This is a genomic window from Ruegeria atlantica, from assembly GCF_013033965.1.
GTDB classification, from domain to species: domain Bacteria; phylum Pseudomonadota; class Alphaproteobacteria; order Rhodobacterales; family Rhodobacteraceae; genus Ruegeria; species Ruegeria atlantica_D.
Window position 1 is genome coordinate 111,743 of record NZ_WQFE01000001.1, and the last position, 227,919, is coordinate 339,661.

General features: G+C 57.6%; 223 protein-coding genes, 4 tRNA genes and 1 other RNA gene (2 of these 228 only partly in view). 93 read left to right on the forward strand and 135 right to left on the reverse strand.

Going from position 1 to position 227,919, the window contains the following annotated elements:
- From nuoG to GOW16_RS00675, 21 genes are all read right to left on the reverse strand, one after another.
- On the reverse strand, positions 1-262 hold the start of the coding sequence (nuoG, locus tag GOW16_RS00580; RefSeq protein ID WP_170409250.1) for an NADH-quinone oxidoreductase subunit NuoG. 1,760 nt of this gene lie to the left of the window's left edge; only the first 262 of its 2,022 coding nucleotides appear in the window; it begins with the start codon at positions 260-262; its stop codon lies off the left edge, out of view.
- A 3-nt stretch (positions 263-265) separates the two neighbouring features.
- A complete protein-coding gene (locus GOW16_RS00585) occupies positions 266-670 on the reverse strand; it encodes a DUF5333 domain-containing protein (protein ID WP_254429651.1) in 405 nt (134 codons plus the stop codon).
- A 98-nt stretch (positions 671-768) separates the two neighbouring features.
- A complete protein-coding gene (locus GOW16_RS00590) occupies positions 769-1,158 on the reverse strand; it encodes a hypothetical protein (RefSeq protein ID WP_254429652.1) in 390 nt (129 codons plus the stop codon).
- Positions 1,158-1,574, reverse strand: coding sequence for an MAPEG family protein (locus GOW16_RS00595; protein ID WP_170409254.1), 417 nt, complete (start codon positions 1,572-1,574; stop codon positions 1,158-1,160). Before GOW16_RS00595 ends, GOW16_RS00590 begins: the two co-directional genes overlap by 1 nt.
- 58 nt (positions 1,575-1,632) lie before the next feature.
- On the reverse strand, positions 1,633-2,931 hold the full coding sequence (nuoF, locus tag GOW16_RS00600; RefSeq protein WP_170409256.1) for an NADH-quinone oxidoreductase subunit NuoF: 1,299 nt from the start codon (positions 2,929-2,931) through the stop codon (positions 1,633-1,635).
- 12 nt (positions 2,932-2,943) lie between these two features.
- Positions 2,944-3,165: a DUF5337 domain-containing protein gene (locus tag GOW16_RS00605; protein WP_170410474.1), complete on the reverse strand. Its 222-nt coding sequence runs from the start codon at positions 3,163-3,165 to the stop codon at positions 2,944-2,946.
- 34 nt (positions 3,166-3,199) lie between these two features.
- The gene (gene nuoE / locus GOW16_RS00610) at positions 3,200-4,306 is read right to left on the reverse strand and encodes an NADH-quinone oxidoreductase subunit NuoE (RefSeq protein ID WP_170409258.1); all 1,107 of its coding nucleotides are present in this window, start codon (positions 4,304-4,306) and stop codon (positions 3,200-3,202) included.
- Positions 4,306-4,782 (reverse strand): hypothetical protein, encoded by a 477-nt coding sequence (locus GOW16_RS00615; RefSeq protein WP_170409260.1) that lies wholly within the window; start codon positions 4,780-4,782, stop codon positions 4,306-4,308. The genes nuoE and GOW16_RS00615 overlap by 1 nt, the downstream gene beginning before the upstream one ends.
- Positions 4,779-6,002, reverse strand: coding sequence for an NADH-quinone oxidoreductase subunit D (locus GOW16_RS00620; protein WP_170409262.1), 1,224 nt, complete (start codon positions 6,000-6,002; stop codon positions 4,779-4,781). Before GOW16_RS00620 ends, GOW16_RS00615 begins: the two co-directional genes overlap by 4 nt.
- Positions 6,002-6,130, reverse strand: coding sequence for a hypothetical protein (locus tag GOW16_RS22945; RefSeq protein WP_302478034.1), 129 nt, complete (start codon positions 6,128-6,130; stop codon positions 6,002-6,004). The genes GOW16_RS00620 and GOW16_RS22945 overlap by 1 nt, the downstream gene beginning before the upstream one ends.
- A gap of 7 nt (positions 6,131-6,137) precedes the next feature.
- On the reverse strand, positions 6,138-6,311 hold the full coding sequence (locus GOW16_RS00625; RefSeq protein WP_058274391.1) for a hypothetical protein: 174 nt from the start codon (positions 6,309-6,311) through the stop codon (positions 6,138-6,140).
- Positions 6,311-6,916 (reverse strand): NADH-quinone oxidoreductase subunit C, encoded by a 606-nt coding sequence (locus GOW16_RS00630; RefSeq protein WP_170409263.1) that lies wholly within the window; start codon positions 6,914-6,916, stop codon positions 6,311-6,313. The genes GOW16_RS00625 and GOW16_RS00630 overlap by 1 nt, the downstream gene beginning before the upstream one ends.
- An 11-nt stretch (positions 6,917-6,927) precedes the next feature.
- On the reverse strand, positions 6,928-7,461 hold the full coding sequence (locus tag GOW16_RS00635; protein WP_170409265.1) for a NuoB/complex I 20 kDa subunit family protein: 534 nt from the start codon (positions 7,459-7,461) through the stop codon (positions 6,928-6,930).
- Positions 7,452-7,817 (reverse strand): NADH-quinone oxidoreductase subunit A, encoded by a 366-nt coding sequence (locus GOW16_RS00640; protein ID WP_120635912.1) that lies wholly within the window; start codon positions 7,815-7,817, stop codon positions 7,452-7,454. Before GOW16_RS00640 ends, GOW16_RS00635 begins: the two co-directional genes overlap by 10 nt.
- Before the next feature lie 194 nt (positions 7,818-8,011).
- On the reverse strand, positions 8,012-8,794 hold the full coding sequence (locus tag GOW16_RS00645; RefSeq protein ID WP_170409266.1) for a crotonase/enoyl-CoA hydratase family protein: 783 nt from the start codon (positions 8,792-8,794) through the stop codon (positions 8,012-8,014).
- Positions 8,795-8,803: 9 nt separating this feature from the next.
- Positions 8,804-9,658 carry a hydroxymethylglutaryl-CoA lyase gene (locus tag GOW16_RS00650; RefSeq protein WP_170409268.1) on the reverse strand — a complete coding sequence of 285 codons (855 nt, stop codon included), beginning with the start codon at positions 9,656-9,658 and terminating at the stop codon, positions 8,804-8,806.
- A 66-nt stretch (positions 9,659-9,724) separates the two neighbouring features.
- Positions 9,725-11,653: an acetyl/propionyl/methylcrotonyl-CoA carboxylase subunit alpha gene (locus GOW16_RS00655; RefSeq protein WP_170410477.1), complete on the reverse strand. Its 1,929-nt coding sequence runs from the start codon at positions 11,651-11,653 to the stop codon at positions 9,725-9,727.
- Positions 11,653-12,204, reverse strand: coding sequence for a hypothetical protein (locus GOW16_RS00660; protein WP_170409270.1), 552 nt, complete (start codon positions 12,202-12,204; stop codon positions 11,653-11,655). The genes GOW16_RS00655 and GOW16_RS00660 overlap by 1 nt, the downstream gene beginning before the upstream one ends.
- Before the next feature lie 10 nt (positions 12,205-12,214).
- The gene (locus GOW16_RS00665) at positions 12,215-13,819 is read right to left on the reverse strand and encodes a carboxyl transferase domain-containing protein (protein ID WP_170409272.1); all 1,605 of its coding nucleotides are present in this window, start codon (positions 13,817-13,819) and stop codon (positions 12,215-12,217) included.
- Positions 13,816-14,616, reverse strand: coding sequence for a hypothetical protein (locus GOW16_RS00670; protein ID WP_170409274.1), 801 nt, complete (start codon positions 14,614-14,616; stop codon positions 13,816-13,818). The genes GOW16_RS00665 and GOW16_RS00670 overlap by 4 nt, the downstream gene beginning before the upstream one ends.
- Complete coding sequence (locus tag GOW16_RS00675) at positions 14,609-16,138, reverse strand: AMP-binding protein (RefSeq protein ID WP_368039855.1); 1,530 nt, start codon at positions 16,136-16,138, stop codon at positions 14,609-14,611. Before GOW16_RS00675 ends, GOW16_RS00670 begins: the two co-directional genes overlap by 8 nt.
- A gap of 136 nt (positions 16,139-16,274) precedes the next feature.
- Between GOW16_RS00675 and GOW16_RS00680 the strand changes: the two genes are divergently transcribed.
- Positions 16,275-16,880, forward strand: a complete 606-nt coding sequence (locus tag GOW16_RS00680; protein ID WP_170409276.1) for an OmpW/AlkL family protein — start codon at positions 16,275-16,277, stop codon at positions 16,878-16,880.
- A 51-nt stretch (positions 16,881-16,931) separates the two neighbouring features.
- On the opposite strand, the gene GOW16_RS00685 is transcribed toward GOW16_RS00680, so the two are convergent.
- The 3 genes from GOW16_RS00685 to GOW16_RS00695 form a co-directional block, all read right to left on the reverse strand.
- Entirely contained in the window at positions 16,932-18,095 is a 1,164-nt protein-coding gene (locus tag GOW16_RS00685) for an isovaleryl-CoA dehydrogenase (protein WP_170409278.1), read from the reverse strand.
- Positions 18,096-18,250: 155 nt separating this feature from the next.
- Positions 18,251-19,441, reverse strand: a complete 1,191-nt coding sequence (locus GOW16_RS00690) for a DegT/DnrJ/EryC1/StrS family aminotransferase (RefSeq protein WP_170409280.1) — start codon at positions 19,439-19,441, stop codon at positions 18,251-18,253.
- A 39-nt stretch (positions 19,442-19,480) separates the two neighbouring features.
- Entirely contained in the window at positions 19,481-20,152 is a 672-nt protein-coding gene (locus GOW16_RS00695; RefSeq protein ID WP_170409282.1) for an HAD-IA family hydrolase, read from the reverse strand.
- A gap of 133 nt (positions 20,153-20,285) precedes the next feature.
- On the opposite strand from GOW16_RS00695, the gene glmU reads away from it, so the two are divergent.
- The 4 genes from glmU to GOW16_RS00715 are packed head-to-tail and all read left to right on the forward strand — an operon-like array spanning position 20,286 to position 24,705.
- On the forward strand, positions 20,286-21,638 hold the full coding sequence (gene glmU / locus GOW16_RS00700) for a bifunctional UDP-N-acetylglucosamine diphosphorylase/glucosamine-1-phosphate N-acetyltransferase GlmU (RefSeq protein WP_170409284.1): 1,353 nt from the start codon (positions 20,286-20,288) through the stop codon (positions 21,636-21,638).
- A gap of 3 nt (positions 21,639-21,641) precedes the next feature.
- Positions 21,642-23,465 carry a glutamine--fructose-6-phosphate transaminase (isomerizing) gene (glmS, locus tag GOW16_RS00705; protein ID WP_170409286.1) on the forward strand — a complete coding sequence of 608 codons (1,824 nt, stop codon included), beginning with the start codon at positions 21,642-21,644 and terminating at the stop codon, positions 23,463-23,465.
- A gap of 3 nt (positions 23,466-23,468) precedes the next feature.
- Positions 23,469-24,011: a pyridoxamine 5'-phosphate oxidase family protein gene (locus tag GOW16_RS00710; protein WP_170409287.1), complete on the forward strand. Its 543-nt coding sequence runs from the start codon at positions 23,469-23,471 to the stop codon at positions 24,009-24,011.
- 7 nt (positions 24,012-24,018) lie between these two features.
- Positions 24,019-24,705: a DNA alkylation repair protein gene (locus tag GOW16_RS00715; RefSeq protein WP_438826259.1), complete on the forward strand. Its 687-nt coding sequence runs from the start codon at positions 24,019-24,021 to the stop codon at positions 24,703-24,705.
- On the opposite strand, the gene GOW16_RS00720 is transcribed toward GOW16_RS00715, so the two are convergent.
- On the reverse strand, positions 24,693-25,109 hold the full coding sequence (locus tag GOW16_RS00720) for a hypothetical protein (RefSeq protein WP_170409291.1): 417 nt from the start codon (positions 25,107-25,109) through the stop codon (positions 24,693-24,695). The genes GOW16_RS00715 and GOW16_RS00720 overlap by 13 nt on opposite strands.
- Before the next feature lie 90 nt (positions 25,110-25,199).
- Between GOW16_RS00720 and moaA the strand changes: the two genes are divergently transcribed.
- Both moaA and GOW16_RS00730 read left to right on the forward strand, forming a co-directional pair.
- Positions 25,200-26,207 carry a GTP 3',8-cyclase MoaA gene (gene moaA, locus GOW16_RS00725; protein WP_170409293.1) on the forward strand — a complete coding sequence of 336 codons (1,008 nt, stop codon included), beginning with the start codon at positions 25,200-25,202 and terminating at the stop codon, positions 26,205-26,207.
- A gap of 1 nt (position 26,208) precedes the next feature.
- Positions 26,209-27,507 carry a 3-deoxy-D-manno-octulosonic acid transferase gene (locus GOW16_RS00730; RefSeq protein ID WP_170409295.1) on the forward strand — a complete coding sequence of 433 codons (1,299 nt, stop codon included), beginning with the start codon at positions 26,209-26,211 and terminating at the stop codon, positions 27,505-27,507.
- Positions 27,508-27,588: 81 nt separating this feature from the next.
- On the opposite strand, the gene GOW16_RS00735 is transcribed toward GOW16_RS00730, so the two are convergent.
- The 6 genes from GOW16_RS00735 to GOW16_RS00760 form a co-directional block, all read right to left on the reverse strand.
- Positions 27,589-28,752, reverse strand: coding sequence for a M20 aminoacylase family protein (locus tag GOW16_RS00735; protein WP_170409297.1), 1,164 nt, complete (start codon positions 28,750-28,752; stop codon positions 27,589-27,591).
- A gap of 59 nt (positions 28,753-28,811) precedes the next feature.
- On the reverse strand, positions 28,812-29,954 hold the full coding sequence (locus GOW16_RS00740) for an MFS transporter (protein ID WP_368039856.1): 1,143 nt from the start codon (positions 29,952-29,954) through the stop codon (positions 28,812-28,814).
- Between the two features lie 70 nt (positions 29,955-30,024).
- Complete coding sequence (locus GOW16_RS00745; RefSeq protein WP_170409299.1) at positions 30,025-31,302, reverse strand: DUF3422 family protein; 1,278 nt, start codon at positions 31,300-31,302, stop codon at positions 30,025-30,027.
- A 382-nt stretch (positions 31,303-31,684) separates the two neighbouring features.
- Positions 31,685-33,139 (reverse strand): NAD(P)(+) transhydrogenase (Re/Si-specific) subunit beta, encoded by a 1,455-nt coding sequence (locus tag GOW16_RS00750; protein WP_170409301.1) that lies wholly within the window; start codon positions 33,137-33,139, stop codon positions 31,685-31,687.
- Between the two features lie 13 nt (positions 33,140-33,152).
- Complete coding sequence (locus GOW16_RS00755) at positions 33,153-34,724, reverse strand: Re/Si-specific NAD(P)(+) transhydrogenase subunit alpha (protein ID WP_170409303.1); 1,572 nt, start codon at positions 34,722-34,724, stop codon at positions 33,153-33,155.
- A 127-nt stretch (positions 34,725-34,851) separates the two neighbouring features.
- Entirely contained in the window at positions 34,852-35,301 is a 450-nt protein-coding gene (locus GOW16_RS00760) for a methyltransferase family protein (RefSeq protein WP_170409305.1), read from the reverse strand.
- A gap of 197 nt (positions 35,302-35,498) precedes the next feature.
- Here GOW16_RS00760 and kynU point away from each other — a divergent pair, with 197 nt between their 5' ends.
- Positions 35,499-36,692 (forward strand): kynureninase, encoded by a 1,194-nt coding sequence (gene kynU / locus GOW16_RS00765; RefSeq protein WP_170409307.1) that lies wholly within the window; start codon positions 35,499-35,501, stop codon positions 36,690-36,692.
- On the opposite strand, the gene GOW16_RS00770 is transcribed toward kynU, so the two are convergent.
- Entirely contained in the window at positions 36,685-37,263 is a 579-nt protein-coding gene (locus GOW16_RS00770) for a TetR/AcrR family transcriptional regulator (protein ID WP_170409309.1), read from the reverse strand. The two genes, kynU and GOW16_RS00770, sit on opposite strands and share 8 nt — an antisense overlap.
- A 99-nt stretch (positions 37,264-37,362) precedes the next feature.
- Between GOW16_RS00770 and GOW16_RS00775 the strand changes: the two genes are divergently transcribed.
- Positions 37,363-37,827: a (2Fe-2S)-binding protein gene (locus GOW16_RS00775; protein WP_170409311.1), complete on the forward strand. Its 465-nt coding sequence runs from the start codon at positions 37,363-37,365 to the stop codon at positions 37,825-37,827.
- A 3-nt stretch (positions 37,828-37,830) separates the two neighbouring features.
- Positions 37,831-40,071 (forward strand): xanthine dehydrogenase family protein molybdopterin-binding subunit, encoded by a 2,241-nt coding sequence (locus GOW16_RS00780; RefSeq protein WP_170409313.1) that lies wholly within the window; start codon positions 37,831-37,833, stop codon positions 40,069-40,071.
- Positions 40,072-40,117: 46 nt separating this feature from the next.
- Here the strand turns inward: GOW16_RS00780 and GOW16_RS00785 are convergent, their stop codons facing one another.
- The 3 genes from GOW16_RS00785 to GOW16_RS00795 form a co-directional block, all read right to left on the reverse strand.
- Complete coding sequence (locus GOW16_RS00785; protein WP_170409315.1) at positions 40,118-40,897, reverse strand: gamma-glutamyl-gamma-aminobutyrate hydrolase family protein; 780 nt, start codon at positions 40,895-40,897, stop codon at positions 40,118-40,120.
- 219 nt (positions 40,898-41,116) lie between these two features.
- Positions 41,117-41,542 (reverse strand): GlcG/HbpS family heme-binding protein, encoded by a 426-nt coding sequence (locus GOW16_RS00790; protein ID WP_170409317.1) that lies wholly within the window; start codon positions 41,540-41,542, stop codon positions 41,117-41,119.
- A gap of 25 nt (positions 41,543-41,567) precedes the next feature.
- The gene (locus GOW16_RS00795; protein WP_170409319.1) at positions 41,568-43,700 is read right to left on the reverse strand and encodes a malate synthase G; all 2,133 of its coding nucleotides are present in this window, start codon (positions 43,698-43,700) and stop codon (positions 41,568-41,570) included.
- A gap of 205 nt (positions 43,701-43,905) precedes the next feature.
- On the opposite strand from GOW16_RS00795, the gene pepN reads away from it, so the two are divergent.
- The 5 genes from pepN (at position 43,906) to GOW16_RS00820 (ending at position 50,433) form a co-directional block, all read left to right on the forward strand.
- Positions 43,906-46,458 carry an aminopeptidase N gene (gene pepN, locus GOW16_RS00800; protein ID WP_170409321.1) on the forward strand — a complete coding sequence of 851 codons (2,553 nt, stop codon included), beginning with the start codon at positions 43,906-43,908 and terminating at the stop codon, positions 46,456-46,458.
- Entirely contained in the window at positions 46,455-46,883 is a 429-nt protein-coding gene (locus tag GOW16_RS00805) for a hypothetical protein (RefSeq protein WP_170409324.1), read from the forward strand. Before pepN ends, GOW16_RS00805 begins: the two co-directional genes overlap by 4 nt.
- Positions 46,884-47,115: 232 nt before the next feature.
- Positions 47,116-48,276, forward strand: coding sequence for a hypothetical protein (locus GOW16_RS00810; RefSeq protein ID WP_368039857.1), 1,161 nt, complete (start codon positions 47,116-47,118; stop codon positions 48,274-48,276).
- Between the two features lie 70 nt (positions 48,277-48,346).
- Positions 48,347-49,858, forward strand: a complete 1,512-nt coding sequence (gene gatB / locus GOW16_RS00815) for an Asp-tRNA(Asn)/Glu-tRNA(Gln) amidotransferase subunit GatB (protein WP_170409326.1) — start codon at positions 48,347-48,349, stop codon at positions 49,856-49,858.
- Positions 49,859-50,022: 164 nt separating this feature from the next.
- On the forward strand, positions 50,023-50,433 hold the full coding sequence (locus tag GOW16_RS00820; protein WP_170409328.1) for a DUF4177 domain-containing protein: 411 nt from the start codon (positions 50,023-50,025) through the stop codon (positions 50,431-50,433).
- A 36-nt stretch (positions 50,434-50,469) separates the two neighbouring features.
- Here GOW16_RS00820 and GOW16_RS00825 read toward each other — a convergent pair whose 3' ends face one another.
- Complete coding sequence (locus GOW16_RS00825) at positions 50,470-50,859, reverse strand: VOC family protein (protein ID WP_170409330.1); 390 nt, start codon at positions 50,857-50,859, stop codon at positions 50,470-50,472.
- A 40-nt stretch (positions 50,860-50,899) separates the two neighbouring features.
- On the opposite strand from GOW16_RS00825, the gene GOW16_RS00830 reads away from it, so the two are divergent.
- Positions 50,900-51,436 (forward strand): winged helix-turn-helix transcriptional regulator, encoded by a 537-nt coding sequence (locus GOW16_RS00830; protein WP_170409332.1) that lies wholly within the window; start codon positions 50,900-50,902, stop codon positions 51,434-51,436.
- Between the two features lie 38 nt (positions 51,437-51,474).
- On the opposite strand, the gene GOW16_RS00835 is transcribed toward GOW16_RS00830, so the two are convergent.
- Positions 51,475-51,729 carry a BolA family protein gene (locus tag GOW16_RS00835; protein WP_170409333.1) on the reverse strand — a complete coding sequence of 85 codons (255 nt, stop codon included), beginning with the start codon at positions 51,727-51,729 and terminating at the stop codon, positions 51,475-51,477.
- A 107-nt stretch (positions 51,730-51,836) separates the two neighbouring features.
- Between GOW16_RS00835 and GOW16_RS00840 the strand changes: the two genes are divergently transcribed.
- Both GOW16_RS00840 and GOW16_RS00845 read left to right on the forward strand, forming a co-directional pair.
- The gene (locus tag GOW16_RS00840; RefSeq protein WP_170409335.1) at positions 51,837-52,463 is read left to right on the forward strand and encodes a J domain-containing protein; all 627 of its coding nucleotides are present in this window, start codon (positions 51,837-51,839) and stop codon (positions 52,461-52,463) included.
- A gap of 307 nt (positions 52,464-52,770) precedes the next feature.
- A complete protein-coding gene (locus tag GOW16_RS00845) occupies positions 52,771-53,343 on the forward strand; it encodes a hypothetical protein (protein ID WP_170409337.1) in 573 nt (190 codons plus the stop codon).
- Positions 53,344-53,613: 270 nt separating this feature from the next.
- Here the strand turns inward: GOW16_RS00845 and GOW16_RS00850 are convergent, their stop codons facing one another.
- Both GOW16_RS00850 and GOW16_RS00855 read right to left on the reverse strand, forming a co-directional pair.
- Entirely contained in the window at positions 53,614-54,894 is a 1,281-nt protein-coding gene (locus GOW16_RS00850) for a hypothetical protein (RefSeq protein ID WP_170409339.1), read from the reverse strand.
- A 266-nt stretch (positions 54,895-55,160) separates the two neighbouring features.
- Positions 55,161-55,733: a hypothetical protein gene (locus GOW16_RS00855; RefSeq protein ID WP_368039858.1), complete on the reverse strand. Its 573-nt coding sequence runs from the start codon at positions 55,731-55,733 to the stop codon at positions 55,161-55,163.
- Between the two features lie 175 nt (positions 55,734-55,908).
- Here GOW16_RS00855 and GOW16_RS00860 point away from each other — a divergent pair, with 175 nt between their 5' ends.
- The 3 genes from GOW16_RS00860 to GOW16_RS00870 all read left to right on the forward strand — a co-directional run bounded on the left by GOW16_RS00860 (position 55,909) and on the right by GOW16_RS00870 (position 58,889).
- Positions 55,909-56,634: a leucine-rich repeat domain-containing protein gene (locus tag GOW16_RS00860; protein ID WP_254429653.1), complete on the forward strand. Its 726-nt coding sequence runs from the start codon at positions 55,909-55,911 to the stop codon at positions 56,632-56,634.
- 349 nt (positions 56,635-56,983) lie between these two features.
- Positions 56,984-58,441 carry a hypothetical protein gene (locus GOW16_RS00865; protein ID WP_170409340.1) on the forward strand — a complete coding sequence of 486 codons (1,458 nt, stop codon included), beginning with the start codon at positions 56,984-56,986 and terminating at the stop codon, positions 58,439-58,441.
- Positions 58,431-58,889 (forward strand): hypothetical protein, encoded by a 459-nt coding sequence (locus GOW16_RS00870; RefSeq protein WP_170409342.1) that lies wholly within the window; start codon positions 58,431-58,433, stop codon positions 58,887-58,889. The genes GOW16_RS00865 and GOW16_RS00870 overlap by 11 nt, the downstream gene beginning before the upstream one ends.
- Before the next feature lie 291 nt (positions 58,890-59,180).
- On the opposite strand, the gene GOW16_RS00875 is transcribed toward GOW16_RS00870, so the two are convergent.
- From GOW16_RS00875 to GOW16_RS23030, 3 genes are all read right to left on the reverse strand, one after another.
- Entirely contained in the window at positions 59,181-59,552 is a 372-nt protein-coding gene (locus tag GOW16_RS00875; protein WP_170409344.1) for a hypothetical protein, read from the reverse strand.
- 10 nt (positions 59,553-59,562) lie between these two features.
- Positions 59,563-59,766 carry a hypothetical protein gene (locus GOW16_RS00880; RefSeq protein WP_170409345.1) on the reverse strand — a complete coding sequence of 68 codons (204 nt, stop codon included), beginning with the start codon at positions 59,764-59,766 and terminating at the stop codon, positions 59,563-59,565.
- A 512-nt stretch (positions 59,767-60,278) separates the two neighbouring features.
- Positions 60,279-60,728 (reverse strand): GNAT family N-acetyltransferase, encoded by a 450-nt coding sequence (locus tag GOW16_RS23030; protein ID WP_368039859.1) that lies wholly within the window; start codon positions 60,726-60,728, stop codon positions 60,279-60,281.
- A gap of 279 nt (positions 60,729-61,007) precedes the next feature.
- Here GOW16_RS23030 and cobS point away from each other — a divergent pair, with 279 nt between their 5' ends.
- From cobS to GOW16_RS00905, 4 genes are all read left to right on the forward strand, one after another.
- Complete coding sequence (gene cobS / locus GOW16_RS00890) at positions 61,008-61,994, forward strand: cobaltochelatase subunit CobS (protein ID WP_170409349.1); 987 nt, start codon at positions 61,008-61,010, stop codon at positions 61,992-61,994.
- A gap of 180 nt (positions 61,995-62,174) precedes the next feature.
- Positions 62,175-64,052 (forward strand): cobaltochelatase subunit CobT, encoded by a 1,878-nt coding sequence (gene cobT, locus GOW16_RS00895; protein ID WP_170409351.1) that lies wholly within the window; start codon positions 62,175-62,177, stop codon positions 64,050-64,052.
- 75 nt (positions 64,053-64,127) lie between these two features.
- The gene (locus tag GOW16_RS00900) at positions 64,128-65,918 is read left to right on the forward strand and encodes an aminopeptidase P family protein (protein ID WP_170409353.1); all 1,791 of its coding nucleotides are present in this window, start codon (positions 64,128-64,130) and stop codon (positions 65,916-65,918) included.
- Between the two features lie 65 nt (positions 65,919-65,983).
- A complete protein-coding gene (locus GOW16_RS00905; RefSeq protein WP_170409355.1) occupies positions 65,984-66,325 on the forward strand; it encodes a DUF427 domain-containing protein in 342 nt (113 codons plus the stop codon).
- A gap of 5 nt (positions 66,326-66,330) precedes the next feature.
- On the opposite strand, the gene GOW16_RS00910 is transcribed toward GOW16_RS00905, so the two are convergent.
- A complete protein-coding gene (locus GOW16_RS00910) occupies positions 66,331-67,656 on the reverse strand; it encodes a hypothetical protein (RefSeq protein ID WP_170409357.1) in 1,326 nt (441 codons plus the stop codon).
- 730 nt (positions 67,657-68,386) lie between these two features.
- Between GOW16_RS00910 and GOW16_RS00915 the strand changes: the two genes are divergently transcribed.
- Entirely contained in the window at positions 68,387-69,754 is a 1,368-nt protein-coding gene (locus GOW16_RS00915) for a DUF3179 domain-containing protein (RefSeq protein WP_170409359.1), read from the forward strand.
- Here GOW16_RS00915 and GOW16_RS00920 read toward each other — a convergent pair.
- The 15 genes from GOW16_RS00920 to GOW16_RS00990 all read right to left on the reverse strand — a co-directional run bounded on the left by GOW16_RS00920 (position 69,751) and on the right by GOW16_RS00990 (position 87,229).
- Complete coding sequence (locus GOW16_RS00920; RefSeq protein WP_170409361.1) at positions 69,751-71,436, reverse strand: chloride channel protein; 1,686 nt, start codon at positions 71,434-71,436, stop codon at positions 69,751-69,753. The two genes, GOW16_RS00915 and GOW16_RS00920, sit on opposite strands and share 4 nt — an antisense overlap.
- 100 nt (positions 71,437-71,536) lie before the next feature.
- Positions 71,537-73,186, reverse strand: a complete 1,650-nt coding sequence (recN, locus tag GOW16_RS00925; protein ID WP_170409363.1) for a DNA repair protein RecN — start codon at positions 73,184-73,186, stop codon at positions 71,537-71,539.
- 35 nt (positions 73,187-73,221) lie between these two features.
- Positions 73,222-74,064, reverse strand: a complete 843-nt coding sequence (locus GOW16_RS00930) for an outer membrane protein assembly factor BamD (RefSeq protein ID WP_170409365.1) — start codon at positions 74,062-74,064, stop codon at positions 73,222-73,224.
- Between the two features lie 127 nt (positions 74,065-74,191).
- Positions 74,192-75,112 carry a UDP-3-O-acyl-N-acetylglucosamine deacetylase gene (gene lpxC / locus GOW16_RS00935; RefSeq protein WP_170409367.1) on the reverse strand — a complete coding sequence of 307 codons (921 nt, stop codon included), beginning with the start codon at positions 75,110-75,112 and terminating at the stop codon, positions 74,192-74,194.
- A gap of 214 nt (positions 75,113-75,326) precedes the next feature.
- Positions 75,327-76,946, reverse strand: coding sequence for a cell division protein FtsZ (gene ftsZ, locus GOW16_RS00940; RefSeq protein WP_170409369.1), 1,620 nt, complete (start codon positions 76,944-76,946; stop codon positions 75,327-75,329).
- Positions 76,947-77,707: 761 nt separating this feature from the next.
- A complete protein-coding gene (ftsA, locus tag GOW16_RS00945; RefSeq protein WP_170410493.1) occupies positions 77,708-79,042 on the reverse strand; it encodes a cell division protein FtsA in 1,335 nt (444 codons plus the stop codon).
- Between the two features lie 8 nt (positions 79,043-79,050).
- Positions 79,051-80,046, reverse strand: a complete 996-nt coding sequence (locus GOW16_RS00950; RefSeq protein WP_170409371.1) for a cell division protein FtsQ/DivIB — start codon at positions 80,044-80,046, stop codon at positions 79,051-79,053.
- Positions 80,034-80,951, reverse strand: a complete 918-nt coding sequence (locus GOW16_RS00955; protein ID WP_254429654.1) for a D-alanine--D-alanine ligase — start codon at positions 80,949-80,951, stop codon at positions 80,034-80,036. The genes GOW16_RS00950 and GOW16_RS00955 overlap by 13 nt, the downstream gene beginning before the upstream one ends.
- A 109-nt stretch (positions 80,952-81,060) precedes the next feature.
- Positions 81,061-81,987: a UDP-N-acetylmuramate dehydrogenase gene (gene murB / locus GOW16_RS00960; RefSeq protein ID WP_170409374.1), complete on the reverse strand. Its 927-nt coding sequence runs from the start codon at positions 81,985-81,987 to the stop codon at positions 81,061-81,063.
- A gap of 45 nt (positions 81,988-82,032) precedes the next feature.
- Positions 82,033-82,287, reverse strand: coding sequence for a DUF2484 family protein (locus GOW16_RS00965; RefSeq protein ID WP_170409376.1), 255 nt, complete (start codon positions 82,285-82,287; stop codon positions 82,033-82,035).
- Positions 82,284-82,532: a DUF2484 family protein gene (locus GOW16_RS00970; RefSeq protein WP_170409378.1), complete on the reverse strand. Its 249-nt coding sequence runs from the start codon at positions 82,530-82,532 to the stop codon at positions 82,284-82,286. The genes GOW16_RS00965 and GOW16_RS00970 overlap by 4 nt, the downstream gene beginning before the upstream one ends.
- Positions 82,533-82,608: 76 nt before the next feature.
- Positions 82,609-84,018, reverse strand: coding sequence for a UDP-N-acetylmuramate--L-alanine ligase (murC, locus tag GOW16_RS00975; RefSeq protein WP_170409380.1), 1,410 nt, complete (start codon positions 84,016-84,018; stop codon positions 82,609-82,611).
- Positions 84,015-85,112: a UDP-N-acetylglucosamine--N-acetylmuramyl-(pentapeptide) pyrophosphoryl-undecaprenol N-acetylglucosamine transferase gene (locus GOW16_RS00980; protein WP_170409381.1), complete on the reverse strand. Its 1,098-nt coding sequence runs from the start codon at positions 85,110-85,112 to the stop codon at positions 84,015-84,017. Before GOW16_RS00980 ends, murC begins: the two co-directional genes overlap by 4 nt.
- Complete coding sequence (gene ftsW / locus GOW16_RS00985; RefSeq protein ID WP_170409383.1) at positions 85,112-86,275, reverse strand: putative lipid II flippase FtsW; 1,164 nt, start codon at positions 86,273-86,275, stop codon at positions 85,112-85,114. The genes GOW16_RS00980 and ftsW overlap by 1 nt, the downstream gene beginning before the upstream one ends.
- A gap of 150 nt (positions 86,276-86,425) precedes the next feature.
- On the reverse strand, positions 86,426-87,229 hold the full coding sequence (locus GOW16_RS00990) for an arylamine N-acetyltransferase family protein (protein ID WP_170409384.1): 804 nt from the start codon (positions 87,227-87,229) through the stop codon (positions 86,426-86,428).
- Between the two features lie 151 nt (positions 87,230-87,380).
- On the opposite strand from GOW16_RS00990, the gene GOW16_RS00995 reads away from it, so the two are divergent.
- Complete coding sequence (locus GOW16_RS00995) at positions 87,381-88,562, forward strand: NAD(P)/FAD-dependent oxidoreductase (protein ID WP_170410498.1); 1,182 nt, start codon at positions 87,381-87,383, stop codon at positions 88,560-88,562.
- Here GOW16_RS00995 and GOW16_RS01000 read toward each other — a convergent pair.
- From GOW16_RS01000 to mraZ, 9 genes are all read right to left on the reverse strand, one after another.
- Positions 88,559-88,933, reverse strand: a complete 375-nt coding sequence (locus GOW16_RS01000; protein WP_254429655.1) for a glycine zipper family protein — start codon at positions 88,931-88,933, stop codon at positions 88,559-88,561. The two genes, GOW16_RS00995 and GOW16_RS01000, sit on opposite strands and share 4 nt — an antisense overlap.
- Before the next feature lie 105 nt (positions 88,934-89,038).
- Positions 89,039-90,439 (reverse strand): UDP-N-acetylmuramoyl-L-alanine--D-glutamate ligase, encoded by a 1,401-nt coding sequence (murD, locus tag GOW16_RS01005; RefSeq protein WP_170409388.1) that lies wholly within the window; start codon positions 90,437-90,439, stop codon positions 89,039-89,041.
- Positions 90,440-90,588: 149 nt separating this feature from the next.
- A complete protein-coding gene (gene mraY / locus GOW16_RS01010; protein ID WP_170409390.1) occupies positions 90,589-91,671 on the reverse strand; it encodes a phospho-N-acetylmuramoyl-pentapeptide-transferase in 1,083 nt (360 codons plus the stop codon).
- A gap of 39 nt (positions 91,672-91,710) precedes the next feature.
- Complete coding sequence (locus GOW16_RS01015) at positions 91,711-93,102, reverse strand: UDP-N-acetylmuramoyl-tripeptide--D-alanyl-D-alanine ligase (protein WP_170409392.1); 1,392 nt, start codon at positions 93,100-93,102, stop codon at positions 91,711-91,713.
- The gene (locus tag GOW16_RS01020; protein WP_170409394.1) at positions 93,099-94,580 is read right to left on the reverse strand and encodes a UDP-N-acetylmuramoyl-L-alanyl-D-glutamate--2,6-diaminopimelate ligase; all 1,482 of its coding nucleotides are present in this window, start codon (positions 94,578-94,580) and stop codon (positions 93,099-93,101) included. Before GOW16_RS01020 ends, GOW16_RS01015 begins: the two co-directional genes overlap by 4 nt.
- A 21-nt stretch (positions 94,581-94,601) precedes the next feature.
- Positions 94,602-96,389, reverse strand: a complete 1,788-nt coding sequence (locus tag GOW16_RS01025) for a peptidoglycan D,D-transpeptidase FtsI family protein (RefSeq protein ID WP_170409396.1) — start codon at positions 96,387-96,389, stop codon at positions 94,602-94,604.
- Entirely contained in the window at positions 96,386-96,754 is a 369-nt protein-coding gene (gene ftsL / locus GOW16_RS01030) for a cell division protein FtsL (RefSeq protein ID WP_170409398.1), read from the reverse strand. The genes GOW16_RS01025 and ftsL overlap by 4 nt, the downstream gene beginning before the upstream one ends.
- A complete protein-coding gene (gene rsmH, locus GOW16_RS01035; RefSeq protein WP_170409400.1) occupies positions 96,751-97,743 on the reverse strand; it encodes a 16S rRNA (cytosine(1402)-N(4))-methyltransferase RsmH in 993 nt (330 codons plus the stop codon). The genes ftsL and rsmH overlap by 4 nt, the downstream gene beginning before the upstream one ends.
- Positions 97,744-97,747: 4 nt before the next feature.
- Positions 97,748-98,251, reverse strand: coding sequence for a division/cell wall cluster transcriptional repressor MraZ (gene mraZ / locus GOW16_RS01040; protein ID WP_170409402.1), 504 nt, complete (start codon positions 98,249-98,251; stop codon positions 97,748-97,750).
- A 904-nt stretch (positions 98,252-99,155) separates the two neighbouring features.
- On the opposite strand from mraZ, the gene GOW16_RS01045 reads away from it, so the two are divergent.
- A complete protein-coding gene (locus GOW16_RS01045) occupies positions 99,156-99,380 on the forward strand; it encodes a DUF1127 domain-containing protein (protein WP_170409404.1) in 225 nt (74 codons plus the stop codon).
- 374 nt (positions 99,381-99,754) lie between these two features.
- Positions 99,755-100,045, forward strand: a complete 291-nt coding sequence (locus GOW16_RS01050) for a DUF1330 domain-containing protein (protein ID WP_170409406.1) — start codon at positions 99,755-99,757, stop codon at positions 100,043-100,045.
- Here GOW16_RS01050 and GOW16_RS01055 read toward each other — a convergent pair.
- On the reverse strand, positions 100,042-102,438 hold the full coding sequence (locus tag GOW16_RS01055; protein ID WP_170409408.1) for an ATP-dependent helicase: 2,397 nt from the start codon (positions 102,436-102,438) through the stop codon (positions 100,042-100,044). The two genes, GOW16_RS01050 and GOW16_RS01055, sit on opposite strands and share 4 nt — an antisense overlap.
- A gap of 180 nt (positions 102,439-102,618) precedes the next feature.
- Here GOW16_RS01055 and GOW16_RS01060 point away from each other — a divergent pair, with 180 nt between their 5' ends.
- The 4 genes from GOW16_RS01060 (at position 102,619) to GOW16_RS01075 (ending at position 109,625) form a co-directional block, all read left to right on the forward strand.
- Positions 102,619-104,403: a sensor domain-containing diguanylate cyclase gene (locus GOW16_RS01060; protein WP_170409410.1), complete on the forward strand. Its 1,785-nt coding sequence runs from the start codon at positions 102,619-102,621 to the stop codon at positions 104,401-104,403.
- 39 nt (positions 104,404-104,442) lie between these two features.
- On the forward strand, positions 104,443-105,600 hold the full coding sequence (locus GOW16_RS01065; RefSeq protein ID WP_170409412.1) for an alpha-hydroxy acid oxidase: 1,158 nt from the start codon (positions 104,443-104,445) through the stop codon (positions 105,598-105,600).
- Between the two features lie 124 nt (positions 105,601-105,724).
- Positions 105,725-109,162 carry a pyruvate carboxylase gene (locus tag GOW16_RS01070; protein ID WP_170409415.1) on the forward strand — a complete coding sequence of 1,146 codons (3,438 nt, stop codon included), beginning with the start codon at positions 105,725-105,727 and terminating at the stop codon, positions 109,160-109,162.
- Between the two features lie 79 nt (positions 109,163-109,241).
- Positions 109,242-109,625 (forward strand): MAPEG family protein, encoded by a 384-nt coding sequence (locus tag GOW16_RS01075; RefSeq protein WP_170409417.1) that lies wholly within the window; start codon positions 109,242-109,244, stop codon positions 109,623-109,625.
- A gap of 15 nt (positions 109,626-109,640) precedes the next feature.
- Here the strand turns inward: GOW16_RS01075 and GOW16_RS01080 are convergent, their stop codons facing one another.
- Positions 109,641-109,793: a hypothetical protein gene (locus GOW16_RS01080; RefSeq protein WP_170409419.1), complete on the reverse strand. Its 153-nt coding sequence runs from the start codon at positions 109,791-109,793 to the stop codon at positions 109,641-109,643.
- A 149-nt stretch (positions 109,794-109,942) separates the two neighbouring features.
- Between GOW16_RS01080 and GOW16_RS01085 the strand changes: the two genes are divergently transcribed.
- The 4 genes from GOW16_RS01085 to GOW16_RS01100 all read left to right on the forward strand — a co-directional run bounded on the left by GOW16_RS01085 (position 109,943) and on the right by GOW16_RS01100 (position 111,722).
- Positions 109,943-110,017, forward strand: a tRNA-Gly gene (locus GOW16_RS01085).
- Between the two features lie 34 nt (positions 110,018-110,051).
- A tRNA-Gly gene (locus GOW16_RS01090) sits at positions 110,052-110,126 on the forward strand.
- 86 nt (positions 110,127-110,212) lie between these two features.
- Positions 110,213-111,079: a GNAT family N-acetyltransferase gene (locus GOW16_RS01095; RefSeq protein WP_170409421.1), complete on the forward strand. Its 867-nt coding sequence runs from the start codon at positions 110,213-110,215 to the stop codon at positions 111,077-111,079.
- Between the two features lie 40 nt (positions 111,080-111,119).
- Positions 111,120-111,722, forward strand: coding sequence for a hypothetical protein (locus tag GOW16_RS01100; RefSeq protein ID WP_170409422.1), 603 nt, complete (start codon positions 111,120-111,122; stop codon positions 111,720-111,722).
- 1 nt (position 111,723) lies between these two features.
- Here GOW16_RS01100 and GOW16_RS01105 read toward each other — a convergent pair whose 3' ends face one another.
- On the reverse strand, positions 111,724-111,963 hold the full coding sequence (locus GOW16_RS01105) for an Lrp/AsnC family transcriptional regulator (protein ID WP_074735480.1): 240 nt from the start codon (positions 111,961-111,963) through the stop codon (positions 111,724-111,726).
- 154 nt (positions 111,964-112,117) lie between these two features.
- On the opposite strand from GOW16_RS01105, the gene hisB reads away from it, so the two are divergent.
- Together hisB and hisH are read left to right on the forward strand one after the other, a co-directional pair.
- On the forward strand, positions 112,118-112,705 hold the full coding sequence (hisB, locus tag GOW16_RS01110) for an imidazoleglycerol-phosphate dehydratase HisB (RefSeq protein WP_170409424.1): 588 nt from the start codon (positions 112,118-112,120) through the stop codon (positions 112,703-112,705).
- Positions 112,706-113,344, forward strand: coding sequence for an imidazole glycerol phosphate synthase subunit HisH (gene hisH / locus GOW16_RS01115; RefSeq protein ID WP_170409426.1), 639 nt, complete (start codon positions 112,706-112,708; stop codon positions 113,342-113,344).
- Positions 113,345-113,348: 4 nt separating this feature from the next.
- Here hisH and GOW16_RS01120 read toward each other — a convergent pair whose 3' ends face one another.
- Complete coding sequence (locus GOW16_RS01120) at positions 113,349-113,750, reverse strand: DUF2147 domain-containing protein (RefSeq protein ID WP_170409428.1); 402 nt, start codon at positions 113,748-113,750, stop codon at positions 113,349-113,351.
- A 134-nt stretch (positions 113,751-113,884) separates the two neighbouring features.
- On the opposite strand from GOW16_RS01120, the gene hisA reads away from it, so the two are divergent.
- Both hisA and GOW16_RS01130 read left to right on the forward strand, forming a co-directional pair.
- Positions 113,885-114,607 (forward strand): 1-(5-phosphoribosyl)-5-[(5-phosphoribosylamino)methylideneamino]imidazole-4-carboxamide isomerase, encoded by a 723-nt coding sequence (gene hisA / locus GOW16_RS01125; RefSeq protein ID WP_170409429.1) that lies wholly within the window; start codon positions 113,885-113,887, stop codon positions 114,605-114,607.
- Positions 114,608-114,610: 3 nt separating this feature from the next.
- The gene (locus GOW16_RS01130; protein ID WP_170409431.1) at positions 114,611-115,075 is read left to right on the forward strand and encodes a DUF2867 domain-containing protein; all 465 of its coding nucleotides are present in this window, start codon (positions 114,611-114,613) and stop codon (positions 115,073-115,075) included.
- Positions 115,076-115,087: 12 nt separating this feature from the next.
- On the opposite strand, the gene GOW16_RS01135 is transcribed toward GOW16_RS01130, so the two are convergent.
- Positions 115,088-115,534: a DUF302 domain-containing protein gene (locus GOW16_RS01135; RefSeq protein ID WP_254429656.1), complete on the reverse strand. Its 447-nt coding sequence runs from the start codon at positions 115,532-115,534 to the stop codon at positions 115,088-115,090.
- Positions 115,535-115,951: 417 nt separating this feature from the next.
- On the opposite strand from GOW16_RS01135, the gene GOW16_RS01140 reads away from it, so the two are divergent.
- From GOW16_RS01140 to GOW16_RS01155, 4 genes are all read left to right on the forward strand, one after another.
- Positions 115,952-118,000, forward strand: coding sequence for a transporter (locus GOW16_RS01140; protein ID WP_217354462.1), 2,049 nt, complete (start codon positions 115,952-115,954; stop codon positions 117,998-118,000).
- Positions 118,001-118,115: 115 nt separating this feature from the next.
- Entirely contained in the window at positions 118,116-118,877 is a 762-nt protein-coding gene (gene hisF / locus GOW16_RS01145; protein ID WP_170409433.1) for an imidazole glycerol phosphate synthase subunit HisF, read from the forward strand.
- Positions 118,874-119,191 carry a phosphoribosyl-ATP diphosphatase gene (locus GOW16_RS01150; protein ID WP_170409434.1) on the forward strand — a complete coding sequence of 106 codons (318 nt, stop codon included), beginning with the start codon at positions 118,874-118,876 and terminating at the stop codon, positions 119,189-119,191. Before hisF ends, GOW16_RS01150 begins: the two co-directional genes overlap by 4 nt.
- A gap of 72 nt (positions 119,192-119,263) precedes the next feature.
- Complete coding sequence (locus GOW16_RS01155; protein ID WP_170409436.1) at positions 119,264-119,839, forward strand: hypothetical protein; 576 nt, start codon at positions 119,264-119,266, stop codon at positions 119,837-119,839.
- 2 nt (positions 119,840-119,841) lie between these two features.
- On the opposite strand, the gene GOW16_RS01160 is transcribed toward GOW16_RS01155, so the two are convergent.
- The 4 genes from GOW16_RS01160 to rlmB form a co-directional block, all read right to left on the reverse strand.
- A complete protein-coding gene (locus GOW16_RS01160) occupies positions 119,842-120,312 on the reverse strand; it encodes a CoA-binding protein (protein WP_170409438.1) in 471 nt (156 codons plus the stop codon).
- A 198-nt stretch (positions 120,313-120,510) separates the two neighbouring features.
- A complete protein-coding gene (locus GOW16_RS01165; protein ID WP_170409440.1) occupies positions 120,511-120,963 on the reverse strand; it encodes a YHS domain-containing (seleno)protein in 453 nt (150 codons plus the stop codon).
- A gap of 104 nt (positions 120,964-121,067) precedes the next feature.
- Complete coding sequence (locus GOW16_RS01170) at positions 121,068-121,382, reverse strand: hypothetical protein (protein ID WP_170410507.1); 315 nt, start codon at positions 121,380-121,382, stop codon at positions 121,068-121,070.
- Positions 121,366-122,136, reverse strand: coding sequence for a 23S rRNA (guanosine(2251)-2'-O)-methyltransferase RlmB (gene rlmB, locus GOW16_RS01175; RefSeq protein WP_170409442.1), 771 nt, complete (start codon positions 122,134-122,136; stop codon positions 121,366-121,368). The genes GOW16_RS01170 and rlmB overlap by 17 nt, the downstream gene beginning before the upstream one ends.
- A 116-nt stretch (positions 122,137-122,252) precedes the next feature.
- Between rlmB and GOW16_RS01180 the strand changes: the two genes are divergently transcribed.
- A tRNA-Tyr gene (locus GOW16_RS01180) sits at positions 122,253-122,336 on the forward strand.
- A 394-nt stretch (positions 122,337-122,730) separates the two neighbouring features.
- Here the strand turns inward: GOW16_RS01180 and GOW16_RS01185 are convergent.
- The 7 genes from GOW16_RS01185 to GOW16_RS01215 form a co-directional block, all read right to left on the reverse strand.
- Positions 122,731-123,852: an alanine racemase gene (locus GOW16_RS01185; RefSeq protein ID WP_170409443.1), complete on the reverse strand. Its 1,122-nt coding sequence runs from the start codon at positions 123,850-123,852 to the stop codon at positions 122,731-122,733.
- Positions 123,849-125,096 (reverse strand): D-arabinono-1,4-lactone oxidase, encoded by a 1,248-nt coding sequence (locus GOW16_RS01190; protein WP_170409445.1) that lies wholly within the window; start codon positions 125,094-125,096, stop codon positions 123,849-123,851. The genes GOW16_RS01185 and GOW16_RS01190 overlap by 4 nt, the downstream gene beginning before the upstream one ends.
- 86 nt (positions 125,097-125,182) lie before the next feature.
- Complete coding sequence (locus GOW16_RS01195) at positions 125,183-125,704, reverse strand: DUF2478 domain-containing protein (RefSeq protein WP_170409447.1); 522 nt, start codon at positions 125,702-125,704, stop codon at positions 125,183-125,185.
- 72 nt (positions 125,705-125,776) lie between these two features.
- On the reverse strand, positions 125,777-126,442 hold the full coding sequence (locus GOW16_RS01200; protein ID WP_170409449.1) for an NnrU family protein: 666 nt from the start codon (positions 126,440-126,442) through the stop codon (positions 125,777-125,779).
- A 108-nt stretch (positions 126,443-126,550) separates the two neighbouring features.
- Positions 126,551-128,617, reverse strand: coding sequence for an ABC transporter permease (locus GOW16_RS01205; RefSeq protein WP_170409450.1), 2,067 nt, complete (start codon positions 128,615-128,617; stop codon positions 126,551-126,553).
- Positions 128,614-129,663, reverse strand: coding sequence for a quaternary amine ABC transporter ATP-binding protein (locus tag GOW16_RS01210; RefSeq protein ID WP_170409452.1), 1,050 nt, complete (start codon positions 129,661-129,663; stop codon positions 128,614-128,616). Before GOW16_RS01210 ends, GOW16_RS01205 begins: the two co-directional genes overlap by 4 nt.
- 10 nt (positions 129,664-129,673) lie before the next feature.
- Complete coding sequence (locus GOW16_RS01215) at positions 129,674-130,624, reverse strand: ABC transporter substrate-binding protein (RefSeq protein WP_170409454.1); 951 nt, start codon at positions 130,622-130,624, stop codon at positions 129,674-129,676.
- Positions 130,625-131,036: 412 nt separating this feature from the next.
- On the opposite strand from GOW16_RS01215, the gene GOW16_RS01220 reads away from it, so the two are divergent.
- Positions 131,037-131,699, forward strand: coding sequence for a DNA-3-methyladenine glycosylase I (locus tag GOW16_RS01220; RefSeq protein WP_170409456.1), 663 nt, complete (start codon positions 131,037-131,039; stop codon positions 131,697-131,699).
- A 41-nt stretch (positions 131,700-131,740) separates the two neighbouring features.
- Entirely contained in the window at positions 131,741-132,433 is a 693-nt protein-coding gene (locus tag GOW16_RS01225) for a hypothetical protein (protein WP_170409458.1), read from the forward strand.
- 3 nt (positions 132,434-132,436) lie between these two features.
- Here GOW16_RS01225 and GOW16_RS01230 read toward each other — a convergent pair whose 3' ends face one another.
- Positions 132,437-132,835 carry a c-type cytochrome gene (locus tag GOW16_RS01230; RefSeq protein ID WP_170409460.1) on the reverse strand — a complete coding sequence of 133 codons (399 nt, stop codon included), beginning with the start codon at positions 132,833-132,835 and terminating at the stop codon, positions 132,437-132,439.
- 92 nt (positions 132,836-132,927) lie between these two features.
- On the opposite strand from GOW16_RS01230, the gene GOW16_RS01235 reads away from it, so the two are divergent.
- Complete coding sequence (locus GOW16_RS01235; protein WP_170409462.1) at positions 132,928-133,365, forward strand: DMT family transporter; 438 nt, start codon at positions 132,928-132,930, stop codon at positions 133,363-133,365.
- Here the strand turns inward: GOW16_RS01235 and GOW16_RS01240 are convergent.
- The 3 genes from GOW16_RS01240 to GOW16_RS01250 form a co-directional block, all read right to left on the reverse strand.
- The gene (locus tag GOW16_RS01240; protein ID WP_170409464.1) at positions 133,349-134,035 is read right to left on the reverse strand and encodes an ABC transporter ATP-binding protein; all 687 of its coding nucleotides are present in this window, start codon (positions 134,033-134,035) and stop codon (positions 133,349-133,351) included. The genes GOW16_RS01235 and GOW16_RS01240 overlap by 17 nt on opposite strands.
- Positions 134,028-135,323, reverse strand: coding sequence for a lipoprotein-releasing ABC transporter permease subunit (locus GOW16_RS01245; RefSeq protein ID WP_170409466.1), 1,296 nt, complete (start codon positions 135,321-135,323; stop codon positions 134,028-134,030). Before GOW16_RS01245 ends, GOW16_RS01240 begins: the two co-directional genes overlap by 8 nt.
- A 64-nt stretch (positions 135,324-135,387) precedes the next feature.
- Positions 135,388-136,371, reverse strand: a complete 984-nt coding sequence (locus GOW16_RS01250) for a DUF6492 family protein (protein ID WP_170409468.1) — start codon at positions 136,369-136,371, stop codon at positions 135,388-135,390.
- 340 nt (positions 136,372-136,711) lie between these two features.
- Between GOW16_RS01250 and GOW16_RS01255 the strand changes: the two genes are divergently transcribed.
- Positions 136,712-137,071 (forward strand): hypothetical protein, encoded by a 360-nt coding sequence (locus tag GOW16_RS01255; RefSeq protein WP_170409470.1) that lies wholly within the window; start codon positions 136,712-136,714, stop codon positions 137,069-137,071.
- Here GOW16_RS01255 and GOW16_RS01260 read toward each other — a convergent pair.
- Entirely contained in the window at positions 137,068-137,961 is an 894-nt protein-coding gene (locus tag GOW16_RS01260) for a glycosyltransferase family 2 protein (RefSeq protein WP_170409472.1), read from the reverse strand. The two genes, GOW16_RS01255 and GOW16_RS01260, sit on opposite strands and share 4 nt — an antisense overlap.
- Positions 137,945-139,285 (reverse strand): proline--tRNA ligase, encoded by a 1,341-nt coding sequence (gene proS / locus GOW16_RS01265; RefSeq protein ID WP_170410510.1) that lies wholly within the window; start codon positions 139,283-139,285, stop codon positions 137,945-137,947. Before proS ends, GOW16_RS01260 begins: the two co-directional genes overlap by 17 nt.
- Before the next feature lie 169 nt (positions 139,286-139,454).
- Between proS and GOW16_RS01270 the strand changes: the two genes are divergently transcribed.
- The 5 genes from GOW16_RS01270 (at position 139,455) to GOW16_RS01290 (ending at position 145,242) form a co-directional block, all read left to right on the forward strand.
- A complete protein-coding gene (locus GOW16_RS01270; RefSeq protein ID WP_170409474.1) occupies positions 139,455-140,819 on the forward strand; it encodes an FAD-dependent oxidoreductase in 1,365 nt (454 codons plus the stop codon).
- Entirely contained in the window at positions 140,819-141,793 is a 975-nt protein-coding gene (locus GOW16_RS01275; protein ID WP_170409476.1) for an isopenicillin N synthase family dioxygenase, read from the forward strand. Before GOW16_RS01270 ends, GOW16_RS01275 begins: the two co-directional genes overlap by 1 nt.
- A gap of 90 nt (positions 141,794-141,883) precedes the next feature.
- Positions 141,884-142,957, forward strand: a complete 1,074-nt coding sequence (locus GOW16_RS01280; protein ID WP_170409478.1) for an AI-2E family transporter — start codon at positions 141,884-141,886, stop codon at positions 142,955-142,957.
- 1 nt (position 142,958) lies between these two features.
- Entirely contained in the window at positions 142,959-143,648 is a 690-nt protein-coding gene (locus GOW16_RS01285; protein ID WP_170409480.1) for an HdaA/DnaA family protein, read from the forward strand.
- Positions 143,649-143,697: 49 nt separating this feature from the next.
- Positions 143,698-145,242 carry a Ppx/GppA family phosphatase gene (locus tag GOW16_RS01290; protein ID WP_170409482.1) on the forward strand — a complete coding sequence of 515 codons (1,545 nt, stop codon included), beginning with the start codon at positions 143,698-143,700 and terminating at the stop codon, positions 145,240-145,242.
- A 3-nt stretch (positions 145,243-145,245) separates the two neighbouring features.
- Here the strand turns inward: GOW16_RS01290 and GOW16_RS01295 are convergent, their stop codons facing one another.
- From GOW16_RS01295 to scpA, 6 genes are all read right to left on the reverse strand, one after another.
- On the reverse strand, positions 145,246-145,620 hold the full coding sequence (locus GOW16_RS01295) for a hypothetical protein (RefSeq protein ID WP_170409484.1): 375 nt from the start codon (positions 145,618-145,620) through the stop codon (positions 145,246-145,248).
- 37 nt (positions 145,621-145,657) lie between these two features.
- Positions 145,658-146,653 carry an endonuclease/exonuclease/phosphatase family protein gene (locus GOW16_RS01300; protein WP_170409486.1) on the reverse strand — a complete coding sequence of 332 codons (996 nt, stop codon included), beginning with the start codon at positions 146,651-146,653 and terminating at the stop codon, positions 145,658-145,660.
- 3 nt (positions 146,654-146,656) lie between these two features.
- Complete coding sequence (locus GOW16_RS01305) at positions 146,657-147,337, reverse strand: molecular chaperone DjiA (protein WP_170409488.1); 681 nt, start codon at positions 147,335-147,337, stop codon at positions 146,657-146,659.
- A gap of 9 nt (positions 147,338-147,346) precedes the next feature.
- On the reverse strand, positions 147,347-147,871 hold the full coding sequence (locus GOW16_RS01310) for a GNAT family N-acetyltransferase (protein ID WP_170409491.1): 525 nt from the start codon (positions 147,869-147,871) through the stop codon (positions 147,347-147,349).
- A complete protein-coding gene (locus GOW16_RS01315; protein ID WP_170409493.1) occupies positions 147,868-148,470 on the reverse strand; it encodes a VOC family protein in 603 nt (200 codons plus the stop codon). The genes GOW16_RS01310 and GOW16_RS01315 overlap by 4 nt, the downstream gene beginning before the upstream one ends.
- A gap of 104 nt (positions 148,471-148,574) precedes the next feature.
- Positions 148,575-150,701, reverse strand: coding sequence for a methylmalonyl-CoA mutase (gene scpA, locus GOW16_RS01320; RefSeq protein ID WP_170409495.1), 2,127 nt, complete (start codon positions 150,699-150,701; stop codon positions 148,575-148,577).
- A 168-nt stretch (positions 150,702-150,869) separates the two neighbouring features.
- On the opposite strand from scpA, the gene GOW16_RS01325 reads away from it, so the two are divergent.
- Complete coding sequence (locus GOW16_RS01325; RefSeq protein ID WP_170409497.1) at positions 150,870-151,316, forward strand: DUF4174 domain-containing protein; 447 nt, start codon at positions 150,870-150,872, stop codon at positions 151,314-151,316.
- Between the two features lie 76 nt (positions 151,317-151,392).
- On the opposite strand, the gene GOW16_RS01330 is transcribed toward GOW16_RS01325, so the two are convergent.
- Positions 151,393-153,438, reverse strand: coding sequence for an acetyl-CoA carboxylase biotin carboxylase subunit (locus GOW16_RS01330; protein WP_170409499.1), 2,046 nt, complete (start codon positions 153,436-153,438; stop codon positions 151,393-151,395).
- 117 nt (positions 153,439-153,555) lie between these two features.
- Positions 153,556-153,759, reverse strand: a complete 204-nt coding sequence (locus tag GOW16_RS01335; protein ID WP_170409501.1) for a hypothetical protein — start codon at positions 153,757-153,759, stop codon at positions 153,556-153,558.
- A 650-nt stretch (positions 153,760-154,409) separates the two neighbouring features.
- Here GOW16_RS01335 and GOW16_RS01340 point away from each other — a divergent pair.
- Complete coding sequence (locus GOW16_RS01340; RefSeq protein ID WP_170409504.1) at positions 154,410-155,561, forward strand: DcaP family trimeric outer membrane transporter; 1,152 nt, start codon at positions 154,410-154,412, stop codon at positions 155,559-155,561.
- A gap of 86 nt (positions 155,562-155,647) precedes the next feature.
- On the opposite strand, the gene GOW16_RS01345 is transcribed toward GOW16_RS01340, so the two are convergent.
- The 3 genes from GOW16_RS01345 to GOW16_RS01355 form a co-directional block, all read right to left on the reverse strand.
- Complete coding sequence (locus tag GOW16_RS01345; RefSeq protein ID WP_170409506.1) at positions 155,648-156,001, reverse strand: hypothetical protein; 354 nt, start codon at positions 155,999-156,001, stop codon at positions 155,648-155,650.
- 136 nt (positions 156,002-156,137) lie between these two features.
- Positions 156,138-156,509, reverse strand: coding sequence for a DUF6497 family protein (locus GOW16_RS01350; RefSeq protein WP_302478037.1), 372 nt, complete (start codon positions 156,507-156,509; stop codon positions 156,138-156,140).
- Between the two features lie 224 nt (positions 156,510-156,733).
- Positions 156,734-158,266, reverse strand: coding sequence for an acyl-CoA carboxylase subunit beta (locus tag GOW16_RS01355; RefSeq protein WP_170409508.1), 1,533 nt, complete (start codon positions 158,264-158,266; stop codon positions 156,734-156,736).
- A 183-nt stretch (positions 158,267-158,449) separates the two neighbouring features.
- Between GOW16_RS01355 and GOW16_RS01360 the strand changes: the two genes are divergently transcribed.
- Together GOW16_RS01360 and GOW16_RS01365 are read left to right on the forward strand one after the other, a co-directional pair.
- Positions 158,450-159,655, forward strand: coding sequence for a multidrug effflux MFS transporter (locus GOW16_RS01360; protein ID WP_170409510.1), 1,206 nt, complete (start codon positions 158,450-158,452; stop codon positions 159,653-159,655).
- 65 nt (positions 159,656-159,720) lie between these two features.
- Positions 159,721-161,121: a helix-turn-helix domain-containing protein gene (locus tag GOW16_RS01365; RefSeq protein WP_170409511.1), complete on the forward strand. Its 1,401-nt coding sequence runs from the start codon at positions 159,721-159,723 to the stop codon at positions 161,119-161,121.
- A 73-nt stretch (positions 161,122-161,194) separates the two neighbouring features.
- Here the strand turns inward: GOW16_RS01365 and GOW16_RS01370 are convergent, their stop codons facing one another.
- The 6 genes from GOW16_RS01370 to GOW16_RS01395 form a co-directional block, all read right to left on the reverse strand.
- On the reverse strand, positions 161,195-161,434 hold the full coding sequence (locus GOW16_RS01370) for a YdcH family protein (protein WP_170409513.1): 240 nt from the start codon (positions 161,432-161,434) through the stop codon (positions 161,195-161,197).
- Between the two features lie 90 nt (positions 161,435-161,524).
- Positions 161,525-163,183, reverse strand: coding sequence for a choline dehydrogenase (gene betA, locus GOW16_RS01375; protein ID WP_170409515.1), 1,659 nt, complete (start codon positions 163,181-163,183; stop codon positions 161,525-161,527).
- A 73-nt stretch (positions 163,184-163,256) separates the two neighbouring features.
- A complete protein-coding gene (gene betC, locus GOW16_RS01380; RefSeq protein ID WP_170409517.1) occupies positions 163,257-164,765 on the reverse strand; it encodes a choline-sulfatase in 1,509 nt (502 codons plus the stop codon).
- Positions 164,762-165,334 carry a choline-binding transcriptional repressor BetI gene (gene betI / locus GOW16_RS01385; RefSeq protein ID WP_170409519.1) on the reverse strand — a complete coding sequence of 191 codons (573 nt, stop codon included), beginning with the start codon at positions 165,332-165,334 and terminating at the stop codon, positions 164,762-164,764. The genes betC and betI overlap by 4 nt, the downstream gene beginning before the upstream one ends.
- Before the next feature lie 87 nt (positions 165,335-165,421).
- Positions 165,422-166,282 (reverse strand): DMT family transporter, encoded by an 861-nt coding sequence (locus tag GOW16_RS01390; protein WP_438826256.1) that lies wholly within the window; start codon positions 166,280-166,282, stop codon positions 165,422-165,424.
- 88 nt (positions 166,283-166,370) lie between these two features.
- The gene (locus tag GOW16_RS01395; RefSeq protein WP_170409523.1) at positions 166,371-166,970 is read right to left on the reverse strand and encodes a LysE/ArgO family amino acid transporter; all 600 of its coding nucleotides are present in this window, start codon (positions 166,968-166,970) and stop codon (positions 166,371-166,373) included.
- Between the two features lie 86 nt (positions 166,971-167,056).
- Here GOW16_RS01395 and GOW16_RS01400 point away from each other — a divergent pair, with 86 nt between their 5' ends.
- Positions 167,057-167,953 (forward strand): LysR family transcriptional regulator ArgP, encoded by an 897-nt coding sequence (locus GOW16_RS01400; protein ID WP_170409524.1) that lies wholly within the window; start codon positions 167,057-167,059, stop codon positions 167,951-167,953.
- Here GOW16_RS01400 and GOW16_RS01405 read toward each other — a convergent pair.
- Both GOW16_RS01405 and GOW16_RS01410 read right to left on the reverse strand, forming a co-directional pair.
- Positions 167,950-169,221 carry an MFS transporter gene (locus tag GOW16_RS01405; protein WP_170409526.1) on the reverse strand — a complete coding sequence of 424 codons (1,272 nt, stop codon included), beginning with the start codon at positions 169,219-169,221 and terminating at the stop codon, positions 167,950-167,952. The genes GOW16_RS01400 and GOW16_RS01405 overlap by 4 nt on opposite strands.
- 143 nt (positions 169,222-169,364) lie before the next feature.
- A complete protein-coding gene (locus GOW16_RS01410; RefSeq protein ID WP_170409528.1) occupies positions 169,365-170,105 on the reverse strand; it encodes a YebC/PmpR family DNA-binding transcriptional regulator in 741 nt (246 codons plus the stop codon).
- A gap of 110 nt (positions 170,106-170,215) precedes the next feature.
- On the opposite strand from GOW16_RS01410, the gene GOW16_RS01415 reads away from it, so the two are divergent.
- The 4 genes from GOW16_RS01415 (at position 170,216) to GOW16_RS01430 (ending at position 175,342) form a co-directional block, all read left to right on the forward strand.
- Positions 170,216-171,988, forward strand: a complete 1,773-nt coding sequence (locus GOW16_RS01415; protein WP_170409529.1) for an SLC13 family permease — start codon at positions 170,216-170,218, stop codon at positions 171,986-171,988.
- A 16-nt stretch (positions 171,989-172,004) separates the two neighbouring features.
- Positions 172,005-172,739, forward strand: coding sequence for a glutamine amidotransferase (locus GOW16_RS01420; protein WP_170409531.1), 735 nt, complete (start codon positions 172,005-172,007; stop codon positions 172,737-172,739).
- 72 nt (positions 172,740-172,811) lie between these two features.
- Positions 172,812-173,669: a bile acid:sodium symporter family protein gene (locus tag GOW16_RS01425; protein ID WP_170409533.1), complete on the forward strand. Its 858-nt coding sequence runs from the start codon at positions 172,812-172,814 to the stop codon at positions 173,667-173,669.
- 11 nt (positions 173,670-173,680) lie between these two features.
- On the forward strand, positions 173,681-175,342 hold the full coding sequence (locus tag GOW16_RS01430; RefSeq protein ID WP_170409535.1) for an FAD-binding dehydrogenase: 1,662 nt from the start codon (positions 173,681-173,683) through the stop codon (positions 175,340-175,342).
- 14 nt (positions 175,343-175,356) lie between these two features.
- Here the strand turns inward: GOW16_RS01430 and GOW16_RS01435 are convergent, their stop codons facing one another.
- The 3 genes from GOW16_RS01435 to GOW16_RS01445 form a co-directional block, all read right to left on the reverse strand.
- Positions 175,357-176,097, reverse strand: a complete 741-nt coding sequence (locus GOW16_RS01435) for a YbaY family lipoprotein (protein ID WP_170409537.1) — start codon at positions 176,095-176,097, stop codon at positions 175,357-175,359.
- Between the two features lie 98 nt (positions 176,098-176,195).
- On the reverse strand, positions 176,196-177,974 hold the full coding sequence (locus GOW16_RS01440; RefSeq protein WP_170409539.1) for an SLC13 family permease: 1,779 nt from the start codon (positions 177,972-177,974) through the stop codon (positions 176,196-176,198).
- Positions 177,975-178,064: 90 nt separating this feature from the next.
- Complete coding sequence (locus tag GOW16_RS01445; RefSeq protein WP_170409541.1) at positions 178,065-178,880, reverse strand: TIGR00282 family metallophosphoesterase; 816 nt, start codon at positions 178,878-178,880, stop codon at positions 178,065-178,067.
- An 89-nt stretch (positions 178,881-178,969) separates the two neighbouring features.
- Here GOW16_RS01445 and GOW16_RS01450 point away from each other — a divergent pair, with 89 nt between their 5' ends.
- Positions 178,970-179,203 (forward strand): putative hemolysin, encoded by a 234-nt coding sequence (locus GOW16_RS01450; protein ID WP_170409543.1) that lies wholly within the window; start codon positions 178,970-178,972, stop codon positions 179,201-179,203.
- A gap of 5 nt (positions 179,204-179,208) precedes the next feature.
- Here the strand turns inward: GOW16_RS01450 and GOW16_RS01455 are convergent, their stop codons facing one another.
- Positions 179,209-179,772 carry a 5-formyltetrahydrofolate cyclo-ligase gene (locus GOW16_RS01455; RefSeq protein ID WP_170409545.1) on the reverse strand — a complete coding sequence of 188 codons (564 nt, stop codon included), beginning with the start codon at positions 179,770-179,772 and terminating at the stop codon, positions 179,209-179,211.
- Positions 179,769-181,163, reverse strand: coding sequence for a magnesium transporter (gene mgtE, locus GOW16_RS01460; protein WP_170409547.1), 1,395 nt, complete (start codon positions 181,161-181,163; stop codon positions 179,769-179,771). Before mgtE ends, GOW16_RS01455 begins: the two co-directional genes overlap by 4 nt.
- Before the next feature lie 138 nt (positions 181,164-181,301).
- On the opposite strand from mgtE, the gene guaD reads away from it, so the two are divergent.
- Positions 181,302-182,591, forward strand: a complete 1,290-nt coding sequence (gene guaD, locus GOW16_RS01465) for a guanine deaminase (protein WP_170409549.1) — start codon at positions 181,302-181,304, stop codon at positions 182,589-182,591.
- On the opposite strand, the gene GOW16_RS01470 is transcribed toward guaD, so the two are convergent.
- From GOW16_RS01470 to GOW16_RS01480, 3 genes are all read right to left on the reverse strand, one after another.
- On the reverse strand, positions 182,588-183,922 hold the full coding sequence (locus tag GOW16_RS01470; RefSeq protein WP_170409551.1) for an 8-oxoguanine deaminase: 1,335 nt from the start codon (positions 183,920-183,922) through the stop codon (positions 182,588-182,590). The genes guaD and GOW16_RS01470 overlap by 4 nt on opposite strands.
- Before the next feature lie 114 nt (positions 183,923-184,036).
- Positions 184,037-184,828 carry a histidinol-phosphatase gene (gene hisN, locus GOW16_RS01475; protein ID WP_170409553.1) on the reverse strand — a complete coding sequence of 264 codons (792 nt, stop codon included), beginning with the start codon at positions 184,826-184,828 and terminating at the stop codon, positions 184,037-184,039.
- Between the two features lie 44 nt (positions 184,829-184,872).
- A complete protein-coding gene (locus GOW16_RS01480; protein WP_170352458.1) occupies positions 184,873-185,244 on the reverse strand; it encodes a helix-turn-helix domain-containing protein in 372 nt (123 codons plus the stop codon).
- 323 nt (positions 185,245-185,567) lie between these two features.
- Between GOW16_RS01480 and GOW16_RS01485 the strand changes: the two genes are divergently transcribed.
- Positions 185,568-186,524 carry an NADPH:quinone oxidoreductase family protein gene (locus tag GOW16_RS01485; RefSeq protein WP_170409555.1) on the forward strand — a complete coding sequence of 319 codons (957 nt, stop codon included), beginning with the start codon at positions 185,568-185,570 and terminating at the stop codon, positions 186,522-186,524.
- 7 nt (positions 186,525-186,531) lie between these two features.
- Here the strand turns inward: GOW16_RS01485 and GOW16_RS01490 are convergent, their stop codons facing one another.
- Entirely contained in the window at positions 186,532-187,413 is an 882-nt protein-coding gene (locus GOW16_RS01490; protein ID WP_170409557.1) for a LysR family transcriptional regulator, read from the reverse strand.
- A 127-nt stretch (positions 187,414-187,540) separates the two neighbouring features.
- On the opposite strand from GOW16_RS01490, the gene GOW16_RS01495 reads away from it, so the two are divergent.
- Both GOW16_RS01495 and GOW16_RS01500 read left to right on the forward strand, forming a co-directional pair.
- Positions 187,541-187,750 carry a DUF1127 domain-containing protein gene (locus GOW16_RS01495; protein ID WP_170409559.1) on the forward strand — a complete coding sequence of 70 codons (210 nt, stop codon included), beginning with the start codon at positions 187,541-187,543 and terminating at the stop codon, positions 187,748-187,750.
- Between the two features lie 181 nt (positions 187,751-187,931).
- Positions 187,932-188,708, forward strand: a complete 777-nt coding sequence (locus GOW16_RS01500; protein ID WP_170409561.1) for a Bax inhibitor-1/YccA family protein — start codon at positions 187,932-187,934, stop codon at positions 188,706-188,708.
- Between the two features lie 169 nt (positions 188,709-188,877).
- Here GOW16_RS01500 and GOW16_RS01505 read toward each other — a convergent pair whose 3' ends face one another.
- From GOW16_RS01505 to GOW16_RS01515, 3 genes are all read right to left on the reverse strand, one after another.
- Positions 188,878-189,384: a hypothetical protein gene (locus tag GOW16_RS01505; protein WP_170409563.1), complete on the reverse strand. Its 507-nt coding sequence runs from the start codon at positions 189,382-189,384 to the stop codon at positions 188,878-188,880.
- Positions 189,385-189,593: 209 nt separating this feature from the next.
- Positions 189,594-189,761 (reverse strand): 50S ribosomal protein L33, encoded by a 168-nt coding sequence (gene rpmG / locus GOW16_RS01510; protein ID WP_005630270.1) that lies wholly within the window; start codon positions 189,759-189,761, stop codon positions 189,594-189,596.
- A 127-nt stretch (positions 189,762-189,888) separates the two neighbouring features.
- Positions 189,889-190,593 (reverse strand): DUF533 domain-containing protein, encoded by a 705-nt coding sequence (locus tag GOW16_RS01515; RefSeq protein ID WP_170409565.1) that lies wholly within the window; start codon positions 190,591-190,593, stop codon positions 189,889-189,891.
- Positions 190,594-190,909: 316 nt separating this feature from the next.
- On the opposite strand from GOW16_RS01515, the gene GOW16_RS01520 reads away from it, so the two are divergent.
- The 3 genes from GOW16_RS01520 to GOW16_RS01530 all read left to right on the forward strand — a co-directional run bounded on the left by GOW16_RS01520 (position 190,910) and on the right by GOW16_RS01530 (position 192,802).
- Entirely contained in the window at positions 190,910-191,545 is a 636-nt protein-coding gene (locus GOW16_RS01520) for a DUF1326 domain-containing protein (RefSeq protein ID WP_170409567.1), read from the forward strand.
- 13 nt (positions 191,546-191,558) lie between these two features.
- Positions 191,559-192,401, forward strand: a complete 843-nt coding sequence (locus GOW16_RS01525) for a DUF2182 domain-containing protein (protein WP_170409569.1) — start codon at positions 191,559-191,561, stop codon at positions 192,399-192,401.
- A gap of 68 nt (positions 192,402-192,469) precedes the next feature.
- Positions 192,470-192,802, forward strand: a complete 333-nt coding sequence (locus tag GOW16_RS01530; protein ID WP_170409571.1) for a GYD domain-containing protein — start codon at positions 192,470-192,472, stop codon at positions 192,800-192,802.
- Between the two features lie 8 nt (positions 192,803-192,810).
- On the opposite strand, the gene rnpB is transcribed toward GOW16_RS01530, so the two are convergent.
- The 5 genes from rnpB to gatC form a co-directional block, all read right to left on the reverse strand.
- Positions 192,811-193,208: RNase P RNA component class A (gene rnpB, locus GOW16_RS01535), an RNA gene on the reverse strand.
- A 123-nt stretch (positions 193,209-193,331) separates the two neighbouring features.
- Positions 193,332-194,036: an N-acetylmuramoyl-L-alanine amidase gene (locus GOW16_RS01540; RefSeq protein WP_368039860.1), complete on the reverse strand. Its 705-nt coding sequence runs from the start codon at positions 194,034-194,036 to the stop codon at positions 193,332-193,334.
- Positions 193,993-194,691, reverse strand: a complete 699-nt coding sequence (locus GOW16_RS01545) for a hypothetical protein (protein ID WP_170409575.1) — start codon at positions 194,689-194,691, stop codon at positions 193,993-193,995. Before GOW16_RS01545 ends, GOW16_RS01540 begins: the two co-directional genes overlap by 44 nt.
- A 40-nt stretch (positions 194,692-194,731) precedes the next feature.
- A complete protein-coding gene (gene gatA / locus GOW16_RS01550; RefSeq protein ID WP_170409577.1) occupies positions 194,732-196,219 on the reverse strand; it encodes an Asp-tRNA(Asn)/Glu-tRNA(Gln) amidotransferase subunit GatA in 1,488 nt (495 codons plus the stop codon).
- A gap of 3 nt (positions 196,220-196,222) precedes the next feature.
- Positions 196,223-196,510: an Asp-tRNA(Asn)/Glu-tRNA(Gln) amidotransferase subunit GatC gene (gatC, locus tag GOW16_RS01555; RefSeq protein WP_058275619.1), complete on the reverse strand. Its 288-nt coding sequence runs from the start codon at positions 196,508-196,510 to the stop codon at positions 196,223-196,225.
- Positions 196,511-196,746: 236 nt separating this feature from the next.
- On the opposite strand from gatC, the gene GOW16_RS01560 reads away from it, so the two are divergent.
- Both GOW16_RS01560 and GOW16_RS01565 read left to right on the forward strand, forming a co-directional pair.
- On the forward strand, positions 196,747-196,911 hold the full coding sequence (locus GOW16_RS01560) for a hypothetical protein (RefSeq protein WP_170409579.1): 165 nt from the start codon (positions 196,747-196,749) through the stop codon (positions 196,909-196,911).
- A gap of 141 nt (positions 196,912-197,052) precedes the next feature.
- Complete coding sequence (locus GOW16_RS01565; protein WP_170409581.1) at positions 197,053-197,616, forward strand: DUF4202 domain-containing protein; 564 nt, start codon at positions 197,053-197,055, stop codon at positions 197,614-197,616.
- On the opposite strand, the gene GOW16_RS01570 is transcribed toward GOW16_RS01565, so the two are convergent.
- Positions 197,613-198,263 (reverse strand): ceramidase domain-containing protein, encoded by a 651-nt coding sequence (locus GOW16_RS01570; protein WP_170409583.1) that lies wholly within the window; start codon positions 198,261-198,263, stop codon positions 197,613-197,615. The two genes, GOW16_RS01565 and GOW16_RS01570, sit on opposite strands and share 4 nt — an antisense overlap.
- A 60-nt stretch (positions 198,264-198,323) precedes the next feature.
- Between GOW16_RS01570 and GOW16_RS01575 the strand changes: the two genes are divergently transcribed.
- Positions 198,324-199,016 carry a metal-dependent hydrolase gene (locus GOW16_RS01575; protein ID WP_170409585.1) on the forward strand — a complete coding sequence of 231 codons (693 nt, stop codon included), beginning with the start codon at positions 198,324-198,326 and terminating at the stop codon, positions 199,014-199,016.
- A 2-nt stretch (positions 199,017-199,018) separates the two neighbouring features.
- Here GOW16_RS01575 and GOW16_RS01580 read toward each other — a convergent pair whose 3' ends face one another.
- A complete protein-coding gene (locus GOW16_RS01580; protein ID WP_170409587.1) occupies positions 199,019-199,468 on the reverse strand; it encodes a nucleoside deaminase in 450 nt (149 codons plus the stop codon).
- A 61-nt stretch (positions 199,469-199,529) separates the two neighbouring features.
- Between GOW16_RS01580 and GOW16_RS01585 the strand changes: the two genes are divergently transcribed.
- The 15 genes from GOW16_RS01585 to GOW16_RS01655 all read left to right on the forward strand — a co-directional run bounded on the left by GOW16_RS01585 (position 199,530) and on the right by GOW16_RS01655 (position 216,419).
- Entirely contained in the window at positions 199,530-200,339 is an 810-nt protein-coding gene (locus GOW16_RS01585; RefSeq protein ID WP_438826257.1) for a pseudouridine synthase, read from the forward strand.
- Positions 200,340-200,514: 175 nt separating this feature from the next.
- On the forward strand, positions 200,515-201,429 hold the full coding sequence (locus GOW16_RS01590) for a 5-bromo-4-chloroindolyl phosphate hydrolysis family protein (RefSeq protein ID WP_170409591.1): 915 nt from the start codon (positions 200,515-200,517) through the stop codon (positions 201,427-201,429).
- Positions 201,430-201,459: 30 nt separating this feature from the next.
- Positions 201,460-202,650, forward strand: coding sequence for a toxic anion resistance protein (locus tag GOW16_RS01595; RefSeq protein WP_170409593.1), 1,191 nt, complete (start codon positions 201,460-201,462; stop codon positions 202,648-202,650).
- Positions 202,651-202,669: 19 nt separating this feature from the next.
- Positions 202,670-203,620, forward strand: a complete 951-nt coding sequence (locus GOW16_RS01600) for a DUF2927 domain-containing protein (RefSeq protein ID WP_438826260.1) — start codon at positions 202,670-202,672, stop codon at positions 203,618-203,620.
- Between the two features lie 21 nt (positions 203,621-203,641).
- Positions 203,642-204,790 (forward strand): SPFH domain-containing protein, encoded by a 1,149-nt coding sequence (locus GOW16_RS01605; protein ID WP_170409598.1) that lies wholly within the window; start codon positions 203,642-203,644, stop codon positions 204,788-204,790.
- A 23-nt stretch (positions 204,791-204,813) separates the two neighbouring features.
- Positions 204,814-205,917 (forward strand): TFIIB-type zinc finger domain-containing protein, encoded by a 1,104-nt coding sequence (locus GOW16_RS01610; RefSeq protein ID WP_438826258.1) that lies wholly within the window; start codon positions 204,814-204,816, stop codon positions 205,915-205,917.
- A 100-nt stretch (positions 205,918-206,017) separates the two neighbouring features.
- The gene (locus GOW16_RS01615; protein ID WP_170409600.1) at positions 206,018-206,686 is read left to right on the forward strand and encodes a nitroreductase; all 669 of its coding nucleotides are present in this window, start codon (positions 206,018-206,020) and stop codon (positions 206,684-206,686) included.
- Positions 206,687-206,711: 25 nt separating this feature from the next.
- The gene (gene dtd, locus GOW16_RS01620; RefSeq protein ID WP_170409602.1) at positions 206,712-207,149 is read left to right on the forward strand and encodes a D-aminoacyl-tRNA deacylase; all 438 of its coding nucleotides are present in this window, start codon (positions 206,712-206,714) and stop codon (positions 207,147-207,149) included.
- A complete protein-coding gene (locus tag GOW16_RS01625; protein WP_170409604.1) occupies positions 207,149-208,252 on the forward strand; it encodes a glycerate kinase type-2 family protein in 1,104 nt (367 codons plus the stop codon). Before dtd ends, GOW16_RS01625 begins: the two co-directional genes overlap by 1 nt.
- Before the next feature lie 51 nt (positions 208,253-208,303).
- Positions 208,304-210,298 carry a CocE/NonD family hydrolase gene (locus tag GOW16_RS01630; protein WP_170409606.1) on the forward strand — a complete coding sequence of 665 codons (1,995 nt, stop codon included), beginning with the start codon at positions 208,304-208,306 and terminating at the stop codon, positions 210,296-210,298.
- Positions 210,299-210,422: 124 nt separating this feature from the next.
- Entirely contained in the window at positions 210,423-212,009 is a 1,587-nt protein-coding gene (locus GOW16_RS01635; RefSeq protein ID WP_170409608.1) for an ABC transporter substrate-binding protein, read from the forward strand.
- Between the two features lie 14 nt (positions 212,010-212,023).
- Positions 212,024-212,980 (forward strand): ABC transporter permease, encoded by a 957-nt coding sequence (locus tag GOW16_RS01640; protein ID WP_170409610.1) that lies wholly within the window; start codon positions 212,024-212,026, stop codon positions 212,978-212,980.
- Complete coding sequence (locus tag GOW16_RS01645; RefSeq protein ID WP_170410520.1) at positions 212,980-213,795, forward strand: ABC transporter permease; 816 nt, start codon at positions 212,980-212,982, stop codon at positions 213,793-213,795. The genes GOW16_RS01640 and GOW16_RS01645 overlap by 1 nt, the downstream gene beginning before the upstream one ends.
- A complete protein-coding gene (locus tag GOW16_RS01650; protein WP_170409611.1) occupies positions 213,792-215,432 on the forward strand; it encodes an ABC transporter ATP-binding protein in 1,641 nt (546 codons plus the stop codon). Before GOW16_RS01645 ends, GOW16_RS01650 begins: the two co-directional genes overlap by 4 nt.
- A gap of 150 nt (positions 215,433-215,582) precedes the next feature.
- Positions 215,583-216,419 carry an alkaline phosphatase family protein gene (locus GOW16_RS01655; RefSeq protein WP_170409613.1) on the forward strand — a complete coding sequence of 279 codons (837 nt, stop codon included), beginning with the start codon at positions 215,583-215,585 and terminating at the stop codon, positions 216,417-216,419.
- 4 nt (positions 216,420-216,423) lie between these two features.
- Here GOW16_RS01655 and GOW16_RS01660 read toward each other — a convergent pair whose 3' ends face one another.
- The 8 genes from GOW16_RS01660 to GOW16_RS01695 form a co-directional block, all read right to left on the reverse strand.
- Positions 216,424-217,347 carry an alpha/beta hydrolase gene (locus GOW16_RS01660; RefSeq protein ID WP_170409615.1) on the reverse strand — a complete coding sequence of 308 codons (924 nt, stop codon included), beginning with the start codon at positions 217,345-217,347 and terminating at the stop codon, positions 216,424-216,426.
- A gap of 12 nt (positions 217,348-217,359) precedes the next feature.
- Positions 217,360-219,249 carry an acyl-CoA synthetase gene (locus GOW16_RS01665; protein WP_170409616.1) on the reverse strand — a complete coding sequence of 630 codons (1,890 nt, stop codon included), beginning with the start codon at positions 219,247-219,249 and terminating at the stop codon, positions 217,360-217,362.
- Positions 219,250-219,403: 154 nt separating this feature from the next.
- Positions 219,404-221,224 carry an ABC transporter transmembrane domain-containing protein gene (locus GOW16_RS01670; protein ID WP_170409617.1) on the reverse strand — a complete coding sequence of 607 codons (1,821 nt, stop codon included), beginning with the start codon at positions 221,222-221,224 and terminating at the stop codon, positions 219,404-219,406.
- A gap of 127 nt (positions 221,225-221,351) precedes the next feature.
- A tRNA-Gly gene (locus GOW16_RS01675) sits at positions 221,352-221,426 on the reverse strand.
- 136 nt (positions 221,427-221,562) lie between these two features.
- Positions 221,563-222,699 carry an N-acetylglucosamine-6-phosphate deacetylase gene (gene nagA / locus GOW16_RS01680; protein WP_170409618.1) on the reverse strand — a complete coding sequence of 379 codons (1,137 nt, stop codon included), beginning with the start codon at positions 222,697-222,699 and terminating at the stop codon, positions 221,563-221,565.
- The gene (locus GOW16_RS01685; RefSeq protein ID WP_170409619.1) at positions 222,696-223,724 is read right to left on the reverse strand and encodes an SIS domain-containing protein; all 1,029 of its coding nucleotides are present in this window, start codon (positions 223,722-223,724) and stop codon (positions 222,696-222,698) included. Before GOW16_RS01685 ends, nagA begins: the two co-directional genes overlap by 4 nt.
- Before the next feature lie 19 nt (positions 223,725-223,743).
- Positions 223,744-224,493: a GntR family transcriptional regulator gene (locus GOW16_RS01690; protein WP_170409620.1), complete on the reverse strand. Its 750-nt coding sequence runs from the start codon at positions 224,491-224,493 to the stop codon at positions 223,744-223,746.
- Positions 224,490-225,356, reverse strand: a complete 867-nt coding sequence (locus GOW16_RS01695; RefSeq protein WP_170409621.1) for a BadF/BadG/BcrA/BcrD ATPase family protein — start codon at positions 225,354-225,356, stop codon at positions 224,490-224,492. The genes GOW16_RS01690 and GOW16_RS01695 overlap by 4 nt, the downstream gene beginning before the upstream one ends.
- A 169-nt stretch (positions 225,357-225,525) precedes the next feature.
- On the opposite strand from GOW16_RS01695, the gene GOW16_RS01700 reads away from it, so the two are divergent.
- The 3 genes from GOW16_RS01700 to GOW16_RS01710 form a co-directional block, all read left to right on the forward strand.
- Complete coding sequence (locus GOW16_RS01700) at positions 225,526-226,413, forward strand: N-acetylmuramic acid 6-phosphate etherase (protein ID WP_170409622.1); 888 nt, start codon at positions 225,526-225,528, stop codon at positions 226,411-226,413.
- A gap of 25 nt (positions 226,414-226,438) precedes the next feature.
- Positions 226,439-227,692: an ABC transporter substrate-binding protein gene (locus GOW16_RS01705; RefSeq protein ID WP_170409623.1), complete on the forward strand. Its 1,254-nt coding sequence runs from the start codon at positions 226,439-226,441 to the stop codon at positions 227,690-227,692.
- A 72-nt stretch (positions 227,693-227,764) separates the two neighbouring features.
- On the forward strand, positions 227,765-227,919 hold the 5' end (the start) of the coding sequence (locus GOW16_RS01710; RefSeq protein ID WP_170409625.1) for a carbohydrate ABC transporter permease. It continues 760 nt past the right edge of the window; 155 of the gene's 915 nt are visible here — the first part of the coding sequence; the start codon lies at positions 227,765-227,767; its stop codon lies off the right edge, out of view.

Genomic DNA, 227,919 nt, shown 5'->3' on the forward strand with positions numbered 1-227,919 from the left:
AGTTCGTTTTGACCTCGGGCGCCTGACCTTCCGGTCCAGGACGCAGATCGCGCACCTGCATCGCACATGACGCCGCAGGCTTCGGCGGGCCACCTACAACTTCGACCAGACACATCCGGCAGTTCCCGGCAATCGACAGGCGCTCATGATAGCAAAAGCGCGGCACTTCGACCCCAGCCTGTTCACAGGCCTGGATCAGCGTCATCGCACCATCGACTTCGATTTCCTGCCCGTCGATATTGATCTTGCGGAGGTCAGACATGGTCTAGTTCGCCCTCAAATACACGCCGATGGCGCTGTTTCTTTTGATCTCTGCCTGCCCAAGAGAGCAGAAGGAACCGGGATTGCCATAAGACACACCATTCGCGGCCAGATACGCCTCGCCTTTGGCGCGCATCCGGTCTTTTTCTGCGTCCGACTCCACGTAAGCGCGGATTTCGCTGTCCGAATATCCCAGTTTATTCGCTTTGGACTTGAGCCCCCACATCACTCCAATCGCCTTCAGTCTGCGCCCGCTGATCGATGGGCAGAATTCCGAAATCTCGTTTGCGATAGCGATGTAATAGAGTTCGTCGTCAATCTCTTTGACTTCGCGCAAGGGCGGTTTGGCCTCGGCCGCAACCGGAATAGCCAGAACAGACAACACAAAAAGCAGTTTCGCACCAGACATGACAAATCCTTTCGTCTTGGACAGGCCAAAACGATCCCGAGCCGGAGTGCTATTCAATAACACGCCCTGCGACATGGGCTGATATGCGAAAAACCGCGTCATGGTCGCTGGCAGGTTCCTGCAAAGGTCAATTTGTCGTCGGCGATGCGCAAGTTCTGCGGCTCGGTTTCAGGCCCGACTTTCCAAATGATTTTGGAACTCCCAAAGGAGTCGATACAGAACTTGGTCCCTTCATACCGCCCTGCTTCGCGTGCGCCGTCCAAGGACGCGGATACGCCGTTCACCACAACCGTAAAGTCCGCGGGTGCGTTCCGCTTATCTACCGCTTTGGCCTTGGCCCGGAAGGACTTGCCATCAAAGAGAACTCGATCACTGGACGACGTACCACAGGCCGAAACAAGCAGTGCCGCCCCCAAAACGCCAGCCAATGCCGCGCGTCCCATCCTGAATTCAGATCCAGTCACTGGATAAGTACCTTTCTCATTCATTAGAAGGCCGCCGCCAACGCCATGACGCCCATAACAACCATGCAGGCCCACCCAACGACGTAAAACACGGATCGAACACCGCTATGCGGCTGTCCGAGACCACGCATGTGAATAATCAGCATGACGATGCGCGCAATCAGAGCCACCGATGCCAATAGGTTTACCCAGAACGGGCTTGCCCCAAGCAGCATGGCCGCGACTGTGACCGCGACATAGGCCGGAAGTGTTTCGGTTCCGTTCAGATACGCCCGATTCAGCCGATAGGCCTTGTCGGAATAATCCTGTTCAGGCGTTGCCCCGGGTGCCAGACCTTTTCCTTGCTTGGCCAAGGCAGAAAACGGCGAAAGTGCCAGTATGATCAGCGTGAAAACAACCAGGGACGCGATTGCATGTGAATACTCAGCAAAAGTTTCCATTTGTCTTACTCCTTGATCTCAACGATGCTTGGGTTTGATCTGATTTCGCGCAACCTGATCACTCCGCCGCCATCGCGCCCATGCGACCCGATTTCTGGGCCTTGATACGGTCTTCGATCTCTTCGCGGAAATTGCGGATCAGGCCCTGGATCGGCCAAGCCGCCGCATCGCCCAAAGCGCAGATCGTGTGGCCTTCGACCTGTTTGGTCACGTCGAACAGCATGTCAATCTCGTCCAGCTCGGCCTCACCGCGCACCAGACGATCCATCACGCGCATCATCCAGCCGGTGCCTTCACGGCAGGGCGTACATTGACCGCAGCTTTCATGTTTGTAGAACTTCGACAGACGCCAGATCGCTTTGATAATATCGGTGGATTTGTCCATTACGATCACCGCTGCCGTCCCCAGGCCCGAACCCAGATCATTGCGCAGGTGGTCGAAATCCATGATCGCATCGCGCATGTCTTCTCCGCGGACACATGGAACGGATGAACCGCCGGGGATCACGGCCAGCAGGTTGTCCCAGCCGCCACGAATACCTCCACAGTGGGTCTCGATCAGCTGCTCAAACGGGATCGACATCGCCTCTTCGACAACACACGGGTTGTTTACATGGCCCGAGATCGCAAACAGCTTGGTGCCTGCGTTGTTCTGACGACCAAAACCCGCGAACCAGTCTGCACCACGACGCAGGATCGTCGGTACAACCGCAATCGATTCAACGTTGTTGACAGTGGTTGGGCAGCCATAAAGCCCTGCCCCCGCCGGAAACGGAGGCTTCATTCGAGGCATACCCTTCTTGCCTTCAAGGCTTTCGATCAGGGCGGTTTCTTCGCCGCAAATGTACGCGCCCGCCCCGTGATGCAGGAACAGATCGAAATCCCAGCCTGAACCAGCGGCGTTTTTGCCCAAGAGGCCTGCGTCGTAAGCCTCATCAATTGCGGCCTGTAGCGCTTCACGCTCGCGGATATACTCGCCACGCAGGTAGATGTAGCAGGTATGGGCATTCATCGCGAAGGACGCAATCAGGCAGCCTTCGATCAGCGTGTGCGGATCATGGCGCATGATCTCGCGGTCCTTGCAGGTACCAGGTTCCGATTCATCCGCGTTCACAACCAGATAGGCCGGACGCCCATCACTTTCCTTGGGCATGAACGACCATTTCAGACCGGTCGGAAAGCCCGCTCCGCCGCGCCCGCGCAGGCCTGAGTCCTTCATCGTCTGGATGATCCAATCCCGGCCCTTCTCGATCAGGCCAGCTGTGCCGTCCCAATGCCCGCGGGACTGCGCGCCTTTCAACGTGCGCTCATGCATCCCGTAGATGTTGGTAAAGATCCTGTCCTGATCCTTCAGCATCGTGTCTTACCTTCAGCTGTCCTGACGCATGCGCCAGAGTTGAAAAATGTTCACGCCCGCATAGATGAACGCCGCTAAAGCAGCGAAATCAAACAGCAGCGCATAGCGCCCCGGCAATCCAACCGCAGGGCCGATAAACAGGGTCATGGCAAGCCAGACCAGCATGGTCACAGCAATGACCAATCCGATATGTCGACCCTTGCGGGCTATGGCCTGTTCTTTGTCCTTGTCCATCTCACCTTGATACCCCGTATGGGCACCATCCATCTTAGTCTTCGTACGTGCCTTCTTCTTTGGCGCGTTTTGCAAACTCGGTTTCTTCGCCCTTGGCCAGTTGCGCCGCTTGGGCGATCCAGCCATCCCGCTCGATCCGGCCCTTGAATTTCAGCCGCGCGTCTACCCACGCCACTTGTTCCGTCGTCCACGCAGCAATCTGGTCGAAGTGGAAGAACCCAAGCTCATTCAGCGTCTGCTCAAGCTTGGGACCAACCCCTTTGAGCATCTTGAGGTCATCCGCTTTCCCATCCCGCGCGGCGGTCAGGGTTTCGGGTTGATCCTCTGGAACGTCGGCCTTTTTAGCCTCTTCTGCCTGCTTCGCCGCAGGCTTGGCCGGTGCCTGAGCTTTGGGCGGCTTGGGCGCGGCCTTGGTCCCAGCAGCCTTGCCGTCTTTGCCCAGCCATGGCGTCAGGATCGGAACCTCTGTCCCATCGATGCGCTTGACCGTATCGCCCAGATCTGCGGCCAGTTCGACGCTGGCATTGTACTGCGGTTTCCCGGCTTCGTACTCGCTCATGCTGGTCAGGCCGCTCAGCGGTTCGGCAGCATATCTGCCATTCTGCGGACCGGGTGTCGGCACTTTGCCGTTGGCCAGATCGTCGATGATCTTACCGAAGCTTTCAGCTGTCAGGTCTTCGTAATAGTCCTTACCGATCTGTGCCATCGGAGCATTGGTGCACGACCCCAAGCACTCCACCTCTTCCCAACTCAGTTTGCCGTCAACAGATAGTTCATGCGGTTTGGTAGCAATCTTGTCTTTACAGACCGCAATCAGATCCTCAGCCCCGCAGATCATGCAGGATGTCGTACCGCAGACCTGAATATGCGCCACCGACCCAACCGGTTGCAGTTGGAACATGAAGTAGAACGAGGCGACCTCTAGCACGCGGATATAGGCCATGCCCAGCATGTCGGCGACGGATTCAATTGCCGGGCGGCTCAGCCAGCCTTCTTGTTCCTGCGCGCGCCACAACAGCGGGATAACCGCGCTGGCCTGACGGCCTTCGGGATATTTGGTGATCTGCGCTTTGGCCCACTGCTGGTTGGCAGCGGTGAAGGCAAAGCTTTCAGGTTGTTCGGGGTGCAGACGGCGCAGCATTAGCAGGCATCTCCGATCACGATTATATAAGGGTCTTCCTGATGGACGCGGCCTTGGTCGACAAGGCGGGCTATCAGACCCGGCGTTTCGGCCCGAGTAAAACCAGCGGGGCGCAGTTTGATCTCGGCCTCGTCTTCGACCATGCGGCACCCGTTCAGGCGCACAAAGTCATAGAGCGCATCGGCGCGCCCTGCCGTATCCTCAGGTGCAAGCCCATGCGCACCGCAGATAGCCGGAGCGATCTCGAATGTTGCACCGTCCAGGCCAGCCACCCCCTGCTCGGCCCATGAGTTTATCACAGCGCTGACATCTTCGGGTCGTAAGCCATGGGCAGAAAAGGCTTCTTCTGCTTGCGAGATATTCAGACGACAACCGTTTTCGCGCATGACCTCAAGCACTTTTGCCGTCGGATGCGTCGATGCTGCCTGCAGCGGTGTAGCGGCTGCGAGGACCAGGATCAGGACAAGGCGTCTCACCGGTCAATCTCCCCAAACACGACGTCCATCGTCCCAATGATCGCGGCGACGTCGGCCAGTTGATGACCCCCGGCGACGTGATCCATCGCTTGCAGGTGCAGGAAGCCTGGCGCGCGTAGTTTGGCGCGGTAGGGTTTGTTGGAGCCATCAGCAACCAGATAGACGCCGAACTCGCCCTTCGGGGCTTCGACAGCGGCATAAACCTCGCCGGCGGGCACGTGGAAGCCTTCGGTGTACAGCTTGAAGTGATGGATCAGGCTTTCCATCGAGGTTTTCATTTCCGTCCGCTTGGGCGGGGTGATCTTGCCACGGGCCAGAACATCACCGGGGCATTCGCGAATTTTGGCGATGGCCTGACGAATGATCAGCAGCGACTGGCGCATCTCTTCCATCCGGACGAGATAGCGGTCATAGCAGTCGCCATTCTTGCCGACGGGGATCTGGAACTCGAACTCGTCATAGCATTCATAGGGCTGCGCGCGGCGCAGGTCCCATGCCAGACCCGACCCGCGCACCATAACGCCCGAGAAGCCGTATTTCTGGATGTCATCCTCGGTCACGACGCCAATATCAGCGTTACGTTGTTTGAAGATGCGGTTTTCGGTCAATAGGCCGTCGATGTCGTCCAGAACGGCGGGGAATTCGTGGCTCCATGCCTCGATATCGTCCAGCAGTTCCGGCGGCAGATCCTGATGCACACCACCGGGGCGGAAATAGGCGGCGTGCAGGCGGGCGCCGCAGGCACGCTCATAGAACACCATCAGCTTTTCACGCTCTTCGAAGCCCCAGAGAGGTGGTGTCAAAGCGCCCACATCCATTGCCTGCGTGGTTACGTTCAGCAGGTGGTTCAGGATGCGCCCGATCTCGGAATACAGCACCCGGATCAGAGATCCACGGCGCGGCACTTCCACACCGGTCAGTTTTTCGATGGCCAGACACCAGGCATGTTCCTGGTTCATTGGCGCCACGTAATCCAGACGGTCGAAATACGGCAGGTTTTGTAGATACGTCCGGCTTTCCATCAGCTTTTCGGTGCCACGGTGCAGCAGTCCGATATGCGGGTCGCAGCGCTCGACGATCTCACCATCCAGCTCAAGTACAAGACGCAAAACTCCGTGTGCCGCAGGGTGTTGCGGGCCGAAATTAATGTTGAAGTTACGGATCTTCTGTTCTCCGCTCAGCGCGTCGGTGCTGCCGTCATCGTATCTTGAGCCGTCCATCAACGCCCCCGTTTGTTCTTTTTAGTATCGGCCCGAACCCGGACCTTTTCCGCCTCGGCAGCCTTGGCTGCAGCGCCTGCCAGCAGGACCCCCAGCGCGCCCAAAGCGATCAGTTCCCCCAGCAGCATCAGCATCTCAACGGCGCTCCAACTCTTGCAGTTTCAGGCCGACCCACCACAGCAACGCGATCGTGCCGAATGGAACCAAGCAGAGAAGGCACCAGAATTTGTTTATCCCGAAAAACGGCAAAATCTTCACCATCGGAATGATGGTCAGCGCGGAAAGGATCAGCCACCAGATGCCACCCATCACTCAGCCTCCTGCTTCTCATCCCCGGGCAGGATGTAGTTCGCACCTTCCCACGGGGACATGAAATCAAACTGACGGTATTCCTGAACAAGGCTGACGGGTTCGTAGACCACGCGCTTTTGCGCCTCGTCATATCGTACTTCGGTATAGCCGGTAGTCGGGAAGTCCTTGCGCAGCGGATAGCCCCGGAACCCGTAGTCAGTCAGGATGCGCCGCAAATCCGGGTGGCCCGAGAACAGGATGCCGAACATGTCGAACACCTCGCGCTCGAACCAGTTGGCCGAAGGGTGCACGTCGGTGATTGACGGCACCATGTCTTCCTCACGGATCGAGACCCGCAAGCGGATACGCTGGTTTTGATACATCGACAGGAAGTGATAGACCACATCGAACCGCTTGGCCCGTTCGGGGTAGTCGACGCCGGTGATGTCCACCAAAGTGGAGAATTGGCAACTCCGGTCGGACTTTAGGAATTCGATAAATTCCACAAGGTTCGACGGCGCCACATCGACATTCAGCTCACCGTGCGTCACATCCCAGGACAGAACACAGTCAGTTCGCTTCAATTCAAGCTGGGTGCCGAGTTCTTTGAGTGCTTTGCTCATCAACTCTCTCCTCAGCGTACGATGGTGCCGGTGCGGCGGATTTTGCGCTGCAGCTGCATCAACCCGTACAGCAGCGCCTCGGCCGTCGGCGGACAACCGGGAACGTAAATGTCCACCGGAACGATGCGGTCACAGCCGCGCACTACCGAATAGGAGTAATGGTAGTACCCACCGCCATTCGCGCAGGAGCCCATCGAGATCACATAGCGCGGCTCGGGCATCTGGTCGTAGACCTTGCGCAGCGCGGGGGCCATCTTGTTAGTCAGTGTCCCGGCCACAATCATCACGTCCGATTGACGTGGAGAAGCGCGAGGCGCGATGCCAAACCGTTCCGCGTCGTAACGCGGCATCGAGGTGTGCATCATTTCAACCGCGCAGCAGGCCAGACCGAATGTCATCCAGTGCAAGCTGCCGGTACGGGCCCAATTGATGATGTCCTCAGTCGAGGTCAACAGAAACCCTTTGTCCTGCAACTCGGCATTCAGGGCCTGGGTGGCGACTTCTTTGTCGACGCCAGCGGTGTTTGCACCCGTCGTCACTCCCATTCCAGGGCCCCCTTCTTCCATTCATAGGCAAAGCCGATGGTCAGAACACCCAAGAATACCATCATGGACCAGAAGCCCACGTCGCTGATGTCCTTGAAGCCTACGGCCCACGGAAACAGAAACGCGATTTCCAGATCGAAGATGATGAACAAAATCGCGACCAGGTAGAACCGGACGTCGAATTTCATCCGCGCATCGTCGAACGCGTTGAATCCGCATTCATATGCGCTGACTTTCTCGGGGTCGGGATTGCGGACCGCCAGAACGACTGCCGCCAGAATCAGAACGATTCCAAGGCCCACAGCTACGGCCAGAAACACCAGAATCGGGAGATACTCCCGCAATAGGTCTTCCACGTACAGCTCCTTTCCTGCGCATACCCAGAAAGGGAGCGCCGTCAATTGGCGTGTTGACTGGACATTCTCTATCCCTGCGGGGTCAGAGGGTCAACCGAACACAAACGCACAGGGGGTTAATATTCGACTTATCGAAGCTCTGTCAGTGAAGGTCACCCACGCAATCGCAACCGCATCACAAGTTGCATCTAAACCTAACTAATCCATGCAGGTTTTCTTTTTTCAAAGAATGCACCGATTCCTTCCTTGGCTTCTTCGGTTTCCCACCGGTCGACCAGCTCGCGGATCGTATGGTCGATCACGGCATCGTCAATCCGCGGCCCCAATTGGCGCACCAGTTGCTTGGCAGAAGTGACCGCACCGGGCGCGCAGGCAAGGTAGGGCTGGATTTCGGCCTCAACCGCATCATCAAGATCGGCTGCAGGTACGATTCTGGCGAGCAGACCCAGCTCCACCGCTTCCGCAGCGTCGAAAACCCGAGCCGACATGAACACCCTGCGCGCGCGCGCCTCCCCCATGCGGGCGATGACATAGGGGCCAATCGTGGCAGGTATCAAACCCAACTTGGTTTCCGTCAGTCCCATTTTAACCGTGTCTGCGCCAATCGCCACATCACAGACCGACGCCAATCCTACACCGCCCCCAAAGGCATTGCCGCGGATCGCGCCAATCAGCGGTTTGGGCAATGTGTTCAACGCCTGCAACATTTCGGCCAGCTTGCGCGCTTCGACAAACCGGGTCTCGGGTTCTGCAGCCATCTGAGCCTGCATCCAACCCAGATCCCCACCGGCACAAAAGCTTTTGCCTGCACCGGTCAATACAACAACACGCACTGCCCGGTCTGTTGCCAGCCGGTGCGCGGCTTGCGTAAGATCGGTGATCATTTGCGCAGACATGGCGTTGTGCTTTTCCGCACGATCCAAGGTCAGGGTCGCGACGCCACGCGCATCCGTGGTAACGGAAATCGTTTCAAACATGTCTGCTCCTTACTCTGAACGCATGGCGCGTGCCATCTGAGCGGCCTCTTCGACGACCGCCAGGTCGAGGCCGGTCTGATATCCAAGCCGTTCCAGGTGGGCCACCACGGCTTCAGTCGCGACATTTCCAGCTGCGCCCGGTGCGTAGGGGCACCCACCCAATCCGCCAACGGCGCTATCAAAGACCCGAACGCCCAGCGCCAGCGCAGCGTCGATATTGTCGATGGCCCGCCCGTTGGTGTCATGGAAATGCCCCGCCAGCCGTGTTGTTGGAACGCGCTCGCGCACGGCCAGCAGCATATGGGCGATGGTGTCGGGCGTCCCCTGCCCGATCGTGTCCCCCAAGGACACCTCGTAACATCCCAGCGAGAACAACCGATCCGCGACTTCGGCCACCTTCTCGGGCGGCGTTGGTCCGTCAAAAGGGCAATCTGTCACGCAAGACACGTACCCGCGCACCGGCAGGTCTATGTGGCGCGCAGCTTCCAAAATCGGGGCAAAGCGGTCGATGGACTCTTCGATAGTCGCGTTGATATTGGCCTTCGAGAACCCTTCCGAGGCCGAGGCGAACACCGCGATCTCATCCGCTTTTGCGGCCATAGCATCTTCGTACCCCCGCATGTTTGGCGTCAGAGCACCATATCGGACACTGTCGGCGCGCTTGATCCCGCCCAACACATCCGCGCTGCCTGCCATTTGCGGCACCCATTTAGAAGATACAAAACTGGCCACTTCGATGCGATTGAAACCGGCCCGACTGAGGCAATCGACCAATGCCACCTTTTCTGCCACGGGGATTTCACGTTTTTCGTTCTGCAGACCGTCGCGCGGACCTACTTCGAAGATTTCGACCCGTTCATCCATGGCTATGCCCTTCTCTGACTGACGCATTCTATCCGACTGTGCCACGTTGCGTAGGAACGGGACAGATCATTTCTCCTTCAGCCGGACCAGCGCGGCCCCTGCCTCGACCTGAGCCCCCGCATCGGCCAACACTTCGGCAACGATCCCGTCCCGCGCGGCCAGCAGAGAATGCTCCATTTTCATAGCTTCAAGGATCGCCAACCGGTCACCTTCCTGCACCGTCTGACCTACCTGCGCAAAAACAGCTTTGACCAGACCCGGCATCGGAGCTTCAATCACGTTGGTGTCTCCAGCAGCACTGGCGTCCCGATCCAGTGGATCAACGATTTCGAAAGCTATCCCATAGTTTTCAAAGACCGTGATCTGCGAGCCAACGATGGACACGCGCGACATTTGGACACCGCCGATCAACCACCCACCCGGACCGTGTTCGACCAAGACAGTTTCCTCGCCCATTTGCCACGTCTGACGCATTGGCCCTTCGACCTGAACATCCAGATCGATGATCTCCTCGGCCCGAAGCTGAACCGCCCGATGCAGCGGTGCCCACAGCGAAAATCCGGTTTCCTGATCAGTGTCGACCAGCCCAAGCGCGGTCATCGCCGCGGCAACAGTCGCAGACGCCGGGATTGGAGCAGCCTGAACCAGGTTATCGATGTCTCGCCCGATAAGCCCAGTGTCCACGTCGCCAGCCGCGAAACCTGCATGCCGGGTCAGCGCGCCCAGGAAGCTCAGGTTGGTCACGGTCCCCGCAACCTCGGTACTGCGCAAGGCACGATGTAGCTGCTCCAACGCAACCGCGCGTGTCGGACCATGCACGATTACTTTGGCGATCATCGGATCGTACCATGGGCTGATCGTGTCACCCGCGCGAACGCCGCTATCGGCGCGACATTCCGTCGGGAATTGCAGGTGCGTAAGCGTTCCTGTCGCAGGCAAAAACCCTTTCGGGACGTCTTCCGCATAAAGCCGCGCCTCGAATGCGTGACCGGTGATCGACAGGTCGCTCTGTCGTTTGGGCAGGCTCTCGCCCGCCGCCACGCGCAATTGCCACTCGACAAGATCGACACCTGTGATCGCCTCAGTCACCGGGTGCTCGACCTGCAGGCGCGTGTTCATTTCCATGAACCAGAACCTATCGGGGCGCAGCCCGTCCGAGGCATCGACGATGAACTCAACCGTTCCGGCCCCTTTGTAGCCAATAGCCTCGGCCGCACGCACACCCGCCTGCCCCATCGCTTCGCGCATGTCCGCAGTCATACCAGGGGCCGGGGCCTCTTCGATCACTTTCTGATGGCGGCGTTGCAGCGAGCAATCTCGTTCGAACAGATGTACGGCGTGCGTACCATCGCCAAAGACCTGAACCTCGATATGGCGCGGCTTGGCGACGAATTTTTCGACCAGCACAGCGTCATTGCCAAAGGCGGTTTTGGCCTCGCCACGGGCACTGTCCAATGCGGCGTTGAAGTCCTCAGGACGCTCGACCAGCCGCATGCCTTTACCGCCACCTCCAGCCACTGCTTTTATCAGAACCGGGTAGCCAATTGTGTCCGCTGCGCCTGCCAGATGCTCGGGGTCCTGATTGTCGCCGTGGTATCCCGGCACCACAGGCACGCCTGCCTGTTCCATCAGCACCTTCGCCGCATCCTTCAAACCCATCTTTCGGATCGCATCCGCCGATGGGCCAATAAAGGTCAGACCGGCGGCCTCAACGGCATCCACGAATTCCGGGTTTTCGGACAGAAACCCATAGCCCGGATGGATCGCCTGCGCGCCGGTGTCCAGCGCAGCCTGGATGATCACGTCGCCCTTCAGATAACTCTCCGCAGGAGCCGCACCACCGATGTGAACCGCCTCATCCGCCATCTGAACATGTTTGGCTGAGGCATCTGCATCTGAATACACCGCCACGCAGGACACACCCATCTTTTGAGCCGTTTCCATGACCCGGCAGGCGATCTCGCCCCGGTTGGCAATCAGGATTTTGTTGAACATCATTGCTGCCTTTCTTCAAAATGCCCAAAAGCATTCAATTTTAGGAACACACTTTCCCTAAGAGGTCGGCAGGGATCAGCGGATTGCGCGGTGTCGCAAATTTCCCCATAGTTTTCACTGATTTTCAGGAATGTGCTGGCGCTACAACCAATCGCAAAATGCGCACTTTCTTCACCGTTGATCCGCAAGCTATAGTCGGAATACGCTCCCGCTCCACATATCCCTCGCGCAGAAGGCAATTTCAATCGGATACGAACAACTTCAACCGTTAGGGAAGGTCCAAGATGGCAGGAAAACACTGGAACTTCGTCGTCAGCGTTTTCCCAACCATCCGCCATGGGAACATAAAACCCCTCCCGTGTATCGGGCACCGGTTGGTTGGCATCAAAATAAACCGGATATGCGACCAGGTGCCGAGCTTCTTCGTCACAATTCCATCCCAACGCAGGCCACCATAAGTCAGCCCACACGGTTTGTGCAGAGACTTGCAGTCCGCAAACAACAAGCAGCAACTTGAAGCACTGCCTGATTGCGTAAGGTGCCTTGTTCATTTTAATTCTCTCACATCCGGAACACGCCGAAACGTGTCTCCTCAATCGGGGCATTCAGCGCAGCGCTTAGCGACAGGGCAAGGACATCGCGGCTTTTGCGCGGGTCAATGATGCCATCATCCCACAGGCGGGCCGAGGCGTAGAGCGGGTGGGACTGTTTCTCGAACATTTCCAGTGTGGGGCGTTTGAATTCAGCCTCGTCCTCGGCAGACCATGTACCGCCCTGCCGCTCGATCCCGTCGCGTTTGACGGTGGCCAGAACGCCTGCGGCCTGTTCGCCGCCCATCACCGAAATGCGCGAGTTTGGCCAGGTCCATAGGAAACGCGGCTGATAGGCCCGTCCGGCCATGCCGTAGTTTCCAGCACCAAAGGATCCTCCGACAAGCATGGTGATCTTGGGCACTGAGGTTGTGGCCACAGCTGTCACCATCTTGGCCCCGTGCCGTGCAATGCCTTCGTTTTCGTATTTCCGGCCAACCATGAAGCCGGTGATATTCTGCAGGAATACCAATGGAATTTTGCGCTGCGAACACAGCTCAACGAAATGCGCGCCCTTCTGCGCGGCTTCGGAAAACAGCACACCATTATTGGCGATGATCCCCACGGGGCATCCTTTGACATGGGCAAAACCGGTCACCAGCGTCTCACCAAAGCGCGGCTTGAATTCGTCAAAACGCGAGCCATCGACCAAACGCGCGATCACCTCGCGGATATCATAGGGCGTGCGCAGGTCGGCGGGAACGACGCCAAGAATTTCTTCGGGGTCATAGGCCGGGTCTTCGGGACTGGCCCAATCCACATTTTGAGGTTTGCGCAGGTTCAGCGATCCGACCGCCCGTCGTGCCAGAGCTAGAGCATGGGTGTCATCCTCGGCCAGATAGTCTGCCACGCCCGACAGGCGGGTATGGACGTCACCGCCACCCAGGTCTTCGGAACTGACAACCTCTCCGGTCGCAGCCTTGACCAAAGGTGGACCGGCCAAAAAGATCGTGCCCTGCTCTTTCACGATGATCGTCACATCCGACATCGCAGGCACATAAGCCCCACCTGCGGTACAGGACCCCATCACAACGGCGATCTGAGGGATGCCTTTCGCACTCATTCGCGCCTGGTTGTAGAAGATGCGACCAAAGTGATCACGGTCGGGGAAAACCTCATCCTGATTGGGCAGGTTCGCCCCCCCACTATCGACAAGATAGATACAAGGCAGGTGGTTTTCCTCGGCGATCTCCTGCGCGCGCAGGTGTTTCTTGACCGACATCGGGTAATAGGTACCGCCCTTCACGGTGGCGTCGTTGCACACCACCATGACCTCTTGTCCCTGAACCCGGCCAATCCCCGCGATCACCCCGGCACAGGGCGCGGCATCGCCATACATTCCATGCGCTGCCGTCGCACCGATTTCGAGAAACGGAGACCCTGGGTCCAACAGGTTCGCCACGCGGCGGCGAGGCAACATCTTGCCACGAGACTCGTGCCGCGTGCGGGATTTTTCGCCCCCGCCCATCCGCGCGGCGTCGGCGGCCGCGGAGATATGCGCCAGCGCATCCAGATGCGCAGCACGGTTTTGCCGGAAGCCTTCGGACGAGGGCAAAGCAGAGGAACGGAGCTTCATCTTGTGTACTCTCTTAGAAAATCTCGAACGGGGTTTTCGCTGACTGCAAAGCGCTGCATCAGACGCGCGTAACCTTGCGCCACGTTGCCGGAACAAACTGGGTCCAGCTTTTTGATCTCTGGTTCTTCCAGAAAATCCTCCAGCTCCGACATCGGAACCATGAAATAGTAGTCAAATGGCAGCATCTCGGCCGCCATCTCCATCGCCTCGACAGCCTTTTCGTTATCGCCGCGGCACAAATAGGCCAGGGACAGGTTGTGATAGGCGTCTCCCATCGCCTCATAATCGCCTTCAGCCTCGTACTGGCTCACGGCAAGTTTGAAACGCCCAACGACTTCGCGATTGTAAAAGTTCTCATCCGCCTGCGCTTCCGGCAGGAACATAGAGACATATGCCAGGTTCTCATCATGCCATCCGTCAGTCTGCATCTCGGTGCTGAATACACTTCTCAGCATCCGGATTTCGGGTTCGTATTTCAGGGTGCTTTCAGAGTCAGAAATTGCATCTAAGTAATTGTCGTAAAAAGCAATTTTTCGCTTGTCTTCGTCATCAAGGACTGCCACTCGACCGGCTATTTTGCGCAATTCAGAGATGGCCTCGTCCGGATACTCGTAGAATACGAGCAGATCCGCCAACTGCAGTTGTTCGATGACTGCAATTTTGTCTTCTACAGCTTTTTCGATGGTGTCCCGCATCCACGTCTCGAAGTAAGCCTTGCCTGCCCAGGCGGCCCCGATGACCGCAATTGCCGTCGCGCTAAATTCAATACCGGTTCTGAAATTGGATTTGTCAGCCATAATGTCCCTCCTCTGACGCGAGACGCCGCAAATCCTTCCGAATAACTTTGCCCGTCACGGTCATCGGCAACTCTTGCACAAAAGCCACTTCACGAGGGTACGAATAATGCGCGAGGCGGGTTTTTACCCAATCCTGCAATTCCACTTCCGTTGCCTTGATCCCCGGCTTCAGAACCACATAAGCCTTTACGATCTCGGTCCGCAGCGGGTCTGGTTTACCGACCACGCCCACCGTCGCCACCGCGGGATGGGTCAGCAGGCAATCCTCAATCTCGGCGGGACCAATGCGATAGCCGGACGAGGTGATTACGTCATCGTCGCGCCCAACAAAGCGCAGGTAGTCGCCCTCCCACACACCCCGGTCGCCGGTAATCAGCCAGTCGCCGCGAAACTTTTCAGCCGTTGCCTTGGGCCGGTTCCAATATTCCAACAGCATCGAGGCCGAGCCGCGCCGGATCGCCACATCGCCCTCTTCAGCGGTTGGTTGGCCATCCTCGTCAATCACCGCAACCTCGTGCCCAGGAACCGGTTTTCCGATACAGCCGGGCCGGGCCGGGAATTCGTCTGAACAGGACGAGACCACCATGTTGCATTCGGTCTGGCCGTAAAATTCGTTGATCGTCAGACCAAACGCCTTCTGTCCCCAGGCCAGCATCTCGGCCCCCAATGGCTCACCACCGGAGGCAACGGACCGCAATCCGGTAACAGCCTGATCCACAGCTTTCAGCATGCGCAAAGCGGTCGGAGGGAAAAACACATTCCGTACCCCGCCGCGCGCAATCACGTCGGCACAGGTCTCGGGCGTGAACTTGTCCAGTCGCGCAGCGACGACAGGGACGCCCAGCGCGAGGCCCGGCATCAGCACATCGAACAACCCGCCAATCCAAGCCCAATCGGCCGGGGTCCAGAGGCAATCTCCATAGCGCAGATTGTTATGGCTGATCGAAACGCCCGGCAGGTGGCCGGTCAGCACTCGGTGAGCATGCAACGCGCCTTTCGGGCTGCCGGTGGTTCCGGACGTATAGATCAACACCGCCGGATCCTCTGGCCCGGTGTCGGCAAAAGGCACAACGCCTCCATCTTCACCAATCTGATCCGCCATGAGCGGCTCTGCCAATTCCCCTAACAGCGTCGCGCCTTCCGGGTCGGTCAGAACAAACTGTGCCCCGGCGTCGCCCACCCGAGACCGTAAGGCATCCTGTTTGAACAGTTTGAACAACGGCACCGAGATCGCACCGATCTTCCAGACCGCCAGATGCGCCGCCGCACACCACGGCGACTGACTGAGCAGCACGCCCACGCGGTCCCCTTGCTGCACCTTTTTCGACAACGCGCGCGCGATACCATCCGTCATCTCGGCGAGCTGTCCATAGGTGACACGCTGCACTCCCTCCCCGGTCAAGTCGACTACGGCGACTTGATCTGGCGGGTGCGAAAGGCACTGACGCGCCATGTTAAGGCGCGATGGGATATCCCAGCCCCCCGCTGAACGCAAACCCGGTATGCGATTAGCTTCTGGCACGCCGTAATCCCCTTATTTTCAAGGATCTTACCTGCGAAACCTCCGGTGACGTCTTTACGTAGATTTGATGCAGATCAGAGTTCGCTGGCATCGAGGCTGTCAAATCCGTTTCATCAACTGAACCAAGGGCAAGACAATGACCAACAAACTCGCCGCTTTGACACTTTCCACCGCGCTGGTGGCGCTTGCCGCCCCTGCCTTTGCCCAATCGCAGGGTGATTGGACCGTCGGTATCGGTGTCGGTTACCTGAACCCCAAATCCGACAATGGCACGCTGGCCGGACAAAAGGCCGAGATCGACTCCGATACCCGCCCGATCTTCACCGCCGAATACTTCATCCGTGACAACCTGGGGATCGAACTGCTGGCTGCGACGCCGTTCAAGCACACCGTCACCTTGGGCGGAAGCACCGAGGCCGGAACCGTCAAGCACCTGCCGCCCACCTTGTCGCTGAACTATCACTTCCCGACAAACAGTGCGTGGAAGCCCTATGTCGGCGCTGGTCTGAACTATACGTTCTTCTTCGACGAACAATCCGCTCTGGGAGACCTGAAGATTGATGACTCCTTTGGTGTCTCCCTGCAGGCCGGTCTGGACTACATGGTCTCCGACAACGGCGCCATCCGGCTGAACGTGCGCTGGTTCGATATCGACTCGGACGTCAAGCTGAACGGCACGAAGATCGGCAAAGCCGAAATCGACCCCTATCTTGTCGGCGTTTCCTACGTCCATAAGTTCTGATCCCTCAAAGAAAACGCCTCGCAGAAACTTCGTCTGCGGGGCGTTTTTGTCTCAGAGCATTTCGTTCATCAGTTCCCGGCCAATCAACATCCGGCGGATTTCGCTGGTGCCCGCGCCAATCTCCATCAACTTGGCATCGCGGAAGATACGGCTGACTGCCGAGTCCGACAGGAACCCTGCGCCACCCATCGCCTGAACGGCCTGATGCGCCTGCGACATGCCCTGTTCCGAGGCATAGAGGCAGCACGCTGCGGCATCCTGACGGGTCACATCGCCTCGGTCGCAGGCTTTGGCGACCTCATAAACGTATGCGCGCGCGGAATTCATCGCCGTGTACATATCCGCGATCTTGCCTTGCATCAGTTGGAAGCTGCCTATCGGTTTGCCAAACTGTTTGCGCTCGGCCAGGTAGGGCATGATTTCGTCCAGACAGGCGGCCATGATCCCCGTACCAATCCCGGCCAATACCACGCGCTCGTAGTCAAGTCCGGACATCAGCACAGCAACGCCCTTGCCCTCTTCACCCAGTACGTTTTCGAAGGGCACCTCGACATCTTCAAAGATCAACTCAGCCGTGTTCGACCCGCGCATCCCAAGCTTGTCGAAATGGGGCGAGGTCGAGAAACCCTTCATCTCCTTCTCGATCAGAAAGGCTGTGATCCCTTTTGAGCCGGCGTCCGGGTCCGTCTTGGCATAAACGACCAGAGTATCGGCGTCCGGCCCATTGGTGATCCAGTACTTGCTACCGTTCAGGCGGTAGTGGTCATTTCGCTTTTCCGCGCGCAGTTTCATCGACACAACGTCGGATCCAGCCGACGCCTCGGACATGGCCAGAGCGCCAACGTGTTCGCCCGAGATAAGGCGCGGCAGATACTTCGCCTTCTGCTCATCATTACCGTTCAACTTGATCTGATTGACGCACAGGTTCGAGTGCGCACCATATGACAGCGAAACGGATGCCGACGCCCGCGCGACCTCTTCCACAGCCACGGTATGGGCCAGATAGGACATCCCCGCCCCGCCGTATTCCTCGGACACAGTGATACCAAGCAAACCCAGATCGCCCATTTCTTTCCAAAGCTCGCTTGGAAATGCGTTCGAGGCATCGATGTCAGCCGCCATGGGCTTGACCCGTTCCTGCGCCCAACGGTGCACCATTTCACGCAGCGCGTTCACGTCTTCACCCAGATCAAATTGCATGGCCGCCGTGAACATAAGCGATCTCCTCTTTCGCATTAATGAACAGTTGTTCAATAAATAACAGCGAATCTGAATCGGGTCAACGACGGCGTCCAAAAAAGAAACCGCCGCTCCGATCGGGGCGGCGGTTTTCAGGAAACAAGCGTGCGCGTCCCGCGCACTCGATTAGATTACGACTGAAAGACAGAGCTGACTTCTGACCGGATGATGCGCGCGATCAGGCTGCAATCCTCCAGCGAAAAGGTCAGCGGAACGCGCATGTCAACGATCCCGGCAAGAATTCGATCACTTTTTGGCATTGGTGCGCTGTCGGCATATCGCCAGCTGTCATAGCGCGACGTGAAGCCGCTCGGTTCAGCCCCGCCGAACCACTTGAGTTCGACACCCCGGGCCGCGCACCGTTGGATTACTTCGTTTACCCGCTCTGCCGACCAGTCCAGTAGCAGGAACTGGATAGACGAGCCAACATACGTCTCGGCCTCTGGCCGTTCGACGATGGTCAGGCCAGGCGTGTCGAGCAGGCCTTTTTCGAGTTCGAAATAGCGTTCATTCCAACGTTCAACCTGCCGGTCCAGATCGCGCAATTGGGGTCGCAAGATTGCGGCTCGCAGGTTGTCCATCCGTCCCGATACGTTGGGCGTATGGTACTTGATCCGCTCGAACACGTCCGGGGTCGGTGCAGCAAGGTGGCGTTCATACAGCATATATGATCCCGACAGCATTGTGGCCTTTGCCGCCAGTTCCTCGTCATCGGTGACCAGCAACCCGCCCTCGCCCGAGTTGACATGTTTGTAGGTCTGGCAGGAATAGCAGCCAATTGCTCCTTGCCGGCCCGAAACCTGCCCGCGCCACGCGGCCCCCATCGTATGGGCGCAATCCTCGATCACCGTGACACCTGCTGCATCGCACATCTGCATAAGCCGATCCATGTCGCACAGATGGCCGCGCATATGGCTGAGCATCAGAACGCGCGCCTGATTCAGCTTGGTTTCGAGATCGTCCAGATCAATCGTAAGGTCTTCCGTCACGCCCACAAAAACCGGACGCGCGCTGACCGAGGCGATAGATCCGGGTACAGGTGCCAGCGTGAACGCGTTCGTCAGCACCGGGTCCCCCGGCTTAACCCCAACGGCCCGAAGTGCTGTAGCCAACGCATAGCCGCCCGACGACACGGCCAGACAGTACTTGGCACCCGTCTGAGCGGCAAATTCCTGTTCCAGCTGGGCGGTTTCACCCAATTCGCCCGGCACGACGTTGTAACGGTGCAGACGCCCGTGGCGCAATACGGCCAAGGCGGCCTCGACCGCCTCTTCGGGGATAGGTTCCTGCTGGGTAAAGCTGCCAGTGAATGTCTCGGTCATAGGGGGTTTCTGATCCTGCATTTGGCCCGGGTCAAGGGGTTACGCTGCCACGCCGATCAACTGAGGCACAAGGCCCGTCAGATCGTCGAAGTGATGCAACAGAGCTTCTGGCTCAAGCGCGGCCATATCTGCACCGGACGGGCCGAACGTGACCAGAACCGAAGGCACGCCTGCCGCCTTTGCCGTATTCCGGTCGGTATCCGAGTCGCCGATCAGAACACACAGATCTGGGTGCCCACCTGCCCGGCGCGCCGCCTCGCGCAAGGGTTCCGGATCAGGCTTGCGCACCGGCAGCGTATCTGCTCCGACAAGCGCGGCGAACTGATCCCGCACACCTAACTGGATCAGCAGTTGGTCCGCCAAGGCCTCTGGCTTGTTGGTACAGATACCGACTCCATAACCAGCCGCCTTAAGCCCTTCGACCGCGTCCAATGCACCTGGATAAAACCGCGTGTGCGTGTCGATATCATCGGAATACGCCTCAAGCAGCATTGGGTAATAGGCCTGAACGGTTGCATCGTCATAGGCCCCCACCCGCTTGAGCCCATGGGTCAGCATCATCCGGCCACCGCGCAGGGCAACGCCTGCGTCGTCACCGTGAACCAACACGTCTCCGTGCCCCATATGCCGAAAACAGTGGTTGGCTGCAGACAGCAAATCGCCCGATGTATCGGCCAAAGTCCCGTCCAGATCGAAGATAACCGTGCGCATAATGCCTCCTAATTCGGCGGGTCTTCGCCATAAGTGTTGCAAACGGCAATCTTGTGTGATGGCGGAACCGCTTGCGCCTTTTAACTCAGCGGATAAAACGGGCCGCAACAAAACACAAAGAGAAATCGTTTTTATGACCACTGCCCTTGTTATCCTTGCCGCCGGAAAAGGCACCAGGATGAATTCGGATACCCCAAAAGTACTACACCCGATTGCCCAAACTCCTATGCTGGTCCACACGATGCGCGCCGGCGCGGTTCTGTCCCCTGCGCGGACAGTGATTGTCACCGGTCACGGATCCGAGGCCGTAGCCAAGGTTGCACAGGTCGAAGACGAAAACGCGCAGATCGCCGTCCAGGACGAACAGCTGGGCACTGCGCATGCCGTGGCACAGGCCCGCGACGCACTGAACGGATTTGAAGGCGACGTCGTTGTTTTGTACGGCGACACACCGTTCCTGCAACCCGAGACTCTGGAGAAGATGATCGAGGTGCGGGCAAAGAATGACTTGGTCATATTGGGCTTTGAGGCTGCTGACCCAGCGCGTTATGGCCGTCTGGTCATGAATGGCGAAAATCTGGAACGGATCGTCGAGTACAAGGATGCATCGGACGAAGAGCGCGCCATAACACTTTGCAATTCTGGTCTTTTGGCATGTGACGCGCAGACTCTGTTTGCTCTGATCGACGCCGTCGGAAATGACAACGCCTCAGGAGAGTATTACCTTCCTGACGTCGTGGAAATCGCCCGCAATCGCGGCCTGAGCGTCACAGCCGTTGCCTGCGACGAAGCCCAGACGCTGGGCGTGAACTCTCGCGCAGATCTGGCGGCGGCGGATACGATTTTTCAGTCTCGCGCTCGCGCCGAATTGTTGAATTCGGGCGTCACGCTGATGGCTCCGGAAACTGTCTATCTGGCTGCGGACACTGTCATCGGTCGCGATACGGTGATCGAGCCCAATGTCGTCTTCGGCCCCGGTGTTACCATTGAAAGCGGCGCGACGATCCGGGCGTTTTCGCATCTGGAAGGTTGTCATGTCAGCCGAGGTGCCGTCGTTGGCCCCTATGCGCGCCTGCGCCCTGGTACGGAACTGGCCGAAAACACCCGGATTGGGAATTTCGTCGAAACCAAAAACGCCCAGATCGCCGAAGGCGCCAAGGTCAACCATCTGAGCTATATCGGCGACGCTTCTGTTGGTGCCGCGACCAATATTGGCGCGGGGACGATCACCTGCAACTACGACGGTGTCATGAAGCACCAGACAACCATCGGAGAGAATGTTTTTGTCGGTTCCAATACCATGCTTGTGGCACCCGTTTCCCTTGGCGACGGCGCTATGACAGCGACGGGTACGGTCGTCACGCGTGACGTGGAACCTGATGCTTTGGCCGTGGCGCGTTCCAAGCAGGAAAACAAACCCGGTTACGCACGCAAACTATTTGAAATGTTGATGGCGAAGAAGGCTCGCCGCAACAAAGGAGCCTGATTTATGTGTGGTATTATAGGTGTATTGGGCGAGCACGAAGCTGCACCCACATTGGTCGAGGCGCTGAAACGGCTGGAATATCGCGGTTATGACAGTGCCGGCATTGCAACCGTCAATGATGGCACTCTTGGGCGTCGTCGAGCCGTAGGCAAGCTGGTCAACTTAAGCGATTTGCTGGTGCACGATCCCCTGCCCGGCAAATCCGGCATTGGTCACACTCGTTGGGCCACGCATGGTGTACCGTCGATAACCAACGCGCATCCGCACCAGGCTGGTCCGGTGGCCGTTGTGCATAACGGTATCGTCGAAAACTATCGTGAGCTGCGTGCAGAGCTGGCGGAAAATGGTATCGGGTTCGCGACCGAGACCGACACCGAAACCGTCGCCCTGATGACAGAGTATTACCTTAGGACCGGCCTGTCGCCGGTTGAAGCCGCCTTCAAAACCATCGACCGCCTTGTGGGTGCGTTTGCGCTGGCTTTTCTGTTCGACGGCCAGAATGACCTGATTGTCGCTGCGCGCAAAGGCTCGCCTCTGGCGATCGGTCATGGCGATGGTGAGATGTACGTGGGGTCCGACGCCATCGCACTGGCCCCGTTGACCGATCGCATCACCTATCTTGAGGAAGGCGACCGTGCGGTTTTGACCCGGACTTCTCTGGAAATTCGCAACGAAGCCGGGGAACTGGCCAACCGCGAAACCCGCCAGATCAATCTGGACCACACGCAAACCGAAAAGAACGGCCACAAACACTTTATGGCCAAGGAAATCGCCGAGCAACCGGTGGTGATTGCCGATGCGATCCGGTCTTACCTGCCAAGCGGCAGCAACCAGGTTGTTCTGCCGGATGCTGACTTGGACTTCACCAAGCTGGACCGCCTGACCATGGTCGCCTGTGGCACGGCGTTCTACGCATGCCTGACCGCGAAGTACTGGTTCGAACAATTGGCGAAAATGCCGGTCGAGGTCGATATCGCCAGCGAGTTCCGCTATCGCGAACCTCCGATCAGTGATCGCACAGCCGCACTGTTCGTCAGTCAGTCAGGTGAAACCGCTGACACTCTGGCGGCACTACGGTATTGCGAAGGCAAGGCGGACAAGATCGTATCGGTCGTCAATGTCCCCGAAAGCTCGATCGCCCGCGAAAGTGACGTTGCTCTGCCCATCCATGCAGGCGTTGAGATTGGCGTCGCTTCGACCAAGGCATTCACATGCCAGCTGAGCGTTCTGCTGATGCTCGCGCTCAAGGCCGCTGCGGATCGCGGCACGCTGACCGATGAAGAGCTGGCCGACCACTACGCCGCGCTGCGCGGACTGCCAACCGTTCTGAACGCGGCGCTTGATCAGAACCCGGCCATCAAGACATCCGCCCAGCGCTTGTCCGAGGCTCGCGATGTATTGTTCCTGGGTCGTGGGCTGATGTACCCGTTGGCAATGGAAGGGGCGCTTAAGCTTAAGGAAATCAGCTATATCCACGCCGAAGGTTATGCATCGGGCGAGCTTAAGCACGGACCAATCGCCTTGATCGACAAGAACATGCCTGTGGTGGTCATGGCCCCGCGTGACACGGTTTTCGACAAGACTGTATCGAACATGCAAGAGGTGATGGCACGTAAGGGAAAGGTCATTCTGGTCTCGGACGACGACGGTATTGCCGAGGCCGAAGATGGCGTCTGGAGTACTATTCGGATGCCTCATGTCCACCCCAGCCTGGCCCCGATTCTGTACTCGGTCCCCGCGCAACTGCTGGCCTATCACACGGCTGTGGCCAAGGGCACGGACGTGGACCAGCCGCGCAACCTGGCAAAATCGGTTACGGTGGAGTGAAACATGGCCAAGCAATTTTCGGAACTGGACGACGCGCAGCGTAAATTCATCGAAGAACAGCATATGTTCTTCGTTGGCACTGCGGCACCTGATGGGCGGGTCAATATCTCGCCCAAGGGCATGGATTCTCTGCGTGTTCTTGGCCCGAACCGGATTGCCTGGATGAACCTAACCGGCAGTGGCAACGAAACTGCAGGCCATCTTCTTGAAGCCAACCGAATGACGCTGATGTGGTGTTCGTTCACGACACGGCCATTGATCTTGCGAACCTATGGGACCGCGCGCACGCTGCATGTGGGCGATGCGGGCTGGAACGAACTGGCCGGCCTGTTCCCTGATCACCGCAGTGCGCGTCAGATCTATGATCTGGATATCGATGTGGTTCAAACATCGTGCGGCTATGCCGTGCCGTTCATGGAATACCAGTCCGAGCGTGACACGATGCAGAAATGGGTCGATGGCAAGTCTGACGAACAGATCCAGTCTTATTGGGTGGAAAAGAACCATCAAACCATCGACGGCAAACCCACACGCGCTCGGAACTGACCTTATGATGCTTGAAGCGTATCTGGACCAGATCAAAGCTCACGCTGACCCCGTTCGCGCCGAACAAATGGCCGCCTATCATAAGGTGGACCGTCCGCATCTGGGCGTGGCAAATCCGATCCTGAATGACTTGACCAAAGCGTGGCGACGGGAATTGGAGGTGGAAGAGCGTGTGAAACTGGCGGATGCCCTGTGGCAAACCAACATCCACGAAGGACGCCTTGCCGCTGCAAAACTGCTGACGCAGGCCCGTATCCGCCCCGATGATGCCGTCTGGGGCCTGCTGCAAAGCTGGTTGCCGGATTTTGATGCCTGGGCCGTGGCAGACCACGCCTGCATGGCCATGCAAAAGCGTCTGTCAGCCGACCCATCACGGTTGGACCAAGTGGAAAGCTGGACGACCTCGGACCACATGTGGACGCGCCGCGCGGCACTGGTGGCCACCCTGCCCTGGACCAAACAAAACCACCCAAAGCCCGACGATCTGCAACGCCGCGACCGCGTTCTGGGATGGGCTGCAGGCTATGTTCCTGATCGCGACTGGTTCATTCAAAAATCCATCGCGTGGTGGCTTCGGGAATTGTCCAAGCACGACCCGGACCGCGTAGTCGCCTTTTTGAAGACCCATGGTGACGCGATGAAGCCATTTGCGCGAAAAGAGGCTGGCAAGTATCTGAAAGGTCAGTTGGAATAAATTTCCAGCTCAACCAATTCATCAAAGGGCAGCAGCAATGCCCGCATTGCATCCAGCGACAGGCGGCTGCCTCCCCCGGCCGGCCCCGGAGCTGGCACCAAGGTGATATAGGCCTGCGCACCCGTTCGCGGCACAACAACGCGGCCAGTGATTTCTGTTTCCACCAGTGACGTTTCAAGCCATCGACCGGGCGTTGTGGGATCCCCTAGTCCTGCAATCGTGGTCTTTGGCCCAGCCCACCCGGTAGCAGCGACCGCTACGGGTTGCGGTTCGACAACCTCTTCCACAACGGCTGGTTTCGCTTCTTCGGGGGGCTTGTCGCCACCAAAGACGCGTTCGGTGGTCGATCTTACGGTGTCGCATCCCGCCACCAGTACACACAAAGTCAAAAGCGCATATCTCATGCCTCAAACCTATCGCCCTACGCACATCTGTTCCAGCGCAAAGCTCAGTTCGCCCTTGTCGGGAGGCGGTTGCAGCTTTACCTATGTCGCATGACAGCTCCGCTTATCGACCCATTCGCACGTGCCATCACCTATCTCCGCGTTTCCGTTACGGACCGCTGCGATTTCCGCTGTGTCTATTGTATGTCCGAGGACATGACCTTTCTGCCCAAGAAAGACCTTCTGACATTGGAAGAGCTTGACCGCATGTGCTCAACCTTTGTGAACATGGGCGTGGAAAAGCTGCGCATCACCGGTGGTGAGCCTTTGGTACGTCGCAATATTATGACATTCTTCAATTCGATGACCCGCCATCTGGAAAGCGGAGCGCTCAAAGAGCTGACGCTGACCACCAATGGTTCGCAATTGCACCGGTTTGCCGATGACCTGTTCGCCGCCGGTGTGCGTCGTGTGAACGTCTCGCTGGATACGCTGGACGAGGACAAATTTGCCAAGGTCACCCGTTGGGGTCGGCTGAAACAGGTGTTGAACGGCATCGATGCCGCGCAGAAGGCGGGCCTGCGGATCAAGATCAACGCAGTTGCTCTGAAAGGATTCAACGAACCCGAACTGCCCAAGATCACCGAGTGGTGCGCCGAGCGGGATATGGACCTGACCTGGATCGAGGTCATGCCGATGGGCGATATCGGCAACGAAGACCGTCTTGATCAGTACTGGTCTCTCAAGGATGTGCGCAAAGAATACGAGAAACACTATTCCGTAACCGATCTGGCCGAACGGACCGGCGGGCCTGCGCGATATGTAAGGCTTGAAGAAACGGGTCAAAAAATCGGCTTCATTACTCCGCTGTCGCATAACTTCTGTGAAAGCTGCAACCGCGTGCGCCTGACTTGCACCGGTGAGCTTTATATGTGTCTCGGTCAGGAAGATATGGCCGACCTGCGCGCGCCGCTGCGCGATCATCCCGACAGCGACAAACAGCTGGAAGCGGCGATCAGATCAGCAATCAACCTCAAACCCAAAGGCCATGATTTCGACTATTCGCGTCAAGCTGTCGACGGCCAGATGAGCCGCCATATGAGCCACACAGGCGGCTAAAATGCCAAACACTCCGGATCGGCCAACGCTGCTGTACCACTTGTATTGCAGTCTGACTTCCGCTGCGGCGCCGCTGGCATGGCGCACGGTTCGCAAAAAACTGAACGCAGCGGGTGTCCCCCAAGAACGGCAGCAGGAGCGTCTTGGCCACGCCAGTCAGCCCCGTCCCGATGGCCAACTGATCTGGTTCCACGCGGCCAGCGTCGGTGAAACCCTGTCGGTCATCAGTCTGATCAAACGTCTGGGAGAGCGACTGCCCGACGCTCAGTTCCTGATAACGTCAGGCACGCCCACTTCTGCCGCGTTGATCGAAAAACGGATGCCGCCCCGCGCGCGCCATCAGTACCCGCCACTGGACACAGCCGCCCCTGTGAAACGGTTTTTGGAACACTGGCGCCCCAATGCCGGTGTTTTCGTCGAAAGTGAAATCTGGCCGCGTCTTATCGTCGAAGCCTCTCGCCGGGATATTCCACTGGCGCTGCTCAATGCACGTCTGTCGGACCGGTCTGTCGAGAGATGGAAAAAGCGCCCCCAAACCGCGGGTTTCATCCTGGATCATTTCTCGCTGTTCTTAACTCAGAACGACAAGACGGCGACAAACCTGAACGACATGGGCGCGCCATCCGACAGGATACAGCTCGGCACCAACCTGAAGGCCATGTCAGAACCGTTGCCCGTAGATCAGGGTACGCTGTACGACATCCGGTCGCAGATCGCGGACCGCCCCGTTTGGATCGCCAGCTCGACCCATGCAGGTGAGGAAGAAACGGTTCTGGCGGCCCACGCCGAGCTGTTGAAACGCTGGCCCGACCTGCTGCTCCTGCTGATCCCCCGACACCCTGAACGACGGTCAGAGGTCGCAACCCTGCTGGAAAACGCCGGGCAATCTGCGGCCTTCCGATCCAAAGGCGAAAAGATCGCGCCGCAGACCCAAGTCTACGTCGCGGACACGCTGGGCGAGACCGGCACATGGTACGCCTTGTGTCCCATCGTGTTTCTGGGCGGTTCCCTCAGGGAAATCGGCGGTCACAACCCGTTTGAGCCAGCGCAAGCCGGCGCCGCAGTGATCACCGGCCCCGGGTACTACAACTTTGCAGAAACCTTCGCGCCCCTGATCGAAAGTGGCGGCGCGACCGAGGTCAACTCTGCCTCACAACTCGCCGATATTGTTGCGCTTTGGCTTTCCGACGCCGCTGCACTGGACAAGGCCCGGGCTGGCGTAAAGTCCTGCGTGAACACCCAGAAGTCCGCGCTGGACGATGTGATCGACACATTGTGCAATACGCTCGACCTCACTTGACGCAGAGCGGATCCAACTTCATCTGGCCCCAAATATCCCGGGATGCGCGAGGGGCTGGCCCCTCGCTTCCCGGCATCACCATCAGGCAGCTGGCATCCGCTGCTCCACAATCTCTGCCCACCAGCTGCAACCGGCTGGAATAGCTTCATCATTGAAATTGTATTCGGGGTGATGCACGGCTGCCGTGTCTCCGTTGCCAACCAGAATATACGCCCCAGGCCGCTCTTCCAGCATAAAGGCAAAATCCTCACCGCCCATGATCAACGGCGCCTCATCGCAGTCACCCGAGACTGAGCGCGCGACATCTGCGGCAAAGTTAGTCTGTTCCTCGCTGTTCACCATCACCGGGTAGCCTCGGTAATAGGTCACATCCGCTTCGCCTCCGAACGTCGCAGCGACGCCACCACAGATTTCGTTGATGCGCTTTTCAGCCAGATCGCGCATGTCCTTGCTCATCGTACGCACGGTCCCTTTGATCTTCACCGTTTGAGGGATCACGTTGAACGCATTTGACGACGTCTCGAAAGACGTGACCGAAACCACAATACGATCAATCGGGTCGGCATTCCGTGACGCGATGGTCTGCAGCGCCAAAACGGCCTGCGCCGCCATTACGGTAGTGTCGACCGTTTCATGAGGTTTGGCGGCGTGCCCGCCTCTGCCTTCGAAGGTGATATCGAACTGGTCCGTTGCCGCGAAAAAAGCGCCGGGTCGAATGGCGAAGCTGCCAACGGGGCGGCCGGGCCAATTGTGCATGCCATAGACCTCTTGAATGCCCCAGCGGTCCATCATGCCGTCTTCGCACATTTCGCGCCCTCCGCCGCCACCTTCTTCGGCGGGTTGGAAGATCACGACCACAGTGCCATCGAAGTTTCGCGTCTCGGACAGGTATTTCGCGGCCCCCAGCAACATCGCCGTATGCCCGTCATGGCCACATGCGTGCATGGCGCCGTCAGTTTTTGAGGCATAGTCCAGCCCCGTCGCCTCATGGATCGGCAGTGCGTCCATATCGGCACGCAACCCGATCACTTTGCCGCCTGTATCCGCCTTGCCCTTGATCACGCCTACAACACCGGTGCGGCCAATGCCTGTCACAACCTCATCACAGCCGAATTCCCGCAGCCTGTCAGCGACCAACGCACTGGTGCGATGTGTGTCGAACAGGATTTCGGGGTTTTCATGAATATCGCGTCGCCATTCGGTGATTTCACCCTGCAACTCGGCGAACCGGTTTTTGATCGGCATGTTGGTCTCCTATCCGTTGGTTTTCCGGCCTGCTGCTCCGCTGTGACGCCGCTTTTGGTTCAGCCTGTATCGGCAGGTCGCAGCGCGCCCGCCAACAAGACAATGAATACGGCCAGCGGCAGCAGCGCCGTGAATGCTATGCGCAATGTAAGCATCTCTGCGAGAAACCCAATAAGCGGCGGACCAATCAACAACCCTCCATATCCAAGCGTGGCAACGCTGGCAATCGCCTGCCCCGGAGGCACGTTGGGATCGCTGGCCGCCCGGCTGAAGGCCAGTGGCATAATCACTGCGTATCCGATCCCCATCATCGCAAATCCGGCCAATACCTGTCCTGCCTCAGCAGCAGAAACCACGCAAAACACGCCCAACGCAGCGCAGGCCCCACCAAATCGCGCTGTTGCCACCGATCCGAAGCGCGCAATGACGAACCCTCCTGCCAACCGGAACGCAACCATGGCCACCGAGAACACCGCATAGCCCAAGGCAGCAACGCTTTCAGCCGCATCGGTCACGTCTCTCAGGAAGATCGCACTCCAATCTGCCACCGCGCCCTCCCCCAAGGCACCGCACAGGGCGGTGAAGCCCACAAGGATCAATGCGCCAGAGGGCAGGGCAAAGATCTTGCCTCTGGACACGGTCGAACGACGCGATGTCCACTTCACCCAAGACAATACCAATGCCAGGCCAACAACGATCCCGCCAGCCAACAGAAAATGCTGGATGACCGTCAGCCCCATCTGCACCGCTGCAAAACCGCTGAGTGCTCCGAGCCCTGCCCCAAGGCTCCACATCGCGTGGAAGGATGACATCACGGGCTTCTTGTAGGCCTGCTCAACCTCAGCGGCCCAGGCATTCATCGCCACATCCATCGAACCGTGGAAAGCTCCGAACACGAATAAAAAGGCTGCAAGCGACCAGAAGCTGCCCGCGAGGGCCAGAAGGATCAGAGAAAACGTATATAGAACGGCAACGACTCGCGTCAGGGCCACCGCGCCGAACCTGTCGGTCAACCGGCCCGTGATCGGAAAGGAACACACCGCGCCTGCGGCCATGAACAACAAGCCATATCCCAAAGCCTCATGCGTCAGGTCCAACTTGTCCCGGACCGCCGGAATTCGCGACGCCCAGATGCCGAACAAGGCGCCATTCAATATGAACATGGCGGCCACGGCCCGCCACGCTGCCACGATCCCGATCACAGAGGATTCCTTAACTCAGGTGCCAAACGCGTTTGTTGTACAGCGCACGGTCCTTCAGGCAAATACGCATTTACGCCAGCCGTTTCCGAATCCTTCGTACTGCAATCCAAACAGTCAAAACAACCGGGATCGTCACTGCCGCTGTCAGCATCCCCTTGCTGACCCCCGCACCTGTCAGTGGATAGAGCAAATAGCTGACCAGCGACACCGCGTAGTAGCTAATCGCGACGACGGAAAGACCCTCGACCGTGTGCTGCAGACGCAAAGCAAGATCGGCGCGACGGTCCATGCTTTCCAGCAAAGCCTGGTTTTGCGCGCTTCGCTCAACGTCCACGCGTGTTCGCAGCAATTCTCCGGCGCGGATGGCCCGGTCAGAAAGCGCTTGCAGGCGACGCTCGGTGGATTTCACGGTGCGGATCGCCGGGTCGTATCGGCGCATCATAAAGTCAGCAAAGTTCTGGCCGCCCTCAAAGCGTTCCTCACGTAAGACTTCGATCCGCTGGTTTACGATGGCCTCGTAGGCACCAGTTGCCCCGAAGCGGAACGAACACTGCGCGGCAAGTGTTTCCAACTCGATCGAGGTCGCCAGCAAATCCTGCAGCAACGCGTCCGGCTGAGCAGAGTTGTCCGTCATCTGCCCCATCAGCCGCGTCAGCTTTTCGTCCAGCTTTCCGATGCGGGGCATCAGCTGTTTGACGCGCGCAAACCCCAGCATGGACATCGCTTTATAGGTTTCGATCTCACACAACCGTTGGACAATCCGACCTGTCCTGCGCCGTCCCGTGTCCTTTGCCACAAACAACGCAAACCGCATGTGCCCGGCCGGATCGATACGAAAATCGCTGGCACAAATGGCTGCATCGTCCAACACTCGAGCAACAGCCAGGCTTTCCGGTTCGAACCAATCCAGCAGCTTGGACTTGGTCGCCTCATCGCTTTCTCGTTCAACCACCCGCACCATGGCTGACGTGACCCTTTGGCCAGGACTTGCCATCAACCAGTCAGGTGGAAAAACCTCGAAGTCCGCCGGATTGAACGCGCGGTCGCTGACGTTCTGGGCGATGGCCGTGTAGGTCACGAACTCGGTGTGTTGCTCCCACTTCAACCAATGGCGGCCGATTTGCCCGGCATAGTGAGTAGCATCCGGCTGCGGATGCTGGGCACCATGACGGTCGAGAAGCTCGATCAAGTGTTCCAGATCTTCGCGGCGATCCCGCGCGACAGCAGCAACCGGTTTCTTGATCGCCAAAAAGACCACCGTACAGGGCATCGCTGCCACCGGAAACGGACGGGCGTGCAGTTCATTGGCCAACGCATAGCGCAGCGGATGGTCATCAATCGGCGTCATTTAGGGCTCCGTTTCATCCGAGGCACTATACGACACCTTAGAAATACATCAATTCTCTTTTTATTTCATATACTTACAAGGATACGACGGTATACAAACACGCTATCTCATTGAATTAGTTGCCACAGCTTGATCAGGCTGCCTTCCGAGTCATAGATACGTACGGGTTTTCCGACCTCAGCGTTCCACTCTGCCTTGGTTGGAACCCCTATACCGGCGGCCTCAAGCCACGCCATCATGCAATTCGGCTCAGTTTATCACACGCCGCCCGCTTCATCTGGCCAAAAATATCTTAGGGGGTAAGGGGGCAAAGCCCCCAGCTCGTCTCAAAAAAGAAAAGGGCGCCCGCAGGCGCCCTTTGCAATTGGATCACACCCGTTGATCAGTCGATCATTGGCAGGAGTTTATCGAGGGACTGTTTTGCGTCTCCGTAGAACATGCGGGTGTTTTCTTTGAAGAACAGCGGGTTTTCGATGCCCGAGTAGCCGGTGCCCTGGCCGCGTTTGGACACGAAGACCTGCTTGGCCTTCCAGCATTCCAGAACCGGCATGCCGGCGATGGGGCTGTTGGGATCTTCCTGTGCCGCAGGGTTCACGATGTCGTTCGAGCCGATGACGATGGCAACATCCGTTTCGGGGAAATCGTCGTTGATCTCGTCCATTTCCAGAACGATGTCATATGGCACCTTCGCTTCAGCCAGCAGGACGTTCATGTGACCCGGCAGACGACCCGCAACGGGGTGGATCGCAAAACGCACATTCTTGCCCTTGGCGCGCAGCTTACGGACCAGTTCCGACACAGACTGCTGTGCCTGCGCCACCGCCATACCGTAGCCGGGGATGATGATGACACTGTCGGCATCGTTCAGGGCTGTGGCCACGCCGTCGGCCTCGATGGCGATCTGCTCGCCTTCAACGGCCATCTGCTCGCCCTGCGGGCCACCAAAGCCGCCCAGGATTACGCTGACAAAGTGACGGTTCATCGCCTTACACATGATGTAGGACAGGATCGCACCCGAGGAACCAACCAGTGCACCAACCACGATCAGCAGGTCGTTGCCCAGCGAGAAGCCGATCGCCGCAGCCGCCCAACCCGAGTAGCTGTTCAGCATCGACACAACCACCGGCATGTCGGCACCACCGATGCCCATGATCAGGTGATAGCCGATGAACAGCGCCGCCAGCGTCATCAGGAACAACGGGAAGAAGCCGCCGGACGAGGTGTACCAGACCAGGCAGATCAGCGAGAGACCTGCAGCCGCCGCATTTAGCGCATGACCACCCGGCAGCTTGGTCGCCGCCGATGTGACCTTGCCGGCCAGCTTGCCATAGGCCACAACCGACCCGGTAAAGGTGATCGCACCGATGAAGATGCCCAGGAACAGTTCGACATGCAGGATTGCCAGCTCGGCTGAGGTTTTCTTGGCGATCAGCTTGGCAAAAGCGCCCAGATCAGAAAGGTCTGCCTCTTTCGCGCTGTCGGCAATCGCCATGACCTGCGCCACGTTGCCGATCTCAAAATGCGCGTTGAAGCCGACGAACACAGCCGCCAGACCGACCAGTGAGTGCATCGCGGCCACCAGCTGCGGCATCTCGGTCATCTGGACGCGCTGCGCCACATATTGACCGATCAGGCCACCGCCCGCGATCAGCAGCAGCGACAGCAGCCACAGACCCGAACCGGGACCAACCAGCGTGGCAAAGACCGCCAGCGCCATACCGACGATGCCGTACCAGACCGCGCGCTTGGCGCTTTCCTGGTTCGACAGACCGCCGAGCGAAAGGATGAACAGAACAGCCGCAACAACGTAGGCGGCAGTAGTGAAGCCAAATTCCATGTGCCCGGCCTCCTTAAGATTTCTGGAACATGGCGAGCATGCGCCGGGTTACGAGGAAGCCGCCGAAGATGTTGATCCCGGCCATGAAGACGGACAGCGCCGCCAGCAGAATGACCAGGAACGACCCCGATCCGATCTGCATGAGCGCCCCAACGATAATGATCGACGAGATCGCGTTGGTGATCGCCATCAGCGGTGTATGCAGGCTGTGCGCGACGCCCCAGATCACCTGGAAGCCCACGAAGATGGCCAGCACAAAGACAATGAAGTGCTGCATGAAGCTGGCCGGAGCGATCAGCCCCACCAGCAGCATCAGCGCGCCGCCGACACCCAGCAGGGTGAACTGCTGCTTGGTCTGCGCTTTGAAGGCCGCGATCTCCTGCGCCTTTTTCTCTTCCGGAGTCAGTTCTTTGACCTCGGGCTTTTTCTGCGCCGCAATCGCCTGCACCTTGGGCGGTGGTGGCGGGAAGGTGATGTCGCCTTCAAATGTCACGGTCGCGCCGCGGATCACGTCATCTTCCATGTCGTGATTGATCTGACCATCCTTTTCAGGCGTCAGGTCGCTCATCATATGACGGATGTTGGTCGCGTACAGAGACGAGGACTGCGCCGCCATCCGGCTGGGGAAGTCGGTATAGCCGATGATGGTCACACCATTGTCGGTCACAATCTTTTCGTCGGCCACGGTCAGCTTGCAGTTGCCGCCCTTTTCCGCCGCAAGGTCCACGATAACCGAGCCCGGCTTCATCGCCTCGACCATATCCTTGGTCCAAAGCTCGGGCGCTTCGCGGTTCGGGATCAGCGCCGTGGTGATGACGATGTCCATTTCCGGGGCAAGTTCACGGAACTTGGCCAGCTGCGCATTGCGGAACTCTTCCGACTGGACGCTGGCATACCCACCGGTGGCCGCGCCATCCTGCTGGTCTTCTTCAAAGTCCAGATAGACGAACTCGGCCCCCATCGATTCGACCTGCTCAGCCACTTCGGGGCGAACGTCGAAGGCGTAAGTGATCGCACCCAGCGACGTCGAAGTGCCGATCGCCGCCAGACCGGCCACGCCAGCGCCCACGATCAGCACCTTTGCAGGCGGCACTTTACCAGCCGCTGTCACCTGACCGGTGAAGAAGCGGCCAAAGTTGTTACCCGCCTCGATCACCGCGCGGTAGCCCGCGATATTAGCCATCGACGACAGCGCGTCCATCTTTTGCGCACGCGAAATACGCGGCACCATTTCCATGGCGATGACGTTTGCGCCCTTGGACTTGGCTGCCTCCATTCCCTCTTCGTTGCCCGCAGGGTTGAAGAAGGAAATCAACGTCTTACCCTTGGTCAGACGCTTCAGCTCAGCCTCGTTCGGCTGACGCACCTTGGCCACGATATCCGCCGACTTCCACAGCGCGGCCGCAGTCTTGACGACCTCTACCCCCGCTGCCTCATACGACGCATCCGAAAACCCAGCCGCCGCACCAGCGCCTTTCTCAATCAGACACTCATAGCCCAACTTCTGCAACTGCAACGCAGAGTCTGGCGTCATCGCAACACGGTTTTCACCGTCATAAATCTCTCTCGGTGTGCCTATCTTCACTGGCAGTCCCCCTAATTTTCACTCTGACCGAGCGGGTGGTCGGTATTGTTTGTTAAGCAAAGGTGTATCCTGCGCAACATTATTTCGCAAGCGCAGCATAATTACGTTGTGTCATTGCCACACCATTTCAGATCCATCGGCGAGTTTGGCGTTCATATCGGGCAAAGTCAGCGCGAAAGGTTCTGCGCAAACGATCCTCTTCAGGCACGATGAAACGGCGTTCCAGAAGCCATACGAAAACCGGAATCAGAACCAGAGATGCAACCGCATCAAACCGCAGTATAAGACCCGCCAAAATCAGCACATCGCCAACATAGATTGGGTTTCGGCTGCGTTTGAATATCCCGGATTGCACAAGTGACGTGGGCGTTTCGTGCGGGATGATCGTCGTTCGGTGGCGGCGGAACTCTGCTATGGCCAACACGATCAGGATCGCACCGCCACCGATCAGGACGCCACTTAGGAGATCCGTAAAGCCGCTGTCCAGCGACAGGCCCATTGGCAAATGCCGCGCCTGCAGCCATGCCAGAGCGGCGAAGCCCACCAACCAGACCGGAGGGATGTCGATTTTGCGCATGTCAGCTGTCTTTCGTTCCGGCAGTCGCAGCGAGTGTCGCTTTTGCCCGATGACCTACCGTTTTTTAGTCGCAATAGCAAAATAGCAGTTGGTCGCAGGCAAGTTGGCTCGCGTCAGTTCTTCGATGATGGACAGCCGCTTTTCGATCAGATAGCCATTTTGCACCAACAACCGTCCAACATGGATACAGAACTACGATGACCGACTTTGCCGCGACCAAAGCCATGTTCAACCTTCCCCAGGGTGTCGTTTATCTGGACGGCAACTCGCTTGGACCACTGCCCCGTGCCGCCGGAGACCGTGTAAATGACATGATGGTTCAGGAGTGGGGGCAAATGCTGATCACCGGCTGGAACAGGGCCGGGTGGATGGCTTTACCGACCGGGTTGGGCGATCGCATCGGACGACTGATTGGTGCCGAACCCGGCAGCGTTGTTACCGGAGATACCCTGTCGATCAAAGTGTATCAGGCGGTCGCCTCGGCGCTGGAGCTGTGCCCGGATCGCAAGGTCGTTCTTTCAGACAGCGGCAATTTCCCGTCCGACCTCTATATGGTGGACGGTCTGCTGCGCTCACTAGGACCGGACTATGAGCTGCGCGTCGTTGCACCCGAAGACGTGGCCGCCAATGTGACCGAAGATGTGGCCGTTCTGATGCTGACCGAGGTGGACTACCGCTCGGGTCGGATGCATGACATGAAGGCACTGACAGAACTGGCCCATGCAAACGGGACGGTGACGGTTTGGGATCTGGCCCATTCGGCCGGTGCGATTCCTGTTGATCTGGCGGGATGCAACGCCGATTTTGCGGTTGGCTGCACCTACAAGTACCTGAACGGCGGTCCTGGTGCGCCCGCATTCATCTATGTGGCCCCGCGCTTGATGGAGCGGGTGCGCCCGGCATTGTCCGGATGGTTGGGCCACGAATCGCCCTTTGCTTTTGATTTGGACTACCGCCCAGGCGACGGGATCGAGAGGATGCGGGTTGGTACGCCCCCAATCCTTCAAATGAGCGCACTGTCTGCGGCAATGGATATTTGGGACATGGCCGACATGCAGGACGTGCGGGCCAAATCCATTGAACTGACAGAGTTGTTCATTAACCGTGTCGAGGCCGCCTGCCCCGATCTACAACTGGCAAGCCCGCGTGATCCTGCCCAGCGCGGCAGCCAGGTGTCCTTCCGATTTGCCGACGGTTATGCCGCTATGCAGGCTCTGATTGCGCACGGCGTGATCGGAGACTTCCGAGCGCCTGACATCATGCGGTTTGGTTTCACCCCGTTGTACATTGATGAGCAGGACGTTGAAAACGCAGTCGGAATCCTAGCAAATATCATGCAGAATCGGCTGTGGGACACGCCCAAATACAAGGTGCGCCAGCGGGTTACCTGACTTCCAGCCCTGCCCCAATCAAAGCGGCAAACTGGGCAACTCGTGTTTCGTAATCTTCTGCGCCCAGGGCGCTTATCTTCAGCCCTTTCAGAGTGGCCGTAATCGTTTTGGCGGTTTCGTCTGCGTCCGACAGCAACCTGACGCGTCCGGCTTTGTCTTCGCGTGAAAGCCACTCAGCATACAAACGCGCCAGCTCAGCCTCGCCCCGCGATATGATTTCTGACGACATGGACTTGGTCGTATCCAGCATCTCAAGTCCATGAGGGGATGCAAGGATGGTGGCCATTCCCTCGGTTTGGGCTTGAACCGCGCTCTTAAAAACACCCGAAACAGATCCTGACGCCGTCAGTGCCGCGGCAACCGCGGCAGTCTTCGACGCATAATATTGCTCGGTCAGCTTAGTGACGATTGCCTCTTTATTCTTGAAATGCAGATACACCGCTGGACGGGACATTCCCGCACCCCGCGCTATGTCATCCATAGAGGTCTTGCGGAATCCATAAGTCGCAAAAGCCCGAAACGCCGAGTCCAGGATCGCCTGTTGCCGTGTATCGTCTGCTAAGTCTGCCATCCAGAAACACGTGACACTTTCTGTTCATTTTGTCAATTGACACAATGACACTTTGAGATAATTATGTCATAAACCAGCCACAGCTACGAGAGGTGCGCCATGGCGACCGCCCTTAAGATCAACGGAAAGCAACATCAGGTTGACCTGCCCGATGACGTCCCCCTGCTTTGGGTTTTGCGGGATGAGGTCGGCCTGACCGGCACCAAATTCGGCTGCGGTGTGGCTGCTTGTGGGGCGTGCACCGTGCACATTGATGGTGAAGCGGTACGCTCGTGCCAGGTGGCCTTGTCAGATGTCTGGGGCGATGTGACTACGATTGAAGGAATCGGCACGCCAGATTCGATGGCCGCAATTCAGCAGGCTTGGGTCGATCATCAGGTGGCGCAATGCGGTTACTGCCAGTCGGGCCAGATCATGCAGGCCGCCGCTCTGTTGGCAGAAAACCCTGCACCTTCGGACACGGATATCGACGATGCGATGCAGGGCAATCTGTGCCGCTGTGGCACCTACCCCCGCATCCGCGCAGCGATTCACGACGCGGCATCCAAACTGAAGGAGGCATAAACCATGGCATCCGTTGGAAAAATCCTCCGCCGCACTTTCCTGATCGGCTCGGCAGCAATTGTCGGGGGCGTGGCATTTGGCGCGTATTACGTCAGCCGTCCGGCTGCCAATCCGCTAAAACCAGCGGAGGGTGAAACCGCGCTCAGCCCCTTTGTTCTGATCGACCAAAACGGCGTCACCCTGTTCGCCCCCCGCGCCGAAATGGGACAGGGCGTAATGACCACATGGGCCGCCTTGATCGCCGAGGAATTGGATGTGGAGCTGGACCAAATCCGCGTTCTGCACGGTCCTGCTGCGGCCGCCTACTACAACTCGGCTCTGATCGGAGAAGGGCTGCCGAACAAGGGTTATGACATCTCGAACTTCCAGCAAAATCTGGGAGAGGCTCTGGGCGTTCTTGGCCGAACGTTAAGCTTGCAGGTCACCGGTGGTTCGACCTCGATGAAGGATGGTTTCGAGCGCATGCGCGAGGCGGGGGCGACCGCACGCGAAACGCTTAAACAGGCAGCAGCGGACCGTCTGGGCGTGGATCGTTCGCAACTGAAGACCGAAAACGGTGCTGTAATCGCGCCGGATGGGATGCGCATTCCTTATCCCGAGCTTGCCGAGGCCGCCGGTCAGACTGAACCGCCGGAAGTCGAATTGCGTGATCCATCCAACTGGCGCTTGCTGGGGCAAAACCTGCCTCGTGTGGATGTCGTCGGTAAATCCACCGGCACCGCCGAGTTCGGGATCGACGTGCGCCCCGAGGGTCTGAAATTTGCCTCTGTCCGCATCAACCCCAAGCTGGGCGGCGAGATGAAGGGTTTTGATGCCAGCGCGGCCGAGCAGATGCCCGGCGTGGAAAAGGTGGTCGATCTGGGCAATGGCGTGGCCGCGATTGCCAGCAACACGTGGCTGGCCATTCAGGCCGTCGAGGCGATTGACGTTGATTGGGGCGATGCCCCCTATCCGCCAGACACCGATGCCATTTTCACCGAAATCGCCAAGGCATTCGACGCGTCCCCAAACTCGACCATGCGCGATGACGGTGACGCTGACGCTCTGCCCGCCGGTGCCACCGAGATTACTGCCGAATACACAGTTCCCTATCTGGCCCATTCCACGATGGAGCCGATGAACGCCACTGCGCTGTTCACTGGTTCGGCGCTGGAACTGTGGTGCGGAAATCAGGCCCCGACGCTTGTTCAGATACGAGCGGCCAACACAGCCAATCTGGATAAAGAAGCCGTTCAGATTCACACCACTTACCTGGGTGGAGGATTTGGCCGCCGGGGCGAGCTGGACTTTGGCGAGATCGCCACCAAGGTCGCAATGGCCATGCCCGGCGTCCCCGTCCAGACCACCTGGAGCCGTGAAGAGGACATGCGCCATGACTATTACCGCCCTGGCGCGATGGCTCGGATGCGCGGCGCCGTGAAAGACGGTCAGGCCGTACTGATCGACGGCAAGGTCGCGGCTCAGTCGTGCACACAGCAGGCGGTTCAGCGCTATACCGGCATACCGGGCGGCGGCCCCGACAAGGTTCTGGTCGAAGGGTTCTTTAACCAGCCCTACGCAGTGCCCAACTACCGCATGAGCGGACATATCGCCAATCTGGACATTCCGGTCGGGTTCTGGCGTTCGGTCGGGAACAGCCACAACGGCTTCTTCCACGAGACATTCATGGATGAGATGGCCCATGCCGCAGGTCGTGATCCATTGGAGTTCCGGCTGGAGCTGGCCGAAGCAGAGCACGCACCGTCGGCAGGCTGCCTGCAAGCCGTAAAAGAGATGTCTGGCTGGACCGGCAATACACCGAACGGGGTCGGACGTGGCGTGGCGATGACTTATAGCTTTGGCACACCGGTCGCTCAGGTGATTGAGGTGGTCGACGAGGATGGCACCATCCGTATCGCCAGGGCCTGGATCGCCTGTGACGTCGGCCTGGCCCTGGACCCCGGCACGGTCGAGGCGCAGATGTTCGGCGGCATGATCTATGGTCTGTCGGCTGCAGTTATGGGGGAGATCACCTTCTCGGACGGAGAGGTCGAGCAGTACAATTTCCCCGACTATGACGCGTTGCGTATACACAACGCGCCCGTGACCGAGGTGAAGATTCTGGAAACCAACCACCACATGGGCGGTGTTGGCGAACCGGGAACACCCCCGTCTATGCCAGCCTTGGGCAATGCCCTGTTCGACCTGACAGGTGAGCGTGCGCGTGCCCTGCCCTTGATCAATCAGTTCAATCTGCTGGTTTGATCGCGCTGCGCCGGTCCGGAGCCTTCCTCCCGGATCGGCGCAAGACTTACGCGGATTGTTGGACCAACGCCGCGTCCGAACCGGTTGCCCATGCATGTACGGCGGCACCGAACGCCTTGAACAAGGGGCGTGACACGGGATCGTTTTCCGCGTCCCATTCCGGGTGCCATTGCACAGACAACGTGAATCCGGGTGCGTCCTGAATATAGATCGCTTCGGGCGTACCATCGGGCGCTTGACCATCAATCACGACACGATGCCCGACGGTTTTGATCCCCTGCCCGTGCAACGTGTTGGTCATAACTTCGGTCGCCCCCATCAGACGATGGAACACACCGCCCTCGTTCAGCGCAACGACATGGCGCAGGGCGAATTTCTCCTCCAGAGTTCCGTCGGGCGGCATACGGTGGTTCATACGACCCGGCAGGTCTCGGATCTCGGGGTACAAGGTTCCACCCATCGCCACGTTGACTTCTTGGAACCCCCGGCAAATGCCAAAGAACGGTTGACCGCGTTCCACGCAAGCCCGCACCAGCGGCAGGGTTATCGCGTCACGTGCCCGGTCGAACTCACCATGTGCCTCGGTCGCCGACTCACCGTATTCCTCGGGGTGGACGTTTGGGCGCCCGCCGGTCAGCAGGAAACCGTCACAGACCTCCAGCAGCTCATCGACTGACACATAGCGCGGATCGGCAGGAATCAGCAGCGGCAGACAGTCCGAAACATTGGCAACCGCGTCCGAGTTCATCGTCCCACCGGCATGGGTCGGATATTGATCATTCATCAAATAAGAATTGCCGATGATACCAACGACGGGTCGAGACATGCTGCGTTCCTGCGTTCTTTCGTTTGCTCTCCGAAAAACTATCGACAGCAAGAACAGCGCGCAATAGCACAGGCCCTGCATGTCAGCGCAAGCGCTTGTTCAACCACGCACATGCTGAAACAATAACGGTCTTTGCCTGTCGCTTTGCCAGCTTTATGGCTCATCGCCAGTTCTACCTTGCGCCGGAGCGCCAGGCAGGCGCTCCGTCATTCAACAGGTTCAGATCTCGCCAATCAGACCAGCGGATTCGATCCCGGCCAAGGCCGCAGCGGCATCATTGTCGGATGTATCACCGGTCACACCGACTGCACCAGTCACTTCACCCTTCTTGTCACGCAGCAGAACGCCGCCCGGAACCGGCACGACTTGCCCGCCATAGACGCCATTCACAGCCGCCATGAAGTAGGCCTGCGCCTCGGCCCTCTGCATCTGCGCTGTACCCGCCATGCCCAGCATCACCGAGCCATATGCCTTACCATGAGCAATCGCGAACCGACCGGGGGCCGCGCCGTCTTCACGTTCGAACGCGATAACATGGCCACCTGCGTCCAGAACGACGACAGAGAGGGGTTTCAGCTCCATTTCGTGCCCCTTCTCAAGGGTTTTTCGGATGATGGTGCGGGCTTTGCGGAGGGAAACTCCCATATCGTGTCCTATCGTTCCTGATGGTTCAAAGACTGGCTTTCAGTTCGAGGCGGCGAGCATGCAGAACCGGCTCGGTATAGCCCGAGGGTTGCACACGCCCCTTGAAGACCAGATCACAAGCTGCTTGGAAAGCAATTCCGTCGAATCCGGGTGCCATCGGGCGATAGTTTGCGTCATTTTCGTTCTGGCGGTCCACCACAGCGGCCATCTTTTGCATCGCAGCCATGACCTGTCCTTCCGAGACGATGTCGTGGTGCAACCAGTTGGCCAGCGCCTGAGACGATATCCGGCAGGTCGCGCGATCTTCCATCAGACCGATATCGTTGATGTCCGGCACTTTCGAGCAGCCAACACCCTGATCAACCCAGCGCACCACATACCCTAGAATGCCCTGCGCATTGTTTTCGATCTCACGGGTGATCTCTGCGTCGCTGAGGTTGCGCCTGCCCAGCAACGGAATGGTCAGCAAATCGTCCAGCGTCCCTCGTGCACCGCCAGCGGTCAGCTCATCCTGCCGCGCCAGTACATCGACCTTATGATAGTGCGTCGCGTGCAGAGTCGCAGCAGTGGGCGACGGCACCCAGGCGCATGTCGCACCTGATTTCGGGTGGCCGATTTTCTGTTCCAGCATATCGCCCATTCGGTCGGGCATCGCCCACATGCCTTTGCCAATCTGCGCCTTGCCCTTCAGGCCGCAGGCCAGACCGATATCGACATTCCGATCCTCGTAGGATGCGATCCAAGGCGTATTCTTGATGTCGCCTTTGGGCAGCATCGGGCCGGCCTCCATCGAGGTGTGGATTTCATCACCGGTCCGATCAAGGAAGCCGGTATTGATGAAGGCCACACGCGATTTTGCAGCACGGATACATTCCTTAAGGTTGGCCGACGTGCGGCGCTCCTCATCCATGATACCCAGCTTCACGGTGTTGCGCGGCAGGCCAAGGATGTCTTCCACCATGTCGAAAATCTCGACCGAGAATGCGACTTCCGCAGGTCCGTGCATCTTGGGTTTCACCACATAGACCGAGCTTTGGACCGAATTCCCACCTTCACGTTTGAGGTCGTGCATGGCGATCAGCGTGGTGCAGAGCGCATCCATCAACCCTTCGCCAATCTCATTGCCCTGTTCATCCAAAACGGCAGGGTTTGTCATCAAATGCCCGACGTTGCGGATCAGCATCAGTGAACGCCCCTTCAGGCTGCCTGTTCCATCGGATGCTGTTGTAAAGCTCAGATCCTTGGCCAGTTTGCGGGTAAAAGTCCTGTTACCCTTTTTCACTTCTTCGGTCAGGTCACCCTTCATCAGTCCAAGCCAGTTGCCGTATGCCACCACCTTGTCAGTGGCATCGACGCAAGCGACCGAATCCTCGCAATCCATGATGGTCGACAAGGCCGATTCCAGACGCATATCGGCAATATGCGCTGGGTCAGTGGCCCCGATAGCGCTGTGTGCATCGATCCTGATCTGAATGTGCAGCCCCTTGTTACAGAGCAGTACAGTGTCCGGTTTGCCCGGATCTCCGTCGTATCCAACAAACTGCTTGGGATTGGCCAGAGTTGGCATCAGCGCGCCATCCTGTACGCTCAGACCTGCGACATCAGCCCATGACCCAAAGGCCAGCGGAATGGCGTCATCCAGAAATGCCTTGGCCCAGGCAATCACCCGTGCACCACGTGCAGTGTCATAACCACCACCAGCAGGTAAGTCGCCCATCGCATCCGTGCCATAAAGCGCGTCATACAGGCTGCCCCAACGTGCATTGGCAGCATTCAGCGCGAAACGGGCATTGGTGATCGGAACAACAAGCTGCGGTCCGGGGATCGAGGCGATCTCGGGGTCGACGTTGGCGGTTTCGATCTGGAAATCCGCGCCTTCTTCGACCAGATAACCGATCTCGCGCAGGAACGCCTGATAGGCCTCAGCGTCATGCTCCTGCCCCAGGCGTTCAAGATGCCAGGCATCAACCTTGCCCTGAATCTCCTGCCGCTTGGCCAGAAACGCGCGGTTCTTGGGACCCAACTCGGCCACCATGCGCGCAAGACCGTCCCAGAAGGTGTCTGCTGTCACACCTGTACCCGGAAGGGCCTGACCCTCAACAAACTCGGCCAGAACCGTGTCTACCTGCAGTCCGCTGCGTGACTGTCTGCTGCTCATGTTGTCTCTCCCGGGAATGTGCACGACTGTATGCCGCCAGCATTTAGGGCGAAAGTTTCCGATAGGCAACTTGCGTCGCAGCGTCTCGACCAAAAGATTTACCAAAAAGCAAAATCGAGCCTCTCCGCTGCGGGGATCACACTGCTTGCAGCCAACCGCCACAGCCCATACGTTCGCGCAGACACGAAATGATGCGAGGCCCCTGATGCGCGACGCTGCCCCTACGACAATCTATCTGAAAGACTACACACCCTTTGGGTATCTGGTGGACAGCGTACACCTGACGTTCGATCTTGCCGCCCACGCAACCCGCGTGACCTCACGCATCGCATTTCGCCCGAACCCGGATGCCAGCGACAAGACATTCTTCCTGCATGGTGAAGACCTGACGCTGATCCGCGCATCGGTCGACGGCAAGGACATCACGCCCGAGGTCACCGACCAGGGCCTGACAGCTGCCGTGCCCGACGCGCCATTTGTCTGGGAGGCTGAGGTCGAGATTGATCCGGGCAACAATACCGCCCTCGAAGGGCTTTATATGTCGAACGGCATGTACTGCACCCAGTGCGAGGCTGAAGGGTTCCGCAAGATCACCTTCTACCCCGACCGCCCCGATGTAATGTCCACCTTTACCGTGCGCATCAACGGCGACCTTCCTGTACTGCTGTCCAACGGCAACCCTTCGGGCAAAGGTGAAGGCTGGGCAGAATGGACCGATCCCTGGCCCAAACCCGCTTACCTGTTCGCGCTGGTCGCGGGCGAGTTGATCGCCCATCCCGGCCAGTTCACCACAATGTCGGGTCGCGACTTGGAGCTGAACCTATGGGTCCGCCCCGGTGACGAGGGCAAATGCGAATTCGGTATGGAAGCGCTGAAGAAATCCATGAAGTGGGACGAAGACGTCTATGGCCGCGAATACGATCTGGATGTGTTCAACATCGTTGCCGTCGACGACTTCAACATGGGCGCGATGGAGAACAAGGGCCTGAACATCTTCAACTCGTCGGCCGTTCTGGCCAGCCCCGAAACCTCGACCGATGCCAATTTCGAGCGGATTGAGGCGATTATCGCTCATGAGTATTTTCACAACTGGACCGGCAACCGTATCACCTGCCGCGACTGGTTCCAGCTGTGCTTAAAGGAAGGCCTGACCGTTTTCCGCGACGCGCAGTTCACCTCGGACATGCGCTCGGCCCCCGTTAAACGCATCCACGATGCCATCGACCTGCGTGCCCGACAGTTCCCCGAGGATAATGGGCCGCTGTCCCACCCGGTTCGGCCGGAGAGCTTTCAGGAGATCAACAATTTCTACACCGCGACCGTTTACGAGAAAGGTGCCGAGGTTATCGGCATGCTGAAACGTCTGGTTGGTGACGAAGATTATGCCAAGGCGCTTGATCTGTATTTCGACCGCCATGACGGGCAGGCCTGCACCATCGAGGACTGGATCAAAGTGTTCGAGGACACCACCGGTCGCGACCTGGGTCAGTTCAAACGCTGGTATAGCCAGTCTGGTACGCCGCGTGTGACAGTGACCGAAGATTGGAATGACGGCACCTACACGCTGACCCTTGTCCAACGCACCGAAGAAACGCCGGGCCAATCCGAAAAACTGCCGCAAGTGATCCCGGTGGCCGTCGGACTGCTTGGTCCTAACGGAGACGAAGTGCGCGCGACTGAAGTTCTGGAATTGACCGAGGCTGAACAGAGTTTCACCTTTACAGGGCTGACAGCCAAACCTGTCGCCTCGATCCTGCGAGATTTCTCAGCCCCGGTCATCCTTGAGCATGATCACACCGATGCCGACCGCGCATTCCTGCTGGCGCACGACACCGATCCGTTCAACCGTTGGCAGGCGGGCCGTTCACTGGCCGAGGACACGCTGCTGCGCATGATCCTTGAGGACGCGGCCCCAAGCGCGGACTATCTGGACGGCGTTCTGGCCGTCCTGCGCGACGGCGATCTGGACTCGGCTTATCGCGCCCTGATGCTGGGTCTGCCAACGCAGTCCGAACTGGCCGCCGCGTTGTTCGACCGTGGCGAAACACCAGACCCAATGGCGATCTGGACAGCCGTCGAAACACTGCGGCAGGCAACAGCGCAACACGTTCAGGATCTTCTACCGCGCCTGCACAGCGAAACACTGATCGAAGCGCCATATAGTCCCGACGCCGAGCAAGCTGGCAAACGTGCGCTTGGCAGCGCTGCGCTTGCCCTGACATCCCGATTGGACGGTGGCGCAATGGCGGCCGAGCGATACTCTGCGGCCGGCAATATGACACAGCAGCTAAGCGCGCTGTCCTGCCTGCTGCGCGCAGGCAAAGGCGAGGCAGAGCTGGCAGCATTCTATGATCAGTGGCAGCACGACCGACTGGTGATGGACAAGTGGTTTGGCCTTCAGGTCGGGATGGCGTCACCGGCGGCCACGGCGGACATCGCCCGCGCCCTGACCGAGCATTCGGATTTCAACTGGAAGAACCCCAACAGGTTCCGTTCGGTGATGGGCGCGCTGGCGATGAACCATGCCGGTTTCCATCGAGCCGATGGTGCCGGATACGCGTTGCTTGCCGACTGGCTAATCAAACTGGACCCGGTCAATCCGCAGACCACCGCGCGGATGTGTTCCGCCTTTCAGACCTGGAAACGGTATGATGCAGATCGTCAGGATCTGATCCGCGCGCAGTTGACCCGTATCGCAGCTACGCCCGATTTGTCGCGGGACACAACTGAGATGGTCTCTCGTATCCTGGACGCATGACAGAGTTCGCCTTTTCGCGCCACAACAGGGCACCGCGCACAGTCGGTGTCCTGATATGCGTTTATGCGGCGCTTGCCGCCCTTGTGATCCTGTTTGACGCGGCATGGTGGTTGGTAGCGCTTTTGACGGTGCCGACTCTGCCGGCCCTGTGGGACATCATTCAGAACACCAGCGCAGGGATGAGTCTGGATCAGAACAAACTGCTTTGGTTTACCGGAACTCGCGAAGCCGCAGTTGATCGTTCGGACATCGATTTTATTCGTTTTGACACGCGCTGGGACTTTTCCGTGCGGGTTTCACTGGTTTTGACATCCGGCAAGAGGATTCGGTTGCCCGATGAGTCGTCTCCGCATCACAGGGAACTTGAACAGGTCCTGCAACAGGCTGGTTTTCGGGTTGAGCGTCATCACTTCGTTTCATTTTGAAACAATTGGCGGTTTTGAGTAAAATTAGACACAAAGATTAACCAATTAGATTCAAAGAACTTGTATTCATCATCAATTGCGGCAAAGCTTTCAGGCCAAAGTACCTGGTTTATTTGTTTCGAGTGCTACCATGTTCTGGTTTTTTAGGGACTGTTTGTCCCGTTTTCGATCCTCTACTGTTAAGCCCGTTGCATTCGGTGCGCATGTTGCGAATCCGGATGTTTCCACTGTTGTGCCCGACCACGGTCAACTGAATATCCCATTGGCAGATGTTCAGGCCCAGGATGAGATTGGGCGAAGCTCGATTGAACAGGGGCGTTTTCTGGCCAGACAGGATCGCTGGGCAGAATTATCCGACCTGATGCACAAAGCAGACGACGCGCGGAAGGCTGCGCCGGACGGAATGCCCATCGCCGAATTGCTGGCATTTGGCGCGCGGGCCGATGTAGTTCTGGCAGCAGAGCACGCCCTGTCCGACGCCAAAGCGCTGTCAGAATTTGATGTCCTGAGCGGTATTTCCGAGCTGGAAGACGAGATGCGCGCGCATTCCGGCGATCCAATGATCGCCCTGGTCGTGGCGTTGGCGCATATTGATTTGGCCTGGGCATGGCGCGGCACAACGAACGAGGCAACCTTGCCCTCACTTCACCAGTCCCGTTGCGCCGCCCATTTCGACCGGGCTGCGGCAATCCTTCCCAAATGCCAAGAAGCCGCAACGGACAGCCCCATTGTTGCTTCGGCTGGCTGCGCGATTTTAGCGGGCCAACGCAAGGCCAACACGCGGGTGGCAGATGAATACGAGCGGTTGATCAAACTCGACCCGATGAACCATCGGCACATGCGCGCGATGGGCACTCACCTGCTACCGCGTTGGTTTGGCAGCTATGGCGAGCTTGAAGTACAGGCGCTGCGCATGGCGGCTCAGACTCGGGATATCTGGGGAGCCGGAGGCTATACTTGGGTTCAGTTCGATGCGATTGCCCTGGACGAAGAAGCCTGCACGCGACTGGATGTCGATTACTTTCTGGAAGGCATGCATGACATTCTGCGCCGACGCCCTGACCAGCAGACCGTGAACATGCTGTCGGCTTACTGCGCCATCACGATCCAGAACGGCGATGGACAGTGCGACAAGGCTGATCTGGTACGCAGCCAGATACATGAGGCCGCAAACTGGCTGATCCGGGATCACCTGACCGAACTGCACCCGATGATCTGGGCGCATGCTGCAAATGGGTTCAACAACAGCGTTCGGATCAACTCACCCGAACGGTTCGCGGCCCGCGGGCAGCGGGATGCCCTGCGCGCGATTGGCGATCTGTTCCGCGATGAGTTGCGCAGCGGATTGGATGTGACGTTTACTCCGACGGGTTTACGCCTGTCCGGGCACTGATTCCCCCTTGCCCCTCGCCCCTGCCGGGCCTAATACGCAGGCTTAGACTTCTGCGGAAATGAGGCGCGCCATGCTCGACCTGACATACGAACTGCCCAAACCCAAAACCATTGCCGGGGCCAAGCACGATTGGGAACTGGTCATCGGGATGGAGGTGCACGCTCAGGTCTCATCCAATGCCAAGCTGTTCTCGGGCGCATCGACCCAATTCGGGGCCGAGCCGAACTCGAACGTGGCCTTTGTGGACGCGGCAATGCCGGGGATGCTGCCGGTGATCAACGAATATTGCGTGGAACAGGCGGTGCGCACCGGTCTGGGTCTGAAGGCGGATATCAACCTGAAATCGGCGTTTGACCGCAAGAACTATTTCTACCCCGACCTGCCGCAAGGTTATCAGATTTCCCAGCTTTATCAGCCTATTGTGGGCGAAGGCGAAGTGCTGGTTGAAATGGGCGACGGCACCGCGCGCATGGTTCGCATCGAACGCATCCACATGGAGCAGGACGCGGGCAAATCGATCCACGACATGGACCCGCATATGTCCTTTGTCGACCTGAACCGGACCGGCGTCTGCCTGATGGAGATCGTCAGCCGCCCCGACATCCGTGGCCCCGAAGAGGCCGCCGCCTATATCGCCAAGCTGCGCCAGATCATGCGTTATCTGGGCACCTGCGACGGCAACATGCAGAACGGCAACCTGCGGGCGGACGTGAACGTCTCGATCTGTTTGCCGGGTGCTTATGAGAAGTATCAAGAAACGCAGGACTTCTCGCATCTGGGCACGCGTTGCGAGATCAAGAACATGAACTCGATGCGCTTTATCCAGCAGGCGATTGAGGTCGAGGCCCGCCGTCAGATCGCCATCGTCGAAGGTGGTGGTACGGTGGATCAGGAAACCCGCCTGTACGACCCGGACAAGGGCGAGACACGCTCGATGCGGTCCAAGGAAGAAGCGCATGACTACCGCTATTTCCCCGACCCCGACTTGCTGCCGCTGGAGATTGAGCAGGCTTGGGTGGACGATATAGCTGCCAACCTGCCCGAGCTGCCGGATAACAAAAAAGCGCGCTTTATCAGCGAGTTCTGCTTGACCGACTACGACGCATCTGTCCTGACCGCTGAGGTCGAGTCAGCTGCCTATTTCGAAGACGTAGCCAAAGGTCGCAACGGTAAACTGGCCGCGAACTGGGTGATCAACGAGCTATTCGGCCGATTGAAGAAAGAAGACCACGAGATCACCGACTCGCCTGTTTCTCCCGCGCAGCTGGGTGGCATCATCGACCTGATTTCTTCGGATGCCATCTCGGGCAAGATCGCCAAGGACCTGTTTGAGATCGTCTACACCGAAGGCGGCGACCCTGCGCAGATCGTCGAAGACCGCGGCATGAAGCAGGTGACCGACACCGGCGCAATTGAATCCGCTTTAGACGAGATCATCGCCGCCAACCCGGCGCAGGTCGAAAAGGCCAAGGTGAACCCGAAACTGGCTGGTTGGTTTGTTGGTCAGGTTATGAAAGCCACCGGCGGTAAGGCCAATCCAAAGGCCGTGAACGAATTGGTCAGCAAAAAGCTGGGATCGTAAGCTTTTCTGCTTGAACGACTTTAGGCGCAGGGCCTGCTTATTCTGCTCGGCCCTGTCGCACCTTCGCGCAACAGACGGCACAGAATTTGCCGACAGGGCGAAGATGACTTTTCGAAACCCGGCAACATGTTAGATTGCATGGGATCGACAACCAGGAAAATCTGATGCAGCGCTACGAATACAAAGTTGTCCCGGCCCCACAAAAAGGCACCAAGGCCAAGGGTGTCAAAACTGCAGAAGGGCGATTTGCAGCGTCGGTCGAACAGGTTCTGAACCAGATGGGCCAGGATGGCTGGGAATATCAGCGTGCGGAACTGTTGCCCAGCGAAGAGCGCTCGGGCCTGACCTCGTCCACTGTGAACTGGCGCAATGTTCTGGTGTTTCGGCGTGAGATAGCAGTTGAGTTTTCATCGGCGCGCGAGTCGGTTGAGGACAGCGATGATGTGCCTAAGGCTCAGCCTGTGCCCGGACCCGAAGAAGTGCAGGCCCCCGCTCCGATTTCGGAAGAGGTCAAAGACCCTCCACTGACCCTGAAGCCCTCGGACCTGTCCGAAAAGGACAAGGAGCAGACCTGAGCGGCCTGCCCAGCGGCGCTGGTTCCTCCGACTACGTTACTCTGCAGCGTTTGCCGCTTGGCTCAGATCTTGTGCCAGCATCAACGCATTGCCGTCCGGGTCGTAGAAGGTCGCGGTGCTGACCATGCCCTCGATCGTTTCCGTCGGGCCATCAAACCTGACGTCCGCAGATTCAAGCGCCTGACGCGCCATTGCAATATCCGACACTCCGAACACCGGCACGGTGTTGCCGGGCGCAGGCTCGGCCTGTTCGCCCAAACCCAGCGTCACGCCCTCGGTTTTTGTCTTCAGTTCACTCCAACCGGCCTCATCAATGTGATGGATCAGTTCAAACCCCAGCTTGGCTTGATACCAGTCGGCACTGACATGCCTGTCACGCACGGACATGGCCAGCGTTATCGTGTTTTCCAGTGAAACGAGTGGCATCGAACTATCCTTTTTGCAAAAATTAAAGTAACTATACTTTATGGACATAACGATTCTTGTCAAGCTTACGTCTCGCGCCTGGTCTCTGAACATTCTGGCGCTAATGCATGCGGGCACTCCGGGGCGACAAGCGCCCTTGCTGGCTGCGACCAGCGCCAGCAGAACTGCTTTTGTCCAAAGCCTTGACCACCTGATTCAGCTAGGTTTTCTGGAACGGAATCCCGGGCATGGTCATCCGCTGCGCCCTGAATTCAGACTGACGCCAGACGGTGAATCTGTGGCCGAAACCGCCAGCCGGATCGTAAATGCAGTGCCGGACGACAATGATTTCGCACTGCTCAGACGCAGCTGGACGGCCCCTATCCTGGCGCTGACCGATAGGCCGCAACGTTTTTCGACACTCAAATCCGGTCTGATCACGATTTCCGACCGCGCTTTGTCGACGTCGCTTCATCGCCTTGAAGAACAGGAATGGATTCGACGAGACATTGATGCGTCTCATCGGCTCCCGTTCCCAACCTACCGCGCGGTGAATCAGGGGATCGCGGTTAACAGGGCCATTTCCCTGTTCGCCTGACCTACCCTGTTCGCCTGACCTACAGAGACAGATTCTGTTCAGACATCAATATCCAGCGCCAGCGCATGAATGCGGGGCACAATATCGCCCAGCGCTTTATGCACGGCACGGTGGCGGGCGACGCGCGATTGCCCCTCGAAAGCACGGGCTCGGATGCGGACGTTGAAATGGCTTTCGCCGCCCTCCTGAAACCCGGCATGACCGCGGTGGCTTTCGCTGTCGTCCACCACCTCCAGCTCACGCGGGTCAAAGGCAGCCTGCAGGCAGGTTTGGATCTCGTCGGTCACAGTCATTTTTTTGCTCAAGGGCGAAAAATTTACCGCCCCCCTCTTCTACTTTCGGCTGCTTAGACTAAACTGCTGCCTCCGAGTCGAAAAGATGTGTTCGTAAGGATCAGAGCATGACGAAATCAGACCCCTTCGGATTCGATATGTCCGTTTCCAGCGCCAAGAAAAAGAACCCGCGCGGGCGTCGTGGGATGTCTGGCGCGTCTGAAACCTCGACGCGTATCTGCGATCACGAAGGTTGCAATGAACCGGGCAAGTTCCGCGCGCCCAAAGCCCCGGATGTGCTGGACGACTTTTTCTGGTTCTGCCAGCAGCACGTACGCGAATACAACAACAAGTGGAACTTTTTCGACGGCACTACCGAGGCCGAGCTTAATGCGCAGCGGTCCAAGGACAAAGTGTGGGAGCGCGAGACCAAGCCGATGGGTGATCCCGAAGCGCGCGCCTGGGCGCGTCTGGGCATCGAAGACCCCCACCAGGTGCTGGGCGCAAACAGCACGCAGAACAAAGGCCGCACCTCGGGCGGCGGCGGTCGTCGCCTGCCCCCCACCGAACGTCGCGCAATCGAGATTTTGGAAGCCAACGACAGCTGGACAAAGGCCGAGATACGCAAGGCCTACAAGAAACTGATCAAGGTACTGCACCCGGATATGAATGGCGGCGACCGTTCTCAGGAAGAACAGCTGCAAGAGGTCGTCTGGGCTTGGGACCAAATCAAGGACAGCCGGAACTTCAAGTAGTTTTGTCAATTTCCGCATGGACCGGAACGGCTATTTAGCTGAGCGCAGCGCGGGTCCCGGTATCACCGGAGCCTGCAACTTGCGCTGTACGGGAGCAAGAACCCCAAGCTGCCGCTGCGACAAGAACTGGATGCTGCGACTGCATTTGGCGGCCCCGAGCCCATAGTGTTCTTCACAGGTCCTAACCCACGGTGCAAAGCTGTTCCAAGAAAATTACTCTGTAACACCGCTTTCTTGACTTAGGGCTAAGCCTTCGACACGACTAACGGGAACACATTAGGATCACACAATACAGAGACCAACTACATTGAAAAAAAGTAACTTCCTGTACTACGCAGCGGGCGGATGGTTGTTTCTGGCTGTCATGGCCGGAGTTTACTTTCTGTTTCAGGCAACGTTGCCTTCTGCAGACGTGGCACGCGTTTCACGCCCTACTGTGTACACTTTGGACGTGGAGAACTTTGAACCCGGCCAGTCTGCAACGTTCAGGCTTGACCAAGTTCCAGTGGTCATTTGGCGACGAGATTTTAAGCAAAAAGTTCAGGCACTTGAGCTCCTTGGTGTCGAAATCAACGGAAATGCAAACTTTCTCGAGGAGGTCCGGGTAAACGAAGAAATAGAAATCGAACCTGACCGCGTTTTGAGGTTTGAGTGGTTTGTTGTGAGCCCAATCAACACTGGCGGACACGGGTGCATCGCACTACCAGATGCAGGAGACTTGGGTGGTTTCTACGACCCATGCCAAGATGTTCATTTTGATCTTTGGGGGAGGGTCAGAAAAGGACCAACTAATATGGACCTTCAGGTTTTGCCATGGAGCATTTCTGACGATAGTAGTGCAATAATTGTCGATGTCAGCAATGCGCCACGGCTTGAATAGTAGCGCCGCAATCCGACTCTAGTGCAAAGGCAGCTTTGTCCGCAGAGCCGCCATCCGCTCCTTATTTTGACTTCGAATGTCCGCTACGAGCCCAGAGTGACCGATGCTGCACCACGCTTGAAGGTCAATTTTTCGATATTCGCACAACACGATGTTCAGCGCTCAAACTTCAATTGTGCTCGAAGGTTGAGCAATGGCATCCAAAGCAGTGCCAAATGCCAAAATGTGCCAAGTACTAAATGAAGTCTTGTCGCTGAAACTGGAGAAATTTCAATCTATTTTCTGCGAAAGAGCGGTTCTGATTTGGTGAACGTTCATAAGAGACAAAATACCGAACAAGACCACTCCAATCGCAGCGCCCGTCAGTATCGAAGTTTGAACCATAGCGAGTTCTTCAAATGCGGATGTTTGCCAGTAGAGCAAAGCCATTGCCATCGCTGGGAGAAAAACTGCGCTGTTGAAGCACTCAAGCAATCCAAAACTGATGCTAAAAACCTTGCGACCTCGAATTCGTGCGTCAAACGTGGTCTCGATACTGATCGGTAGCCAAGAAAATTCTTCGAAGTTTTGACGACCTCGGGAAACAAGTCGGGTCAGATGCCCGGTGTGGGCATTGAAATAGTAAGAAAGAGCGACCAAGATAAGAGGTGATGCCAAGACGGCAAGGGAGCCTGGAACCTCTGTTCCCAATATGGATATCGTTTGATTCGTTGGACTTGCGTCAGACTTAATAATCTCATCTCCCAACAACGAAGACAGATCTACTAGCGGTACGTCAAACAGGTTTGCGTCAGCAGAACGTAGCCCAGGCGCAAATATCACTTGATCGTTTTCGACGGTTAGGAACTCTTCATCAATCTGGGTTGATCCAAGCCAGTAGATGAAGGAAGAGTCTTCAATCTCGACGATATTAGCGACTGCGTCAAAGTTCAGTTGGGGACCGTCTTGCCGATCAATGTGTCGATGGTAGTTGAGGTAGGCCGGAATGGAAATTGGGCCAGAGTCAACGAAACCGTCATCGTTCGGTTTCAAGCTATCTTTGTCTAATACGAAGTTGTCGATTTCCCAAGCCGGAGACCAATTTACCTCCAGGAAGTCCTTGATTTGACCATAAAGGTTATCAACGTCGAGAAAAACCAGTTGTATATTCTTTTCTAAAGGTAAGTTATTGATTTTGTTTAGCTCAGAGATTGAGCGTTCCGGCAGCCCTGAAGGGATGAACTTACTGATGAAAACTCTGCCCTCATGCAAACTTGATTGCAGCTGATCAGCAATCTCTTGAACATTGCCGGGGTAGAGATCATCAGCTTCCAATTTTCGATAAATGTCACCTTCAGGCGAGAAGTGCGCGGCTGTTTGCTCGCTTATCCTGGCTTCTGCAAATTCGTCGTATGCAGTGAGATTGACTAAGGAAAGGCCGTCAATAATCTGTTTTTGCTGAGTTTTATCTTCGGGTGGTATGATAGACAACGCAAAAACAATTGTCACAAGTGAGACCGCCATGATCAAGCGATGCAAAGCACGTGTGGATTTAAGGGCGTCTTCGATCATACCAGTCTTTTTTAGGGCCACATCCTATTTCTGCCATCGATGTGTTTACGCTGTTTCGTAATTCTAAGGTCTATCCGGCCTGCCCCGCAATGGTGACTAGAACGTTTTCTTGTGCTTCAGAGCTGACTTTGGCGCAGTCGCAGCGAAAGCCCGCTTCGTCCGCAGAGCCGCCATCCGCTCCTTATTGTTGACTTCGAATGTCTACTATGAGCCCAAAGTCTCGGAGGCGGCGATTGCCATAAATGACTGATTTCACATTGTGTAGCTCAATACACGCTTTGAAATATCTTCGACGTATTGACGCTGCCCTTTGTGAGATCCTGCGACCACAATTCATAACGAATACCGTGCTTTGCAAGTTCAAGAAAAACCCGATGGGGGTTGATGCCTGCGGTTGAGCGATCAAAGGTCAGGACTCGGTCATCGGTCAAATAAAGTTCGAAGCGTTCCCTGGTCTCAGTGTATTCGCCATCACTGTCTTTGCCTGTACTAAGTGTCTCCAGCCGTTGCGCCTTTGCGATATCTTTTAGTTCGATATCCATCGGTAAATTATCACAAGGTATGGCGGTATCCCATTTCAGTCTGCCAGCATCTATTGTGACTTTCCAGCCTCCCGGTGCGTTGAAAATACGCAACGTTCGTCGGCCCTCGCTCAATGCAAAAGCACCGCCTACCAAAGCGCAAAGAGCAAAAAACACTTTGAAGAATCCCCCGATATGATCGGCCGGATGAATTGCGATGACATAAAGTACAGGCCAAATCAGCCCGACGCAGACCCACAAAATGTGTATGCTGGCGACGCGCAGCTTTGTTGATTGGATGACATTCGGTTCTATCACAATCGCTCGGTAGCACGGAACTGTATCGGAAATATGACAACACCTGCGTGGGAGTATTGGTCGCTCGTTTTCACTGAGATAAGTACAGATCATCTGGCGCTTTATCTGCTACGGCAGCTTTGTCCGTAAATCGATGATCCGCTGAGAACCCGTAGCGGAGGGAGTTGAGACTTGTATGAATGCCTGCTTTTCGTCTGAAGCGCAGCAGTCACAGTTTGACCACATTGGACCGGTAACCACCCGTTGTATGAGGAAAATTGTATTAATTCTTGTTGTTGCCTCAGCCGCGTTTGCGGCATGGCAGTACAAACTGATGAGAACTGCTAACCAACAGCTTATTGTAGCTGAGCAGCGGGTTGCAGATGCAATTTCTGCCGGAACCAATAGCCTAAACTTCAGCGACCTTGTCGATCTTCGGAAACTGCCAGCCAACATCGGCGATGTTCCAAACTTAAAATACCTGAATGCACGGGGAACCAGCCTAAGCGATCTGACCGGGCTGGAAGGTAACGTGACGCTTGAACATCTTGACGTGAACATGACACGGGTTTCCGATCTTAAACCGCTTCAGGGCTTGCCAAATCTGAAGTTGGTTTACCTTCACGATACCTGGGTGTCCGATGTGTCGCCCATCGCAGCAATACCGTCACTTGAGCGCCTTGATATTGGCACGACACAAATTGACACGCTGCAGCCTGTTGCACAGATCGAAAGCTTGGTCTGGTTGAATCTTCACAACAGCCACGCGCTTGATGGGTCTCGTGAGTACTTTGCCATCCTGGAGGAGCGTCCATTTCTTGAGTTGTCAGGTGGGAGCGCCTACCGCCAAGATTATCGACCGGGTTGGCAGTACAACGCAACGCAGCGCATTTCGCGTCTGAGAGAAGAACTTGGACTCTGATGGCTGTCCGTTCAAGGGCAACGGAATCTTCTCGAAAAGCGAAAGCGGTCCTTCATAAATCTGCAGACAATGTCCGCTCAGTCCGCAGAGCCGCCATCCGCTCCTTATTGTTGACTTCGAATGTCCGCTACGAGCCCAAACCCGACGCCGTTTGAAGAAGCGGCGAATGTCACGATCCTGCCTATTCGCTGAGCTTTGGTTGGATGTCGGCGAGCATTTGTTTCAAGCATGCGTTCGCGCGGTGTAGGGTTTGACCTCAAATACTGTGTCCAAAAGGACGGCCTTTTGTGCTAAAGTGTTGACTAAAGTCTCGTCCTTTTCCGGGATCTGTGGAGCAAGAGTGAATGGTATGACACTCCTAGAGGCGCTTCTTTCGAAGGGTGACACGCCCGCCGTAAGCTTCGACGCGACGCTCTCTTTGGAGGCGTTTCTTTCACTTCAAGACGCACTGACAAAATCTGACTGGAACACTGTAGGAAATTCCGCCATTCAGATGATCGAAAGTGCTTTCGGATCGCTTGATGGCGCATTGGCCAGATCCGACAAGCATGAGTTGCTCGGACCCGTGTTTGCCAGTGGCTTTGTAGCAACATTTGTCTCGCACTTTGTTCAGCACGCCGATTTCGAGGTTGCCCTATCTGAATTTGAACAGAGTGCTGACCTGAACACACCTTTTGATCAAGAGGCTAGAGCTGATGTAGCCGAAAGGCTGCGCGCTGTAGCAAGAGGAGATATCGATCCCTTCGACCGGGTGCGTGAGGAGATATCGGAATTCACTGGCTCACCGATTTCGCACGGTGCACTGAGCATCCTTGCCCGCGGTCTACTTGGTTTGGCGCACCATGCTTTCAATCGAAGTCTTTCAAACCCTGTGCCGCCGTTCGTGCCCATTGTCGCGCAAGTCGATGCATGCGAGGCGCTGATAGACCAGAAATCGGCCGCGCTTACGGAGCACATTTCGAATCTTCAGGCAGCTTGTTCCGCTAAACAGCCAGAGTCTGTCGCTTTTGCGGCGTTGATGCTGCGGCAGTTTTGTCATCGCGAGATTCCGCAGCTTGCTAGGGTCTTGGCAGCTTGTTGGCGGCTCGCGGATGCTTTGGCTTTTTCAGGCTCAGGCTCGGCCGCTGAGGGTTGCGGAGATCTGGGCGCGCGCGGTCATTTGGTTTTACGTGAGATGATCGCGTTTACTATATCGGGTTATCGACTGGCCGGTGTTGCAGGTGGTTTGCCAGACACGGAGCAGATTCAGTCACTTTATGAATCCGCTGGTTCCCTTCCGCTGGACGGCACAATGCCAAATGGAGTGAACCGTGCAATACATAACTTGGCAGCCGGAGATGACGACACATTCGTTGAAATTCTAGGCAGGATTATGGATTTATCCTCCAGAATCGACGATGAAGACAGGTTGATTGGCCGCATTGATTTGACGGATCTTTCAAGCGGTGCTGAAGTCACGGCGTTTGGCTTCTTTTTGAACCCTGTAAGTGTTGGAATGACGAAGAACGCCTTTGTCCGTTTGTCGGGCACCTTTCATACAAAGTTAGACCTCAATGATGGCTTGCCTGGCATCATTGTCGATCGTCTTCCATTGGCAGAATTAGCGAACGGCCAGTGGCGGGCGGGACTGGTTCGCGGAGCAATGCCATTTTTTCCAGTATATCGAAACAGCCACAACACAAGATGGACTTTTGGACCGCATTTGCAAACCCAAGGGAGTTTTGACCCAGCAACCGCTGGTGCATCAGAGCTCAATTTCCTCAGGTTTGGAATACCAGAAGAGGATGAGAGCCGAGATGACGGTTGATAGAATCGAGGCTTGCAGGAGCGTGCAAGAAGCGTGGACGCAGGCCAAACTTGACGAATTATTGATCAAGGCCGAAGCGGAAAGCCTGCGTGATGATTATATGGAGCTCTACGACCTGCTGAACGAGGCGCAGGAGGTGCTTCAGGAGGGCGGTGAGGAGCTCATCGATCTCTTCAATGATTTAATAGAAGACCCCATAAATGAGGTACTCCTCACCCCGATCTATTGGGCGCGTTTTATAGATGCGATCGGTACCAGCGGTGTTGCGCCGCTCTTTATTATGGCGCCGAAGTTAGAGCAGCGATACCGGAGATGGCAGAAGAAGGAAGAACAAATTCCAGATGCCGAGGAGGCTACCGCGGATGCGCTAAATGCCTGGAATCATTGTTTCCGCGGTGCACATTTGGCAAAAAGCCGCCGAGAGAACTCGCTTCCGGCGCCTCAGTAAATCGGCCCTAATCGCCAGGGAGATAAGGTCTTCCTCCTTCGTCCATTCAAAGGTGGAAAATTCCAGTTCGCAATGTCCCTGATCCCTGAGAGAAGGTCACGTGCTGCGCTGAGGCACATGCGGTCTAGCTAGCCGTCCGGATCAAACGACACCGCTTCTTATTGAGTTGATGTGCCCTTGGTTTTTGAGCCAGGCGATAACAACCGTTTTGGCACAGCCGATACATCCAAAGCCGTCATTGGAACTTTCGTAGCCGAAGTCAGCTTCGTCCGCACAACAGACCTTGGCTCCCTATTGTGGACCTTCGCTTATTGCTCTTGACCGAAAGACCGGCAGATTGACCTCGATGTCAGAAAGCAGCTCGCGCGCCTCGTTCTCGGAAAGCAATGTGCCGTACGAATTGTAGGCTTCCTCGGCATCCTCGTTGGCATCGTCATCTCCTTCAAAGACGCTTACCCAAAGAGCAATCGAGATTAACTTGTTGGCAGTCGCTACGATATTGAGCTGATTACTACTGCCAGCTAAGTCAAACGTCAGACCGAGCTCCTCGCCTGCGTACTCTTCTTCGACGACCTCTATCGATGCCGGAATCCCCAAGTGTTTGCGCAAATTGGATTCGAGTTCGTTGATCGGTCTGCCCTTTTGGCCAAAGAAAACGGTCAAAACATTCTCCTTATTGTTGACTATCCATACCCCTACCGAACTCAGGGGGGAGCAGACTATTTAAGCTATCGTCGCCACCGTCCTCCAGTTTCTCCATGAGTATTCTATTCTGGAGTTGGTATTCCCGTTCCGCCTCTTCACGCGTGCTTACTCGTGCCACGAGATCCTTGCCGACAAATACTTCCCAGAGGCCATATTCGTTTCTCTGGATCATGCCCTGCTCCTTATTGTGAAGGTTCAAGTTCAGGTTCGATCAATTCGCCTATTTAGACCAGGGAGTACATTGAATCAGGTTGCTTACTCTGGTGCACTGCCTAACCTCTCCGGTCTTAGAATTGACAACCCATATCGAATCTTCACTCGCTTCCACACCCTGATATGGACTGGCATGGAGCAGCGTTGGCGCGAAGAAAAGGAGCGTAGCGAGAACTGCTTTTTCATTTTGACCTCTTTATTGTGAACAGTCCATGTGTTGCGGCCGCTCTCTACTTCTCACCATTTGTCCTGAAGTAGTAGAGGTAAGCCAAAGCTATGAATACCAATGAAAAAGCTAAATCGACACCGAGATAAGAAGCACCAGTTACCCACCTGAATACAACCATGGCCGCAACCATCACGCACAAAACCGCGAACTGGATAGATCGCCTATTCATGACTGCTCCTTATTGTTGACTTCGAATGACCGCTCCGAGCCCAAAGTTTTCGGGATAATTCACGCATGATTCTCTATAGTGACTTTTTCATGAACCAACGACGATGCCCTACGGGTTCATTACCGGGTGCGTTGCTAAGTAGTCCAAAATCTGAATACCCTAGACGAAGATAGAACTCTCTCGCCTCTTGGTTAGACGTATCTAGCCATGCGCCATGACATCTCAAAGTTTTGGCACGTTCTTCGGCATCAAGCATCAGCATCTTACCGACGCCGGTTCCTCTTAGGTCCTCGTGGACCCACAGAAGTTTAACCAAAAACCATCCGTAAGAAGTAGAACCTGATACCCCCGCCATGAGCTTTCCGGCTGAGTCTCTTTTTGAGAACACAATACTGGAGTTCGTTGATTGGGTATTCAACCCGGCGAGCGAAGCTAGCAGGTTTGTTTCGATTTCCTTTGATACGTCAGAGTGCGTTGATAACGGTTCCATCAAAGTCATTGAGCTAGTCATCGGACGCTCCATGCTACGAGTTCACGAAAGCAACATTCTTAAAAAAACCAGTTTCGGCAAGGTCCGCTTTGTCCGCAGAGCAGCCATTGAATACCATTGACTAGGCGACTGCGGCAAACACCTCTTGGGTGGCCGCAATACTGATCCCATTCAAAGCGATAAGGCCAGTTTCAAAGAAACATCCGCCTATGCTTCTGCAAGCACGGCTTTCCCTTGCCCTTACCCGCAATATGTTGCACCACACACAGGTTCAAACCCGGCAAAGCGGGGCAAAGGATAAGGACAAGGCGAATGGCTGACGGATCAATCGACGTAAACGCAAAACCCACCGAAGAAATTTCGGTCCGTGACGTGTTCGGTATTGATACTGACATGGCGATCAAAGGCTTTGCGGATCGCAGCGACCGTGTGCCCGCGATTGACCCGACCTACAAGTTCGACCCCGAAACCACGCTAGCGATTCTGGCAGGTTTTTCGCACAACCGTCGCGTGATGATTCAGGGTTATCACGGTACGGGTAAGTCGACCCATATTGAACAGGTCGCAGCCCGCCTGAACTGGCCCGCCGTGCGTGTGAACCTCGACAGCCACATCAGCCGGATCGACCTGATCGGTAAGGACGCCATCAAACTGCGCGACGGCAAGCAGGTCACCGAGTTCCACGAAGGCATCCTGCCGTGGGCCTTGCGCAACCCCGTTGCCATCGTGTTCGACGAATATGACGCGGGCCGTGCAGACGTTATGTTCGTGATCCAGCGTGTGCTGGAGCATGACGGCAAGCTGACCCTGCTGGACCAGAATGAGATCATCACACCGAACCCGAACTTCCGCCTGTTCGCTACCGCGAACACTGTGGGTCTGGGCGACACAACCGGCCTGTACCACGGCACGCAGCAGATCAACCAGGCGCAGATGGACCGCTGGTCGCTGGTCTCGACGCTGAACTATCTCAGCCACGATGCCGAAACGATGATCGTTCTGTCCAAGGCGCCGCACTACAACACCGAGAAAGGCCGCAAGACCGTCAGCCAGATGGTCACCGTTGCCGACCTGACCCGGACCGCCTTCATGAACGGCGACCTGTCCACCGTGATGAGCCCGCGGACCGTAATCAACTGGGCCCAGAACGCCGAGATCTTCCGCGATGTAGGCTATGCCTTCCGCCTGTCCTTCCTGAACAAGTGTGATGAGCTGGAGCGCCAGACGGTTGCCGAGTTCTACCAGCGTTGCTTTGACGAGGAACTGCCGGAAAGCGCGGCGAGCGTGAGCTTGGGGTGATTACACTCTTTGTCATAGCGTTGATCTGGATCGTTTTTGATTCAGTTTGGCTGTTTGACAAAGTAGGTTGGAAAAAGTCGGCGCCTTCAGACATGACGGCGTCGCAATATGTTCACCTGATACGGCTGCGTTGGGAGTGCGCAATACTTTTCCTAGCAGCAATGATCTGGAGTACGTTCATTGTCTAAACCAAACGACAACCCCGCCGATCCGTTCAAGAAGGCTCTGGCCGAGGCCACCAAGGTGATGGCCGATGACCCTGAGCTGTCGGTAAGCTATACCGTCGACCCTTCGGGCCTGTCGGGCGAGTCGATGCGTTTGCCGCAGGTTTCTCGACGCATGACCCGCGAAGAGGTGCTGCTGGCGCGCGGAACGGCGGATGCCTTGGCACTGCAGCGCAAGTACCATGACGATGCAACGCACAACCGATATGCGCCTCCGGGCGATATGGCGCGCGACTTGTATGAAGCGATGGAGGTCGCCCGGTGTGAGGCAATGGGCGCGCGGGACATGCCCGGCACCGCCAGCAACATCGATGTAAAGATCGGGCACGAGGCACTGCGCCGCGGGTACGACCAGTGCAAGCAACCCGCAGATGCCCCCTTGTCGGTGGCCGCGGGTTATCTGATCCGCCACTTGGCAACCGGACGCGACCTGCCGCCTGCGGCCGAGAACATCATGAACCTCTGGCGTGGGTTCATCGAAGAGCAGGCTGGTGGCACGCTGGAAAACTTGCAGGACATCCTTTCGGATCAGGCCGAATTCGCCAAGTTTGCCCGTCAGATGATCAAGGATCTGGGGTACGGTGATCAGCTGGGCGAAGACCCGGATGAGCTGGACGAAGATCAGGAAGATCAGGCTGAAGACGACGCCGAAGAACAGCCCGATCCCGACAGCACCGGTCAGGATGATCAGGACGAACAGGACGCCGACGCGACCCCTGAGCAAACTCAGGAAGAACAGCAGGATCAGTCCCAGGCCCAGGTCTCGATGGACGAGATGGCCGAGGATGAGATGGGCGATGAGGCTGAGATGCCCGAGGGCGAGGCACCGTTGGAGCCACCTGCCCCACCGCCAGCGTCCGAGGCCGACCCGGATTATAAGGTTTACCTTGGAACCTTTGACGAAGAGATCGCAGCCGAAGACCTGGCTGAGCCTGCCGAATTGGAACGGTTGCGCGCCTATCTGGACCAGCAGCTTGAGCCGCTGAAAGGCGCCGTCAGCCGTCTGGCAAACAAACTACAGCGCCGTTTGCAGGCGCAGCAGAACCGATCCTGGGAGTTCGATCGCGAGGAAGGCATACTGGACGCTGGTCGACTGGCGCGCGTGGTGGCGAACCCAACCACTCCGCTGAGTTTCAAGGTCGAGAAAGACACCGAATTCCGCGATACAGTGGTGACGCTGTTGCTGGACAACTCGGGATCGATGCGCGGGCGTCCGATTTCCATTGCAGCAATCTGCGCGGATGTGTTGGCGCGGACGCTGGAGCGCTGCAACGTAAAGGTCGAGATTCTGGGCTTTACCACGCGCGCATGGAAAGGCGGTCAGGCGCGTGAGGCGTGGCTGAACGATGGCCGCCCGCAGCAACCGGGGCGTCTGAACGATCTACGCCACATCATCTATAAAGGCGCGGATGCCCCATGGCGTCGTGCGCGGCCCAACTTGGGTCTGATGATGAAAGAGGGCCTGCTGAAGGAAAACATCGACGGCGAGGCGCTGGAATGGGCACATCGCCGGATGATAGCACGGCGCGAGCAGCGCAAAATCCTGATGGTGATCTCGGACGGCGCGCCAGTTGATGATTCAACACTCAGCGTTAACCCCGCGAATTATCTGGAGAAACACCTGCGCGACGTGATTGCGATGGTCGAAAAACGTAAGATGGTCGAGCTTTTGGCCATTGGTATTGGCCACGATGTGACCCGGTATTATGACCGCGCGGTCACGATTACGGATGTTGAGCAGCTGGCAGGTGCGATGACCGAACAACTGGCGGCTCTGTTCGACAGTGACCCGCGTGCACGGGCGCGTGTGATGGGGATGAAAAGGGCCAGCTGACACTGGCCTTGTCTCCGGCAGGAGTATTTTTCAAAAGATGAAAGGGGGCAGCCCCCCGTTTGCGAGAGGTGTCACATGTTTCAGTCCTTTGCAGTCGCCGCGCGTCCGGAACAAGGACCGCCCAGACTGGCCGCTTTGCGATCCCAGATGGCACAGGACGGGCTGGACGGGTTCCTTGTCCCGCGCGCAGATGCGCATCAGGGTGAGTATGTGGCACCACGGGATGAACGTCTGGCCTGGTTGACGGGTTTCACCGGATCGGCCGGTTTCTGTGCAGCGCTGACTAATATTGCGGGTGTTTTCATCGATGGTCGATATCGCACGCAGGTCAAGGCGCAGGTTGCGACGGAGTTTACCCCCGTTCCCTGGCCCGAAACCAGCCTGGGCGCGTGGCTCAAAGAACAACTGCCGAATGGAGGAAAGGTCGGCTTTGACCCCTGGCTGCATGCAGCGGGGCAAGTTGCGAATCTGAAGAAAGAGCTAAATGCAAGCGGCATTGAGCTTGTTCAATGTGACAATCTGGTGGATCGGGTGTGGCCGGATCAGCCGGACGCCCCGGTGAACCCGGTCAAATCCCATCCGATTGAGTTTGCCGGGGAAACGGCCGCAAGCAAAATCGCGCGGCTGGCGAACGATTTAGAACAGAACGGGTGTAGTGCGGCCGTGATCACCTTGCCGGATTCGATCATGTGGTTGCTGAATATTCGCGGATCGGACATCGGTTATAACCCGGTTGCCCATGGGTTCGCCATTCTGCATGCGGACCGTCAAGTAGATCTGTTCATGGCGGCGCAAAAGTTGGTGGGGCTGGAAGATCATCTTGGCGATCAGGTGCGTGTCCATGACCCTCAGTCGTTTCTGGGGGCTGTCGCAAGAATAGACGGCATGGTCCAAGTCGACTTGGGAACCTTACCGCAGGCAGTTGCTGACGTTCTTGGCGACAAGATGCTGGATATGGGCGATCCCTGCGCCCTGCCAAAGGCCCGCAAGAACCCGGCCGAAATCGCGGGCAGCGCCGAAGCACATTTGCGCGATGCCGTCGCGGTTGTTGAGACCTTGTGCTGGTTGGACTCCCAAGTCCCAGGCACGGTGAACGAAATTCAGGTTGTCACGCGGCTTGAGGAAAACCGTCGCCGGGACAACGCGCTACAGGATATATCGTTCGACACGATAGCCGGCACCGGGTCTAACGGTGCAATCATGCATTACCGGGTAACGGAAGAAACCGACAGCCGACTGGAGAATGGGCATCTTCTGGTTCTCGACAGCGGTGGGCAGTATCTGGATGGCACGACCGACATCACCCGCACCATAGCAATCGGAAACGTGGGCGATGAGGAAAAAGCCTGCTTTACCCGCGTCCTGAAGGGGATGATCGATATGTCCATGCTGCGCTGGCCCGCAGGGCTGGCCGGACGGGATATAGAATGCATTGCTCGAGCCCCGTTGTGGGCTGCAGGTCAGGACTTCAATCACGGGGTCGGCCATGGCGTCGGCGCGTATTTAAGCGTTCATGAAGGACCGCAGCGTCTATCGAAGGTCAGCCACGTACCGCTTGAACCAGGCATGATCCTGTCTAACGAGCCGGGATACTATCGCGAAGGTGCGTTCGGCATTCGCATCGAAAACCTAGTCGTTGTGCAAGATGCCCCGTCCCTGCCCACGGCAGACGCCGAGCGTGCGATGCTGAACTGGCGGACGCTCACATACGTTCCAATTGACCGGCGGCTGATAGTAGTCGATATGCTAACGGCAGAAGAACGCGCGTGGCTGAACGCATATCACCGCGACGTTGCGGAAAAAGTCCGTCCAAGACTGGGCGGCGACGCTCAATTGTGGTTGGATGCCGCAACTGCGCCGATCTGACACCGAACTGTCACATACACCGGGCAGAGGAGTGATCCGTACCAAAGACGAGGGAAGAAGCAGAGATGACAGAGATAACGATCCGCAAAGCACCAGGCAAATGGAGTGTTCGTTCCGGCGGCGCCGTTCTGGGCGAAAGCGTGAATGCGCTGGAGCTGCTGGAAGGTGATCTGGAACCGGTAATCTATTTCCCTCGCGCCGATATCGGGATGGCGTTTCTGGACCGTACTGACAAGGTTACACATTGCCCACACAAGGGAGATGCGACGCATTTTTCAATCGTCAACAAATCCTCGGTGACCGAAAACGCAGCGTGGAGCTATGAAGACCCGGTTGCCGCGATGGCCGAGATCAAGGGCCATGTCGCGTTCTATCGCGTCGATTCCGTTAAGGTCGAACAGATCTGATCGCCTCAGATGGCTTCTCTGACGCGCTCGGTCGAGGCCATATCGTGACGCACGCGCCCATAGGCCTGTGCCATGGATGTCAGGGTATGCGGCGCGCAGCCAATTTCCGTTAGGCAAGACGCATCAATCACGCGTACCCGTTGCTGAAACGCTGTATCAACCAACTGATCCACAGGCTCGCCCCCCGGCCCAAAGGTCAGGTTGTGATAGTGAAATCCCTGCCCCGGCGCAGTCGTGCCCAGATTGTGGCGCACGCGATGCGAAGCCAGCCATTGCAGCAGGTGCTGTAGCCCGTCATCTTGTTCCGGATTCGGTACATGTGTCACCTCGATTTGACCCTGCTGAGGTTGGAGACGGAACTGCACATATGTCTTGGGCGTCCAAATCCGAACGGGTTGCACGAAATCAATAAACCGCCCCATGCGCCAACCGCGCATGCGCGGACCCAGACCCAAGGTTGTCGTCACAAGGCTGACCGGCGCTTGCGACACGGCATAAACAGACGCGAAAAGATCGCACCGCCCGTCTCTTTTCCGCTTGAGTGTCAGCGCGTTGAAGTTTCCACGGTTGGTGTAGTGCCGCGGCGAACCTAACGCCCGTCCCAGCCGCAGACAGTTGATTGTGTAGGGCGCATGATCCAAAAAGCCGATCTCGGTGATCTGCGACAAGCTGCGCGCAAGCAGAGTGGCCGTGCCCAGCACGCCCGCCGCAACGAACACCTGACGGGCCTGAACGCGTGTTCCATCCGCCATTTGCAAGCTTATACAATTCTGATCGTTTTCAATTCGTTGCACGCGTCCCGCACAAACTTCGACATTTGGCATTTCACGCAAGCGGTTTTCAACGGCCCGTGCCATGGCCCCCAAGCCAATATCCGGAGCGTCCTTTGTTCCCGTCAGAAGGCGCGGTGCGCTCTTTTCCAGGCCATCCCCCAGATGTTCGCGCCTGACGCCGCCAATGACCTGAAGTTCACTTTGTACAGTGTCACAGGCGGTGATGTAGTCCGCCCAAGTCTCAAGATAACGCCCACGACCCCAAGGATCTTCGCTATCGTAGACCTGCAGTTGTTTACCCCAATAGTTGGCAAGCCCGCCTACTTCGGCGGCGACAAACAACGGGGGCGCATCCCCGGATACATCGGTGCGTTCGGTCATAAAGGCCGGCTGCTGCCGCTCGTACGCAACCGAAACTATCTTGGCCGGGCCGCCCTCGCATGGCTCGGAAGCCGCTCCTGTAATCACCACCACCGAGCCTGAAACCGCCCGCATGGCGGTTAAAGCGGCATAGCCAGCGGGGCCTGCGCCTATCAACGCAACATCAAAAACTCGCATAATAAGAACCTTTGCCCGGCCCCCACCGCAGTATCTGCCAGACGGTCGCAAAAAAATCGCGGAAACAAACCTGTGGGAGTGGTTGAGAATAACTTGTACTAAAATTGGCTTCCCGGGAAACCTTTGTGCTAGATGCTTCAAAAACCGCGAGGCACGTGCCCGCTGGTGTGATGAAACACGGGCCGCCGATCCAGATGTTATCTTGGGATACCTTCAAACCAGATCTCCAGGTCGGATATCTGTCAAAGAGCTTTCGCAGTTTGGTTGTGGACTCGAATGATGCGTGAAATCAGCATGAATCCAGGAGTGCAAATCAAGATGCAGAAATAGCATTTTCAAAGTACTCCCGTTCGCGCGAGTTTCAGTTCAAAAATAATTCAATGCAGTTACGTCGTTCAAGATTCTGAAATTTCTCGGTTCCCGACCCGTGCTTTGGGACTAAATTTTCCTTTGGTCACGAAGGGATATCGCTGCAATCATTGCCAATATTAACGAAATTTTAGCCTTTTGATCAAGAAATCCGGAAAAAGGGTGAGTTTTTCAGCCGATTTTTGGATGCGGCTGACCAGCAAAAACTCGCCAAAACAAGCAGGCCGAAGGGCTTCGCCAGCGAAACAATGATGGGTTCAGTCCCTATTTGGTCAGGTTCACGGCCCACTCACGGGGCTGTTGCATGCATGTGAGGCACGAAAAGTGCACAATGCATCAGAACATCGTCCAGAGGTATGCCATGTCGTTTACCCGCCGCAGTTTCGCAGGAACATTAGGGGCCGGGCTTCTGTTGCCTAGCACGCTATCCGCTCAGCAAGATCCCGTGCTCGATGCCGTGCGTTCCACTTTGTACGGAAGCAACGCAGAGTTCGAGAAAGGCATGGCTTTTCTTGCACAACGCGGCAATAGGGATGTAGTGCCCGCCCTGCTGACCGGAATGCGATACGCCAGACGGCGCAGCGGCGACATCGCGCAGGTTATGCAAACACTGACCGGTCAGAATTTCGGCCAGGACTGGTTTGAATGGATGCTGTGGCAGGAAAAGAACCCACAGATCGTGCCGCACCCCTCGCTGATACCGTTCAAGCGCGAGGTCCTGTTGGGGATCGACGCGAATTTCGACGTCTTTCTGCAGCCAAAATATCTGCAGCGAAACAAGATGAAGATCCGCTTTGAAGAAATCGCGTGGGGCGGTGTGCACAAAGACGGCATCCCTTCGCTGGATAACCCTGCGTTAATCCCGGCTGCGCGCGCAGATTACCTTAAGGACGATGATCTGGTTTTTGGCGTCTCGATCAATGGGGACGAACGGGCTTACCCGCTGCGGATCATGGGCTGGCACGAGATGTTCAACGAAGTGATTGGCGGGGTTCCGGTGGCCTTGGCGTATTGTACGCTGTGCGGATCTGGAATTTTGTTTGAAACGCAGGTTTCAGGTCGGCGGAAACCCCTGATCTTTGGCTCATCCGGGTTTTTGTACCGCTCCAACAAACTGATGTTCGATCGTCAAACGCATTCTTTGTGGAACCAATACACGGGCAAGCCGGTCGTCGGCCCCCTTGTCGACAGCGGTATCGAACTAAAGCAGCGCCCAGTGGTCATCACCACATGGCAAAGCTGGAAAACATCGCACCCACAAACCAAAGTTCTGTCGCGCAATACCGGATACCGCAGGAACTATGGCTCAGGTGTGGTCTATCGAGAGTATTTCGCGTCGCCTGAACTGATGTTCCCCGCGCTGGTTGACCAGTCGCAGCATCGACAAAAGGACTATGTGTTCACCATCCGCCAATTTGGCGCCGCACGGGCCTGGCCGCTGGATGCATTCAACGGGACGCGGGTGATCAATGACGCGATTGCCAACCGATCATTGGTCTTGGTCGGCAATGCCGACAAACGCGCCGTGCGCGCGTATGAGCGCGGATCTCATAAGTTTACCGCGTCAGGCGGCGATCTGGTGGACGAATCGGGTCAGAAATGGACCATGACCGAAGAGGCGCTGATCGGACCCGGAGGAGTAGAAATGCCCCGAGTCGCAGGTCATATTTCCTACTGGTTTGCGTGGGACAACTATCTGGGTGATACCGCGACCGTGTACCGGCGTTAAGAGTGCTCTTCGGCTGCAGTGGCCGCCAAGGCACGATTATACGCCTTCAATGCATCGATATGATAAAGTGCCCCTACCGGGTTTTCGCTACCGTCCTCGTCGACGATCACAACCGGAATACAGGGGATGTCGTCCCTGTCGAAATACGGCATCGCTGCTTCAAGCGTGGCGCTGGCCTGAACGCACAGCCCTTGCTCGATCAGTTCAAGCGCCTGCTCTTTCGTGATCGAACGCGAGTCGCCCAAGGGGCGCATGACCGCCCCGGTGCGCAACATGGCCAACAGATAGGCTTGCGGCCCCGCCGCCAGATGTACGTTGCGGCGTTCTAACTGGGTCAGGAAGAAAGACCGATCCACAAGGCGCGATGCCAAAGCTGTAGACATCGAAACCGAAACCATCACGGCAAGCCCGATCTGCCAATCCCCGGTCAGTTCAAAAACGATCATCGTGGTTGAAATCGGTGCGCCCAAAACCGCAGCAGCAACGGCCCCCATTCCCGCAAAGGCGTAAAGCGTATGGGTGCCAGACACATCCGGCAGCAGCCCTGTTGCAATCAGCCCGAAGGCCAACCCGGTTAACGCCCCGATCATCAGCGATGGGGAAAACACACCGCCGCCCATACGCCCACCCATGGTGATCGCCACGGCAACCGTTTTAATTACGGCAAACAGAATGGCAAATGTCAGGGTCAGATCGCCAGCTAGCGCGCGGATCGTCGTCTCATATCCGACGCCGATGATATGTGGGAACCAAATCGCCAGCAGCCCCAGCATCGCGCCTGAAACCGCAGGGCGCAACCAGCCAGGCAAAGCAAGCCGGTTCTGAATGTGATTGCCGATATCCTCGGCAAAAAAGATCGATCGCATGAGCAGCAGCGAAACCAGACCGCAGATCAGGCCGAGAATCAGAAAGGCGGGCAGTTCTACGTAGAATTGCAGGGAACCGGGCGTATCCAGAACAAACTCGGTCACGTCGCCATATTCCAGGCGGTTAATCACCGTTCCTGCAACCGAGGCAATCACGATAGGGGCAAAGGCATGCACCGCAAAGTGGCGTAACACGACCTCAAGCGCGAACAAGGCACCCGCGATCGGTGAGTTGAAGCTGGCCGAGACGGCTGCGGCAACAGCACATCCCAACAGGTCGCGCCCAGTGATGCCATCGGCATGAATCCGGTCACTGACCCAGGTCGAGATCACGCCGGCCATGTGAACGACCGGCCCCTCTCGGCCCGTGGAGCCACCTGTACTGAGCGTAATAAGCGAGGCAAAGAAAGAGGCAATACCCGCCTTGGCTTCGACCCGACCATCGGTGACCGCAGCCCCTTCAATGACGTCTGCGACGGATCGCACGCGCCCATCGTCGGTGAACTTGTTCAGGATTACCCCCACGATCAAACCACCGACTATCGGTGTGATCAGGATGACAATCCAAGGCAGTTTTTCCGCATGGCTGTGCAACAGCAAAATGTCTTCGGTGTCATAAACATACGCCTGAAGCGACCGGATCGCCTTGCGGAACCCTAGCGCCATGAAACCCGCCGCAATCCCGATGGCCAGCGCGATGAACCAGAACTGAATTTGGCTGGGCCCGCGCCGCAGCATAACCCGCCAAGCGTCCTTGATCGCGGCCAGAGCCTGATTGAGCTGGTTGCGCAGAACGGTGCGGGTTGATTGGGTCATTGGCCCTCGGGGATCACGTCTTTCCCCTTAGTAAGCCACGGAGCGACCTTATAAAAGTGGGATCGCGACGGATTGAACACAGGAAAGCGGCAGAAAAGCCTCAGGCGTCCAAAAGGGCACGGGCGGCGGCACGGGCCTCGTCCGTAATTGTGTCACCTGCGACCATACGGGCGATTTCGTCCACACGGTCAGGTTCAGCCAACGGAACTACGGTAGACAGCGTCTGCCCATCGGTAACCTGTTTCTGCACACGCCAATGGTGTGCCGCGCGGGCCGCCACCTGCGGCGAGTGCGTCACCACCAAGACCTGCCCACCATGTGCCAGAGATGCAAGGCGCCGCCCTACCGCGTCAGCGGTCGCGCCACCAACGCCTCTGTCGATCTCGTCAAAAATCATCGTGCGCGCACTGTCGTCACCCGCTAGACAGACCTTGAGCGCCAGCAGGAACCGGCTGAGTTCACCGCCCGAGGCGATCTTGTTCAGAGGCCCGGACGGCGCACCGGGGTTGGTGGCCACGGTGAAGGCAACCGCGTCGGTGCCCTCGGGGCCGGGATCGGCCGGGGTGATTTCGGTCTGGAACACGGCGCGTTCCATCTTCAACGGGGCGAGTTCCGTCATCACGGCGGCGTCCAGCTGCCCGGCCGCCTTCTGTCGCGCAGCGCTTAGTTGTGCTGCCGCATCGTCATACGCGGCCTGTGCGGCGTCCACCGCCGCCCGCTGATTGGCCAGATCCACGTCACCAGCATCAAGCCGGTTCAAACGATCGCGCAAGGTGTCGGCGAAGGTGCCCAGATCGTCGGGCGCGACGTCGTGTTTACGGGCCAGTGCGCGGATTGCAAACAGGCGTTCTTCGGCTTGCTCCAATTCCGCCGGATTGAAGTCCAGTTTTTGCAGACATGCGTCGACGCCGTCCTGTGCCTCACCCAATTCTATTAATGCGCGTCCCAGTGCCGCGATTGGTTCCTCCAATTGACCGCCCGCATTGTCCGATACGCCTTCAAGCCAGCGCACCGCGTCGGCCATCGCCCCCTCGGCCCCGTCCCCGCCCAGCAGAGAAAAAGCGCGGGCAACGTCATCGCGGATGCGCTCGGCCCCTTGCATCATGCGACGGCGGGCGTCGAGCTCGGCGTCCTCGCCCGGTTGCGGGTCAAGTTGGTCAAGCTCGGAAACCGAGTGCCGCAGAAATTCCTCTTCCGCGCGCATGGCTGCGAGAGACGCTTCTGTCTGAGCCAACGCCTTGCGCGCGCGGGACATCTCGGACCAGGCGGAACGTACCGCCGCCAGGCGGATTCCCACTCCGGCGTAGTCGTCCAGCATCGCCCGGTGACCACGCGGGTTTAACAGGCCGCGGTCATCGTGCTGACCGTGCAGTTCGATCAGCGTTTCAGAAAGTGCACGCAGAACCTCACCCGAGCAGCGACGATCATTGACCCATGCAGTTTTGCGCCCCTCAGCCGTATTCACACGGCGCAGGATCAGCTCTTGACCGCCGGGCAGCCCCGCTTCGGCCAGAATGTCATGCGCCGGGTGACCTTCGGTCAGTTCGAATTCGGCCACGACTTCACCCTGAGCGGCCCCTTGCCGGACCAGTTCAGCCCGACCACGCCAGCCCAGAACAAAACCCAGCGAATCCAGAAGGATCGATTTGCCCGCACCAGTTTCACCAGTCAAAGCGTTCAGGCCCGGCTGAAACGTCAGTTCCAGCCGGTCGATGATCAGCATGTCGCGGATATCGAGGGCGCGCAGCATCGGGTCTTAGCGTCCCACCCCTTTGGCCATGGCGATTACAACCACTCACCTTTGATCGTCTGGCGGTAGATCGTACTCAGCCAGTTGTTGCCTCGGCTCTTGAGACCCAGACCACGTGAGGTCAACAGCGCATAGCCTGCATCATACCATTCGGACGATTGATAGTTGTACCCAAGAATGGCACCGGCTGTCTGCGCCTCATCCACCAGACCCAGCGCCAGATAGGCCTCGATCAAGCGATAAAGCGCTTCGGCGGTGTGGGATGTGGTCTGGAAATCCTCAACCACGACACGGAACCTGTTGATGGCAGCGGAATAGTGATCCTGGCGCAGATAATAGCGCCCAATCTCCATCTCTTTGCCAGCCAGATGGTCAAAGGCCAGATCGAATTTCAAAACCGCCGAGGTTGCGTATTCGCTATCCGGATAGACTTCGATCACAGTTCGCAGGGATTGCAGCGCCTGAAATGTCAGGCCCTGATCGCGACCGACCTCGTCAATCTGGTCATAATAGCTGAGCGCCAGAAGATATTGGGCATAAGCCGCATCTTCGTCGGTCGGGTAGAAATCAATGTACCGCTGCGCAGCACCTCGGCTCTCTTCGTAGTTTTTATCCGTGTGGTACGAGAACGCCTGCATGATCAGCGCGCGCTTGGCCCAATCGGAATACGGATACAGACGTTCAACTTCTGAAAAATACCACGCCGCATCGTCCGAACGATTCTGCGACAGCTCATATTCGCCACGCGTGAAAATCTGTTCAGGAGTGAACCCTTCCAGGTTCTGATTGCGATCAGCGCCTTTCCCAGCGCACGCCGTCAAAACTGCTGTCAGAAGAATCGCGCTTGCGAACCTGACTGCCGCTTTGGTGCCAACCATTCCGCCTATCCTTGTCGTATTACTTGACGGGGTTAAGCCCCGATTTAGGCCAAGGTCTAGCACATATAATTCCGGTGCAAAACGTCTTATGCGCACGTTCGCGGAATTGTCGTCAGAGTTGGTCCAATCAAGCGACTTCCGGGATTTCGTCCCAAACCAGGCCCTGCCCCGGAAGGCGGGCAGCCTGCGCAGGTGTGCACAGGATCGGACGAACCGCACCCGGCGTTTCGAACAGCTTGCGCAGCAAAGTGTTCGTCATTGCATGGCCGGATTTGTCACCAGTGAAGTGACCAAAGATCGGGCCGCCTGCCAGATACAGGTCGCCAAGGGCGTCCAGCATTTTGTGGCGCACCGCCTCGTCCGCGTGGCGGAAACCACCCGGAGTAAGGACTTCGTTACCCTGAACAACAACGGCGTTTTCCAGCGTGCCGCCCAAAGCCAGCCCGTTCTCGCGCATCGCTTCGACATCGGTGCGGCGACAGAAGGTCCGGCAATCGCAAAGTTCACGTGCAAACGAGCCGTTGCGCATGTCCAGTGTCTTGGTCTGGCTGCCAATGGCACCGTCTTCAAAATCGATGTGGAAGTCGATAATCAAACCGTCCGCAGGCGCGATTGATGCGCTGGCACCTTCGCGCACAGCGGTCACCGGCTTAAGAACCTCATACGCCAGAACCGGGCTGGTCTGACGGCGCACGCCCTTCGCCATGATACCGCGAACGAAATCAATCGATGATCCGTCCATGATCGGAACCTCTGGGCCATCAATCTCGATCAGCGCGTTATGTATGCCGCACCCGGCCAGCGCGGCCATGATGTGTTCAACTGTGGACACGGACACACCCGCGTCGTTGATCAGGCGGGTGCACAGCGGGGTACGCTCGACCACGTCATAGATCGCAGGGATGAGGGCATTGCCCAGCTCAATATCCGTCCGTTTAAACCAGATGCCATGACCGGCAGCCGCTGGCTTCAGGACCATCGTCGCAGGCTTACCGCTATGCAGTCCGACGCCTTTAAACGTGACCGGAGATTTGAGCGTATGTTGCAAGGTGAACCTCGAAGAGTGGTGTCCGGCCTCGTTCTGGCCGTGTTGGACACTCAGTTAAGGAAGGCAGCGTCAAGGCTCAACTCACTCTTTGTAACCGAATGAAACATGTATGTAACAGATCGGCAAATCCCTGCTTACACCCCCTTAAAACCCCATAAAATAAAGGAAAAGGGCCGCCATTTGGCGACCCTTTGTAATCATTTTGTTACCGCGATCAGTTGGCTTGGCGCCGTAAAAAGGCGGGAATTTCGATCCGATCCTGCTCCGGATCGGCCTCATCCCTTGCAGGTGCCGTAGCGTCAGATTGGCGCATAACAGGCTGCTGACGGGGCGGTTGCGCCGGCGTATCTGCCGCATGACCGGTCATCCGATCGATCAGACGGTTAAAGCCAAACCGGGGCCGATCATGGGCTTCGTCCTGAGGTGCAGGGGCTGGCTGAGGCGCTGCGGGACGAACCATCGACGGGCTCCGCTCGGACGGCGGAACGTTCTGCACGGCGGCCTGCAAGCGCTGCAGCGCCTCGGGCGACGGTGTTCCCGCTGCCGGTTGAGGCTGCGGCGCGACATAGCTTTCGGGCGCAGGCTCAACCGGTTCGGGGGTCGGCTCGAATTCGGCAACGCGCGGCTGATAGGCCGGCGGCGGCAGGCCATCATCATCCTGTTCGGCGCGCGTCTGAAACTGCGGTTGCGCAGGTTCTGTTGGCGCTTCAAACAGCGAGGGCTCGCGGTTCATCTCTTGCTGCGGCGCTTGCTCAGCAACTTCTGCAGCAACCGGCGCCTCTTCCTGCACCGGCTCTTCAGCCGAAACAGTGCGGGTTAGCGGTGCAGACATCGAGCGGCGCGCGACCGGTACATCCTCAGTCTTTTCGCTGGCGTCGATTCCGGTTGCGACGACCGAAACGCGCATGCCACCTTCCATCGCCGTATCCAGGGTCGAACCCACGATGATGTTGGCCTCGGGGTCCACTTCCTCGCGAATACGGTTCGCGGCCTCGTCCAGCTCGAACAGTGTCAGATCGTGCGAACCAGTGATGTTGATCAGAACGCCCTTGGCACCCTTCAGGCTGATTTCGTCCAGCAGCGGGTTGGCGATCGCCTTCTCGGCAGCCTGAACAGCGCGATCTTCGCCGGTGGCCTCACCGGTTCCCATCATCGCCTTGCCCATCTCGTCCATTACGGCGCGAACGTCAGCAAAGTCGAGGTTGATAAGACCCGGACGCACCATCAGGTCAGTCACGCCCTTGACACCTTGATACAGAACATCGTCTGCCATCGAGAACGCCTCGGTAAAGGTGGTCTTTTCGTTGGCCAGTCGGAACAGGTTCTGGTTCGGGATGATGATCAGAGTGTCGACGACCTTTTGCAGCATCTCAACGCCATCTTCGGCCTGACGCATCCGCTTGGCGCCTTCGAACTGGAAGGGCTTGGTCACGACACCGACTGTCAGTACGCCCAGTTCCCGCGCGGCCTGCGCGATGATCGGAGCGGCGCCTGTACCAGTACCACCGCCCATACCGGCAGTGATGAAGCACATATGCGCGCCTGCAAGGTGATCGACGATCTGTTCGATGCTTTCTTCGGCAGCCGCCGCACCCACGGTCGGACGGGCCCCTGCCCCCAGACCTTCGGTGACTTTCACACCCAGTTGCACCCGCGCCGAGGACTGGCTTTGTTGCAGCGCCTGCGCGTCGGTGTTGGCGACCACAAAATCGACGCCATCCAGCTGTTTCTCAATCATGTTGTTGACAGCGTTTCCGCCTGCACCACCAACGCCAAATACTGTGATCCGAGGCTTCAGTTCGTCGTGCCCGGGCATCGAAAGATTCAATGTCATGCTCTGTCCGCCTGTTTTTTGTTCCCGCCAAAGCGGTGTTTTTCTTACCTATCCACTAACAATCCTACCGATCGAAACGGCAAACGTCACGCCAAAAATCGCGTAATTCCACAAAATATGGAGGAAATAAGGCGATGACCGGCAGTATTTCGCATAAACCGCCAGATGTTGCGCAAAGAACTCAATGTAGCACAAAACAGGCGATTTGCGCGCGGCGCTCAACCAACGCATCACCAGAGGGGACTCATAAACTGTCAAACTGCGGAAAACTGCTCAGGTCCTGCCGCGGGCCTCTGTCGGGCCTTGTGGATATCTTGAGGGATAAATGAGTCTGCCGCAACCCGTTTCTTTAGCTAATCGGGGTACTTGGACAATTCAGACCTTCGGTCGTGATCCGGCGAACCTCTTGAATCTCCGAATTCACAAGTGTCGCTAGCCGTACCATTAACCTGCCTTCATGCTCGAATGGCCACCAACAAACTGCCGGACCTTCGATTTCATCATCGTAAAGGAAACAAATCTGACCGTTTGGTGTTGTGATTTGCCCGTAAACGCACCCTCTGCCCTCACGTCGCCAAACCGACAGCGTTGGGCTGAGGAATTCTTCGGTCCCGACAATCTCACCGCTATGGAAGTCATGAAAATCGACAGTTTTCCCCAGGACCGCTGCCAAAAACGCCTCGGGTGAAATGCGGGTCTGCGCTAATGCTTCCATCGGTGCGACTGCGCCAAGGCACGCAATCAGCGTCGCGGCGATAAGTCTACCAATTGTCACGGAACCAACGCACGGCTCGTTTGAATGGACGCGCCGAATAGGTATCGACCGGAATTTCAAAGTCCCACCATTCGTCCTGCGGGTGCGCTGCAAACAGACTGAGACCCACGGCGGACGAGAAGCCCGGCCCGGTTGCCGATTGCGGCAGGCCATGCACACGCAGCGGTCGGCCGAGGCGGACACGCTGTCCAAGGATGCGGGTCGCCAGACCGTCCAGCCCCATGATCTGGCTGCCGCCACCGGTCAGCACGATCTGCTGGCTGGGCAAATGCTCGAACCCGGCCGCATCCAGACGAACACGCACTTCTTCAAGGATTTCTTCAACACGGGGACGCATGATCCCGATCAGTTCAGCTCGGCTGACCGTGCGGCGATCATGTTCCCAATCGCCGGTATCCCCGCCGATGTCGATCAGGTCCCTATCATCCGCGCCGGTTGCGTGAACGCCACCGTTAAAGGTTTTGATCCGCTCGGCCACCGAGGCGGGAATGCCCAACCCCATCGAAATGTCCGAGGTCACATGATCACCACCCATGCGCACGCAGTCGGCGTAAATCATGTGCTTTTTCATAAAAATCGACACGCTTGTCGTACCGCCACCCATGTCGATACAGGCCGCGCCCAGTTCCTGCTCATCTTCGACCAAGGCGGAAACACCAGACACATAGGCCGAGTTTGCAATTCCGGCCAATTCCAGATCACAGCGTTTGATACAGCGTACGATGTTCTGGATCGCAGTCGCGTCGACGGTCAGCATGTGCATGTCGACGGCAAGGCTCTGCCCCATTTGGCCGCGCGGGTCGATCAGTCCCGAGCGGTTGTCCAAAGCGAAGTTGACCGGTTGGGCATGCAATACCTCACGCCCTGCCCCGTAGTCCGGCACATCACAGGCGTTCAGGACACGCCCAACTTCGGCCTCTGTCACGACCTGACCCTCAAGATCGACCTGTGCATCCAACCCGTAAGAGCGTGGATTCGCACCCGAGAAACTAGCGATCACGTGATCGACCCGGATATCAGCCATCTTTTGCGCCGCTTGCAAAGCGGTCCGGATAGCCCGTTCCGTTTCCTGCATGGCGGTGACTTCGCCGAACTGTACACCCCGCGACCGAGTGGTCGCAGCACCGATCACACGAAAGCCGGTCTGCCCGGCCATCGACCCGATGGTGTTGTCCTCGCTCAGGCGGCCCGTTCCGTCAAAGCGCAGCACAAGACAGGCAATCTTGGAACTACCAACATCGAGAATGGCGACGACACCGCGTTGCATGGCTTGTCTGCGCATCTGCCGCATGGCGCGCTGGGACTGATAAAGATCGGTCATCATGGTCGTTACTGCTCGCTACCCACTGTCACTTTTGTATTCCACCAGTCTTCGCTGGCGGCTTTGGTCATTCTTATTGTCGGACGCTGTCCGAGGCGCATGTCGACGACTGCCACGTCGCGTTCCAGAAGATCCTGCACCTCATTCACCGCCAAAACGCGCTCCAACGCGCGCACCGGGCGTTCAGTCGGCAACATGATGCGCTGACCGCGATCCATAACCAGATCCCAGCGACGTTCCCCGATGCGGACCAGCCCGCGCACTCGACCGCCCAAGCTGCGGGCGGTTGTCAGCAATTCTAGCGCCTCGCCCACGTGACCGTCGGCACCTTTGCCGGCGATCAGCGGTAAATTCGGGTGATCCTTACGAGCGGCGATACGTTCCACATGGGCACCGGTTTCGTCCAACAGCTCGATCCCGTTCCGCGTACGCCAGACGATTACAGGCTGACGCTCGACCACATCCACCTGCAGAATGCCGCCCGGGCGCACCCGTACCGTGGCGGATTTGACCGGATTCAGCCCGGTAATCGTGTCGCGGATTTGCTCAACATCCAGATCCCATGAACTGACAGGGAAATCCAGCGGCACAACCTCGCGGATATCTTCGGACAGGTTGGTCCCTGCACCGTCAATGGCCATCAGATTGACCATGAATTCGGGCCGTTGCTGGATCGAAGTCTTGATGTCGATGACATAGGTCACCACCGCATCGCGACGCTCTTGCGAACCAAAATAGATGCCAACCGCAGCGCAGACAGCAAATACCGGGAGGCCAATTTTCAGGCCACGTCGGATACCCGGCGTCAGCATCCAGCGCTGCAGGCGGTAGCTGAGGCGCGACGGGGCCGGGTCGAAACGGCCACCTTTGCGGCCGAATATCCCTTTGAGCCGCAACTTGGGCTCAGCTCCGGTTCGTGCGCCGGATTCGAAATCGGCATCGGGGCCGGCCAGTTGCCTGGGCCGGTGCACCACGGGCGCGCGGGTGGCTCTTAGCGGTCGCATGATGCGTCCTCCACCATCCAGGCGCAGAGCTGTCCAAATGTCAGGCCCAGATGCGCGGCCTGTTCCGGAACCAGCGACGTCGGCGTCATGCCAGGTTGCGTGTTGGTTTCCAGCAGGAACAGCCCATCGGCCCCCATGCTGTCATCCCAACGGAAATCCGTGCGGCTGACACCCTTGCACCCCAGCGCGTTGTGGGCGCGCAACGCGTAATCCATGCACAGGTCAAAAATCTCAGCCGGAACATCAGCAGGCAAAACGTGCCACGATCCGCCGGGCTTATACTTGGCGTCATAATCGTACCAGCCGCCATCGGTCATGATCTCGGTAACGGTTACGGCCTTGTCGTTCATCACCGTTACGGTCAGCTCGCGCCCGGCAATGTACTTCTCGACCATCACCTGATCCGGCATCTCATCCGACAGCTGCGGAGGCCCATTGGACCCCTCGTGCACGATGTAGATCCCGACGCTTGAGCCTTCGTTGTTGGGTTTGGCCACGTAAGGAGGCTCCATCACATGAGCCTTAATCACCTCAACCTTGGGAACGATCATGCTGGCAACAACGGGCAGGCCCTCGACCTCAAACACCTCTTTGCTGCGCTGCTTGTCCATCGCCAGTGCCGAGGCCAGAACGCCTGAATGCGTATACGGGATGCGCATCCATTCCAGCAGGCCCTGCACACAGCCATCCTCGCCCCAGCGGCCATGCAGGGCGTTGAACACTACGTCTGGCTTGATGTCCAAAAGGCGCGCATAGAGGTCAGGACCAGCGTCCAGCTCAACCACTTCAAAGCCTTCTCCCCGTAGGGCGGCTGCGCATTCGCGCCCGCTGCTGAGAGACACCTCGCGTTCCTTCGAGGGGCCACCCATCAATACCGCCACTTTGGGGTTTGTCCTGCTCGACATACCCAACGTGCGCCTCAATGTCCCTGGACCTTATGTGGTGGTCCAAACTGCGTTTATGCCTTTGATCCGTCGCCTTAATTAGCCTGTTATCGGTCTGACGGTTCGGGCTTTATTCTGTGAGCGGATCACCGACCCGCATGATTTCCCACTCTAGCGTGATGCCGCTTGTTTCGTAAACCTTTTTTCGCACCTCTTCCCCCAGACCTTCGAGGTCCGCGGCAGAGGCATCACCGGTATTGATCAGAAAGTTCGAGTGCTTTGGACTCATCTGCGCGCCGCCCCTTGTCGCGCCACGCATTCCTGCATCGTCAATAACCTTCCACGCCTTTAGGTCGTGCACATCATCTTCACGGCCCGTCGAGGAAAATCCCGCCGGGTTGCGGAAGGTTGACCCGGCGCTGCGGTCTTTGGTTGGTTGCGTTTCGTCACGTTTTTTCAGCTGGGCCGCCATGCGGGCGTGCAGTTCGTCCGGATCACCCGACGGTCCTTCGAATGTAGCTGAAACCAGAACAGCACTTTCGGGCAAATCAGACTGGCGATAGCGGAAATTCAGGTCCTCGGTTGTCAGGTCCACAACCTCTCCCTGCCGTGTGACAATAGTCGCCTTGCGCAGCACGTCCGCCGTGTAGCTGCCGTAACACCCTGCATTCATCCGAACCGCACCACCGACAGAACCCGGAATAGTGCGCAAAAAAGTCAGATCCACCCCCCCATCCGCCGCCTTGCGTGCCACATGTGCGTCCAATGCGGAAGCTCCGGCAGTGACGGTATTTCCCTCAACCGAGATACTGTTGAACCCGCGCCCAAGCCGGATCACCACGGCGCGCAAACCACCATCGCGAACGATCAGGTTCGAACCGACACCCATGGGAAACACCGGCACCTCTGTCGGCAAATCGCGCAGAAAGGTTTGCAGGTCTTCAATGTCGGCGGGCTGGAACAGATAATCCGCCGGACCGCCAACGCGCAGCCATGTCAGGTCGTTCAGATTACGGTTTTCGGTGAGTTTACCGCGAGGAGAGGGAAGCGCTGTCATGTCGGCTAGATCGCGGATTTGGACGCATAACGCAAGCCGCATCCTTTAAGAGGCGGACCCGATCATCTTACGCACCCAACGCCCAAGGTAAATCACCGGCCAGCGCAGTACCGACATGCCTGCCGCCAGAACGATCAAGCCAATCCAGGGGCCGTTCTGCAAGGTTACGTAACCCAGGATCGGAATTCCGACAGCAATCAGCATATAAGCACGGGTCCAGTGGTTGTCTTTACTGGGGATCATCGCCAGCACATTCGCGGAAACTCCCCAAAGGGCGGCAAGGGCGATCGACCAGTTCATTCCTCGACCTCCTGCCCGGTCCAGCGACGCCAATAAAAGCGAATGGGGTTGCGGAACATGGATGCAAAGGCGGCAAAGGCCAGCACCGAGAAGAACCAGCCAAAATCATGGCCCAGCCAGACGATCAACGCGGGGGCGGAAACGAACAGGACAACGCCCGGCGGAAACTGCAGGCGCATCGGCAGCATGGCCACGACCGTTGAGGCCAGAACCCACAAGCCGGCGAATAGCACTGAATAGACCAACTACCCCTCCGAGGACGATCATTGCTGCAATTGCAACATCACACTTTAAAGTTGCACTGCAAGAGAGTCCATTCCATCAAACGGCTTGTTTGTGCTGCAACCTATCGGGCAGCCCGTTGGCCCAGGCGCTGATCGTACCGGCCCCGAGGCAGACGACCATGTCACCGGGGCGGGCCTGTTCACGAACAAGACGCTCCAGATCATTTTCATTCAGCAATGCGCGCGCGTGGCGGTGGCCGTGGCGGATCAGGCCCTGCACCAGATCATCTCGGCTGGCCCCTTCGATCGGGTCCTCTCCGGCGGCAAAAACATCGGCGATGGCGACAACGTCCGCATCATTGAAACAAGTGCAGAAATCGTCAAACAGGTTGGACAGACGCGAGTAGCGGTGCGGTTGGTGCACGGCGATGACACGCCCCTCGGTTGCCTGACGCGCGGCTTTGAGAACGGCTGCAATCTCAACTGGGTGGTGACCGTAATCGTCGATGATGGTGACACCATCGACTTCTCCGACCTTAGTGAAGCGGCGGTTGACGCCACCGAAGTTAGCCAGCGCGTCACGGATTTCCGAAGCCTTCATACCCAGATGGCGAGCAACAGCCACAGCGGAAAGCGCGTTCGACACGTTATGATCTCCGGGCATTGGCAACGTGCAGCCCTCGATCACCTTGTCTTCGTATTGCAGGTGGATGTCGAAATGCGCCACGCCGCCTTTGTAGGCCAGGTTTTCCGCCCGCACATCGGCCTGAGCGTTAAACCCATAAGTGCGCACACGGCGGTCTGTGATGCGCCCCACCAGTGTTTGAACCTCGGCATGGTCAGTGCAGCAGACAGCCAGCCCATAGAAAGGCAGGTTTGAGACGAATTCGTAGAAGCCGTCGCGCAGTTGATCGAAATCACCCCAATGCTCCATATGCTCGGGGTCGATATTGGTGACGATGGCGATCGTTGCGGGTAAGCGGTTGAATGAGCCGTCGGATTCGTCGGCCTCGACCACCATCCACTCTCCCTGCCCCATCCGTGCGTTCGAGCCGTAGGCGTGAATGATACCGCCATTGATGACGGTCGGGTCGAAATCACCCGCCACCATCAGCTCGGCCATCATGGTGGTCGTGGTGGTCTTGCCGTGCGTACCTGCTATAGCGATATTCGACTTCAGGCGCATCAACTCGGCCAGCATGTCGGCGCGGCGCACCACGGGCAGACCACGTGCGCGGGCACCGTCCAATTCCGGGTTGCCCGGTTTGATCGCCGTCGACACTACCACAACAGCCGCGTTTTCCAGGTTTTCGGCGCGTTGTCCGACAAAAATCTCAGCCCCCAAGTCGGCTAAGCGGTCGGTGATCTTGGACGCCTTGAGGTCCGACCCCTGCACCCGGTAGCCGAGGTTCAGCAACACCTCAGCAATCCCCGACATCCCGATCCCGCCAATCCCCACGAAATGGATCGACCCAACGTCTTGCGGCAGTTTGGTTGCAGGATTCATGTCGTCTCCTTCTGCGCCAGTTGTTCGACAAGGGCTGTCAGACGCTCAGTGGCGTCGGGGGCACCGGTCGAGAGGGCGGCATGGGCCATCTTTTGTGCGGCTTCGGGGTTAGTCAGAACTGCGGTGATTTGCTCTGTCAGCGCGGGAACGTCAAGCGCGTTTTCCGGGATCATGATCGCGCCGCCCGCCTGAACCAATCCGCGCGCATTGGCGGTCTGATGGTCGCCTGCGGCGGCTGCAAATGGGATTAGAATCGACGGTCGGCCGATGACCGAAATATCGGCAACGCTGGACGCGCCAGACCGGCTGATGACGAGTTGTGCATCAGACATGCGACGCGGGACATCGTCGAAGAAGGGCTTGACCTCGGCCCGCATGCCATGATCGGCGTAAAACGCGGTTACCCGTTCCCCATCTTCGTCGCGGGCCTGATGAGCAACGCGGATATGGCTGCGCAGGTTTTCGGGTAAGGCAGCAATCGCGCCGGGAACAACGTCGCTGAGAATGCGTGCACCCTGACTGCCACCCATGACCAGAATAGACATCGGATAGTCGCCGGGCGGGATGTAACCTGCTGCCTCGCGTTCAAGTACGGCAGCGCGGACTGGATTACCCGTGTGGATGCCCTTGGCACCATCCGGCAGATCTGTCGGCCAGACACCACAGGCAACGTTGGCGACACGCGTGGCAAACAATTGGTTCACGCGCCCCAGAACGCCGTTTTGTTCGTGGATCATGCGCGGAACTTTCAACATCGTCGCGGCACCTAGCGCCGGAATCGACGGGTATCCGCCGAATCCAACAACGACGTCCGGTTTGTCGCGCATCATTTGAAGCGCCATGCTGGCGACACCACCCGCAATCTTGGGCCCTGCCAGCGCCTTTGCGGCCAGCCCGCCGCGTGCGAATGTGGCCGAGGCAACCTCGACAATCTCGACCGTATGCGGAAAGCCACCGGTGTAACGCGCGCCACGCTCATCCGTGGACAGGCGCACGCGCCAGCCTTTGTTCAGCATCGCCTCGGCCAGCGCCTGCGCCGGGAACATATGGCCCCCGGTGCCGCCAGCCGCAATCAAAAGGTAAGGTGTCCCCATTATCCTCGTCCGCGCAGAATATCGCCAAGTTCGCCCTGTGGGCGGCTCCGGGTAAAGGCCAGCAACATGCCGACGGCGATCCCACCCGCAATCAGAGATGAGCCGCCGTAACTGACGAACGGCAGCGTCATGCCCTTGGCAGGCAGCAGGCGCACAGCCACACCCATGTTAATCATGGCCTGAACGCCAAACATGCAGGCCAGGCCGGTCCCCGCCAAACGGATGAACATATCACGTTCCCGCATCAGCCGCAGCAGTGACCGCACCACGATCAGGGAATACAGCGCGATGATGATCAGCACCAGGATCAGACCGTACTCCTCGGCCGCGACAGCGATGATGAAATCCGTGTGGGCATCGGGCAACGACCACTTCACCTGCCCCTCACCGACGCCAACACCAAACAATCCACCCTCACGAATTGCGTTGGTGGCATAGCCAAGCTGAGTGGTCGGGTCGACCTCTTGGTTCAGAAAGCCATCAATACGGCGGGCAAAGTGTTCCGAATTCGAATAGGCAAACATGCCACCTAAAACCACGACCCCGGCCATGCCCACCAGCAGCAACATCGGTGCACCGGCCACAAAGTACATCACGCCCCAGCCAAACAGGATCAGGCAGGCCTGACCAAAGTCAGGTTGAAAAACCAGCATCGCAACAATCGCCATGCATAGCGCAAAAGACCACAACCGGCCCGGAGGGCCGTTGATCTGTTGGGACGCCGCCAGCAACCATGCAGCTACAACAACAAATCCGGGCTTCAGGAATTCCGACGGTTGCAAGGACGCAAATCCCAGCGAGTACCAGCGCACAGCCCCTTTGCCGAAGTCGGTTCCGAAGACCGGCAGGAAGGCCAGCGCCACGAATGAAGCGAGAAACCCAAGGACAGCCAACCGGCGCACCAGTGTCGGCGACATCATCGACGTCAGCAGCATCGCAATCAGCGCCAATCCGCCGAAAAGCGCCTGCCGCTCGACATAGTGGAAGGGGTCAAACCCGTTACGCCCGGCCAGTGGTGGCGACGAAGCCAGCCCCAGCAACAACCCGATGACAAACAGGATCAGAACGCAGGACATCGTCCAGCGATCAATCGTCCGCCACCATTTCGGAAGAATCGGTTCTCCGCGCTGGTCCTGGACCGCGCCATACACCATCTCAGTCATGAGATACCGCCACTCTCTGCCTCGTTAACGTCCCGTTTTCGGGATCTGTTCGGGAGTCTACAGGGATTTTTGCATTTGGGCTAGCGGAATGAATAAGGATGGCGAAATCCGCTTGGCTTTGCGGTAGAGCAGCGGAACACCAACCAGGCGTCACCCCGCAAACAACTCGCCATGACGTTTCATGATCTTAGACCAGACTTCAGCAATCGCCGGGACATTCAGGCCGAAGTCATACTTCAGGCAGTCGGCCAACTCCTTTGGTGTCGAAAGGGTTTCCTCACGTGTTCCCACGGTATCAAACGTCGTCAACACCCGACCACGCAGAACAACGTGCCTGTTGGTATAGCGTTTTTGCGCGGTCAAAGTGCGTAGAAATGGTGAGTTGGGATCGGTCTGCAATTTCGTGCTGGCTGGCTGAAACACCCTTGGCTCGACACAATCCAGAGCAAACCAATACCCGGCCTCCCTCCCGCCCGCACTTTCTGAATATTGAATATAGCCTTCATTTTGGGCGGCGAGAGTAATGTCGTAAGGCTGCTGCGAAACCTTGATGGGTTTGAGCGGCACGGGAGCAGACATTGCGCCGCCAAATCCAACATCAACAAGCAACTGCTCATCGCATTCGACTTTCAGCAGCATGTGATCCGGTGCCTGATCCGGAGAAGGTTTTTCCAGGCCTACATATCCCGCCAGATATGCCACCTCAAATCCGATTTCCTGCAGTACCCAGCTGAAAAGAGTGTTTAGCTCAAAGCACCACCCGCCGCGTTGTTGCAGAACAACTTTTTCAAACACGTCGCTCGGATCAAATGACACCGGAACACCCAACTGCTGATCGATGTTTTCGAAGGCAACCATCCTTAATTGCGCAGCGAAGAGATTTTCGAGCGTTGCCCGATTTGGCTTCAGGTCGCCCGAATACACGATGCGGTTTAAGTAGTTTTCCAAATCCATTTCTGCACCCTTAGAAACATGACGCAGTTTGTGCGTCACAAATCCGTTTGTAGTTCCTCAAGTTAGGTTGAGCTCAAGGCAAAAAATTGGATCAGTCTTCTGAACCTTTGCCCCCTTGCCTTCTTTTACGATCCACGCCATCCACCCGCGCATGACTTACGATACGATCATCCTTGGCGCTGGCGCAGCCGGCATGATGTGCGCTGCTCATTGTGGCGGGCGCGCATTGGTGATCGATCACGCTAAGGCACCGGGTGAGAAAATCCGCATCTCGGGCGGTGGGCGTTGTAACTTCACCAACATGTACGCAGGCCCGGGCAACTTCCTGTCGAGAAACCCACATTTCTGCAAATCCGCACTGGCGCGGTACACGCAATGGGACTTTATCGATCTGGTGAGCCGCCATGGCATCGCGTGGCATGAAAAGACTCTGGGACAATTGTTCTGTGACGGGTCATCAAAACAGATCATCCAGATGTTGCTGGATGAGATGGAACGTGCCGGGGCTGAGCTATGGGTTCGGACCGAAGTAAAAAACTTGCGTAAGACCGAAGGCGGATTTGATCTGGACGTCGAGCGTGAAGGGCAGCGGCATAGCCTGAGCTGCACCAACCTCGTGCTGGCCACGGGCGGAAAGTCGATCCCCAAGATGGGTGCGACCGGGCTTGCCTATGACATCGCGCGCCAATTCGGATTGCGGATGACCGAGACCCAGGCGGCACTGGTGCCGTTCACGTTTTCGGACGGAAAATTCAAGGAACTGTCTGGCGTATCCCTGCCTGCGCGGCTGTCGAATGACCGAACCAGCTTTGACGAGGCGCTGCTGTTCACCCATCGCGGCCTCAGCGGGCCGTCTGTTCTGCAACTGTCCTCGTATTGGCTTGAGGGCGAGGCGATCCGGGTCAACCTGATCCCGGACCTGCCGCTGTTTGATTTGCTGCGCGATCAGCGGCAAAGCGGAGGGCGCAAGGCGCTGACCACAGAACTGGCGCGCCACTTACCTGCGCGATTGGTCGATTACCTGAGTCTGCATATCCCGATGCAGGGCAATCTGGCTGATCAGTCGGATACCGCATTGGCAGATCTGATTACTGCTCTGTCGGATTGGCGACTGACACCCTCGGGCACCGAAGGTTATCGTACTGCCGAGGTCACCTTGGGCGGGATAGACACGAATGATCTGTCCTCAAAAACGATGGAGGCCAGGGATGTCCCCGGCCTCTATGCGATTGGCGAAGCGGTGGATGTCACCGGCTGGCTGGGCGGCTACAATTTCCAGTGGGCGTGGTCCTCGGGCCACGCCGCTGGAACTGCAATCGCCGGGCAAAGTTAGCCGACGACGTTGTAACCACGTCCGCGCATGCAGTTGCGCACGATAACTTCTTTGTTCTGGTTCTTGTTGATCACGTCTGCACCAGCGCCAACCAGCGCACCGGCAACTGCCGCCCGGCCCAGATTGTCACTGCTGTCCTGAACGATCCCGGTCACGGCCGCAGCACCCGCCGCACCTATCGCTGCGTTCCCGGCGGTGGAGCCGTCAACGCTTGCCTGAGACGCCGCCAATTGCTGGCATTGCTGCAGGTCCACGTTGTAGTTCGGGCCAATCGGACCGTCGACAATCGGCTGATAGTTGGCACCAACGTTCGTGCAGGCTCCGACCACCAGAATGGCGGGAAGGATCAAAGAAATCTTACGGTATGGCATAATCATGACCTCGTGTTGAATTTGCAGGCAAGCAAAACCAATAATGATGGCGCGTCAAGCTGATAGCATTGTAGCTTGGCCCAACCGGCGGTCTATTGCAAACGGCTATTCCGCAAGCCTCTGTTTTACTTCCGCCACAAAATCCTCTCCGCGCTGTTCGAAATTGTCATACTGATCGAAACTGGCCGCTGCTGGTGCAAGCAGGACGGTCTCGCCAGGTTGCGCGTCCTTCATGGCTTGCTCAACGGCCTCGGACATTGTGATGCAGACCTGCACATCGGCTTCAAGCTGCATTGCGAAATTCGCGGCCTCCCTCCCGATGACATAGGCCTTGACCACCTGTTCTGCGGCTGCGTTCAGGGCGGCCACACCACCTTCTTTCTCAAGTCCTCCACATATCCAGCGGATCTGCTCGAAGGCACTCAGCGCCTTGAGCGCGCTATCCACGTTGGTGGCTTTTGAATCGTTCACGTAAGTAACACCATCCGCCTCGGCGATGACCTGACTGCGATGCGGCAGGCCCGGATAGCTGTGCAGCGCATCCTCGATCACGCGCGGCGCCAGCCCAAGCGCGCGACAGGCCGCGTAGGCAGAACAGGCGTTTTGGTGATTATGTGCGCCCGGCAAACCTTTGATCCCGCGCAAATCGATCGAGCCCGTTTGCCGTCCCTTGCGGTATTCCGACAGGAAACCTTTACGCGCAAACACCTGCCATCCAGGGCCTGTCAATTTACGTGCAACCGACACGCGGATGACGCGATCATCGGCGGGGCTTTCGGCCAGTTGACCGGCCAGAAACGCGCCTTCCTTCTCATCTATGCCGATCACGGCGCGATCCGGTCCGCCCTCCGAGAACAACCGACGCTTTGCGGCAAAGTAACCCCCCATCCCGCCGTGACGATCCAGATGATCCGGTGAGAGATTGGTGAAAACAGCCACGTCCGGTGTCAGGGCGCGGGCGAGTTCGGTCTGATAGCTGGACAGCTCCAGCACAACGACCGAACCGTCTCCGCCCGGATCGATATCCAGCACACCGCGCCCGATATTGCCTGCCAGCTGCACCTCACGCCCAGCTTCGGTCAGGATGTGATGGATCAATGCCGCCGTGGTCGATTTTCCGTTCGACCCGGTCACTGCAATCACACGCGGCGGAGTGTCATAGTTGTTCCACTCTGGCCCCGCAAAGGACCGGAAAAACAACCCGATGTCGTTGTCGACCCGAACACCGGCTTCAAGCGCTGTAACCACAACCGGGTTCGACTCCGGATACAGATGAGGGATACCGGGCGAAACAATCAGCGTAGCGATGTCGTCAAACGCGCCATGACGGCGCAAATCGGTGCATGCGAACCCTTCGGCTTCAGCCGCTTCCCGCGCGGCGGGATTGTCATCCCAACAAACCGGCTCAGCCTTGCCCGCTACCAACGCACGCGCCGTGGCCAGCCCGGACCGGCCCAGCCCCAGAACTGCAACCTTTTGCCCTGAAAACCCTTTGACCGGGATCATGCTGCCCACCTCGTTTGAGTTTGAATTGGCCGCCACACTGCACCGAAGAAATCCCGAATGGCAAGGGTGGCAAAAGGCTCGCGCGGCAGCGCGAGCCGGGCCCAACAGGTGGCACGTGGACCGCAGGTCCATCGAACCTGGCGGGAGCTCTACCGGACTTTCAGCGTCGCCAAACCGATCATCGCGAGGATCAAAGAAATAATCCAGAATCGGATAACGATAGTGGGCTCCGCCCAGCCCTTTTTCTCATAGTGATGGTGGATCGGTGCCATCAGGAATACCCGACGTCCAGTGCGTTTGAAGTACAGCACCTGGATGATCACACTCAGCGCCTCGACTACGAACAAACCGCCGACGACTGCCAGAACCAGCTCGTGCTTGGTGGCCACCGCGATGGCACCCAAAGCTCCGCCCAGCGCCAGCGACCCGGTATCACCCATGAACACCGCGGCCGGTGGAGCGTTGTACCAAAGGAAACCGAGACCGGCACCAAAAAGCGCTGAGGTAAAGATGAAGATCTCACCCGTCCCCGGCACGTAATGCACGTCCAGGTATTCGGTAAAGTCGACCCGCCCCACGGCATAAGCAATCACACCCAGCGTCGAAGCCGCGATCATTGCCGGCATGATGGCCAGACCATCCAGACCATCGGTCAAGTTAACCGCGTTGGCGGCACCGACGATCACGATGATCGAGAAGGGAATGTAGAAGATGCCCAGATTGATCAACGTGTCCTTGAAGATTGGCAATGCCAGCTGGTTCTGCAGCGCCTCGGGATGGTGCAGCGTCGCCCAGGTCGCGGCCAGAACCGCGATGATGACCCCTAGCGCCATACGCATTTTGCCCGAAACGCCCTTGGTGTTCTGCTTTGACACCTTCGCGTAGTCATCTGCAAACCCGATCGCCGCATAGGCTAGCGTTACAAACAAGACCATCCAGACATAGGGATTATCCCACCGCGCCCAGACCAATGTCGATGTCACCAGCGCGCCTACGATCAACAGCCCACCCATTGTCGGTGTGCCAGCCTTTGAAAAATGCCCCTCCGGACCGTCATCCCGGATCGGCTGGCCCTTGCCCTGTTTTTTGCGCAGCACGTTGATCAGCGGCTTGCCGAAGATAAACCCGAAAATCAGCGCAGTCAGAAAGGCGCCGCCAGCGCGGAACGTGATATAGCGGAAGAGGTTGAAAAAATCCCCTCCGTCCGACAGGGCGGTCAACCAATAGAGCATTACAAAACCTTTCTCACACAGAGGTGGCGGGCGCGATCATCAATCAAGCGCGCCCCCTTGCCCCATTTTATGCAAACCGTCAACAATCTGTGCCAAGGCCATGCTCAGCGATCCCTTGGCCAAGACCGTGTCGCCGGGCTGAATAAGCTCTGGCAGATGCGTAACCATTTCGGCGCTGGTCTCAAACCAAAGCCCGCGTTTGTCCGCCGGAAGCGCGTCGTGCAGGGATTTCATCAGCGGACCAACGCAATGCACTTGGTCTACACGCGGCATAGCTGATACATCCGCCATCGCCGCATGCATGGCGATCTCTTCGGCCCCCAGCTCTTTCATGTCCCCAAGAAAAGCGATGCGGCGCTGGCCTTGCGCGGCGGCCAAAACGTCCAGCGCTGCCTCCATCGAGGTCGGATTGGCGTTATAGCTGTCATCCAGCAGTTCGATCCGGCCACCATCTGCCAGCGCGATCTGTTCACGCACCCCGCGGCCTATGACCGGTGACCATCCGCCGAGACCTGCAATTGCCTGATCCAGATCGACGCCCATTTCGACACAGGCGGCCAAAGCGCCCAACGCATTCATGGCGAAATGCGTGCCCGCTGACCGAACGTCAAACCCAATCGCACGCCCTGCGACCGTCGCAGCTGCATGAACCGAGTCGGCCCCTTGCGATACTTCAGTCAGTGTGTAGTCAGTGCCACTGTGGCCAAAATATACCGTCTTTACACCCAAGTCCTGCGCGATGGTGCGCAAGACGTCCGCGTGTTCGATATCCGCGTTTACGATAGCCGAACCGCCCTCGGTCAGGCCGTCAAAGATTGCAGCTTTTTCACGCGCAATACCGGCCACTGAATCGAAAGCCTCAAGATGCACCGCTGCGACCGTCGTTACCATCGCCACGTGCGGGCGGGCCTGACGCGCAAGCGGAGAAATCTCTCCGGGGTGGTTCATACCGATCTCGATCACAGCGAACTCAGTGTCGCGCGGCATCCGCGCCAGTGTCAGTGGAACACCCCAATGGTTGTTGTAGCTGGCGACGCTGGCATGAGTTTTTCCCTGCGTTTCCAGTATTTTGGCCAGCATTTCCTTGGTCGAAGTCTTGCCAACGCTTCCCGTAACGCCCAGCACCCGCGCGTTGCAGCGGTCGCGGCCCGCGCGGCCCAATGCTTCTAGCCCCAGTTGCACGTCTTTAACGATCAACAGCGGCGCATCCTCGGACAGGCCATCTGGAACATGACTCACCAGAGCCGCGCCTGCGCCTTTTTCCAAGGCTTGCGCCACAAAATCATGCCCGTCGCGCGCAACCTTGAGCGCGACAAAAAGATCGCCGGGCTGGATGGTGCGCGTGTCGATCGACACACCATTGACCGCCCAGTCCGAAGTGACGCGTCCACCGGTTGCCTCGGCGGCCTCTGCTGCAGTCCACAAGGTCATGCCACCCTCCCGTCCAGTGCGGCCACACTGATGCTGGCCTGTTCGACATCATCAAATGGCAGAACCTGATCGCCAACGATCTGGCCGGTTTCATGCCCTTTACCCGCAATCAAAAGCGCGTCCCCGGGTTGCAGCGCGTCTATCCCGCGCAAGATGGCCTCGGCCCGATCGCCGACCTCGGTGGCCTCTGGTGCCCCGCCCATCACGGCGGCGCGAATGGTGGCCGGATCTTCGCTGCGCGGGTTGTCGTCGGTGACGAAAACCACATCTGCGTGGTTGGCGGCGGCTTGCCCCATCAGCGGGCGCTTGGTCGCGTCGCGATCACCGCCCGCGCCGACAATGGCAATCAGGCGGCCCATCACATGCGGGCGCAGTGCCTGGAGCGCGGTCGCCACTGCGTCAGGTGTATGAGCGTAATCCACAAACACCGCTGCCCCATTCTCTCGCGTCGCGGCCAGCTGCATGCGTCCACGAACCGTCGTGAGATGCGGCAGGGTTTCGAAAACGTGTTCAGGCTCCTCCCCTGCAGCAATAACCAAACCGCAGGCCAACAAGATATTTTCGGCCTGAAACCCGCCGATCAGATTCAAACGGGTTTGGAAGATCTTGCCCTGCCAAGAAAACCGCAGGTCCTGACCTGTTGCGTCAAACCGCTGATTCATCAGGCACAGGTCTGCTTCCCCAAGCCCAACGGTCAGAACCTTCTGCCCCCGGTCTTCGGCAATCTGAAGGACCTGAGCGCCCTTGGGATCGCTCATGTTGACGACAACAGTGCCGTCTTGCGGCAGGACCCGATCAAACAGGCCTGCTTTGGCTTGGAAATACGCCTCGAACGTTTCGTGGTAGTCCAGATGGTCCTGAGTGAAGTTAGAAAACCCCGCCGCAGCCAGCTGCACCCCGTCCAAGCGGCGCTGTTCCAACCCGTGCGAGGATGCCTCCATCGCCGCATGAGTCACTCCGTTCTCCGCAGCCTCGGACAGGCAACGATGCAAAGTGATTGGTTCGGGCGTTGTATGGGCTAGTGGTGCGGTCCACGCCCCCTCAACCCCTGTGGTCCCGAGGTTCACCGCAGCGTGACCAAGTTCAGTCCAGATCTGACGAACAAATGTCGCAACCGAGGTTTTGCCATTGGTGCCAGTAACCGCTACGATGGTCTTAGGTTGCGCTCCGAACCACAGCGCGGCGCACCCGGCCAGCGCCTGGCGCGGGTCCTCGACCACGATCAGCGCCGCATCTGATGTGGCCAGTTCGTCGGCTGCGATCTCTGCCCCTTCAGCATCCGTCAGGATGGCTGCAGCCCCCATGCGCAACGCGAACTGAATGAACTCACCGCCATGAACACGCGTACCGGGAAGTGCCGCAAAGAGGAAACCGTCTTTGACTTCGCGACTGTCGACCGCCAGCCCTGTGATATCAGGATTGGTGCCACCTCGGGCGGTCAGGGCCAGTTGGCTGAGTTTCTTTGTCCTTGCGCCCATGACCCACCTCGTTTGGACAGCCTAATTTGAGGTCAGCGTTATAGCAGCGCCGGCCTCAGGCTCAACCCGAGGACGCAGGCCCAGCAACGGTGCGATGCGCCCGATCAATTCTGCGGCCACAGGAACCGCTGTCCAGCCTGCCGTACGCCGCTTTTCGCCATAGGCAACGATCGAGGGTTCGTCCAGCGTTACGATTAGTACATACTTTGGATCATAGGCCGGAAAGAACGTCGCAAAGGTCGCGATCACCTTGTCATCGTAGTAGCCGCCGCGTGGCTTTGGCTTGTCCGCGGTGCCGGTCTTACCCGCAACATCATAGCCCTTCACGTCGCCAAAACTGGCGGTGCCATCCGTCACCACCCGGCGCAACATGTTCTGTGCCTGTTTCGCGGCGTTGTCGGACATTACCCGAGGACCGTATTGCGGCCCATTTTTGCGCAGGATGGTCGGGCTGACATAATGCCCACCATTGGCAATCGCCGCATACCCCGCCGCCAGATGCATGGGGCTGGTGGACAAGCCATGACCATAAGAGATGGTCACAGTACTCAGTTCGCCCCATTTCTTTGGCTTCAGCGGCTCACCGCCCTTGGCCTCGACAATTTCGAACGGAGTGGGATCAAACATGCCAAGCGCTTCCAGGAAATCCTGCTGCCGTTGCGCGCCGATCTGTAGCGCCAGCCGCCCAGTGCCCCGATTCGAGCTGTGAACGATCACATCGGCCACGCTGATCTTGCCATAATTCTTGCCGTTGAACTCACCAATCGGGAAGCGGCCAATCTTCATCGGCCCCGAAGTATCAATAATGGTGTTCGAGTTCACCAAACCCAGTTGAACCGCCTGCGCAGCGGTGAAAATCTTGAACACAGACCCCAACTCATAAACGCCCTGAACATAACGATTAAACAGCGGACTGTCCGAGGGGTCGAACCCCGAGGTCGGCGGGCGCGGACGGTCATTGGGGTCGAAAGACGGCAGTGAAGCCGCCGAGATCACTTCGCCCGTGTGAGCATTCATTAGAACCGCCGACGCCCCCTTGGCGTTCATGATCTTCATGCCGCCAAACAGCACCTGTTCAACGGCGGCCTGAACCGTCAGGTCCAGGGAAAGTTGCAACGGCTTGGTTCCATTCGCAGGGTCGCGCAGATAGTCGTCGAATTGCTTTTCAACACCGGCCACGCCGATGACTTCGGCTGCACTGACGCCTTCGCGGCCAAAGCTCGAGCCACCCAGGATATGGGCCGCCAGACGTCCATTCGGATACAACCGCATCTCGCGCGGGCCGAACAGAATGCCCGGATCACCGATATCGTGCACGGCCTGTTTCTGTTCGGGTGAGATACGCTTTTTGATCCACAGGAACTTGCGATTGCCGGTGAAGTCCTTGACCAGGCGTTCTTTTTCCAGATCCGGAAAGATCGCAACCAGCTGATCCGCGGCGGCAACCGGGTCGATCATCAAAGGCGGCTGCGCATAGACCGAATATGTGTCCAGATTGGTCGCAAGAATACGCCCTTCCCGGTCAACGATGTTGGCGCGCTGCATCGCAATGGCCGCACCGGGGGCCGAGGCTACGGGCTCTTGCGCTTCGGACGTGGCCAACATGCCCATCCGGAAACCCACCACCGAAAACGCGCAGAAAAAGAACAGACCCAGCACCAGCAAGCGGCCCTCAGCCCGGGTTCGGGCGCGGTCTTTCATGTCTTCGTGGCGTTTGTGGATGTTTTCGCGCTCAATTGCTTTGGGGTTTTCACCCCTAGCGCGGGCGTCAAGGATTCGGGCCAGAGGGCGCAGCGGTGTTCGGGTCATGGGATCTGCACCTCACCCAGCGCCTGTATATTCGTAATCGCCTGCAGCTCGATTGGGTCGACAATGGGCAGGTCAGGATCTTCGGCAAAAGCAATCTGGTCGGCGCGACCGAATTGCTCGGCGCGCAGGGGCAAAAGGCCCAGCCGTTCAAAGTTCAGATCAGCAAGCTCTCGCAACCGGTCGGGGCGATTCAAGTAAGCCCATTCGGCGTTTAAAACCGCCAGTCGCACTTGTGCCATGCCGATTTCACGCTGCAGCTTCTGCGTTTCCTTCACCACCTGCTGCGTGCGATAGTTTTCCTGATACGCCCACAGCGCCAGTCCGAACACGGACAGAGCAGTCAACACATACAAAATACTCTTCATTTTGCTCTTCCCCCTAATTGCGGCATACCAACGGCGCGGGCATCAATTTCCCCCGACGGCGCATCCGTTCGAATTGCAACGCGCAGCTTGGCTGAACGCGACCGCGGGTTTTCCTGCAATTCCTGTTCATCCGGCCCAACCGCCTTACGAGTCCTGAGCGTGAACTGCGGCTGCTCCTGCTCGATTTCAGGCGCATAACGATTGGCCCGGCCTGTCTTGCCCGCACGGGACTGAAAAAAACGCTTTACCATCCGATCTTCGATGGAATGAAACGTTACAACCGCTAACTGCCCACCCGGCCTCAAAGCACGCTCAGCTGCCATCAGACCCTGATACAACTCTTCATACTCAGCGTTCACGGCGATCCTCAGACCCTGAAAACTGCGCGTTGCGGGATGGGACTGCCCCGGCTTGGGGCGCGGCAAACAGGATTCGATGATCCCAACCAAACGCAGAGTCGTCGTAATCGGCTCTTCCGCGCGCGCTTTGACAATGGCCTTGGCAATGCGGCGGCTGGCACGTTCTTCGCCATAGTGAAACAGGATATCGGCCAGTTCTGCCTCGGTCGCCGTGTTGATCAGATCAGCGGCGCTTTCACCTTCCTGACTCATCCGCATGTCCAGCGGACCGTCTTTCATGAATGAAAAGCCGCGCTCCGCCAAATCCAGCTGCATGGAGGACACGCCCAGATCCAGAACGATACCATCCAGATCCTGCGCATATTCGTCCATGCGCGAGAATACACCAGGCTGCATTACCAGACGGTCGCCATAGTCTCCGGCCCAGTCCGCCGCCATTTCAAAGGCCAGCGGATCACGATCCACGCCGATGACTTTCTCTGCCCCGGCCTCCAGCAGACCCCGCGTGTACCCGCCCGCACCGAACGTTCCATCCAGCCAGACACCGGACACAGGCGCTACCGCGGCCAGCAACGGGCGCAGCAGAACGGGGATATGAGGTTTGTCGGAAGGGGTCTGAGCGCCGGCCATGCCGTTACGCATCCCCGATGCTATCAAGGAACTCCAAAGGATCGAAATCCTCTGGCTGTTCGTCCAACCACTCTTCGGCTGCGGCCAGTTCTACGGACTCGTAAGTCTCCGGCTTCCAGATCTGAAACGTGTCACCTGCCGCGATAAAAAAGGCCTCGCCCTCAAGGCCGATCTTGTTGCGCAGCTTCGCCGGCAGCACCAGACGGCCGGTTTCATCCACCGTGGTCGGGAAGGACTGACCGTGGAACATCCGCTGCAACATCTTCCGCTGCATCGACCCGCGCGGAAGCGCATCGATCTTGGCATCCACTTCGTCAATTGCCTGCATCGTATAGCATTCAAGGAACTTGCGGCGGTGATCACCGTAGACAATTACAAGCTCAGGGGTGTCACCGGGTTGCCAGTTTGGATCAGAGGCCTCAAGCACACGGCGAAACGAGGCCGGGATCGATACCCTGCCCTTCGTATCCACCTTGTGGTGGCTTTCACCTCTAAACCTGCGCGCCAAGACGACTGTCCCTTTCGCTTGCGCCCCACCAACGTTTCCCCCCGGATGAAAAACGGCGGGTTGATCTGCTGCCACTGATCAACCCGCCGCATTGACCCGCTTTGCGGGATGTCCAGCTGCGCGCGCCACCTGGGGGGATGTCTGCTCGCCCGCGCGCCGGATCTCTTGATTGATGAAAGCGAGATGCCTGTATGAAACCTGATTTTATTGGTTCGGGGTCGTTTGGCGCCCCATGTGCCTCGTCCTCATCGGATAAACAAGGGATGACATGGGAAATCATGGAAATCAACAGAAAAGTTTCTGATTTTATATCCAAACACGCGGATTAGGTGATTGTACCTCAAATGAAATCCACACTCAGCATACCACTTATAGACCAATCCATGAACTATGCTACTAAATAGGCCAAGAAATGGATGACAATCAGCGTTTCCCATAATTTCCCAGAAAAATTCCAAGAAAGCGAAGATTCACTATGTGTGTGGCAAAAATGGACTACTTGGGCACCGAATCACCGCCTCTGTAAACGTAGTTTCCGCACAATCTTCCTCGATCCCGGCAAATGCCCATGATTTCCCATAACCCGGCAACGGCATGTTGGCCAATATGTGCATCGCCTGCACTGAACCCGAGACGTAAAAGAATTAGAGAACTTCGCTCAAAAAACGTGCAACCCTAAAAAAGCAGAATTTCAGGTTGAAACCTTCCCCAAGGGAAGCAACAACGGAAAGCCTTATTTTATTGACCTTTCCCATCTTGCGTCGACAACCAATTGATATCTATGCACTTGCTGCATAGCAGCATTGACGTCGCCAGGTATTGTGCAATCGCAGCATTTGCCTATTTTCAATCTCAAGCAAGCGCCGAGCAACACCGGCAACAACGAATATATCGAGTTAAGCAAATGGCTGTAGCAGCACACAACACCACGCTCAAAGGCGCACCGGCAACCGGCCTGGCTTCGCTGTTCGAAGCGGCAAAAACACGGTTCACGCAATATCGCGTCTATCGCCAGACAGTTAATGAACTGTCTGATCTGTCGAACCGGGAACTGGCTGATCTGGGGCTTCACCGCTCAATGATCCGTCGTATGGCCCAGCAAGCGGCCGAAGAATACGTCGCACGTTAAGCGACACAGAAACACCGAGATCAGGTCCTTCCTCCTCCCTTTTGGACCTGTATTTCAGCGGCGACATCTCTCCTCCTCCCTGATGTCGCCGCCCTTTATACCGGCCCTGAACGCCGGAACCTGACACACCGGGTATTCCTCCTCCCTTTCCCGGTGTTGAAAGCGCGCGGCGACGTCTCTCCTCCTCCCTGACGTCGCCGCGTCTTCCTCATACCGGGATCAAACCCGGGTTCGGATACATCGGGGCTCTCCTCCTCCCTGCCCTGATGTTGAAAAGAACGGCGGTTCCCTCTCCTCCTCCCTGGGAACCGCCGTTTTTGTTTTTTGCGCCTGTATGTAGAATGGAAGCTCGAACGAGTTGTGAGGAGTTTCCAATGGCCGCCTATTTCATCGCGCAGATTTCCATTCACGACCCCGAGGGATATCAGGCGTACCTAGAGGGCTTCATGCCGATCTTTGACCGCCACGGCGGTCGTTTACTGACAGTTTCATCCAAACCCGTCGACGTGATCGAAGGCATTTGGGCCGAAAATGGAATCGTCCTGTTGGAGTTTCCCTCTCTTGAGGCAGCAAAGGCTTGGAAGGACGATCCGGATTATATCAAACTGGCCGAAATCCGGCAGCGGACTGCGACGACGAATATGGTTCTGGTCGAAGGACTTTAGAACGGCACGTCGTCCTTGGCCGACAGAAACCGTGAAACCACCTTTTTCGTGCCCGCCTTGTCGAAATCGACCTCGACCTTATCGCCTTCGATGCCAATCACCGCGCCGTAACCGAATTTCTGATGAAACACACGCTCACCCAAGGTGAAACTGGCAACGGCAGTCGCATCGATCACCGTATTTCGGCTTTCGCGGGGTTGCGACGTTCCGTACTGACCCTGCCGTGCCTGCATACGTCTCCACCCCGGCGAGTTGTACACATTGGCCTCAGCCGCACGTGTCTCGATTCCGGCGGTTGGCTGACCACCCCCATATAGACCCGGAGGCGTCAGAACTTCGACATGATCTTCGGGCAACTCGTCAATGAAACGTGACGGCATCGCATTCTGCCACTGGCCAAATACCCGTCGATTGGCCGCAAAGGAAATCGTACAGACCTCTTCCGCGCGCGTGATGCCCACATAGGCCAGCCGCCGCTCTTCCTCGAGGCCCTTGATCCCGGATTCGTCCATAGACCGCTGCGACGGGAACAACCCGTCCTCCCAACCGGGCAAAAAGACAGCCGGAAACTCCAGCCCTTTGGCGGCATGCAGGGTCATGATCGAAACTTTGGCTCCGTCACCCTCCTGTTCATTGTCCATCACGAGGCTGACATGTTCCAGGAACCCTTGCAGATTCTCGAAGATATCCAGCTGGTTGACCAGTTCCTTGAGGTTTTCCAGCCTCCCCGGCGCCTCAGGCGTTTTCTCATTCTGCCAGTGCGCGGTATAGCCGGACTCGTCCAGGACAATCTGTGCCAGTTCGATATGGGACACTTCGGGTTCGCCAAACCGCATCGGAGCTGTTTCGTCATCTACGACCGAGTCGTCATCGACCACAATCCGCGGCCCGCGGGTCATCGCATTCCACCGCGCCAGCCCGTCGATCAACTCGCGCAGTGCCTTACCGCCCTTGCCCTTGATCAACCCATTTTCGACCGCAATCCGTGCGCCATCGACCAGCGACACGCCATTTTCCCGTGCTGTCATCTGAATCGTCTGCTGCGCTTTGTCACCGAGCCCACGCTTGGGCGTGTTCACGATCCGCTCGAACGCAAGATCGTCGCCAGGGCTAACAACCAGCCGGAAATAGGCCATCGCATCGCGAATCTCCATCCGCTCATAGAACCGCGGGCCACCGATGACCTTGTAGGGCAGCCCAATCGTCAGAAAACGGTCCTCGAACGCGCGCATCTGATGGCTGGCACGCACGAGAATCGCAATTTCATCCAGATTGAAGGGCCGCACCCCGCGCGTGCCGCCTTGCATCGCGTCAATCTCTTCACCGATCCAGCGGGCCTCTTCCTCGCCATCCCAGTGACCGATCAGACGAACTTTCTCGCCGTCCTGCGCATCAGTCCACAATTCCTTGCCCAAACGGCTCTCATTGCCGCGGATAACATTGGATGCAGCAGCCAGAATATGTGGGGTCGAGCGATAGTTCTGCTCCAACCGCACGACATAAGCCCCTGGGAAATCCTTTTCGAACCGCAGGATGTTGCCCACTTCGGCCCCACGCCAGCCATAAATTGACTGATCGTCGTCCCCCACGCAACAAATGTTCTTGTGCGCTCCGGCCAGCAGCCGCAACCACAGATACTGGGCGACGTTGGTATCCTGATATTCATCCACAAGGATGTAGCGGAACCAGCGTTGGTATTGCTCCAACACATCCTGATGGGTCTGGAAGATCGTGACCATGTGCAACAGCAGGTCGCCGAAATCCACCGCGTTCAGCTCGCGCAGACGTATTTGGTACTGCGCGTAGATCTCGATACCCTTGTGGTTATAGGCACCGGAATCGGCAGCAGGCACCTTGTCGGGCGTAAGCGCCCGGTTCTTCCAGTCATCAATGATTCCGGCCAACATGCGCGCAGGCCAGCGTTTGTCATCAATATTAGCCGCCTGAATCAGTTGCTTGAGCAGGCGCAACTGATCGTCCGTGTCCAGAATGGTGAAGTTCGATTTCAGATCGACCAGTTCCGCGTGCCGCCGCAATAGTTTCACACAGATCGAATGGAATGTTCCCAGCCATGGCATCCCTTCAGCGGGTTGCCCCAACAAGCGACCCACGCGGTTCTTCATCTCGCGCGCAGCCTTGTTGGTGAAAGTCACTGACAAAATCTCATTTGGACGCGCACGACCGGAGCTGAGCAGGTGCGCAATACGGGCTGTCAAAGCTTTGGTTTTGCCCGTGCCCGCACCGGCCAGCATCAGGACAGGGCCGTCCAACCGCTCGACCGCGTCGCGCTGCGCCGGGTTCAGCTCATCCAAATAGGGCATAGGACGCGCAGCCATTGCGCGCGCGGACAGGGATGCGCCCTCAAAGGCGTCCATTTCATCGAAACTGCTCATCTTTCCAAACTACGCCGGATGTCGGCTGAGGGAAAGAGTTTGTTCACGCCTTGTTCACACTGCCTTTGACGAACCTTTGCCAACAATTCTAGTCAAGATAATGCGCTCGAACAGGGTCCGTTAATCATCTGTAAAACCCCCACCGCGATGATCAGATCATTGCTGTGGGAGCACGACGTTATGAAGCAAGAAACTCGGGGGGCCGCAAATCATCGGCTGAAATGGATCGGCATCAGCATGTTGCTGATTTCTCTGGCTATTGGAAGTGGCTGGGGCATTTACAAATTGCCTGCGCCGCTGGTCGATAGGATGCTGAAGGTCGACATTTTGAAACAGGCCGAGCTATGGAAGCGCCGTGTCGTCCTGCATCTGGAAAACCCTGAAAGCGCGCTGGAAACAGGCGTGATTGATGCACATGACGCCGAGTTTTTGGCCGCGATGCCCGAAGCATCTGATGTCTACCGCTTCAAACTATTCGACCCGAATGGTCGTGTCACGTGGTCGACTCGGCCGACCGAAATCGGCAGTGCTGAAGACCGCGACTTCTTTCGCAGCGATGTTGCCAGAGGCATGATTCACTATATTCAGGAAGTGGTTCCACTGTCCGAGATTGACGGGCTTGATCTGCACACCGAAAACATTCTGAACGCCACGCAACACCACGTTGCCGAAGTATTCATGCCCGTCATGAAGAATGGCCGCTTTATCGGAGCAATCGAGTTTTTTACGGATATCTCTGACTTGCGAACCACTTTTGTCTCAAGGCTGAGAGTTTCCCTGACGGTTCTCAGCGCGATCGCTTTGCTTGCCCTCATGGCCGTGTCTTTTGCAAGCTACAGGACCAACCGCATACAATTGCAGGCCTTGCATAAACAATCCGCCAAAGAGCGTGACCTGATGGATGAACAGCTACGTCTGGCGCGCGAAGTCCGCTTACTGGGCGAGTTGAACGAATGGCTGCAATCCAGCCGTTCCCTTGACGAGCTATTCGATATGGTCTCGCGCTTCATGACCCATATCCTGCCCGAGGCTGAGGGCAGCGTGTATGTCTATTCGAACTCGCGCGATGTGCTGGATGGCTGTGCCAGTTGGAACGGCGGAACACACAAGGCGCATATCCATCCCGAAGGGTGTTGGGGACTTCGCCGTGGCCGAACATATGAATACGGCGCATCCGAAATCGACTTTGTCTGTGAACACGCTGAACCTCACGACGGACGGCCTTATTTCTGCTTTCCGATTCTGGCGCACGGGGAAACGGTTGGCCTTTTGCATCTCCGAGCCTTAGAAGGCACTGACGAGGCGTTCCACACCAGCAAAAAGCTGGCGCAGCTATGCGCCGAACAAATCAGCATGGCGATTGCCAATGTTAGGATGCGCGATCAGTTGCACGACCAGTCCGTGCGGGACCCCCTGACCGGGCTGTTCAACCGGCGGCACATGATTGAAACTCTGCGCAAATCCATCAATCGCAGTCAGCAAACAGGCGCGCCGCTTAGCCTGATTGCCGTGGATGTTGATCATTTCAAAAAGTTTAACGACACCCATGGGCATGATGCTGGCGACATGGTGCTGCGTGCGGTTGGCGCTGCCTTGGAACAGGGTTGCGACCGAGATGAGATTGCCTGCCGCATTGGTGGAGAAGAGTTTATGCTGATCCTTCCGGACAACACGCCGGACGACGCAATCACCCGCGCCGAGCAATTGCGGCAAGCGGTCGAGGCCGTGTCGGTTCGCTATGGCGAGAAATCCCTGCCCCGCATCACGATCTCGGTCGGGGTTTCGCATTATCCCGCGCACGGCACTATGCCGCAGGATCTGATGCGTGCCGCAGATGATGCCCTGTACGCGGCCAAAGACAAGGGCCGCAATCAGGTTCAAGTTGCAGGCAGCGAGGCCGACGCACAGAGAATTTCCCCGGTTAAAACGCCGGTAAAAGCCATCGGTGGGTCATCAACGGCTTAAAATTCTTGCCGAATCGCGCCCTAGGCCCGATCAATCCCCATGGACCTTCACAGTCGCTTTCCCGGCATTGCCGATCTGAAACACCGCGCCCAGCGCAGAATACCACATTTTGTCTGGGAGTATCTGGACAGTGGGACCGGAGTTGAGGCCACGCTACACCGCAATCGCGATGGGTTGGACCGCGTCGGTTTCCTGCCGTCGATCCTGCATGGACCGCTGGAGTTTGACACATCGACCGAGTTTTTGGGCAAAAAATACCCACTGCCCTTCGGCGTTGCCCCAATTGGCATGGCGGGGCTGATCTGGCCCGATGCCGAGGGTCACTTGGCCCGCGCTGCCGCAAACGCCGGGTTGCCCTTTACCCTGTCCAATGTCGCGAGCCAAAGCCCAGAGGATGTCGCGCCCCATCTGGGTGACAACGCCTGGTTTCAGCTATATCCGCCAAAAGACCCTGACATTCGCAAGGACCTTTTGGATCGGGTCAGGAATGCTGGCTTTACGACACTGGTGATGACTGCCGATGTCCCGGTCGCATCCCGACGCGAACGGCAAACGCGCTCGGGGCTGACCAACCCGCCGAGATTGACGCCACGCTTGCTGGCACAAATCGCTATGCGGCCGGAGTGGGCGCTTGGAATGGCGCGCAGCGGTCCTCCGCGAATGCGGACGCTGGACAAATATACGGACAATTCCAGCAACCTGCCGCCGACAGCCCATGTCGGGTACCTGCTGCGCACGTCTCCGGATTTGGAGTACGTTCACTGGCTGCGCGATGCCTGGGACGGGCCGCTAATCGTTAAAGGCGTGCAGCGCCCTGAAGATACCGAGCCTTTGCAACAGGCCGGTGTCGACGCGATCTGGATATCGAATCACGGTGGACGCCAGTTCGATGGCGCCCCCGCCAGTATCGACGCTCTGCCCGCCATTCGCGCGGCCACGGACTTGCCCCTGATCTTCGACAGCGGGATCGAAGGTGGCTTAGACATTTTGCGCGCCAAGGCGCTTGGGGCCGATTTCGTGATGCTGGGTCGCGGATTCATGTACGGACTTGCCGCCCTGGGCGCCAAAGGCCCTGCACATGTCATCGACATTTTGCGACAGGATATGCACGCAAATATGGGTCAAATCGGGGCCGAGTCGCTGAAGCACCTTCCCCCCACCACACCGCTTGTTCATGCCGCGATGCAGCGTTATTAAGAAGATAGCGCTAACAGAGGGCGTTTGCGAGCGTTAACATGCCGGTTCTACCCAGAACGACTGATATACGTGCGCGTATTGTCCGCCTATCAACACGGCCAAACAAGTAGGACCGGGACCAGACATGACTGATTTCAACAAGATCCTGATCGCCAATCGCGGCGAGATTGCCATCCGCGTGATGCGCGCAGCTAATGAGATGGGCAAACGCACCGTTGCCGTCTTTGCCGAAGAGGACAAGCTGGGCCTGCACCGTTTCAAGGCGGACGAGGCATATCGCATTGGCGAAGGAATGGGGCCTGTTGCTGCCTATCTGAGCATCGACGAAATCATCCGGGTCGCCAAGGAATGCGGGGCGGATGCGATCCATCCCGGCTATGGCCTGTTGTCCGAGAACCCGGACTTCGTGGATGCCTGCGTACAAAACGGTATCACCTTCATTGGCCCGAAAGCCGAAACCATGCGCGCCCTGGGCGACAAGGCCAGCGCACGCCGGGTGGCCATCGCCGCAGATGTACCTGTCATCCCGGCGACAGAGGTTCTGGGCGATGACATGGATGCGATCCGCGCCGAGGCGAAGGAAATTGGGTATCCGCTAATGCTCAAAGCGTCCTGGGGCGGCGGTGGGCGCGGAATGCGCCCGATCCACTCGGAGGATGAACTGGAAGAGAAGGTTCTGGAAGGTCGACGCGAAGCCGAGGCCGCATTCGGCAATGGCGAGGGTTATCTGGAAAAGATGATCATCCGCGCGCGTCACGTCGAGGTGCAGATCTTGGGCGACAAGCACGGTGAGATCTATCACCTTTATGAACGCGACTGCTCAGTCCAGCGCCGGAACCAAAAAGTTGTCGAACGCGCGCCTGCCCCTTACTTGAGCGAAGAACAACGCGCCGAGATCTGTGAACTGGGCCGCAAAATCTGCGCGCATGTGAATTATGAATGCGCAGGCACGGTTGAATTCCTGATGGACATGGAAACCGGCAAGTTCTACTTCATCGAGGTGAACCCACGTGTGCAGGTCGAACACACTGTTACTGAAGAAGTCACCGGTATCGACATCGTTCAGGCGCAGATCCTGATCGCCGAAGGCAAAACTCTGGCCGAGGCGACTGGTGCCGCAAGCCAGGCTGACGTGCATCTGACCGGCCACGCCCTGCAGACCCGGATCACTACTGAAGACCCGCAAAACAACTTTATCCCCGACTATGGCCGTATCACTGCATATCGCTCGGCCACCGGTATGGGCATCCGACTGGACGGCGGCACGGCGTACGCCGGTGGTGTCATTACGCGATACTACGACTCGCTCTTGACCAAGGTGACCGCCAAGGCGCCCACACCCGAGGCGGCGATTGCCCGGATGGATCGGGCGCTGCGCGAGTTCCGTATTCGCGGCGTCAGCACCAATATCGACTTTGTCATCAACCTGCTGAAGCACCCGACCTTCCTGTCGAACGAATACACCACCAAATTCATCGACACGACGCCCGACCTGTTCGCCTTCAAACGTCGCCGCGACCGCGGCACCAAGGTTCTGACCTATATCGCCGACATCACGGTGAACGGGCACCCCGAGACCAAGGACCGCCCGGAACCGCGTGCCGACCTGAAAGAAGCCAAGGCCCCCGCACCCAAAGCCGAGCCGCAGATGGGCACACGCAATCTGTTGGAACAGAAAGGCCCGCAGGCGGTCGCCGACTGGATGAAAGCACAACGTCAGCTGCTGATTACCGACACCACCATGCGGGACGGGCACCAGTCGTTGCTGGCCACCCGCATGCGGTCGATCGACATGATCAAGGTGGCCCCGACCTATGCCGCCAACCTGCCGCAACTGTTCTCGGTCGAATGCTGGGGAGGCGCGACCTTTGATGTGGCCTATCGCTTCCTGCAGGAATGCCCGTGGCAACGTCTGCGTGACTTACGCGAAGCAATGCCGAACCTGATGACCCAGATGCTGCTGCGCGGTGCAAACGGGGTTGGCTACACCAATTACCCCGACAACGTGGTGCAGGAATTCGTGCGTCAGGCTTCGCAGAATATCGACGTGTTCCGTGTCTTCGACTCGCTGAACTGGGTCGAGAATATGCGCGTGGCGATGGATGCGGTCGTCGAGAATGGCAAGATCTGCGAAGGCACTGTTTGCTATACCGGCGATATTCTGGACCCGGATCGCGCCAAGTATGACCTGAAATACTATGTCGGCATGGCGAAAGAACTGCGCGACGCAGGCGCTCATGTTCTGGGCCTGAAGGATATGGCAGGTCTGCTGAAACCGGCATCGGCGCGCATCCTGATACGTGCGCTTAAGGAAGAGGTCGGGCTGCCGATTCACTTCCACACGCACGACACAGCCGGCATCGCCAGCGCCACCATTCTGGCCGCGTCCGAGGCGGGTGTAGATGCGGTCGATTGCGCGATGGACAGCTTCTCGGGCAACACCTCACAAGCAACGCTGGGCACCGTGGTCGAAGCTCTGCGCCATACCGAGCGTGACACCGGGTTGGACATCAAGGCCATCCGTGAGATCAGCGATTACTTCGAAGCGGTCCGCGGGCAATATGCGGCCTTCGAATCCAGCCTGCAGGCTCCGGCCTCCGAGGTCTATCTGCACGAGATGCCCGGCGGCCAGTTCACCAATCTCAAGGCGCAAGCGCGCAGCCTTGGGCTGGAGGAACGCTGGCACGAGGTTGCTCAGATGTATGCCGACGTGAACCAGATGTTCGGGGACATAGTGAAGGTGACGCCGTCGTCCAAGGTAGTTGGCGACATGGCGCTGATGATGGTCAGCCAGAACATGACCCGTGAACAGGTCGAAGATCCGTCTATGGATGTGGCCTTCCCCGACTCGGTGGTCGACATGATGCGTGGCAATTTGGGTCAACCTCCGGGCGGGTTCCCCGACACCATCGTCAAGAAAGTGCTCAAGGATGAGGTACCCAACACCAACCGCCCCGGCAAGGACGTGCCCGCGGTCGATCTGGAGGCGACACGGGCGGACCTGTCCAAACAGCTTGAGGGCAAAGAGGTCGATGATGAGGATCTGAACGGCTATCTGATGTATCCCAAGGTGTTCCTCGATTACATGGGCCGTCACAGAACTTATGGCCCGGTTCGCACGCTGCCAACCCGCACCTTCTTCTACGGCATGGAACCGGGCGAAGAGATTACGGCCGAGATCGACCCTGGCAAGACGCTGGAAATTCGCTGTCAGGCTATCGGAGAAACCGATGAAAAGGGCGAGGTCAAAGTATTCTTTGAACTCAACGGCCAGCCGAGGGTCATCCGAGTTCCGAACCGCCTGGTGACCTCAACCACGCAATCTCGCCCCAAGGCAGAGGCAGGTAACCCCAACCACATCGGCGCGCCGATGCCGGGTGTTGTTGCCACGGTTGCTGTGGTGGCCGGACAAGAGGTCAAGGAAGGCGATATGCTGCTGACTATCGAAGCGATGAAGATGGAAACCGGCATCCACGCCGAGCGCGATGCGACCGTCAAAGCCGTCCACATCCAGCCCGGCGGCCAGATTGACGCAAAGGACCTACTGGTCGAACTGGAATAAACGACCTAACCTTCTAAGATTACAAGGGCCGCTCGGGCAACCGGGCGGCCTTTTTTGAGGCTCGAAGGAGATGCAGACCATGTTGTCCATTACACCAATTTACGCCGCACTCTTGGGGCTTTTGTATGTCGCACTCAGCGTACGGGTCATCCTGCAGCGTCGCAGTGATAAGATTTCCTACGGGGACGGTGGCAATACCGACATGCTCAAGGCGATGCGGACACATTCCAACTTTGCCGAATACGCGCCGTTTGCCCTTTTGCTGATTGCGATGGTCGAGCTTCAAGGCGCAAGTGGCTGGTTGGTCAACTTGTTGGGCCTTGGTATTTTGGCCGGGCGGGTGCTGCACGCATATGGTTTCGGCCGCAAACCCCAGATCGTGATTCTGCGTCAGATCGGGATGCTCCTGACCTTTGCAGTGATTGTTATTGCAGCCATCGCCAGCCTTTTGATGGCATTTTGAACGGGACGGCGGGGATCAACCCGCCAAGATCAGCGTCTCGATTCGGGGTGCTTCCATAAAGAATGGCTCAACGTCGCCCATACGATCCTCACCTTTGCCTTCGATCGTGGCGCCCAGCAAAATCATGGCAGCCAAGGCCACAATCTTCAGGTCCTTAAAATAAGTCATTTTTGTCACCTCCACCGTTCTTATTTTTGGATGCTCTGGTTCTTGAACGGTTAAGAGGCGCGTTTCCGTCGCAAAGAATTTTCCTCTTTTTTGTTTTTTCCGCTTGAAGCCCTGCGTGGGAATTAATACACCCCTCCTCACTCAACGGCGCGGGCGTAGCTCAGGGGTAGAGCATAACCTTGCCAAGGTTAGGGTCGGGCGTTCGAATCGCCTCGCCCGCTCCATTGAGAGGTCTTCGGACCACATATTGTATCTGATGCGGGCGTAGCTCAGGGGTAGAGCATAACCTTGCCAAGGTTAGGGTCGGGCGTTCGAATCGCCTCGCCCGCTCCAGATACAAACTTCTTCAAACTTACTGGTTCTTTCGGTGTCGTTGCGGCATCCTCGTGGTTGCACACAATCAAGACGGAGACGCCCCTATGCCAGAATACGTAATTCGCGCATTGACAGCGGAAGAGGTTCAGACGGCCGTCGATTGGGCCGGCCAAGAGGGCTGGAATCCGGGCCTGCACGATGCCGTCTGTTTCCGCAGTTCGGATCCCGAAGGCTTCAAGGGTGGATTTCTGGATGGGCAGATGATCGCGTCTGCGTCTGCCGTGAATTATGACGATAACTACTCGTTTTTAGGCTTTTATATCGTGCGGCCCGAGTATCGCGGATCGGGGTATGGGCTTCAGGTGGCTGAAGCGGTCAAGGCGCATTGCCACGACCGGAACATGGGTATGGACGGTGTAGTCGAGCAGCAGGATAACTATCGTAAGTTCGGTTTCGAGCTGGCCTATGACAACTATCGTTTTTCCGGCACAGCCGGTGGCATCCTGAACCAGTTGGGCCGGTCCCTACACGATAAGATCGCCCCTCTCAGCGCCCTTGCGGATGACCTGAGATCGTATGATCGGGACCTGTTCCCCGCGCCACGCGATACATTCCTTCAGGCTTGGCTGGATGCACCACACCACGTCTCTCGCGTGTTTGAGGAAGACGGTCAGATCAAGGGCTATGCAACGCTGCGCCGGTGCCTCAGCGGATACAAAGTTGGCCCATTGTTCGCGGACTCCCGCGAGATCGCAGAGGTCCTTTTGGTGTCGCTATTGACGACGCTTCCCGCCGATCAGATGGGGGCCGAGGTGTTTATCGATATGCCCAACCCCAACGCGCAAGCTATGGCATTGGCGCAACAGTTGGGTTTGACCAAAGTGTTCGAAACCGGCCGCATGTATTCCAGCCACGTACCAGACATTGATCTGGATCGGATATACGGCATTACGACATTCGAATTGGGGTGACCTCATTCCACACCCGACATTTAAAAAAGGAAGTTTCACAATGCCCGACGACACCCAAAAGCGATTGCTGCTTGAGATGTTTGAAAACTTGCCGGGCGTAGCTTTCATGCTTTTGTTTCGGGCCACGGATGACCTGCGTCTGGCAGGGTGGGTCGGAACGGTTCTGGCCACCTTGGTTTGCGTCACCTATGTACGAAAGAAGCTGCGCCCTCAGCCCATTTTGCTTGGTATCAACGTCTTCATGGTGACAATCACGCCGCTCATCGAATGCCTGATCTTGCTTGGCTACCGGGACACGGCGACCGTGCTGACCGGGAATATTGCAACACTCGTTTTGATGAGTGTGTTTGTGACGGGTGTCATTTTGACCGTGTTCAGACCGAACGGATTTCTGAACTATCAGACCAGCGGAACCAAACAGAAATACGCGCATTCTGCCGTTTTGTTGCTTGTTTGCGCACTTGGTATCGTCTGGTCGCGATTGGCCGGGGACAACTACCTTGTTTCACTTGGTGTTCCATTGATGGTGCTGTTTGGTATGCACCAATTGCTCCGGGCGGGAACAACTGATCAGCAGGCGCGCAGCGGCGTGATTCTGGCGGCCGCTTCACCTCAAGGTTCCGCGCCCGAGGCTTCGATCTGACTCAGAACGCCTTGAAGGTCATAGTGGTCAGCGAACGCTCGATATTCGGGATCACCAGCAGGTTTTCGTTGATGAAATGGCCGACATCGTCGGTTTCGGGGATATAGAGCTTGAGCAGCAGGTCATATTCGCCGCTGGTCGAGTAAAGCTCGGAGTGAATTTCGCGCAGCGCGATCTCTTCGGCGACCTTATAAGTGGTACCGGGCTTGCAGCGGATCTGGATGAAAACGCAGGTGGACATGATTTGGACCTGTTGTTGGAGTTTCCGGCAGGCTGGCACGGGCTGGTGCCGGGCGCAATCCCCTGCAACAGTTTGTGCCAATTGGCACGCTTCAGTCTGGATAAGCTGGGCAAACCCCGTCTATAAGCGCGTCTGTAGCAAAAGGAATTCGCCCATGCGCAGCGCAAAGATCAGCCGTCAAACCGCCGAGACCGAGATCTCGGTCGAGATCAATCTGGACGGCACCGGCACCTATGACAATCAGACCGGTGTTGGTTTTTTCGATCACATGCTGGATCAGCTTGCGCGCCATTCTCTGATCGACATGACGATCCGCGCCAAGGGCGATTACCACATCGACGATCACCACACTGTTGAGGACACCGGCATCGCCCTGGGTCAGGCGTTGACGCAAGCCTTGAGCGATAAGAAGGGCATTCGTCGCTATGGCGAGTGCCACCTGCCGATGGATGATGCGCAGGTGCGGTGCGCGCTGGATCTGTCGGGCCGTCCGTTCCTGATCTGGAACGTGGACCTTCCGACTCCCAAGATCGGCACCTTTGATACCGAACTCGTGCGCGAGTTCTTTCAGGCACTCAGCACCCATGGTGGCATCACGTTGCACATCGACCAGTTGCACGGCTTCAACAGCCACCACATTGCCGAGGCCGCCTTCAAGGCCGTCGCGCGCGCATTGCGTTTCGCCGTTGAGACAGACCCGCGCAAGGCAGATGCGATTCCGTCGACCAAGGGCGCGCTGTAAATGCTGACGGCCATTATCGACTACGAAAGCGGCAACCTGCATTCGGCTGAAAAGGCGTTTCAGCGTATGGCGCGAGAGCTGAACGCAGGCGAGGTTGTCGTGACTTCGGACGCGGACGTCGTTGCACGTGCCGACCGGCTGGTGCTGCCGGGTGACGGAGCATTCCCCGCATGCGCAGCCGAGTTGCGCGGCCACAAAGGCATCTACGACGCGATGGTCGAAGCTGTCGAGCAGAAAGGCCGCCCCTTTCTGGGCATCTGCGTTGGCATGCAATTGATGGCGTCCAAAGGCCATGAATATGCTGAGACTGAAGGCCTGGACTGGGTTGCAGGTGACGTTGTGCGGATCGAACCGTCAGACAACTCGCTGAAAGTGCCCCATATGGGCTGGAACGATCTGGTTCTGGAAAGCGAGCACCCGGTCTTTGCCGGGGTGCAGTCAGGCGATCACGCCTATTTCGTGCACTCCTACCATTTCCGGGTCAGCGATCCGGCGCAACGTCTGGCTTATGTGGAGTATGGGCAAGAGGTCACGGCCATAATCGGCCGCGACACAATGGTTGGAATGCAGTTCCACCCCGAGAAAAGCCAGGATGTGGGCCTGCGCATGATCGGAAACTTCCTGACATGGAAGCCCTGAGCAATTACTGAACCCGCGTCCAGTCCTGCCCGCGGCATACCAGACCACCCGCAACACAACCCTTGACGGTCAGCTTGTTCTGGCTGTCCAGCGTCATCTTCGAGCTGTAGGTCTTGTCCCTGTCCGGCGCCCAGATTTTGCCGCCGCTATAGTTGCCGCCGCCATCGGGAACCATGTCCCAGATGATCTGCTTGCCTAGATTCTCGTATTCCAGGTTCTGATTGCCGTCGGCGCTGAATGCACTGTCGATGGTACCGCAAATCGCGCTGCCGCATTCAGCGATCGAAACGTGAAGATAGCCGCCGGTATCCCCCGGCTCTGTCTTCCAAAGGCCATCGACCGGATCGGCGGCAAAGGCAGCGCTGGCCAGCGCCGCGAAACCGGCTGCAAGTGTAAATGTCTTCATGATTTCCTCCCATGTTTCCGCTCAGTCTGGCCCGGCGAAGCAATTCCGGCAAGATTGACTTGGCGTCGCGTTGCATCCCCTGCCCCGCATGTGCGATATCCCGCGCGAACAGTTCAGATATAGGGCCGCCTGACATGATCCTCTACCCCGCCATCGACCTCAAAGACGGCCAAGCCGTGCGCCTGCTGCGTGGTGAAATGGACAAGGCTACTGTTTTTAACGAGGACCCGGCCGCGCAGGCGCGTGCCTTTGTCGAGGCGGGATGCGAATGGCTGCACCTTGTCGATCTGAACGGGGCTTTCGCGGGTGAGCCGGTCAACGCCGTCCCGGTTGAGGCAATTCTGAAGGAATGTAACGTGCCCGCTCAACTCGGCGGCGGTATTCGCGACATGGCGACGATCGAAACATGGATCGAAAAAGGACTGGCCCGCGTGATTCTGGGTACTGTTGCGGTCGAAAACCCCGATCTGGTGCGCGAAGCAGCCAAAGCCTTTCCGGGCAAGGTCGCCGTAGGCATCGACGCGCGCAACGGGATGGTCGCGACAAAGGGCTGGGCCGAGGAAACCGATGTGCAGGTCACCGATTTGGCCCGCAGTTTCGAGGACGCGGGTGTCGCGGCCATTATCTACACTGATATCAACCGTGACGGCGCGATGCAGGGTCCGAACGTTGAGGCGACCGCAGCCTTGGCGCGTGCGGTATCAATCCCAGTCATCGCTTCGGGCGGCGTGTCTTCCATCGCCGATCTCATTGATCTGCGCGATTGTGGCGCAGCTTTGAACGGTGCGATTTCCGGCCGGGCGCTTTATGATGGGGCGATTGATCTGAAAGAGGCTCTGACCACGGTCAGAGAGTAACCGATGTTCAATACGCACGTGAAACGATCTGCCCTATCCGCCAGAAGTCTTCTGCACAAACGGGTGAAAGACGGGGATTTTCTGGATTGCTTCAGTGTCGCTTCAAACCTGCCGCCGCGCCGCGCGGCTGAGATCATCACTGATTTTCCCCTGTGGGCACAAGCGTTGGTACGATTGCGCGGCTTGATAGTGGCACCATTCGGGATCAGCAAGGCCGGCCCGGATGCCAAAGATAAAGTCGGCATTTTCCCCGTTGAGCACGCCAACGAGACCGAGTTGATCGCGGGTTTCAACGACCGCCACCTTGATTTCCGAGTTTCCGTTCTATCTGAAAATGGCAAGGTTTCGCTGGCCACTTGGGTCCATCGCCATAACTTCGGGGGACGCCTGTACCTGACCGCGATCATGCCGTTTCATATTCTGATCGCCCGGAACGCGCTTGCGCGACTCGGCCGCGCAAGCGCCTGATGTAATTCAGACTTAACCTGCTGCGGCCGCCGTCAACTTGGCCAGTGCGCCGCGCATTTTTTTGATGACAGGTGATTTCTCGACTTCATCAAGCTCGTCCATCGTCTCTTTTGGGTCTTCATAGGCCAGCCAGACCTGTCCGTTCTCGTCTTCGTAAGCCTGTACTTTAAGCGGCAGGAACAATCCCGCGCGCGGGTCGATCTGCATGGCCGGTGTTCCCAGCGCCGGGTTCCCGAAGATCAGCACCTGATTTGCAGGAATAGTCAGCCCGACCTTTTCCGCGCCTGCCGCATGATCAACGCGCGCAAAGATGGTTGCGCCAGCGTTGCCCACAGCGGCTTCGAGGGCATCCATTGCCTCTTGCACCGATTTACCTGTGTTTACCTTGATGATGTCATCAGCCATGGCAGACATCGCCCCTCCAAAAGTCAAAATTGTTGCCAGTATCAGATTTCGCATATCGGGTTTCCTTCTGTAATTTTCATCTTAATTGTCTCATCTTTTCGTAGTCTTACAATCACAACTCTGGCATCGGCGAGGCTTTGCCGTAAATCCGAGTCTCGCACTTTGCACGCACCTGAAGACCGTCCCACAATCGAGAACAATAACCCGTTTTGACAGATATTTTACTCAGCTTAGCCCAAACTTGGTCTTAATTCGCCTGTAGCAGTTCGACAACGAACTTGAGCAGGGATTCCCACCGTGAGTATTACCAGCACAGAATATTCGAACAATTCTTGGTTCAGAATTGCGATCGTTTTCAGTTTTTGCACGACAGTTTTTGTCAGCGCTTCTCTTTTGTTCTTTGTCCAGCCCCTGTTTGCAAAGCTGGTGCTACCGCAAATCGGCGGCGCACCTGCGGTTTGGACCACGGCAATGCTGTTTTTTCAGGTTGTTCTGATCGTCGGCTACATTTACGCCCATGTGTTGACAAAATGGATACCCTTGCACTGGCAGCTGGTTACGCATCTGGCACTTTGGGCGGCAGCGCTGACGTATCTGCCGCTCTCAATCAGTGACGGCTGGAGTTATGACGCATCCAGTTCAACGGCGCTGCAAACCCTCAAGTTGTTTGCCTTGGGGGTTGGCCTGCCATTTGCTGTTCTTTCCGCTAATGCTCCGTTGCTTCAAGCTTGGTATTCGCGTTCTGGCGGGCCTTCGGCAGACGACCCATATTTCCTTTACAGCGCCAGCAACGTTGGATCACTGCTGGCCCTTCTGGCTTTCCCTTTGCTGGCAGACCCTCTGCTGGGTGCCAGTGCCACCAGTAACCTGTGGTCCATCGGATTTGTCATCTTTGGTGGGTTGATGGCGATAAGTGGTCTTGTTGCACTGCGCGGATCCCACAACGTCGTTGCGCCAGCCGCAGCCGATATCGCGAACAGCACTCCAAAGCTGAAGCGGATTGCAACCTGGATCGTGATCGCCTTTGTACCTTCATCTTTGATGCTTTCCTTCACCACGAAGGCCAGCACGGATCTGGGCTCAATCCCGCTGATTTGGGTTGTACCTCTGGCGACTTATCTTCTGACCTTCATTTTCGCCTTTGCGAAACTGAAATGGTTGAGTGTCAAATCCCTGCACATTCCAATGATTTTGGCGCTGGCGACTGGTGTAGTCCTTTTGTCAAATCTGATAGATCATCATAAAACTCCCGTCGTCTTTTTGCTGTATGTCCCTGTTCTGTTTGTAATCGCCCTCTATGCACACAGATTGCTATACGAAATGAGACCTGCGGCAGAGCAATTGACAGTGTTCTACATCGCCTTGTCGGTGGGTGGAGCATTTGGTGGATTGTTCAATTCCATTCTTGCCCCGTTGGTATTTGCCCAGGAAGTCGAGGCACAACTGACGTTTATTTTGGCTGCCGGATTGCTCTTGATCGGAAAAGGTGCAGTTACCCCAAGGAACCTCGCATTTGGTCTGATCGTCAGCTACCCGATCCTTTTTTCCTTCGGTATGATCGATGGAATAGATCCACTTGGAAAGGGCGCTTTGCGAGCGGTTGCCGCATCCGCGATGCTGTTGACCGCGCTGATCCTGTTCCGCAATCAACCTGCACGTATCATTGCTATTATAGCAGCACTTATGTTGCCGGTTCTTTGGCCGCAAAAGGGCGCGCTGCTTCAGGATCGAAGCTTTTTTGGAACGCACACAGTGTTCTCGACGGCAGACCTCAGAATTTACCAAAACGGAACCACACTGCATGGTTTGCAGCTGGAATCGGAATTTGGCAAAAAACCAACTCCGAAGTCCTATTACTATCCCAAGGGACCAATGGCTCAGGTCATAACATCTGAATTCGGGCGCCAAGCCGACAGCATCGGAATTGTCGGCCTCGGAGTCGGTGCTTTGTCCTGCTACAAGCTTCCGTCGCAGGAATGGGCATTCTTTGAGATAGACGCCATGGTGGATAAGGTGGCGCGCGACCCGTCCCTTTTCACCTATATCTCAGAATGCGCGCCGAACTCGCCGACGCATCTGGGTGACGCGCGCATCGTTCTGGCTCAGACAGATTATACATTCGATATTCTGGTCCTGGACGCATACAGCTCTGACGCGATCCCTTTGCATCTGACCACAGAAGAAGCTGTACAGATGTACACAGAGCGACTGGTTGGCGACGGGGTTTTGGTGTTCCACATCAGCAACCGCTACTACGATTTGGTCGGTCCACTTGCGCGGATTGCGGACAAGCTTGGTCTTCATATGGCGCACCAGTTTCATCAGATCGAAACGGACAGCCAAGAAATTGGCGCGCATAAATCGCATGTTGTGATCGTTAGCCCAGATCAAGCCAGGATCGACAGTTTTGTCCAGAACGGAAAATGGCAGCCCGTGGTTTCGGACGGGGGTGAACCGTGGACGGACGACAAGGCCAACCTTCTGTCCGCTCTCAAATTGCTTAAAGACAAAAAGCAATAGAACCAGCGCAAGATCTTAGCCAACGATTACCCTCGCCGTTTTCCTCAACGTGCCCTGACAGCACTGGAAACGGCGGGGTTTTGGCGCTAGAGGTGCGCCAACAAAGGACGCTGGCATGCTTAAAACCCGTATCATTCCCTGTCTGGATGTCGCCGATGGCCGTGTGGTCAAAGGTGTTAATTTCGTTGGTCTTCGGGACGCAGGTGATCCAGTGGAATCTGCCAAAGCCTATGACGCAGCAGGCGCGGATGAGATTTGTTTTCTGGACATCCACGCCACGCATGAAAACCGCGGCACCATGTTCGATGTGGTTCAACGCACAGCGGAACAGTGCTTTGTTCCGCTGACGGTCGGCGGAGGTGTTCGTACCAAAGACGACGTGCGCGCGCTGCTGCTGGCGGGGGCCGACAAGGTCAGCTTCAACTCCGCTGCTGTCGCCAACCCGGATGTCATCGCCGAAGCCGCGGATCAGTTCGGCAGCCAGTGTATTGTCTGTGCCATCGACGCCAAAACCGTCAGCCCCGGCAAATGGGAGATATTCACCCACGGCGGTCGCAAGCCCACCGGCATTGACGCGGTGGAATTCGCCAAAACCGTCGTCGCCAAAGGAGCCGGTGAGATACTGTTGACCTCGATGGACCGCGACGGCACCAAAGCAGGCTTCAATTTGCCCCTGACCCGAGCGATCTCGGATACGGTGGATGTACCGGTAATTGCCTCTGGCGGTGTAGGCGACCTGGATCATCTGGTCGAGGGTGTGACGGAAGGTGGGGCCAGTGCAGTGCTGGCGGCCTCGATCTTCCACTTCGGCGAATACACCATCCGCGAAGCCAAGGAACACATGGCAGCGGCTGGCATCCCGATGAGGCTGACATGAACATCTTGCACGAACTGGCCGCTACAGTTGAGGCCCGCAAAGGGGACGATCCCGACACCAGCTGGACCGCAAAGCTATTGGCCAAGGGGCCTGAGAAATGTGCTGAAAAATTCGGGGAAGAGGCCGTTGAAGCCATCATCGAAGCGGTCAAGGGCGACAAGGCAAAACTGACATCCGAGGCTGCGGATGTCCTCTATCACCTGCTGGTCATGCTGGCCGCGCGGGACGTGGCGCTGGACGACGTATTGGCAGAGTTGGCCCGCCGCCAGGGCACAAGCGGTATCGCGGAAAAGGCATCCCGCCCAAAGACATAAGCGCGGGTTCCGTCCGACCGTCCTGCCCTGTATAGTCAGGGATCAGTATGGGACTTACCGAGGAGCGCGGGAATGACCAGAGCTTTGGCCGTTGTACTGGCTGTGCTTTCGCTTGTGATGATTGCCGCGTGTTCGGCACCACCGCGCGCGACCGGCGATGAGGTCCAAAGACTGGCAACGGAAATCCGCAGCCTTGGTCCGGATATCGACCCCGAAGAAGCTGACCGCGCGGCCCGCATCGCCTATTCCTATACCGCGCAGCTGGTTCAGGAATATGAAATCACCGACCCTCCGCTGATCCACAATGCCAAGGTCAACAAAGGCCTGCGCCCGCGCGGGCTGTGCTGGCATTGGGCCGAGGATATCGAACGTCGACTGAAGCAAGAGAATTTTAAGACGTTAGAGCTGCACCGCGCGATAGCGAATGCGGATAACCGGTTCAGGATCGATCACAGCACCGCCATCATCAGCCGCAAAGGTGAGACGATGTATGACGGCGTGGTGCTGGATCCATGGCGGTACGGCGGTGTGCTGTTCTGGTCGCCCCTGGCGGAAGACACCAGATATGAGTGGGTGCCCCGCAACGTTGTTCTGGAAAAGCGACGTCAGGAACAATACGGGGCGTTGCTGCCCTATGTCAGCGGCTAGCTTCACAGCTTGGACGAGATCACTCCGGTCGCGAACCCGCCCATGCGCAACTCGCCAAACAGGCGCTGATATTCAATTTTGGGGCAACGGTTCATAACTACATCCACACCGCGCGCCTGTGCCCGGGCTGCTGCTTCGGGATGTTCAACGCCGATCTGCATCCAGATCGTGCGCAGATCGGGAAATGCAGACAGGGCATCGTCGACTATTGGGGGAACGGCCTCGGACCGGCGGAAGATATCGACCATATCAACCGGCTGAGTAATCTCGGACAACGACGCCTGCACGGTTTGGCCAAAAAGAACCTTCCCGGCATGACCGGGATTCACAGGAATTACTGTGTATCCTTTAAGCGAGAGGTAGCGCGCAACGTAATAGCTGGGCCGTACCGGGTTCATCGATACGCCCACGACGGCGACCACTTTGGTCCGCCGCAGGATGTCTTTCAGGAAGGAGTCTGTGTAATCCGTCATGCGGTCACCCTAGACGCCGTCCGGCAAAGAAAAAAGCGCTCAGGTCGAACCTGAGCGCCAGTTGTTGGAACGAGGGACAGTGAAATGACCCGCGGCAGTTCCGTTCCGCGGTCACTGTGACATTTAGGCATAAGTTTTGAGAAAAAAAGAGGCGCGTCTCCTTTTTGTGATGACATATCAAAAAAAGAGGGAATTTACCTACTTTTGATACAATACCAAAGGCCAGTTTTCCTCGGCCATGTGAATGTACTCTGCACGATCTCCGCGCCAAAGCTGCTCAACCTCGGGAGAATGGGTCAAGTACAATCTACCGTCCACCATGTCCCAGAGCATCGGATCAGTGCTTTTTAAAATACCTTGAGCCATGGCATATGCGCAGTAGCCCCCGAACTGAGGGGAAAAGGCGCGGGGATTGCTTTCGAACAGATCACGATTCTCAGCCGAGGCGAAATGCCATTCCGCCCCTTTCCAGACAACGGAATACTCGGGCAAACCGCGTATCGGTGATTCTCCCAGAAAATATGACACCGGATCATAGCCGTCCATGACGGCTCCGTCGGCTTCGTAGAAGACGGGCATATCCTGTGCATAAGCGGCAGGAAGAAAGGCGGCAGCGGCTATCGCACCAAGTATGAAACGTCTAGTTGGCATCACAGGCTCAGGATTACAAATTCAGGGTATCAAAATGCAATCTTTTGTCGCGCATAACACCCCTATTAACGCGGTTGTGAACGCCCGTGTCGCTTTAGCCTGCGTCAGTCAAAGATATCCTCGACCACGTCCCAGGCCTCATCGATGACCCGGGCGAAGATCCCCTTTTTCTTCTTTTTCTTTTTGTTCTGGTATGCGGTGGCCGTCCTGTAGCTGTCGCGCTTCGGCTTGTCATTGTTTAGCTTGCGCTTGGGAACCATCTTGAGGTCATGCAGAGGGGCTCCGCAGCTGGAGCAGCTGAGTTCATGGCGCTGCTTCCCCTTCAGAACCAACGCGGCGCGCGTTCCGCAGTAGCAGCAAGTTGCGATCTTGGTCGGGCTGGAAATGGCTCTCTCCTGTCTATCAATGCCTTGAAGCATATAAGGCAATTGCGGCAGCATTTGAGACGTTCAGAGAACCAAATCCACCGGATGCGTCGATTTTCACCAGCTGATTGACAGTTTCCTTGGTCTTTTGCCGCAGGCCCGGCCCTTCGGCCCCCAACACCAACGCGACAGGTTGATCCAGTTTGCCGCCCAACGCCGTCTCGATGGTTTGTTCGGCCTCACCGTCCAAACCCAACACCAGAAAGCCCATGTTTTGCAATTCAACGATCGTATCCGCCAGATTGCGCACACGCAGATAGGGCTGACGCTCCAGCGCTCCGCTGGCGGTTTTGGCCAGCGCGCCCGTCTCTGGGGCCGAGTGGTGCCGCGTACCGATCACGGCACTAGCCCCAAGCACTTCGGCCGACCGAAGAATCGCCCCTACATTGTGCGGGTCGGTGACACGGTCCAACAGAATGACCCTAGGATGTTCACGCCCAATGCAGTTTTCAGCCAACCCGCCCCAATCAAGCGGTTTAACCTCAAGTGCAGCCCCCTGATGAACCGAACCGGGATCAATGGGCGCGGTGAATTTGCGTGGATCGACAATTTCCGCCTCAATCCCTGCAAACTCAATCGCTTCGGCCAGTTTATCCCGCGCGTTCCGCGTCACGATCAGTTTCAGTTTCTGCCGGTTCGGGTTCATCAAAGCATCCCGAACGGCGTGCAAACCGAACAGCCAAACAGTTTCGGACGCCGCAGCTTTGCGCGCCTGTTCCTTTTCAACAACCCACTTGGGTTTCTTCATTTCTTGGGCCTCCGGGCCGGGAATTCGGTTTCCTGCGTCAAAGCCAAATTTTCCTGTTGACGCTCCTTCAAGGCGCTAGTAATCACGCCTCCACGTCAGGTGCAACGCCTGACAGTGGGCGACAGGCCGCAAGGTGTGGCAGGGGACTGTAACTCCCTCGCGGAGACGCACGCCTGGTTCGATTCCAGGGTCGCCCACCATCTTTCCAAACATATACAGATCGCCTGACCAAAGACTTTGACGCGCATTGGCGTTCGATTGTGAGCCTCTGTTGCATTTTGTTGACATGGGTTGGGCATCGCGCCTGGACCACCAGTCTTGCCTCCGGAAACGAAAAAAGCCTCCAAGTTTTCTATTCGCAACCAGCATACGGCAGGGCACCCACAAAAGTCGGGGCTTGGCTGGCGCAAGGCAGTTTGGAGAGCAGATGCTACAGGCTGTTGCCTGCGCAAAGCACGTGCTGTGCGCCGAAACGAGAGCCTGAATGCGGCGATCCTGCACCAATCGCCACCTGAACAGTCCGAGCTGCCTTATGACAAAGTAATCAACCACGACTCTGACGCGCTAAATCTACGTTCCCAGAATTGCCGTCGCCTAGTTTGGCAGGCATTTCCATTCGCCAACGACCTTCCCGCCTCGAACGGCAAGCATGGTGCCGAATTGATTCAACACGGCCTCGCTTTGACTGGGCCGCAGCAAGGCGATGTCACCCGGCGACACGTCGGACGCACGGGGGCCAGTCCACACTTCCTGATTGCTGGAACGGCCAAAGATTGCAGAGTACCCAAAACCGCCGGGAAACACCGGCTGGGCAAGGAAGTGGCCGCCAAAGACGGCAATATCCATTTTTTGCCGAGGTAAAAACTCCATCCCCGGCAAAACATTACCCGGCAAGACCTTAAGGACCGGCGTTGCGATGAACGCGGCCGGTTCGAAAGCCTGCGTCGTGGCGTGATCAAAGTCGGTGGGCTTTACCAGGACCGAGCCGAATGCGACCTCGTTTGCCGCACCCTGGGAAAGATAGGATTGAAAGGTCAGGCTGCCGCCAGTGTTCAGACACAAGCCTTCCCCGGCGTGCGGCAAAGCCACGAGGGCAGCTGCGAACGCATCTGCGCTGGCCTTTGCAGCACGTTTGCGCAAAATGCCCGGAAGTTTGGCCAAATGCGCCTCGTACCCCATCACCCCAGACAGATTCCCATATGGGTGCCCCACGATCTGTTGGACAAGCTCTGACACGGATTGAGGGTCAACTCCGCCGCGATGCAGGCCAATATCCAACTCAAGCGACAAACGAAGCGGTGTTTGGCGGTCCGAGGCCAGCGCCAGATACTCTGCAAGTCGCGTCGGAGTGTCGATCAACCATTGCACGCGCCCTGCAGCATCAGGACAGGCGGCCAGCAGCCTCGCGGCCGAACTGACTGGCAAAGGCTTTCCGATCAGATGATCCGTATCGGGCTCAGCCGTCAAAAGCGCCTGCAACATAGGCTCGGAAAACGTCATCAGGCCAGAGGTCGAAATCCGCTCGCGAATGAAGTCCAGCAAGGGCAGACACGGCAGAGACTTGGCGACCAATCTGCGGGCCAGTCCGGCATCGGCAACCCCGTCCGCGACAGAACAATTGGCGTCCAGAAGGTCCAAGTTCACCGCAACGACAGGCTTGTCCACGCCGTAGGATCGCAGGGACTCTGACAGGTGCTTCAAGCCCGCGGCGTTCATGGCCGAAACAACCGGGCAAGCGCGGGGGTCAGAAACTTACCCTGTGGGTCCAGCTGTTCGCGCAGCGCACAAAACCGGTCGAAATCCGGGTACATCACTGACAGGTCCTTGTAGGATAGATTGTGCATCTTGCCCCAATGCGGGCGGCCTCCGGCTTCGACAAATAGCGGCTCAATGGCTCCGAAGTACCGTTTGTGATCTTCACCTGCGTCTGTGTGAATTGCGATGGAAATGCGCGGCCCGCCCTGAAACGGAGACAGGCAGGCCGTGTCACCAGCGGTCTGGCGTACTTCGATCGGAAAGTAGATGTTTTTGTGATCGCGATGCAGGCGCGTCAGAAGCTCTTGCAGAACATCCACCGCTACATCGGGCGGCAGATGGTACTCCATTTCCTTAAACGGAATGTGCCGATCACTACACAAAACCCGCCAGCTTTCGCCGACGTAATCTTCGTCGGACTGCGCCATTGTCAGTAACTTCAGTAATGCACTGCGCAACCCCTCGCTCACCCTGCCCGCGCTTCGTGCAAGTTTCAGGACCTTTACAGCGATCATATCCAGATCGCGTGGCGCTTTGCCTTCTGGGGCATCGGTGATGGCATGACGAAGTTCGACGGTTTTTCCGGTGAACGGGATGTAGAAAAACTCAAAATTCCGGTTCTCTGCCCAATTCTGATGCATCGTGGCCAGACTATCCTCGACCGTGCAAAGTTGAACCTGCCGACGCAGGTTGTACTTTGGCACGACCGAGATCTGTGTTTCGGTCAATACGCCCAACATCCCCAAGCTGACCTGGACCATCTCAAGCGGGATATCATCCGTGGTCAGGATCTCTCCGTTTGCCCCGACCAACCTTGCGGCGGTGATTTCTGCCGAAAGGCAGGGCATTTCACGCCCGGTCCCATGGGTGGCGGTCGACGCCGCGCCGGCCAGTGATTGCGTATTGATGTCCCCAAGATTGCGGAACGCCAGCCCCTTGTCCGCCAGCGCCGGTGACAGATCGCGTAGCCGCGCGTTGGCGTTGACCCACACCCGATCCTGCTCGACGTCGCCGATCGTTGGCAGGTCTAATCCCGACAAATCCACGATCCGGTCACCACCGGCCACAATCGGCGTAAAGGAATGCCCCGCACCCAAGACCCGCAGGGTTTGAGGCTGCGCGATTTCTTTTTGCAGCTCGGCAATCGACGTCGGGCACGCTATTGTCGTATCCGCGTGCTGATTTCCGGCCCAGTTGGTCCACATGCTCTGTCTCCTCCAAGAAAGAGGATTGCAGCACATGTGGAACGAAACAAGTCAGGAAAACAGAAGCTTACCCTACGGGAGTTTTGTCAGGCCGCAGCCTCACGCTGCGCGGTGACGCGGTTGAACCATTCAACGATGCTTTCCGGATCAGCCGTGATCTGTTCGGCCGCGCCACCTGTGAACTCGTCGAATTTTTCTTTGTTCAGACCGTTCACACCGACAAGGACGGGAATATCTTGCGCCAGCGCTTCGGCGATCACAGGGCGAAAACCACGCCCGTCCGCCTCATGTTTGCCGAATTTATTGATGATCAGCAGCTGCGGTGCGTCGGCCAGCGAAGCGGTCACATATCCAACGGCCTGCTCCAACGCTGCAGGGTCCAGACGACAACCGCGCGATTGCTCACCAAGGGATTGGGAAATGCGAATGGTCTCGCCCTCGGGCAGAACCCGGACATCCATGTCACATTTGCTGCTATCCGCGCATTCGGTGTTGGTTTGCACCACCCCAGCCAGAGCCGCGCCGTTGGCAAGCAAGTGTTCGGCAACCGCGCTCAGCAAGCGGTCCGTCGCGCCGCGGTCGGTGGTGGTAACATAGGCCAGATGCATCCAAGGACCCCTTAGTACAGATTTGTGACATTCCAGATAGCACGCAAGTACCCGCGCGACCACTCTCTTGATTCACGGCAGTGGTGACAACCCAATCACAGGTGCGTGCAGGTGAAGCAGCGCCATGAAGATGGTGGCTGAAACCATCCAGACCCAAAGCCGTGGCCAAGGACGAGGCGCACGCAACGACAACCGGGCCGTATTGCGAGACAACCTGGTCCATTCCATTCCCATATCGCGTTGTTTACGGCGATCTATCAGGGCCATACCGACAGCCGCAAAACCTGCAAAAAGCCCGAACAGGATTACGTGTGACAGACTGCCATTGGCCAGCAGATGCGCCCCAGCCCACAGCATCAAGGCCGCAAGAATTGGGTGACGCGTGGTCCGCAGAATGCCCGGTTTTTCAGGATCGAAGGCGCGGCGCCCCATCCCGCCAAAAGAGAACGGGTTTTGGATCGACAAGCCTGCAACCGCCAGCCAACACACGATCGGCATCACCAAGAGTGGTACCCAGCGAAAAATGGCAAGCGGTGGTATGACCTCAACGTAAGGCGCTTGTGCTGCGGCGACGATCAGCCATACCAGCACCAGCAAGGACAATCCGGAATAGGCCGCGAAATATCCCCTGCGCCCCAACGTTTCAATCAGCCGCCCGCGCACGGCAGGACGCACCGGGATGGCGTGGCTAAGAAGGAAGGTGATCAATGCTGCGAGGAAGAAGGCCCAACCGGTCATAGTAATCTCCGAACGTGTTACGCAGGATCTATGCCCCGATTACTGTCCGGTCTTTGTCCAAAATCAAGTGCGGGGGAAAAGGGGCGGACACACCGCCCCTGCCCCATTTTAAAGCCCCAGAGCTTTACGCTGTTCTTCGGCAAAGCCCTGCACGATACGGTCGGCGACCAACGCCAAAATCGCCATCGCCGCTCCGGCCGAGATACCCAGACCCACATCCGCCTGACCCAGCGCCAGATAGATCGACTGCCCCAGACCGGTGGTCCCAATCAGCGCCGCAATCACCAGCATGGCAAATGCATAGAGGATGGTCTGGTTCAGACCCAGCAGGATCGTTGGCGCGGCATAGGGCGCACGGACGTCGCGCATGATCTGCCACTCGGTCGCGCCGCTTGAGATTGCGGCCTCCATCATCTCTTCCGGGGTGTTGACCAAACCGTGCCGCGTGTAGCGGATCATCGGGACGATGGCGTAGGCACAGATCGCCAGAAAGGCCGAGAACTCGCCAATCTGAAAAACCATCAGCACCGGGATCAGAAAAACGAACAGAGGGATCGTCTGCAGCATGTCGCAGACTGGACGAACGACCTTCCAGACCGGCGACCATACGGCACTGGCCAGACCGATCAGGCCGCCTGCGGCGGCGCAGGAAAACACCGCAGCGCCGCTGAGGTAGAGCGACAGCAAGGCGCGTTCCCACAGGCCGGAAACGAGGATGGTGCACAGCAACCCAACCGAAAGCGCTGCCAGACGCCAGCCGCCCGCAGCATAGCTGAGCGCGGCCGCGCCAGTCAGAACGAAGGGCCACGGTAGGTTCGAGATGCCGGTTTCCAGCATTCCGATCAGGATCAGCACGACCAGACCGCCTGTCAGATGTCCGCGCCATGCCATTAGCGCGGCGACAACAGCACCGGCAGCAAAGAGGCCGAAGCTCATTCCTGCTGTCCACTGGAAACCCCAGGTGAACGGTAGAACCGCCTGATCCAGACCGATCCGCAGCGGCAACAGAACATAGAACAGCGAGTTGTTCTTGAGCGCATCCAGCCAAGGACCATTAGCCTGCGTGAACGCGGTCAGCCCGCTGTCGACGGCCTCAGCCATTGGGTCCAGCAGGGTCAGTTCGGATGGGTTCGGCAGCCACGCCCAAAAGGCGGCGGTAAACAGGACCGTAAAGCCCAGAACCGCCCAGACGACACGTTGATCATAACGCTTGCGCTCGGTGGCCAGCGTGCCACTCATCCGGTCGATCACCACGGCAAAGACCACGATGACCAGACCAGCCATCAGCGACTCGCCAAACTGCGCCTTGCGCATGGTCAGAAGGACTTCCCAACCTATGTCGTTGAACCCGCCGATCACGGCGGCAATGATGACCATCGACAGGGCGGCCATCAGACACTGGTTCACGCCGACCATGATCTGCGTCGCGGCGGCGGGAATTTCGACCTGAAATAGCTGCTGAAACCGTGTGCCGCCGGACATGATTGCGGCCTCTTTGATTTCCGGCTCGACCCGCTCCAGACCCAGCATAACATTGCGTGCCATGGGCGGAGCCGCGTAGATGGCCGAGGCGATCAGGCCCACCACGGGACCAAAACCGAACAACAGCAATAGCGGCGTTAGATAGGCAAAGGTCGGAACCGTTTGCATCACGTCCAACACCGCCTGCACAAACGACTTCACCCGCGGAACTTCGTTGGCGAGGATACCGATGGCACCGCCGACGATCAGTGCGACCGGGACCGAAACAGCAACCAACGCGAGCGTATTCATACTCTCGGCCCAGTAGCCTGAGGCCAGCACGAAACACAGGCCAAAGAACCCGAGCGCAGCCATCGGCAAACCGCCTAGAAACCAACCCAGCGCTGTCACCAGACCGATCAGAATAGGCCACGGGGTGTTACCCAACACGAAATTGGCCCAGTTCATTGGGTAAGCCATCAGGTCGGAAAACAAACGCATCGCCGGTTTGATACCGTTCAGAAACCAATCCAGAAACGCGCCAACCCATTGTGTGGCGGGCAGTTCCCACGTGGTGGGCCACTTGACCAACCAAGGCGCAACGCCCTCCAACGCAAGACAAATCGCACCAACGATGACGGTGATTAATGCAGCCTTCGCACCTATCGTAAGGCGCGACACGGGTTGAGCCGGGATATCTGCCACAGCAGTCATGTTTCTTCTACCTGTAGCGCGGCGGCGAGATCAGAAGGATGAACCGTCCCGACAATGTTGCCGTTTTCGTCCCGCACCGGCACGGGTTCGTACAGCTCCATGCAATGCGCAAGTGCTGCATCCAATGTCATGGACGTGGTCAGGCCCGGATCGTCAGGGCCACGCTCAGATTCATCCCGCATGACCGAGGCAACCTTTGCGTGCTGCCCCTTGGCCACGTCTTTCGAGAATTCGCGCACGTAGTCGTCTACGGGGCGCAAAACGATATCCGTCGGCGTGCCAATCTGAACGATCTTGCCGTCGCGCATGATGGCAATTCGGTCGGCCAGTTTCAGTGCTTCTTGGATATCGTGAGTAATAAACACGATGGATTTCTTCAGCGTGGCCTGTATGCGCAGGAATTCGTCCTGCAACTGCCGGCGGATCAGGGGGTCGAGGGCCGAGAACGGCTCATCCAGAAACCAGATATCGGGATTTACGGCGAGGGACCGCGCAATCCCCACCCTCTGACGCTGACCACCCGAAAGCTGACGGGGGAAACTGTCCTCGCGACCTTCCAATCCAACCAACGAGATCACTTCTTGCGCGCGCGCCAGACGTTCCTTTTTTCCAACGCCCTGCACCCGCAGCGGATAGGCCACGTTTTCCGCCACAGTCATATGTGGAAACAGGCCGAAATGCTGGAACACCATTCCCAGCTTTTTGCGCCGCAATTCGGTCAAAGCCTTCTTTGACGCGCCGATGACGTTTTCACCGTCGACCCGGATTTCGCCACCCGTGCCGGGCAACAATTGCGAGATACAGCGGATCAGCGTGGATTTTCCTGACCCGGACAGCCCCATGATGACGAAAAGCTCGCCCTCTTTGACTTCGAAATTGGCGTCCTGAACAGCCGGAATGAACCCGTGTTCGCGCAGATCGGCGGCAGCTTGGTCTGCGTCATTCCCTGACCGAGACAGCGCGTCGGTCAGGGCTTTATCTGCACCTTGGCCAAAGACCTGCCAGAGATTCTGGCAGGCAATGGCTGGCGTATTCGCGTCAGTCACTTATGCGAACTCACTGAGTTGCCGCGTCAACAACCGGACGCCACTTGTCTTCGTTCGCAGACATCCATTCGGCGACAACCTCTTCGACCTGACCGCCGTCAACGTCGATCGCGCCCATCATCGGCTGCTGGTCCTCGACCGCCAGCTGATAGTTGGACAGGATCTCATAGGCTGCAGGCCACTTGTCTTCCATACCGTTCCAGCTGGCCTTGAAGATGCGCGAGGGTGAGAAATCGCAATCATTAACGGCGTTCGGGTTCGGACCCCATGCCGGATCGTTAAAGCACGCCTCTTCACCTGCGGGCAATTCAACGAACTGCACGTCATAGGCCGACATCGCCCAATGGGGCTGCCAGAAGGTGATCAGCAGCGGCGACTTGCGCTCGGTCGAGGCGCGAAGTTCGGCGATCAGAGCGCCCTCAGATCCGGCAGGAACCGCTTTGAACGGCAGTTCAAGACCGGTCATACGGTCGGCGCCGGGCGTACCCCAATCGGCAGGATAGTCGACCAGACGGCCACCGGGCAGCGTTTCAGCAGTTGCAAAGACTTGCGCGCAGTCTTTCAACGCTTCCCATGCGGGCAGTCCCGGGCACAGATCCGCCACGTGCGCTGGATAAGCGATACCTTCCTTGGCATCCAGACCCAGATCACCGATCTCGACGACAGTGCCTTCTTCGATTTTCTTGGCGTATTCATCCGAGACGTTCGACGACCAGATTTCCAGCGTTGCAGTGATGTCGCCATCTGCGATCGCCTGGAACTGGTTCATCATACCGGCGGTCACGTATTCAACGTTGTAGCCTGCGGCCTTCAACATTTCGCCCGCCACATGGGTTGTCACGTGCTGACCAGTCCATTCGTTGATCGCCAGTTTAATCGGCTCGTCCACGGCGCCCATATCGGCGGCAGAGGCGGAACCGGCTACCATCAAAGCCAAAAGGCTGACACTGAGTTTTTTCATCGACATTCTCCCTGTCTTTTTTCTTTCTCGTCCACCTCAGCGCTCAATTAAGCGCTGGTCGGTTTCAAGGACGACAATACCATGTCGCAACATGCACAATATTGGCTGCAAAAGGAAAGTGGCCACTTTGAACAAAGGCGTAGATTTTCACCTTGTACCAAGCTGCAAGTCCCTCTTGCTGCGCTGTACTGATCACCCGTGATGTTGTGTTTGCACTTTTTTGGCACGGGTCGTTGATTGACGAGTCAATCACAAACCCGAATCCCCTGTTTTGTCGAGCATTTCTTTTCCTGGTATTCGGTTTTTTTGCTCTTTTTGACTTCAGAAGCAGTAAAAGCCGAAAAACTCTCTCTCTTTGAGACCTTGCAACGCAGTGCTCAACAGGCAACTTTGTTGGTGGAGGACACAGTTGATGCATCACTTCGATGAAATTTTTAAAATGGCTGCCAATCGCCACGGTGGTAGCGATGCCCTGAATGAAAAGCTGACCAAGCCCAAAAGCATCGCCGAACTTGCCGAGATGCCTGATGATCGCTGGCTGTCGATCATCACAAAGACTATCTTTCAAGCCGGGTTCAACTGGAAAGTCATCGAAAATAAATGGGATGGGTTTGAAACCGCATTTGACGGTTTCGACGTCGGGCGCTGCGCTTTCATGGATGATGAGAAGTTCGACGCCTTACTGCAGGATACGCGCATTGTTCGCAACGGAACCAAAATCGCGACCGTCCGTGACAATGCCGCCTTTTTACTGGAGCTCCGTGAAGAAGGTGGTGCGGGGCAGGTCTTTGGGGCATGGCCATCTGAGGACTATGTCGGTCTGTTAGCGATGTTGGCAAAACGAGGGTCACGTCTGGGCGGGGCGTCAGCCCAATACGCCATGAGATTTGCAGGGCGCGACAGCTTTATCCTTTCGCAAGACGTCACCGCGCGTCTGATTGCCGAAGGTGTGATCGACAAAGCCGCAACCTCGAAAAAGGCGATGGCTGCGGTACAAGAGGCCTTTAACACATGGATGAAACAATCCGGTCGATCTCTGACGGAAATCAGCAGGGTTTTGGCAATGAGCCTGTGAAAACGGGTTGCAGCACGGGCACTTCGCATTAGGCTTTGGTCATGGCCCTTCGCATTTTGATGACGCTTCTTTTTCTGCTGGCAGCCTGCGGTCGCCCTTTGACGGATCAGGAACGCGCCTTTGCAAGCGCTGTTCAGGGAGACACGCTTGACCTGGATCGTGTGCGTCTTGTTGAAGGTGCCCCGGTTGCACCTATCACATTCTACCGCAAGGACCGACCGCGCCTTGCCTGCCGGGAACGTATCCTGCCGCCAACCAAAGAGGGTGTTGTGACCGCCAAACCGGCTGCCGTTGCATTGTTCGACAAGGTCTATTTCACGCAGGAATGGTACCTCGAAGATTATATGTCCGACTTCCCGGAACAAATGGACCTGATTGCCGGGATGTTGCTGGCGCACGAACTGACTCATGTCTGGCAGTGGCAGAACCGCCGAACAACCGGTTATCATCCGCTTCGCGCGGCTGCAGAGCACGGCGGAAACAAAGACCCCTACTTGTTTGACCTGAAAACATCGCCTGATTTTCTGTCCTACGGCTTCGAACAACAGGGGGCGATCGTTGAGGAATATATCTGTTGCCGGGCATTGGATCCGACCGCGCCACGCACGCAGCGGCTGCATGAGATGTTGGGGGCGCATTTTGACCTGTCCCCACTGCCCGGCGCGGAACGCGAGCGTGCCGTTGTCATTCCTTGGAGCGGAGCGAAAATCGAAGGGATTTGCCGCGAAAGCTAAGCCCTATTGCAGCGTCTCCAGATACGCCACAAGATCCACAATCGGCTGACTGGTCAGGATCGGCTGGCCGTCCGGAGTTTTCATCGAGGTATCCTGCCCGTCGAAATACGGGCCATAAATCGGCATCGGGCTGCCATGGCTGACCAAGGGATCGCGCCCGTCGATCCGCGCCACAACCCGGGCTGTTGGAAATACACCACCAACTGACGTCAGTTGTGTCAAATCAGTGGGTTGGATCACCAGAACGCCCGCCATTGGCCCATTCCCCGTCGCATCAATCCCGTGACACGTCGCGCAATAATGCTGATAAAGCTCGGCGCCGGTTTCCACGTTCTGCGCTGCGGCCTGAGACGCCGATGCAGCAACACTCGCACAAGCTGCCACAAACATCGGTCTGATCATTGCATCCTCCTGTCACGATTGACATTTGCAGGCTTGCCCACAGGACGGCTTGGCGCAATGATCCAGATCAACGAAGCGGGAGGATACGGGCAATGACACAATACGCAGCCATTATGCTGGCGGCCGGGATCGGCGTCCCGATTCTGGCAGCTTTGAATGCCGCTCTGGGCAAATTGATCGGATCACCGACAACCGCTGCCGTTATCCTGTTTGCTATCGCGTTTGTGGCGTCAACCCTGGTCATGCTGCTGTTCCCGGGACTGGAAGCGCTGTCCAAGGTGGCCCAAGCTCCGAAACATTTGCTGTTGGCCGGTGTCCTGATTGCGTTCTACGTTCTCTCAATCACCCATGTTGCGCCCCATTTCGGGGTCGGCAACGCAGTGTTCTTCGTCCTACTGGGGCAGTTGATCAGCACAGCGGCCATTGATCACTTTGGCTTGTTCGGGGCGCAGATCACACCGCTGACCTGGATACGGGCCGGGGGCATCGCCGTGATGGCCGTTGGTGTGGCCATCACTCAACTGGCTTAAGAACACCAGCCTCCAGCCGTAATTTCCGATCCATTCGCGCCGCCAGATCCATGTTGTGCGTGGCGATTAGAGCCGAAAGGCCCTCTTCGCGGACCAGCGCCATCAGCGTGTCAAATACCTGATCCGAGGTTGCGGGATCCAGATTACCGGTCGGCTCGTCCGCCAGCAAAACGCGCGGCTTGTTTGCCAGTGCCCGACAAAACGCGACCCGCTGCTGCTCGCCCCCAGACAAGGCGGCGGGACGATGGTCAGCGCGTTCCGCGACGCCTACGCGACTTAGCAAATTCATCGCCCTGTCTTGCGCTACTTTCTCTGACTTGCCGTTGGCCAGTTGCGGCAGAGTGATGTTTTCCAGCGCGGTAAATTCGGGCAGCAAATGATGGAACTGATAGACAAAGCCCACGTCTTGCCGCCGTAGTGCTGTGCGGGTTCGGTCCCCCCTGCCCGCAACATTCTGACCCGCGATTTCAACCGCTCCCTCATCCGGTTTGTCCAGTAAACCGGCTATGTGCAACAGGGTAGATTTGCCAGCCCCGGATGGCGCGACCAGCGCCACGGCTTCGCCAGCGCGCAGCTCAAGATCGGCACCGCGCAGCACTTGCACCTCACCCGGTGTGCCCTTGAGATAGGTCTTCGTCAGGCCGTTCAGCCGCATCGTCACATTATTCATAGCGCAACGCCTCAACCGGGTTCAGCCGCGCCGCGCGGCGGGCCGGGAAATACGTGACGATGAACGACAGCCCCAGTGACAACCCAATCGCCTTGAGTACATCCGTCAGATGCAGTTCGGCCGGTAGGGAATAGATACCGCGAATGGACGGGTCCCAAACTCCACCGCCCATGACGTAGTTCACGAATGAGAAAATCGGGTCGATATAGATGGCAAACAGGCAGCCGAGGATCACTCCCATTGCGGTGCCGATGATGCCGGTGAACGCGCCACAGATGAAAAAGACCCGCAAAACCGAACCTTCGCTCAGACCAATTGTACGCAAGATACCGATATCGCGCCCCTTGTTCTTCACCAGCATGATCAGGCCGGACACGATATTCATTGCTGCGATCAAGACGAGTATCGACAGGATGATGAACATCACATTGTCCTCGACCTCGAGCGCCCGCAGAAAACCACCCGAGGCGTCCTGCCACGTCCAAAGCTGGCTGCGCCCCTCGGCGGCTTCAAGGATCGGGATCAGAACCGGAGTCAATTCTTCAGGACGTTCGACCATTACCTCGATCTCATCCGCCACACCGTCGCGGTTGAAGAAACTCTGGGCCTGAGTGAATGGCATGTAAACGCGCGTTCGGTCGATATCGTACCGCCCAGCCGAGAACACATAGACTACCCGATAGGCATTCACCCGAGGCGATGTCCCAAAGGCGGTTTTTACCCCATTGGGTGAGGTCAACTTGACCGTATCACCAACCGTCGCCCCGATGCTGCGCGCCACGCCAGATCCAATAGCGATCACTTCCTCACCGTCCTGAAACTGGGTCAGATCACCGACGGCCTGTTCGCTTTCCGCGACGCCGGGCAGATCTCGCAGGTCGTCGGGGCGGATACCAAAAACCTCAACCCCGCTGCTGCGGTCGCGATTGGTAATCAGAACCTGCCCTTTGACCAGCGGTGCCGCACGTTCCACGCCCGGAACCTGCGCGATACGGCTGGTCATTTCGTCATAGTCCGCAATCGTGCGGTCCACCCGGCCCTGCGCGTCGAACTCTCCGGCGGAATACACAGTCACATGGGCGTTCGCGCCCAGAATGGTGCCGACGAACTCGGACCGAAATCCGGAACGAACAGCCAAAGTGGCGATCAGGGCAAAGACGGCCAATGTGATCCCAATCAAGGAAATCCATGTCATCACGCTGACGCCACCTTCGGCGCGGCGTGCGCGAAGATAACGCCAGGCGATTTTCCATTCAAATGGGGCAAAGGGCGGGGGTGTTTTGGCCATGCCTGCTCCGGTTATTTTGTTGTCGCGACCCTTTCGGCATTTCACCGGATGGTCAAGCCGGTTGTCAGCCGGTCAGCGTTGCCGCGCGGTTTAGCACCTTTTCAGCGCGCGATCGGTCGCAAACGCCCCTGCTTTCCAACTCGGAAAACACAAGGTCCCGAAGGTTGTCAGGCAATAGTGACAAAGCACGATTGTGCAGGCCCAGCGTCAAAGCAGAGGGATCATCAAGCATGGCCAGCTGCGACGCCAGTGTCTCTGGCGAATACGACGGCCAAAGCCCAATGTTGCATTGCGCCCGGTCCTCGAACCACGGCGCATAGCCATCGGATGATTTCAGACAATATGCGTTCAACAGCATGAACTCGGACGGTCGCCGGCGCGATCCGAACAGCCCCTGAACCGAACCGTACCGTTCGTTGATCTCGTCCAGCAGCGCCAATGCAAGGGACCGGCGCATCGCAAAAGGGGTGGCAAACGTCGTGGTCCTTAATCCCTTGAGGTCAATACCCGACGCACCTAATGCATCAAGGCTTTCGGTCAGCCATTTGCGGTGAAAATCGCTTTGGATGGCCATAAAGGCGATCCTTGCCGCCCCACTGTCAGCAAAAAACTCGGCCGGATCAAAGCTGCGCAGAAAGATATTCTTGGTGTCCATGATCACCATGTTTTCCGATGACGCAACGCGCGCGGCGCCCAATTTCAGGAATTGCTGACTGCGATACCCGTTAGCCCCACGCCACCCCTGCCTGCGAATGCCAGGGATACGAAAGCGGTTTTCGATCAAGATGCGATCTACCAAAGGCCGTCGCGCATATTGGCCGGGCTGCAACAACAGTTCGTCGCCGCCCAGGACCTGAACCTTGGATCGCAGCGGACCATATGAAGCCAAGAGGGGTTCGATTTTTGCCCTGAGCGAATCTTCGTCACTGTCATTCATAATCACGTGGATCGACGAAACTATGTCCGGATCGACAAAACGGGCAAAAGAAAGCGCCTGAAGCTCTAGCAGTGGAAAGTCCTTGGAATACACGACGGTCGCGAAACTCAACAAAGCGCGGGCCCTTTCATCGTTTTGCACCGTTTATCAGCTATTTCCACGCGGTCAAATTCACTCACAAGGACACGAATTCGCGAATCACTCATGTTATCAGCCAAAGGGCCACTCGAACTTAAGGAGATCAGTTCTTGCCTAAATACCCCACCGGTTGTGACACTCTTCACAGACAGCCCGCCATTGTTTCAGGTATGAAGTCAATGTGAGCATGGCGAGGCAAACTGAACTCAAAATGCAACATTTTAGACGCAACTTTATTTCGCGTTTTGCTTATTTTTAGAAACTTTGTCACCCTGATTGTGGGGGAATACATTTTTTAGAGCGGGGGTCGCTCATGAGTATTCGAATTGAAACTGAACAACCGGACGTAATTTCGGTCCGACAAACATCAACAGAACTGGATTGTGAATCCGCGGTTCTTCTGCGTGCAACGATCCTTCCGATCTTTGCCAGCGCCGCAAGCTGGGCAGGTCTGACCGACATTCTGAACGACAAGGGATATCGCCTGGTCTTTCGGGATGGACGGATGTGCATTACCGATCAAACCACCGGAGACCGGATTTGCGGTCTGCGCTTTCTGGGCCTTGAGTTCAGAGATCTGGTGCGACGGCTGGGCCGTCCGATCGTTGTAGCACGCGGCCAGGAGGCAGACGGAGACGTTCTGACCGCTCGACCGACTGTGGGGCGCGCTTAAAAACTGCGCCAGAACTGAACAGATCGGCGTGTGGTTTTCCACAGACTGTGGCGCGCGGCAGCTTTGATGGCGTCCGACGTTCCGGGCTTTAACATTCGTTCGAGGATAAGTGCTGCGGGCATGTGACCGCGTTGGTAAAACCTGACGAAATCGCGTTGTGTCAGGCTTTGGGCGGCCTTGAAACCGTCGTAGTAATTCAGCCAGACACGGGCGTAGTCTTCGGCAGTGGCGTCATCATCGCTTGTGACGCCCCTGCCCCAGAACATGGAAATCGGATCGTCAATGCGCGCGCCCTGATATCCTTCGGTCAAAAGGCGCAGTATCAGGTCATAATCGGCAGCGACGCTGAATTGGGTGTCGTGCCCGCCCAACACCAAAAACACATCCCGCTTTATCAGCACCGAGTTATGGCAGAACGGCATCCGTTGCAGGATCGCTGTCAGCGACATTCGTTTTTCGCAGGATTCCGAGCCATCCTCGAACCGACGCAGGGTGGACCCAAACAGAAAATCTGGTCGCGATATCTCTAGCTGGTCGGCGACCAAGTTGAGAATGTCGTCGGACGCCAGTGAGTCGTCCGAGTTTAGGAACAACAGATAATCCCCACGCGCCGCCCGCGCGCCTTTGTTCATCGCGTCATACAAACCAGTGTCCGGTTCGCTGAACAGCCGAGTGCGCGGCGCGTCCGCAGTCAGTTCTTGCAGGAATTCGACTGTTCCATCAGTCGACGACCCATCCTGGATGATATGTTCGGCTCTGTCACAGCCCTGACGCACCATGCATCCGATCACCTCGCGAAAGCTGTCCTGCCGTCCTTGCGATAGCAGATTAAAGGTCGCGGTAATGACCGAAATCAGCGGCGCATCAGCGTTGTCAGGCGATGTGCTCATAAATCTCGGCGATCTTGGTAACGGCGGCTTCGGGGGACAGCTCTTCGCTTTCGCCGGTACGGCGGCAGGTCAGTTCAACCACACCATTTTTCAGGCCACGCGGCCCCACTGTGATGCGCCAGGGCAGTCCGATCAGGTCCATAGTGGCAAACTTGCCGCCTGCCCGCTCCTTGCGGTCATCATATAATGGGTCCAGTCCCAGTGCAGTCAGCGCGCCGTAGATCTTGTCACAGGCGGCGTCGGCCTCGTCATCGCCCTGTTTCAGGTTCACGATACCACAATGGAACGGTGTGACGCCCTCGGGCCAGATGATGCCCTTGTCGTCATGGCTGGCTTCGATGATCGCGCCGACCAGACGACTGACGCCGATTCCGTGGCTGCCCATATGAACAGGCGTCGGCTTGCCATCGGGGCCTTGTACAGTCGCGCCCATCGCCTCGGAATACTTGGTTCCGAAGTAGAAGATCTGACCAACCTCAATCCCGCGCGCGACGCGGCGACGCTCTTCAGGGACTTGATTGAACAGCGCCTCGTCGTGGGTTTCATCGGTGCGGGCGTATTTCGAGGTAAACTCTTCGAGGATCGCCTGACACTGTTCGCGGCTGTCATAGTCAATCTGACGGTCCCCAAAGGTCAGGTCGGTGACGGCGCTGTCATAGAACACTTCCGATTCACCAGTATCGGCCAGCACAAGGAATTCATGCGTGTTGTCGCCACCGATAGGACCGGAATCGGCGCGCATCGGGATGGCTTGCAGGCCCATGCGCTCGTACGTGCGCAGATAAGTGACCAAATGGCGGTTATAGGCGTGCAGCGCGTCTTCTTTAGTCAGATCGAAATTGTAGCCGTCCTTCATGTAAAACTCGCGTCCGCGCATCACGCCGAATCGAGGGCGGATTTCGTCGCGGAATTTCCACTGGATCTGGTACAGCGTCAGCGGCAGATCCTTGTAGCTGCTGACATGGCCGCGGAAGATATCGGTGACCAGTTCTTCGGCGGTCGGCGTGAACAGCATATCCCGGTCATGCCGGTCCTTCATACGTAGCATTTCCTGACCGTAGTCATCATACCGCCCGGATTCGCGCCACAGGTCCGCCGACTGGATGATCGGCATCTGGATCGCGATATGGCCAGCGCGCGCCTGTTCCTCATGAATGATGTTTTCCAGCTTGCGCAGAACCTTGAAGCCCAGCGGCAGCCAGGAATAGATACCGGCAGAAGCTTGCTTGATCATCCCGGCGCGCAGCATCAGCCGGTGGCTGACGATCTGAGCCTCGGCGGGGTTTTCCTTGAGAACGGGCAGAAAGTAACGGCTGAGGCGCATTGTTGAACCTTTAAAGGTGAATTCGGACATTAAAAGGTGCATATGCCAATGCCCCGGTGGGGGCAATCGGCCATTGGCGATTTTGCGACCTCGGACCAGTCGGTTTTTTGATTGACCACCCAGTCAGGCTCTTTGATTGTGACTGAAAAGTTAGATCCAAGGGGCACCCATGCAGACCATTCAGGAACCGGCTCGCCAAATACCGGTTGTTCATCAGACAGACGTTCTTGTGGTCGGGTCAGGTCCGGCAGGGTTGGCCGCAGCACTGGCCGCGGCCCGCACCGGGGTCGACGTGTCGATTGTTGACCGCTTCGGCTGTATGGGCGGCAATATCACGGCCGTAGGGGTCGAAGGGTTCGCCTGGTATCGCCATGAGCAGACAGTCGAGGCCGGCGGAATTGGTATGGAGTTCGAAGCTCGTGCCAAGGATATGGGCGCCGCAGTTCCGGAGAGCCAGTCGCTAAGCTATGAGCTGGATAGTGAGGGCTTCAAGCTTGTCGCCGACAAACTAGTCGAAGAGGCAGGCGTGCATCCTATGCTGCACCGGCAGTTCGTCGCTCCGATCATGGAAGGCGACCGGATCACCGGGATAATCACCGAATCCAAAGCGGGGCGCGAGGCGATCCTGGCTAAGGTGGTGATCGACGCCACGGGCGACGCGGATGTGGCTCACCGCGCCGGTGCGCCGACCCACAAAACCGCCCGCGAAGACATGATGGCAGCCTCTGTCATGTTCCATCTGGCCGGTGTCGACAAGCGCGCCTTTATGGAGGGCGTCAAATCCGATCCGCAGACCTACAAGGATTGGGGCGGCGGCGGTGAATGGAACATCGAAACGAGCGGTAAGGAGGACGACATGTTCTCACCCTTCGTGCACAAACCGTTCCAGCAAGCGATTGATGAGGGGCTGATCCCGTCGCACCTGAACACGATTGCCGGAACCTGGGGCGCGATGCATGACACGGGTGAGCTGACTTACATGAACCTCATCCATCTGGCCGAGATCGATGGCACGGACCCCGACAGTTTAACCAAGGGAGAGATCGAGGGCCGCCGTCAGTCGATGCTCGCCATCGAAGCCCTGCGCAGATTCATGCCCGGATGCGAAAATGCACGTCTGCGGAATTTTGGCATGACCATCGGTATTCGTGACACCCGCAAGATCGACGCGGTTTACAATATGACCGAGGACGACGCCCGCCATCAGGGCCGGTTCGAGGATACAATCGGTATCTACCCCGAATTCATCGACGGATATGGCATACTGATCCTGCCGACGACGGGGCGGTATATGCAAGTGCCCTATCGCTCGATGCTGCCCAAAGGCATCAAGGGCCTGCTGGTCGCGGGCCGTTCGCACGGAGCGGACAAGGTGGCCCACGCCGCGACCCGAAACATGGCCTGTTGTGCGGTCATGGGTCAGGGTGCGGGGGTTGCTGCGGCCTTGTCGCTGAAAAGCAATCAGGACCTGCACGAGATGAACCTTGCCCCGGTTCACGCAGAACTGGACCGGCAAGGCGTGAGGATCCACTGATGCAATCAATCCCGACAATCGACATCTCTCCGCTGAAAGACGCCTCCCATCCGGATCGTGGCGCAACTGTTCAGCGAATATTGGATGCCTGCACCGACATTGGGTTCTTGTCGATTACAGGTACGGGTGTTTCGCCTGACACCGTTGATCGGGTCCGCGCCACGGCGCGTGAAATCTTTGCTATTGATGAGCAGAGCAAGTGGGATCAGGCGATCACACGCGACAACTATCGCGGTTACATCCCTATGGGTTTCTTCACGCCCAATGATGGCTCGGGCAAGGCAGACAAGTACGAAGGCTACAAGCTGCATTTCGAAGTTTCCAGGGATCACCCGGTTCGCGACGACTGCGCACTTTATGGCCCAAATCTCTGGCCAGCTGAGGTACTGGGCGCCCGGGACGTCATATTGGAGTATTGGTCACAGTTGGACAACGTAGCTGAGGTGCTGCTTGGCGCGCTTGAGCTGGGTCTGGGTTTGAAGCCGAATGCCCTGAAGGATGCCTTCGAGACCCCCATGACAAACATGACGTTGCTGCACTATCCGCCGCAGGCTCTGGATGAAGAAGGATTTGGCATTCACCCCCACAAAGACACAGATGCCTTGACCATCATAGCCCACGACCCGGTAGGCGGGTTAGAGGTCCAAACCCGCGATGGCGGCTGGATCACTCCGGACTGTCCGTCCGACGGCTGTATCGTGAACATCGGCGATATGCTTGAGCTTTGGTCCGGCGGTCGGCTTAAATCGACCCCGCATCGGGTGGTCAATAAATCTGGCAAAGAACGCTATTCTTTCCCATATTTTGCAGTTCCGCGTCATGACGTGGTCGTTGAACCTCTACTGCCGCCCCTGCCCGGCTTTGATCGACCATCTGTTCATTGCGGGCATTGGTCCGCCGAAATCTGGCGCACCAACTGGCCCGATGAAGCCGCCACCGCCGATACACCCGAGCTTGGGACGCTTCGCTCCTGATCCCCGAAAACTCCCCACGCATGAACCGCTTGCATCGCGGGGCCGCTTACGCCAATTACACCAGTAAGAGCCAAGAACAAGGGGACAAACATGGCTTTGCCGGTAAAGGATCAACTCAGATATTGGGGCATAGCCGCCGCAATTTTTATCCTTTTTTTATGGGCACTTGGCGATGTGTTGCTGCCGTTCGTGATTGGCGGAGCGATCGCCTATTTCCTTGATCCTGTCGCCGACCGCCTCGAGCGGTTAGGCCTGTCGCGCATGGCGGCAACCGGGATCATTACAGTTGTTGGCATTCTCAGTTTTGCCTTGATGATCCTGATGGTCGTGCCTGCGCTGATCACACAGTTGATTGAATTGGTCGAAGTCATGCCCAGCCTGTTCAGACAACTGCGCGGGTTTATTGAACAACAGTTTCCGTCATTGCTGGACACGGAATCAAGCACTCATCAATTCCTTGTCTCTATGGGCGAAACCCTGAAATCCAAGACCGGAGATGTGCTGCAAACCGTTGCTGCTTCTTTGGGCTCGGCAATTAACGTTGTCGTTCTTCTGGTCATCGTCCCGGTTGTGACGGTCTACATGCTGCTGGACTGGGACCGCATGATCGCCCGCATCGGAGATCTGCTGCCGCGGGACCACGCCCCCACCATCAAGCGCCTGGCCGGGGATATCGACAGTGTTCTGGCGTCGTTTGTACGGGGCATGGGGACCGTCTGCCTGATCCTTGGCACCTACTATGCCGTAGCACTGATGGCTGTTGGCTTGCAGTTCGGGCTAATCGTGGGCTTTATTGCCGGTCTGGTTACGTTCATTCCCTATCTCGGTGCTCTGATCGGTGGTTCGCTAGCTATTGGATTGGCGCTGTTTCAGTTCTGGGGGGATTGGACGCAAATCGGTCTGGTCGCCGGTATCTTTGCGCTGGGTCAGGTGACCGAGGGCAATTTCCTGACGCCAAAACTGGTAGGCAACTCGGTGGGTCTGCACCCTGTGTGGCTGCTGCTGGCGTTATCCGTATTCGGTGCCTTGTTCGGCTTTGTCGGCATGCTGATCGCCGTTCCCGTTGCTGCCGCACTGGGCGTGCTCGCGCGGTACGCAACATCGGTCTATCTGGGCAGCCGCCTGTATACCGGCCTTGAAAGCGCGGATCAGGAAGATTCGTAAGATGGCCCTTCAACTGAGTTTTGATCTTCCGGCCAAAACTGCGCTGGGGCGTGAGGATTTCTTTGTCTCTCCGGCGAATGCACTTGCGGTTGCTATGATCTCGGCCACGTCCTGGCCGGGCAATAAATTGATACTCAGTGGCCCTGCGGGTGCTGGCAAAACCCATCTGGCGCATGTCTGGGCGGCGGAAACCGGTGGGCGGATCATTCAGGCCACGAAACTGCGACACGAAGACGTGCCGGATCTGGCCCGAGCGCCTGTCGCGGTAGAAGACGTTCCGATGATAACGGATGACCCCGAACTGCAAAAGACACTGTTTCACCTGCACAACCTTGTGCTGGCGGAAGGCAACGCGCTTCTCATGACGGGACGGCTGGCACCCAATTTCTGGCAACTGCCTTTGCCGGATCTGCAAAGCCGGATCGAGGGCGCACATCACGTGGCGCTTGATCCCCCGGATGACGCCCTGCTGGGCGCGGTTCTGGCCAAGTTGTTCGTGGATCGGCAGTTGAACCCCAGCCCCGATGTCATCGCCTACCTGGTCAAGCACATGGACCGTCGCTTTGAAACAGCGGCAAGCGTCGTGGCGCAACTTGATCAGCTTGCGCTATCGGAAAAACGCGACATTACCCGCACCTTGGCGGTGCGTGTTTTGAGCGCAGATTTGGATGATATCCAATCTGGCAATTGACCCGCACCCGGTCATCTCGCATTCTGCACGCGGAATATCTGGAAGAGACATGGATCAGACCGTCGTTACCGAAATCCCTGACTGGGGCCCGTTCGGAAAACCTCTCTTTGACGACCCCCAAGCCCGAGCTCTGTCGCGTGTGGGTGTGGTTGATGTCGGATCAAACTCAGTACGGATGGTGATCTTTGACGGCGCGGCGCGCTCACCGGCCTATTTCTACAACGAAAAGGTGATGTGCGAATTGGGCGCGGGCCTGTCCGACACCGGGCGCCTCAACCCACTTGGACGTAAACGTGCGTTGGCCGCGTTGCGCCGGTTTGCCCGGCTGTCCGACGATCTGGGCCTGCCGGGCCTGCATGTCGTCGCCACGGCTGCGGTTCGCGAGGCGAAGGACGGCCCCGAATTCTGCGATGAAGTCAAAGCCGAAACCGGCCTGACCGTATCGGTCATTAATGGCGAGGAAGAGGCCCGTCTTTCCGCACAAGGCGTGTTACTGGGCTGGCCGGGTGCATACGGCCTGATTTGCGACATCGGCGGTTCTTCGATGGAACTGGCCGAGATTGGCGATGGTGACGTTGGACGGCGCGTAACCTCGGCGCTGGGGCCACTGAAACTGCGGGACATCAAGGGTGGGCGCCGGGCGCGCAAGGCGCACATCAAGGCAACGATGGAGGATCTGCGCGACCAGTTGGGGCCGCAACGTGACCGATTGTTCCTTGTTGGCGGCAGTTGGCGGGCCTTCGCACGCCTTGATATGCTGCGTCGAGGGTACCCTCTGAACGTACTGCATGAGTATCGTATGACCACCAAACAGGTGCGCGAGACCATAAAGTTCATTGAAAAGGGTGACCCGGAAAAATTGCGCAGCAAGGCCGGCGTATCGGGATCCCGGATGTCTCTGATCCCTTACGCGATGGATGTTCTGGCGCGGTTGATCCGGACGTTCAAACCCAAGGATATTGCCATCTCTAGTTATGGCATTCGCGAGGGCCTGTTGTACGAACAAATGCCGCAGAACCTGCGGGACCGCGATCCGTTGATCGAAGCGTGCCGTTTTTCCGAAGCCAAAGACGCCCGCCTGCCCGGTTTCGGAAAGCACCTGCTCGATTTCGTCATGCCACTGTTTAAGTCAGCCCCGGCAGCACGCATTCGTCTGGTTAAGGCGGCCTGTCTTTTGCACGATGTCAGCTGGCGCGCGCATCCCGACTATCGGGCAGAGGTCTGCTTTGATAACGTCACGCGCGCAAATCTGGGTGGATTGAAACATTCGGAACGAGTCTTTATCGGGCTGGCCCTGCAACATCGCTATCGCAACAAGCGCGAGGGCAACCGGTTCACCCCGCTATACGAGTTGCTGGACGAGAAAGACCAGAAACAGGCCGAGATTTTGGGCAAGGCCATGCGGTTTGGGGCCATGCTGTGGATGCAGAATGATGCACCAATGGCAACTTTGAAGTTCTACCCTAAGAAACAACAGTTAGACCTGTTCCTGCCCACTGCTGCACGCCCCTTGTTCAACGAAGTGGCTGAAGCGCGGCTGAAATCACTAGGTAGTGCGTTGAAGTCCGAAACCCGCGTCGTCATCCGGAACTAGATATCAAATCTCTGTTTCGCCCTCTGGCGCGCCTTCAGGCAGTTCTGGCTGAGTGTCGGGATCCTGCGGCGGCTTCTTGCGGATTATGATATCGCCGTTGGGTAGGATCTCGGGCGCTTCATAAGCGCTCCAATCTTCAATCTCATCAGCCAACTCGGCCAGAGCGGGACCCATTTCCGCAATAAAGGACTGCATCGCCGGGCCAAACTGTTCGGCAAGGCCCAACAGCTCATCCAATGCAGGCTCCATCTCCTGGCGCAGGCCTTCAAAGAACAGCTCTGCCCCTTGTTCCATCAGGGATTTGCTCCCCTCTTCTTCGGCAGTTGCCGGTACGGCCATAATGACGGTCAGCACGCAAATGGGAATGAGACGTTTCATACCTCAAATATAGGGCAACTGAAACACGGTTGGAAGGTCACAGCTCGATATCCAGAGTGACAGGGAAATGGTCGGACGCGGTGAGCAACGCCTCTTGCAGGTCGCCCGCATCTCGGCAGGCCGGATCGTGATACGGATGCCAGATACGCCAATCCGGGCGGCGATCCCTTAACCCGTCGCTAATCATTATATAGTCCAGCAAAGCCTCAAGATACCCGCCATTATCAGGTCGAAAGAAGCGCGCTGTCGATGGGCCATCGCCAGGTTCGCACCTGAAAGCTGCATCTGCATGTGGGTCGAAAACCCCGGATTGAAGCAGGATTTCAACAGATGAACGGCCGAACAGGTTTTCGAATTCGTCCAGTCCGGGCCCGTCATTCAGATCACCCAGCAAGATTACCTGCTCATCAACCGCCAGATGTGCCTTGATACGTCTGCCCAGCCATATGGCCTGCGCCAGCTGCTTCCGGCGATTGGCAATAGAGATGCGGATAGCCTCATCCCGGGTTTCCGCCCCATGAGGCGCTTTTGACTTCAGATGGGCGCCGATAAGACGAAACTGTCCGCCTGCCTTGGATTCAACCGCCAGTTCCATAGGCGGCTTGGAAAACTGCACCTGATCCTCGGTTGCATCGATATCGAGGTCGATGTGAAAAACCTGATCGAAACGCGGGGCTCGCTGGCCTCCGTCTATTGGATCATGTCGCACCCTCAGAACGCGCGGGTCATACAACAAGGCCAGTTCTTGGTGCGTATCGTTGGCAAATCCCATCACGGCTTCGCTGGTGCGCAAATCGAACGCCTCGGCAAAGTTTTGTAGCGCGCGGACCGTGTTCTGAGATTTCCCTGTGTTTGGGGCTTCGACAACCAGCACAGCATCCGCATCGATCGCCGTCAGAACCTTGGCGATAGCCTCGATCTGCTGTGCTTTGGTGACATCATAGCGACCCGACCAACTGTCATCGGCGATCAGTTCATCATGAAGATCAAGCAGATTGGCGAACCATTCGATGTTATAAGTCGCGAGGCGCATGCCTCAGGCCTGCGCGCCGTTGATTTCGTCCCAGGCGCGGTTGATGTCTATCATCTTCTTCTCGGCCAGACGTACGGCCTCTTCGGGAACTCCACGCGCCAGCATCGCATCGGGATGCGTTTCGCGCACAAGCTGTCGCCAGACCTTGCGAATATCGGGCAACGGCATGTCCCGCGGCACTCCAAGAACCGTGTAAGGATCATTGGGCGCATCAGGCACAAACCGGGCACGCAACGCCATGAACTGCGCATCGGTCTGGCCGAAAATCTGGCTGACCTCTTCCAGAAACTCGTTTTCGTTGGGATGATAGAACCCGTCCGCCATGGCGATGTGGAACAGCCCCTCCATCAGGTCGCACAGTGTGGCGCTATCCTCGGAAAACATGCGCGCGATCTTGCGGGCGTAATCCTGATAACCTGCGACATCTGTACGGGCCATGTTGAACACACGTGCCGCGCCTTCTTCATCATCGCGGGCAATCTGGAATACGTCGCGAAACGCCGTGACCTCGTCCCGGGTCACCTGGCCATCCGCCTTGGCCATTTTTGCGCCCAGTGCGATCACAGCGATGGTGAAGGCCACCGACCGTTCGGGTGGCGAGCGCAGCTTTTCAAAGACTGCGGTAAGGCTTTCACCCTGGGCAAGCGCGCTCAGCGCATCTGATATGCGGGTCCAGATCGACATGAGCGCACCCTAGCGCCCCAAATCGCGACTGTCAGGTGCAACCAAACCGTCTGCGGCAAGAATCTTCTGCATCAGCACAAGGTCCAGACGTTTCCCCCACTTGCACCCAACCTCGGGCATGCGACCAACTTCAGAGAAACCCAAGGCTGCGTGAAAGGAAATCGCCGCCGGATTGGCCGACGAAATCCCTGCCACCAGCACATGTATTCCCTCAGCCCGGGCGGCAGTCTCAAGGCTCAATATCAATGCTCGCCCCACACCCTGGCCGCGCGCCTCGGGGGCCAGTTGGACCGTCAGCTCGCAGCACTGCGCATATCCCGGACCGGATCGAAACGGGCCGTAAGTGGCAAACCCAAGAACCTGACCACTCTGTTCGGCCACAAGGTAAGCCGGGCCGCGCGCTTGGATGTCACGGGCGATGCCGTCCGTGCCGCGTTCTTCGGTTGTGAAGGTAACAAGCGTGTCGCGGATGATAGCGTTGGTGATTACGGCAATCGCTTCAGCATCCTCAGTTTTGGCCGGCCTGATTTTCATTCCAACACGCGCTTGCCATGCGGTGTTTCGAACTCTGCCCGTAATGCAGCCGGGCCTGTATCAAAAACCACGGTGTCCATTTCGCCCAACAGCCTGGCAAGTTCCAGCGCTTCAGGATGAAAGACCACAAGGCGGTTCAAGCGGCAGCCGCTATCCTGCAACATCCGCGCGGGGTGCAAGTCTCCGTGCCACTGAATAAGCGCCGGGAACAGATTGTCGAAGGGCAGACGCCCGTTTGGCGGAACCGCCATTTGCCAGCTCAACGCGCCGCGGGCTAGGTCAATCGGATGCCCGACGCCATCGGGGAAAACGGAAAGGGAGGCTGAAATGTCCGGCACCCGGCAAATCCAGTTGGTCAGACGGGGTGATCCTTTGAACCGGTCCAGATCGAACCACCTTGTTCTTTGCGGGTTCGGTGCCTGTGGGTCGATCGCGATAGCTTCGAGGTACAGGCCATCTCGCAATCCCAACAGACGATTGTACGTGCCGAATTTTTCGTGCCTCCCGCCATCCTGCAGCGGTACTCCCAATGCCTGTTCGACATGGGTGGACGCTTCTTCGAGCGTTTCGCCCGCAACGGCCAGATGATCAAGTAACACGCGGTGCCTCCTATGAAAAACGACCAGACCCAATCGGATCTGGTCGCATGTTTTCTTCAAAGGCCGTGGATCACAAGATTTTTCGACGAAAATCTTTTGGTGCCTCAGCCTTTTGCTTCGCTGATCAGGCGCAGGATGTCCTGCGCTGCTTCTGGGATATTGGTGCCTGGGCCAAAGATGGCTTTGACGCCATGGTCGTAAAGGAACTGATAATCCTGCTGCGGGATCACACCGCCGCAGATGACGATAATGTCCTCAGCCCCAGCTTTCTTGAGTTCCTCGACCAGCTGCGGTGCTAGTGTCTTGTGACCCGCCGCCTGCGAAGAGATGCCAATAACATGCACGTCATTGTCCACCGCATCTTGCGCGGCCTCTGCCGGAGTTTGGAACAGCGGGCCGACATCCACGTCAAATCCGATATCCGCAAAGGCGGTTGCGATCACCTTGGCACCGCGGTCATGGCCGTCCTGCCCCATCTTGACCACCAGCAAACGGGGGCGGCGGCCTTCGGCCTCAGCAAACTCTTCAATGGATTTCTGGATCGCAGCAAAACCTTCGTCGCCTTCGTAGGCCGCGCCATAGACACCGGCCAGCGTTTTTACCTCGGCGCGGTGACGGCCGAACTCTTTCTCCATTGCCATGCTGATCTCTCCTACCGATGCACGGGCGCGGGCGGCCTCGACGGCGGCGGCCAGCAGGTTTCCACCCTCACGGGCGGTCTTAGTCAGCGCATCCAGTGCCTGTTGGCATGCGCCTTCATCGCGCGTCGCACGGATACGTTCCAGACGCGCGACCTGAGCTTCACGAACGGCGACGTTGTCGACATCCAGAATGTCGATCGGGTCTTCTTGTTCCTTGCGGTACTTGTTGACACCGACGATCACCTCATCACCCCGGTCGATCATGGCCTGACGGCGGGCTGCGCTTTCTTCGATGCGCAGCTTGGGCATTCCGCTGGCGACGGCCTTGGTCATGCCGCCCATTTCCTCGACCTCTTCCATCAAGGCCCAGGCTTTTTCGATCAGCTCATTGGTCAGGCTTTCGATGTAATACGAACCGGCCAGCGGATCGACCACATCGGTCACGCCGGTTTCCTCTTGCAGAACCAGCTGAGTGTTACGCGCGATGCGGGCCGAGAAGTCGGTCGGCAGCGCAATCGCCTCGTCCAACGCGTTGGTGTGCAGCGACTGGGTGCCGCCCAGAACCGCGCTCATCGCCTCGTAGGCGGTGCGGATCACGTTGTTGTAGGGATCCTGTTCCTGCAAGCTGACACCCGAGGTTTGACAGTGGGTGCGCAGCATCTTTGACCGTTCGGATTTCGCACCAAAATCAGTCATCACCCGGTGCCAAAGCGTGCGGGCGGCCCGCAGCTTGGCGATCTCCATGAAGAAGTTCATACCGATGGCGAAGAAGAACGACAGACGTCCCGCGAACTTGTCCACGTCCATCCCGGCCTGAGTTGCAGCCCGCACATACTCGCGACCATCCGCCAGCGTATAGGCCAGTTCCTGTACAAGGTTCGCCCCGGCCTCTTGCATGTGATAGCCCGAGATCGAGATCGAGTTGAATTTCGGCATCTCATTTGATGTGAATTCAATGATGTCCGAGATGATCTTCATCGAAGGTTCGGGCGGATAGATATAGGTGTTGCGCACCATGAATTCCTTCAGAATGTCATTCTGAATGGTGCCGGACAGGACAGATTTGTCGTGCCCCTGTTCTTCGCCTGCCACGATGAAGCTCGCCAGAATCGGGATCACCGCGCCGTTCATGGTCATCGAGACCGAGACCTTGTCCAGCGGGATGCCGTCGAACAGGATTTTCATGTCTTCGACGCTGTCGATGGCTACACCGGCTTTGCCGACGTCACCGACGACACGCGGGTGGTCGCTGTCATACCCACGGTGCGTCGCCAGATCGAAGGCAACTGAGACACCCTGCTGGCCAGCCGCCAGGTTGCGGCGGTAAAACGCGTTTGATTCCTCAGCGGTCGAAAACCCTGCATATTGGCGGATCGTCCACGGACGCCCGGCATACATTGTGGCCTTCACACCGCGTGTAAATGGACCGAACCCAGGCAGCGATCCCATATGCTGCAACTCAGCCGTGTCTTCCTGAGTATAGAGTGGCTTGACGTCGATACCTTCCAAAGTCTCTTTCGTCAGGTCGTCCAACGGGCGTCCGCGCAGCTCTTTCTCGGCCAGCGCCTGCCAGTCTTTCGTATCGGTCATTGCGATTTCCTTTTCTCAATTCGAGTCGCGAACAGGCTGCACCTGCGCGTTTTGACGTTCCATGCCGTCCGCTGCGACGCGTGCGAACGCGATATTTTGAAGCTTGTGTGCATTTCGCCGGTCGCATTCACCGGCGCAGGGGCTATATTCAAACGAACAGGAGGCCCCATGACACGAACGCTTGCCCTTGTTTTATCGGCACTATTCCCGCTGGCCGCGATGGCCGCAGACGGGGCTGCGCCCGCTGAGGACGAGTTCGTCCGCCCGACGGGGGACAGCGAACTCAGCGAATTCTTGTGGGTCAACCGACCAATCGTCGTATTTGCGGATACCCCCGCCGATCCAAGGTTCCAGCAGCAGATCGACATGCTGGTCGAAGGCGAGGCTGCCATGCGGGATCGCGATGTCGTCGTGCTGACCGATACAGATCCGTCGGCCAAGTCCCCGATCCGGTCGCAATTGCGACCGCGCGGGTTCCAGATGGTGTTCGTCGACAAGGACGGTGTTGTCAAACTGCGCAAACCATCTCCGTGGAGCGTGCGCGAAATTGGCCGTTCCATCGACAAGACGCCCCTGCGCGAACGCGAAATCCGAGAACGACGCGAAGGCGGCTGAACGCCCGCGCCACGCCCAAGCCCCCCGACGTGATACGCCGGGAAACTTTGGTGATATGGCGAGCGCAAATTCATGATCACTCGAACTCGATGATCACGTCGTCCACGGCGAGGTTGTCGCCGGGGCCAGCATTGATCTTCGCGACAACACCCTTCTTCTCAGCGCGCAGGATGTTTTCCATCTTCATCGCCTCGACGGTACACAGGGCCTGACCTTCCTGAACCTCCTGTCCCACTTCGACGTTGATCTTCACGATCAGGCCCGGCATCGGGCAAAGCAACAATTTCGAGGTATCGGGCGGCAGCTTTTCGGGCATCATACGGGCCAGCTCGGCCTGACGCGTAGTACGGACATGGACCTTGAGATCCGCGCCCCGGTTGCGAATTCGGAACCCGCCCGAGATTTTACCGACCTTCAGAACCAGCGGGCTGCCATCGACGTCCAGAACCGCCAGTTGATCTCCGGGTGTCCAATCCGAAGTGACCCGCATGGTCGTATCGTCCGAGAATGTCACGGTTGCCCCATCGCGATCCGCATCAATCTCAACTGCATATTCCTGCCCTTGCAAGGTGACGACCCAATCAGAACCGACCTTGCGTTCATGATTGTCCATCCGGCCAGAAACGCGGGTGCGGCGAATCTCGGCAACGCGATGCATCGCGGCACAGGACGCAGCGATGCGGCGCAAGTCGGCCTCGGGCAGTTCAACGCCTTCGAACCCATCGGGATATTCCTCAGCGATAAAGGCCGTGGTCATGTCGCCGCTGACGAATTTAGGGTGATCCATCACCGCCGACAGGAACGGTAGGTTGTGGCCAATGCCTTCGACCTCAAAACTGTCCAGCGCCACGCGCATCGCTTCGATTGCTGCCTCACGGGTCGGGGCCCAGGTACACAGCTTGGCGATCATCGGGTCATAGTACATACTGATCTCGCCGCCCTCATAGACGCCGGTATCGTTACGCACAGCTGCTTGGCCCTCAGGCGCTTCGCCTTGCCATTTACCGTTCAGCAACAGCGGACCGGATGCGATTTCCTGCGGCGGACGATAGCGCGTCAGACGTCCGATCGACGGCAGGAAGCCGCGATACGGATCTTCAGCATACAAGCGGTTTTCAATGGCCCAGCCGGTCAGGGTCACGTCATCTTGCGTGATCGTCAGCTTTTCACCCGCTGCGACGCGGATCATCTGCTCGACAAGGTCAACGCCGGTGATCAGTTCGGTGACCGGATGTTCGACCTGCAGACGCGTGTTCATTTCCAGGAAGTAGAAGTTCTTTTCGCCATCAACGATGAACTCAACCGTGCCGGCGCTGGCATAGTTCACGGCCTTGGCCAGAGCCACCGCCTGTTCGCCCATCGCCTTACGGGTCGCTTCGTCCAAGAACGGCGACGGCGCTTCTTCGACCACCTTCTGGTTCCGACGTTGGATCGAGCATTCACGTTCACCCAGATAGATTCCGTTGCCGTGACTGTCGCACAAAACCTGAATTTCGATGTGCCGTGGCTGGGTCACGAATTTTTCAATAAAGATACGGTCATCACCGAACGAGTTTGCCGCCTCGTTCTTGGACGACTGGAACCCCTCGCGCGCTTCTTCGTCATTCCACGCGATCCGCATGCCCTTACCGCCGCCGCCAGCGCTGGCCTTGATCATGACCGGATAGCCGATTTCGTTGGAAATCTTGACGGCCTCATTGGCGTCTTCGATCAGGCCCATGTAACCGGGAACGGTAGAAACACCCGCCTCCTGAGCGATCTTCTTCGAGGTGATCTTGTCACCCATGCTTTCAATCGCACCGACAGGGGGCCCAACAAAGGCCACGCCTTCGGCCTCAAGCGCCTCGGCAAATTTGGAGTTTTCCGACAGAAAGCCGTAACCGGGGTGAACAGCCTGCGCCCCGCTTTGGCGGATGGCGTCCATGACCTTGTCGATCACGATATAGGACTGGTTCGCAGGCGGCGGTCCGATATGCACCGCCTCATCCGCCATCGACACATGCAGGGCGTTCTTATCTGCGTCCGAATAAATGGCGACGGTGCCGATACCCATCTTGCGGGCAGTCTTGATGACCCGGCAGGCGATCTCGCCCCGGTTGGCGATCAGGATCTTGTTAAACATGGAACGTCCTTTGTCTTGGTGTTCTGAGAACGCAAAACGCCGCCGCGGGGAACAATCCCCACGACGGCGTGATGCGCGATGACGGTCGGGGCGACGCGTGCCCCGGAAAACCCGGTATTACCTACAGTTGTTCTGTGTCTTGCAGTACAGGACGTTGCCGGCCGCGCCGACAACTGCCCCGAACAGCGGATCGGCGCTGACAACAGCCGCTCCGACCGCACCTGCGCCACCGCCAAGCAGCGCTTGTTCACCCGTTGTGTCGCCGCAGGCGGCAAGGCCTGCACAGGTCGCCATCGCAAGAACGAGATTCGAGATTCGCATGATTTCTGCCCCTTTTGGATTCTGGATGCGTTCGGGGGCAAATGTCGGTTTTCGGCCTTGTTATTCAATAACAAGCGGTCCTGAGCTGGATTTTGCGCAAGTTTGTGCCGCTCTACGCATGGTTGTTGCGCAAAGAAAAACGCGGACAGGACTTTGTGAACTTCACAAGCCTGCCCGCGGAAGGAAGGGGTACGGAATAGTAGGTGCATGTGCGACGCAGGCAAAGTAGAGCCGCACGGCTTGATCAGGTTGCTCGGCACAATCGACGACGTAAACAAAGTATTGTTTCCGGATGGGATTCCGGCTGGAAATCGCCCATTGGGCGAACTTGCGCGCAGAATCGCGCCGAGGTTGGGCACTGTTCCGGTTGCTGGGGATAACAGTAACGCCGTCACGTTGCTGTTACTTTTCTTCACCAAAAGAACTGTTTCTGCGCTTGCAACATCACGGATCACAGAAAAGGACGCCAGAAAATCCGCTCTCAAAATCATAAGGTTAACAGATCTGTTCACCATTGGGTGAAAAAGGCCGCCAAATCCCGCACAATTCCTTGAGAAATCAGGCGCTTTACATCCCGTTCTCGTGATTTCCCTCAAGTTCCCTTGCGTGGAACGGTGCCCGTGCACACTCGCACACAAGGAAACATCCACATGATTGCAAAGAGAAAAACGGCATTGCTGCTTGCCGTATCCGCGCTCGGCATGTCCGGCACGGCTGCTTTTGCCCAAGATGCCCAGACGCAGGCGGAACTTGATGCCCTGCGCGCCCGCGTCGAAGCCCTGGAGGCCGGAAAACCCGGTGCGGGTACCGGTGACCTTCGAATCGGAAACACCGCGCTTGATGTTTACGGCTACGTTAAGGCTGATTTCTTCTTCGATACCGACTTTGAATTGGGCGACCTTGCCGATGCGACCCGAATTGGCGAGCCGGCAAACGCCACCAGCGGCAGCTTTGGGGCCACTGTGCGCCAATCGCGGATCGGACTTCGGACCAACACGCCTTCTGCCATCGGCGATATCTCGGGCCAGTTGGAGGTCGATTTGTTTGCGTCCGGCGGCAATGCCGAATTCCGCCTGCGCCACGCAAATATTCGCATCGGAGACAATTGGTTGATCGGTCAGTACTGGACAAACTTCCAGCCGTTGGACACTTACCCGACGACCGTCGAATTCAACGGCCCCGTGGGCATTCCTTTCGCCCGTGTCCCTCAGGTGCGTTACACAAACACGCTTGGGTCCAATACAACCTTTGCGTTTTCGATCGAAGAAAATGTTGGTGGCTCGAACTCGGATGATCCCGTCCTGACCGGATCCATCGAATACAATAACGGCACTTACATCGGTCGCGCCTCGGCCTTGTACGGAAAAGCACAGTCCGGCGCGGTCGAGGTTGACCAGACGGGCTTTACCCTTTCGGCCGGCATCCGACCCTGGGAAGGCGGGCTTTTTCAGGTCAACTACGTTGATGGAGAGGCGCTTGGCCCCTACCTGATCGCTGCCGGTGACGCCATCGTCAACGGACAGGCCAATGACGTGGATGGATTTACCGTGGAATTCCGTCAGGACCTCGGCGCCAAATGGAACGTCGGCATCGCCTACGGGCAAGAGAACTACGACCTGCCGACCTCGACCGGGACCCTGTCCTTTACCGAAATTGAAACGATCCACGTGAACGCTTTTTACAAAGCGACCGACAATCTGACCTTTAGCGCCGAATACTTCTATGGCGAGCGCAACGACGCGCCGACCGGACGCACCTTTGACAGCGACCGGATTCAATTGGCGGCGCAGCTGAACTTTTGACCGCACATATCGACCCTGCCCCGAAACGGGCAGGGTTTCAGGGCGGGAACGCCCTAACACGTTATGTGCGACGGCGGCTTGCACGATCAGCGCACCCCGTCGAAAATCTCGGGGAAAGAAATCCGCAACGCATTCGGATCAATCACCAAAAGCGCGTCATAACTGGCGGGATCGAACGGATCTTCGGCCGGAATAACTTCGCGTTCGAACAACCAGCTCAGTCGGCCCGCATCCAGATTGCCCCGTTCAAATGGCTGGTCTCCAAAATGCGCCCACAAAGCTTCCATAAAGGCCGCATCCGCGCGCTTGTCCGCGGGTTTGCGATCCCGGAACCGTTCGCGGCGGGTCAGCGGCGTCACGCCCTTGGGGTTGGCCCGACGAATGGTGAACTGAAAGTCCGTGCCAGGCAGGCGCCCGGGAAATCCGCGATGTTTCAGCATGTTTCCACCTCAGTTGCACAAGTGGTTATCGAGATCAGATCTCTGCATCCGTCACAGGATGATGTCATGGTGCGCACCTCCAAAGCCGCGTAGCTGTTCAGAAATGCCCTGACGGGATGAATGGCAGGATTCATGGTCAAAGCCCTTCCCAGATACACCGGGACTGTTCCAGCCGGTAGGCTTCAAAGAATTGAGTGGCGTCAGGGGATGTACGACCGAATTCGATGGGCCGATCTGACAGAGAAATGACCACTCGGGCTGGTTCCAGCTCGTATTTGGCCACATAGGTAACTGCAAGTGTCTGACACAGATGCTCCATATCGACCGAGGCGACATCGTAGCCAATTCGGCCAACGTCCGAGCCGATCCTTGGGGCAATAAAGCGAAACCGCACCCAAAGCTCGCCAGGGTTGCTGTCCAACAAAACGTCACTCAGGTGCACGGGCTGCCCGGATGGAACGGACAACAGATTTTCGGTATCGGCCGATACTGGAGGGGCACAACACAACAGCGCAACAGCTAAGGCGCGATCCCGGACTCGCCGCAGGCGAGCTCCTCTCTCCGGGATCGCGCGCGCCTGGCTTTCGGCCCGCGCTGTTCTATGTCTGTTAGGGCAACTCATTAGCAGTTGTGGCCTCAAAGTCAATTTTGCGCCCAAGTGATCTGCCCTGACCGGCTGTCCGAAACCTCGTCCAAGCCATCTTGGTCGGGCAGATTTTTTGGCGTGTTTTCTTAAAGAGGAATGTTGTCGTGCTTTTTCCAGGGGTTTTTCAGTTGCTTGTTGCGCAAGCTGGCGAACGCGCGCGATACGCGACGGCGGGTCGATTGCGGCATGATCACCTCGTCGATAAAGCCACGCTCAGCCGCGACGAACGGGTTCGCGAACCTGTCCTCATAGTCCTGCGTGTGCTGTGCGATCTTCTCGGCATCGCCCAGATCGGCACGGTGGATGATTTCGGTCGCGCCCTTCGCGCCCATCACCGCGATTTCCGCTGTAGGCCAAGCATAGTTGAAGTCACCGCGCAGGTGCTTAGACGCCATAACATCATAGGCACCACCGTAAGCCTTACGGGTGATGACGGTAACTTTTGGCACTGTGGCTTCACCGTAGGCAAACAACAGCTTGGCGCCGTGCTTGATCACCCCGCCGTACTCCTGCGATGTCCCTGGCAGGAAGCCCGGCACATCCACCAGCGTCAGGATCGGAATTTCAAAGCAATCACAGAACCGCACAAATCGCGCAGCCTTACGCGAGCTGTCGATGTCCAGACAACCGGCCAGAACCATCGGCTGATTGGCCACTACGCCCACTGTCTGTCCTTCAAGCCGGATGAAGCCGGTGATGATGTTCTTGGCGTAGTCTTCCTGAATCTCATAGAAATCACCCTCATCCGCCACTTTGGTGATGAGTTCTTTCATGTCGTACGGCGTATTAGGATTGTCGGGGATCAACGTGTCCAACGAGGTTTCCAGACGGTCGGGTTCGTCAAAGAACGGGCGTACCGGTGGCTTTTCGCGGTTGTTGAGCGGCAGGAAATCAACGAGACGGCGCACTTCGGCCAGCGCCTCAACGTCGTTCTCAAACGCTCCATCAGCAACCGAGGATTTCTTGGTGTGGGTCGACGCGCCACCCAACTCCTCTGCAGTAACGACTTCGTTTGTAACCGTCTTCACCACATCCGGGCCGGTCACAAACATGTACGACGTATCTTTGACCATGAAGATAAAGTCGGTCATTGCCGGGCTGTAGACCGCGCCGCCAGCACAGGGGCCCATGATCACGCTGATCTGCGGCACCACGCCTGATGCCATAATGTTGCGCTGGAACACCTCGGCATAACCCGCCAGCGACGCCACACCTTCCTGAATTCGCGCACCACCCGAATCGTTAATCCCAATTACAGGCGCGCCGTTCTGAACGGCCATGTCCATGATCTTGCAGATCTTCTGCGCATGGGTTTCCGACAGTGAGCCGCCAAAGACGGTAAAGTCCTGACTGAACACGTAAACCATGCGACCGTTGATCGTACCCCAGCCGGTGACCACACCATCACCCGCAGGCTTTTGATTTTCCATCCCGAAATCGGTGCACCGGTGGCTGACAAACATGTCGAATTCTTCAAAGCTGCCCTCATCCAGAAGCAGCTCAATCCGTTCGCGCGCAGTCAGCTTGCCGCGCGAGTGTTGCGCGTCGATGCGCTTTTGTCCGCCACCCAGCCGCGCGTTGTCGCGACGGTCTTCAAGTTCGGAAAGGATGTCTTTCATAACGATGATCCCCTGTAAAATCTGGCGGGACATTATACGCTGACACCCAAAGACCAAAGCGCCATTCGGCAAATTTGCAAACTATTGCCAACTAATCATGTGAATATTGTAAACTTGCTAATTTTAACTCTCAAAACGCAAGATGGATGGCATTCCCATACGCGGTGACTATACACGTAAACCATGCAGTTTAGTTCTTCGCCGGCGCGTCGCTCGCCTCCAACAATTACCACACTTGTTTTGCTGTCCGGGCTGTCCGCGCTTAGCCTCAACCTGTTTTTGCCGAGCCTCCCCAACATGGCGCTGCACTTTCAGGCCGACTATAAGGTCATGCAACTGTCGATTGCCTTGTATCTACTGGTCAACGCAGTACTGCAGATCCTGATCGGACCGATTGCCGACAAGGCGGGGCGTCGTCCTGTTCTGCTTTGGGGATTGGCCTTGTTTCTTTTGGCCACGCTGGGATGTATCTATGCCCCGAATGTCGAGATCTTTCTTGTCTTCAGAATGTGCCAGGCCATTATCGTGGTCGGCATGGTGCTAAGCCGCGCGGCGGTTCGGGACCTTTACGATCAGGATCAGGCCGCGTCGATGATCGGCTACGTTACGATGGGTATGGCCATCGTCCCCATGATAGGCCCAGCGATTGGCGGCCTGCTGGAAGAAAGCTTTGGCTGGAAAGCCAACTTCTGGCTGCCCTTTGTACTTGGTGTGATGACTTTACTGCTGACTTACTCGGATTTCGGCGAGACTTCTGCCAAAAGCGGCAAAACACTGATTCAACAATTCCGGGAATACCCCGAATTACTGCGGTCCCCACGTTTCTGGGGGTATTCGCTTTCATCCGCGCTGTCTTCTGGCGCCTTCTTTGCCTATCTGGGGGGCGCACCCTTCATTGGCACCGAATTGTTCGGCCTCAGCGCCGCCGAAGTAGGCATCTACTTTGGCGCGCCTGCTGTCGGATATTTCTTTGGCAACTTCGTCAGCGGTCGCTATTCCGTTCGCTTCGGCGTCAATCGAATGGTTCTTTGGGGCTGCTGGTTCAATGCGGCAGGCGTAGCAATGTCGGCCATCCTGTTTCTGGCCGGATTCGGCACAGCGCTTAGCTTTTTCGGCTTCATGACCTTTGTCGGCATTGGAAACGGCATGACGATTCCCAACGCCACCTCGGGTGCGCTTTCAGTACGACCGCACCTGGCGGCAACAGCATCCGGATTAAGTGGCGCAATCATGTTGGGTGGCGGCGCGGGCCTCAGCGCTCTTGCCGGAACCTTGCTGACCCACGAAACCGGAGCCATGCCCCTACTTTGGCTCATGCTAACAACCTCTGTTCTGGCAGTCTGCGCTATTTTGTCAGTCATTCGTCGCGAACGGCAATTGGGTCTGTGACACGACTTGCCTATGATGGTTTGCAAAGTTAGCTTTCCGAATTAGGAAAGTTGCAAAGGCCCGATATGGCGACTCAAAAACTCTATGCAGGTGCAAAGCTGCGTGAAATGCGCACGCGCCTGTCCCTGACCCAAAAAGAATTTGCCGCCAAACTGGGTGTGTCCCTGCCCTATCTGAACCAGATGGAGAACAATAACCGTCCGATCTCGACTACGGTTGTTCTGGCACTGGCGCAGGAATTCGGAATGGATGTCACCGAGTTAAGCACCGGCGACAGTGAACGCCTGGTATCGGACATGCGCGAGGCATTGGCAGATCCGGTCTTTGACGACGCCATTCCGCCGCTCGCCGACCTTCGCCTGACGGCCTCGAACGCGCCTGCGCTGGCTCGGGCCTTCATCGCCCTGCACCGCACCTATCGTCAGACGCATGAACGCCTGGCGTCCCTTGACGAAGCTCTGGGTCGCGAAGATGCGCAAATTCAGGCAAGCCCGTGGGAAGAAGTGCGCGACTTTTTTCATTATTGCGACAACTACATCGACGCGGTCGACCGAGCGGCTGAACGATTTGCGGGGCGGGCTTTGGATGCAGGCGGCATTCGTGCGGCAGCCCTGGACAGCCTTGCCGAACGCGGCATTCGTGTACAATTCCCGGACATCGATGACACCCGAAAATACGACCCAGAGAACAAGACGCTGCTGCTTTCGTCCAGAACTGCACCCCAAACTCAGGTGTTTCAGTTGCTGCTACAGGTCGCGCTAATCAGCCAGGACAAACTGCTTGAGGCGACACTGGACTTTGCCAAATTCCAAAGCGACGAGGCCCGTGCAATCGCAAAGATCGGACTTGCAAACTATTTCGCCGGGGCGTCTCTGATGCCTTATGCCGAATTCCTGGCCGCGGCACAGGAATGTCGGCACGATCTTGAACTGCTTAGCAACCGATTTGGGGCGTCGATTGAACAGGTGGCGCACCGGCTTTCCACCCTTCAACGCCCCGGCGCAAAGGGCATCCCTTTCTTTTTCGTGCGCGTTGATCAGGCCGGAACGATCACCAAAAGACACTCGGCCACGCGCCTACAGTTTGCGCGGTTCGGAGGCGCCTGCCCCTTATGGAACGTCCACCGCGCTTTTGAGACACCCGGCCATTTCCTGCGGCAGCTGGCAGAAACACCCGATGGTGTTCAGTATATCTCTCTGGCCCGGGACGTGTCGAAATCCGGCGGCTCATTCGGCGCGCCAGTGCGCCGCTATGCGATTGCGTTAGGTTGCGAGGTGCGCCACGCCGAAGCGCTGGTTTATGCTGACAATCTGGATTTCAACAACGCCAGCGCCTATGAGCCAATTGGCATATCCTGCCGCATCTGCGAGCGGCAGAATTGTCATCAGCGATCGGTCCCGCCATTGGAAAGACGACTAATGATCGACGCTCATACGCGCGGCACCCTACCTTATGAAGTCACCTGATCTTCGCCTGGCCTGGAAATTTTTCAGTGGAGGCGCGGCTTGCCGTAACGGAAGCAAAGCCCCCCCCTTTTTCTCAGACCTTCGACAGGATCGACCAGATCTCATCTTTCAACGCCGCACGTTTTTTACGCAGATCGGTTTCAGCAAGGTCATCCATCGGTTCGACATTGGTCTCTGCACGATGAACTTCGCGGTTGATCTCATGGTATTCATCCGCCAGCCGCGCAAAATGTGCATCCGTTTGTTTGAGCTGGCTCATCAACTCAACCTTGTCCGGAAACTCTTCGGCCAGTTCATGCGGGGTATGGGACATTCCTGTTCGCTCCTTAAAAATGTCGTTGCGATTCAAGTCTATTCGCCCCGCCCCCGTCGAACTTTGACGCGGATCAAATCATACCTTCGATCATCGTTGCGCGACCGCCCATTGGGGGTTTATCCAAGGTTGGTCATTGGCTGCTGGCAGGGCATCCTTACCCAGCAGATGATCCGACATCTTCTCACCCACCATGATCGACGGCGCGTTCAGATTGCCATTGGTGATCTGCGGGAAGATCGAGCTGTCGGCAACGCGCAACCCATCCACCCCGATCACGCGCCCTTCGGGATCGACCACGGCGTTTTTGTCATCCGCCCGGCCCATACGGCAGGTTCCGCATGGGTGATACGCGCTTTCGGCATGTTCGGCGATAAAGGCGTTCAGCGCTTCGTCGGACTCCACTTCCGCACCCGGTTGGATTTCTTTACCGGCATAGGGTTTAAAGGCGTCCTGCCCGAATATCTCGCGCGTCAGGCGAATACAGGTGCGGAAGTCCTCCCAATCTGACTCATGGCTCATGTAGTTGAACCGGATCACAGGCGCGTCTTCGACTTTGGCCGACCGTAGCGTGACCGCCCCGCGCGAGGGCGAACGCATTGGTCCGACATGCGCCTGAAAACCATGGCCTTCGGCGGCGGCCTGACCGTCGTAGCGTACTGCGATTGGCAGAAAGTGGTACTGAATGTCTGGGTATTCCACACCCGGCTTGGACCGAATGAAGGCCGCACTTTCGAACTGGTTCGATGCGCCAAGACCGGTCTTTGTGAACAGCCACTGCGCACCGATCAGGCCTTTGCTTATCAGGTTCCAGTGCTTGTAAAGCGTGATGGGCTGAAGCGAGGCCTGCTGGATATACAGTTCCAGATGGTCCTGAAGGTTCGCACCGACCCCTGGACGATCTGCCAGAACGTCGATCCCATGCTCAGCCAGATGCGCCGCTGGGCCGATTCCCGACAGCATCAGCAGCTTGGGTGAGTTGATGGACGACGCGGCAAGAACCACCTCGCGCCGGGCGCGGATGACCTCAGTCTTGCCACCTCGGATCAACTCGACCCCGGCTGCCCGGCCATTTTCCATGACCACCTTTGCGGCCAAACCACGCACGATATCGCAGTTTTCGCGTTTGAGCGCAGGTTTCAGATATGCATTTGCCGCAGACCAGCGCCGTCCCTTCCAGACGGTTTGCTCCATCGGGCCAAAGCCTTCCTGCTTTTCACCGTTATAGTCACCTGTGATCTCGTATCCGGCCTGCTTACCTGCATCGACAAAGGCCTGAAACAGAGGGTTCTCTCGTGGACCGCGCGAGACGTGCAGCGGCCCATCGGTCCCGCGCCAGGTTGGGTCACCGCCGTGGCCACCGTCATGCCATGTCTCCATGCGCTTGTAGTACGGCAACACGTCCGCATAGGACCAACCATCGGCGCCCATCTCAGCCCATGTATCAAAATCTCGGGCGTGACCGCGCACGTAAACCATGCCGTTGATTGAAGATGATCCGCCAATCACCTTGCCGCGCGGACAGGCCAACTGACGGTTGTTCAGGTGCGGCTCAGGCTCGGAGCGATAACCCCAGTCATACATTGGCATGTTCATCGGATAGCTCAGCGCCGCCGGCATCTGGATGAACGGGCCAGCATCGGTGCCGCCATGCTCGATCACCAGAACCGAGGCCCCGGCCTCGCTCAGACGATATGCCATCGCGCAGCCCGCGGACCCTGCGCCAACGATGACGAAATCTGCTTCCATTTTCAGGTCTCCATGACCCGCCGAGCCCGGATGCGGTGCCTTCGGCGGGAGTATTTTTAAAAAGGTGAAGAGGCTATTCGCCGCGCGGGAAACGCGCGTTTTCCTCAACGACATTCAGGTCCATGTGATTGCGCATGTACCGCTCGGATGCTTTTTGCAGCGGCTGATAGTCCCATGGGTAATAGCCACCTTGCCGAAGGGCCTCGTAAACGACCCAGCGGCGCGCCTGACTGGCACGAACATCCGCATCGAACTGATCCAGATCCCAACGCGCCTGAGATTTTGCACGCAGGGTTTCCAGAGTGCCTGCGTGTTCGGGTTTGCCGGCGAGATTTTCCAATTCATGCGGGTCAGCCTCCAGATCGTACAACTGATCCGGGTCCAATGCGCAGCGATTGTATTTCCACTTGCCATAGCGCAGCGAAACCAGCGGTGCGTACGAGGCTTCGGCGGCATACTCCATCTTCACCGGCGCAGTCCGTTCGGTGCCATTGGCCAGCGGCACAAGATCCTCGCCATCGGTCCATGGAGCAATTTCGGCCATATCCACGCCTGCCAATGCCCCAAGGGTCGGAGTAACGTCGATTGTCGATACCGGCGTGTCGACCCGCCCCGCGGGCATGTCAGGTGCCGAGATCATCAGCGGCACACGCGCTGAGCCTTCGTAGAAGTTCATTTTGAACCAAAGACCCCGTTCGCCCAGCATGTCGCCGTGATCCGAGACAAACATGATGATCGCCTCTTGCCGGGTTGTTTCCAGAACTTCCAGAATCTCACCGATTTTGTCGTCTAGATACGAGATGTTGGCAAAATACGCGCGGCGGGACTTGCGGACGTCCTCTTCTGTGATGTCAAAGCTACGCCAATCATTGGCATCAAAAATACGCTTGGAATGCGGGTCCTGATTGTCGTAGCCAAGATCTGCCACCTCGGGCAGCAGGTGCTCGCAGTCTTCATAAAGATCCCAATACTTGCGGCGTGCCACGTAGGGATCGTGCGGGTGGGTAAAGCTAACGGTTACACACCACGGGCGGTCATCCTTACCACGCGCCAGATCATACAGCTTGGCCTTGGCGTTATAGGCAACCTCGTCGTCGTACTCCATCTGGTTGGAAATCTCGGCCACACCTGCGCCCGTGACCGAGCCCATATTGTGATACCACCAGTCAATCCGCTCGCCCGGTTTACGGTAATCCGGCGTCCAGCCGAAATCGGCGGGATAGATGTCGGTGGTCAGACGATCTTCGAACCCGTGCATCTGGTCAGGGCCGACAAAGTGCATCTTGCCCGACAGGCAGGTGTAGTACCCCGCGCGGCGCAGATGGTGGGCGTAGGTGGGGATATCACTACGGAATTCTGCGGCGTTGTCATATACGCCGGTGCGCGAGGGCAACTGACCGGACATGAAGCTGGCCCGCCCCGGCGCACAAAGCGGTGAGGCCGTGTAGGCGTTGGCGAAACGGGTCGACCGCGCGGCCAACTTCTTCAGGTTCGGAGCATGAAGCCAGTCGGCGGGACCGTCCGGAAAAAGGGTCCCGTTAAGCTGATCCACCATCAGGATCAGAATGTTTGGTTTTGTCATTTTTCAGCCTCGAGCAGAGTGTTGAGGACACGCATTGCGTGATTGACCGCCAGTTGCGGTTCTTTCGGGGCGCTGAGTGCGGCACGGATATACAACCCGTCGATAAGGGCGATCATGTTTTCGGCGGCTTCAGCCGGATCGCTGATCAGCGGGCGCAGGGCATGGGTCAGGTTCGACCGGATACGCGCCTGATAGATTTGCCACAGGCGCAAGGCGTCATCATTGGTTTGGGCCAGCACATAAAACGTCATCCATGCCGCGATGACATCCGGCGTAAAACATGACGGCGCAAAGCAGGCGCGGATGATGGCCTGCGCACGTTCCTGCGGGGCGGCGTTGTTCAACTCCTCCCGGGCCTCGTCGGCGAAGTCCGACAGGATACGGCGCATGGCAGCAAGAAATATCTGATCTTTGCCGCCGAAGTAGTGATGCGCCAGCGCGCTGGACATACCCGCCCGTTTGGCAATCTGGCTGACGGTCACATCAAGGGATTTCTTCGACCCGAGCTCGGCAATTGTTGCCTTGACGATCGCATCACGGCGAATTGGCTCCATTCCGAGTTTTGGCATCGCTGTTCCCTCACTACGAATACTGAGAAAACGCTAAGAGCTTTTTATTGACTCGTCAATCAATAACCATTTGACACGCCTAAACAGTCAGAGTTTGGGGGCGATACTGGGGGTCGTCAAGCTGTCCCGGTTCAGAAGGGCCTCGCGCCAAGCGATAAAACTGACCGCCAGCAGAATCACTGTACCACCCGCGACAACCCAAATGTCGATGCTTTCATGGAAGACTAGTGCCCCCAACAGTGTGGCCCAGATCAGCTGCAGGAACGTGACCGGTTGTGTGACCGCGACCGGGGCCGCCTTTAGCGCAAGCGTCATGAAATAGTGGCCTGCCGTGGCAAAGCTGGCCACAAGAAACAGCACACCAAGGTCGCGCAGAGTTGGCGGGGTCCAAACGGCAATCGCAAAAGGGATCAGTGCTACTGTCACCCATATCGACATATGGGCCACAACGACCGAGGGCGGTAGGTCGCGCACAAGCACTTTGGCAATCAAGTACGACCCGCCCAACGTCAGAGCCGTTCCCAACATGGTGATATGTCCGGCCGAAATCTCGCGGAAACCGGGTCTTAGAATGATCAGAACGCCAACCAGCGCGACGCAGATCGCCGCGATCCGTCGGAAGGCCAATTTTTCACCCAGGAACAAAGCGGCCCCCAGCGTGACATAGACCGGTGTCATGTAGTTCATCGCCGTGACCTCGGCCAACGGGATCTGTGTCATTGAGAAGAACCACAGCATCACCGCAACGGCATGCACGATGCCGCGCGTGCCTAGCAGCACAATGTGCCTGCGCGTCAGGTGTGTTTTCAGGACAAGGCCCAGCGCCGGAAGAAGGAACACCAACCCACAGGCAAACCGCAGAAACGCAGCCTGGATAGGATCCATTGTGGAGCCCAGAGACTTCACCAATGCGGTCATGACCACAAAGGACAGGCCTGCCGAAAACATCCAGAGCATGCCTGCCAAAGGGCGGTGTTGGGCGGCTAATGTTGACATGTTAAGGGTTGAACACTGAAAGGCCGGAAGAGGCAACCCGTCACATCAGCACAAGTTTGGCGGCGATCGCCAGCATGACCAGACCGATTATCAAATCCAGCACCTGCCACGCCCGTGGCCTTGTGAAAATCGGGGACAACATCCCTGCCCCGTAGCCCAGCGAAAAGAAGAAAACAAAGCTGGAGGTCATCGCGCCAAGCGCAAAGGCCATCTGGTCGTCATATTGCGCCGAGATCGACCCGATCAGCACAACCGTGTCCAGATAGACATGCGGATTCAGCCATGTGAACGCGAGAACAGTCAGCAGAACCGATTTCAGGCTGACGCGTTTCCCTTCTCCAATCTCCATCACCGCCCCGCCGCGCCAGGCCGAGCTCAGACTGCGCAGGCCGTACCATGTCAGGAAGATCGCCCCGCCGTATCGCATGGCGGTCTCGAACCAGGGCACCGCTTGCGCCAAAGTTCCGAAACCGGCAACGCCGGCGGCTATAAGAATGGCATCTGACACCGCGCAGGTCAGGCACAATGGGAACACGTGCTCGCGCCGCAACCCCTGACGCAGAACAAAAGCGTTTTGCGCCCCGATGGCGAGGATCAGGCTGAAACCAAGCACAAAACCTGCAATCAAAGATGTAGACATGAAACCTCCGATGTTCTGCACCGTTGACTACGAGCTTACCGGTCATCTATCAAATTAAAGATACTGACTTGAGTTAAGCGAAGCTAATGTTGCTGGATCCAAACCACCTATCCGCACTGTCCGCCATCCTGCGCCATGGCAGCTTTGACGCGGCTGCCTCGGAACTTGCGGTCACGCCATCGGCCATTTCGCAGCGGATCAAGGCGTTGGAAGACCGCGTAGGGGCCACCCTGATAAACCGTGGAACACCCTGCACGGCCACCCCTGTAGGTCTGCGCATTACGCAACACGCCGAAGATATCGGCCTGCTCGAGGCGGAACTGGCTCGTGAATTGACTTTGGATCAATCGCGCGCCCCGGCACGGGTGCGCATCGCCGTTCCAGCCGACGTGCTGGCAACGTGGTTCATCAATGCGATGGCCGATATCGACGACCTGTTGTTCGATCTGGTTGTAGACGATCAGGACCATTCGGCAGAATGGCTGCGACGCGGTGAGGTCAGCGCCGCAATTACGGTCGGCGGAGATACAACCCCCGGCAGCGACTCTGTCGCCCTAGGCGCCATGCGGTACATCCCCACCGCCAGCCCCGATTTCATGCACAAGTGGTTCGCTGACGGCGTGAATGCCAACACGTTATCCCGGGCCACCTGTTTGACCTTCAACCGAAAGGACGGCCTGCAAAAAGCCTGGATGACACAGCAGACCGGCCAACGCATATCTCCTCCTTCGCACTTCCTGCCGTCCTCTCAGGGATTTGTTGACGCCGCCATTGCGGGGATCGGTTGGGGCATGAACCCGGAAAGCCTTGCGCAAAAGGCATTGAAAGACGGCCGGTTGTGTCCTCTGACACCGGATGCCCGGCTCGACGTAAGGCTGACATGGCAAGTGGGGCGAGTACTGTCCACGGCGCTGGCCCCCCTGACCGCGGCAGTCAGGCGCGCCGCACGTGACGCCCTACATGCTGCTGAAACCTCGGTCTAGGACTGAACCGTTTCTTTCTCGCTTGGCACAACCACGCGGTAACAGGCGACCGCAGCGAATATGCTAGTGACGACAATGAAGGCAATCGCCCAGACGACCTCATGCAAATGTGCGACGCCCGCCAACGCGGCAGAAAGCAATACACCGGAGATCCGGCAAATGCTCTTGACTGCTGCAGCACCTTTAACACGCTGTTCTTTCGGGGCGACATCCAGGAAATACAGCTTGCGGGCGCTGCCGATCCCGGTCACTGCGACCGTGACGATGAACAGGGCGATGGCATGCAGGTGAACGTCATGGTCCATGTCCAGGAAATGTACGGACAAAAGCGCCCCGCCCGTCAATGCGACCATCAGGTTCCCGGTAACCATCACGGCGCGGTGCGATTTCATGTTCACCAGTTGCCACAACGGGGCAGATACAAGATACCCCGACGCCGAAGATACGATCATTGCCGTCAGCCCCTTTGCCGAGCTGTGGTGTGCCTCGGCCGCGATCAACGCAAAGAAGGGCACGGAGAGGGACACGACGACAAGCGGCATGCGCATGACCATATATCGGCGGAACCAGGCATGGTCGAACATCGCGGCGATATCGGTGAAGTTCTCGACGAATTTTCGCTTCTTGACCCGTTGAGCGCCCTTTTTCCCAGGCTGACCCGCAGTTTCGGACATCATCAGGATCGACAATCCGGACAATACAAAGAATGTCACAGATACGCCGATGACGGCAGAATGGCGCGAAAACGGCGGGTTCTCCTTCGTGATTTCGTGAACCAGCAACGCGAGGCCGATTGCGCCCAAACCACCCACCCCAAGTTGCAGATAATGCATGATCATCCGCGATTTGGAGCGCACGTGATCGCCCAGCAGATCGGTATACATCAGCGACTGAATCTCTTCGATCAGGCCGATCATGAAAAACGCAAAGACAAAGGCCAGCCCAATAACTGGCACGACCCCGGTTGCGGCCACCAACAAAGCCAAAATCAGGCACGTACCAATCGCGACCTCGGTCATCGCGATTGCGCGTTTCTTGCGCTCGCGCGCTGCGATGGGTTGCGCCAAGAAAACGTCCGAGATCATGCTGCCAACCATCCGCACTGACACCAGCGCACCGGCTATGAACATCGGAAGCTCAAGCGACACGGCCAGAAACGGCAGGACTACAGATGGGCTGCCCAAGGTCCACGCCACCTGGGACAGAATGCTTTGCCCAGCCAGGACCGGAACATTTCTTTTTGCTGTGGCCAGAGACTTGTCCGTCATTCGCGCGTTTGGGTTCCTAGGCTCGCACTTGGGTTTGATCAATCCATGGTACTCAGTTCCACACAGCCGGCCAAGGACGCCTTGCGCCAAATAAAAAAACCCGGCCAAAGACCGGGTTTTTCGTGCTTTTCCTGCATTGGAGATCAGAGCTGAGCCATGACCTCGTCCGTGGCCTCGAAATTTGTCGTCACGCGCTGAACGTCATCGTCGTCTTCCAGCGCATCGACCAGTTTCATCAACTTTTGCATATCTTCCAAACCCAGCTCGGTCGTGGTGGTAGGCTTCCACACCAATTTGGTGGATTCCGATTCTCCCAATGCGGCTTCAAGCGCGTTCGACACTTCGTTCAGGTCGGTATCAGCGCACCAGATGATATGACCTTCGTCCGAGCTTTCGACGTCTTCGGCACCTGCCTCAATCGCAGCTTCGAAAAGGGTGTCCGCGTCACCGGCAGAACCCGGATAAACCACTTCGCCCTTGCGTTCGAACATAAAGCCAACCGAACCGGTTTCGCCTAGGTTGCCACCGTTTTTGGAAAAGGTCGAACGCACAGTAGAGGCGGTGCGATTGCGGTTATCGGTCATCGTCTCGACGATGACAGCCACACCGTTGGGGCCATAGCCCTCATACCGAATTTCTTCGTATTCGTCGCCTTCGCCCGCGACCGATTTCTTGATCGCGCGGTCGATCACGTCCTTGGGGACCGAGTTCGACTTGGCCTCTTTCACGGCCAGACGCAGGCGCGGGTTTTTGTCAGGATCGGGGTCGCCCATTTTGGCGGCGACGGTGATCTCTTTCGACAGTTTGGAAAACAGTTTGGACCGCGCGGCGTCCTGACGCCCCTTGCGGTGCTGGATGTTGGCCCATTTGGAATGGCCTGCCATGTTGCGTCCTCGTCATCGTGATTGCGTATTCGGCGCTCATATAGACGTTTGCGGGGCCAAGGATCAAGAGAGCGGCTTGCGACAGTCGCCGCGACGGGTATGGTGACCGCATGACAACAGACCAGATTATTCTATTTTCCCTTTTCGCCATTGTTTTTGGAATGCTGCTGTGGGGGAAGTTTCGATATGACCTCGTGGCCTTTACCGCCCTTTTGATCGGAGTTGTGCTGGGTGTTGTACCGGTTGATGACGCTTTTGCCGGGTTCGGACACCCCGCCACAATCATCGTTGCTTTGGTTCTGGTCGTCTCGGCAGGGCTTGTCAGATCGGGGGCCGTCTTTCTAATCACCCGCACGCTGGTTGATGCATCACGCGGGCTTGGCGCGCACATCGCGCTGATGGGCGGGATCGGCGCGGTCTTGTCCGCCTTTATGAACAACGTGGCTGCGCTGGCACTGCTGATGCCCGTCGATATCCAAACCGCGCGCAAGGCTGGCCGGTCGGTCGGTCTGACACTGATGCCGCTGAGCTTTGCCACCATTCTGGGCGGCATGGCCACCCTGATCGGTACGCCGCCCAACATTATCATTGCCTCAATCCGGGCTGAAACTCTGGGCGAACCGTTCCGTATGTTCGACTTCGCACCGGTGGGCGGTCTGGCCGCCATCGCTGGCCTCGCTTTCGTCGCCCTTGTCGGCTGGCGTTTGATCCCCAATCGCGGAACACAGGAAGAAGCCTCTGAAACCCTCGCTGAATACATCGCGGAACTGACAGTACCACCAGAGTCCCCGCAAATCGAAAAACGTGTCAGCGAGCTTTACGAGGCCGCCGAAAAATCCGACGTGGCCATCATTGGTCTTATCCGGGATGGCAAGCGACGCTATGGCCGTTCGGCCCATGCAACAATCAAACCGGGCGATGCTTTGGTGCTTGAGGCCCGCCCCGAGGCGCTGGACGAGTTCCGCACGGCTCTGAATCTCGATTTCTCGGACTCCCGCCGTCAGGAATTGCTGACCGCCGAGGGGGACGGTCTGGAAGTTGTTGAGGTCGTTGTACCACTGAACGCACGCGTCACCGGCCGCACCGCGCAAGGTTTGGGGTTGGCATGGCGTCAGAGCACCGTTCTCATGGGGATTTCACGTCAGGGTCGCCAGATAACCGAACAGGTCCGCAAAACCCAGATTGAAGCGGGCGACATTCTGTTGCTCCTCTGCCCTCGCGACCGCAGTACCGACGTGACAGAATGGCTGGGGTGTTTGCCACTGGCTGAACGAGGACTGAACGTAACCGCCAACGAAAAGGCGTGGCTGGCCATTGGCCTGTTCGCCGCTGCTGTGCTGGCGGCCAGTGTTGGTCTGATCTATCTGCCTATCGCCTTGGGGCTGGTCGTTGTCGCCTATGTCCTGACCAAGATCATGCCGATTGCCGATATCTATAATCATATCGAATGGCCTGTCGTCGTGCTGCTGGGCTCAATGATCCCGCTTGGCAGCGCATTGGAGACATCTGGCGGAACGGAACTTATTGCGAATGCGTTAATTCATCTGACCGATGGCCTTCCTGCATGGGCCATTCTGACGGTGTTGATGGTGGTCACCATGACCCTGTCGGACGTGCTGAATAACACCGCCACCGCCATCGTCGCAGCGCCCGTCGGTATCCAGATGGCCCGCACGCTTGAGGTTTCGCCCGACCCGTTCCTGATGACCGTTGCAGTGGCTGCCTCGGCCGCGTTTCTGACGCCGATCGGGCACAAGAACAATACGTTGGTGTTAGGTCCTGGTGGCTATCAGTTTGGCGATTATTGGCGCATGGGGTTGCCGCTGGAAATCCTGATCATCGCCGTCTCCATTCCTGCAATTCTTGTATTTTGGCCCCTTTGACGGATAAGAGCCTTTCATGAAACGATTTCTGATCCTGCAACTGCGTCCGGAAACCGACGCTTCGGATGCCGAGTATGCGTCGATTCTGGACAAGACCGGGTTGCCGCCAGAACAGACCCATCGTATCCGATTGGACTGCGAGGTCTTGCCCGACGATCTGGATGTTACAGATTACGCCGGGGTGATCGTCGGCGGCGGCCCTGGATGTGTGAGCGACGATCCGAACACCAAATCAGAAACCGACGCGCGCATTGAAGCGGCGATCATGGGGCTGATGCCGCAAGTCATCGCGCAGGATCATCCGTTTATGGGGTGCTGCTATGGGTTGGGAATACTCGCAGCCTATCTTGGCGGTGATGTCAGCAAAGATAGGTACGGTGAACCTGTCGGACCTTCGACCTGCCATCTGACCGAAGACGGCGCACAGGACCCGTTGACGGAAGGACTGGCCGGAACATTCGACGCCTTTGTTGGCCACAAGGAGGCCGTGCAGGCGCTGCCCGATGGGTGCGCGCATCTGCTGGCCTCGGACCCGTGTCCGTTTCAAATGATCCGCTGGGGGCAGAATGTCTACGCCACCCAGTTCCACCCCGAAGCGGATGCGCGCGATTTTGAACAGCGCATCAACATTTACAAGAACCACGGCTATTTTCCGCCCGAGGACGCCCAGCGCCTGATCGATATCTGCCATGCTGCGGATGTTACACAACCGGCCGAAATCCTCCGCAGGTTCGCCGAACGCTATGGATGACCTAACGGCGTTATTGCCTGATCCACAATCGCTCGCTTAGGGTGGCCCGAACGGCTTTGGGAGGAGTTGTTCTTGGATCTTCTAATAAATGTCGGCCTGCCGCTGTCGTTGGCCATTATCATGCTGTCCCTCGGCGTCGGGCTCCAGGTCGCCGATTTCCGCCGCGTTCTTAACCGGCGCTATCCATTTGCCATCGGTGCGTTGTGTCAGGTTGTGCTGCTGCCGGTCGCGGCCTTCATCACGGTGATATTGTTTGCATTGCCGCCCGAGATTGCAGTCGGCTTCATGATCCTCAGTTTTTGTCCGGGTGGCGTGACCAGCAACATCCTGTCGAAACTGGCCAAGGGCGATGTCGCACTGTCGGTCAGCCTGACCGCCGTCATCAGCCTGCTGTCGATGGTGACTGTCCCCTTTCTTGCTGCATGGTCAGTGAATTACTTCATGGGCGATGCCGCGCCCGAGGTTTCCATCTCTGGGCTTGCAATCGCCATGTTCCTGATCACGACACTACCAGTGGCGATTGGCGTCACACTTCGCAGCTTTGCGACCGGCTTTGCAAAGCGGATCGAGCCCGCGCTGTCAAAGCTTGCAACCGTTCTGTTCGTGCTGATCGTCGTGGCTGCTTTGGCTGGAAACTGGCAACTGTTTGTGGACAACCTGGGCGTGATGGGCGCCGGATTGATCTCATTGAACATCGCCCTTCTGTTGATCGGCTTAGGATTGGCGCGTGCGGCAAACCTGACCTGGAACGAAAGCAAGACCGTTTCTATCGAAACCGGAATACAAAACTCGACCCTTGGGATTACACTGGCTGCATTGATCACGGCGACGGAAAGCGGATTCAGTCCGTTGGCCCTGCCCTCGGCTGTGTACGGAATAACTATGTATGTTGTGGCTATGCCCTTCATCCTTTGGTTCCGCAACCGCTGAAAGGATAAGACATGACGAATAACTCTGCCGATGCCATCGTCGTGGGGGCTGGGCTGGCCGGGTTGGCCGCCGCGGCCGAACTGGGCGATCGGGGCAAAAAGGTGATCGTGGTCGATCAGGAACCCGCGCATTTCCTGGGCGGTCAGGCGTTCTGGAGCCTTGGCGGGCTCTTTATGGTCGACACGCCAGAACAGCGGCGCATGGGGATCAAGGACAGCTACGACCTAGCCCTGCGCGACTGGATGGGCAGCGCGCAGTTCGACCGCGACGAAGATGCATGGCCCCGCAAATGGGCCGAGGCCTACGTAGAATTTGCCGCCGGCGAGATGCGCCCCTGGCTTCACGACATGGGCTTGCGCTGGTTCCCCATTGTCGGTTGGGCAGAACGCGGCGGTTCCTATGCGGATGGTCATGGCAATTCTGTGCCCCGTTTTCATATCACGTGGGGCACGGGTCCCGGTGTTCTGGAACAGTTCAAACGCCGTGTGCGCGAACATGTCAGCAACGGGTTGATCGAGTTGAAATTCCGCCATCAGGTCAGCCACATCATCATGCAGAACGGAGCCGCCAAGGGCGTTTCGGGCGAGGTTCTGGCCGATGATACCGCACCCCACGGTGCCAAGACCAACCGCGATGAGGTCGGAGAGTTCGAATTTTATGCGCCGGCTGTCATCGTCACCTCGGGCGGTATCGGAGGCAACTTCGAAATGGTGCGCAAAAGCTGGCCGCGTGACCGTCTGGGCGAACCGCCCAAGGACATGGTTGCGGGTGTGCCATTCCATGTCGATGGGCGCATGATCGGTATCAGCGAAAAGGCAGGCGGTCACGTCATCAACGGAGACCGGATGTGGCACTACACCGAAGGCGTGCGCAACTGGAACCCGATCTGGCCATCGCATGGGATTCGCATTCTGCCTGGCCCAAGCTCAATGTGGTTCGACGCCGAAGGAAATCGGCTGAAGCCGCCTTGCCTGCCCGGCTTTGATACATTGAGCACGCTAAAAGAAATTCTGAAGACCGGCCACGAATACAGCTGGTTTGTTCTGACCCAAAAGGTGATCAAAAAGGAATTCGCCCTATCCGGGTCCGAACAAAATCCCGACATGACCGATGGTGGTTGGAAAGAGGTTTTGTTCCAACGCATTCTGACAGGGTCCAAAGCCACGGCCCCGGTCGAGGCGTTCAAAGAACACGGAGAGGATTTTGTCGTTGCCAATACCTTGACCGAACTGGTGAACGGCATGAACCATCTGGGCGGAGGCTTGATTGATGAGACCCACCTACGCGCCCAGATCGAGGCGCGGGATTCGCAGGTCGACAACCCGTTCACCAAAGACGCACAAATGGCCGCCATTCTGGCCGCGCGCAACTATCGCGGTGACAAACTGATCCGTACCGCCAAGCCGCACAAGTTCCTGGACCCGGCCAATGGTCCGCTGATCGCAGTGAAACTGCATGTGCTGACCCGCAAAACACTGGGCGGGCTCCAGACCAATCTGGACAGCCAGATGGTTGGCGCAGACGGTCAGGTCATTCCCGGCCTGTTCGCAGCCGGAGAGGTCGCGGGCTTCGGCGGCGGTGGCTATCACGGCTACAACGCGCTTGAAGGTTCATTCCTGGGCGGCTGCATATTCTCAGGTCGCAATGCAGGGCGGTCAAGGGCCGTCGCATGACGACCCGTTAACCTCTACTGTTCCCGGGCAAACTGCACGACAGATTGCCCGGAGCTGTCCAGCAGGACCAGCGTATCCCCTTTGAACACATAGGCAGACACACCCTGAAGGGCCTTGAAGAACTGCCTCTCAACCTCATCCAAAGGCGGCGGGCATGCCATCAGCGTCGCGGCCATGTTGTCTGGGAACTCTATGTTCGTTCCGACAATCTTCGCCTGACCGGAAAACCGGTTGCACCCCCCGGTTCCGGAAAAAGCACCGTCCTGTGCGAATGACAAGGCGGGGCGACGTTCGGTCTCCAACGGGACACCATGCAAACCTGTAGCAATCCAGTTGGTGCCTTCCAAAGTGGCTGCGCCTGGCGCTTGGACCTTAACCAGTATTAGGTCCGTGGCGTTCCCGGCACCGTTTGTCAGAACCGGGTAAGCAGTGTCTGTGATATAGAGCAACCTGTCGCCCTGAAAGACCGAACCACGAACCACATAGCGCATCCCATCCTGTATCAGTGCATCGTCATAGCTCAGTTCGAATTGCGCGGGTACGCCGGTCAGCGCGTAACGTTTGGCGGACAAGGTCACCGAAGGCACATCAGCACGCGAGACGTCTTGCAATTGCACAAACAGGGTCGCATCGGGTGGCACGGCGATACGCTCGCGATATGTGGCTGTGCCTTCGATCGTTCCGCCGACGGCAGCGCTGCTCAGCATGGCTGAGGTGGCTGCGACCGCAATCGCAGTATATCCGGTTTTGAGCATGGAAGTGCTCCTTTTCGAAAAATCACTTTCTCAAAACATTGTATGAGATTATGAGTTTACAAGGACTTCCCCGGAAAACCAGCAGTTCTGCGCCGATCTTACAGCGGCCAGATCAGCGGGATCAGCAGCGATGCCAACAATCCGACGGTCAGGTTCAGAGGCACGCCAACCTTCAGAAAATCGGTGAACCGGTATCCACCCGGGCCGTAAACCATCATGTTGGTCTGATACCCGATCGGCGTCGCGAAAGACGCTGAGGCCGCAACCATGACCGCCACGACCAGAGGGCGCGGATCGATTCCCACCGCCTGAGCCAATCCGATGGCAATCGGTGTCACAACGACGGCCACAGCGTTATTCGACACGAGTTCAGTCAGCACCGAGGTCAGTAGATAGACCGCCCAGATGATCAGGAATGGTGGAAGAGCACCCAGGCCAGGCGCAACGGCTTCGACAATCAAGGAAACTGCACCGGATTTATCCAATGCAGCGCCAATGGCCAGCATCGAGAAGATCAGGGCCAATAACCGCCCTTCGACAAAGGAAAACGCCTCATCCGCGTCAATGCATCGGGTAATCAAAACAACCGCAACAGCCAGAACCGAGAGCAGCAGAATGGGTGCAACGCCCAGCGCGGCCAGCGCGACGATCCCGACCAGCGCCCCGATGGCGATCGGTGCGTGGCTACGGCGAAATGCACGCGCCGAGGGCTGGGTCACATCAACCATATCCATATCAGCCGCCAGCTTCTGGATATCGGCTGGCGAGCCCTCCAAAAGCAGCGTGTCACCAACTCGAACGACCAGATCATCCAGCTGACGCCCGATATTCTGGTTCCGGCGATGAACCGCCAATACATAAACGCCATAACGACGGCGCAAACGCATCGCGCCCAGCGTCCGCCCGACCATGCGGCAGCCCGGAGTGATCAGCACTTCGACCGTCTTGGTCTCAACCGCCGAGACCTGATCGACACGCTTGAGTTCCTTGTTGGTTTGTAAGCTCAGCAGTTCCGTCATCTCGGTTCGCAGAACCACACGGTCGCCGACCTTCAGAACGACACCCTTGAGGTTGCGCCGCAGCGACTCGTCTCCGCGCACAACGTCGATCAGACGCACGCCCTGACGCTTGAACAACTGCACACCGGTCACTTCGCGTCCGATCAGGTTGCTGTCCGGTGGGATCACCGCCTCGGTAAAGAATTTCATCTTCGACCTGTCGCTAAGCATGGATGCCATGCTGTCACGCTCAGGTAGCAGGCGCGGCGCCACAAAACGCAGATAGAACATGCCGTAAATGACCAGCGCGATGCCCAGCGGCGTGACCTCAAAGATCGTAAACGGGGTCATCCCCTGCGCCCGCGCGACACCATCGACCAGCAGGTTGGTCGAGGTCCCGATCAGGGTCAGTGTGCCGCCCAGAATAGCCGCATAACTAAGCGGGATCAGCAGTTTCGAGGCCGGAACGTTCAGCGTGCGCGCGATCTGAACGAACACGGGGATCATGACGACCACTACGGGCGTATTTGAGACAACCGCCGAGGCCAAAACGACAAAAGCCATCAGCGTTGCAATTGCGACCTTGGGATTCACCTGTGCCTGCTTTTGAGCAGTCGATGTGAATGCGTCCAACGCGCCGGTACGGACCAAAGCTCCCATGATGATGAACATCGCAGCAATTGTCCAAGGGGCCGGGTTTGACAGGACCGCAAGCGCACTTTGGTAAGGCAGAATGCCTGTCGCCAACATCACCGCGACGCCACCGATTGCTACAACTTCGGTCGGATAGACTTCGCGCAGGAACATGATGAACATGCCTGCAACGACCAACAGCGCCAGTATCGCGCTTCCCATTTCTGTCAGCTGAAGGAATTGCATTCTTGGTATTCTGTCCGAACCCTGGCCTGGCTTACGCGCCCGTCAGGCAGTTTCACGCATTGCGCGCGACAGAGCAAGCCTGACGTGGAATTATTGCGGTCCAGCCTGTTGCAACCGCCCGCCAACGCGTACCATTTGAACAGATTTTGCCTGCCCGTCGCGGTCGTCGGTTTCAACAAACACGCCGCTCAGCGTAGCCTCACCGTTGGCCGGGGTGAACCGGGCCTTGGGCATGCCTGTGATGAACCGACGCATCGGCTCAAGCTTATCCATCCCGATGACCGAGTCATAATCGCCACACATGCCAGCATCCGTCAGATAGGCCGTTCCACCTGGTAGTACCTGCGCGTCTGCGGTCGGTACGTGTGTGTGCGTGCCGACCACAAGGCTGGCGCGTTTGTCACAATAGTGACCCATGGCCATCTTCTCGGACGTCGCTTCGCAGTGCATATCAACAATGATCGCCTGCGCCTGACCCCCGCGCGGGTGCGACCTGAGAATAGGTTCGATGGCCGAGAACGGATCATCAAATGGACGCTTCATGAAGACCTGCCCCAACACCTGAACTACCAGAATCTTGCGCCCACCCGGCGCAGTGTACAGCCGGTGCCCCCGACCCGGGGCACCCTTGGCAAAGTTCACCGGACGCACGATGCGAGGTTCATTTTCGATAAACTGGAGCATGTCCTTCTGGTCGAACGCGTGATCGCCCAGCGTAAGGCAATCCGCGCCCGCGTCCAGCAGCAGCTTGGCGTGATCGCCCGTAAGGCCCATGCCATTCGAGGCGTTCTCGCCATTGACTACAACAAAATCCAGCCGCCACTCGTCGCGCAAACGCGGCAAATGTTGCTGAACAGCCGCGCGCCCAGCACGGCCCATGACGTCACCCAGAAACAGTATTCTCATCCATATCGTCCTAAGTGTGGTAACAGCCAAGCACAAGTGGTTAAGCTGGCGACATAATCTGACAAAGTACTTTACCCAGGAGAATTCTCATGCGCTTTGCCCTTCTGACCACTGCCAGTCTGACGATGCTTGCGGCCTGCGACCAGCCAGCTTCAACCGGGTCTTCGACCCAGTTGGCAAACCCCGCCGCAACCTTCTGCGTTGAAAGCGGCAACCGCTATGAAATTCGCGATGGTGACGAAGGCCAGACTGGTGTCTGTATCTTGCCCGATGGCAAGGAAGTCGATGCGTGGAAGTACTTCCGCGAAAACAGCCCGACCTGAAGCGGTCAGGCCCGGAACGTCAGAACCCGGCTTTCCGTGATGACCATATCCAACGGCTGATCCGTTGGTTCCAACGGCAACCCTTCGGCCTCTTGTGCGTCAAAGGCAAATCCGATGGCCAACGTAGGGCGCTTGGCGCGCAAACCTTCCAGCGTGCGGTCGTAAAAACCGCCACCATATCCCAGCCTTCCGCCCTGCGCGTCAAAGGCGACCAGCGGCACGATCAGGATCTCGGGGTCGAAATAGTCGTCGACCTCGGGGACTTTCGCGCCGAACGGCCCGTTTTTCAGAACACCCTCAGGCGTCCAGCGCGAAAACCGCAACGCCTGTCCGGCGGCCTGAATGACTGGCACGCCGACCGGGCCATAAGCGGCCGCTTCGGACATTGCGGGCAGCGGGTCAATCTCTGTGCGGATCGGCATGTAGCCCGACATCGGCACGCCGCGATGACCCGCCAGCACTTCGGACAGTCGCCCTGCTGCACCCGGCAATCGCGCATCAAACGCGGCCTTGCGGCGTGCAAATGCCGCCTTGCGCGCGGCGGCTTTGATTTCAGTCAGATCGGTCACAGAAGCACCACGCTGGCAAGCCCAAGAAAGATGAAGAACCCCATGACATCCGTTGTGGTCGTCACGAAAGTCCCAGACGCCAGCGCCGGGTCAACGCCCAGACGGTCCAGCACGACCGGTACTACCGTACCTGCAAAGCCCGCGATCACCATATTCACGACCAAGGCCGAGCCGATCACGACACCCAACAAAGGAGAATCGAACCACATCATGCCGACGGTCCCCAAAACGGTCGCAAAACACAGCCCATTGAGCATACCCACCAGCAATTCCCGCCGGATCACGCGCATAACGTTCGCGTTGGTCAGGTCGCGAGTCGCCAGCGCCCGCACGGCAACCGTCAGCGACTGCGTACCGGCGTTGCCTCCCATCGATGCCACGATCGGCATCAAGATGGCCAATGCAACCAGTTGATCAATCGCCGCTTCAAACTGGGAAATCACCAGCGAGGCACAGATCGCCGTGCACAGGTTCACCGCAAGCCAGGGTAGCCGACGCTTGCTGGTCGCGGCGACGCTATCGGACAGAGAGCTCTCTTCACCCACACCAGCCAGACGCAGGATGTCCTCTTCATGTTCTTCATCCAGAACGACCATCGCATCGTCAATGGTAATCACACCAACGAGACGCCCATCGGCATCAACCACAGGCGCAGAAATCAGGTGGTACTGGTTAAATGCATAAGCGACATCCTCTTCATCCTGATCGACCGGGATTGTATGGAATTCCTCTTCGGCGATGTCGTGCAGGGTGACCTCGCGACGCGTCGCCATAAGCTTGCCCAGTGTGACCTGAGCCACCGGCTTGAGTCGCGGATCAACCAGAACCACGTGATAGAACTGTTCCGGCAGGTCATCATTGGCGCGCATGAAGTCGATGGCCTGCCCAACTGTCCAATGCTCGGGCGCCATGACGACCTCTCGCTGCATGAGGCGACCGGCCGAGTTTTCGGGGTAGGACAGCGCCTGTTCGGCCGCGTGACGCTCAGGTTCTTCCAGAGCATCAAGGATGGCCTCTTGCTGCGGTTCTTCGAGGTCCTCCAGCAGGTCGACAACATCGTCGCTTTCCATGTCCCGCACGGCCTCGGCCAAAACGTCGGGGCGCAGGATACCAATCACCTCTTCGCGCAGCGCTTCGTCCAGTTCGGAGAGGATGTCGCCGTCGAACTCTTTGTCGTACAGACGGATCAGGTGAACGCGTTCATGGGGGCTGATCTGCTCCAGAAGGTCAGCGATGTCCGCCGCGTGCAGAGGATCCATAAGCTCGATCAGCTTATCGCGATCGTCTACCTCGACCGCATACAAGATGTCCGCTACAGTCTTGCGGTCCAGCGCATAAACATCGTCGTCACTCGTGGACTCGGTTACGGGTTCATCAAAGCCTGTGGTCATGTTGCCCCCGTGTGTTCGCGCATTGACCCCTAATTAGAAGAAGCAGCTACCGGAAAACAATGACAATGCGCCGATTTACCGGCAAGTTTCGTCCCCTTATGCTGTTTCGTAGTCCCACACAGGCGGAGATAAACAGAAATGGCGCATAAAACGCTGCTGAAAGGGCGTGTCCTCAGCTTCAACGGATCACCATTCGAAGGTGAACCGATAGAGGCGGTGACGATCAGCGAAGCGGTCCTTGTTGAAGACGGCCGCATTTCTGCAGTTGGCGATGCTGACAGCCTGCTCGCCGCGCAACCGGAGGTCGAGGTTGTAAACCACGGTCAGCACGTGATCATGGCCGGTTTTGTGGATGCCCATGTCCACTACCCGCAAACCGCCATGATTGCCAGTTGGGGCAAACGCCTGATCGACTGGCTGAATACCTATACTTTCCCCGAGGAAATGAAGTTTGGGAATCCCGAATACGCAGCCGAGATCGCCAACCGTTACCTTGATCTGACAGCCGCGCATGGGACGACAACGATGTGCAGTTTCTGCACCATCCACCCCGAAAGTGTCGATGCATTCTTCACGGCTGCACAGCAACGCGGGCAACGTGTGGTGGCGGGTAAAACCTGCATGGACCGCAATGCGCCCGAAGGACTGCGGGACACGCCGCAGACGGCCTACGACCAGTCGCAGGCCTTGCTGGAGAAATGGCACAGCGTCGACCGGATATCATACGCCATCACTCCGCGATTTTCGCCAACATCAACGCCCGAGCAGCTTGAAGCGATGGGCGCGCTATGGGCTGAACATCCGCATTGCCTGATGCAAACGCACCTGAGCGAGCAAACCGACGAAATCGCGTGGGTGCGTGAACTGTTTCCCGACGCACGGGACTATCTTGATACCTACGAAAAGTTCGGACTGCTGGGTTCGCATGGCGTTTATGGCCATGTCATCCACCTGGAAGCGCGTGAACGCGATCGGCTGCGCGAAGTTGACGCCTCACTGATCCATTGCCCAACCTCGAACACCTTTATCGGATCCGGCCTGTTCGACATGGACGGGTTGATGCGCGAAGGTCACCGGGTTGGACTTGCAACAGATACCGGCGGCGGGTCCAGCTTTTCGATGCTGCACACAATGGCCTCGGCCTATGAAATCGGACAACTGCGCGGTTCACCTTTGCACGCTGCACAACTATTGTGGCTGGGCACGGTCGGCTCGGCCCGCACGCTGCGGATGGATGATTGCATCGGCAACGTAGCACCGGGGATGGAGGCTGATCTGGTTGTTCTCGACCTGGCTTCAACCCCCGCCATCGCCCAGCGCGAGGCTTGCGCCGATGACCTGTGGGAGGCCATTTTCCCAACCATCATGATGGGCGACGACCGGGCTATTGCCGAAGTATGGATCGCCGGTCGCCGCGTGACGTCCTAGGCTTGCAAAGCACGGGCCAGCTGGGCCTGCCGTTCGATTACGCGCGGCACGTCCAACGTCGTGACATGCCCGTCGCGCACGATCTGGCGGCCTTCGACAAACAGGTGTTTCACCTTCATTGGCCCGGCCAGCAGCAAAGCGGCCGGGTCCCAACTGCCCGCGCTTTCGATGCCGCGTGTGTCCCATATGGCAATGTCGGCGCGCTTACCGGGCTCAAGCCGACCGCAATCGGGGCGGTTCAGCACATCTGCACCGCCACGCGTGGCAATCTCCAACGCTTCGCGTGACGACATTGCATCCGCGCCATTGGCAACGCGCTGCAGCAGCATGGCTTGTCGGGCCTCGAGGATCAGACTGCCGTTATCGTTGCTGGCCGAACCGTCGGCGCCCAGCCCCACCGGAACCCCGTGATCACGCATTGCCCGCACTGGGGCGATACCCGATCCCAATCGACAATTGGAGCAAGGACAATGGGCCACACCTGTTTGGGTTCTGGCAAACAGATCAATCTCGGCCCCGTCCAGCTTTACGCAATGTGCATGCCAGACGTCTGATCCGGTCCACCCCAGGTCTTCGGCATATTGACCGGGGCGGCACCCGAATTGCGCCTGCGAATAGGCAATATCCTCATCATTTTCTGCTAGATGAGTGTGCAACATCACGCCCTTGTCGCGCGCAAGGATTGCCGTGTCGCGCATCAGGTCACGGCTGACCGAGAACGGAGAACAGGGCGCTAACCCAACCCGGCACATCGCCCCTTCGGATGGGTCGTGAAACGCGTCGACCACACGGATCATGTCATCAAGGATCGCCGATTCGACTTCGACCAAGGTATCAGGCGGCAATCCTCCGTCGCTTTCACCAATACTCATCGCGCCACGGGTCGGATGGAACCGCAGGCCAATTTCAGCGGCAGCGGCAATCGTGTCGTCCAGACGCGCGCCATTGGGATACAGGTATAAGTGATCAGAGCTAAGCGTGCATCCAGACTGAGCCAATTCCGCCAGACCGATCTGAGCCGACACGAACATCTCTTCGGGGCCGAAACGAGACCATATCGGGTAGAGTGTTTGCAGCCAACCAAACAGCAACGCATCCTGCCCTCCTGGTACGGCCCGCGTCAGGGTTTGGTACAAATGGTGGTGGGTGTTCACGAGACCGGGGGTCACAACACAACCCGCGGCATCGTGAATCTCTCCGTCTGTTTGCAGGTTGTGGCCGATCTGCTTGATCTGACCTCCAGAAATTAGAATGTCCGCGCCCGACAGTTCTTGCCGCGCGTCATCCATCGTCAGTATGGTATCTGCATTTTTGATAAGGATTTCAGCCAATTCGCCCTCCTGCATTAGCCCGTCTCATGCAAGAAGTGCAAAGGCTGGCGGAAAACGGGCATAAGAACCAGCCAAGTGGAACTTACCTGACCGGCTGAACCCCGGCAACCGGTTTCAGTAGTTGTGCAGGATTTCCAGTGCAACCGCGTGCAGTTCGGGGTTGGCTGCGGCCAGCGCCCGTCCGCCATGATGGGCCGGACCACCCTGCCAGTCAGTCACAACGCCACCCGCAGCCTCTATCACTGCGATAGGGGCTTGGATGTCGTAAGCATTCAGACCAGCTTCGATCACCAGATCAACCTGTCCCGCCGCAACCAGCGCATAGGCATAGCAATCCATACCATAGCGGGTCAGTTTTGCATGCCGGGCCACAGCTTCAAACCCCGCGCGATCCTCGGGTGTTCCGACCTCGGGGAAGGTAGTGAATACAATTGCCTGATCCAAGGTGGGCGTCGCGCGTGTTTTCAACTGTGCCGTTCCGGTTGGACCTGTGACCTGCGCAATCTCCGCCGAACCCACGAACCGCTCACCGATATAAGGTTGGTCGATAACCCCCATGATCGGGCCGTCAGACGTACTGAGGGCAATCAGAACGCCCCAGGTCGGAGTCCCGCTGATGAACCCCCTGGTGCCGTCTATGGGATCCAGAACCCATGTCCGGCCGCTGGAGCCTTCTTCGCGGCCAAATTCTTCGCCAAAAATGCCGTCTTCGGGCCGATGGCGCGCAAGCACGTCGCGCATCGCTTTTTCAGCGTTTCGGTCGGCAATGGTGACGGGGTCAAACCCACCGCTCAATTTGTTGGATGTCTGTAGGTCGGTCTGCCTGAAAACGGGAAGAATGGCCGCACGCGCCGCGTCGGCCATTTCTTCGGCAACTTCCAGATCGCTTAGAGAGATCTCTTGCATGCGTAACCCGTGAGGCGCGCACGGTTTGGAGTCAACCCGCTAAATTATGCGACGTCGCTGAGAACCCGAGCCAGTTCGAACAGGCGGCGGCGTTGATTTTCGGGAATCGCATAATAGGACCGCACGAGGTCCAGCGCTTCCTTGTCCCCCATTAGATCGGCAGGAACCGACTTTTTGCCAGCGGTTTCTTTTTCGGCCTCTTCCAGACCTTCAAAGAAAAAGCTGACGGGAACGTCCAATGCCTCGGCAATGTCCCACAGGCGAGACGCGCTGATCCGGTTGGCCCCAGTTTCATACTTTTGAATTTGTTGAAACTTAATACCAACTTGCTGCGCCAACTGCTGTTGGGTCATGCCAATCAGCCAGCGGCGATGCCGGACGCGCTTGCCCACATGGACATCGACGTGATGGGTCATTGGTATTCTCCTCTCCTACACACACAACTACCTGGGGCGCGCGTTGATTTTCATCGCAACACTAACGAGTCGCACTTAACCACTCCCTAATTTGGAACATGCCCCCAAAACAGCACCATAGCGCAATATTGCCGCAATTGGATATTTTTTCAAGAAGGTTGAATCTGTTTCGGGCAACAAAGATTTAGGGTTGTGTGTTTTCGACGCGGCGGAAATTCCTAAGCGCAATGTCCGGCACCTCAATGCGCCTAGTTCGGACGGCGAAGAGATTGACAAACCCTGGCTGAAGAGAATCTATGCCCCCAAAACTACGGAGCGCGATCATGCAGGCATTCACGATTCCAACCCAAGGAAGCGCCGCCCGACTGGCTGAGGTTGACCTTCCCGAACCCGGCGCCGGGCAAGTGCGCATCGCGATCAAGGCTTGCGGATTGAACTTTGCAGACCTGCTGATGCAGAAAGGCACTTACCAGGACACGCCCAAGGCTCCGTTCACCCTTGGTATGGAAGTTGCGGGCGTTGTCGACAAGCTGGGCAGCGGTATCACCCGTTTAAATGTCGGGGATCGTGTGGCCGTATATTCCGGTCAGGGCGGATTGGCAGAGTTTGGCGTTTTCGATGCAGACCGGGCGATCTTACTACCCGAAGCCATCAGCTTCGAAGACGCTGCGGCCATACAGATCGCGTATGGAACCAGCCACATCGCGCTGGATCACCGGGCGCATCTCCAACCGGGTGAAACCCTGTTGGTCACCGGAGCGGCAGGTGGGGTTGGACTTACGGCCGTTGAAATCGGCAAGCTGATGGGCGCGACAGTGATTGCCCATGCACGCGGGCAGGAAAAGCTGGACATAGCCCGCGCTGCTGGCGCGGATCATCTGATCGACGCCTCCGAGGATCTGCGCGCACGCGTCAAGGAACTGGGCGGCGCCGATGTCGTATATGATGCGATCGGCGGGGATGTGTTCAAGGCCGCTTTCCGGGCGACCAACCCCGAAGGTCGCCTATTGCCGATCGGGTTTGCAGGCGGAGATGTTCCGCAAATACCTGCCAACCATCTGCTCGTGAAGAACCTGACCGTGATCGGCTTTTACATCGGCGGCTACCTGAGGTTCCGGCCTCAGATCGTGCAAGACAGCTTTGATACACTTTTCGGCTGGCTCGCCGAAGGGCGGATCAAGCCGCATATCAGCCACGTTCTTCCGCTTGCCGACGCTGAGAAGGGAATGCAGCTGCTGCGCGACCGGGTAGCTACGGGCAAGGTGGTGGTGACGCCCTAACGCGCCCCTACCCCACAACCGCCTTGAGCGGCGCACTGCCCAGCATGCGGAAATTCTGACGTACCAAAGCAGCAAGCGCTTCGACGACGGCACCGCGCCCGGCTTCACCGCCGTACAGATTGATCATATGTGCGGGCAGTTCCGGTAGTGCGCCACCGGTGTCGATTTGTTCCAGATGTGCCGGTTCAGTTCCGTCCAGCATGGCGTGGACGGCCAGATCCGCACTGACGGTCGCCTCAATCGTGCGGTCGTTTTCTGTTTCGACCGACAGCTCCCAAGGAATGCCCATCGCGTCGAGGGCCGAGATCATTTGTGGCCGGAACGCGCATCGCCGCCCAACGGCCAGAGGGATCGGATTTTTTCGCCACGCTGACCCGCCCGGCGCACCGATCCACCGCAACGGCAACTCGGCCACGGTCTCGGATCCGTCGCCAGCAGAGGCCTCGGTAGTCAGAATCAAATCGCACTCGCCCCGCCGGAACATGTCCTTCAGTTGCAGCGAATATGACGAAATCAGTTGAACCCGAACTCGTGGGAAGTCGGCATTGAAACGCTGCAAAACGCGCGGAATGGCCGGGTAGACGATGTCATGGGGAACCCCCAGAACGACTTCGCCCTCATACGCCTGATCGGTCAGCTTCGAGATCACTTCGTCATTCAATGCAATCATGCGCCGGGCATAGGCGAGCAATTGTTCCCCCGAAGCCGTCAGCGCAATTGTCCGACCGCTGCGATCCAACAATTCAAGATCCAACAGCTCTTCCAGCCGCTTCAACTGCATCGAAACCGCGGATTGCGTCAGATGAAGAAACCCGGCTGCCCGCGTCACGCCCCCTTGGTCCGCGACGGCAACAAAGGAACGGAGCGTAGTGATATCCAAATTTCGCATGTTCACGATTCCTTATGCATCTCTTCAAAAATATTCATTTTCAAAATGTGACATATTGCGCCATATAAATCAAGGAAGTTGATGGAAGAAGCTCAAACCATCGACAATCAGAGAAAGGACAATAAACATGACCCAAATTGCAATCAAACAGCACTGCAAACCGCAGCGTCGCTTTTTGTTGTCCTCGCTTCAGGATGTCTTCTCTCTTCTGCGCCAGCGTCAAACGCTTGCCAAACTTGATGATCGCGCTCTGGAAGACATCGGCATCACCCGCGAACAAGCCGAAGCTGAGGCTTCGCGATCCATTTGGGATGCGCCTGATTTCTGGCAAAAGTGACTTGAAATCGCACCTTTTCTCGGTGAATGGCAGCGCGAAACGTCGGGCTGCCATTTTTGTTGCGTGTTTTAGCCAGTTTCCGGCGTTAAACCCTTGAAACGCAGCCCGCACTTGCCGATATTTGCGGGGAACGCGGCCGTTATCACGGCCACGACAAGAAATATGCGAAGGGAGACCCTTAATGGCACAATTTGACACGATCCGGACGGCGACCGGTGCGCGCGCTGCCCAGATTGACGAGGGCCTGCGCGCCCATATGAACAAAGTCTACGGCACCATGTCCATCGGCATGCTGATTACTTTCATGGCAGCATGGGCCATTTCCGGCCTTGCAACGACAACCGACCCGTCGGCCGCAGCCGGGCAAATCAGTTCGGGCACGTATCTGACGTCGCTGGGCGCCGCGATCTATACCTCGCCGCTGCGCTGGGTGATCATGTTTGCACCCCTAGCCTTCATCTTCGGCTTTAGCGCCGGCATCAACCGCCTTTCCGCTGCGGCGGCGCAGTTGGTGTTCTACGCTTTTGCGGCCGTCATGGGCCTGTCGATCAGCTGGATTTTCATTGCCTTTACCGGCATGTCGATCATTCAGGTATTCCTGATCACCTCGATCGCCTTCGCAGGGCTGTCCTTGTATGGCTACGTGACCAAAAAAGACCTGTCCGGAATGGGCACATTCCTGATCATGGGTCTGATTGGCCTGATCGTGGCGATGGTCGTGAACATCTTCCTGCAATCACCCGCAATGATGTATGCCATCTCGGTGATCGGCGTTCTGATTTTTGCTGGCCTGACTGCCTATGACACCCAGAAAATCAAAACCACCTACCTGCAGATGGCCCATTCGGGTGACCAGGAATGGCTGGGCAAAGCAGCAATCATGGGCGCGTTGAGCCTGTATCTGGACTTTATCAACATGTTCATGTTCCTGCTGCAGCTGTTCGGAAGCCGCGAATAAGGCAGCTTGGGATGCGAAATCAAAGGCGGGCCAGATTGGCCCGCCTTTTTTTGTTTCTGCGCAACATAATGCCCTCAACGACGATCACGCCACTCAGGCTTGGCCTCTAAAAGCAAAAAAGCCCCCACCGAAACTGTGGAGGCTTTTTAATTTGTAACTTGTCGTTGGATCAGCTGCAGTTCAGAGCAACTGCAAAGCCGGAGCTGCGCGACGATGATCCCTTGCCAAATACGTCACCTGCCGGCAGACATCCGGTAAACTGCTCAGCATTTTGGCCAAAGGCAGCGCCGATGTCGTTGTCGATACGTGTACTATTGTTTGCCGTCCGAAGCACACCAAACAAAGTGCCGTTCACACTGACGGTGCTCAGAAACAGATTCATGTCCGAACCGGTCAGAATAACCGAGTTCGATTCGTTGCGCCCGCCGTTGTCAATCGCGACACGGGCCACTTTCTCTGCCTCAACCTGATCTGTCACGACCGGTATTGTTGGCAAAACGGCCAGTTCCGCCGGAATATTCGTGGCCTCGGGAAGGAACGAGACCGCGCCGGGAACATCAGAGAGAGTCCGGGGCTCACCATCTATGCCCGTAAAGCCAACGCCCGAGCGGTTATAAGGATCCTCACAGGCCGCAAGAGCGAAAACTGCGATTGTGGATAACAAGATTTTTTTCATGGCGACCAACATTTTGGAACGATTTGCTGAAGCGTATGGCCAAGGTGTCCCAAAAAGCAACCCGCGGTCCAGACGAATAGCCGTTGTGCTGATGCGCCACTGCAACGGCCAACTCCCGAGCCCGCGCTTTTTGCGCGACGGCGAGCATAAAGAAAAAGGGCCCCGCGCCCGCGGAACCCTTTTCTTTTCTGTCCAAGCTGGACGGCAGATTACTTGATCTTGCCTTCCTTGTACTCGACATGTTTCCGAGCAACCGGATCGTATTTACGAACGGTCATTTTCTCGGTCATGGTACGCGCGTTCTTTTTGGTCACGTAGAAGTGGCCCGTGCCCGCGGTCGAGTTCAGACGGATCTTGATTGTCGTCGGCTTCGCCATGGTTGATCTCCTGCGTCCGAAAAGGCAGGGGCCTTTCGGTTGAATTCCTATGAGCGTGCGCTTTTACGCCTTGCACGGCTCGTGTCAAGGGCAATCCGGCACATGATCGGCCGAGCGGGGATCAGGCTCAGGTCGAAAGGGTCGGCGCACCCATATACCTGTGTATCTGGTCACGTTCAGCGTCCGACAACCCGAGCGCAGTTGCCAGCTGAACGAGGTATGACGCCTCTCGTTGGTTATCCAGTCGAATCGCCGCCAGAGACGTGGCATAGACCTGCGTCTTCAGTGGCGCACCGGAGTCTGCCGCCAATCCAATCACATCAATCGGGCCGTTCAACTGATCCTGGACAAAGGCGCGTTCTTCATCGCTGATGTCATCGCCCAACTCGCCTAGGATGGTCTCCTTCTCTTGCGCGTCCAGTTCCCCGTCCGCTTTGGCCGCCTGGATCATCGCGCGCAGCATCAGCTTGGCTTGCTCTTCCATCGCGGCACCGCCCGGCGTGCCTTTGAACACCGTTTCCATCATGTCGACGGTTTGCTGGCTACCTGACTTTGCTGCCCCCTGCATGGCATTCATCAAACCACCAAGACCAGCGGCCCCGGCTGAATTGCCCATGCCAAGCTTTCCAATCATCTCCTGCAACCCGGCGGCACCACCGGGCATCCCGAACTGTTCTGCCATCTTGCCCAGCTGATCCATGCCAAAGCCACCGCCGGCCCCTTGCATCATGTCCTGCAAACCGGCCATCCCGCCCATTTGCTTGTATTTTTCCATGCCCTTTGCGGCCGCAAACCCAACCGCAACCGAAGCCAGTGCCTTCATGAAGCTCATAACAATCCTCCAAATACTCAAAACCCGTTTCCACAATATAGCAGATATCATTGCCCCAATGATCCACCGACTTGGCAGACCAGCTCAACGCTAGCGCAAAGTAAGCCAATGGTGGCCACGCTTCACCGAATGAGCATGAAACAGGCGTATTCCCGCACAAACGCAGGTCTAATTTGTCAGAAATTCGAATTTGTGATAGTGACCGCACCATCAACAATCCCAAGAAGCCAATTTCCGGCTCAATCTTCGAGGCACCACGAACAGGCAAGCAACCGCGTAAGCAGCGTTTGCACGATTGATTTTGTTTGGGGGCATCATGACCGAATGGACTATTAAGGGTGAAGAACTGGCCAATTGTAACTGCAACTTCGGTTGCCCCTGCCAGTTCAGCGTACTTCCGACACATGGCAATTGCGAGGCCATCGTCGTGTTTGACATTGAAAGCGGCCACTATGGGGACACTGATCTGGCGGGTGTAAGGGCCGCGGGCGCGTACTATTGGCCAGGCCCAATCCATGAGGGCAACGGTCAGATGCAACTGATCATAGATGAAAGTGCCAGCGCCGATCAGCGCGCGGCCTTGCAAGCCATCATGACCGGTGAAGATACGGATGAAATGGCAACGATGTGGTACGTCTACAGCGCCATGGCCCCGACCAAGCACGAAACGCTTTTCGTTCCGATCGATCTGAAATGGGATCGCGACGAACGCACGGGTTTCGCCAAGGCGGCAGGCATCTTCGATGTCGAGGTCAGCCCGATTCCGCATATCGTCTCGGGCGCGGCGCACCGGGCTTCGATCCAGCTGCCAAACGGGTTTGAATACCGTCACGCCGAGGCTGCCTCGGGCTCTGCCAAGACACATGGCGGTGAAATAAGCCTGACCTTCGACGCAACGCACGCTCATCTGGCCCACCTGAACATTTCAGGCCACGGTGTGCTGGGTGCCTGATCAGAGGAATATCATGACATCCCATCCCACCCCGCCCCGCATTGGCGCGGTGGAGCGGCTTATGCGGCGTGAACGGGTTATCGTGCTGTCTGGCGTTTCACTGATTGTCCTGATTTCGGCCTGGTACACCATCGCCGGGGTCGGGATGAACATGACGGCAGCCGAAATGACCAGAATGGCGGGTCCGATCGGAGAGCCCATGCAAATGGGCGCAACGCCCCTTTGGGACCTGCAATACGCAATTCTGATCTTTCTAATGTGGTGGGTCATGATGATCGCGATGATGACCCCCAGCGCCGCACCCGCGGTTTTGTTATACACGGCGATTAAGCGTGCCGGCCCTGAAAAAGACAAGGCGGCACGGTTCAGCTTTTGTTTTCTGGCGGGTTATCTGACCGCCTGGGCATTTTTCAGCCTCGTCGCGACGGGTTTGCAGTGGGGGCTGGAAGGCATCGGCCTGTCAGACGGTCCGATGATGACGATCCAGTCCAAAGCGTTTGCTGGCACCGTCCTGATCGCGGCGGGTGCTTATCAGCTGTCCGACCTTAAGACCGCCTGCCTGCGGCATTGTCAAAGCCCTGCCCGGTTCATTGCCGATCATCACCGACCCGGAACGTTTGGCGCGTTCCGAACCGGCGCGCTGCATGGGCTGTACTGCCTTGGCTGTTGCTGGGCCTTGATGGCGCTGCTGTTCGTCGGCGGGATCATGAATCTGTACTGGATTGCGGGAATTGCCATCTACGTGGCTTTGGAAAAGCTGCTTCCGGGTGCGCGCTGGTTACCAGCTCTGACCGGGTTCGTATTGATCGCGGCGGGAACTTGGATCGTCTTGGATGGTGTTCTCGGCAACTTTTAACTCGACATTTCAGGCCGTGGAACCGGTCAATTTCAACGTTCCGAACCATTGCAGCAAGGAGAAGACACATGCCTATTTTCATCACCTATGCGTCCTATTCGCAGGATGGCGTCAAAGGAATGCTGAAGAAACCGGCGGACCGCACAGCGGCAGTCAGGGCTCTTTTGAAAAAAGTCGGCGGCAAGTTATTGGCGTTTTACATGACCACCGGCGACAATGACGTGGTGGTTATCAGTGAAGTTCCTGATGGCACTGATGCCGTGGCAATTGGAATGGCCGTTGCCGCCTCGGGTGCTGTGTCAAATGTTGAAACGGTACGCGCCTGGAAGGCGAAGGACTTTGCCGCCATAACCAAGAAGGCCGCCAAGCTAACCGGAGCATACACACCGCCCGGAAAATGACCGCAGTTATGCGCGGAGGACCTGTAAGCCGGATCTTGTTCCGGGGTTGCCCCCTTCGATGACCATTCCTCTAGGCCGTGCATTGCTGCACGGCTCAAGCTGCCAACCCGGTCCCTCTCGGCCAAGACGCGCTTAGCGGCGGTATCGGCTGACGCCGACCGGCCCGCGCGGGGACCCTATTTGGCATTGCTCCCGGTGGGGCTTGCCGTGCCACCCCTGTTGCCAGGGGCGCGGTGGGCTCTTACCCCACCGTTTCACCCTTACCCTTGACCGAAGTCTTGGGCGGTCTGATTTCTGTGGCGCTTTCCGTCGGGTTTCCCCGCCCGGGCGTTACCCGGCACCGTTGCCTTGTGGAGTCCGGACTTTCCTCTCGGGCTGACGCCCCAGCGGCCATCCGGCCCTCCGCGCACGGGGTGGGTATGCCCTGTGCCCAGCCGCGTCAAGGGTGGAGGGCGCATCAAGGGGCCAGCCCCTTCTTGGCCTGCGGCCAATTCAACCCCGAGATACTTTTGGCCAGATGAAGAGCGGATCAGGTTTGTGTGATCAAGGGTTCGAAATCGGCCTGCTGCAACGGGCCTGCGCCCCAAGGGCGATATCGCAAACGGACAGCGCTCAGCAAGGTTTCGTCGTCTATATCCGCGCTGAAACCGGCTGCTTGAGCAAGGGTTCGAAACCGGGCCTGTGAGGCATTTTGTTGGCTACCTCCACATCCGCGTGGTGCGGCCAGCGCGTTGCGCTCCAGCCGCAACCAGTCAAATCGTGGTCCCGGATCGAATTTGCGCCCGGGTGCCATGTCGGAATGGCCAATAACGCCGTTTGGCCGAATGGCCCAACGACGCATTACCTGGCGTAGCAACTGCTCCAACTGATGCATTTGCAGATCCGAGAACGGATGTTTCCCGGTATTGTCCAGCTCGATGCCAATGGAACGGGAGTTGATGTCGTTCTGACCGTGCCACTCTCCGGCCCCTGCATGCCAGGCGCGGTCTTCTTCCCGCACCATTTGCCAGAGGGTTCCGTCGCCCCCAATCAGATAATGGGCCGAGACCTCGTGGACGGGATCGCATAGCCTGTCCAGCGCCTCTTGCGCGCCGTTCATTGCCGTATAGTGCAATACGATCAGGGAGGGCTTCAGCCCGTCCCTGCGCGGCCCGAAGTTGGGAGAAGGGTGCCAGATCGGCGCCTGTGGGTCAGTTATTGACGGCACTGCGGAATGCACTGGGATCCCAGCCACAGGCATATCCATCCCCGTCCGGGTCCAACCCGTTGCGGTCACGCTGCGGGCCGCCATTGGCCAGAAACTCGATCTGAGCCTGGTCGGGCGACGGGTACTTGGCGCAGTTCCGCTGGGCCTTGGCCTCGAGGTTAAAGCCAGCGCGGCTGTAAAGCTGTGTGCCAACGGGGTTCGAGGTGCTCAGGGCATATTGCACAATATTTGGCTGTCCGTCCGATCCGCGCTGCGGAACGGCGGTCGGAGCGACAACCTCATAGGTCTGGCGGTTCTGTTGGATCAGAGCTGCGTCAGATTCGATCGTGCGGCGGCCTGAAACAGCCGCAAAATCCTGTTCATCCGAAATCGCATTATTGCCACTTGCGGACAAGGGAGCTTGCGTCAGCGTGCTTTGTCCAGATGTGTTGGCCAGTGCAGCCGCCGTTGCCGACGCGATATCAGCGTTATCCCCGGTCGGTGCGCTGCCAGGTGCGCCAAGTTGCTGTTCCGACACGTCGACGGGACCGACCAACGGATTTCCGGTGTAGCCCTGCCCGGCCAGCGCTGCCTCGCGCTGCGCCTGATATTGAGACGTGTTAAATCCTGTACCCTGGACCGGGGCCACCGTGTTGCAGGCGGCCACAAGCCCGATTGCGGGAATCAGAAGCGTAAAGCGCATTCAGCTGCTCCGTCTTAGCTGGTCTTGCCTGATCCGAGGATTACCACCATTTGCCCGGTTTGGCCACAAATCCAGCGGCGCTTTCCAACGCATAGGCTGTGTTCAGCAGATCGCCTTCTTCCCACGGACGGCCAATCAATTGCAGTCCCAGCGGCAATCCTTGTTGGTCCAGACCTGCGGGAACCGAGATACCCGGCAAGCCTGCAAGGTTCACGGTCACGGTGAAGACGTCGTTGAGGTACATCTGCACCGGGTCCGCCTCAGTCATTTCACCCAGACCGAACGACGCCGACGGGGTTGCCGGTGTCAGGATTGCGTCGATCCCTGCGGCGAAGACATCTTCGAAGTCTTTCTTGATCAGGGTCCGCACCTTGCGAGCACGGTTATAGTAGGCATCGTAGAACCCTGCCGACAGCACGTAGGTACCGATCATCACCCGACGCTGTACTTCGTGGCCGAAACCTTCGGCGCGGGTCTTTTCGTACATTTCGGTGATTCCATCACCCTGTGCCAGCTGCGCGCGGCGGCCATAGCGGACACCGTCATAACGTGCGAGGTTCGAAGACGCCTCAGCCGGTGCAATCACGTAATACGCAGGCAACGCGTATTTGGTGTGCGGCAGCGAGATATCAACGATCTCGGCACCCGCCGCTTTCAGCATCTCAGCACCTTCAGCCCAGAGTTTTTCGATCTCGGCGGGCATACCGTCCATGCGGTATTCCTTGGGGATACCGATTTTCTTGCCCTTGATGTCGCCGGTCAGCATCGCCTCGAAATTCGGCACGGCCAGTTCAGTGCTGGTCGAATCCTTGGGGTCGTGGCCGCACATGGTCTCGAGCATAATTGCGGCGTCACGGACGTTTTTGGTCATTGGCCCGGCCTGATCCAGCGACGAGGCGAACGCGACGATGCCCCAGCGCGAGCAGCGGCCATAGGTCGGCTTGATGCCGGTGATGCCGGTGAAGGCGGCGGGCTGGCGGATCGAACCACCCGTGTCGGTGCCCGTTGCGGCCAGACAAAGGTCAGCCGCGACGGCCGAGGCCGACCCACCGGACGAGCCTCCGGGTGTCAGCTGCGCGTCGTCGTTGCCGCGGCGCCACGGGCTAACCGCGTTGCCATAAACGGATGTTTCGTTGGACGAGCCCATCGCGAATTCGTCCATGTTCAGCTTGCCCAGCATCACAGCACCGGCATCGGCCAGTTGTTGCGACACAGTGGATTCGTATTCTGGCTTGAAGCCTTCGAGGATTTTAGAAGCCGCTTGCGAGGGAACTCCCTTGGTGCAGAACAGATCCTTGATGCCGATCGGCAGACCGCACATCGACGGTGCATCGCCGGTCTTGATCCGCTCATCCGCCGCCTTGGCACGCTCTAACGCAATCTCGGGCGTTTTGTGAACAAAAGCGTTCAGCGCATCTGCTTCGTCGATCGCTTTCAGGCAGGATTCGGTCAGCTCGACAGAGGTTACGTCACCGGCACGCAGTGCGTCACGCGCATCGGCCAGGCCCAGTTTGTTCAGATCGCTCATGTCTTACTCCACAACTTTGGGAACAGCGAAGAACCCTTCGCGCGCATCGGGGGCATTGGCCAGAACCTTGTCCTGCTGGTTCCCGTCAGTGACCACATCCTCGCGGCGTTTCAGACGCATCGGCTCGACCGAGACCATCGGCTCGACACCTTCGACATCCACTTCGTTCAGTTGTTCGATGAACCCAAGGATGGTGTTGAATTCAGATGCCAGCGCAGGCAGCGCGTCATCCTCGACCTTGATCCGGGCCAGTTTGGCCACCTTGGCGGCGTTGCTTTGGTCAATCGACATCGGATATCCTCATATGCGTTAGGGGGCATTTACCTGTCTGGTCGCCGGGTCGCAAGACCACCGAGGCCCTGATCCATCCTTGGATCTGTCGTAAAGGCCCATATTTCCGACAAGACCATTCATTCCTGCATACCCCCTATATAAAAATGAACTAAATAGTTCACTTCGCCTCTTGAAATACTAAACTGAACTGTTCATTTCATATGTTACGGCACAGCCTTATTAGGAGAAAAACGATGAAAACGTTCATGACTGCCTTTGTATTGGCCACGACAGTTCTTGCAGCGCAAGCTCAGGCGGGCGCATATGGCCCAAGCATGGACACCCTGACCCGCAACCTGATTTTCCCCGATCAGGTATCGGAACCTGTCACCAAAGATCAGACTAAGCCGGGCAAGTAACCCCCCAACCGCAAAACCGGGTCGGGTCCAAATACCCCGACCCGGCAATTGCGTGCTGCGCCCGACGTCGCAAACCGTTACGATGGCACGAAATAACCCGCCGGACCGCACTGCAGGTCCGGCAAGCCAACGGAGCGGAAGATGAACACGCGCAAGCAAGCTGTTCTGGACGCAATTGATGCGGCCAATTCACATGACCCCAACCTGGAAGACGGCCAGCCGGCCGAATTGCTTTATGGGCAGCGCATGAGCGCCGAGTTGGACAGGTTATTCCCAGATGCGTCCGACCCGTTGCAGATAGCCGCACGGGGGCAGCATGTGGAGCGGTGGAAGCTCTCGCGCAGCGAATATCCAGAAGGTCGCGCTGGATACCTGGCCTGGCGCAAAGCGCAAGGCGTTCACCATGCCCAGGTCGTGATGGCACTTATGGAACAGAACGGCTACTCGACAGAGAACACCGAAGCCGCCGGACGGATGCTTCGCAAACAAGGCATCAAGCGTGATGACGAGGTGCAGGCGCTGGAGGATGTTATCTGTTTCGTCTTCCTCAAATGGTATTTTGCACCGTTCGCCGAAAAGCACTCGGCCGAGAAAATCCAAAGCATTGTCGAAAAAACCGCGCGCAAAATGTCGGCCGACGGTCGCGCGCGTGTCTTGACCGAATTTGACCTGCCCGACGAGCTTGCCGCGGCGTTTCAGCCCTAAGCCGCGCGGGTCAGGTGCCTGCGATACACTTCGATCATCCAGCCCAGCAATATGGCGTTCAGGATGTGCCACATGAAATGCGTGCCCAATGGGATCTGCCCACATGTGGGTTCGTCCAGCGCACGGAAGGTGATCGAGGCGATCAGGATCACTGCCCCGATGGCCAGACCACGGGCAGTGTCCGGTACGCGGTGGCGTAACAAGAATGCATAGATCAGGATCAGAAGCGGCACCGGGGCATAAGACGCCGATCCCCCCAATCCCGGCACAAACTGGAACAGGGGCACCGTCGCTGCGGCGTAGGGGATGAACAGTGCCGTCACGACCCCAGCCACGAGCGATCGCATATGCCAAACGTCCCGGTTGATCGCGAAGATATAGACCAGAATGTATAGCAGAATCGGCAGCACATCCGCCAAAGCCGCCCAGACCTGCGCGTGGGTATGGAACAAGTAACTACCAATTCCGATGGCGACCAGAATGACCACCAATAGCATCGCCAACGGCATCCCCTGCCCGCGAACACGTCGCCACATGACGAATGCAGCAATCAGAAACGCAGCGTTCGTCACCGCGTTTACCGGCTCCGCCCAATAGGCGGGCGACACGCGCTCGCAATAACCATCTATTTCCTGCAACCAATCCATGAACTTTTACATAGCCGATGCTAAGTTGATGCCAACAGTTTGTGTTGGGAGGATGAATTCATGGACATCATTTGGCTTGGCCACGGTAGTTTCCGCATCGAAACCGGCGGACAGGTTCTACTGATCGACCCCTGGCTGACCGGCAACCCTGTCTTGTCCGAGGACCAGCACGACCGCGCGCTGAATGGGGCGACACATATTCTACTGACCCACACACATTTTGATCATGTCGCCGATGTCGTATCGCTGGCCAAGCACCTGAAGGTTCCCGTCGTAGGGCAATACGACCTGATGGGGTATTGGAGCGAGGCCGAAGGGTTGGAAACCATCGGATACAACAAGGGCGGGACTGTGAACCTGAACGGCGTAAAGGTCTCAATGGTGCCCGCCTCTCACAGCTCGACTTTTTCGACCCCGGATGGGCTGCGCACCGGCGGTAGCGAGGTCGGGTTCATGATCGCCTCTGAAGGGCGCATGCTGTATGTCTCTGGCGACACAGATATCATGGCCGATATGGATTGGATGGGGGATTACTACAAACCCGACATAGGTATCCTTTCAGCAGGCGGCCATTTCACAATGGATATGAAGGGCGCGGCTTACGCGGCCAAGCGGTACTTTGACTTCAAAACCGTGATTCCCTGCCATTACAAGACCTTCCCGATCCTGGAACAGTCCGCGCAGGCGCTGACCGACGGGTTACCGGGGGTGGATGTCATCGAACCCGAAGTGATGAAAGCCATCACCCTTTAGGGTCAACGCCGCGCGGCGAAAAAGTCTTTCAGCAGGTCGGCGGCCTCTTGCCCTGCGATACCGTCGTAAACCTCTGGCACATGGTGCGCTTGTGTGTGGGTGAAAACCCGAGCGCCATGGGCTACCCCTCCGGATTTCGGGTCGGCGGCCCCGTAATAGATGCGCCGGATACGCGCGGCCGCCAGCGCCGCTGCGCACATGGCACAAGGCTCCAACGTCACATAGAGGTCGTGATCGGGCAAACGCTCGGAACCCGCCGCTGCACAAGCAGCGCGCAGAGCCAGAATCTCGGCATGGGCGGTGGGGTCGTTTAACTCACGGGTGCGGTTGCCAGCAGAGGCCACGATCACGCCATCGGGTCCGACAATAACAGCGCCCACAGGCACTTCGCCGCGCGATGCCGCAGCTCGCGCTTCAACCAACGCTTTATCCATATGCGATCTGAACACCATGCCTCTGACTGCAACAGAAACCTGTCTTTCGCAAGCGGCTGGGATGCGCTATGGGCTGCGGATGACCAAAACCCCTCCTCCCGGCGACCGGATCGCCAAAGTCCTTGCCCGCGCAGGCGTTGCCTCGCGCCGTGAAGCTGAACGCATGATCGAAGCCGGTCGTGTGCGTGTAAATGGCAAGACAATCGACAGCCCTGCCCTAAACGTCACTGCAAAAGACAAGATCATCGTCGACGGCAAACCGGTGTCCGAACCAGAACCGTCGCGCCTGTGGTTGTATCACAAGCCTTCGGGTCTTGTGACAACGACCCGCGACGAAAAGGGGCGCGCGACGATCTTCGACAATTTGCCTGAGGACATCCCGAGGGTCATGAGCGTCGGTCGGCTGGACCTGAACTCGGAAGGTTTGCTGCTGTTGACTAATGACGGCGGGATCAAGCGCAAGTTGGAGCTGCCCTCGACCGGATGGCTGCGCAAATACCGCGTGCGGGTGAACGGCCGCCCCAAGGACGAGGATTTTGCACCACTCCGTAAGGGGCTTGTGATCGACGGGGAGCGCTTTTTGCCGATGGACGTCACGCTTGATCGCCAGCAAGGCGCGAATGCGTGGCTGACCATCGGTCTGCGCGAAGGCAAGAACCGTGAAATTCGTCGTGCGATTGAAGATATCGGTTTTGCGGTAAACCGGCTGCTGCGTGTGTCCTACGGCCCCTTCCAACTGGGAAGCCTGAAACCCGGCGAAGTCGAAGAGATCCGCCGCCGGGTCATGCGAGACCAGTTGGGTCTGGAGGCCGAGCCCGAAGCCCCGACCAAACGACCCGCGCGACCACAACGGAAACGGCCCCCCATCGGCAAGAAACCTCGCAAGTGACGCAGGTTAGACAACCTTCCCCCTAGCGCCACGGCCTCTCATGGCCTAGATTTCCACAAGGGGCATACTTGGGGGGGCGCCATGTCCGGGACCGGAGTGCAAAAATTAGCCTATGTCGTGCTGTTGGCACTAATGCTTGGCGTGTGCACTGGCCTGCTAGGGGGCTTGTGAGCGCATGACCAAACGGTATGGCGGGAAATACAGCCCTCAGGGCGACTCGGCACAGCCAGAGCAAACTCCGCGCGGCCAGTTTGACGGCGTACGCGTCGAACCTGCCGGCGCCCGCGCCAACCTTTTGTTCTTGCCCGCGATCCCTTTGGTGTTCCTGTCACTGAACGACGGCGCAGTTGGCATGACAATCGGGCTGATTGCAGCCGGTGTTTTGACCGGCGCGGCATTCCTCTTGCGTGAAGGGTTGCGGGCGGAATCCGCTTATAATGCTCGGCGCACCGCCCGTCGTCCGGCGTTTCCCAGAAAGATATTCTCCAGTCTGCTGACTGGACTTGGGATCGGGTTGGCCGCGTACCGCACCGAGTTTCTGGATGCGGTCACAGTGTCCGAGGCTAGCCTTATTGCTCCGATCCTGTTTGGCTTGGTGGCTGGCGCCCTCCACTCTGTCTCATTCGGAATTGATCCGATGAAAGACAAGGGTATGGAGGGCATCGACACCTTTCAGCAAGACCGCGTGGCCCGCGTGGTGGAAGACGCGGAAACGCATCTGTCCGAGATGACCGATGCCATCAAGCGCGCGGGCGACCGCAGGATCGAGGCTCGCGTCGAACGGTTTCAGGATACCGCCCGCGAACTGTTCCGCACGGTCGAGGAAGACCCGCGCGATCTGGCTGGAGCACGAAAGTACCTGACCGTTTATTTGCAGGGTGCGCGTGACGCGACGGTCAAATTCGCAGATGTTTACGCCCGAACACGCGATGCGAAGACGTTGGAGGATTATTCAGCCCTGTTGGATGATCTTGAACAAAATTTCGCGGCTCGCACCCGCAAGATGCTTTTGGATGACCGCAGTGATCTGACGGTTGAAATTGATGTGTTGCGCGAAAGGCTGCAACGCGAAGGCGTCCGGTTGGACTGACCGGCCACAATTTGAGAGAGGATTACCCCCATGTCCGATGACATCAAGAACAAGGCGGTCGAAGCTGAAACATTGGTACAGGAAGTGACGGCTGTAGCCCTGCCCGACCCGACTGCCGAAATCGTCTCGCTGGAAGAAGCCGACGAACCCGTCAGCGCCGAAATCCGTAAGCGCATGGACGAGATCGACATGGATAACACCAATTCCATCGTTGCGTTCGGGTCGTCTGCCCAGGCGGAACTGCAGGAAATCAGCCAGGCCATGTTGGCGGATGTGCGCAACAAGGATGTCGGACCCGCCGGGGATAGCCTGCGCAATATTGTCACGACGATCCGTGGATTTTCGGTCAGTGAACTCGACGTCCGGCGCGAACGCAGCTGGTGGGAAAAACTGATTGGTAAGGCAGCGCCATTCGCAAAATTCACCGCGCAGTTTGAAGACGTTCAGGGGCAGATCGACAAGATCACAGACGACTTGCTGGGCCATGAACACACGCTGCTGAAAGACATCAAGTCGCTGGACCTGCTGTATGAAAAGACACTGGGTTTCTACGACGAGCTTGCGCTGTATATCGCAGCAGGCGAAGAAAAGCTGACCGAGCTGGACAGCCAGGACATCCCCGAAAAAGAAGCCGAAGTTCAGGCGGTGCCCGAAGACCAACAAGTGATGAAGGCGCAAGAGCTACGCGACTTGCGCGCCGCCCGAGACGATCTGGAACGGCGTGTGCACGACCTGAAGCTGACTCGTCAGGTGACTATGCAGTCGCTTCCCTCGATCCGGTTGGTACAGGAAAACGACAAGTCGCTGGTGACAAAGATCAACTCGACCCTCGTCAACACAGTGCCTCTGTGGGAAACACAACTGGCGCAGGCCGTTACCATCCAGCGCAGCGCCGAAGCAGCTTCGGCCGTGCGCGATGCGAATGACCTGACGAATGAGCTGCTGACTTCGAACGCGGCGAACCTGCGCCAGTCGAACAAAATGATCCGCGAGGAAATGGAACGCGGTGTATTTGATATCGAAGCAGTCAAGCAAGCCAATGCCGATCTGATCGGTACGATCAACGAAAGCCTGGCAATTGCCGACGAAGGCAAGGCCAAACGCGCCGCTGCTGAACAGGAATTGCAGAAGATGGAGACCGAGCTGCGCGACACCCTTGCCGCTGCCAAGGCCCGCAAAGACGGGGTCGGCGACAACGCTGGAACTGCGGTTTCTAGTTAAAGGCAGGTTAGGCGTGCGGATACCGGGATATCTGAAACCCCTTATAGGCGTGGTGGCGCTGTTGGCGCTGGCCAATTGCGATGAAGCGCTGACATCTTCGGTTGCCCCGCAGCCGCGACCGGTGGCACCTGCGCCGGCGCCAAACGCCTACGTTCCCCCGTCCGCCGCAAGTCAGGATCTGGCCCGGTTTTACCAGCGGGTCGAACGTGACCTGCTGACCCGTGACATGTTGCGCGTGGACGGAGGCGGACCTGATACACCCTACGACGCCGACGATCTGGCCCGCAATTTCGAGGCCATAGCCTTTTACAGCGAATACCCCGATCACGCGGTGACCACGCGCATTCGGCGAACGGACGGACAGCTTAGCCGGTGGGCCGGGCCTGTGCGGATTCAGACCGAGTTCGCCCCATCCGTAGCACCCGATATACGCAAAAAAGACGCGGCTGACGTCGAGGCGTTCGCGGAGCGGCTGGGTAAACTGACGGATCACCCGATCTCGGTCGTCAATCGCAAGGCAAACTTCCATGTCTTCTTTGCAGGCAAAGATGACAGCGCCTATGTGGTGAAACGTTTGAAACAGCTGATCCCCGGTATCAGCACGCCTTCGCTAGACTTGGTAGCAAACCCGCGTGCCAATATCGATTGTCTTGTTTTTGCGTCTCCCACCAAAAACTCGCCGTATAAATTTGTGCGGGCCGTCACGCTCATCCGGGCTGAACTGCCGGACCTTACCCGCCGCAGCTGCATTCACGAAGAGATCGCGCAAGGGCTTGGGCTATCCAATGACAGCCCCGCCGCACGGCCTTCGATATTCAACGACAATGACGAGTTTGCGCTGTTGACCAGCCATGACGAAAAACTTCTGACAATGCTTTATGACCCGCGCCTTGAACCCGGTGTAACGGCCGAAGACGCCCGCCCGGTGGTCCGGATTATTGCTCGCGAATTGATGGGCCAGCAGCTCTGAGCCCAAGGAAAGGAGACCCCAATGGGTATTTTCGATTTTCTGACCGGAGAATTTATCGACGTCATTCACTGGGTCGACGACACCCGTGACACAATGGTCTGGCGTTTCGAGCGTGAAGGGCATGCGATCAAGTACGGTGCCAAGCTGACGGTGCGTGAAGGACAGGCAGCGGTATTCGTGCACGAGGGGCAATTGGCAGACGTTTTCACGCCGGGTCTTTATATGCTTGAGACCAACAACATGCCGATCCTGACGACGCTGCAGCATTGGGATCACGGATTTCAGTCGCCCTTCAAGTCCGAGATCTATTTCGTTAACACGACGCGTTTCAATGATCTGAAATGGGGCACCAAGAACCCGATCATGCTGCGCGATCCGGAATTCGGACCGACCCGTATCCGCGCCTTTGGCACATACACGGTCCGGGTCAAGGACCCCGCGAAGTTCCTGATTGAAATCGTCGGCACCGATGGTGAATTCACCATGGATGAGATCAGCTTTCAGATCCGTAACATCATCGTGCAGGAGTTCAGCCGCGTAATCGCAGGATCGGGCATTCCGGTGCTGGACATGGCCGCCAACACCGCCGATCTGGGTAAACTTATCGCCGCCGAGGTGTCGCCCGTGCTGGAAGGTTACGGGCTCGAGATGCCCGAGTTCTACATCGAAAACATCTCGCTACCGCCTGCGGTCGAGGCTGCGTTGGACAAGCGGACGTCGATGGGATTGGCGGGCGATCTGGGCAAGTTCACCCAGTATTCCGCCGCCGAAGCGATGACTGCTGCCGCAAACAACTCCGGTCAGGGCGGCGGAATGGGCGCGGGTCTTGGCATGGGAATGGGCATGGCGATGGCACAGCAGATGTCGAACATGGCAGCGGGTCAACCAAGCGGCCCGTGGGGCGGTTCCACCCCCGCTGCCCCGCAACCGGCGGCGCATGCGGCACCGCCGCCGCCTCCACCGGTCGAGCATGTCTGGCATATCGCCGTGGACGGGCGGACCAGCGGACCGTTTTCCAAGGCCAAGATGGGCCGAATGGCAACCGAAGGTGAAATCACCCGCGATACCCATGTCTGGACGGCTGGTCAGGACGGCTGGAAGAAAGCGGGTGACGTGCAGGAATTGGCGCAGCTCTTTACGATCCTGCCCCCTCCGCCGCCGGGTGCGTGACACGGCTGTCTGGGCGACGGGACATGCAAGGCTTAGAAATGACCGAAGAACATCGTTTCCCCTGCGATCAATGCGGCGCGGATTACCGGTTTAATCCGGGCGACGGCACCCTGACATGTGACCATTGCGGGCACTCGGAGTCCATAGGTGCCGGACCGTGGGGCGGCGCCAGCCTGAAAGAGCTGGATTTCAACGCAGCGCTGACGAACAAGCTGCCGGACGCGGAAATCGAGGAAACCCGGGTCCTGTCCTGTCCGAACTGTGCGGCGCAGGTCGAGTTTGACCCGAACACCCATGCGGCCGAATGCCCGTTCTGCGCCACTCCGGTTGTCACGGAGACGGGTGTTAACCGGCATATCAAGCCAAAAGGCGTACTGCCATTTGCGCTGGACGAACGCTCGGCTCACAAGGCGATGTCGGATTGGCTGGGCAAGTTGTGGTTCGCGCCCAATGGGTTGAAGGATTACGCCCGAAAGGGTCGCAAGATGCAGGGGATTTATGTGCCCTATTGGACCTTCGACGCAGATACCAAATCAAGCTATCGCGGTGAGCGGGGCACGGTGTATTACGAGACCCGAACTGTTATGCGCGACGGCAAGCGCGTACAGCAGCAGGTGGCCAAAGTGCGGTGGTCCCCAAAATCCGGCCGGGTAGCCCGATTCTTTGACGATGTTCTGGTGCTGGCGTCTCAGTCATTGCCGAAACGATATACCGACGCTTTGGAGCCATGGGACTTGCCGGCACTTGAACCTTACCAGCCAGAGTATCTGGCGGGGTTCCGGGCCGAGGCTTACACCGTCGAACTGCAGGACGGCTACACCGAAGCGCGCGCGCACATGGCCCGTGTAATCGAAAGAGATGTGCGTTTTGATATCGGCGGTGACCGGCAGCGTGTCGACGCGATCGACACGGATGTTCGGGATGTGACCTTCAAGCACATATTGCTGCCTGTCTGGTTGGCCGCGTACAAATACAGAGGTCAGACCTATCGTTTCGTTGTGAACGGCAGGACTGGGCGTGTTCAGGGCGAACGCCCATGGTCCGCCATCAAGATCACAATCGCTGTTGTCCTGGGTCTGCTGGTTGCCGCGGGTGTCGGGTACATGATTGCAACCGGTCAGCAATAGAACCGCGTCGCGTTCGCGTGCTATTTTGGCGGTTTAACCGCTTGAACATCGCTGAGCCTGCCGCCATCCTGCGCCTCGTCTGCACGAAGGGGAGAGCAGTGTGACGCTATCCGATCTGGATCGATTACTGGCCAAGCGGCATTCTTGCCGGGCGTTCCGCTCCGACCCTGTTCCCAAAGACCAAATCGAACAGATTTTGAGCTGTGCATTACGTGCCCCCAGCTGGTGCAACGCCCAGCCCTGGAACGTCTTGATTACAAGCCGTACCCAGACAGACAAATTCCGAAAGGCGCTGCAAAGCGAAGTCGCGACCAGCGCGCCGGAACCCGACCTGCCGTTCCCGACGGCATATACCGGTATTTATCAAGAGCGTCGCCGCGAGTGCGGCTGGGCGTTGTACGAGGCCGTGGGCGTCGAACGCGGCGACCGCGAGGGTTCAGCAAAACAAATGCTGGAGAACTTTGCCCTTTTTGGTGCGCCGCATTGCGCGATCATCTCAAGCCCTGCGGAACTTGGCCCGTACGGGGCAATGGATTGCGGCGGTTTTGTCATGGCCTTCACCCTCGCCGCGCAAGCCTTGGGGGTGGCCACAATCCCTCAGGCCGCCGTGGCCAGCTATGGCAAGTTCCTGCACCGTTACTTCGACATCCCCGATGATCAGCTGATCTTGTGTGCAATCTCGTTCGGCTATTCAGACACAGACCATCCCGCGAACGGGTTTCGAACCAGCCGCGCCGGTTTGGACGAGATCACAAACTGGGTCGGGTAACCACGTCACCAAACGGAGAACAGATTTGCGCGCACTTCTACAAAGGGTATCCCGTGCTAACGTCTCGGTTGATGGGCAAATGGTTGGACAGTCCGGTCCGGGATTGATGATCCTGGTCTGCGCGATGAAGGGTGACGACGAACAAAAGGCCGAGCAATTGGCCGCCAAAGTATCGAAGCTACGAATTTTCAAAGATGACACAGGCAAGATGAACCGTTCTGTTGTGGATGTAGGGGGCTCGGCGCTGGTGATCAGCCAATTCACGCTGGCCGCCGATACCTCACGCGGGAACAGGCCTGGGTTTTCCGAAGCTGCGCCGCCGGCTGTGGGAAAGCACCTCTATGAAGAATTTGCGCGACGGTTGCAGGCCCATGGTGTTCCCGTCGAAACCGGGCAGTTCGGAGCCGACATGGCGGTAGAGCTGGTCAATGACGGGCCGGTCACGATTTGGATGGAAAGCTGATGGATCAGAAGCAACAGGCAATTCGCATTTGGCAGGCTGGCGTTGACGCGGTTGACGGAAAGAGGGCCACCAAAGCTGTTCTGGATGGGGTTCCAACGCCCGACCAGATCCTGGCGGTCGGCAAGGCAGCAGCAGCAATGGCCAGCGCCGCATTGGAACATTTCGGCCCGCGTCCTACGCTTGTGGTCACAAAGGATGATCACGGGCGCGGTCTGCCGGAACATGTTCAGCTGATCGAGGCCTCTCATCCGGTTCCGGACGCGCGCAGCCTGAACGGTGGTCGCGCGCTACGTGAAGTGATCGAGGCGATGGCACCTGATTCTCATGTGCTGCTGCTGGTCTCAGGCGGGGCATCATCACTGGCAGAGGAATTGCTATCCGGGAATACTCTGGCAGATCTGGAGCAGTTGAATAACAGGCTGCTGGCCGAAGGGTTGGATATCACCGCAATGAACGCCGAGCGTCGCAAGCTGTCCCGGATAAAGGGCGGAGGGCTGTTGTCCCATTTCAAAGGGGCGAAGGCGACCGTATTGGCAATCTCGGATGTGCCCGGGGATGATCTGAATGTCATCGGATCGGGAATTGGCGCATTGCCAGACACTTACAAATTTGACGCCTCGATCCAGATCGTTGCTTCGAATGCCCATGCACGCTCGGCCGCAGCAGAACTGGCGCGCCGAGATGGTTTGCAAGTGTTGGCTGACGAAGAATGCCTGCATGACGATTTCTTGCAAATCGCATCCAATCTTGGACCACGCCTTAGAGGGATGCCCCCGGGCGTCATGGTGTTCGGTGGCGAACCAACGGTGGTTTTGCCGGAAAAGCCGGGCCTTGGCGGGCGCAATCAGGCGCTGGCGCTGGCAATCGCCCGGGAAATTGCTGGGACACCGGGCCTAACTGTTGTTGTCGGCGGCACCGACGGCACCGATGGCCCGACCAACGCAGCCGGAGCGGTGATCGACGGTAAGACCTGGGGCGATGGGGCCGAGACCGCCTTGCAACGGGCAGACAGTGGCAGTTTTCTGAACAAAGCCGGGGCTTTGCTGGTTACAGGCCCAACCGGAACAAATGTGATGGACCTGGTTGTCGCAATCAGGCGATGAATTGACGATTTTCAAACATCGGAAAATGAAAAAGACCGTGACACTTTCACAATGACGCGCTCGCCCAATTCGCTATGCGATATCGAAGACTTACCGGATGTCGGCATAGTGATGCCCGACGGGTGTCGTCTGTCAGCGCGCGTCTGGCGTCCGATAGACGCAGACAGCACCCCCGTTCCGGCCATTCTGGAATTCCTGCCCTACCGAAAACGCGACGGTACGGCGACGCGTGATGCCCTGACCCATCCTTGGTTTGCCAAACGCGGCTATGCCTGCATTCGTGTGGACATGCGCGGCAATGGAGACAGCGAAGGGTTGATGGAAGACGAGTACACCCAGCAAGAGCTGGATGATGCCGTTTCCACAATCCAGTGGCTCGCGGATCAACCGTGGTGTTCAGGCGCAGTTGGGATGATGGGAATCAGCTGGGGTGGGTTCAACGCTCTGCAGGTCGCAGCCCTGCAGCCTGCCCCTTTGAAAGCAATCATTACCCTGTGCTCAACTGCCGACAGGTACGCTGATGACATTCACTACAAGGGCGGGTGCCTGCTGAACGAAAACCTGGGCTGGGGCGCGACCATGTGGTCTTACTCATCCCGCGCACCCGACCCGGCATTGCGTCCGAACTGGCGTGAGCTATGGCTCGAGCGTCTGGAGAACCAACCGTTCCTACCCTCGGTCTGGCTGCGCCATCAGACCCGCGATGGTTATTGGCAGCATGGCTCTGTCTGCGAGGATTTCAGCGCGATCCACGCGGCAACCTTGGCTGTTGGTGGCTGGGGCGATGCATACAAGAACACTGTGCCACTGCTGGTTGAACAGCTTAGCGCCCCGGTCAAGGGGATCGTGGGGCCGTGGGTGCACAAATACCCACATTTCGCTGTACCGGAACCACGGATCGGTTTTCTGCAAGAGGCGCTGCGCTGGTGGGATCATTGGCTGAAGGGGTTGGACACCGGGATTGAAACCGACCCCGATTATCGGGCGTACCTGATGGACGGCGTTCGCCCGCAGCGATGGTACTCCGAACGGCCGGGACGCTGGATCACTGAGCAGACCGGCGCGGCCTCGCATTTGGAGAACCTGACGCTGAAGCTGTCCGACGATGGGTTGGGCCGAACCGGATCTCTGGACCGGCGCGTGAACTCCCCGATGACCTGCGGCATGGATGGTGGCGAATACTGCGCGATTTGGCTGGGGCCTGACATGCCCGGCGACCAACGCGCCGACGACGCACTGTCCGCCTGTTTCGATGGGGCGCCTTTGTCCGAAGATCTGGATATCGTTGGCGCGCCACGCATTCGGTTGACCGTCAGCGCCGACCGACCACAGGCTCAGATTGCAGTCCGGTTAAATCACATCCACCCGGATGGCGCATCGACCCGGATCACCTATGGCGTTCTGAACCTTTCACACCGTGAAAGCCACGCAGAACCAACACCGCTGACACCCGGAACGTCTTACCAAATCTCACTGGACCTAGATCACATCGCCTATCGCATTCCTAAGGGGCATCGTTTGCGAGTTGCCGTATCAAGCGCGTACTGGCCGCTGATCTGGCCCTCCCCCGAACCTGTGCAACTGCATCTGACGGGCGGTGAGATTGCAATCCCGAACCGGCCTACATCAGGCGGTGACGAACACGTGTTTCAACCACCGGACTCGGAAACCCCGCTTGATGTCACAACATTACGGGACAGCAGCAACTCCCGCCGAGTAGAAATAGACATGAACTCAGGCGAAACCCGGTTGATCATCGAAGACGACTTTGGCCGCGTGACCGACAATCACCACGGCCTGACACATGGCGGGACAGCATATGAACGCTGGTCAATCCATCCCGACGACCCACTGACAGCCCGGGGGTATTGCCGTTGGACGCAGGAGATCAGCCGAGACGGAATCGACCTGCGCACCGAAACTTCCTGCGAGATGTGGTCCGATCGGGAGAACTTTTTCCTCAAAGCGCAAATATGCGCCTTTGAAAACGAAAACCTGGTGTTTTCCAAGCAGACAGAGGATACCGTTTTACGCAACCAGATGTGATACTCTGACGTGCAAAAGCCGGACATTTGTCCTTGCTCGGCAGACCGAAATACGCCTAACTTGACTCATGCGTCAATAAAAAGCCCGAGAAGGGCTGTAATCCAATCAACTGGGAGACCACTAAATGAACGAACAACTCACTCACATGGCCGGTCAGGTCACTGCGGGCAAGCTCACCCGCCGCGAATTCATGGGGAAAGCGGCCGCTCTGGGTGTGTCGGCAGCGATGGCCAGCACAATGTTCGCAGATGCTGCGCGTGCCGCCGGGCCGAAAAAGGGCGGCGATCTGAAGTTTGGTTTGCAGGGCGGAAACTCCACCGACTCGCTGGACCCGGCGACCTATGCCAGCTCGGTACCTTTCCAGAACGGCAGACAGTTCGGTGACACTCTGGTCGAAGTCGCGCCAGATGGTTCGATCGAACCCCGTTTGGCCGAAAGCGTCGAAGGCAGCGCTGATGCCAAGGTGTGGACCTTCAAGCTGCGTCAGGGCGTGGAATTCCACAACGGCAAAACCATGACCAGCGAAGACGTGTTGAAGACCATGGAACGCCACTCGAACGAAGACTCGAAATCCGGTGCCCTGGGCATCATGAAGGGCATCGAGTCGATGAAGGCTGACGGAGACAATTTTCAGGTCACCCTGACCGAGCCGAATGCTGACCTGCCCTTCCTGATGGCCGACTATCACCTGATCGTTCAGCCGGACGGCGGTATGGACAACCCTGCTGCAGGCATCGGTACCGGCCCTTATCAGGTCGAAGTCGATGAACCGGGCGTGCGCCACGTATTCAAGAAGTTCGCCAACCACTGGAACCCGGATTTCGGCAACTTCGACAGCGTCGAAGTGATCGTCATCAACGATGCGACCGCGCGTACGGCTGCACTGCAATCGGGTCAAGTCCACGCCGTCAACCGCGTTGAACCCAAGGTTGCGGACCTGCTGGGTCGCGCTCCGAATCTGACCGTCCATTCAACTGCGGGCCGTGGGCACTATGTGTTCATCATGCACTGCGACACAGCTCCGTTCGACAACAACGAACTGCGTCTTGCGCTGAAGCATGCCATCAACCGTCAGGAACTGGTCGACAAGGTTCTGCGTGGCTACGGCACCGTCGGAAACGATATGCCTGTCAACGCGGCATACCCGCTGTTCGACGGTTCGATCCCGCAGCGCGAGTTCAGCCTTGAAAAGGCTGCCGAGCATTACAAGAAATCGGGCCATGACGGGTCCCCGATCATCATGCGCGTTGCAGATGGTGCCTTCCCGGGTGCCGTGGATGCAGCAGCCCTGTTCCAGCAAACCGCCGCTCAGGCAGGTATCCCGCTGGAGATCAAGCGCGAGCCCAACGATGGTTACTGGTCCGAGGTCTGGAATGTTCAGCCCTTCTGCGCCTCCTACTGGGGTGGCCGTCCGGTGCAGGACCAGATGTACGCAACCGCGTATCTGTCGACTGCCGACTGGAACGACACGCGTTTCAAGGTGCCGGAGTTCGATGAGATGCTGTTCGCGGCACGTGCCGAACTGGACAACGACAAGCGCAAGGACATCTACAGCAAAATGGGTGTGATGGTCCGCGACCAGGGCGGCCTGATCTGCCCGATGTTCAACGACTTTGTCGAAGGCGTCACCAATCAACTCGAAGGTTGGGAAAGCGACCCGACCCAAGAGATGATGAACGGTCAAGTTTCGCGCAAAATGTGGTTCTCCTGATAGGGCCACGGATAATGCATCCCATCGTCAAACTGGTTTCCCAGCGCTTTGCGCTGGGAATCCTGCTTCTCTTCGGTGCATCGGCTCTGATTTTCGGCCTCACCGAAGCCCTGCCCGGGGACGCTGCGCAAGCGGTCCTTGGCCAATCCGCAACCCCCGAAGCGCTGGCAAACCTGCGCGAAGAAATGGGCCTCAACCGTCCCGCATTGACCCGCTATTTCGAATGGTTGGGAGGCATCGTGCAGGGCGATCTGGGTCAGTCATTGACCAACAAGCTCGACATTGCTGAAAGCATCGGCAAACGTTTGGGCAACACCCTGTTCCTGGCTTGCGCTGCGGCCGTCGTATCCGTTCCGCTTGCTATTTTTCTAGGCCTTCTGGCCGTCCGGTACCGCAATCGCTGGCCCGACAAACTGATCTCTGCCATCACCCTGACAACCGTTTCGATCCCGGAATTCCTGATCGGTTACGTGGTGATCTACTTCATCTCTGTGAAACTGGGCTGGTTTTCTTCACTCGCGATGATCAACGAGACAATGTCCTTCGGGCAAAAGCTCAATGCAATCGCGTTGCCGGCTTTCGTTCTGACACTGGTGGTTCTGGCGCAGATGATGCGAATGACACGCGCCGCGATCCTGAACCTGATGCAGTCGGCCTATATCGAAACAGCCGAACTGAAAGGCCTTTCGAATTTTCAGGTCATTGCACGCCATGCCTTTCCCAACGCAATTTCCCCAATTGTTAACGTCGTAATGCTGAACCTGGCCTATCTGGTCGTGGGTGTCGTCGTTGTCGAGGTGGTGTTCGTCTATCCCGGCATGGGGCAATACCTGGTGGATTCGGTGACCAAGCGTGACGTGCCGGTCGTTCTGGCCTGCGGTGTCGTCTTTGCTGCGGTCTATATCGGGCTCAATATGGTGGCCGATATTGTATCCATCCTCGCCAACCCAAGACTGAGGCATCCGAAATGATGAAGAATATTCCTATTTCGGCCGCCATCGGTCTGTTTTTTACCGGGCTGTACTTCTTCATTGCCTTTGCAGCACCACTTATCGCCCCCTACGGAATGGCCGAAGTGGTCGGTGATGTGTGGGAACCGTCAAGCGCCGAGCATTTGCTGGGCACGGACAATATCGGGCGCGATCTGCTGACACGCATGATCTACGGTGGTCGCACGACCATCTTTATCGCTGCCGCAGCTACAATCCTCAGCTTTGTCACCGGCACCTCGCTGGGCCTTTTGGCCGCGGTTATGGGTGGTTGGGCTGATCAGGCGCTCAGCCGGATGGTTGATCTGGTCATGTCGATCCCGACACTGATTCTGGCGCTGGTCATTCTGGCGATTGTTCCGGTGACCGTTCCGATTCTGATCCTTGTGATGGGTCTGCTGGACGCCACGCGTCCTTACCGACTGTCGCGGTCGGTCGCCGTGGACATCAATGTGATGGACTATGTCGAAGCCGCCAAACTGCGCGGTGAAGGCCGACGCTGGATCATCTTCCGGGAAATCCTGCCGAATGCCTTGTCACCTCTGGTGGCTGAGTTCGGCTTGCGATTCATCTTCATGGTTCTGTTCATCTCGACCCTGTCGTTCCTGGGTCTTGGCGTTCAGCCGCCGCTGGCAGACTGGGGCGGCATCGTGAAAGAGAACAAGGATGGGATCGTCTATGGCATCGGCGCTGCGCTCTACCCCGCTGTGGCCATCGCGACGCTCGCCATTTCGGTCAACCTTGTGGCTGACTGGGTTCTGAACCGTACCACATCGCTGAAAGGAGGCCGGGGATGAGCGACGATATCCTTCTCAAGGTCCGTGGCCTCAAGATTGGCGCGACTGTCTATCCGCCGGGCGAAAAGCCCCATGACATCGAGATCGTGCATGGGGTCGATTTCGATCTCGAGCGCGGCAAGGTGCTGGGTCTGATCGGCGAATCCGGGGCCGGTAAATCCACCATTGGTCTGGCGTCGATGGCCTATGGCCGTGGCGGCGTGAAAATCACCGGCGGCGAAGTCTGGGTGAACGGGCGCGATATCCTCAAGACCTCTTTGGGTGATATCCGCAAATTGCGCGGGGGTGAGGTCACTTACGTGTCTCAGTCCGCTGCCGCATCCTTCAACCCTGCCAAGAAGATCATGGATCAGGTGGTTGAGGCCGCGGTCGAACAGAAAAAGTTCAGCCGGAAAGAGGCCGAGGGCCGCGCGCGGGAACTTTTCGCCAAGCTGGGTCTGCCAGATCCGGACAATATCGGCGACCGCTACCCGCACCAGGTTTCGGGTGGTCAGCTGCAACGCTGCATGACCGCTTTGGCCCTGTGCCCTGAACCCGATCTGGTGGTGTTTGACGAGCCCACCACGGCGCTGGACGTGACCACGCAGATCGACGTTCTGATGGCCATCAAAGAGGCTATTGCCGACACCGGCGTTGCTGCGCTTTACATCACGCACGATCTCGCCGTTGTCGCTCAGGTCAGCGATGACATCATGGTCTTGCGGATGGGCAATACGGTCGAATACGGCAGTACCGATCAGATCATCAACAACCCGCAAGAGGATTACACCAAGGCGCTCGTCTCAGTGCGTTCCATCGAGCACGAAGAGAAAAAGCCCACACCTGATGCGGTGTTGAGCGTCGATGGTATCACCGCACGCTACAAGGGATTGAACTTCGACGTGCTGCACAACGTCAATGTCGAGCTTCATCCGGGGCAGACGCTGGCGGTTGTGGGTGAATCCGGTTCGGGTAAGTCGACGCTGGCACGTGTGATCACAGGCCTGTTGCCGCCTCGCGATGGTGAGATCACCTTTAACGGGCGCAAACTGTCACCGGATCTCAAGGGGCGTACACGCGAAGACCTGCGCGAGCTGCAGATGATCTATCAGATGGCTGACGTGGCAATGAACCCACGCCAGACCGTCGGAACGATCATCGGGCGACCGCTGGAGTTCTACTTCAACATGCGTGGTGCCGAAAAGCGCAAGCGGATCATTGAGCTGCTGGATGAGATCGAGTTGGGCGAGAAGTTCATCGACCGCTATCCGGCCGAGCTGTCGGGCGGTCAGAAACAGCGTGTCTGTATCGCGCGGTCGCTGGCGGCCAAGCCCAAGATGATCATCTGTGATGAGGTCACCTCGGCTCTGGATCCACTGGTTGCGGACGGCATTCTGAAACTGCTGCTGGACCTGCAAAAGATTGAGGATGTGGCTTACCTGTTCATCACTCACGATCTGGCAACGGTGCGTGCGATCAGCGACAGCATCGCAGTGATGTATCAGGGCCGCGTGGTTCGCTATGGTTCGAAAAGCGAGGTGCTTAGCCCGCCATTCGACGACTATACCGATCTGCTGCTCAGCTCGGTCCCTGAGATGCATCTGGGTTGGCTGGAAGAGGTTGTTGCACACCGTAAAATGGAGAGTGCAGGCAACTGATCGCCGTGCGACAGTTCTGCAAAAATCGAAATCCCGGCGCCTTGTTCAAAGACAGGTGTCGGGATTTTGCTATTGGGGGCGCGAATGGGCAGACCCCTGACCGCGAATCCCCTAGGCTCACCTGAAAAATCTAGTCAAAAGGCCAATGACATGGACCGCAAACTACTCCTTATTATCCTGGACGGAGTTCCGTGGCGCAATTTCCGGCGCTTGTTTGGCAATCTCGAGGGTTGGGTCGACAGCGGCGAGGCACGGGTCTGGAAACTGCGCGCTGTGCTGCCATCGACTTCGGCCAGTTGCTATGCCTCGATCCATACAGGTGTGACTCCGCAGGAACACGGCTGTACCGGCAATGGCAACGTCTTTCGCCTGAGCCATAAGGACATTTTCAGCCAGGTCCGTGAGGCTGGAGGGGTAACCGGAGCAGTGACCCACAGCTATTGGTCACAATTCTTCAACCGCCATCCATTCGATTACGTCCGCGACATCGAATATGATGAGCCCGAGAGCAAGACGATCAACCACGGCCGGTTCCACACCATGACCGGCTACGGCAAAGCCAATCAGATGACCCCGTCTGACGTAGATCTCTATGCCACTCTGACCAATCTATGCCTGCGTCATGGGCTGGACTACGGCCTGCTGCATGCCTGTACTCTGGACAGTATGGGACACCGTTTTTACCACGATTGCGAAGAGATGGACCACGCTTGCTTCGTAGCTGACGAGATGTTGGCACCTTTCATCCCGCGTTGGCGGCAACTGGGGTACGACGTGATTGTGACCGCTGATCACGGGCAGGATGAGCGGGGGCACCACGGCGGGCGCAGCCCACTGCAACAGGAAACCGCGCTGTATTACTTTGGTGACGCCGAAGGCCCCGAGGTCGACACGGTGATCGACCAGCTTCAGCTAGCGCCCACGATCCTGAGCCGCATGGGGGCGCCTGTCGCCGAAACGATGAAAGCCGCGTCTTTCCTGAAGTAAGGGATTAATCGTAGGGCCAGATCTGCTGGCCCAACGCTTCAATCGCGACCGATATCCGCTCGAAACTATCTGCCGCGCGTTTCACAGAAGTTCGTGCGCGCAGATAGCCGTGAACGAGGCCGGGCTCATTGATCGAATGCGCCTGCCCTCCGGCGGCGGTGATCTTTTCGCAATAGCTCGCCCCGTCATCGCGCAGCGGGTCGCAATCTGCAGTTACAACTACTGTCGGTGGCAGGCCCGAGAAATCGGCGTCATGCAGTGGTCCAAATGTCGGATCATCTTGAGGGGTCTCACCTCCACAGCGCACCTTTTCGTAGAATTGGATTTCGTCCAGTGTCAAAAGCGGGGCGTGGGCGTGTTCGATATACGACCCCTTCGTGCTGTCGCCACCCAAACCCGGGTAGATCAGGACCTGCCCCAGCACATTCTCCAACCGCCCTCGCCCATATTGGGCAACCGCTGCCGCCAGGTTGCCACCGGCACTGTCACCGGCAAGCACGATGGGATCGCCGAACTCCTGCATCGCCCAATTCGTCGCGGTCCAACTGTCCTGAAACTGTGCAGGATGTACATGTTCGGGGCACAGGCGGTAGTCAACGGCTACGACCCGATACCCAGTCTGCGCGCAAATCTCGGCGCAGACGTCATCGTGACTGTCCAAACCACCGACAACAAAGCCACCTCCATGGAAATAGATGACGGTTCGTGTGGGTTGGCCCGCAGTGTATACGCGGACAGGCACGCCATCGGCCTGCCTGTCCTGTGTTTCGACCCCTTGCGGGCGGGGTTGGCGAAAGTCCCGACACATCGCGTCATACACACGGCGCTGATCTTCGATCGACAGGTCGACCGCATCATCGGGATAGCTTTCAGCCGTTCGTTTTATGAACGCCCAGGTATCTTCATCAATCAGACGTTCATAATCCATGCTCTCTCCCGGTCAGGCAGCCCACTCCCACGGCCGGGTGAACGATCCCAGCACTTTGCTGACATCGTCCTCTGAGGAGCCCTTCGCGTCAAGCTGTGCTACGAGCCCGCGTTTTTTATCGTCGATGACCGAAACGACCCGTGCCTCAAGACCCGCCTCTTCCAGTGCGCCGTTATAGATACGCGTGATTGCCTGTTTGCGGAGCTCAGGCTTAAAGACCTTGCCGACGGCGGTTTTGGGCAATTCGTCCAAAATGGTCATGTGCTTTGGTTGCGCCGCGCGTTCGTGAACATGGACGTTGCAATAATCCATCAGTTCTTTCTCGGAGACCGAGGCCCCATCGACCAGTTCGACGAATGCGCAGGGCACCTCGCCCGAATAGGCATCAGGCTGGCCAATGGCACCGGCAAAGGCGACAGCATCGTGGCCAAGCAGGGCTTCTTCGATCTCAGCCGGGTCTATGTTGTGCCCGCCGCGGATGATCAGGTCCTTGGCACGACCGGTGATCCAAAGGTAGCCATCCCCGTCAAAGCGTCCCAGATCGCCTGTGCGCAGGTATTTGTCGAAGTGGTACAGATCTACGTTCTTGTCCGCCTCGGTATAGGTATTGCCAGCAAAGACACCGGGGTTCGAAATGCAAATCTCACCGATTTCATCCACGGCGCATTCCTTTGGTCCATCCGGACCATCCTGCAGGATTTTCACATCCGTATAGGGGAACGGAATACCGATCGAGCCGATTTTCTTTTCCCCGTCCACCGGATTGCAGGACACCAGACAGGTGGCTTCGGTCAGGCCATAACCTTCCACGATAGTCACACCTGTCGCCTCTTCAAAGCGACGGAACAGTTCGACCGGCAACGGGGCCGAGCCTGAGAACGCTGTTTTGACGGTCGAGATATCCGCATCCACGGGGCGCTGCATCTTGGCCGCAATTGCGGTTGGAACGGTGATGATAAACGTCACCTTCCAGCGTTCGATCAGCTTCCAGAAATTGTCGAACACACCGTCGCCGCGATATCCCGCGGGCGTCGGGAAGACCACATGCGCGCCGGACGAGACCGCAGCCATCATGATCACATGCACGGCAAAAACGTGGAACATGGGCAGCGGGCACATGATCACATCTTCTTCGGAAAACAGCAGGGTGTTTCCCAGCCAACCGTTGTAGATCAGACCTGAATACTTGTGCTGTGCCACCTTGGGCATGCCAGTCGTACCGCCAGTGTGGAAATAACAGGCAACGCGATCTTCTTTGCTGTCTTCGAAGGTCAGAGTCGTCGGCTGCTTGGCCAGTTCCTTGTTGAAGTTCTTGTAATCCGCATGGGCCAGCTTTTCCTTGTCCCCCATCTTTGGGCGCAGGAATGGTACCAGCCAGGATTTCGGCGGCGTCAGATAGCGGTTGAGGTCAATCTCGAGAATGGTTTTGACGTTAGGCGCATGGCGCACCGCCTCTTCAACCTTCTGCGCCACATCCGTCTTGGGGAAGGATTTCAGCGTCACAACGACTTTGGCGCCGGTTTCGCGCAGGATTGCGGCGATCTGCTCGGGCTCTAGCAGCGGGTTGATCGGGTTCACGATCCCTGCAACCGCGCCACCCATCATTGTGACCAGCGTTTCGTTACAGTTGGGCAGCACATATGCCACCACGTCTTTCTCACCTACCCCTAACGATCGGAAGAGATTTGCAGCCTGATTGACCTTGCCCAATAATTGCGACCACGTCAGCGTCTCGGCCTTGTCCGTCGGGCCAGACATGAGCTGAAAGCTTACAGCGTTACTATTCGGAAATTTGCCTGCCGTGCGCGACAGCAACTGATGGAACGTGACCGGAACGTCCCGATCCTCCCACGACATTTCCTGCTCGATCCTCGCCTTGTCTTCCAAACCCACAAATGCCATGTGGCTCCTCCCTGTTCTTCTCCCACGTCTTGCGCGGCTTTTTCCATGACAAGATGGAAGCAAAACCACGCAGGTGCAAGCGACGGGTTAGAGGGGCCGCGCCCAAATTTGTAGAATTACGCAGCGACGCAAAATTGACTTCCCCGACGTCAGGCTATTCTGCCGCAACGCCGTCGGTGAATTGCAGACGTGCCAGACGCGCGTACAGCCCATCCTGATCGACCAGATCCTCATGCGTACCTTGTGCCACGATCTGACCGGCTTCCATCACAACAATCCGATCCGCCTTTTTGACGGTCGCAAGTCGGTGGGCAACGATCAGCGTGGTGCGCCCTGCGCGCATCTGGTCAACCGCGCCCTGAACTGCGCGTTCGCTTTCGGCATCCAATGCCGAAGTCGCCTCGTCCAGCAGCAGAACCGGAGCGTCGCGCAGGATTGCGCGGGCAATGGCGATCCGTTGCTTCTGGCCACCCGACAGCATCACGCCGCGTTCCCCGACAAAGCTGTCATAGCCCTCGGGCAGTTTCGAGATGAACTCATGCGCAGCCGCCGCCCTGGCAGCCGCTTCAACCTCGGCATCCGTCGCATCAAGGCGACCGAACCGGATGTTTTCACGGGCCGAGGCCGCAAAGATAATCGGGTCTTGGGGCACCAACGCCATGTGTTGCCGAAAGTCGGACCGGTCGAGGTCACACAGGTCAACGCCATCCAGACTGACATGACCTGCATCCGGATCGTAGAACCGCTGGATCATCTGGATGACAGTTGTTTTACCTGCCCCCGATGGGCCAACGAAAGCCACTGTTTCACCCGGTTGAATCGACAGGGTCAGATGGTCCAACGCCACGACATCCGGGCGGGCCGGATAGTGGAAGGTCACATCCTCAAAACGGATCTCACCCCGGACAGGGGTCCGGAGTGATGCTGACTTGGCCGGATCAGTCACCGTGTCTTGTGCGTTCAACAACTCCACCAGACGCTCGGTAGCACCGGCGGCGCGTTGCAGCTCGCTCCAAATCTCGGACAGGGCCGCGACAGAGCCGGCCATGATGATCGAATAAATCACGAACTGGATCAGCACGCCCTCGGTCATCACACCGTTGCGCACGTCATTGGCCCCCATCCACAGCACGCCCACAATGCCCGAGAATACGAGGAAGATTACGATAACCGTCATCACAGCGCGTGTCTGGATACGGCGCAACGAAACAACATAAGAGGTTTCGGTCATATCGCCGAATTGCTTTCGACTGGCTTGTTCATGCGTAAAGGCCTGAACCGTCTGAACTGCGCTCAGCGCTTCGCCTGCGTTGCCGGATGAGGCCGCGATCCAGTCCTGGTTTTCGCGGCTGAGGACCCGCAATCGACGCCCCAACACCAGAATTGGCACCACAACCACCGGGATCAGTAGCATCACCAATCCCGTTAGCTTGGCCGAGGTCAGAAGCATCAGAACCAAGCCACCCGCGAACAACAACATGTTACGCAAAGCGATAGACACAGACGACCCCAGTACCGACTGGATCAGGGTCGTGTCCGTGGTGATGCGGCTCAGGACCTCACCGGTCATGATGCGCTCGTAAAACTCGGGACTCATCCCGATAACGCGATCGAAAACGGCCTTACGGATATCGGCCACGACCCGTTCCCCTAACCGGGTCACCAGCGCATAACGGATACCTGTTCCCACGGCCAGAACCGCGGCAATGCCCAGCGCGGCCAGAAAGTACCAATCCAGCAGTTCACCGTCTTCAATGCGGAAATTGTCGACGACACGCCGCACCGCAAGCGGCAGGGTCAGCGTCATGCTGGCGGTCAGCACCAGCGCCAAGCCCGCGCCGATCATCAGGGCGCGATATGGCTTCATGAATGGCCAAAGAGACGACAGAACACCAATTTTCCGCGATCCCGCACGCTCTTCCGTGGCACCAGGCGCAGGTTTGCCCTTGGGAGTGGCTGAGGCAGAATTCGCCATTTTTGGCCCTTACGTCATATTCACACTAAAGTGTTCGCTTCTTGGCCGCCACGGCAAGCCGGGTCAAGAACCACTATATGTAACCCTTCACAAAAGGGCCATTTGACGCAGAATTTCGGAGCTGATTTGGAGCGGGCGGCGGGAATCGAACCCGCTTCATCAGCTTGGAAGGCTGAGGTAATAGCCAGTATACGACGCCCGCTCAGCGTTGGTCGGTTTAAGCGATGCGCCAGATGCCGTCAAGCGCCGTTCTAAGACAGAATTCAAATTCATCGGCAAAATTTGTCAGGCGAAAAACCACGACCTGCAGACAGTCATTCAATCCGTAAAAGAAAAGCTCAACCTAGCTCTGGCAACCATTCGCAATGGTCGAAATCGGCAGAAATCCGGATCATTGAACTGTATTCAAGGGCCGCCGGACTGGCCAATCCGATCATCTGAGCCGGATATGAAGTGGCCGCTGTCAGCGCGTCCTGCAATGGCACGCCAACTTGGTTGACCAGCACGCCAATTGCAGTGGTCAGGTCCAAATCCGCCCCGGCCAGCGTACCATCTGCCAGCGTCAACCTGCCGTCGGTTCGTGTGATTCTGCGGCCCTCGAGGGTAAACTCGGTTTGATCGCTCCCTGCTACGGCCATCGCATCACTGACCAGAAAGATCTGGCCAGGCCCGGATTTCGCGGCCCAAGCCGCGCGCATGGCCGCGGGGTGCACATGTACACCGTCGGCGATCAGCCCGGCAGATAGTGTTCCGTTTGCCAACGCCGCGCCAACAAGACCCGGTTCACGATTGCCCAGCTGGCTCATCGCATTGAAAAGGTGAGTTACACATCGCGCACCAGCGGCGGCATATTTCTGGCACGCTGCAAAGTCCGCATCGCTGTGCCCCAAGGATACAAGGATGCCGGCGTCACTCATGGCGCGGACCTGCTGTTCGGACACACCCTCGGGTGCAACAGTTACCTTGAGGCAAGGCAGTGCATCAGCGGCAGCAATCAACTCGTCCAGATCCGCCGCTTCCATCGGCCGTATCAGGTTTGCGTCGTGGGCCCCTTTCCGAGCAACCGACAGATGTGGTCCTTCCAAATGCAATCCGGCAACACCCGGCACCTGCGCGCGGACCGCCGCAATCGTCGCGCCTATTGCTGCACGGGTCTTGCTGGGCCCGTCGGTAATCAGCGTAGGCAACAGCGACGCCACACCCAAACTGCGATGGGCACTGGCAATTCTGCGGATCGTTTCGACCGACGGGTCATCGTTGAACATAATCCCATCGCCACCATTGACCTGCAGATCCACGTAACCGGGGCTGAGGATATCACCATTCAGATCGAAACTGTCTTTATTGCGGGCCACCTCGGCCTCGGGCACAATATCACCAGAACACCCATCGCGAAACACGATCGCGTGGTCTTGCATCAGCCGGTTGCCGTCAAAAATCTGCCCGTTTCGAAAGATCACCTCGCGCTCTGTCATACCGTCTCAGTCACTTTCTTCAGGTGCCGAGGCGCGTCCGGGTCAATCCCGCGTGCGCTGGCGACGGCCTCTACCATGCTGTAAAAAGACGTAATCGCCGTTATTGGGTCCGTGATCCAGTGATCCGTACGTACCACTGGTAGAGCGTGCGCACGCGAAACCTTGGTAGTCGTCGCAAAGACCGCAGCCCCTTTTCCGGCCAACGCATCGGCGGCATCGGCTGTCGCCTGTTCGGCTGCATCATTGGCCGCAAAGGAAATCACGGGAAACCCTTCTTCGACAATTGAAACAGGGCCGTGCAGCACCTCGGCCGCAGAGTAGCTTTCGGCGTGGATTTGGCAGGTTTCCTTGATCTTCAGAGCGGCTTCGTCGGAGATCGCATAAGAAGGCCCCCGGCCAAGCGTAAACAGCGAACGCCCAGTGATTGTCTCGGCGGCCGCAGACCAATCGCATTGAGCCGCCCGGGCCAGGTATTCAGGCAAGGATTGGATCGCCCGAATGAGTTCAGCATCCTCTTTGACCTCGGCCAACAGCCACAGGCCGGACACCAGCGAGGTCACAAACGTCTTGGTTGCCGCAACGCTCAGCTCCGGGCCAGCATGCAACGGCAGAACCGCATCCGCCACATCGGCCAAGCGCGATTCCGAGTTGTTGGTCGCGGCAATCGTCATGGCACCTGAGTTTCGCAGCGAACTTGTCAGACCAACAATATCCGGGCTTTGGCCGGATTGTGAGATGGACAGGCAAACCGATCCTTTTGCCCTGAGGTCTACACCGTAAATCGAACTGACGGACGGGCCTACTGAGGCTACCGGCAACCCCAACAACAATTCGCTGGCATACTTCAGGTAGCTGCAGGCGTGGTCGGATGATCCTCTTGCGACCGAAATCAAAAACCGCGGATCCGTCTCCCTCACGGTTTGTGCGGTTTTCTGGATATTCTCAGACCCCGCACTGAGCAATCGGTCGACGGCATCAGGGATCTCCAGAATTTCCTGACGCATTTTTGAGTTCTTTTCGGACATTTGTTCCCGGTCCTTCCGGCTAAAGGCGCAATTCTGCGACAAAATCATAAGCGTCGCCGCGATAGAGCGACCGCGTCATTTCCGCGACTCGCCCGTTTTTCAAAAATGAGATACGCTCGATGTTCAGCCCCGCCGCACCTTCAGGAACTTCCAGCAGTTCGGCCTCTCGCGCGGCAAGATTCAGCGCCGATATCTTTTGCAGCGCGCGCACCGGGCGGCGACCCAGACCTTCTAGCACTTCATACAGTGACGTGGTGACTTCGATCGGATTCGGCAGAATATCCAGCGGAAGTGCTGCACGTTCCAGCGCCAAGGGCCGCCCATCCGCTTCGCGCAGACGATAAATGCGGGAGATCTGCTCACCTTCTGCCAGATTCAGGGCGGTGACTTCTTCCGGGGTTGGCGCAAATACTCCACGCTCCAACCACTTTGACGTCGTCTCCATTCCCCGACTCGACATGTCCTCGGTGAACGAAGTCAGGTGCTTCAGCGATTGTTCGACCCTTGGGACACGTTCCCGGATGAAGGACCCTGATCCTTGCCTCTGTTCGATTATGCCTTCCTGCACCAGCTCCTGAATCGCCTTGCGCACGGTCACGCGGGACAATTCCGTGATTTCCACAAGCTCTCGTTCCGATGGCAGCGATGAATTCGGCGCAAGAACGCCCGTATCGATCCCCTCTTGCAACCTGCGCCGCAATTGTACGTAGCGAGGGCCATTTTCCGGGGTCAGCCAAAGATCAGAGCGCAGAAACTCAGCGATGCTCATGCGGGAACCTCCTTCGCCAGGGCCAGCGCTCCGGTCAACGGTTCGCCGGATGGAGGGCGTATTTCAGATTGCATGTCTGCGGGCAGATAGTCCGCATAGTACGGGGAGATTCCGCCGGTCAGGCATATCGCCACATCCGGCTGCCATCCGAGACCTGCTGCCATTTCGGAGATGTATTTGGCACCGGCTTGCATGATTTTCTTGGCGACCACGTCTCCGGAAGTTGCGGCGGTGGTCACCAAAGGAGCCAACGCACCAAACTCTGTTGGTGTCGCCCGTCCGGCAAATTCGACTATACCGGCGGCGCCGCTAAGTTCGTCCAGCAACTGCTGCGTCAGATCGCTTGAGGCCTGAACGCCATCCACGGAATTCAATGCTTCTGCCAACGCAAAGCGACCAACCCATTGTGCGGACGCCTCATCCCCTAATACTGGCCCCCACCCCCCGGCAAACCGCATCATCCGGTCTTTCTGAGAAGCAATAAAGGACCCGGTTCCGCAATGCGCGATCAGCCCATCCTGCGACCCAAGCGCACCACGAAGCGCGGCAGGTCGGTCATCTGAAACGCGCGCCCGCGTCAAGCCCAGGGCGCTTTGCACACGACCGGCGATACGGTCATCTGTGACACCGGCCAATCCCACAAAAGCGGGCAGACGAGTCAGGCCCTGAACATCCACAGCCAGCATTTGCGCCATCTGCGTGATCCCTGATTTCATCTGAAGGATCGAAGCTTCGAAATCGGTCGAGACGTTGGCAGCCCCGGTCTCAACAGAATGGACAATACCAGCTGCTTCACAAGCAACCCGACATCGGGTTCCACCACCGTCTATAGCCAATACAGCATTGTTCAGAGACTCAGTCATGACAATACCATTATAATACCTATTTCGATTAAGGAAGGTAAAAATAGACCAATTTCGACAGCTTTTTTCCAAATTCTGCCGAAAAACGTTGATTCCTATTAGAAAAATAAAATTATGGACAAGTGGTATTGAATAGGTATTGTATTGGTAACCGCAAAGGGGGATTCTTTTGACGCTGCCACCGACCGAACAACTGCATCCAGATGCCAACAAGCTGGACCCACAGGACCTTGTCGCCTCTGCTCGGGCACTGGTCGAGGGCCAGATTGCCGCCGCGACCTCGGCGCGGGGCGCGTTGGCTGCAATTGCGCGTGGCGCCGCCGCCATGGCACAGTCCATCCGAGCGGGCGGCACGTTACATTATGTGGCCGCCGGCTCATCCGGGTTGATGGCCGCCGCCGACGCACAAGAACTGGGCGGCACCTTCTCAATCCCCTCAGACCAGCTTTGCATACATATGGCCGGCGGCCTGCCCACTGGCGTGGAAATGCCCGGCGGCGCAGAGGACGAAGCCGACGGGCTTGAGGACGCACTTTCGACGCTGCAACCGACTGATACGATCATCGCGGTGTCCGCAAGCGGCTCGACCCGCTACACCATGATCGCCTGCAACATCGCCCGATCACATGGCGCAACCGTTATCGGCATCGCCAACAATGCAGGCAGCCCTTTGCTTGAAGGTGCTGACATCCCAATTCTACTGGCGACGCCGCCGGAACTGGTTTCCGGTTCAACGCGGATGGGTGCAGGAACGGCCCAGAAAATCGCACTCAACATGCTGTCGTCGCTCATGGCGCTGCAACTGGGTCACATTCACGGTGGCATGATGGTCAATCTGCGCGCCGACAATGACAAACTGCGCGCCCGAGCCACCGGGATCGTTGCGCGGATCGCCGAAGTCGATGCGGAAACGGCAAAGCAAGCATTGGACGCTGCAAACGGGGACGTGAAACCAGCAGTGCTGATCGCGGCGCGCGGTATGTCACCGACGGACGCCATGGCCACTTTGAACGCAAGCGGCGGAGTATTGAAGTCCACGCTGGAACAAGAAATTTGACTGCTAACCAACTGGGAGAAGAACAATGAAACGCAATAGCCTGAAACTGGCGCTACTGGGCACGACCCTTATGGCGTCAACCGCTTATGCCGAGGACGTAACGCTTGTTATCGAAAGCTGGCGCAATGACGACCTGACGCTTTGGCAGGAACAGATCATTCCCGCGTTCGAAGCCAAACACCCTGGTATCAAACTGCAATTTACCCCGTCTGCCCCGGCAGAATACAATGCGGTTCTGAATTCCAAGTTGGACGCAGGTTCCGCGGGCGACCTGATCACCTGCCGCCCCTTCGACGCGTCTCTGGCCCTATATGAGGCCGGCCACCTGACCGACCTGTCCTCGGTCGACGCGATGAGCAACTTCTCGGACGTGGCAAAATCGGCATGGCAGACGGATGACGGCTCGGCCAGTTTCTGCGTTCCTATGGCGTCGGTGATCCACGGCTTCATCTACAACAAAGATGCGTTTGCCGAGTTGGGCATCGAAGTGCCGACCACCGAAGACGAGTTCTTTGCCGCGCTGGATAAAATCAAAGAAGACGGCACTTACATCCCGATGGCGATGGGCACCAACGATCAGTGGGAAGCAGCCACGATGGGGTACAACAATATCGGCCCGAACTATTGGAAAGGTGAAGAAGGTCGTCAGGCCCTTATCGCAGGTGAACAGAAACTGACAGACGAGCCGTGGACCGCCCCATACGCCACACTGGCACGCTGGGGACAGTATCTGGGCGACGGGTACGAGGCGCAGACCTATCCCGACAGCCAGAACATCTTCACGCTAGGCCGTGCTGCGATCTATCCTGCCGGTTCGTGGGAGATTGCAGGGTTTAACACACAAGCCGACTTCGAAATGGGTGCATTCAAGCCACCGGTCAAAAACGCGGGCGACACTTGCTATATCTCTGACCACACGGACATCGGCATCGGCATGAATGCCGCCAGCGAGCATCCGGAAGCGGCCAAAACCTTCCTGACCTGGGTCGCAAGCCCTGAATTCGCTGAAATCTTCGGAAACGCCGTTCCGGGTTTCTTCCCACTGTCCAAAACTCCGGTCGAGCTGCAGGACCCCTTGGCCAAGGAATTTGTGGGATGGCGCGACGAGTGTGAGTCGACCATCCGCTCGACCTACCAGATCCTGTCGCGCGGTACGCCGAACCTTGAGAACGAGACCTGGGGCGCATCCGTTGCCGCCATCAAGGGTGCCAGCACGCCCGAGGAATTGGGCGCAGACCTGCAGAAAGGTCTGTCCTCCTGGTACGCACCGCACCAGTAACCTCTGAACCGAAACATACCCAGGCGGTCACCATCGCCTGGGTAACCCCCACACCCCTTTGAAAGCAGTCTCATGAACCGCCCCCGCTTCCGCTGGCATATCGTTGTGTTTCTTGCACCGGCCGTTCTCGTTTACACGGCGGTCATGATCTTCCCGCTGTTCAACACGCTGCGACTGGCGCTTTACACGGAAATCGACCAAAGCCGCGTCTTCGTCGGGTTGCAGAA

Excerpts from the sequence above, each read along its gene's own strand:
- GOW16_RS00585 (WP_254429651.1), bottom strand. The coding sequence starts at position 670 with ATGTCTGGTGCGAAACTGCTTTTTGTGTTGTCTGTTCTGGCTATTCCG.
- GOW16_RS00590 (WP_254429652.1), bottom strand. The coding sequence starts at position 1,158 with ATGAATGAGAAAGGTACTTATCCAGTGACTGGATCTGAATTCAGGATG.
- GOW16_RS00595 (WP_170409254.1), bottom strand. The coding sequence starts at position 1,574 with ATGGAAACTTTTGCTGAGTATTCACATGCAATCGCGTCCCTGGTTGTT.
- nuoF (WP_170409256.1), bottom strand. The coding sequence starts at position 2,931 with ATGCTGAAGGATCAGGACAGGATCTTTACCAACATCTACGGGATGCAT.
- GOW16_RS00605 (WP_170410474.1), bottom strand. The coding sequence starts at position 3,165 with ATGGACAAGGACAAAGAACAGGCCATAGCCCGCAAGGGTCGACATATC.
- nuoE (WP_170409258.1), bottom strand. The coding sequence starts at position 4,306 with ATGCTGCGCCGTCTGCACCCCGAACAACCTGAAAGCTTTGCCTTCACC.
- GOW16_RS00620 (WP_170409262.1), bottom strand. The coding sequence starts at position 6,002 with ATGGACGGCTCAAGATACGATGACGGCAGCACCGACGCGCTGAGCGGA.
- GOW16_RS22945 (WP_302478034.1), bottom strand. The coding sequence starts at position 6,130 with ATGCTGCTGGGGGAACTGATCGCTTTGGGCGCGCTGGGGGTCCTGCTG.
- GOW16_RS00625 (WP_058274391.1), bottom strand. The coding sequence starts at position 6,311 with ATGGGTGGCATCTGGTGGCTGATCCTTTCCGCGCTGACCATCATTCCG.
- GOW16_RS00630 (WP_170409263.1), bottom strand. The coding sequence starts at position 6,916 with ATGAGCAAAGCACTCAAAGAACTCGGCACCCAGCTTGAATTGAAGCGA.
- GOW16_RS00635 (WP_170409265.1), bottom strand. The coding sequence starts at position 7,461 with ATGGGAGTGACGACGGGTGCAAACACCGCTGGCGTCGACAAAGAAGTC.
- GOW16_RS00645 (WP_170409266.1), bottom strand. The coding sequence starts at position 8,794 with ATGTTTGAAACGATTTCCGTTACCACGGATGCGCGTGGCGTCGCGACC.
- GOW16_RS00650 (WP_170409268.1), bottom strand. The coding sequence starts at position 9,658 with ATGGATGAACGGGTCGAAATCTTCGAAGTAGGTCCGCGCGACGGTCTG.
- GOW16_RS00655 (WP_170410477.1), bottom strand. The coding sequence starts at position 11,653 with ATGTTCAACAAAATCCTGATTGCCAACCGGGGCGAGATCGCCTGCCGG.
- GOW16_RS00660 (WP_170409270.1), bottom strand. The coding sequence starts at position 12,204 with ATGAACAAGGCACCTTACGCAATCAGGCAGTGCTTCAAGTTGCTGCTT.
- GOW16_RS00665 (WP_170409272.1), bottom strand. The coding sequence starts at position 13,819 with ATGAAGCTCCGTTCCTCTGCTTTGCCCTCGTCCGAAGGCTTCCGGCAA.
- GOW16_RS00670 (WP_170409274.1), bottom strand. The coding sequence starts at position 14,616 with ATGGCTGACAAATCCAATTTCAGAACCGGTATTGAATTTAGCGCGACG.
- GOW16_RS00680 (WP_170409276.1), top strand. The coding sequence starts at position 16,275 with ATGACCAACAAACTCGCCGCTTTGACACTTTCCACCGCGCTGGTGGCG.
- GOW16_RS00685 (WP_170409278.1), bottom strand. The coding sequence starts at position 18,095 with ATGTTCACGGCGGCCATGCAATTTGATCTGGGTGAAGACGTGAACGCG.
- GOW16_RS00690 (WP_170409280.1), bottom strand. The coding sequence starts at position 19,441 with ATGACCGAGACATTCACTGGCAGCTTTACCCAGCAGGAACCTATCCCC.
- GOW16_RS00695 (WP_170409282.1), bottom strand. The coding sequence starts at position 20,152 with ATGCGCACGGTTATCTTCGATCTGGACGGGACTTTGGCCGATACATCG.
- glmU (WP_170409284.1), top strand. The coding sequence starts at position 20,286 with ATGACCACTGCCCTTGTTATCCTTGCCGCCGGAAAAGGCACCAGGATG.
- glmS (WP_170409286.1), top strand. The coding sequence starts at position 21,642 with ATGTGTGGTATTATAGGTGTATTGGGCGAGCACGAAGCTGCACCCACA.
- GOW16_RS00710 (WP_170409287.1), top strand. The coding sequence starts at position 23,469 with ATGGCCAAGCAATTTTCGGAACTGGACGACGCGCAGCGTAAATTCATC.
- GOW16_RS00715 (WP_438826259.1), top strand. The coding sequence starts at position 24,019 with ATGCTTGAAGCGTATCTGGACCAGATCAAAGCTCACGCTGACCCCGTT.
- GOW16_RS00720 (WP_170409291.1), bottom strand. The coding sequence starts at position 25,109 with ATGAGATATGCGCTTTTGACTTTGTGTGTACTGGTGGCGGGATGCGAC.
- moaA (WP_170409293.1), top strand. The coding sequence starts at position 25,200 with ATGACAGCTCCGCTTATCGACCCATTCGCACGTGCCATCACCTATCTC.
- GOW16_RS00730 (WP_170409295.1), top strand. The coding sequence starts at position 26,209 with ATGCCAAACACTCCGGATCGGCCAACGCTGCTGTACCACTTGTATTGC.
- GOW16_RS00735 (WP_170409297.1), bottom strand. The coding sequence starts at position 28,752 with ATGCCGATCAAAAACCGGTTCGCCGAGTTGCAGGGTGAAATCACCGAA.
- GOW16_RS00745 (WP_170409299.1), bottom strand. The coding sequence starts at position 31,302 with ATGACGCCGATTGATGACCATCCGCTGCGCTATGCGTTGGCCAATGAA.
- GOW16_RS00750 (WP_170409301.1), bottom strand. The coding sequence starts at position 33,139 with ATGGAATTTGGCTTCACTACTGCCGCCTACGTTGTTGCGGCTGTTCTG.
- GOW16_RS00760 (WP_170409305.1), bottom strand. The coding sequence starts at position 35,301 with ATGCGCAAAATCGACATCCCTCCGGTCTGGTTGGTGGGCTTCGCCGCT.
- kynU (WP_170409307.1), top strand. The coding sequence starts at position 35,499 with ATGACCGACTTTGCCGCGACCAAAGCCATGTTCAACCTTCCCCAGGGT.
- GOW16_RS00770 (WP_170409309.1), bottom strand. The coding sequence starts at position 37,263 with ATGGCAGACTTAGCAGACGATACACGGCAACAGGCGATCCTGGACTCG.
- GOW16_RS00775 (WP_170409311.1), top strand. The coding sequence starts at position 37,363 with ATGGCGACCGCCCTTAAGATCAACGGAAAGCAACATCAGGTTGACCTG.
- GOW16_RS00780 (WP_170409313.1), top strand. The coding sequence starts at position 37,831 with ATGGCATCCGTTGGAAAAATCCTCCGCCGCACTTTCCTGATCGGCTCG.
- GOW16_RS00785 (WP_170409315.1), bottom strand. The coding sequence starts at position 40,897 with ATGTCTCGACCCGTCGTTGGTATCATCGGCAATTCTTATTTGATGAAT.
- GOW16_RS00790 (WP_170409317.1), bottom strand. The coding sequence starts at position 41,542 with ATGGGAGTTTCCCTCCGCAAAGCCCGCACCATCATCCGAAAAACCCTT.
- GOW16_RS00795 (WP_170409319.1), bottom strand. The coding sequence starts at position 43,700 with ATGAGCAGCAGACAGTCACGCAGCGGACTGCAGGTAGACACGGTTCTG.
- pepN (WP_170409321.1), top strand. The coding sequence starts at position 43,906 with ATGCGCGACGCTGCCCCTACGACAATCTATCTGAAAGACTACACACCC.
- GOW16_RS00805 (WP_170409324.1), top strand. The coding sequence starts at position 46,455 with ATGACAGAGTTCGCCTTTTCGCGCCACAACAGGGCACCGCGCACAGTC.
- gatB (WP_170409326.1), top strand. The coding sequence starts at position 48,347 with ATGCTCGACCTGACATACGAACTGCCCAAACCCAAAACCATTGCCGGG.
- GOW16_RS00820 (WP_170409328.1), top strand. The coding sequence starts at position 50,023 with ATGCAGCGCTACGAATACAAAGTTGTCCCGGCCCCACAAAAAGGCACC.
- GOW16_RS00825 (WP_170409330.1), bottom strand. The coding sequence starts at position 50,859 with ATGCCACTCGTTTCACTGGAAAACACGATAACGCTGGCCATGTCCGTG.
- GOW16_RS00830 (WP_170409332.1), top strand. The coding sequence starts at position 50,900 with ATGGACATAACGATTCTTGTCAAGCTTACGTCTCGCGCCTGGTCTCTG.
- GOW16_RS00835 (WP_170409333.1), bottom strand. The coding sequence starts at position 51,729 with ATGACTGTGACCGACGAGATCCAAACCTGCCTGCAGGCTGCCTTTGAC.
- GOW16_RS00840 (WP_170409335.1), top strand. The coding sequence starts at position 51,837 with ATGACGAAATCAGACCCCTTCGGATTCGATATGTCCGTTTCCAGCGCC.
- GOW16_RS00850 (WP_170409339.1), bottom strand. The coding sequence starts at position 54,894 with ATGATCGAAGACGCCCTTAAATCCACACGTGCTTTGCATCGCTTGATC.
- GOW16_RS00860 (WP_254429653.1), top strand. The coding sequence starts at position 55,909 with ATGAATGCCTGCTTTTCGTCTGAAGCGCAGCAGTCACAGTTTGACCAC.
- GOW16_RS00865 (WP_170409340.1), top strand. The coding sequence starts at position 56,984 with ATGACACTCCTAGAGGCGCTTCTTTCGAAGGGTGACACGCCCGCCGTA.
- GOW16_RS00870 (WP_170409342.1), top strand. The coding sequence starts at position 58,431 with ATGACGGTTGATAGAATCGAGGCTTGCAGGAGCGTGCAAGAAGCGTGG.
- GOW16_RS00880 (WP_170409345.1), bottom strand. The coding sequence starts at position 59,766 with ATGATCCAGAGAAACGAATATGGCCTCTGGGAAGTATTTGTCGGCAAG.
- GOW16_RS23030 (WP_368039859.1), bottom strand. The coding sequence starts at position 60,728 with ATGGAGCGTCCGATGACTAGCTCAATGACTTTGATGGAACCGTTATCA.
- cobS (WP_170409349.1), top strand. The coding sequence starts at position 61,008 with ATGGCTGACGGATCAATCGACGTAAACGCAAAACCCACCGAAGAAATT.
- GOW16_RS00900 (WP_170409353.1), top strand. The coding sequence starts at position 64,128 with ATGTTTCAGTCCTTTGCAGTCGCCGCGCGTCCGGAACAAGGACCGCCC.
- GOW16_RS00905 (WP_170409355.1), top strand. The coding sequence starts at position 65,984 with ATGACAGAGATAACGATCCGCAAAGCACCAGGCAAATGGAGTGTTCGT.
- GOW16_RS00910 (WP_170409357.1), bottom strand. The coding sequence starts at position 67,656 with ATGCGAGTTTTTGATGTTGCGTTGATAGGCGCAGGCCCCGCTGGCTAT.
- GOW16_RS00915 (WP_170409359.1), top strand. The coding sequence starts at position 68,387 with ATGTCGTTTACCCGCCGCAGTTTCGCAGGAACATTAGGGGCCGGGCTT.
- GOW16_RS00920 (WP_170409361.1), bottom strand. The coding sequence starts at position 71,436 with ATGACCCAATCAACCCGCACCGTTCTGCGCAACCAGCTCAATCAGGCT.
- recN (WP_170409363.1), bottom strand. The coding sequence starts at position 73,186 with ATGCTGCGCGCCCTCGATATCCGCGACATGCTGATCATCGACCGGCTG.
- GOW16_RS00930 (WP_170409365.1), bottom strand. The coding sequence starts at position 74,064 with ATGGTTGGCACCAAAGCGGCAGTCAGGTTCGCAAGCGCGATTCTTCTG.
- ftsZ (WP_170409369.1), bottom strand. The coding sequence starts at position 76,946 with ATGACATTGAATCTTTCGATGCCCGGGCACGACGAACTGAAGCCTCGG.
- ftsA (WP_170410493.1), bottom strand. The coding sequence starts at position 79,042 with ATGACCGATCTTTATCAGTCCCAGCGCGCCATGCGGCAGATGCGCAGA.
- GOW16_RS00950 (WP_170409371.1), bottom strand. The coding sequence starts at position 80,046 with ATGCGACCGCTAAGAGCCACCCGCGCGCCCGTGGTGCACCGGCCCAGG.
- GOW16_RS00955 (WP_254429654.1), bottom strand. The coding sequence starts at position 80,951 with ATGTCGAGCAGGACAAACCCCAAAGTGGCGGTATTGATGGGTGGCCCC.
- murB (WP_170409374.1), bottom strand. The coding sequence starts at position 81,987 with ATGACAGCGCTTCCCTCTCCTCGCGGTAAACTCACCGAAAACCGTAAT.
- GOW16_RS00965 (WP_170409376.1), bottom strand. The coding sequence starts at position 82,287 with ATGAACTGGTCGATCGCCCTTGCCGCCCTTTGGGGAGTTTCCGCGAAT.
- murC (WP_170409380.1), bottom strand. The coding sequence starts at position 84,018 with ATGAATCCTGCAACCAAACTGCCGCAAGACGTTGGGTCGATCCATTTC.
- GOW16_RS00980 (WP_170409381.1), bottom strand. The coding sequence starts at position 85,112 with ATGGGGACACCTTACCTTTTGATTGCGGCTGGCGGCACCGGGGGCCAT.
- ftsW (WP_170409383.1), bottom strand. The coding sequence starts at position 86,275 with ATGACTGAGATGGTGTATGGCGCGGTCCAGGACCAGCGCGGAGAACCG.
- GOW16_RS00990 (WP_170409384.1), bottom strand. The coding sequence starts at position 87,229 with ATGGATTTGGAAAACTACTTAAACCGCATCGTGTATTCGGGCGACCTG.
- GOW16_RS00995 (WP_170410498.1), top strand. The coding sequence starts at position 87,381 with ATGACTTACGATACGATCATCCTTGGCGCTGGCGCAGCCGGCATGATG.
- GOW16_RS01000 (WP_254429655.1), bottom strand. The coding sequence starts at position 88,933 with ATGCCATACCGTAAGATTTCTTTGATCCTTCCCGCCATTCTGGTGGTC.
- murD (WP_170409388.1), bottom strand. The coding sequence starts at position 90,439 with ATGATCCCGGTCAAAGGGTTTTCAGGGCAAAAGGTTGCAGTTCTGGGG.
- mraY (WP_170409390.1), bottom strand. The coding sequence starts at position 91,671 with ATGCTCTATTGGTTGACCGCCCTGTCGGACGGAGGGGATTTTTTCAAC.
- GOW16_RS01015 (WP_170409392.1), bottom strand. The coding sequence starts at position 93,102 with ATGACCTTGTGGACTGCAGCAGAGGCCGCCGAGGCAACCGGTGGACGC.
- GOW16_RS01020 (WP_170409394.1), bottom strand. The coding sequence starts at position 94,580 with ATGGGCGCAAGGACAAAGAAACTCAGCCAACTGGCCCTGACCGCCCGA.
- GOW16_RS01025 (WP_170409396.1), bottom strand. The coding sequence starts at position 96,389 with ATGACCCGAACACCGCTGCGCCCTCTGGCCCGAATCCTTGACGCCCGC.
- ftsL (WP_170409398.1), bottom strand. The coding sequence starts at position 96,754 with ATGAAGAGTATTTTGTATGTGTTGACTGCTCTGTCCGTGTTCGGACTG.
- rsmH (WP_170409400.1), bottom strand. The coding sequence starts at position 97,743 with ATGGCCGGCGCTCAGACCCCTTCCGACAAACCTCATATCCCCGTTCTG.
- GOW16_RS01045 (WP_170409404.1), top strand. The coding sequence starts at position 99,156 with ATGGCTGTAGCAGCACACAACACCACGCTCAAAGGCGCACCGGCAACC.
- GOW16_RS01050 (WP_170409406.1), top strand. The coding sequence starts at position 99,755 with ATGGCCGCCTATTTCATCGCGCAGATTTCCATTCACGACCCCGAGGGA.
- GOW16_RS01055 (WP_170409408.1), bottom strand. The coding sequence starts at position 102,438 with ATGAGCAGTTTCGATGAAATGGACGCCTTTGAGGGCGCATCCCTGTCC.
- GOW16_RS01060 (WP_170409410.1), top strand. The coding sequence starts at position 102,619 with ATGAAGCAAGAAACTCGGGGGGCCGCAAATCATCGGCTGAAATGGATC.
- GOW16_RS01065 (WP_170409412.1), top strand. The coding sequence starts at position 104,443 with ATGGACCTTCACAGTCGCTTTCCCGGCATTGCCGATCTGAAACACCGC.
- GOW16_RS01070 (WP_170409415.1), top strand. The coding sequence starts at position 105,725 with ATGACTGATTTCAACAAGATCCTGATCGCCAATCGCGGCGAGATTGCC.
- GOW16_RS01075 (WP_170409417.1), top strand. The coding sequence starts at position 109,242 with ATGTTGTCCATTACACCAATTTACGCCGCACTCTTGGGGCTTTTGTAT.
- GOW16_RS01080 (WP_170409419.1), bottom strand. The coding sequence starts at position 109,793 with ATGACTTATTTTAAGGACCTGAAGATTGTGGCCTTGGCTGCCATGATT.
- GOW16_RS01095 (WP_170409421.1), top strand. The coding sequence starts at position 110,213 with ATGCCAGAATACGTAATTCGCGCATTGACAGCGGAAGAGGTTCAGACG.
- GOW16_RS01100 (WP_170409422.1), top strand. The coding sequence starts at position 111,120 with ATGCCCGACGACACCCAAAAGCGATTGCTGCTTGAGATGTTTGAAAAC.
- GOW16_RS01105 (WP_074735480.1), bottom strand. The coding sequence starts at position 111,963 with ATGTCCACCTGCGTTTTCATCCAGATCCGCTGCAAGCCCGGTACCACT.
- hisB (WP_170409424.1), top strand. The coding sequence starts at position 112,118 with ATGCGCAGCGCAAAGATCAGCCGTCAAACCGCCGAGACCGAGATCTCG.
- hisH (WP_170409426.1), top strand. The coding sequence starts at position 112,706 with ATGCTGACGGCCATTATCGACTACGAAAGCGGCAACCTGCATTCGGCT.
- GOW16_RS01120 (WP_170409428.1), bottom strand. The coding sequence starts at position 113,750 with ATGAAGACATTTACACTTGCAGCCGGTTTCGCGGCGCTGGCCAGCGCT.
- hisA (WP_170409429.1), top strand. The coding sequence starts at position 113,885 with ATGATCCTCTACCCCGCCATCGACCTCAAAGACGGCCAAGCCGTGCGC.
- GOW16_RS01130 (WP_170409431.1), top strand. The coding sequence starts at position 114,611 with ATGTTCAATACGCACGTGAAACGATCTGCCCTATCCGCCAGAAGTCTT.
- GOW16_RS01135 (WP_254429656.1), bottom strand. The coding sequence starts at position 115,534 with ATGCGAAATCTGATACTGGCAACAATTTTGACTTTTGGAGGGGCGATG.
- GOW16_RS01140 (WP_217354462.1), top strand. The coding sequence starts at position 115,952 with ATGCTGTTTTTTCAGGTTGTTCTGATCGTCGGCTACATTTACGCCCAT.
- hisF (WP_170409433.1), top strand. The coding sequence starts at position 118,116 with ATGCTTAAAACCCGTATCATTCCCTGTCTGGATGTCGCCGATGGCCGT.
- GOW16_RS01150 (WP_170409434.1), top strand. The coding sequence starts at position 118,874 with ATGAACATCTTGCACGAACTGGCCGCTACAGTTGAGGCCCGCAAAGGG.
- GOW16_RS01155 (WP_170409436.1), top strand. The coding sequence starts at position 119,264 with ATGACCAGAGCTTTGGCCGTTGTACTGGCTGTGCTTTCGCTTGTGATG.
- GOW16_RS01160 (WP_170409438.1), bottom strand. The coding sequence starts at position 120,312 with ATGACGGATTACACAGACTCCTTCCTGAAAGACATCCTGCGGCGGACC.
- GOW16_RS01165 (WP_170409440.1), bottom strand. The coding sequence starts at position 120,963 with ATGCCAACTAGACGTTTCATACTTGGTGCGATAGCCGCTGCCGCCTTT.
- GOW16_RS01170 (WP_170410507.1), bottom strand. The coding sequence starts at position 121,382 with ATGCTTCAAGGCATTGATAGACAGGAGAGAGCCATTTCCAGCCCGACC.
- rlmB (WP_170409442.1), bottom strand. The coding sequence starts at position 122,136 with ATGAAGAAACCCAAGTGGGTTGTTGAAAAGGAACAGGCGCGCAAAGCT.
- GOW16_RS01185 (WP_170409443.1), bottom strand. The coding sequence starts at position 123,852 with ATGAACGCCGCGGGCTTGAAGCACCTGTCAGAGTCCCTGCGATCCTAC.
- GOW16_RS01190 (WP_170409445.1), bottom strand. The coding sequence starts at position 125,096 with ATGTGGACCAACTGGGCCGGAAATCAGCACGCGGATACGACAATAGCG.
- GOW16_RS01195 (WP_170409447.1), bottom strand. The coding sequence starts at position 125,704 with ATGCATCTGGCCTATGTTACCACCACCGACCGCGGCGCGACGGACCGC.
- GOW16_RS01200 (WP_170409449.1), bottom strand. The coding sequence starts at position 126,442 with ATGACCGGTTGGGCCTTCTTCCTCGCAGCATTGATCACCTTCCTTCTT.
- GOW16_RS01205 (WP_170409450.1), bottom strand. The coding sequence starts at position 128,617 with ATGACTGCTGTGGCAGATATCCCGGCTCAACCCGTGTCGCGCCTTACG.
- GOW16_RS01215 (WP_170409454.1), bottom strand. The coding sequence starts at position 130,624 with ATGAAAAAACTCAGTGTCAGCCTTTTGGCTTTGATGGTAGCCGGTTCC.
- GOW16_RS01220 (WP_170409456.1), top strand. The coding sequence starts at position 131,037 with ATGCATCACTTCGATGAAATTTTTAAAATGGCTGCCAATCGCCACGGT.
- GOW16_RS01225 (WP_170409458.1), top strand. The coding sequence starts at position 131,741 with ATGGCCCTTCGCATTTTGATGACGCTTCTTTTTCTGCTGGCAGCCTGC.
- GOW16_RS01230 (WP_170409460.1), bottom strand. The coding sequence starts at position 132,835 with ATGATCAGACCGATGTTTGTGGCAGCTTGTGCGAGTGTTGCTGCATCG.
- GOW16_RS01235 (WP_170409462.1), top strand. The coding sequence starts at position 132,928 with ATGACACAATACGCAGCCATTATGCTGGCGGCCGGGATCGGCGTCCCG.
- GOW16_RS01240 (WP_170409464.1), bottom strand. The coding sequence starts at position 134,035 with ATGAATAATGTGACGATGCGGCTGAACGGCCTGACGAAGACCTATCTC.
- GOW16_RS01245 (WP_170409466.1), bottom strand. The coding sequence starts at position 135,323 with ATGGCCAAAACACCCCCGCCCTTTGCCCCATTTGAATGGAAAATCGCC.
- GOW16_RS01255 (WP_170409470.1), top strand. The coding sequence starts at position 136,712 with ATGAGTATTCGAATTGAAACTGAACAACCGGACGTAATTTCGGTCCGA.
- GOW16_RS01260 (WP_170409472.1), bottom strand. The coding sequence starts at position 137,961 with ATGAGCACATCGCCTGACAACGCTGATGCGCCGCTGATTTCGGTCATT.
- proS (WP_170410510.1), bottom strand. The coding sequence starts at position 139,285 with ATGCGCCTCAGCCGTTACTTTCTGCCCGTTCTCAAGGAAAACCCCGCC.
- GOW16_RS01270 (WP_170409474.1), top strand. The coding sequence starts at position 139,455 with ATGCAGACCATTCAGGAACCGGCTCGCCAAATACCGGTTGTTCATCAG.
- GOW16_RS01275 (WP_170409476.1), top strand. The coding sequence starts at position 140,819 with ATGCAATCAATCCCGACAATCGACATCTCTCCGCTGAAAGACGCCTCC.
- GOW16_RS01280 (WP_170409478.1), top strand. The coding sequence starts at position 141,884 with ATGGCTTTGCCGGTAAAGGATCAACTCAGATATTGGGGCATAGCCGCC.
- GOW16_RS01285 (WP_170409480.1), top strand. The coding sequence starts at position 142,959 with ATGGCCCTTCAACTGAGTTTTGATCTTCCGGCCAAAACTGCGCTGGGG.
- GOW16_RS01290 (WP_170409482.1), top strand. The coding sequence starts at position 143,698 with ATGGATCAGACCGTCGTTACCGAAATCCCTGACTGGGGCCCGTTCGGA.
- GOW16_RS01295 (WP_170409484.1), bottom strand. The coding sequence starts at position 145,620 with ATGAAACGTCTCATTCCCATTTGCGTGCTGACCGTCATTATGGCCGTA.
- GOW16_RS01300 (WP_170409486.1), bottom strand. The coding sequence starts at position 146,653 with ATGCGCCTCGCGACTTATAACATCGAATGGTTCGCCAATCTGCTTGAT.
- GOW16_RS01305 (WP_170409488.1), bottom strand. The coding sequence starts at position 147,337 with ATGTCGATCTGGACCCGCATATCAGATGCGCTGAGCGCGCTTGCCCAG.
- GOW16_RS01310 (WP_170409491.1), bottom strand. The coding sequence starts at position 147,871 with ATGAAAATCAGGCCGGCCAAAACTGAGGATGCTGAAGCGATTGCCGTA.
- scpA (WP_170409495.1), bottom strand. The coding sequence starts at position 150,701 with ATGACCGATACGAAAGACTGGCAGGCGCTGGCCGAGAAAGAGCTGCGC.
- GOW16_RS01325 (WP_170409497.1), top strand. The coding sequence starts at position 150,870 with ATGACACGAACGCTTGCCCTTGTTTTATCGGCACTATTCCCGCTGGCC.
- GOW16_RS01330 (WP_170409499.1), bottom strand. The coding sequence starts at position 153,438 with ATGTTTAACAAGATCCTGATCGCCAACCGGGGCGAGATCGCCTGCCGG.
- GOW16_RS01335 (WP_170409501.1), bottom strand. The coding sequence starts at position 153,759 with ATGCGAATCTCGAATCTCGTTCTTGCGATGGCGACCTGTGCAGGCCTT.
- GOW16_RS01340 (WP_170409504.1), top strand. The coding sequence starts at position 154,410 with ATGATTGCAAAGAGAAAAACGGCATTGCTGCTTGCCGTATCCGCGCTC.
- GOW16_RS01345 (WP_170409506.1), bottom strand. The coding sequence starts at position 156,001 with ATGCTGAAACATCGCGGATTTCCCGGGCGCCTGCCTGGCACGGACTTT.
- GOW16_RS01355 (WP_170409508.1), bottom strand. The coding sequence starts at position 158,266 with ATGAAAGACATCCTTTCCGAACTTGAAGACCGTCGCGACAACGCGCGG.
- GOW16_RS01360 (WP_170409510.1), top strand. The coding sequence starts at position 158,450 with ATGCAGTTTAGTTCTTCGCCGGCGCGTCGCTCGCCTCCAACAATTACC.
- GOW16_RS01365 (WP_170409511.1), top strand. The coding sequence starts at position 159,721 with ATGGCGACTCAAAAACTCTATGCAGGTGCAAAGCTGCGTGAAATGCGC.
- GOW16_RS01370 (WP_170409513.1), bottom strand. The coding sequence starts at position 161,434 with ATGTCCCATACCCCGCATGAACTGGCCGAAGAGTTTCCGGACAAGGTT.
- betA (WP_170409515.1), bottom strand. The coding sequence starts at position 163,183 with ATGGAAGCAGATTTCGTCATCGTTGGCGCAGGGTCCGCGGGCTGCGCG.
- betC (WP_170409517.1), bottom strand. The coding sequence starts at position 164,765 with ATGACAAAACCAAACATTCTGATCCTGATGGTGGATCAGCTTAACGGG.
- betI (WP_170409519.1), bottom strand. The coding sequence starts at position 165,334 with ATGCCAAAACTCGGAATGGAGCCAATTCGCCGTGATGCGATCGTCAAG.
- GOW16_RS01390 (WP_438826256.1), bottom strand. The coding sequence starts at position 166,282 with ATGTTTTCGGCAGGCCTGTCCTTTGTGGTCATGACCGCATTGGTGAAG.
- GOW16_RS01395 (WP_170409523.1), bottom strand. The coding sequence starts at position 166,970 with ATGTCTACATCTTTGATTGCAGGTTTTGTGCTTGGTTTCAGCCTGATC.
- GOW16_RS01400 (WP_170409524.1), top strand. The coding sequence starts at position 167,057 with ATGTTGCTGGATCCAAACCACCTATCCGCACTGTCCGCCATCCTGCGC.
- GOW16_RS01405 (WP_170409526.1), bottom strand. The coding sequence starts at position 169,221 with ATGACGGACAAGTCTCTGGCCACAGCAAAAAGAAATGTTCCGGTCCTG.
- GOW16_RS01410 (WP_170409528.1), bottom strand. The coding sequence starts at position 170,105 with ATGGCAGGCCATTCCAAATGGGCCAACATCCAGCACCGCAAGGGGCGT.
- GOW16_RS01415 (WP_170409529.1), top strand. The coding sequence starts at position 170,216 with ATGACAACAGACCAGATTATTCTATTTTCCCTTTTCGCCATTGTTTTT.
- GOW16_RS01420 (WP_170409531.1), top strand. The coding sequence starts at position 172,005 with ATGAAACGATTTCTGATCCTGCAACTGCGTCCGGAAACCGACGCTTCG.
- GOW16_RS01430 (WP_170409535.1), top strand. The coding sequence starts at position 173,681 with ATGACGAATAACTCTGCCGATGCCATCGTCGTGGGGGCTGGGCTGGCC.
- GOW16_RS01435 (WP_170409537.1), bottom strand. The coding sequence starts at position 176,097 with ATGCTCAAAACCGGATATACTGCGATTGCGGTCGCAGCCACCTCAGCC.
- GOW16_RS01440 (WP_170409539.1), bottom strand. The coding sequence starts at position 177,974 with ATGCAATTCCTTCAGCTGACAGAAATGGGAAGCGCGATACTGGCGCTG.
- GOW16_RS01445 (WP_170409541.1), bottom strand. The coding sequence starts at position 178,880 with ATGAGAATACTGTTTCTGGGTGACGTCATGGGCCGTGCTGGGCGCGCG.
- GOW16_RS01450 (WP_170409543.1), top strand. The coding sequence starts at position 178,970 with ATGCGCTTTGCCCTTCTGACCACTGCCAGTCTGACGATGCTTGCGGCC.
- mgtE (WP_170409547.1), bottom strand. The coding sequence starts at position 181,163 with ATGACCACAGGCTTTGATGAACCCGTAACCGAGTCCACGAGTGACGAC.
- guaD (WP_170409549.1), top strand. The coding sequence starts at position 181,302 with ATGGCGCATAAAACGCTGCTGAAAGGGCGTGTCCTCAGCTTCAACGGA.
- hisN (WP_170409553.1), bottom strand. The coding sequence starts at position 184,828 with ATGCAAGAGATCTCTCTAAGCGATCTGGAAGTTGCCGAAGAAATGGCC.
- GOW16_RS01480 (WP_170352458.1), bottom strand. The coding sequence starts at position 185,244 with ATGACCCATCACGTCGATGTCCATGTGGGCAAGCGCGTCCGGCATCGC.
- GOW16_RS01485 (WP_170409555.1), top strand. The coding sequence starts at position 185,568 with ATGCAGGCATTCACGATTCCAACCCAAGGAAGCGCCGCCCGACTGGCT.
- GOW16_RS01490 (WP_170409557.1), bottom strand. The coding sequence starts at position 187,413 with ATGCGAAATTTGGATATCACTACGCTCCGTTCCTTTGTTGCCGTCGCG.
- GOW16_RS01495 (WP_170409559.1), top strand. The coding sequence starts at position 187,541 with ATGACCCAAATTGCAATCAAACAGCACTGCAAACCGCAGCGTCGCTTT.
- GOW16_RS01500 (WP_170409561.1), top strand. The coding sequence starts at position 187,932 with ATGGCACAATTTGACACGATCCGGACGGCGACCGGTGCGCGCGCTGCC.
- GOW16_RS01505 (WP_170409563.1), bottom strand. The coding sequence starts at position 189,384 with ATGAAAAAAATCTTGTTATCCACAATCGCAGTTTTCGCTCTTGCGGCC.
- rpmG (WP_005630270.1), bottom strand. The coding sequence starts at position 189,761 with ATGGCGAAGCCGACGACAATCAAGATCCGTCTGAACTCGACCGCGGGC.
- GOW16_RS01515 (WP_170409565.1), bottom strand. The coding sequence starts at position 190,593 with ATGAGCTTCATGAAGGCACTGGCTTCGGTTGCGGTTGGGTTTGCGGCC.
- GOW16_RS01520 (WP_170409567.1), top strand. The coding sequence starts at position 190,910 with ATGACCGAATGGACTATTAAGGGTGAAGAACTGGCCAATTGTAACTGC.
- GOW16_RS01525 (WP_170409569.1), top strand. The coding sequence starts at position 191,559 with ATGACATCCCATCCCACCCCGCCCCGCATTGGCGCGGTGGAGCGGCTT.
- GOW16_RS01530 (WP_170409571.1), top strand. The coding sequence starts at position 192,470 with ATGCCTATTTTCATCACCTATGCGTCCTATTCGCAGGATGGCGTCAAA.
- GOW16_RS01545 (WP_170409575.1), bottom strand. The coding sequence starts at position 194,691 with ATGCGCTTTACGCTTCTGATTCCCGCAATCGGGCTTGTGGCCGCCTGC.
- gatA (WP_170409577.1), bottom strand. The coding sequence starts at position 196,219 with ATGAGCGATCTGAACAAACTGGGCCTGGCCGATGCGCGTGACGCACTG.
- gatC (WP_058275619.1), bottom strand. The coding sequence starts at position 196,510 with ATGTCGATTGACCAAAGCAACGCCGCCAAGGTGGCCAAACTGGCCCGG.
- GOW16_RS01560 (WP_170409579.1), top strand. The coding sequence starts at position 196,747 with ATGAAAACGTTCATGACTGCCTTTGTATTGGCCACGACAGTTCTTGCA.
- GOW16_RS01565 (WP_170409581.1), top strand. The coding sequence starts at position 197,053 with ATGAACACGCGCAAGCAAGCTGTTCTGGACGCAATTGATGCGGCCAAT.
- GOW16_RS01570 (WP_170409583.1), bottom strand. The coding sequence starts at position 198,263 with ATGGATTGGTTGCAGGAAATAGATGGTTATTGCGAGCGCGTGTCGCCC.
- GOW16_RS01575 (WP_170409585.1), top strand. The coding sequence starts at position 198,324 with ATGGACATCATTTGGCTTGGCCACGGTAGTTTCCGCATCGAAACCGGC.
- GOW16_RS01580 (WP_170409587.1), bottom strand. The coding sequence starts at position 199,468 with ATGGTGTTCAGATCGCATATGGATAAAGCGTTGGTTGAAGCGCGAGCT.
- GOW16_RS01585 (WP_438826257.1), top strand. The coding sequence starts at position 199,530 with ATGACCAAAACCCCTCCTCCCGGCGACCGGATCGCCAAAGTCCTTGCC.
- GOW16_RS01590 (WP_170409591.1), top strand. The coding sequence starts at position 200,515 with ATGACCAAACGGTATGGCGGGAAATACAGCCCTCAGGGCGACTCGGCA.
- GOW16_RS01595 (WP_170409593.1), top strand. The coding sequence starts at position 201,460 with ATGTCCGATGACATCAAGAACAAGGCGGTCGAAGCTGAAACATTGGTA.
- GOW16_RS01605 (WP_170409598.1), top strand. The coding sequence starts at position 203,642 with ATGGGTATTTTCGATTTTCTGACCGGAGAATTTATCGACGTCATTCAC.
- GOW16_RS01610 (WP_438826258.1), top strand. The coding sequence starts at position 204,814 with ATGCAAGGCTTAGAAATGACCGAAGAACATCGTTTCCCCTGCGATCAA.
- GOW16_RS01625 (WP_170409604.1), top strand. The coding sequence starts at position 207,149 with ATGGATCAGAAGCAACAGGCAATTCGCATTTGGCAGGCTGGCGTTGAC.
- GOW16_RS01630 (WP_170409606.1), top strand. The coding sequence starts at position 208,304 with ATGACGCGCTCGCCCAATTCGCTATGCGATATCGAAGACTTACCGGAT.
- GOW16_RS01635 (WP_170409608.1), top strand. The coding sequence starts at position 210,423 with ATGAACGAACAACTCACTCACATGGCCGGTCAGGTCACTGCGGGCAAG.
- GOW16_RS01640 (WP_170409610.1), top strand. The coding sequence starts at position 212,024 with ATGCATCCCATCGTCAAACTGGTTTCCCAGCGCTTTGCGCTGGGAATC.
- GOW16_RS01645 (WP_170410520.1), top strand. The coding sequence starts at position 212,980 with ATGAAGAATATTCCTATTTCGGCCGCCATCGGTCTGTTTTTTACCGGG.
- GOW16_RS01650 (WP_170409611.1), top strand. The coding sequence starts at position 213,792 with ATGAGCGACGATATCCTTCTCAAGGTCCGTGGCCTCAAGATTGGCGCG.
- GOW16_RS01655 (WP_170409613.1), top strand. The coding sequence starts at position 215,583 with ATGGACCGCAAACTACTCCTTATTATCCTGGACGGAGTTCCGTGGCGC.
- GOW16_RS01660 (WP_170409615.1), bottom strand. The coding sequence starts at position 217,347 with ATGGATTATGAACGTCTGATTGATGAAGATACCTGGGCGTTCATAAAA.
- GOW16_RS01665 (WP_170409616.1), bottom strand. The coding sequence starts at position 219,249 with ATGGCATTTGTGGGTTTGGAAGACAAGGCGAGGATCGAGCAGGAAATG.
- GOW16_RS01670 (WP_170409617.1), bottom strand. The coding sequence starts at position 221,224 with ATGGCGAATTCTGCCTCAGCCACTCCCAAGGGCAAACCTGCGCCTGGT.
- nagA (WP_170409618.1), bottom strand. The coding sequence starts at position 222,699 with ATGACAGAGCGCGAGGTGATCTTTCGAAACGGGCAGATTTTTGACGGC.
- GOW16_RS01685 (WP_170409619.1), bottom strand. The coding sequence starts at position 223,724 with ATGTCCGAAAAGAACTCAAAAATGCGTCAGGAAATTCTGGAGATCCCT.
- GOW16_RS01690 (WP_170409620.1), bottom strand. The coding sequence starts at position 224,493 with ATGAGCATCGCTGAGTTTCTGCGCTCTGATCTTTGGCTGACCCCGGAA.
- GOW16_RS01695 (WP_170409621.1), bottom strand. The coding sequence starts at position 225,356 with ATGACTGAGTCTCTGAACAATGCTGTATTGGCTATAGACGGTGGTGGA.
- GOW16_RS01705 (WP_170409623.1), top strand. The coding sequence starts at position 226,439 with ATGAAACGCAATAGCCTGAAACTGGCGCTACTGGGCACGACCCTTATG.